General features: G+C 65.9%; 167 protein-coding genes and 9 tRNA genes (1 of these 176 only partly in view). 69 read left to right on the top strand and 107 right to left on the bottom strand.

Features of this window, described 5'->3' with window-relative positions:
• On the top strand, positions 1–829 hold the final stretch of the coding sequence (locus tag ACPDIT_RS10095; RefSeq protein ID WP_423443102.1) for a DUF2961 domain-containing protein. The gene continues 1,205 nt to the left of window position 1, outside the view; 829 of the gene's 2,034 nt are visible here — the last part of the coding sequence; the start codon falls outside the window, past its left edge; it ends in the stop codon at positions 827–829.
• A gap of 397 nt (positions 830–1,226) precedes the next feature.
• On the opposite strand, the gene ACPDIT_RS10090 is transcribed toward ACPDIT_RS10095, so the two are convergent.
• The 33 genes from ACPDIT_RS10090 to ACPDIT_RS09930 all read right to left on the bottom strand — a co-directional run bounded on the left by ACPDIT_RS10090 (position 1,227) and on the right by ACPDIT_RS09930 (position 27,370).
• Positions 1,227–2,546, bottom strand: coding sequence for an FG-GAP and VCBS repeat-containing protein (locus tag ACPDIT_RS10090; protein WP_423443100.1), 1,320 nt, complete (start codon positions 2,544–2,546; stop codon positions 1,227–1,229).
• A gap of 400 nt (positions 2,547–2,946) precedes the next feature.
• Positions 2,947–3,909, bottom strand: coding sequence for a hypothetical protein (locus ACPDIT_RS10085; protein WP_423443098.1), 963 nt, complete (start codon positions 3,907–3,909; stop codon positions 2,947–2,949).
• Positions 3,910–4,945: 1,036 nt separating this feature from the next.
• The gene (gene rplQ / locus ACPDIT_RS10080; protein ID WP_423443097.1) at positions 4,946–5,383 is read right to left on the bottom strand and encodes a 50S ribosomal protein L17; all 438 of its coding nucleotides are present in this window, start codon (positions 5,381–5,383) and stop codon (positions 4,946–4,948) included.
• Positions 5,384–5,412: 29 nt separating this feature from the next.
• Positions 5,413–6,435 (bottom strand): DNA-directed RNA polymerase subunit alpha, encoded by a 1,023-nt coding sequence (locus ACPDIT_RS10075; protein ID WP_423443095.1) that lies wholly within the window; start codon positions 6,433–6,435, stop codon positions 5,413–5,415.
• A gap of 107 nt (positions 6,436–6,542) precedes the next feature.
• Entirely contained in the window at positions 6,543–7,151 is a 609-nt protein-coding gene (gene rpsD / locus ACPDIT_RS10070; protein ID WP_423443093.1) for a 30S ribosomal protein S4, read from the bottom strand.
• A gap of 31 nt (positions 7,152–7,182) precedes the next feature.
• Entirely contained in the window at positions 7,183–7,803 is a 621-nt protein-coding gene (gene rpsK / locus ACPDIT_RS10065) for a 30S ribosomal protein S11 (protein WP_423443091.1), read from the bottom strand.
• Between the two features lie 18 nt (positions 7,804–7,821).
• Positions 7,822–8,217, bottom strand: coding sequence for a 30S ribosomal protein S13 (rpsM, locus tag ACPDIT_RS10060; protein WP_423443089.1), 396 nt, complete (start codon positions 8,215–8,217; stop codon positions 7,822–7,824).
• A 42-nt stretch (positions 8,218–8,259) separates the two neighbouring features.
• Positions 8,260–8,373, bottom strand: a complete 114-nt coding sequence (gene rpmJ / locus ACPDIT_RS10055; RefSeq protein ID WP_423443087.1) for a 50S ribosomal protein L36 — start codon at positions 8,371–8,373, stop codon at positions 8,260–8,262.
• Positions 8,370–8,576, bottom strand: a complete 207-nt coding sequence (locus ACPDIT_RS10050; protein ID WP_423443085.1) for a translation initiation factor IF-1 — start codon at positions 8,574–8,576, stop codon at positions 8,370–8,372. Before ACPDIT_RS10050 ends, rpmJ begins: the two co-directional genes overlap by 4 nt.
• Entirely contained in the window at positions 8,561–9,337 is a 777-nt protein-coding gene (map, locus tag ACPDIT_RS10045) for a type I methionyl aminopeptidase (RefSeq protein ID WP_423443084.1), read from the bottom strand. The genes ACPDIT_RS10050 and map overlap by 16 nt, the downstream gene beginning before the upstream one ends.
• Positions 9,338–9,403: 66 nt before the next feature.
• On the bottom strand, positions 9,404–10,798 hold the full coding sequence (secY, locus tag ACPDIT_RS10040) for a preprotein translocase subunit SecY (protein WP_423443082.1): 1,395 nt from the start codon (positions 10,796–10,798) through the stop codon (positions 9,404–9,406).
• A 15-nt stretch (positions 10,799–10,813) separates the two neighbouring features.
• Positions 10,814–11,290 (bottom strand): 50S ribosomal protein L15, encoded by a 477-nt coding sequence (rplO, locus tag ACPDIT_RS10035; RefSeq protein ID WP_423443080.1) that lies wholly within the window; start codon positions 11,288–11,290, stop codon positions 10,814–10,816.
• 5 nt (positions 11,291–11,295) lie between these two features.
• Positions 11,296–11,955 (bottom strand): 30S ribosomal protein S5, encoded by a 660-nt coding sequence (rpsE, locus tag ACPDIT_RS10030; protein ID WP_423443078.1) that lies wholly within the window; start codon positions 11,953–11,955, stop codon positions 11,296–11,298.
• Between the two features lie 17 nt (positions 11,956–11,972).
• The gene (gene rplR, locus ACPDIT_RS10025) at positions 11,973–12,371 is read right to left on the bottom strand and encodes a 50S ribosomal protein L18 (RefSeq protein WP_423443076.1); all 399 of its coding nucleotides are present in this window, start codon (positions 12,369–12,371) and stop codon (positions 11,973–11,975) included.
• Positions 12,372–12,413: 42 nt separating this feature from the next.
• The gene (gene rplF / locus ACPDIT_RS10020; protein ID WP_423443074.1) at positions 12,414–12,950 is read right to left on the bottom strand and encodes a 50S ribosomal protein L6; all 537 of its coding nucleotides are present in this window, start codon (positions 12,948–12,950) and stop codon (positions 12,414–12,416) included.
• A gap of 11 nt (positions 12,951–12,961) precedes the next feature.
• Complete coding sequence (rpsH, locus tag ACPDIT_RS10015; protein ID WP_423443072.1) at positions 12,962–13,345, bottom strand: 30S ribosomal protein S8; 384 nt, start codon at positions 13,343–13,345, stop codon at positions 12,962–12,964.
• A 4-nt stretch (positions 13,346–13,349) separates the two neighbouring features.
• Positions 13,350–13,619, bottom strand: coding sequence for a 30S ribosomal protein S14 (rpsN, locus tag ACPDIT_RS10010; RefSeq protein WP_423443070.1), 270 nt, complete (start codon positions 13,617–13,619; stop codon positions 13,350–13,352).
• A gap of 14 nt (positions 13,620–13,633) precedes the next feature.
• Positions 13,634–14,176, bottom strand: a complete 543-nt coding sequence (gene rplE / locus ACPDIT_RS10005; RefSeq protein ID WP_423443068.1) for a 50S ribosomal protein L5 — start codon at positions 14,174–14,176, stop codon at positions 13,634–13,636.
• Positions 14,177–14,216: 40 nt separating this feature from the next.
• Complete coding sequence (rplX, locus tag ACPDIT_RS10000; protein WP_423443067.1) at positions 14,217–14,489, bottom strand: 50S ribosomal protein L24; 273 nt, start codon at positions 14,487–14,489, stop codon at positions 14,217–14,219.
• 7 nt (positions 14,490–14,496) lie between these two features.
• Positions 14,497–14,862, bottom strand: a complete 366-nt coding sequence (rplN, locus tag ACPDIT_RS09995; RefSeq protein ID WP_423443065.1) for a 50S ribosomal protein L14 — start codon at positions 14,860–14,862, stop codon at positions 14,497–14,499.
• A gap of 12 nt (positions 14,863–14,874) precedes the next feature.
• Entirely contained in the window at positions 14,875–15,159 is a 285-nt protein-coding gene (rpsQ, locus tag ACPDIT_RS09990; protein ID WP_423443063.1) for a 30S ribosomal protein S17, read from the bottom strand.
• A gap of 11 nt (positions 15,160–15,170) precedes the next feature.
• The gene (gene rpmC / locus ACPDIT_RS09985; protein ID WP_423443061.1) at positions 15,171–15,377 is read right to left on the bottom strand and encodes a 50S ribosomal protein L29; all 207 of its coding nucleotides are present in this window, start codon (positions 15,375–15,377) and stop codon (positions 15,171–15,173) included.
• 17 nt (positions 15,378–15,394) lie between these two features.
• Positions 15,395–15,814, bottom strand: a complete 420-nt coding sequence (gene rplP / locus ACPDIT_RS09980) for a 50S ribosomal protein L16 (protein WP_423443060.1) — start codon at positions 15,812–15,814, stop codon at positions 15,395–15,397.
• A gap of 17 nt (positions 15,815–15,831) precedes the next feature.
• Positions 15,832–16,536: a 30S ribosomal protein S3 gene (rpsC, locus tag ACPDIT_RS09975; RefSeq protein WP_423443058.1), complete on the bottom strand. Its 705-nt coding sequence runs from the start codon at positions 16,534–16,536 to the stop codon at positions 15,832–15,834.
• A 16-nt stretch (positions 16,537–16,552) separates the two neighbouring features.
• Positions 16,553–16,903 (bottom strand): large ribosomal subunit protein uL22, encoded by a 351-nt coding sequence (locus ACPDIT_RS09970; protein ID WP_423443056.1) that lies wholly within the window; start codon positions 16,901–16,903, stop codon positions 16,553–16,555.
• A gap of 1 nt (position 16,904) precedes the next feature.
• Entirely contained in the window at positions 16,905–17,183 is a 279-nt protein-coding gene (rpsS, locus tag ACPDIT_RS09965) for a 30S ribosomal protein S19 (RefSeq protein ID WP_423443055.1), read from the bottom strand.
• Between the two features lie 6 nt (positions 17,184–17,189).
• Entirely contained in the window at positions 17,190–18,044 is an 855-nt protein-coding gene (gene rplB, locus ACPDIT_RS09960; protein WP_423443053.1) for a 50S ribosomal protein L2, read from the bottom strand.
• Between the two features lie 551 nt (positions 18,045–18,595).
• Positions 18,596–20,581, bottom strand: coding sequence for a prepilin peptidase (locus ACPDIT_RS09955; protein WP_423443052.1), 1,986 nt, complete (start codon positions 20,579–20,581; stop codon positions 18,596–18,598).
• Positions 20,578–22,731, bottom strand: a complete 2,154-nt coding sequence (locus tag ACPDIT_RS09950) for a hypothetical protein (protein ID WP_423443051.1) — start codon at positions 22,729–22,731, stop codon at positions 20,578–20,580. The genes ACPDIT_RS09955 and ACPDIT_RS09950 overlap by 4 nt, the downstream gene beginning before the upstream one ends.
• Positions 22,732–22,735: 4 nt before the next feature.
• Positions 22,736–24,610, bottom strand: a complete 1,875-nt coding sequence (locus tag ACPDIT_RS09945; protein ID WP_423443049.1) for an HlyD family efflux transporter periplasmic adaptor subunit — start codon at positions 24,608–24,610, stop codon at positions 22,736–22,738.
• 16 nt (positions 24,611–24,626) lie between these two features.
• On the bottom strand, positions 24,627–25,391 hold the full coding sequence (locus ACPDIT_RS09940; RefSeq protein ID WP_423443047.1) for an efflux RND transporter periplasmic adaptor subunit: 765 nt from the start codon (positions 25,389–25,391) through the stop codon (positions 24,627–24,629).
• On the bottom strand, positions 25,388–27,127 hold the full coding sequence (locus ACPDIT_RS09935) for a TolC family protein (RefSeq protein WP_423443045.1): 1,740 nt from the start codon (positions 27,125–27,127) through the stop codon (positions 25,388–25,390). The genes ACPDIT_RS09940 and ACPDIT_RS09935 overlap by 4 nt, the downstream gene beginning before the upstream one ends.
• A 114-nt stretch (positions 27,128–27,241) precedes the next feature.
• Positions 27,242–27,370: a hypothetical protein gene (locus ACPDIT_RS09930; RefSeq protein WP_423443044.1), complete on the bottom strand. Its 129-nt coding sequence runs from the start codon at positions 27,368–27,370 to the stop codon at positions 27,242–27,244.
• 72 nt (positions 27,371–27,442) lie between these two features.
• Between ACPDIT_RS09930 and ACPDIT_RS09925 the strand changes: the two genes are divergently transcribed.
• On the top strand, positions 27,443–28,000 hold the full coding sequence (locus ACPDIT_RS09925) for a YqgE/AlgH family protein (protein WP_423443043.1): 558 nt from the start codon (positions 27,443–27,445) through the stop codon (positions 27,998–28,000).
• 149 nt (positions 28,001–28,149) lie between these two features.
• Here the strand turns inward: ACPDIT_RS09925 and ACPDIT_RS09920 are convergent, their stop codons facing one another.
• Complete coding sequence (locus tag ACPDIT_RS09920) at positions 28,150–29,988, bottom strand: transketolase (protein WP_423443042.1); 1,839 nt, start codon at positions 29,986–29,988, stop codon at positions 28,150–28,152.
• Between the two features lie 113 nt (positions 29,989–30,101).
• On the opposite strand from ACPDIT_RS09920, the gene ACPDIT_RS09915 reads away from it, so the two are divergent.
• The 3 genes from ACPDIT_RS09915 to ACPDIT_RS09905 all read left to right on the top strand — a co-directional run bounded on the left by ACPDIT_RS09915 (position 30,102) and on the right by ACPDIT_RS09905 (position 32,750).
• Positions 30,102–30,899, top strand: a complete 798-nt coding sequence (locus ACPDIT_RS09915) for a hypothetical protein (RefSeq protein ID WP_423443041.1) — start codon at positions 30,102–30,104, stop codon at positions 30,897–30,899.
• A 68-nt stretch (positions 30,900–30,967) separates the two neighbouring features.
• Positions 30,968–31,303 carry an FmdB family zinc ribbon protein gene (locus ACPDIT_RS09910; protein WP_423443040.1) on the top strand — a complete coding sequence of 112 codons (336 nt, stop codon included), beginning with the start codon at positions 30,968–30,970 and terminating at the stop codon, positions 31,301–31,303.
• Positions 31,304–31,388: 85 nt separating this feature from the next.
• Positions 31,389–32,750 carry a hypothetical protein gene (locus ACPDIT_RS09905; RefSeq protein ID WP_423443039.1) on the top strand — a complete coding sequence of 454 codons (1,362 nt, stop codon included), beginning with the start codon at positions 31,389–31,391 and terminating at the stop codon, positions 32,748–32,750.
• Positions 32,751–32,839: 89 nt separating this feature from the next.
• Here ACPDIT_RS09905 and ACPDIT_RS09900 read toward each other — a convergent pair whose 3' ends face one another.
• Positions 32,840–33,607 (bottom strand): DUF1361 domain-containing protein, encoded by a 768-nt coding sequence (locus tag ACPDIT_RS09900; RefSeq protein WP_423443038.1) that lies wholly within the window; start codon positions 33,605–33,607, stop codon positions 32,840–32,842.
• A gap of 228 nt (positions 33,608–33,835) precedes the next feature.
• On the opposite strand from ACPDIT_RS09900, the gene ACPDIT_RS09895 reads away from it, so the two are divergent.
• A complete protein-coding gene (locus ACPDIT_RS09895; RefSeq protein ID WP_423443037.1) occupies positions 33,836–34,312 on the top strand; it encodes an ACT domain-containing protein in 477 nt (158 codons plus the stop codon).
• Between the two features lie 22 nt (positions 34,313–34,334).
• Complete coding sequence (locus ACPDIT_RS09890) at positions 34,335–35,831, top strand: alpha-amylase family glycosyl hydrolase (protein WP_423443035.1); 1,497 nt, start codon at positions 34,335–34,337, stop codon at positions 35,829–35,831.
• 46 nt (positions 35,832–35,877) lie between these two features.
• Here ACPDIT_RS09890 and ACPDIT_RS09885 read toward each other — a convergent pair whose 3' ends face one another.
• Positions 35,878–37,401 (bottom strand): PLP-dependent transferase, encoded by a 1,524-nt coding sequence (locus ACPDIT_RS09885; protein WP_423443034.1) that lies wholly within the window; start codon positions 37,399–37,401, stop codon positions 35,878–35,880.
• A gap of 682 nt (positions 37,402–38,083) precedes the next feature.
• Positions 38,084–39,472, bottom strand: a complete 1,389-nt coding sequence (locus tag ACPDIT_RS09880) for a PhoPQ-activated pathogenicity-related family protein (protein WP_423443033.1) — start codon at positions 39,470–39,472, stop codon at positions 38,084–38,086.
• A gap of 1,096 nt (positions 39,473–40,568) precedes the next feature.
• On the opposite strand from ACPDIT_RS09880, the gene tig reads away from it, so the two are divergent.
• The 3 genes from tig to ACPDIT_RS09865 all read left to right on the top strand — a co-directional run bounded on the left by tig (position 40,569) and on the right by ACPDIT_RS09865 (position 44,689).
• Positions 40,569–41,909 carry a trigger factor gene (gene tig / locus ACPDIT_RS09875; protein ID WP_423443032.1) on the top strand — a complete coding sequence of 447 codons (1,341 nt, stop codon included), beginning with the start codon at positions 40,569–40,571 and terminating at the stop codon, positions 41,907–41,909.
• 1,485 nt (positions 41,910–43,394) lie between these two features.
• Entirely contained in the window at positions 43,395–44,057 is a 663-nt protein-coding gene (locus tag ACPDIT_RS09870) for a bifunctional 4-hydroxy-2-oxoglutarate aldolase/2-dehydro-3-deoxy-phosphogluconate aldolase (protein WP_423443031.1), read from the top strand.
• A 5-nt stretch (positions 44,058–44,062) separates the two neighbouring features.
• The gene (locus ACPDIT_RS09865; RefSeq protein WP_423443030.1) at positions 44,063–44,689 is read left to right on the top strand and encodes a hypothetical protein; all 627 of its coding nucleotides are present in this window, start codon (positions 44,063–44,065) and stop codon (positions 44,687–44,689) included.
• Positions 44,690–44,720: 31 nt separating this feature from the next.
• Here ACPDIT_RS09865 and ACPDIT_RS09860 read toward each other — a convergent pair whose 3' ends face one another.
• The 6 genes from ACPDIT_RS09860 to gltB all read right to left on the bottom strand — a co-directional run bounded on the left by ACPDIT_RS09860 (position 44,721) and on the right by gltB (position 55,814).
• Entirely contained in the window at positions 44,721–45,413 is a 693-nt protein-coding gene (locus ACPDIT_RS09860) for a DUF72 domain-containing protein (protein ID WP_423443029.1), read from the bottom strand.
• Between the two features lie 969 nt (positions 45,414–46,382).
• Positions 46,383–47,378 (bottom strand): hypothetical protein, encoded by a 996-nt coding sequence (locus tag ACPDIT_RS09855; RefSeq protein WP_423443028.1) that lies wholly within the window; start codon positions 47,376–47,378, stop codon positions 46,383–46,385.
• Positions 47,379–47,507: 129 nt separating this feature from the next.
• Positions 47,508–47,584, bottom strand: a tRNA-Gly gene (locus ACPDIT_RS09850).
• A gap of 905 nt (positions 47,585–48,489) precedes the next feature.
• A complete protein-coding gene (carA, locus tag ACPDIT_RS09845) occupies positions 48,490–49,635 on the bottom strand; it encodes a glutamine-hydrolyzing carbamoyl-phosphate synthase small subunit (protein WP_423443027.1) in 1,146 nt (381 codons plus the stop codon).
• A 13-nt stretch (positions 49,636–49,648) separates the two neighbouring features.
• Positions 49,649–51,133 (bottom strand): glutamate synthase subunit beta, encoded by a 1,485-nt coding sequence (locus ACPDIT_RS09840; RefSeq protein WP_423443026.1) that lies wholly within the window; start codon positions 51,131–51,133, stop codon positions 49,649–49,651.
• A 37-nt stretch (positions 51,134–51,170) separates the two neighbouring features.
• Positions 51,171–55,814: a glutamate synthase large subunit gene (gene gltB, locus ACPDIT_RS09835; RefSeq protein ID WP_423443025.1), complete on the bottom strand. Its 4,644-nt coding sequence runs from the start codon at positions 55,812–55,814 to the stop codon at positions 51,171–51,173.
• 457 nt (positions 55,815–56,271) lie between these two features.
• On the opposite strand from gltB, the gene ACPDIT_RS09830 reads away from it, so the two are divergent.
• A tRNA-Asn gene (locus ACPDIT_RS09830) sits at positions 56,272–56,346 on the top strand.
• A gap of 906 nt (positions 56,347–57,252) precedes the next feature.
• Here the strand turns inward: ACPDIT_RS09830 and cobA are convergent.
• The 5 genes from cobA to ACPDIT_RS09805 all read right to left on the bottom strand — a co-directional run bounded on the left by cobA (position 57,253) and on the right by ACPDIT_RS09805 (position 68,761).
• Positions 57,253–58,800, bottom strand: coding sequence for a uroporphyrinogen-III C-methyltransferase (gene cobA / locus ACPDIT_RS09825; RefSeq protein ID WP_423443024.1), 1,548 nt, complete (start codon positions 58,798–58,800; stop codon positions 57,253–57,255).
• A gap of 355 nt (positions 58,801–59,155) precedes the next feature.
• Complete coding sequence (locus tag ACPDIT_RS09820) at positions 59,156–61,252, bottom strand: ATP-binding protein (protein ID WP_423443022.1); 2,097 nt, start codon at positions 61,250–61,252, stop codon at positions 59,156–59,158.
• Between the two features lie 334 nt (positions 61,253–61,586).
• On the bottom strand, positions 61,587–65,069 hold the full coding sequence (gene mfd / locus ACPDIT_RS09815) for a transcription-repair coupling factor (protein WP_423443021.1): 3,483 nt from the start codon (positions 65,067–65,069) through the stop codon (positions 61,587–61,589).
• 150 nt (positions 65,070–65,219) lie between these two features.
• Positions 65,220–68,048 carry an FAD-binding and (Fe-S)-binding domain-containing protein gene (locus tag ACPDIT_RS09810; RefSeq protein WP_423443020.1) on the bottom strand — a complete coding sequence of 943 codons (2,829 nt, stop codon included), beginning with the start codon at positions 68,046–68,048 and terminating at the stop codon, positions 65,220–65,222.
• A gap of 637 nt (positions 68,049–68,685) precedes the next feature.
• Positions 68,686–68,761: transfer RNA gene (locus tag ACPDIT_RS09805), tRNA-Ala, on the bottom strand.
• Between the two features lie 248 nt (positions 68,762–69,009).
• On the opposite strand from ACPDIT_RS09805, the gene ACPDIT_RS09800 reads away from it, so the two are divergent.
• Entirely contained in the window at positions 69,010–70,386 is a 1,377-nt protein-coding gene (locus tag ACPDIT_RS09800) for a sigma-54-dependent transcriptional regulator (RefSeq protein WP_423443019.1), read from the top strand.
• 184 nt (positions 70,387–70,570) lie between these two features.
• Here the strand turns inward: ACPDIT_RS09800 and ACPDIT_RS09795 are convergent, their stop codons facing one another.
• The 7 genes from ACPDIT_RS09795 to ACPDIT_RS09765 form a co-directional block, all read right to left on the bottom strand.
• The gene (locus tag ACPDIT_RS09795) at positions 70,571–71,506 is read right to left on the bottom strand and encodes a hypothetical protein (RefSeq protein ID WP_423443018.1); all 936 of its coding nucleotides are present in this window, start codon (positions 71,504–71,506) and stop codon (positions 70,571–70,573) included.
• Between the two features lie 702 nt (positions 71,507–72,208).
• Positions 72,209–72,709, bottom strand: a complete 501-nt coding sequence (locus ACPDIT_RS09790) for a hypothetical protein (protein ID WP_423443017.1) — start codon at positions 72,707–72,709, stop codon at positions 72,209–72,211.
• Between the two features lie 50 nt (positions 72,710–72,759).
• Positions 72,760–73,575 (bottom strand): LpxI family protein, encoded by an 816-nt coding sequence (locus ACPDIT_RS09785; protein WP_423443016.1) that lies wholly within the window; start codon positions 73,573–73,575, stop codon positions 72,760–72,762.
• A gap of 116 nt (positions 73,576–73,691) precedes the next feature.
• Positions 73,692–74,315 carry a uracil phosphoribosyltransferase gene (gene upp / locus ACPDIT_RS09780; protein ID WP_423443015.1) on the bottom strand — a complete coding sequence of 208 codons (624 nt, stop codon included), beginning with the start codon at positions 74,313–74,315 and terminating at the stop codon, positions 73,692–73,694.
• A gap of 9 nt (positions 74,316–74,324) precedes the next feature.
• Positions 74,325–75,410 (bottom strand): signal peptide peptidase SppA, encoded by a 1,086-nt coding sequence (gene sppA / locus ACPDIT_RS09775; RefSeq protein ID WP_423443014.1) that lies wholly within the window; start codon positions 75,408–75,410, stop codon positions 74,325–74,327.
• A gap of 613 nt (positions 75,411–76,023) precedes the next feature.
• Positions 76,024–76,662 (bottom strand): response regulator transcription factor, encoded by a 639-nt coding sequence (locus tag ACPDIT_RS09770; RefSeq protein WP_423443013.1) that lies wholly within the window; start codon positions 76,660–76,662, stop codon positions 76,024–76,026.
• 72 nt (positions 76,663–76,734) lie between these two features.
• Entirely contained in the window at positions 76,735–79,521 is a 2,787-nt protein-coding gene (locus ACPDIT_RS09765; protein WP_423443012.1) for a PAS domain-containing sensor histidine kinase, read from the bottom strand.
• 1,921 nt (positions 79,522–81,442) lie between these two features.
• Between ACPDIT_RS09765 and ACPDIT_RS09760 the strand changes: the two genes are divergently transcribed.
• From ACPDIT_RS09760 to ACPDIT_RS09720, 9 genes are all read left to right on the top strand, one after another.
• Positions 81,443–82,258, top strand: a complete 816-nt coding sequence (locus ACPDIT_RS09760; RefSeq protein ID WP_423443011.1) for a PA14 domain-containing protein — start codon at positions 81,443–81,445, stop codon at positions 82,256–82,258.
• Positions 82,259–82,366: 108 nt separating this feature from the next.
• On the top strand, positions 82,367–82,882 hold the full coding sequence (locus ACPDIT_RS09755; protein WP_423443010.1) for a hypothetical protein: 516 nt from the start codon (positions 82,367–82,369) through the stop codon (positions 82,880–82,882).
• A gap of 840 nt (positions 82,883–83,722) precedes the next feature.
• Entirely contained in the window at positions 83,723–84,889 is a 1,167-nt protein-coding gene (locus ACPDIT_RS09750; RefSeq protein WP_423443009.1) for an ROK family protein, read from the top strand.
• A 40-nt stretch (positions 84,890–84,929) separates the two neighbouring features.
• Positions 84,930–86,441, top strand: a complete 1,512-nt coding sequence (gene araA, locus ACPDIT_RS09745) for an L-arabinose isomerase (protein ID WP_423443008.1) — start codon at positions 84,930–84,932, stop codon at positions 86,439–86,441.
• Positions 86,442–86,466: 25 nt separating this feature from the next.
• Positions 86,467–88,152: a ribulokinase gene (locus ACPDIT_RS09740; protein ID WP_423443007.1), complete on the top strand. Its 1,686-nt coding sequence runs from the start codon at positions 86,467–86,469 to the stop codon at positions 88,150–88,152.
• Between the two features lie 201 nt (positions 88,153–88,353).
• Positions 88,354–89,781, top strand: a complete 1,428-nt coding sequence (locus ACPDIT_RS09735) for an alpha-N-arabinofuranosidase (RefSeq protein WP_423443165.1) — start codon at positions 88,354–88,356, stop codon at positions 89,779–89,781.
• Between the two features lie 35 nt (positions 89,782–89,816).
• Complete coding sequence (locus tag ACPDIT_RS09730; RefSeq protein ID WP_423443163.1) at positions 89,817–90,506, top strand: L-ribulose-5-phosphate 4-epimerase; 690 nt, start codon at positions 89,817–89,819, stop codon at positions 90,504–90,506.
• Between the two features lie 67 nt (positions 90,507–90,573).
• A complete protein-coding gene (locus ACPDIT_RS09725; protein WP_423443006.1) occupies positions 90,574–91,719 on the top strand; it encodes a galactose-1-epimerase in 1,146 nt (381 codons plus the stop codon).
• A 392-nt stretch (positions 91,720–92,111) separates the two neighbouring features.
• Positions 92,112–93,536 (top strand): NCS2 family permease, encoded by a 1,425-nt coding sequence (locus ACPDIT_RS09720; protein WP_423443005.1) that lies wholly within the window; start codon positions 92,112–92,114, stop codon positions 93,534–93,536.
• 1,204 nt (positions 93,537–94,740) lie between these two features.
• On the opposite strand, the gene ACPDIT_RS09715 is transcribed toward ACPDIT_RS09720, so the two are convergent.
• Positions 94,741–95,238 carry a hypothetical protein gene (locus tag ACPDIT_RS09715; RefSeq protein WP_423443004.1) on the bottom strand — a complete coding sequence of 166 codons (498 nt, stop codon included), beginning with the start codon at positions 95,236–95,238 and terminating at the stop codon, positions 94,741–94,743.
• 189 nt (positions 95,239–95,427) lie between these two features.
• Between ACPDIT_RS09715 and phoU the strand changes: the two genes are divergently transcribed.
• The 21 genes from phoU (at position 95,428) to rsmI (ending at position 125,814) form a co-directional block, all read left to right on the top strand.
• Positions 95,428–96,558 carry a phosphate signaling complex protein PhoU gene (gene phoU / locus ACPDIT_RS09710; protein ID WP_423443003.1) on the top strand — a complete coding sequence of 377 codons (1,131 nt, stop codon included), beginning with the start codon at positions 95,428–95,430 and terminating at the stop codon, positions 96,556–96,558.
• Positions 96,555–97,508, top strand: coding sequence for a phosphate ABC transporter substrate-binding protein (locus ACPDIT_RS09705; RefSeq protein WP_423443002.1), 954 nt, complete (start codon positions 96,555–96,557; stop codon positions 97,506–97,508). The genes phoU and ACPDIT_RS09705 overlap by 4 nt, the downstream gene beginning before the upstream one ends.
• Complete coding sequence (gene pstC / locus ACPDIT_RS09700; RefSeq protein ID WP_423443001.1) at positions 97,498–98,457, top strand: phosphate ABC transporter permease subunit PstC; 960 nt, start codon at positions 97,498–97,500, stop codon at positions 98,455–98,457. The genes ACPDIT_RS09705 and pstC overlap by 11 nt, the downstream gene beginning before the upstream one ends.
• Before the next feature lie 3 nt (positions 98,458–98,460).
• Positions 98,461–99,369 carry a phosphate ABC transporter permease PstA gene (gene pstA / locus ACPDIT_RS09695; RefSeq protein ID WP_423443000.1) on the top strand — a complete coding sequence of 303 codons (909 nt, stop codon included), beginning with the start codon at positions 98,461–98,463 and terminating at the stop codon, positions 99,367–99,369.
• A gap of 7 nt (positions 99,370–99,376) precedes the next feature.
• On the top strand, positions 99,377–100,138 hold the full coding sequence (locus ACPDIT_RS09690; RefSeq protein ID WP_423442999.1) for a phosphate ABC transporter ATP-binding protein: 762 nt from the start codon (positions 99,377–99,379) through the stop codon (positions 100,136–100,138).
• The gene (locus tag ACPDIT_RS09685; protein WP_423442998.1) at positions 100,135–100,908 is read left to right on the top strand and encodes a phosphate ABC transporter ATP-binding protein; all 774 of its coding nucleotides are present in this window, start codon (positions 100,135–100,137) and stop codon (positions 100,906–100,908) included. Before ACPDIT_RS09690 ends, ACPDIT_RS09685 begins: the two co-directional genes overlap by 4 nt.
• Positions 100,909–101,357: 449 nt before the next feature.
• Positions 101,358–102,605, top strand: a complete 1,248-nt coding sequence (locus ACPDIT_RS09680; RefSeq protein ID WP_423442997.1) for a DUF1573 domain-containing protein — start codon at positions 101,358–101,360, stop codon at positions 102,603–102,605.
• A 39-nt stretch (positions 102,606–102,644) separates the two neighbouring features.
• Positions 102,645–103,307 (top strand): rhodanese-like domain-containing protein, encoded by a 663-nt coding sequence (locus tag ACPDIT_RS09675; protein WP_423442996.1) that lies wholly within the window; start codon positions 102,645–102,647, stop codon positions 103,305–103,307.
• Positions 103,304–103,816 (top strand): DoxX family protein, encoded by a 513-nt coding sequence (locus ACPDIT_RS09670; protein WP_423442995.1) that lies wholly within the window; start codon positions 103,304–103,306, stop codon positions 103,814–103,816. Before ACPDIT_RS09675 ends, ACPDIT_RS09670 begins: the two co-directional genes overlap by 4 nt.
• 67 nt (positions 103,817–103,883) lie before the next feature.
• The gene (locus tag ACPDIT_RS09665; RefSeq protein ID WP_423442994.1) at positions 103,884–106,172 is read left to right on the top strand and encodes an OPT family oligopeptide transporter; all 2,289 of its coding nucleotides are present in this window, start codon (positions 103,884–103,886) and stop codon (positions 106,170–106,172) included.
• 26 nt (positions 106,173–106,198) lie between these two features.
• Entirely contained in the window at positions 106,199–106,993 is a 795-nt protein-coding gene (locus ACPDIT_RS09660) for an OmpA family protein (protein ID WP_423442993.1), read from the top strand.
• 69 nt (positions 106,994–107,062) lie between these two features.
• On the top strand, positions 107,063–108,145 hold the full coding sequence (locus ACPDIT_RS09655) for a rhomboid family intramembrane serine protease (RefSeq protein WP_423442992.1): 1,083 nt from the start codon (positions 107,063–107,065) through the stop codon (positions 108,143–108,145).
• A 229-nt stretch (positions 108,146–108,374) separates the two neighbouring features.
• Positions 108,375–110,849: a beta-L-arabinofuranosidase domain-containing protein gene (locus ACPDIT_RS09650; protein ID WP_423442991.1), complete on the top strand. Its 2,475-nt coding sequence runs from the start codon at positions 108,375–108,377 to the stop codon at positions 110,847–110,849.
• Between the two features lie 2 nt (positions 110,850–110,851).
• Complete coding sequence (locus ACPDIT_RS09645) at positions 110,852–115,237, top strand: glutaminase domain-containing protein (RefSeq protein WP_423442990.1); 4,386 nt, start codon at positions 110,852–110,854, stop codon at positions 115,235–115,237.
• 753 nt (positions 115,238–115,990) lie between these two features.
• The gene (gene cimA / locus ACPDIT_RS09640; protein ID WP_423442989.1) at positions 115,991–117,586 is read left to right on the top strand and encodes a citramalate synthase; all 1,596 of its coding nucleotides are present in this window, start codon (positions 115,991–115,993) and stop codon (positions 117,584–117,586) included.
• On the top strand, positions 117,583–118,566 hold the full coding sequence (locus ACPDIT_RS09635; protein WP_423442988.1) for a hypothetical protein: 984 nt from the start codon (positions 117,583–117,585) through the stop codon (positions 118,564–118,566). The genes cimA and ACPDIT_RS09635 overlap by 4 nt, the downstream gene beginning before the upstream one ends.
• A 250-nt stretch (positions 118,567–118,816) precedes the next feature.
• Positions 118,817–120,568 (top strand): GspE/PulE family protein, encoded by a 1,752-nt coding sequence (locus ACPDIT_RS09630; protein WP_423442987.1) that lies wholly within the window; start codon positions 118,817–118,819, stop codon positions 120,566–120,568.
• Complete coding sequence (locus tag ACPDIT_RS09625) at positions 120,553–121,947, top strand: hypothetical protein (RefSeq protein ID WP_423442986.1); 1,395 nt, start codon at positions 120,553–120,555, stop codon at positions 121,945–121,947. The genes ACPDIT_RS09630 and ACPDIT_RS09625 overlap by 16 nt, the downstream gene beginning before the upstream one ends.
• A gap of 1 nt (position 121,948) precedes the next feature.
• Positions 121,949–122,668, top strand: coding sequence for a hypothetical protein (locus ACPDIT_RS09620; protein WP_423442985.1), 720 nt, complete (start codon positions 121,949–121,951; stop codon positions 122,666–122,668).
• An 11-nt stretch (positions 122,669–122,679) separates the two neighbouring features.
• Positions 122,680–124,881, top strand: coding sequence for a secretin N-terminal domain-containing protein (locus tag ACPDIT_RS09615; RefSeq protein ID WP_423442984.1), 2,202 nt, complete (start codon positions 122,680–122,682; stop codon positions 124,879–124,881).
• Between the two features lie 120 nt (positions 124,882–125,001).
• A complete protein-coding gene (gene rsmI, locus ACPDIT_RS09610) occupies positions 125,002–125,814 on the top strand; it encodes a 16S rRNA (cytidine(1402)-2'-O)-methyltransferase (RefSeq protein WP_423442983.1) in 813 nt (270 codons plus the stop codon).
• Between the two features lie 91 nt (positions 125,815–125,905).
• Here rsmI and ACPDIT_RS09605 read toward each other — a convergent pair whose 3' ends face one another.
• Positions 125,906–126,295 (bottom strand): hypothetical protein, encoded by a 390-nt coding sequence (locus ACPDIT_RS09605; protein WP_423442982.1) that lies wholly within the window; start codon positions 126,293–126,295, stop codon positions 125,906–125,908.
• Positions 126,296–126,429: 134 nt separating this feature from the next.
• On the opposite strand from ACPDIT_RS09605, the gene ACPDIT_RS09600 reads away from it, so the two are divergent.
• From ACPDIT_RS09600 to ACPDIT_RS09590, 3 genes are all read left to right on the top strand, one after another.
• On the top strand, positions 126,430–126,873 hold the full coding sequence (locus ACPDIT_RS09600; RefSeq protein ID WP_423442981.1) for a hypothetical protein: 444 nt from the start codon (positions 126,430–126,432) through the stop codon (positions 126,871–126,873).
• Between the two features lie 511 nt (positions 126,874–127,384).
• Entirely contained in the window at positions 127,385–129,301 is a 1,917-nt protein-coding gene (locus tag ACPDIT_RS09595; RefSeq protein WP_423442980.1) for a glycoside hydrolase family 97 catalytic domain-containing protein, read from the top strand.
• Between the two features lie 104 nt (positions 129,302–129,405).
• Positions 129,406–129,493: transfer RNA gene (locus tag ACPDIT_RS09590), tRNA-Leu, on the top strand.
• Positions 129,494–129,638: 145 nt separating this feature from the next.
• Here the strand turns inward: ACPDIT_RS09590 and ACPDIT_RS09585 are convergent.
• The 10 genes from ACPDIT_RS09585 to ACPDIT_RS09540 all read right to left on the bottom strand — a co-directional run bounded on the left by ACPDIT_RS09585 (position 129,639) and on the right by ACPDIT_RS09540 (position 139,482).
• Positions 129,639–131,018 (bottom strand): MFS transporter, encoded by a 1,380-nt coding sequence (locus ACPDIT_RS09585; protein WP_423442979.1) that lies wholly within the window; start codon positions 131,016–131,018, stop codon positions 129,639–129,641.
• 272 nt (positions 131,019–131,290) lie between these two features.
• Entirely contained in the window at positions 131,291–133,018 is a 1,728-nt protein-coding gene (locus tag ACPDIT_RS09580; RefSeq protein WP_423442978.1) for a 4-alpha-glucanotransferase, read from the bottom strand.
• Between the two features lie 36 nt (positions 133,019–133,054).
• Complete coding sequence (locus ACPDIT_RS09575) at positions 133,055–134,095, bottom strand: bifunctional heptose 7-phosphate kinase/heptose 1-phosphate adenyltransferase (protein ID WP_423442977.1); 1,041 nt, start codon at positions 134,093–134,095, stop codon at positions 133,055–133,057.
• Positions 134,092–135,300 carry a hypothetical protein gene (locus tag ACPDIT_RS09570; RefSeq protein WP_423442976.1) on the bottom strand — a complete coding sequence of 403 codons (1,209 nt, stop codon included), beginning with the start codon at positions 135,298–135,300 and terminating at the stop codon, positions 134,092–134,094. Before ACPDIT_RS09570 ends, ACPDIT_RS09575 begins: the two co-directional genes overlap by 4 nt.
• A gap of 555 nt (positions 135,301–135,855) precedes the next feature.
• A complete protein-coding gene (trpD, locus tag ACPDIT_RS09565) occupies positions 135,856–136,911 on the bottom strand; it encodes an anthranilate phosphoribosyltransferase (RefSeq protein WP_423442975.1) in 1,056 nt (351 codons plus the stop codon).
• 378 nt (positions 136,912–137,289) lie between these two features.
• A tRNA-Cys gene (locus ACPDIT_RS09560) sits at positions 137,290–137,364 on the bottom strand.
• A gap of 69 nt (positions 137,365–137,433) precedes the next feature.
• Positions 137,434–137,510, bottom strand: a tRNA-Arg gene (locus tag ACPDIT_RS09555).
• 39 nt (positions 137,511–137,549) lie between these two features.
• Positions 137,550–137,627, bottom strand: a tRNA-His gene (locus tag ACPDIT_RS09550).
• A 630-nt stretch (positions 137,628–138,257) separates the two neighbouring features.
• Positions 138,258–138,434 (bottom strand): hypothetical protein, encoded by a 177-nt coding sequence (locus tag ACPDIT_RS09545; RefSeq protein WP_423442974.1) that lies wholly within the window; start codon positions 138,432–138,434, stop codon positions 138,258–138,260.
• Positions 138,435–138,696: 262 nt separating this feature from the next.
• Positions 138,697–139,482 (bottom strand): prepilin-type N-terminal cleavage/methylation domain-containing protein, encoded by a 786-nt coding sequence (locus ACPDIT_RS09540; RefSeq protein WP_423442973.1) that lies wholly within the window; start codon positions 139,480–139,482, stop codon positions 138,697–138,699.
• A 964-nt stretch (positions 139,483–140,446) separates the two neighbouring features.
• On the opposite strand from ACPDIT_RS09540, the gene ACPDIT_RS09535 reads away from it, so the two are divergent.
• Genes ACPDIT_RS09535 through ACPDIT_RS09525 form a run of 3 tightly spaced genes read left to right on the top strand, consistent with a single transcriptional unit; the run spans position 140,447 to position 143,111 of the window.
• Positions 140,447–141,274, top strand: coding sequence for a VTC domain-containing protein (locus tag ACPDIT_RS09535; RefSeq protein ID WP_423442972.1), 828 nt, complete (start codon positions 140,447–140,449; stop codon positions 141,272–141,274).
• A gap of 18 nt (positions 141,275–141,292) precedes the next feature.
• The gene (locus ACPDIT_RS09530; protein WP_423442971.1) at positions 141,293–142,006 is read left to right on the top strand and encodes a DUF4956 domain-containing protein; all 714 of its coding nucleotides are present in this window, start codon (positions 141,293–141,295) and stop codon (positions 142,004–142,006) included.
• 4 nt (positions 142,007–142,010) lie between these two features.
• On the top strand, positions 142,011–143,111 hold the full coding sequence (locus tag ACPDIT_RS09525; RefSeq protein ID WP_423442970.1) for an HlyD family secretion protein: 1,101 nt from the start codon (positions 142,011–142,013) through the stop codon (positions 143,109–143,111).
• Positions 143,112–143,183: 72 nt separating this feature from the next.
• On the opposite strand, the gene ACPDIT_RS09520 is transcribed toward ACPDIT_RS09525, so the two are convergent.
• The 10 genes from ACPDIT_RS09520 to ACPDIT_RS09475 all read right to left on the bottom strand — a co-directional run bounded on the left by ACPDIT_RS09520 (position 143,184) and on the right by ACPDIT_RS09475 (position 153,304).
• Positions 143,184–144,032, bottom strand: coding sequence for a BtpA/SgcQ family protein (locus ACPDIT_RS09520; protein WP_423442969.1), 849 nt, complete (start codon positions 144,030–144,032; stop codon positions 143,184–143,186).
• 70 nt (positions 144,033–144,102) lie between these two features.
• Positions 144,103–144,903 (bottom strand): ribonuclease III, encoded by an 801-nt coding sequence (gene rnc / locus ACPDIT_RS09515; RefSeq protein ID WP_423442968.1) that lies wholly within the window; start codon positions 144,901–144,903, stop codon positions 144,103–144,105.
• Positions 144,904–144,921: 18 nt separating this feature from the next.
• Entirely contained in the window at positions 144,922–145,575 is a 654-nt protein-coding gene (locus ACPDIT_RS09510; protein ID WP_423442967.1) for a hypothetical protein, read from the bottom strand.
• A tRNA-Gln gene (locus tag ACPDIT_RS09505) sits at positions 145,562–145,635 on the bottom strand. The genes ACPDIT_RS09510 and ACPDIT_RS09505 overlap by 14 nt, the downstream gene beginning before the upstream one ends.
• A gap of 714 nt (positions 145,636–146,349) precedes the next feature.
• Positions 146,350–146,985 (bottom strand): pseudouridine synthase, encoded by a 636-nt coding sequence (locus ACPDIT_RS09500; RefSeq protein ID WP_423442966.1) that lies wholly within the window; start codon positions 146,983–146,985, stop codon positions 146,350–146,352.
• A 30-nt stretch (positions 146,986–147,015) separates the two neighbouring features.
• Positions 147,016–150,954, bottom strand: coding sequence for an FtsK/SpoIIIE domain-containing protein (locus ACPDIT_RS09495; RefSeq protein ID WP_423442965.1), 3,939 nt, complete (start codon positions 150,952–150,954; stop codon positions 147,016–147,018).
• Positions 150,947–151,153 carry a hypothetical protein gene (locus ACPDIT_RS09490; protein ID WP_423442964.1) on the bottom strand — a complete coding sequence of 69 codons (207 nt, stop codon included), beginning with the start codon at positions 151,151–151,153 and terminating at the stop codon, positions 150,947–150,949. The genes ACPDIT_RS09495 and ACPDIT_RS09490 overlap by 8 nt, the downstream gene beginning before the upstream one ends.
• Positions 151,150–151,710: a hypothetical protein gene (locus tag ACPDIT_RS09485; protein WP_423442963.1), complete on the bottom strand. Its 561-nt coding sequence runs from the start codon at positions 151,708–151,710 to the stop codon at positions 151,150–151,152. The genes ACPDIT_RS09490 and ACPDIT_RS09485 overlap by 4 nt, the downstream gene beginning before the upstream one ends.
• A 3-nt stretch (positions 151,711–151,713) precedes the next feature.
• Positions 151,714–151,986: a WXG100 family type VII secretion target gene (locus tag ACPDIT_RS09480; protein ID WP_423442962.1), complete on the bottom strand. Its 273-nt coding sequence runs from the start codon at positions 151,984–151,986 to the stop codon at positions 151,714–151,716.
• Positions 151,987–152,392: 406 nt separating this feature from the next.
• Entirely contained in the window at positions 152,393–153,304 is a 912-nt protein-coding gene (locus ACPDIT_RS09475) for an aldo/keto reductase (protein ID WP_423442961.1), read from the bottom strand.
• 329 nt (positions 153,305–153,633) lie between these two features.
• Here ACPDIT_RS09475 and ACPDIT_RS09470 point away from each other — a divergent pair, with 329 nt between their 5' ends.
• Complete coding sequence (locus ACPDIT_RS09470) at positions 153,634–154,563, top strand: polyprenyl synthetase family protein (RefSeq protein ID WP_423442960.1); 930 nt, start codon at positions 153,634–153,636, stop codon at positions 154,561–154,563.
• A gap of 52 nt (positions 154,564–154,615) precedes the next feature.
• Here ACPDIT_RS09470 and mutL read toward each other — a convergent pair whose 3' ends face one another.
• The 4 genes from mutL to ACPDIT_RS09450 all read right to left on the bottom strand — a co-directional run bounded on the left by mutL (position 154,616) and on the right by ACPDIT_RS09450 (position 161,259).
• Entirely contained in the window at positions 154,616–156,691 is a 2,076-nt protein-coding gene (gene mutL, locus ACPDIT_RS09465) for a DNA mismatch repair endonuclease MutL (RefSeq protein WP_423442959.1), read from the bottom strand.
• Positions 156,692–157,001: 310 nt separating this feature from the next.
• A complete protein-coding gene (locus ACPDIT_RS09460) occupies positions 157,002–157,241 on the bottom strand; it encodes a hypothetical protein (RefSeq protein ID WP_423442958.1) in 240 nt (79 codons plus the stop codon).
• Positions 157,242–157,789: 548 nt separating this feature from the next.
• On the bottom strand, positions 157,790–160,285 hold the full coding sequence (locus ACPDIT_RS09455) for an alpha-L-arabinofuranosidase C-terminal domain-containing protein (protein ID WP_423442957.1): 2,496 nt from the start codon (positions 160,283–160,285) through the stop codon (positions 157,790–157,792).
• A gap of 119 nt (positions 160,286–160,404) precedes the next feature.
• Positions 160,405–161,259 carry a LamG domain-containing protein gene (locus ACPDIT_RS09450; RefSeq protein WP_423442956.1) on the bottom strand — a complete coding sequence of 285 codons (855 nt, stop codon included), beginning with the start codon at positions 161,257–161,259 and terminating at the stop codon, positions 160,405–160,407.
• Positions 161,260–162,428: 1,169 nt separating this feature from the next.
• Between ACPDIT_RS09450 and ACPDIT_RS09445 the strand changes: the two genes are divergently transcribed.
• Complete coding sequence (locus ACPDIT_RS09445; RefSeq protein WP_423442955.1) at positions 162,429–163,127, top strand: 3-keto-disaccharide hydrolase; 699 nt, start codon at positions 162,429–162,431, stop codon at positions 163,125–163,127.
• A 224-nt stretch (positions 163,128–163,351) separates the two neighbouring features.
• Here ACPDIT_RS09445 and ACPDIT_RS09440 read toward each other — a convergent pair whose 3' ends face one another.
• Positions 163,352–164,836, bottom strand: coding sequence for an SGNH/GDSL hydrolase family protein (locus ACPDIT_RS09440; protein ID WP_423442954.1), 1,485 nt, complete (start codon positions 164,834–164,836; stop codon positions 163,352–163,354).
• 65 nt (positions 164,837–164,901) lie between these two features.
• Here ACPDIT_RS09440 and ACPDIT_RS09435 point away from each other — a divergent pair, with 65 nt between their 5' ends.
• A complete protein-coding gene (locus tag ACPDIT_RS09435) occupies positions 164,902–165,444 on the top strand; it encodes a nitroreductase family protein (RefSeq protein WP_423442953.1) in 543 nt (180 codons plus the stop codon).
• A gap of 224 nt (positions 165,445–165,668) precedes the next feature.
• Here ACPDIT_RS09435 and ACPDIT_RS09430 read toward each other — a convergent pair whose 3' ends face one another.
• From ACPDIT_RS09430 to ACPDIT_RS09400, 7 genes are all read right to left on the bottom strand, one after another.
• Complete coding sequence (locus ACPDIT_RS09430; RefSeq protein WP_423442952.1) at positions 165,669–166,439, bottom strand: MBL fold metallo-hydrolase; 771 nt, start codon at positions 166,437–166,439, stop codon at positions 165,669–165,671.
• Positions 166,440–166,791: 352 nt separating this feature from the next.
• Positions 166,792–168,168, bottom strand: a complete 1,377-nt coding sequence (locus ACPDIT_RS09425) for an MBL fold metallo-hydrolase (RefSeq protein ID WP_423442951.1) — start codon at positions 168,166–168,168, stop codon at positions 166,792–166,794.
• 102 nt (positions 168,169–168,270) lie between these two features.
• Complete coding sequence (locus ACPDIT_RS09420; protein ID WP_423442950.1) at positions 168,271–169,047, bottom strand: hypothetical protein; 777 nt, start codon at positions 169,045–169,047, stop codon at positions 168,271–168,273.
• Between the two features lie 122 nt (positions 169,048–169,169).
• Positions 169,170–170,024, bottom strand: coding sequence for an ABC transporter permease (locus tag ACPDIT_RS09415; protein ID WP_423442949.1), 855 nt, complete (start codon positions 170,022–170,024; stop codon positions 169,170–169,172).
• Between the two features lie 4 nt (positions 170,025–170,028).
• Positions 170,029–170,850: an ABC transporter permease gene (locus tag ACPDIT_RS09410; RefSeq protein ID WP_423442948.1), complete on the bottom strand. Its 822-nt coding sequence runs from the start codon at positions 170,848–170,850 to the stop codon at positions 170,029–170,031.
• 285 nt (positions 170,851–171,135) lie between these two features.
• The gene (locus ACPDIT_RS09405; protein ID WP_423442947.1) at positions 171,136–178,107 is read right to left on the bottom strand and encodes a hypothetical protein; all 6,972 of its coding nucleotides are present in this window, start codon (positions 178,105–178,107) and stop codon (positions 171,136–171,138) included.
• A 1,199-nt stretch (positions 178,108–179,306) separates the two neighbouring features.
• On the bottom strand, positions 179,307–179,852 hold the full coding sequence (locus ACPDIT_RS09400) for a CHRD domain-containing protein (protein WP_423442946.1): 546 nt from the start codon (positions 179,850–179,852) through the stop codon (positions 179,307–179,309).
• Positions 179,853–181,106: 1,254 nt separating this feature from the next.
• On the opposite strand from ACPDIT_RS09400, the gene ACPDIT_RS09395 reads away from it, so the two are divergent.
• The 3 genes from ACPDIT_RS09395 (at position 181,107) to ACPDIT_RS09385 (ending at position 185,503) form a co-directional block, all read left to right on the top strand.
• A complete protein-coding gene (locus tag ACPDIT_RS09395; protein WP_423442945.1) occupies positions 181,107–182,474 on the top strand; it encodes a sugar porter family MFS transporter in 1,368 nt (455 codons plus the stop codon).
• A gap of 32 nt (positions 182,475–182,506) precedes the next feature.
• Positions 182,507–184,552, top strand: coding sequence for a glycoside hydrolase family 32 protein (locus ACPDIT_RS09390; protein ID WP_423442944.1), 2,046 nt, complete (start codon positions 182,507–182,509; stop codon positions 184,550–184,552).
• Between the two features lie 192 nt (positions 184,553–184,744).
• Complete coding sequence (locus ACPDIT_RS09385) at positions 184,745–185,503, top strand: SIR2 family NAD-dependent protein deacylase (protein WP_423442943.1); 759 nt, start codon at positions 184,745–184,747, stop codon at positions 185,501–185,503.
• A gap of 76 nt (positions 185,504–185,579) precedes the next feature.
• On the opposite strand, the gene ACPDIT_RS09380 is transcribed toward ACPDIT_RS09385, so the two are convergent.
• Complete coding sequence (locus ACPDIT_RS09380) at positions 185,580–187,013, bottom strand: Gfo/Idh/MocA family protein (protein WP_423442942.1); 1,434 nt, start codon at positions 187,011–187,013, stop codon at positions 185,580–185,582.
• Positions 187,014–187,875: 862 nt separating this feature from the next.
• On the opposite strand from ACPDIT_RS09380, the gene ACPDIT_RS09375 reads away from it, so the two are divergent.
• Entirely contained in the window at positions 187,876–188,559 is a 684-nt protein-coding gene (locus ACPDIT_RS09375) for a hypothetical protein (protein WP_423442941.1), read from the top strand.
• A 412-nt stretch (positions 188,560–188,971) separates the two neighbouring features.
• Positions 188,972–189,685, top strand: coding sequence for a hypothetical protein (locus tag ACPDIT_RS09370; RefSeq protein ID WP_423442940.1), 714 nt, complete (start codon positions 188,972–188,974; stop codon positions 189,683–189,685).
• 240 nt (positions 189,686–189,925) lie between these two features.
• Here ACPDIT_RS09370 and bioA read toward each other — a convergent pair whose 3' ends face one another.
• From bioA to hpf, 4 genes are all read right to left on the bottom strand, one after another.
• Positions 189,926–191,425, bottom strand: a complete 1,500-nt coding sequence (bioA, locus tag ACPDIT_RS09365) for an adenosylmethionine--8-amino-7-oxononanoate transaminase (RefSeq protein WP_423442939.1) — start codon at positions 191,423–191,425, stop codon at positions 189,926–189,928.
• A 20-nt stretch (positions 191,426–191,445) separates the two neighbouring features.
• Positions 191,446–192,684, bottom strand: a complete 1,239-nt coding sequence (locus tag ACPDIT_RS09360; RefSeq protein ID WP_423442938.1) for an aminotransferase class I/II-fold pyridoxal phosphate-dependent enzyme — start codon at positions 192,682–192,684, stop codon at positions 191,446–191,448.
• Positions 192,681–193,961: an amidohydrolase family protein gene (locus ACPDIT_RS09355; protein WP_423442937.1), complete on the bottom strand. Its 1,281-nt coding sequence runs from the start codon at positions 193,959–193,961 to the stop codon at positions 192,681–192,683. The genes ACPDIT_RS09360 and ACPDIT_RS09355 overlap by 4 nt, the downstream gene beginning before the upstream one ends.
• Positions 193,962–194,183: 222 nt before the next feature.
• Complete coding sequence (hpf, locus tag ACPDIT_RS09350; protein ID WP_423442936.1) at positions 194,184–194,537, bottom strand: ribosome hibernation-promoting factor, HPF/YfiA family; 354 nt, start codon at positions 194,535–194,537, stop codon at positions 194,184–194,186.
• A 199-nt stretch (positions 194,538–194,736) separates the two neighbouring features.
• Here hpf and ACPDIT_RS09345 point away from each other — a divergent pair, with 199 nt between their 5' ends.
• From ACPDIT_RS09345 to ACPDIT_RS09330, 4 genes are all read left to right on the top strand, one after another.
• Entirely contained in the window at positions 194,737–195,621 is an 885-nt protein-coding gene (locus ACPDIT_RS09345) for a prephenate dehydrogenase (protein ID WP_423442935.1), read from the top strand.
• A gap of 85 nt (positions 195,622–195,706) precedes the next feature.
• Positions 195,707–197,077: a 3-phosphoshikimate 1-carboxyvinyltransferase gene (locus ACPDIT_RS09340; RefSeq protein WP_423442934.1), complete on the top strand. Its 1,371-nt coding sequence runs from the start codon at positions 195,707–195,709 to the stop codon at positions 197,075–197,077.
• 42 nt (positions 197,078–197,119) lie between these two features.
• Positions 197,120–197,788, top strand: a complete 669-nt coding sequence (cmk, locus tag ACPDIT_RS09335) for a (d)CMP kinase (RefSeq protein ID WP_423442933.1) — start codon at positions 197,120–197,122, stop codon at positions 197,786–197,788.
• A complete protein-coding gene (locus ACPDIT_RS09330; protein WP_423442932.1) occupies positions 197,785–198,432 on the top strand; it encodes a lysophospholipid acyltransferase family protein in 648 nt (215 codons plus the stop codon). Before cmk ends, ACPDIT_RS09330 begins: the two co-directional genes overlap by 4 nt.
• Before the next feature lie 73 nt (positions 198,433–198,505).
• Here ACPDIT_RS09330 and ACPDIT_RS09325 read toward each other — a convergent pair whose 3' ends face one another.
• The 4 genes from ACPDIT_RS09325 to ACPDIT_RS09310 form a co-directional block, all read right to left on the bottom strand.
• Positions 198,506–199,687: a diaminopimelate decarboxylase family protein gene (locus ACPDIT_RS09325; RefSeq protein ID WP_423442931.1), complete on the bottom strand. Its 1,182-nt coding sequence runs from the start codon at positions 199,685–199,687 to the stop codon at positions 198,506–198,508.
• A gap of 98 nt (positions 199,688–199,785) precedes the next feature.
• The gene (gene thrC / locus ACPDIT_RS09320) at positions 199,786–201,144 is read right to left on the bottom strand and encodes a threonine synthase (RefSeq protein ID WP_423442930.1); all 1,359 of its coding nucleotides are present in this window, start codon (positions 201,142–201,144) and stop codon (positions 199,786–199,788) included.
• The gene (locus ACPDIT_RS09315) at positions 201,141–202,499 is read right to left on the bottom strand and encodes a homoserine dehydrogenase (protein WP_423442929.1); all 1,359 of its coding nucleotides are present in this window, start codon (positions 202,497–202,499) and stop codon (positions 201,141–201,143) included. Before ACPDIT_RS09315 ends, thrC begins: the two co-directional genes overlap by 4 nt.
• Positions 202,500–203,027: 528 nt before the next feature.
• A complete protein-coding gene (locus ACPDIT_RS09310) occupies positions 203,028–204,080 on the bottom strand; it encodes a PQQ-binding-like beta-propeller repeat protein (protein ID WP_423442928.1) in 1,053 nt (350 codons plus the stop codon).
• Positions 204,081–205,487: 1,407 nt separating this feature from the next.
• Between ACPDIT_RS09310 and ACPDIT_RS09305 the strand changes: the two genes are divergently transcribed.
• Positions 205,488–206,849: a Gfo/Idh/MocA family protein gene (locus ACPDIT_RS09305; RefSeq protein ID WP_423442927.1), complete on the top strand. Its 1,362-nt coding sequence runs from the start codon at positions 205,488–205,490 to the stop codon at positions 206,847–206,849.
• Positions 206,850–207,790: 941 nt separating this feature from the next.
• The gene (amrB, locus tag ACPDIT_RS09300; RefSeq protein WP_423442926.1) at positions 207,791–208,645 is read left to right on the top strand and encodes an AmmeMemoRadiSam system protein B; all 855 of its coding nucleotides are present in this window, start codon (positions 207,791–207,793) and stop codon (positions 208,643–208,645) included.
• A gap of 292 nt (positions 208,646–208,937) precedes the next feature.
• Here amrB and ACPDIT_RS09295 read toward each other — a convergent pair whose 3' ends face one another.
• The 5 genes from ACPDIT_RS09295 to ACPDIT_RS09275 form a co-directional block, all read right to left on the bottom strand.
• Entirely contained in the window at positions 208,938–211,529 is a 2,592-nt protein-coding gene (locus ACPDIT_RS09295; RefSeq protein WP_423442925.1) for a DUF6259 domain-containing protein, read from the bottom strand.
• 382 nt (positions 211,530–211,911) lie between these two features.
• Positions 211,912–212,709, bottom strand: coding sequence for an undecaprenyl-diphosphate phosphatase (locus tag ACPDIT_RS09290; protein ID WP_423442924.1), 798 nt, complete (start codon positions 212,707–212,709; stop codon positions 211,912–211,914).
• A gap of 55 nt (positions 212,710–212,764) precedes the next feature.
• The gene (locus ACPDIT_RS09285) at positions 212,765–213,169 is read right to left on the bottom strand and encodes a hypothetical protein (protein WP_423442923.1); all 405 of its coding nucleotides are present in this window, start codon (positions 213,167–213,169) and stop codon (positions 212,765–212,767) included.
• A gap of 15 nt (positions 213,170–213,184) precedes the next feature.
• Entirely contained in the window at positions 213,185–213,478 is a 294-nt protein-coding gene (locus ACPDIT_RS09280; protein WP_423442922.1) for a hypothetical protein, read from the bottom strand.
• Positions 213,475–214,542: a response regulator gene (locus ACPDIT_RS09275; protein ID WP_423442921.1), complete on the bottom strand. Its 1,068-nt coding sequence runs from the start codon at positions 214,540–214,542 to the stop codon at positions 213,475–213,477. Before ACPDIT_RS09275 ends, ACPDIT_RS09280 begins: the two co-directional genes overlap by 4 nt.
• Before the next feature lie 1,824 nt (positions 214,543–216,366).
• Here ACPDIT_RS09275 and ACPDIT_RS09270 point away from each other — a divergent pair.
• From ACPDIT_RS09270 to ACPDIT_RS09260, 3 genes are read left to right on the top strand one after another with little or no spacing between them, the layout of a single operon-like run.
• Positions 216,367–217,320, top strand: a complete 954-nt coding sequence (locus tag ACPDIT_RS09270) for a hypothetical protein (RefSeq protein ID WP_423442920.1) — start codon at positions 216,367–216,369, stop codon at positions 217,318–217,320.
• Positions 217,321–217,326: 6 nt separating this feature from the next.
• Positions 217,327–217,941, top strand: a complete 615-nt coding sequence (locus tag ACPDIT_RS09265) for a GTP-binding protein (RefSeq protein WP_423442919.1) — start codon at positions 217,327–217,329, stop codon at positions 217,939–217,941.
• 1 nt (position 217,942) lies between these two features.
• Positions 217,943–218,422 (top strand): roadblock/LC7 domain-containing protein, encoded by a 480-nt coding sequence (locus ACPDIT_RS09260; RefSeq protein WP_423442918.1) that lies wholly within the window; start codon positions 217,943–217,945, stop codon positions 218,420–218,422.
• A gap of 74 nt (positions 218,423–218,496) precedes the next feature.
• Here ACPDIT_RS09260 and ACPDIT_RS09255 read toward each other — a convergent pair.
• Positions 218,497–218,571, bottom strand: a tRNA-Thr gene (locus ACPDIT_RS09255).
• A 272-nt stretch (positions 218,572–218,843) separates the two neighbouring features.
• A complete protein-coding gene (locus tag ACPDIT_RS09250) occupies positions 218,844–219,746 on the bottom strand; it encodes an endonuclease/exonuclease/phosphatase family protein (RefSeq protein ID WP_423442917.1) in 903 nt (300 codons plus the stop codon).
• Positions 219,747–220,047: 301 nt separating this feature from the next.
• Here ACPDIT_RS09250 and corA point away from each other — a divergent pair, with 301 nt between their 5' ends.
• The 4 genes from corA to ACPDIT_RS09230 are packed head-to-tail and all read left to right on the top strand — an operon-like array spanning position 220,048 to position 225,696.
• Positions 220,048–221,046 (top strand): magnesium/cobalt transporter CorA, encoded by a 999-nt coding sequence (corA, locus tag ACPDIT_RS09245; protein WP_423442916.1) that lies wholly within the window; start codon positions 220,048–220,050, stop codon positions 221,044–221,046.
• A 49-nt stretch (positions 221,047–221,095) separates the two neighbouring features.
• A complete protein-coding gene (locus ACPDIT_RS09240) occupies positions 221,096–222,442 on the top strand; it encodes a two-component system sensor histidine kinase NtrB (RefSeq protein ID WP_423442915.1) in 1,347 nt (448 codons plus the stop codon).
• Between the two features lie 10 nt (positions 222,443–222,452).
• The gene (locus ACPDIT_RS09235; protein WP_423442914.1) at positions 222,453–223,829 is read left to right on the top strand and encodes a sigma-54-dependent transcriptional regulator; all 1,377 of its coding nucleotides are present in this window, start codon (positions 222,453–222,455) and stop codon (positions 223,827–223,829) included.
• Positions 223,830–223,833: 4 nt separating this feature from the next.
• Positions 223,834–225,696, top strand: a complete 1,863-nt coding sequence (locus ACPDIT_RS09230; RefSeq protein WP_423442913.1) for an ArnT family glycosyltransferase — start codon at positions 223,834–223,836, stop codon at positions 225,694–225,696.
• A 21-nt stretch (positions 225,697–225,717) separates the two neighbouring features.
• Here ACPDIT_RS09230 and glnD read toward each other — a convergent pair whose 3' ends face one another.
• Positions 225,718–228,486, bottom strand: a complete 2,769-nt coding sequence (glnD, locus tag ACPDIT_RS09225) for a [protein-PII] uridylyltransferase (protein ID WP_423442912.1) — start codon at positions 228,484–228,486, stop codon at positions 225,718–225,720.
• Positions 228,487–230,250: 1,764 nt separating this feature from the next.
• Positions 230,251–230,598: a hypothetical protein gene (locus ACPDIT_RS09220; protein WP_423442911.1), complete on the bottom strand. Its 348-nt coding sequence runs from the start codon at positions 230,596–230,598 to the stop codon at positions 230,251–230,253.
• Positions 230,599–230,686 lie beyond the last annotated feature (88 nt).

Genomic DNA, 230,686 nt, shown 5'->3' with positions numbered 1-230,686 from the left:
CGACGAAAAGTTCTTCGTGGACGGAGAGCCCTTCCCGTCCACCTTCGGAACCGGCTCGGAAGATTACTTTGGCTACGCGTGGGGTTGTCCCGACCTGTTCCAGCACGCCTATCACAACCAGACCCGCAACGATGGCAACAACAAGGGGCACATCTCGGTAAACCGCTGGCACATTGCCGAACAAGTGCCGTTTCAAGAGTCGTTCGAGGCATACCTCGAAAAATACTTCTCGAATGGTCGGCCCACATTGTACGCCGCAACCGTTTACTGGTACCTTGCGCCGGGCGGTCACGACCCCTACGCCCCGGTGCCCCTCGAGCACCGGGTGGGATATGCCAGGGCCCCGTCGTACAAGCCCATCCCCGGCGCGGTGGAAGGCGAACGCTTGAAGATTCTCGAGTGCTCCCGCGGCCGGGTCCGGGAACAGGATATGAGCGGCTGGGGCGAAGACTGGAGTCACGATGCCCAACTCTGGTGGACCGGGGCTCAACCGGGCGACCGGCTGGACCTGGAATTGGTTGTGGAGAGGACGGCACGTTACCGGGTGGAAGCCCGGTTCACCAGGGCACCGGATTACGGAATCGTGCAATTGTTCTTGAACGGGGCAAAACTCGGCCACCCCGTGGACCTGTACGCCCCTGCCGTCCTTCCGTTCGGGCCCGTTTCGCTGGGCACAAACGCCCTGGCCGCGGGAACGCACGTCCTGAGCGTGGAGATGGCCGGTGCAAACCCTGAGGCAGCACCAGCATACCTGTTCGGTCTGGACTACATAAGGCTGACGCCCTTGGACAGCCAGTCCGAGGATCTTTCGACCGACGAGCCGCGCTGAGCCCCTTCGCAACGTCCACCCGATCGCCCCGGCCAAGGGCCGCCGGGATTACCAAGCCCCGGCAAGCACGCCGACGTTCAAGGAAGACTGGATACAGCTCCGTCGCAGCGCCCGCAGCCGCGCCGTCGCCGGCTGCCATCGTTCCGGAATCGCCCTGACTCGTTCGCACCACCTCGGGCGGGGCCCTGAAATCGACAGGGCTCGTCCTCTCGCGTTCCGAAGCCAAGGCTGGTCGTGGAGCAAGAAAGCCGGGCTTGCGACGACCCCGGCGCGAAACCCGGCCAATGGGGATCCGGCGCTTCTTGGGCGCTCTGGGGCCGGAGGGCGAACGCGAGCGGCGCAAGCTCTCCCCCCGCGCCGCCCCTTTCCCTCCCAGCCGCACAAATCCCGCAGCGGCCTAGCGCGATTCAGCCGACCGCTTCAACGGCTGTGGCTGGGCAGCACGCCACTCCGATTCGGACACCGTTCGCACACGATGCCAAAACACAAAGGCGCCTTTTTTGTTGCCCACCACGATGTCTGCAAGGCCATCGCCGTTGAGGTCGGTGACCGTCACCTGCGTGCCCACGCCGGAGTCGGCATCGATCAAGTGCGGTTCGAAATACGGCTTGCCCCCCGCGGGCCGAACCAGGCGGAACCAGTAAAGCACCGCGGGGGCGTTCGGTTCCGGATCCCCCGTGGGTCCGTGCGCCCAGAACCGTTTGCCGGTGACAAAGTCCATGAGCCCGTCCCGGTCCATGTCCACGGCAGCCAACGCGTGTGCCTGGGAAAACTTCACTCCGTACGGATTGTCCGCGGGCTGTTCTCCCGTGATCCGGTGTTCGCGCCACTCGATCCGACCCTCCACGCGCACTTGTTCGAACCAGGCCAGCCCGTACTCGTGCGCATGCAGCGAGGTCACCACGTCGTTCCAGCCATCCCCGTTGACGTCGAATACCAACATCTGCGCCCCGCCCCGGCCAAAAGTGGCCGGATGCCGACGCCACACCGGCCGGCCCTCCAGGGAGCCGGGTTGTTCCCACCAGCCATCCTTTTCCACCAGATCCATGCGCCCGTCCCCATTGATATCTCCGCACCCCAGACCGTGGGTGTACCGACCCCACTCGCCCTTGGGACTTATGGGAACGAAGCGCCAGGTCTGGGTCGGTTGCTGCCAATTGACTTCCACGTACCCCAGGAATCCCCGCGAAAAACAGACGATCTCGGGCCGACCGTCACCTGTGATGTCGGCAAATCCCGGAGACTCGCCCTCGACATTGTCGTAGGCGAGGTAACGGCGCCAGGGACGATCGGCCCGCCCGGGGTTTTCATACCACCACGCTTCCAAACCGGGGTGCGGCATGTGCAACACATCCGGCCAGCCATCGCCGTTCAGGTCCCAGGTAAAGGTCAGGAACACATCCGCGTAAGCATTTTGGGTTCCCAGGGCGCCTTCGAATCCGGGCACCGTCTCCGTGGAGCCGTCCGGACGCAGACGTGTGAACTGGTTCGTCGCCGGCGCGAAGGCTAACCTCGTTGCAAAGTCCGGCCCCGCATACCAGTACGGGCCGCACACCACATCCACGTGGCCGTCTCGATTGAAATCGGCTGCGTGAGCCCCCTCGGCCCAGAACTCTCGGGTCAAAACCCGCTTCTCGAAAGTGTGGAGAGTGAATTCGGCAGTTCGGCCTGTGACCAACGGCAGGCAACTGAACCATACCCACAGGGTCTTGTGCATGACCGCATCGTGGGTGGTAGCGCCCGGTGCGTCAAGCCGGGCTCCTTGGCCCCCGCTGACTCGGATGTGCCGGAGCAGCGGAGTAAGTCTGCCGCAGAAGCTTGCCCAAAGGGCCGTATTCCCAGGAGGAGGTCTCGGTGCCGGCGGCCGCAGCACCCAGCTGCCGGACATTGCCTTTGCCGCCGCAGGTCACAGAATGCGTACCCAATGGCGGAGCACCGGCCACCCGCACTCACAGCAGCCGGCCCACGTCACCCGGCCCTCCAAGGTCTCCCCCGGGTCCAAACCTCAGAGGTATCTGCGCACCGCAACGTGGTCGCTCCAGTCAGCTCCCCCATGTTCCGGCCGAAACGCGGGGTCGGGCACGAATCTCAGGTCCCCGGTCTCCATCGAGCCTCTGTTACTGCTCGTGTCGCCCGTATTTCTCCTCCGCGCGTTTTTTGATCTGCTCGAGGACCCGGCGATGGATCGCGTGGATCACAAGGTCCGAAATGTTTCGCCAGTACAGCCCCGGGGACATGTTCTGCCTGTACCATGTGGTGCCCTCGAGAACTGTTTCGCCATTCGCCTCGCAGAGCCGGAACACTCCCCGTTCAGCGCTGAAAGCCCCGGCAGCATGGGGCGCTTCGATCCTGCCCCAGGGCGAAAGTTCCTGGAGCGGAGGTGGATTCGAGATCACGTCGAATTCCAAAGCGACCGGAGCCTCCCACCGGGTGATGCGCTCCAGGAAGGCCCCGGTGGAAAAAACGCAATATCGCAGCGCACCGGGGCCGTCTCCTTCAATCCTCGCCTCCACGGGATATGCAATCCCCAGCCGGAACCATCCTTTTGGCGGCTCATCAATCTTGTCAAACGCAATGACCTCATCCCAAACGGACTGAATCGGGGCCCGCACTTCCACCCGGGTGGTCACTTCATGCAGGCGCGGCGTCGCAGGCCGGTGACTCTCAAAGGCAACGAGGCCGGGGGCTGCGCCCATCACGAGGACCGCGGCCGCACAGGCCGTCCCCCTGCCGAGGCGCTTTCCCACCAGGTATCCGACGGCGGAACCCGGGAATGCGACGAGCACGGCCATCGGGAGCGCCATGAGAACGCAAATGAGCCCATCCAGGGCAAAACAAACGATCAGGGCACCCAACAACAGAATGGATAACAGGGCAATCCCATAGGCCGCGCGCCATGTGGTCGGGCCGGTCCAGCCATGGAGCAAAGCGGCCACGAACGAAACCAGAAACGGAGTGCCAACAAACAGCGCCCAGCTGTAGGAAGGAAACACCCTGATGGCGAGATAAACCCCGCCCAGCCCGACCCCACACGCCGGGAGGACCGAAGCGGCAACCCGCGAGGTTTTTGTCAGGCGCATCGACTTGCAATCACCGTCAGGACCGGCCAACCGGCATGGTCCAAGACCTGGACTGCGGCCATCGGGGTAACCCGGCCGCGCCGGCTCTCAACTTTCCGCGCCATGGTCACGGAATGCTTCAGAATCAAATACACACCGCCGGCAATGAAACGCAGGCATGGCCACGAGGTTGGACGCGCGGCCGACGCCCTCACCCTGGCGGCGGGGACCCCTGCATTCCTGCTGCGGCCGCCAAACGGGGGAGCCCGATCTCCGTCGCATAAGTCGTAACTTTGTAGCCTGTACCATTTGCGCAGGGGGCGCGTTCCATCCGGATGCACCTCGCGACCCCATTTGAAATGCCGGCAGGACAACATTCACCTGCCTTCTGGGCTTCATCACGACCTTTATTCTCGTCTTCGCTCGCAAGGTCAAGGCCGTTCCAACCGCGCATTGGGAGAAGTCGGGTACGTCCTGCCCTCCGGGTCAGCATCCAGGCCGCGGGCGGAGAGCGCAAAATCCAGATTCCACACCGTAATCCCCCGGCGAAGCGGTCAGGAGCAATGCCGGCCATTTCCCGCCGTCCAGAGCCATGATCCGGGGAGCCGGCTGGCGGGCCGGGTGTCACCGGATTTGTCGGGCACCCGGCGCCTTCGCGCTTTGGTGTCGTTCGGACGTCGCCGACCACTCCCTGAGCTGCGGCCTCGGCACTTCCGGCAAGGACCGGTGGTGTCGTCGGCCCACGGGTTTTCCGGAGCAGGGCGGGCCTGTACCCGGCGCTCCTTCAGGACCCGAGTGACCCAACCAGGGCACGAGACGGGAACGCCCGCTGCGAATCGGCCCAGCTCGGAACCATCGAGGAACCCAACTTTGGCCCGGGTCCCCCTCAACCTCGTCCACTCGGTGGGTTCCCTGCGAGGAGCGGCGTGCGAAGGAAAAGACGAGGCAGTGAGCCCGGGCCGGCCTTGGTGTAAAACAGGCCGCCCGCGGCACGCTGCCGAGCGTGAGCGGGCGGTTGCGAAGCGGTTCTCGAAGAAGGGCCGGTGACGGCCGCGGCTCAAGTCTTGGCCGCGGCTTCGGCCGGCGCCGCTTGTTGGGCTCCCTGAGTCTGGCCCTCGGTCGGAGCCGGTGCCTGGGGCAGTTCGACCCATTCGAGGATGGCCTGCTGCGCGGCGTCGCCGCGGCGTTGTCCCAGCTTGATGATGCGGGTATAGCCGCCGGGGCGGGATTTGAAGTGCGGAGCGATCTGTTTGAAGAGGATGCGGCAGGCTTCCTCGTCCTGGTAGAGTCGCGCGCTGGCCAGGCGTCGTGCGTGCAGGGTGCCCTTCTTGCAAAGGGTCACCAGTTTTTCAGCCACCGAACGGGCGGCTTTGGCCTTGGCCAGGGTGGTCACGATGCGGTTGTGCCGAATGAGACTGCAGACCAGGCTGGCGAGCATTCGATTCCGATGCTCGGAGGTCCGACCGAGTTTGGCCGTGCGTTTACGGTGTCGCATAAGCCGGGAAAGTGGCGGGCCGCGGCCGCTCAGGTGGCCAGGGACTTCTTCGATTCATCCTTCGGCGGCTCCAGCAGGCTGGGGTCGAAGGTCATGCCCAGGGTGAGGCCCAGAGCGGCGAGTTTTTCCTTGATTTCGTTGAGAGATTTTTTCCCGAAGTTGCGGTATTTGAGCATCTCCTGCTCGGTTTTCATGGCCAGCTGCCCCACGGTGGTGATGTTGGCGTTGTTGAGGCAGTTGGCGGCGCGAACGCTCAGCTCGATTTCGTTGACGCTCATGTTGAGCAGTTTCTTGAGCCGCTGGCGTTCCTCGTCCTGTTTCTCGGTGGTCTCCTCGAATTGGACGGCATTCTTGTCGTAGCCCACGAAGACGTCGAGGTGCCGCTGGAGGATGGCCGAAGCCTGGACGAGGGCATCGTCCGGGGAGATGCGGCCGTCGGTCCAGATTTCGAGAATCAGCCGGTCGTAATCGGTCTTTTGCCCGACGCGGGCGGCCTCGACCGTGTAGCGGACGCGGGTGACGGGGGAGAAGATGGAGTCGATGGCGATGACGCCGATGGGCTGGCCGGGCTTTTTGTTTTCGTCGCCGGGGCAGAATCCGCGCCCCACCTTTACTTCCAGCTCCATCTCGAATTTCTTCTTTTTGGCCAGCGTGCAGATGTGTTGTTCGGGATTCACCAGCTCGACGTTCTGGTTGAGCTGGATGTCTCCGGCGACCACGGGGCCCTCCTTGTGAACGGAGAGCAGGAGGGTCTGCGGGTCACGGGTATGGGCCTTGAATTTGATTTTTTTGAGGTTGAGTACGATGTCGGTGACGTCCTCGATGACGCCATCGATGGTGGAGAATTCGTGCAAAGCGCCGTCGATTTTAACGGAGGTGATGGCCGCGCCCTCGAGGGAGGAGAGCAGCACGCGGCGCAAGGAGTTCCCCAGAGTATGGCCGTACCCGGTTTCGAAGGGTTCGGCGGTGAATTTGGCGTACGTGGCCGTGGCGGTGGCCTCGTCCTTGACCAACCGCTTCGGCATTTCGAATCGTCCCAGTCGGACCGGCATGGTGTCTGTTTCCTTTCTGCAATTTTAACCTGACCACGACCCCGCTCCCGCGCAGGGTCGGGCCCGTATAATTGCATGGCTCCGCACCCGCGGAGCCGGGTTCGGGTTTAGCGGGAGTAAAATTCCACAACCGCCTGCTCGTTGGCAATGGGCTGGATCTCGTCGCGGGTGGGCACGCGCATGACCACGCCGCGGAGCGCGTCCCGGTTGACCGAGAGCCAGTCGGGGACCGGGCGACCGGTGGAGTTCTCCAGGCCGCGGCTGACCAGCTGGCGGGATACGTCGGAGTCTTTTGGCTCGATGACGTCGTTGACCTTCACGGCATAGGAGGGGATGTTGACCTTGCGGCCGTTGACGCGGATATGGCCGTGGGTGACCATCTGCCGGGCGGCCGGGCGCGTGGGGGCAAAGCCCAGCCGATAGACCACGTTGTCCAGCCGCATTTCGAGGATCTGGAGCATGGTTTCGCCCGTGACGCCCCGGCGGCGCAACGCCTGTTCATAGACCCGGCGGAACTGACGTTCCTGGAGGCCGTAATAATAGCGGAGCTTCTGCTTCTCCATCAGACCCAGGGCGTAGTCGGTGAGTTTGCGACGCGCCTTGGGTCCGTGGACACCGGGCGGATAATTGCGACGCTCGAGGTATTTGGAATCGCCGAAGATCGGGATGCCGAATCGGCGACTGATGCGAACGCGTGGGCCGGTATAGCGAGCCATAGGTCAGCGAGAGAAAAGGTTCAGGCGCAGGTTAGACACGGCGTTTCTTGCGCGGCCGACATCCGTTGTGGGGCACGGGGGTAACGTCCTTGATGACGGTGATTTCCAAACCGATGGCCTGAAGGGCGCGGATGGCGGCTTCGCGGCCCGATCCGGGACCCTTGACCCGGACTTCGACTTCGCGCATGCCATGGGCCATGGCCCGGCGGGCTGCGTCCTGGGCCACCAGCTGGGCGGCGTAGGCCGTGCTCTTCCGCGAGCCCTTGAAGCCCACACGTCCGGCGCTGGACCAACCGATCACGTTCCCCTGCATGTCGGTGATGGTCACGATGGTGTTGTTGAAGGTGGCCAGGATGTTGGCGATGCCGCTGGTGATGTTCTTGGCGCCCTTGGCCTTGATGATCTTCTTGCCGGCCATTTCATCGGCCAGCAGCTCGGCGGCCGTGGGAGCTGTGGCCGCGGCCGGCGCGCCGGCATCGGCGGTGGCAGCCGGGGCCGCGCCCCCGTCCGCAGTCTTGGCGGAGTCGGCCTTGGCCTTCGTCTCCTTGGGGGCCTTGGCGGCCTTGGGCTTGGCCGGCTTGTCCGCCTTGGGAGCGGCACTGCCGGCCGGTTGAGGTTCGGGAGCAGGAGTCGCTGGAGTGGCTTCTGCCATGGTGAGAATTCCGGTGGCTTAGTGGATGCCTTTCTTGGCGTGAGGATTGCGCTGGACGCCGACGGTCTTGCGCGGACCTTTCCGGGTGCGGGCATTCGTCTGGGTGCGCTGTCCGCGCACGGGCAATCCGCGCATGTGCCGGATACCGCGATAGCACTTGATGGCCTGAAGCCGCTTGAGGTTCAGGCCGATCTCCCGGCGCAGATCGCCTTCGATGACGTACTTGCCCTCCTGAATGGCATGGACGATCTGCGAAAGCTGTTGTTCGGTCAGATCCTTGGCCCGGATGTGGGGATCGATTTGGGCGCGCTGACAGATCTCCTTGGCCAGGGTCGGGCCAATGCCGTAGATGTAGCGCAGCGCGATTTCGACGGGTTTGTTGCCCGGGATTTCGACTCCGATGATGCGTGGCATGGTAACAGGGGCTTGCGGGTGATCAGATGCTGGTGAACCGGCTCAACCCTGACGCTGCTTGTGGCGCGGGTTGGTACAAATCACGCGGATCACGCCCTTGCGACGCACAATCTTGCAGTGCTCGCACAGTCGTTTGACCGATGCTCTGACTTTCATAAAGCCTTCGATTCCTGATTCCAAACGATCTGCCCGGACGACAGGTCATACGCGGAAAGCACGACCTGCACATGGTCGCCCGGCTGCCAGGCCGGCGCGTTCATTCGGGCGCGTCCCCGCACGAAGGCGACCAGTTCGTGTCCGTTGGCCAAGCGCGCCCGGTATACCCCGGGGGCGAGGCACGCAATCACCTCGGCGTCCACAGTCCATTGTCCTCGTCCGGGCATGTCAACACTTCGGGCGCACCCTCGGTAATGAGCACGGTGTGCTCGAAGTGAGCCGACAGTGAACCATCTTTCGTGACGGCTGTCCAGCCGTCACTGAGGACCCGGATTTCCGGCGACCCGGCATTGACCATGGGTTCGATCGCCAGGGTCATGCCGGGGCGGAGCCGCGGGGATGGTTTGCCGTCCACGAAGTTGGGCACCTCCGGCTGTTCGTGCACCGAACGCCCCACGCCGTGGCCGACGAACTCCCGGACCACGCTGAATCCGTGCCGTTCCACATACTGCTGAATGGCACGGGAGATATCCACGACCCGGTTCCCGGGGACGGCTTGCGCGATGCCCTCCCAGAGGGCCTGACGGGTGACGTCCAGGAGGCGCTGGGCCTCGGCGCTGCAACCGCCGACCGGCACCGTCATGGCCGTGTCGCCCACAAACCCCCGGTAATACACCCCGACGTCCAGGCTGACAATGTCACCGAACTGGAGCCGGCGGGGACCGGCCAGCCCGTGCACCACCTCTTCATTGACGGAGATGCAAATGTTGCACGGGTATTTCCGGTAGCCCAGGAACGCGCTGCGGGCACCGTAATGGCGAATCCGCTCGGCGGCAAACTCGTCCACCTCGCGGGTCGTGATGCCCGGACGAATGAACGCTGCCGTTTCCCGCAGCACCCGCCCGGCCACCCGGCAGGCGGGTCGCATGGCTTCCAGGTCGCGTTCTGTCTTGAGAATGATCATGGCTGCATGGCCGCCCGGAGGCCACCTCTTGTAGCGCGGTCGCGCCCGGCGACGGCCCGCGGTCGGTTAAAACCGTCCGCGGATGCGGCCCTTCTTCAAAAAACCATCATAGTGGCGCATGAGCAAGTGGGTCTCCACCTGCCGCATGGTATCCAACATCACCCCCACGGTAATGAGCAGGCTGGTCCCGCCAAAAAAGGTCGAGACCTGATACGGGATCTTCATTTCCCGGCTCAACATCACGGGGATGATGGCGATCACCACCAGGAACACCGCACCCGCCAGGGTGATCCGGTGCATGGCGTTGTGCAGGTACTCGCTGGTGGCCGCCCCCGGCCGAACGCCCGGGATGTAGCCGCCGTTCTTCTTCAGATCATCGGCGATTTGAAGCTCGTTGAACTGGGTGGCCACCCAGAAATAGGAGAAAAACAGGATCATCAGGGCGTACAGGATGATGTGGAGGTTGCCATCCCAGCGCAGGCTGATGGCCAGGTCCCGAAACAGCTTGACATCGTACACCGAGCCGAGTCGGGCAAAGATCTGCTCCGGAAACATCAGAATGGCCTGGGCGAAAATGATGGGCATGACTCCCGAATAGTTCACGCGCAGCGGAAGGAAGGAGGTTCCCCCGGCATAGACCTTGCGGCCGATGGCGCGCTGGGCGTACTGGACAGGGATTTTCCGCTGGGCCTGCGTGACAGCGATGATGCCGGCGACGACCGCGGCCAAGAGAACCAGCAGGGCCACGCCATGGCCGATGTTGTATTGCGCCTCCAGGCCCGGACCGGGGAAGAACATGTCCTTGACGGAAATCAAGGCCGCCGGCATGCGCGCCAGGATGCCAATCGTGATGACCAGCGAGACGCCGTTTCCGATGCCGCGGTCGGTGATTTGCTCGCCCAACCACACCAGGAGCATGGTCCCGGTCGTGAGGATCAGCGTGGTTTGAATGCGGTACCACCAGATTTGCAACGGCGTGTCGTCGTAGAGCACGAGCCGGCCGATGCCTTCGCCGAAGATCTTCTCCGGATGTTCCCAACCCAGAGCCATGACGAACCCCTGGCCGAGGCAGAGCAGGACGGTCAGGTAGCGGCCGTACTGGATGAGTTTCGTTCGCCCTCCCTCTTCCCGCGCCAGCTTGCTGAGCTGCGGGACGACCGCGGTCATCAACTGGATGATGATGGTGGCGCTGATGTAGGGCATGATGCCCAGCGCGCCGATGGCGCAGTTTTCGAGGGCGCCGCCGGTAAAGAGGCTGTAGAGGCCCAGCACACCGCCGCTGGGATCGCGCGCCGCCTGCTGACGGAAGAACTCGGCCAGCGCATTGCCGTCCAGGCCCGGGCAATGGATGTAGGCCGCCAGCCGGCACACCGCCAACAGCAATAAGGTGAAGAAGATGCGGGAGCGCAGCTCCGGGATCCGGAAGCAGTTGGTGAAGGTCTGGGCGATTCCGGCGAGCATACGGGGCAGCTCGGCTCAGGCGTTGGCAGCGGTAGAAGCGCCTCGGAGCGGGACCACTTCGCAGCGACCGCCCCTGGCCTCGATTTGGGCGCGGGCGGCGGCACTGAAGGCGTGGGCCCGGACGATCAGGCGGCGCGTCAACTCCCCGCGCGCCAATATCTTGATGCCGTCGGCCCGGCCGTTGGCCAACCCGGTTTTCCGCAGCAGGGCCTCGTCCACCACCGTGTCATCCTCGAACCGGTTCAGGGCTTCGACGTTGACCGGGATGTAGCGGGTGGCGAACCGGCTGTGGTTGAAGCCACGTTTGGGGAGGCGGCGGATGAGGGGCATCTGGCCGCCTTCGAAGCCCGGTCGGATGGAAGAACCGGAGCGTGCGGTCTGACCTTTGCCGCCGCGCCCGCTGGTTTTGCCGTGGCCGCTGGACTCGCCGACACCGAGGCGTTTGCGTCGGTGCTTGGCGCCCGGCCGGGGTTTCAAATCGTGTAGTCGCATATGCGTCAAGCAGATGGTGAAGCCGAGGAGGCCGCGGTTTCGGACGGGGTGTCCGTGGTTTTGCGTTTTCGGTTCAAGCCGCGCTCCTGAAAGACTTCTTCGGGCAGCCGCAACTGGAGGAGGGCCTTCAGGGTGGCCTTGGCCACATTGACCGGGTTTTTGGAGCCGAGGGATTTGCTCAGAACATCCCGGACGCCGGCGGCCTCGAGCACGGCACGGACGGTGCGCCCGGCGATGACTCCGGTGCCCTGGGAGGCGGGTCGCAGCAACACCTGGGCGCCGTCGAACCGGCACACCACTTCGTGCGGGATGGTGGGACCGAGCAACGCCACCGGCACCATATTGGCCTTGGCAATCTCGCCGCCCCGGCGGATGGCATCGGCGACTTCACCCGCCTTGCCCATGCCGAGGCCGACGCGGCCCTTCCGGTCGCCGGCCACCACCAGGGCACTGAAGGAGAAGCGTCGTCCGCCCTTGACCACCTTGGCCGAGCGGTTGATGAAGATGACCTTCTCCATCAGCTCGGGCTGGTCGCTGGTGGTAAAGGTAAGAGCGGGAGCCTCGGCGATGGCGCGGCGGGCCCCGCGGCCGGGGCGTGCTTCCTCGCGGACTTCCTCCGCGCCGGAGACGATTTCGTCGCGCAGTTGGGGTTCGATGTCAGCCACGGGAATCCTCCGTTGGGTTAAAACTCGAGACCGGCTTCACGAGCAGCCATGGCCAGGGCGGCCACCTTGCCATAGACGGGCTGCCCATCCTTGCCCATGGACCAGTGGTACCTTGCCGGGCCGCGGTCGAAGACGACCTTCTTGATGCCCTTGGCCAGGGCGGCTTCGGCGGCCAGGCGACCGATGATGCGGGCACTTCGCACATTGGCGCTCAGCTGATCCCGGTCGGGGATGGAGCGGCTGAGCGTGGACACGGCCGCGAGAGTCACCCCGCGGGTGTCGTCGATGAACTGAACGTAAATGTTCTTGTTCGTGAAACAAACGCTCATGCGCGGGCGTTCGGCGGTGCCGAAGATTTTTTTTCGCACGCGCCAACGCCGTTTCTGGGCTCGTTCGTGTTTGATCTCGACTCTCATGGGATGGTCACGGTATGGCCGTGAACGCAGGGAACCGCCGGGTTACTGGACGGTCTTGCCCTCCTTGCGAATGATGTGTTCGCCCTCGTAACGGATGCCCTTGCCCTTGTAGGGTTCGGGCGGATAAAAGCTGCGGATCTGGGCCGCGACCTGACCGACCTTTTGCTTGTCCGGGCCCTCCACGACAATCTTGGTGTTCTCCTCCACCGTGACCTTGACCTGGTCGGGCACGGTATAGACGACCGGGTGGGAAAAGCCGAGGTTGAGGGTCAGCACGTTGCCCTGAACGGACGCCTTGAAGCCGACGCCGTGGATTTCCAGGCGCTTGGTGTAACCTTCGGCCACGCCGCGGACGACGTTGTTGACCAGGGCACGCCCCAGACCGTGCATGGCCCTGGCCTGCTTGGTGTCGCCCTGACGTTCGACCCGGATTTGGTTGCCGTCCAGGCGGGCGGCCGTCAACGGCGGCAATTCCAGGGTGAGTTTCCCCTTGGGGCCCTCGGCGACCAGGGTTCGCCCCTGGATTTGCACCTTGACCTGGGGCGGAACGGGAACGGGTTGTTTACCGATGCGGGACATAGGGCAATGGGCTACCAGACGTAGCACAGGAGTTCGCCTCCGAGGTTCTTCCGTCGGGCCTCGTAACCGGTCATGACGCCTTCGGAGGTGGAAAGGATGGCGATGCCGAGGCCGCCCCGGACCTTGGGGATTTCACGGGCGCCCACATAGCAACGCAGGCCGGGCTTGCTGACGCGACGCAAGCCTTCGATGACGCAACGTTTGCCGCGGTACTTGAGGTGCAACCGCAGGGTCTTGACCTTGTCGCCCACCACGGTCCAATCGGCCAGGAATCCCTCCCGGCGCAAGACGTCGGCGATGTTCTGCTTGAGGCGCGACCAGGGCACCTCGACCACGGGATGCAGCGCGCGTGCCCCGTTGCGAATGCGGGTGAGCATGTCGGCAATGGGATCCATAGGCTTACCAGCTGGCCTTGATGACGCCGGGGATCAGCCCGTTGAGGGCGGCTTCCCGGAACGTGAGACGGGAGAGGCCGAATTTGCGGATGTAGCCGCGACGACGGCCGGTGATGGAACAGCGGTTGACCACGCGCACGGGACTGGCATCCCGCGGCAGCTTGGCCAGGCCGACGTAGTCGCGCTTGGCCTTCAGCTCGGCGCGGAGGGCGGCGTACTTTTGCACGGTCGCCATCTTGCGCTTGTTCCGTTCAATCCATGCTTTTTTGGCCATAGGAGTCCAACCGTTTAGCGGGCGGCAAACGGCACGCCCAACAGACGCAACAAGTCGTAGGCCTCGGCGTCCGTCCTGGCCGAGGTGACGAAGGTGATGTCCATGCCCTGGTGCCGTTTGATTTTGTCCAGGTCGATTTCCGGGAAAATCGTCTGGTCGGAGATGCCGAAGGTGTAATTGCCGCGGCCGTCGAAACTGCGCGGGGAGAGGCCGCGGAAGTCGCGGATGCGCGGCAGGGCGGCCGCCACGAGGCGGTCGAGGAACTCGTACATGACCTCCCGCCGGAGGGTGACGCGACAGCCGATGGGCTGGCCTTTGCGGAGTTTGAAGTTGGCCACGCTGTGGCGGGCACGGTTGATGGCGGGTTTCCGGCCGGTGATGAGTGCCAGGTCCCTGGCCGCGTCGTCCACGGCGGTTTTTTCGAGTTCGGCACTGACACCCATGTTGACGACGATCTTGACCAACCGCGGCACCTGGTGCGGGTTGGTGTACCCGTATTTTTCCTTCAGGGCCGGGACGACTTCCTCGATGTATTTCTGATAGAGTCTGGGTTTCATCGGTGGGGCTGCGCCTCCCTGGGGGGCGCCTCCAATGGGTTCAAGAGGCGGCGGGCGCGGCCTTGCGGGCCCGGCGCGCCTCGTAGACGTCCACCCGCATCACGTTGGAGACGTGGATGGGGCCTTCCCGCTCGATGATGCCCCCTTGAGGGTACTGACGGCTTTTGCGCATGTGTCGTTTGATCAGGTTCACGCCCTCGACGAAGACGCGTTGGCGTTGGGGATCCACGCGGATGATCCGGCCCCGTTTGCCCTTGTGGGCTCCGGCGATGACGACCACCTCGTCGCCGCGTTTGACGTGCAATCCGCCCATAAGACCTCTAGATGACTTCCGGCGCCAGCGAGATGATCTTCATGAATTTTTTGTCCCGCAGCTCGCGGGCCACCGGACCGAAGATGCGCGTGCCGCGCGGGTTGTTTTCCTTGTCGATGAGCACGACGGCGTTGCTGTCAAACCGCAAGTAGGAGCCGTCGCTGCGCCGGATGGGGTGGCGGGTGCGCACCACCACGGCGTTGCAGACGTCACCCTTCTTGACCTGGCCGTCCGGGGCCGCGGCCTTGATGTGCACCTTGATGACGTCACCGACGCGGGCGTACCGCTGGTTGCGGCCCAGCACGCCGATGGCCCAGGCAATCTTGGCCCCGGTGTTGTCGGCCACCTCCAAATGGGAACGTACCTGCAGCATACGACTTGTTCCTCAGGCGGCGGCGCGTTCGAGGATCTCGACCAGCCGCCAGCGTTTGGTCTTGGAGATGGGCCGCGTCTCGACGATGCGAACACGGTCGCCGACGCGGGCCTCTCCCTTTTCGTCGTGGACGTAATACTTTTTGTAAGCCTTGACCACCTTGCGGAACCGGGGGTGGGCGAAGCGCCGCTCGACCCGCACCGTGATGGTCTTGGCCATCCGGGCGGCGATGACTTCCCCGACCCGTTCCTTGCGGTGTCCCCGCTGGACCGAAGGGGTTGTTGGAGTCTCTGCCATAGGTTCGGTGTTCAAGCCGCTTGGCGTCGCAACTGGGTCACTCGGGTTTCCAGCCGGGCAATGTGCCGCCGCAGCATGCGCAGGCGGTCGGGCTTCTCCAGCTGGGCACTGGCCTTCTGCAAACGCAAATTGAAAAGCTCCTGGCGCAGGTCGCGCAGTTTGGCCTGCAGCTCCGGCAGGGTCATTTCCTGGATTTTGCGGCGTTCGTCCCTTTTCATAGGCGTCGGCAGCAGGCTCAGCCGTGGGCGTGGCGCGAAATGAACCGGGTGGCGATGGGCAGCTTGCTGGCGGCCAGGCGCAGCGCTTCGCGCGCCGTGGCCTCGGGCACGCCATCCAGCTCGAACAAGATTTGGGCGGGCCGAACCACGGCCACCCAGGATTCGACGGGGCCCTTGCCCTTGCCCATGCGCGTTTCCAACGGCTTTTTGGTGTAGGACTTTTGCGGGAAGACGCGGATCCAGAGCTTGCCGTGGCGTTTCATGTGGCGGCTGATGGCCACACGGGCGGCCTCGATCTGCTTGGTGTCGAGCCAGCAGCGTTCCAGGGCCTGCAGGCCGTATTCGCCAAAGGCCACCGTGTTGCCCCGCCAGGCAATGCCGGCGCGGCTGCCCCGGTGCATCTTCCGGTACTTGACCCTTTCGGGCATCAACGGCATGGCTCAATTCCTCCAATTCAAGGGTTGGACCTGGCCGGGGTGGCGGAACCGGTGGCGCCGGGTACGGTCCGGCCGCGCTGATTCGGGCCCGTGTTCTCGCCGTGACAGACCCAGCACTTGACGCCGATCCGACCATAGACGGTGTTGGCTTCGGCAAACCCGTAGTCAATGTTCGCCCGCAGGGTGTGCAGGGGCACCCGCCCCCAGTGATACTGTTCGACGCGGGCCAGTTCGGCTCCCCCCAACCGGCCGGCACAGCGAATCTTGATGCCTTCGATTTTGACGTCGCGGCAGTCGCGCGCGGCCTGAATCGCCTTCTTCATGGCGCGGCGGAACGAGACCCGTCGTTCCAGCTGCAGGGCGACGTTCTCGGCGATGAGCTGGGCCTCCACCTCCGGTTTGAAATTGTCGTCGATGTGGATGTAGATCTCCTTGCCGGTCATCCGGCTCAGTTCCTCCTTGATCCGGTCGATTTCGGCGCCCTTGCGCCCGATGACCACGCCCGGGCGGGCGGTCCGAATGGTGACGCGGCAGCGGTTGGCGGCCCGCTCAATGAGGATCCGGGACACGGACGCAGATTCCAGCTTCTTCTTCAGATACTGACGGATGGCAAAATCCTCCGCCACCAGCTTGGCGAAGTCCTTTTTGCTGGCGAACCACTGGGACCGCCAGTCCTTGTTGACGGTGACCCGCAGGCCAATGGGATTGGTTTTCTGACCCATACAGGCAAAGATCGGTTCAGTCGGTACTCAGCACGATGCGGACGTGGCAATGGCGTTTGCGGATGGGACCGGCGGCGCCGCGCGCCTTGGGGATGAACCGCTTGTAGGTGACGCCGGTCTCTGCGACGGCGAGCCGGATCCGCCACTGCTCGGGGCGGACCCGTTCGAATTTGCCCTGTCGCGCCAGTTCCTCGGCGTTGGCCAGGGCCGACTTGAGGGTTTGCGCGGCGTACCGGGCCCCTTTGCGCGGGATGAAGGACAACAGGGCCTGCGCCTGGAGGGCGGGCAGCCCCTGGATTTGCCGCACCACCTCGCGCATTTTCTGGGCCGACATCGGCACGTTGCGTGTAACGGCGTAAACCTCCATATCACTTCTCCGCTTTGGCAGTGTGGGCGCCGTGTTTGCGGAACGTTCGCGTGGGCGCAAACTCCCCCAGCCGGTGGCCCACCATGTTCTCGGTGACAAACACGGGCTGGAAGGTCTTCCCGTTGTGCACGTTGAAGGTCAGACCCACAAAGTCCGGCGTGATGACCGACCGACGCGACCACGTGCGGATGGGAGCCCTCGAGCCCGTGGCGCGAGCCTTCTGGATTTTCTCCAGCAAATGCAGGTCGACGAAGGGACCTTTTTTGAGCGAACGACCCATGGCTGGTTATTTCTTCTTCATCGGCAGTCCGTTGCGGCGGACCAGGATGAAGCGGTTGGAGGGTTTGTGTCTGTCGCGTGTCCGACCGCCCTTGGCCAACAGGCCCCAGGGCGACGTCAGTTGGTGCCAGCCCCCGCCCGACTTGGCTTTGCCGGCACCGCCACCGTTGGGGTGATCCACCGGGTTCCGGGCCACTCCACGGGTGATGGGGCGGATCCCCAAATGGCGGCTGCGCCCGGCTTTCCCCAAGACCACGTTGTTGTGGTCAAGGTTGCCCACCTGACCGATGGTGGCATAGCAGTTTTCGTTGATGAGACGGATTTCTCCGGACGGCAACCGGATTTGGGCGTAGCCACCGTCGCGTGACATCAAAGTGGCGGCGCTGCCGGCACTCCGAACCAGCTGGGCGCCCTTGCCCGGCACCAACTCGATGTTGTGGATGGGCAACCCCACCGGGATGGCCTTCAACGGCAGTGCATTCCCCACCTCCGGCGGGGCCGTGGGCCCGCTGACCACCTTGCTGCCCACTTTCAAGCCGTTCGGGGCAATGATGTACCGTTTCTCCCCGTCCTGGTACTGCAAGAGTGCCAGCCGGGCCGAACGACACGGGTCGTACTCGATGGCGATCACGGTCGCCTCGACCCCGTGCTTGTCCCGCTTGAAATCAACCAGGCGGATCTTCTGCTTGTGACCGCCGCCGATGCCGCGCGCGGTGATGCGGCCGTACATGTTGCGGCCACCGGTCTTTTTGCGCGTGACAACCAGGTCCTTCTCCGGTCGCGTCTTCGTGATGTCACTGAAGTCCGCGACCGTCATGAACCGCAGCGACGGCGTCAGCGGCCGAAACGTTTTTACTGGCATAAAAACCCAATTTGTTGTCAGCAATTCCTGGAGCTGCGGACCCTCAATCCCGGCCCGAAGGGGACTCGGTTGTCGGCCCGCCAACACAATGCTGTCCGTTTGATCCCCGCCTTTCGGGGCGAAACGGAGCACAAAGTTTATCACGCGGCCCTGGAAGCGCAAGGGGGTTTTTGGAAAAAATCGGGCATGCGCCGCATTCCGTTTGGGTACCTCGAAAGCCCGGCCAAATGTCGGGAGTCCTCGGCAGGCGGAGGCCGAGGGGACAGGGCGCTTCACGCGGGATCCTGAGGATCGGGTGCCAAGGCAATCGCGGCCCCCCGCGGTCCACCGGCTCGCACGGGCCCGTATGTGCGCCGAGGGCGCACCCCATCCGCGCGCCCGCGCAACGGTCCGGACACTCCCTTGCCCCCAACCCGACGACGCCCTGCCAGGGCGCAACCCGCGGATCTTCTCCCAAGGGCCGGCCCGGATTGTGACGGAGCGCGCAAAGAAGTTCCTCGAACGGACGGAGCGGGACGACCGCACGCGAACCTCCGGAACCCAGGATGGTTTCAGGTGCGGTGGGGCGGGGTGAAGGCGAGGGATTCGTCCAGCCAGGTGTCGTAGCGGAGTACGGCTTGACGTTGGCGTCGGGCCAACCGTGCGGCGCGGGACTGGGCCAGCACGCAAGCAGCGGCCGCGACGGTCTGGGCTCCGGGCCCATGGACCCGGATGTAACGGGCCAGCGCGTGGCGCAGGGGTTCGGGCAGGAACCGCACGAACAACTCGTCTTCGAGGCTCAGGAAGGTCTGGGCGCTGCCGGGATCCCCCTGGCGGGCGGCGCGGCCGTAAAGCTGCCGGTCGATCCGCGGACTCTCATGTCGCTCGGTGGCGATGACGTGGAGTCCGCCCAGCGCGGCGACGCCGGGGCCCAGTTTGATGTCCGTCCCGCGACCGGCCATGTTGGTTGCAATCGTGATTTTGCCGCGGTGACCGGCCTCTGCCACAATGCGGGCTTCTTCGCGGTGGCGGGTGGCATGGAGGAGGCTGAAGGGCAGCCCGCGTTCGGAAAGGCGTCGTGCCAGGTCTTCGCTGGCCGCCACGCTGCGCGTCCCGACCAGGACGGGCCGGCCGGTGCGATGGAGCCGCTCGATTTCTTCCACGACCGCCGCCCACTTGCTGGCGGCGTCGGGAAACACACGATCGGGCCAGTGTTGGCGAATGCAGGGACGGTGGGTGGGGATGACCACGACCGCCAGCCGATAAATGTGCCACAGCTCGGCAGCGGCCTCCCGCGCGGTACCGGTCATGCCGGAAAGGTGGCGGTAAAGGCGATAAAAGCGCTGGAAACTCAGCCGGGCCAGGGTGTGGTCGGGAGGAGTGACCGGGAGTCCTTCCTTGGCCTCGATGAGTTGGTGGAGGCCATCCCGCCAGCGGCGCAGAGGCATCAGCCGGCCGGTGAATTCGTCCACGATGACGATCTTCCCGTCCTGGACGACGTACTGGCGGTCGCGATGGAAGAACTCGCGGGCCACGAGGGCCTGCTGCAGCAGTTGACGACGCCGGGCCGGACTGCGCCAGAGGGGCGGAAGATTGTCGAGTGCCTCTTCCAACCGGGCCAGGGCCGGGGGGAGAAGCTCGACCTCGCGATGGCGCGGACGGACGAGGTAGTCGTGGCCGGGTAGGAGGGCGGCGGCAAGTTGCCACGCGCGCCGGTACACCGCCTCGTCTTCCGCGGGCGGTCCGGTGCCGGAGATGATCAAGGGGGTGACGGCTTCATCGATGAGGACGCTGTCGGCTTCATCCACGATGGCCGTGTGGAGGCCGCGCTGGACGCAACCCGTCGGCACCTGGGAGGGCAACAACAGTGCATGAAGCCACCGGCGGGCCGGGGTGTGAAGCCGGCCCCAGAGCAGGCGATCCCGCAGAAAATCGGCCACCACCTCCTTGCTGGTGGTGTAGGTCACGTCCCGGGCGTAGGCCTGCCGCCGGTCCGTGGCCGCCATGGTGGAGAGGACGCAACCGACCGTAACCCCGCAGAACTCGAACAAGGGGCGCATCCACGCTGCGTCGCGTTCTGCGAGGTAATCATTGACGGTGATGACATGGCAGGGCCGCCGGGTCCAACCCGCCAGCACAGCGGCAAGCCCGGCGGTGAGGGTTTTGCCCTCCCCGGTTGCCATTTCGGCCAGGAACCCGCGGTGCAACGCCAGGGCACCCATGAGCTGCTCGGGGAAAGGTTGCAAACCGATCGTGCGGGCGGCCGCTTCGCGGATCGCGGCCAGCGCCTGATGGAGCAGGGCGGGTTCCACGCGATTCGGTCGCCGAAATGCATCGCGAAACTCGAGCAATTGGGCCCGCAGGGCTGAGTCCGAACAGTGAGAGAATCGGGGTGCCAAACGGTCCACCAGCTCGGCTTCTGCGCGCAGGCGTCGCGCCGGACCGGCGTGGCGCCGGCACCAGCCCACGATTGCGTCCACCCGCGCGTCCAGGCCGGCCAGCACGCGGGGCGGCGGGACAGGTTCCCAGGCAAACGTTTGGCTGATGGAGACGTTCACCACCCGTACTCGCGTTGCAACAGTTGATGGAGCCGACGTGCCCACTGGTGCAGCAGTGGCTCGGGCGGCAGAGTGTAACGGATCTGCCCGGACCGTCCGTGGAGCAGCGCCACGGAGGAGGGAGCCGCCAGGAAGGCGCGCACCAAAAAGAAGGGTTCAGCGGCGCGCCGACCTTCCGGGTCTTCCAGTGCGACCGGGACCTCGCCGCCACCGCGCCAGCCCAGGGCCGGAGAGGGCAATCGTTGTTGGTCGGCGGGGACAATCCGTTGACGGGTCACGCTCAATGTTTGAGCGGCCTGACCGCGCAAACGGACCTCGGGGCGTTGGAGCGGATCTGCAAAGAGCCGGGCGGCTTCGCGCTGGTTGACCACCGCTTCGAAACAGAACTCCTCCGGGTCGAGCAACATGCCCAGGACCGTGCCCCTGGGCAGCCAGCGGCCGAGCGACTGCTCGACTTCCGGGGCGACCCAGATCCCGGTGTGAGCGGCGCGCACGGTCAACGCGGCACGTTCGGCCCCCAGTCGGGCCAGGCGCTGCTCCAGAGCGGCCCGTCGCGCCGCCAGGGGACGAAGATCCGCGGTCTGAAGATGAAGGGCGCGGCGTTCGAGGGCCCGGGTTTCTTCCAATTGGGCCTCCACCAGACGATATTCGAGATCCAGCTCGGGATTCTCGAACCGGAGCAACGGTTGACCCGCCTGAACGGATTGGCCGGGCGGTGCGAGCACGGCGGTGAGCCAGCCGGCGGTTTCGCTGGTCACCATGGAATAGTGGCTGGCCCGCGCGATCCCGGGGGCGCGAAAATGGTTGGGGAACGGCACGACGCCCAGGAAAAGGCCGACCCCGGCCACGGTGGCGCCGGTCACGGCCCAGGCGCGGGCCCGGCACCGTTCGAGCCGCGGGCTCGCAATCAAGTAATGCAGCGCTTTGACGGCGGGCACAACGACCCATCCGACGAAGCAAACCGTGGCCATGATCACGCCCAACAAGAGGAATCGCTTCCCCACGAACAACAGGATCCCCGCGAAGACCACGAGCCGATAGACGTGCCCGCAAAGGCCGTACAGGGTCAGCCACACCGCTTCCCGACGCGAGCGGGCGGGGCTTTCGGCGTTGCGGCGGCCGAATCCGTAGCGTTCCACCAGCCAGCCCAGTTGCTGATTCGCGCGCGTGTAGAGGTTCGGAATGTCCAGCAGATCCGAAAGCAGATAGTACCCGTCGAACCGCATCAGGGGGTTGGCGTTGAACAGCACGGTGGAGACGGAGGCCACGAACATCATGTTGAAGGCCAGACTGTGCAACGTGCCGGGGGCGGTGTTGGCCCACAGGAAGGTCATGAGGGCTGCGATGAACAGCTCCACCAACATGCCGGCGGCCCCCACCCACAAGCGCTGGGCCCGACTCCGGAAGCGCCAGGCAGAAGTGGCATCCACGTACGGCACCGGAGTGAAGATCATGAACATGATGCCCATGGTGTGGACTTCGCCACCGAAGTGTCGGCACAGGAAGGCGTGGCCGAATTCGTGCGCGGTCTTCAGCAGGGCAAAGCCCAGGTACAACAGCAGCAGGTTGTCCGGGGCCAGGATGCGATCGGTCTGGCGGGCCAACTCCGGGGCGTTGTCCAGGGCCACCTTGATGGCCCAGCCGACGGTCAGGCACCACAGCCCCAGCCCCGCCGGGCCGAAACACCACCGCACCCAGGGAAGAGCCCGCTGCAGGAACCGATCCGGATCCAGCAGGGGGATCCGGGCAAACATGATGCTGAGCAGGCGGGTCTGCCAGACGCGTTGCCGGCGTTGGCGCATGCGTTCGAACAACCGGGCGCTGTCGGGTGGCTGATCGGTTTGGAGCAGATTGGCCTGGTGCAGTTGGGCCAGCAAGCGGACGGCCTCTTCCTGGCTGGGGGCGCGCTCGGGCTGGGCGCGGACGCATTCCTCCCAGGCCTGCTGCACGGTGCGATCGGGTCGCAGGCGCGCCACAAACTGATAGGCCGCCGCGGGGAGGCGGAAGAACTGGTTCGTCAGCGGGTCTTCCAGCACGTGCCAGAGTTCACCGCGGAAGTACTGGCGCCGGACGCGAACATCGGGTCGCAGGGCGAGCCGTTGATCGGCGAGTCGATGCCAGCTTTCGCTCTGGAGGCTGCCGGGCTGCATGGGTTCAGATCCAGAAGAACATGCGCAGGAAGTCCATGGTGCGATGCGTGAGGATCCAGAGGAAGGACCGGCGGCCGACGTGGATCTTGGCCACGCCGGTCATGCCGGGGCGCCACCAATCCGGCACGGGCCCCTCCGGCACGCAGCGGACGAGGAAGACGTTTTGGCCGTCATGGGTTTGGGCCACGGGTTCGATGCGTTCCACGCGAACGGGGAATTTGAGTTTGGGTCGGCTGAGGAAGGCGATTTGTCCCGGGGCTTGGGATTGGACTTCGTGAATGTCGGTCTCGCGGACGCGGCACTCGACGTAAAAGCGGTCGGTGCGCGCGATTTTGAAGAGCGGATCGCCCGGTTTGACCGGCGCGCCCAGGTGTTGCTTCAGGTCCCCTTCCACGACGACGCCATCGAAGGGGCTGGTAAGCGTGGCCAACGCGAGTCGGTGCCGCACCAGGTCGAGTCGGGCCCGGGCCTGTCGCGCTTGTGCCTCCGCGACGCGCATGTCCGCCAACGCCTCACGGGCGCGGGCTTTTTCGGCTTCCCGCAGGGCGCGATCGAGGTCCGCCAGGGCGGCGGCTTCCTCCAGCAGCAAGTCGCGGGTGTCCAGGCGCAGGAGAGGCTCGCCCGCCTGCACCACGTCGCCCACTTCGCGGGGCACCTCGGCGATGTAACCCGCGAAGGGCGCCGTCAGGACGGCCACGTCTTCGGTCCGCAATTGGAACGGCGCCTCGACGCGATAGTCCATGCCGCCAAAGCAGAGCACAGCCAAACCGATCGTCCCGGCCAGGGCAGCAACCTTGGCCCATGTATGTTCGGGTCCCAGCCAGCGTTGCAGGCGCCGCCGGGCCGCCGTGGCCCACCGGGCGCCGAACCAGCGATCGGCTTCGTATCGTTCGGCCAGCCGTCGAACCACCAACTCACTGGTGAGCAGCAGGAGTCGTTGTTCCTCCTCATTGAACGGCCCGGAGGCCCGCTCCAGGGTCAGCACGCCCACCACCCGGCCATCGAGGCGAAGGGGCACCGAACAAAGATGGGCTGTTTTTTGCTCGGCGGCGTATGCGGCGTGATCGCGCGTGATGCGGGGGTCGTTTTCCGGTGCGGGCCAAAGGACCACGTCGTTTTGATCCATGGCCTCTTCCATGGCCTGTTCGAGCCTGCGCACGGCTTCCATTTTTCGCTCGAACCGGTCCGTGTGACTGAGGGCCTGCAAGCGGATGTAGGGCCCCTGGCGCCATCCCAGGGCGACCCGGGTGCACTGGTGTCGGCTGGCCAGATCGTTCACCAGTGTCATCGCCAGCGCCGGGAAGCGCTCGTGGGCGTTGAGCTGGGCCACCAGATCCGTGACGGCAGCCAGGTGCGCCAGTGTCACCTGAGCTTCGGCGGCCTGTCGGCGCAGTTGATAGAGCCGCGGGACGTCGGAGACCAGACGCAAGTGTCGCAACGCCGCAGCCGCCTGGGTCTCGAGCGCAGCCTCCAAGTGATGGACGGTGATGAGTTGTGCGTTTTGATCGGGAAGATCCCATCGGACCGCCAGGGCATACGGGAGAGGTCCGGGCCCGGCACCGTCCAGCGGCGCCAGGGCGGCCTCACGTTGCGAGGCCACGCGTGCCACTTCCGGGGCGGCGCGCAGAAACGCAGGGAGTCCCGGGTGCACGAGGGGCTCTGGAGGCCAGGTGCAGACGCGCTGGACGGGGTCCGACGCGGTCTTGCGGAAGAGAATGCCGCATCGTGCGCCGGCCAGGAGCGTGGTGGTTTCGAGAAACAGGGTCCAGAACTCTTCGGCCGGGCCGGTGAACTCGCGCAGCCGGCCCAGTCGTTCCAGGCCGGCTTGAAATCGCTCGGCGGGGTTGGCCGCCACGGGATTGGAGGTTGCAGTGCTCATGGGACCGTCCCTCGCCTCAACGTTGTGCGGTGGCAGCCGGGAGCAAGTGTCCGGCAACGCCGGGGGCGATGCGCGCCTGCGTGTTGTCAAACAGCACTTTCACCTTGCGCAAACCGCTGGCCGGATCCACCACGGGCGAGAGAAACGTCACGGTGCCGGTGACCTGAATCGGCGCCGGCACGGTCTCCAGGCTCAGCGTGACGGTCTGGCCGGGTTGGATCCTGGCAGACCATGCGGGGTCCACGTTCGCAACGAACCAGGCCTGGCGTGTGTCCACCAGCCGGACCAGGGCCTGATGGGGTTGCACGGCCTCTCCCAACTCCGGCAGGATCTCGGCGACGGTGCCGACGCAAGGGGCCAACAGGCGGCGCCGGTTCAGTTGTTCCTCGGCCATCAGGAACTCGGCGCGGGCGACCTCGTAGTCGGCACGGGCCTTGTCGAGCTCTTCCTTTTTGACCGAGATGCTGTTTTGTTCGAAGAGCCGACGGAGGGCCTCATATTCGCTCTGGCGATGTTCGAGGATCAAGCGGCGTCGTTGACATTCCAGCGCCTCCAATCGGCTGTCGAGTTCGAGCAACACCTGCCCGGCCTCGACGAAGTCGCCCTCGCGAAACGGACGACGACTTACGATGCCGGCGACGGGCAGGCTCAGCGTGCCATCGTAAACGGCCTCGGTGATGCCGGGAGCCGGCTGCAGCGACTGGGGATGGGCCGGGCCGGTCACCGCCAGGCCAACCAGTAACGGCCACCCACGTAACCAAGAGACGCAGCGGAGGTTCATGGTGCTTCGGGTCCGGGGAAAAGCTCACGAGAAAGTGCTTCGCGCGCGCGGCGTTGTTCCGGGGTTTCCCGGCCGGCAGGAGCCGGCGCGCCGGAGGCGGAGTCCGGAATGGGGGCGTAGGCAGGGCCGGGTTCGCGGAGCCAGTGTCGGACCTCCGCCGCCAGGGTTTCGCGGTCCCGCTCGAGTTCGCGCTGGCGCAGGAGTTGCCCGCTGACCAGTTGAACTTCCAGCCAGGCGCGCTGCAACTGGATCTGCGCCTCCACCAACCGATTGCGGGAATCAAAGAGGTCGGCCTCGATTTCAAGCACCTTGCGGCTGTCCAGTTTCCCCGCTTCCAGTCGTGCCAGGGCGGAATCGAGCAGGGTGCGATTGAACTGAACCAGCTTTTCGTAACCCTCGATGCTGCTCTGGGCGGTGCGTAGTTTTTGGAGGGCGGTGTGCAGGGAGTTGCCGATTTGCCGCTCGATCTCCTGCAGGGCCAGTTCGGCGGCCTGGTACTGGAGCCGAGCCGCGGCCAGGTTGTGACGCGCCTTCCAACCCCCGGCGACGGGCAACCGCAATTCCACGCCCACCGACCAACTGGGAAAGTTGGCGGTCTCGATGGCGGCCCAGGAATCCCCCGGGCTCTCTCCCAGGCCGTTGAAACCGTAGCTGCCCACCAGGTTCAGTTCCGGCAATCGTTGATTGCGATTGTACCCGATGCGGTTGGCCTCCTGCAGGACCTTGAATCGCTGGATTTGGTAGTCCGGATTCCATTGCCAGGCCGCCTGCCAGAGCTCCAGCGGGTTCGGCTCCGGTACCCGCTGGGGGGGTGCATCCACCGCACACACGCGGCCGGGCGCCTCGGCCACCGAAAGGGAGCAAAGGGAGAGCACTCGGGCCGCTTCCTCGTCGCGCTTCTGCAGGGCTTCCATCAGGCGGGCACGGCGCAGGGCCACGCCCGCCTCCGCTTCCAGCACATCCAACTGGGAACCGCGTCCGGCCTCCCAGCGCTGGCGATTGTCGTGGAGGATTTTCTCCGCCGTGGCCAGGGATTCCTCGAAAAACCGAACCTGTTCCTGGGCCAGGTAAAGATTCCAGTACGCGGCCTCGGCGGTGGCCAGCGTGACCATCAACTGGCGACGGTATTCGTGGAAGGCGATGTCCGACTCCAGCGCGGCAATCCGCAGGGCGGCCAGGGTGGCGGCCGGACCGGCGTTTTTGAGGAGCGGCTGGGTGACATTGACCCCCACGAAGGTCAGGAACTCTCCGTTGGTCAGGCCCCGGGACAGGAACAGCGGCTGACTTTGAAGATTGTTTTTCAAATCCCGCAGGGTGTAGCCGAGGCGCACCCGGGCGCCACTGGGCAGAAGGCCCTCCAGCCCGCCCTGATAAATGTTGTTCCGCTCGCTGAAGAAGCCGCTGAGGGTGCTGCGCTGCTGCTCGGCGGTGTTCTGGCGTTCGTTGATCTGACGCTGCACCGAGGCGAACAGCTCCGGTTCGAACGCGCCGTATTCGGCGCGGGCGCGGCGCCACGCAGCGCGCGCCTCCAGCCAGCGCGCCTGCAGGGTTTCGTTGGCTTCCACCACCCGCTGCAGGTAGTTGCTGAGCGTCAGTTCCCAAACCTGGCCGGCCCGCTGGGTTGCCCCTGCGGACGCCAACTCCTCAGGAGCGGCCAGTCCGAACGGGATCCAACCGGCCATCCCCAAAAGGAGCCAGGCACAGCGGGCAATGTAACGTCGGGCTGTTCCCTTCACGGGAGCGCAAGTTGGCACAGCCCCGCACGGGTGACAATTCCGGCCAACTACGGACCCTCTCCGGTGCGTTCCGGAGAGTCCACCTGTCGCCGCCGGCACGGTCGCGCGGCCGGGTCAGCGCACCGGCACCCAACCCTTCCCCGGGCGGTATTCACGGCTGCCCTCCGGTTGCGGACATCGGCAGCCCGTCACCGCGCCCCACAAAACCAGCAGCAGCAGCCATCCCAGGATTCGGCTCCGCATGCCGCCAATCTAAACCGGATTGTCACCGGCGCAAGATTGGGCGACATTCTCGGCAGAGAAACACAACGTGCCATGGCGGCTCCGAAATCGCTGAAAGGACACCTGCTGCTGGACAGCGGGCAGTTGAGCGGATCGTTTTTCGCCCGCACCGTGATCCTCATTTGCCAACACGACGAGGACGGTGCGTTCGGTCTGGTCTTGAATCGCCCCACCGGAACGCGCGTGGGCGACGCGCTGGTGGCGGACCTGCCCGAGTTCCTCAAGGAGCAGCCGCTCTATCTGGGCGGTCCGGTGCAACCCACCGCCATGAGTTTTCTGCACAGCGACCTGTATTTGCCCGATGCCAACGTGATGCCCAACCTCAGCCTGGGTCATTCCCTGGATGAGCTCATGGAGCTGGGCGAATCCTTTTCTGCCACCAAGAGGATCAAACTCTTTGCCGGGTACTCCGGATGGGCGCCCGGGCAATTGGAGGACGAGCTTCGTCGGAAGGCCTGGTTGACTCATCCGGCTTCGTTGGACCTGGTGTTCGCGGAGGATACCAGCACGCTGTGGGCCCGGATCCTGCGGCAGAAAGGCTGGCGTTACCAGTTACTGGCGCAGATTCCGGACGACCCCACCCTGAACTGAACACGGGCCGGCTGCACGGGCGCGCGGGGCCCGTGTGCCCCGGAGCCCGTTCAGGGAAGAGAGAGCAAAACGGACGACCGCGGGGGGGGGCGGCGCCGAAATCCGCTGCCGCGGTTGGCTCCCCGGCAGCGTCGTAAGAGAGGGGCCCCTCAGGCCAGGGCACGGACCTTGGCAGCGATCGCCTCGGCGTTGATCCCGTAGCGGGCCAGGAGTTCCTCGGGCTTGCCGGATCGGGGCAGTTCGCGGACGGCCAGTTTGTGCACCTGGACACCCTGCGCGCTGAGTTCACCCGCCACGGCGTCGCCCAACCCGCCCTCTGCGTAGTGATCCTCCACTGTGACCACGCGATTTCCGGTTTTGCGGGCCGCGGCCAGGATGACCTCGGAGGCCAGGGGCTTGATGCTGTAGGCGTCGATGACAGTAATGCCAATGCCCTGCGCCGCCAGAAGGTCGGCCGCCTTGAGGGCTTCGTGCAAGGTCACGCCGGCAGCCACCACCGTCACCCGGTCCCCGTCCTTTTGGCGCAACACCTTCGCCCCGCCGACGGGGAATTCCTCCTCGTTGTTGTAAATCACCGGTGTTTTGGGCCGGGAGGTGCGCAGGTAACAAAGTCCGCGCCGCAGGGCCATTTGCTCGACCAGTTTTTCCGCGCTGACCGCATCGGAGGGGTACAACACGGTCGAACCGGCCACCGCCCGCATCATGGCCAGGTCTTCCAATCCCATCTGGGAGGGTCCGTCCTCGCCGATGCTGACTCCCACATGCGATCCGACCAGCTTGATGTTGGCCTGGGAAATGCCGGCGACCCGGATGTGGTCGTAAGCGCGCGTGAAAAAGCAGGCGAACGTCGAGGCAAACGGCACAAACCCGCGCGTGCTGAATCCGACGGCCACCGCCACCAGGTTCTGCTCGGCGATGTAGCACTCGTAATAGCGGTCGGGAAACTTCCTGGCGAAGCGTTCGGCAAACGTGGAGTTCTTGGTGTCGCCGTCCATGGCCACGATCCGCAGGTCCACCTCGCCCATTCGGGCCAGCGCGTTGCCGTAGGCTTCGCGGGTGGCCACCATCTGTCCCCGCTCATACTGGACCGGCGGGTAGGCGGAGGGGGCCGGTCGCTCGGGCGGTGAAAGGGGCGAGGGCGGCGGGATGGCAACACCGGCGGCCGGGCGCGCCGATGGCACCAATTCTGCGATGGCCCGGGCGGCCTCGTCCTTGTTCAGCGGCTTGCCGTGCCACCCGTCCCGGTCCTGCAGGAACGACACTCCGGCGCCCTTGTAGGTGCGCGCCAGGATGCAAAGCGGTTGATCTCCGAGCCCCACACCGCCCAGGACCTCCATGATCTCCTCCAGATCATGACCGTCGACGTCCTCCACCCGCCAGCCAAAGGCTTCGAAGCGGCGGCGGTAGGTGACCAGGTCGTGTCCAAAGGCCGTGGCTTCGCTTTGCCCCAACCGGTTCACGTCCACGATCCCGATGAGGTTGTTGAGCTTGCGGATGCCGGCCAGGGAGGCCGCCTCCCAAACCGCGCCTTCGGCGATTTCGCCGTCCCCCATCAGCACGTAGGTGCGGTAATCCAGGCCGTTCTGGCGCGCCGCCAGCGCCATGCCCACGCCGATGCCCAGGCCCTGTCCCAACGAGCCGGTGGCCACGTCCACGAACGGCAGCCGTGGCGTGGGATGCCCCTCCAGGTCCGAGGTGATCTGCCGCAACTGGCCCAACTGCTCCACCGGGAACAGGCCGGCCTCGGCCCAGGCGGCATACAACAGCGGGGCCGCGTGGCCCTTGGACAGGATGAAACGGTCGTTGTTGGGATGCCGCGGGTTCTTCGGGTCATACCGCATGTGACCGAAGAACAGCGCTGCCACCAGCTCCGCTGCCGACAGGCAGGAAGTCGGGTGCCCGCTGCCCGCGGCCGTCGTGGCGGTGATGCAGTGAATCCGCAACTGATTTGCGATTCCCCTCAGCAGTTCCAGGTCCGTCTCAATCATGCGGCCGCCGAACATAAGCCACCGCACCGCAGAGGGAAAGAATGAAATTGCGTTGCCAGCCGTGTGCGAGGGGCTTGCCAAAACCGGCCGGGACCGGCATTGTCGGAGCAATTATGAAAACCAAGGTCGTAGTGGTGGTGCTGGCTCTGGTGGCCGTGGCACTGGCGATCAGCCTGTGGGTCACCCGGCAAAAGGCCCGGGAAGAGCAGCAAAAGGCCACGGAGGCGATTTTGTATCACTCGAACCGCTGGGTAACGGCCGAGGGCAGTTTGGAGAGCGAACGTCGGCGCAGCGGGGAGTTGGAACGGCAATTGGCGGATCAGCGCCAGGCGCTGACGCAGTTGACCAACGAATTCACCCTGTTGTCCACACGACTCCAGCAAACCGAGGGCGCGTTATCCGAGACCCGCAACCAGCTGGAGTCGACGCGACAGACCCTGGCGCAGCGCGAAGCCCGCATTGCGGAGCTGGAGTCGCAGCGCAACGAGCTGGATCAGCGCGCCCAGGAACTGACCCTCGCGCTGACCAATCTCACCCAGCAGATCGAGGAGGTGCGGCGCCGGCTGGCCGCCGCCGAGGGCGACAAGGCTTTCCTGGAGCAGGAACTCAAACGGTTGCTGGCGGAAAAGGCGGAACTGGAGCGCCAGTTCAACGATCTGGAAACGCTGCGCGCCCAGGTCGCCAAACTCAAAGAGGAACTCAACCTGGCCCGCCGGCTGGAATGGATCCGACGCGGTTTGTTGGGCGGACCCGAGGTGCGCGGAGCCACTCTGCTCATGCGGGGACCCGCACCGCGGAAGCCGGCGGCCACGGAAAAGTATGATTTGAACGTCGAGGTGAGCGCCGACGGCACGGTGCGGGTGATCCCGCCGGCAACCAACGCGCCGGCCACCAACCCGCCGGCGCAATAAGCCGGGCTGTCCCCCGGAGCCTCCATCCCCGCGCCGGCCCACGGTGCCAGCGACAGGGAGGATTGTCCATGCCGACCTACGAATACATTTGCGAGAAGTGCGGACACCGGTTCGAGACGTTCCAGTCGATCACGGAACCGCCCTTGACCACGTGTCCCAAGGAACTTTGTGGTCGAAAGCGTTGGGGCAAGGGCCGCGTCAAACGCGCCATCAGCGGCGGTGCCGGTCTGCTGTTCAAGGGCAGCGGGTTTTACATCACGGATTATCGCAGCGAAAGTTACAAACAGGCGGCCAAGCGGGAAGCCGCCGCCGCCTCGGGTGGCGATGGTCAGAGCGGCAAATCCGCCGCCAAGAGCGGCGAGAGCAAGCCGTCCGGCGCCTCCTCGGGCAACGGAAAATCCTAGGCCCGGTTCGGCTCGGGACCTGGCGGGATCCCGCCGTTCCTGCCGGTCCCTTCTCCAGGGCTGCTGGACCGCCGGCCTGCTGCTGTTGTGGAGTGCATGGCCGGCCCCCCCGCAGACCCCTTCCAGCTCCGGCGGCCACCCCGTCCTGGTCAGCCAGTCCGGCCAGTTTGTGGTCAGTCGCCCGTGGACCCGGCCCTTGCCGCCCGACCTGGCGGCGTTCGCGACAAACCCCACGCATCTGCGCCTCGAGCCGGCGCTGTTGGTGGTCAGCTGCGAACGGACCCGCCAGCGCCTGAGCCACGAACTGGGCGGATTGCCACCGTATCGGGACCGCATTCACCTGACCCTGGTCCCGGCCCGGGGCCCCGCCGAGACCCTCACGCTGCTGGCGGATCGCTTTCCGGGCGGTTGGAAATACCGCCTGGCCGTGCCGGAAGTGGTGGGCCGGCGGCGGCTATTGGAAACTTTGGTGCACGTCATCCTGCTGGAGGTCGCCAACCAATCGGCCGGCGACATCTCCACCGACCTTCCGGCCTGGCTGATCGCCGGCCTGGCCGGCCGATTGCAGACCTTGGCCGAAGAAGAACTGTTGTTCCCTCCGCCGTCCGATCCGGGCGCACCCGTGGCCATCCGCCGCACCCTCGTCGAGCGAAAGCGCTACGATCCGCTGGTCCGCGTCCGGCCAATCCTTCAAGAGCAGGGGCCCCTGAGCTGGCAGGAGTTGTGCTGGCCCGGAGTGCAAGGGGCTGACGGCCCTGAAACCGACCGTTATCGTGCGAGTGCGGAGCTGTTGTTACACGAGCTTCTGCGACTCCCCAAAGGCCCCCAACACCTGGCCGGCTTCGTTACCCATCGGGCGCGATTCCTCAACTGGCAGGCGGCGTTCTTGGACGTTTTCCAGGACCACTTCCCCCGGCTCCTGGACGTGGAAAAATGGTGGGCCCTGCAGCTGGCCCTTTATGAACGTGGCGATCCCCAAAGCCCGGCTCCACTCCCGAACTCCTGGGCCGCCCTGCAGGAAACAGTGCGTGTCCCGGCCGAAGTCCGCACGTCGTCGGCCGAGTTGCCTCAATTCACCACAAACCTGACGTTGCAAACGGTCATTCGAGAGTGGGACTGGTCCGCCCAGCGACAAGCACTGACTGCTTGCCTGGTCCGGCTGGAATCCCTCCGGGCCAGCGTGCCCTGGGAGGCGCAAGTCGTGGCTGCGGCCTATGTCCAAACCTTGCGGGCCTATCTGGAGCAGCGCCCGAGGGCTGAGGTCTCCACGCCTGCGGCCGGCCTGACTCGACCCTCGTTGATCCGACTCCTCCGGGACACCTTGCAACAACTGGACGCCCTGGACGCCGAAGTCGCCGCCCGCTTGCAACCCCCCTCGAGCGCCGCGGGTCGGGCCGGGTCTTCGGCAGGTCCTGCCGCGGCAGCCAAGGCCCGCCCCGCCCCGTAGGCCCGGACCGCGGCGGACGCGGCTCAACTTCCACGAACCGGGTTCTCTCCGCGCATGTCCGCAGGCAGGCGATTCACCACCGCAACCATCTAGGAGCTTGTCCGCCCGCCTCCGAGAGTTGGTTTTTCAGCCGTCGGCGCGTTTTCGCTGCAAGTGGGTCGCTCGACAAAAACCCCTTGCGCCAGGCTGTGGACCAGCACGTACGAAATCCCCACAACCGCCGCAAAGCCCAACGGGAACCCCGGCGCTTCCGGGTTTCGACCCATCTGAAGGATCCACTGGGACAGCCCCTGCCAAAAACCGGGCGGATGCAACAGCACGTCCCAACTGTGCAGCCGCAACACCCGGCCCAGGTAAACCCCCACACCCGCTGCCAACCACGCCAAACTGCAGAAGCCCCAGCCCGCCACCGACCCCCACCACGATGCGACCCGAGCATGCATCACGCGCAACGAGGCCAGCCCCGCCATCCATCCCGCCACTGCACAGCCCAGAATCAAAGAAAAGTCCACCCAGTACTGCCCCGCCGGCGCCCGATGGGCGTGAATGAGGTCGGTAAAGAGGTACGGTGCATTCGGAAAAAACAGCAGCCACAGGACCCCGGTGGCGCCCGTGCAGGCCCAGCGCACCGCAGAGGAACGGATTCGCCCGGCCAGTTCCATCGCCCGCGCAAATCCCAAAGGCACCCAGGCGAGGAACAGGTTCCACCACAGCAGCCGATAATGCGTCTGGCCCGTCTGAAGGATCCGCAGCCCCACCCACAGACAACAGGCCGCGCTGCACAAGAACAGGGTTCGGTCCGCGCCGAACCCGCGCAGCCGAGGCCCTTGCAGACGGGAGACTCTCGAGGCTCTCACGGGCGCGTTCACTCAGCGGAATTGGACCTGCGGAACCTCGCCGCCGTTCAACACGCCCCCGCTTTCCTCCGGCTCGCGTGGATGACCCGGGAGCCGGCACCCTGCAGGGCTTCGGACGGCGCTCGATCCGGATATCGGCGTGCCTTCGCCTCCCGCTTGAAATCGCCCCGGCCCCTGAGCCGTGCGACCAACTGGTTCGGTCCTGCCCTTTGTGCTAGAGTGCGTGGCGTGAAAGCGCGCACATCCAGCCACAGGTCCACCGGAGGTCTGATGCACATCACCAAGCAACTGGCCATTTTTCTGGAGAATCGACCCGGCACGTTGGCCCGCGTCTGCGACGCCCTGGCCGAGGCCGGCATCAACATCTATGCCATTTCCACCAGCGACACCGTGGACCACACCGTGATTCGGATGGTTGTCAGTGATTATCGCAAGGCCCTCCACGTGTTCGAGGAACGCGGCACCCTGGTGGTGGAAGATGATGTCCTGCTCGTAGAAGGACCCAACCAACCCGGTAGCCTGGCGCGCATCGCCCACGCTCTGGCGGATGCCGGCGTGAACATCGAGTATGCGTATTGCGCCACTGCCCCCAACCAGAAAAAAGGACTTCTGGTTCTGCGCGTCAACGATGCCCAAAAGGCGCTGAAAGCGCTCAATCTCCTGTCCGCCTCTCGCCCCCGCCGCAAGGGAACCGCCGCGGCCTGAGGAACAACGCCCTGCCCACGGCATGCCGTTCCTCTACGAGATTCCCACCCGCTGCTGGCTGCGGGAGATGCAGACCGTGCCGCAGCGCCCTGCCACGCTGGCCGACGTACCCGAGGCCCATCTGCGTCAATGGCGCGAACGTGGCGTGACACACGTGTGGCTGATGGGGCTCTGGCCCACCGGACCCCGGGCACGTCAGATTGCGCTGGAGCATCCCGACCTGCGGTTGGTTTACGACAATGTCCTGCCCGGCTGGCGGCCGGAGGACGTGGGCGGTTCGCCCTACGCCCCTGCGGGCTATCAAGTGCCCGAAGCATTCGGCGGGGATGCCGCTCTCCTCGCATTTCGGAAGCGTCTGAACTCGCTGGGCATCCGGCTCATCCTGGATTTCATCCCCAACCACGTGGGCGTGGACCATCCGTGGGTACAGGAGCACCCGGAATACTTTGTCCGCAGCTCCCTCGAACGCCCCGGCTCTTTCCCATGGCCGATGGCTCCCCCGGGCGCGGCAGCGCCCCCCGCCCCGCGCGTCTGGTTGGCTCACGGCCGCGATCCCTACTTTCCGCCATGGACGGACACCGCCCAACTCGATTTGCGCAACCCGGCGACCCGGCGGGCCCTGATCGAGGCCCTGTTGCACGTGGCCGAACGTTGTGACGGGGTCCGATGCGACATGGCGATGCTGGTGCTGTCCGATGTTTTCGCGCGGACGTGGGCCGATTGGCCGTACCCCGAACCGGCCGCCCCTGGAGAATTCTGGCCGGAGGCCATCGAAACCGTCCGCCGCAAGCATCCGGATTTTCAGTTTCTGGCCGAAGTGTACTGGGGGTTGGAAGCCCGGCTCCAATCGTTGGGCTTCGACTACACCTACGACAAGGTGCTGTATGACCTTTTGGTGCACGGGCCCGGCCCGCGCGTGCAACAACACCTGCTCACGTTGCCGCCCAACCTGCTGGCCGGCGGCATTCATTTCCTGGAGAACCACGACGAGCCCCGTGCGGCCGCGGTGTTTCCCCCGGACCGCCACCGCGCAGCGCTCTGGATTGCCTGGTCCCTTCCCGGTCTGCGGTTCCTGTACCAGGGGCAGGAGACCGGTGCTCGTGTCCGTCTTCCGGTCCAGCTGCAACGCCGCCCGCCGGAGCCTCCCGATCCCACCGTGCAGCGCATCTACGCGGAGGCCCTGCAGATCATCCAGGAAGCTCGAGTTGGCCATGGACACCCATCCGTCCTCACCCCCCGCGCTGCCTGGCCCGACAACCCCAGTGGTTTGAACTTCGTCCTGATCACCTGGGTGCAGGCCCCCGATCGCTTCACTCTCGTGGCGGTCAACTACGCGCCGCATCCGGGCCAGTGCTATGCTCCCTGGCCGCCTCAGGCCGGCCATGCCACGGAGTGGCAGGTGCGGGAACACTGCGCCGGTTGGACCGACCGCCGCCAGGGATCCGAACTTGCCCAACGCGGGATTTATCTGGACCTGCCCGCCTGGGGCGTACAGGTGCTGACCTTCGAGAGCATCTGATTCGGTCGGCTCCGCTCGGGCAGCCGCTGGGCAGAGCCCGGTCCCTTCAACCCACGACGGTCGGTGTGCTCGCCTGCGGCGCGCCCCGGGGTTCCCCCGGCCCCGTAGCTGCGTCCAGCGCACGCTCCAGGCGCGACCACAACTCTTGCGGATCCTCCAATCCGACCGAGAGGCGAATGAGATACCGGGACACCCCGCAGGCCTCCGCCCAGTCGAGTTCCAAGTAATGGGCCAACAAGGTAAACGGACAAGCCAACGTGAACACGGTGCCCAGGCTCGGCCCTTTGCAGACCTCCAGCCGGTCGTAGATTAGCGGCGCCGTCTCCGCCGCGCGCCGCGGCAGGAACGTGACCAACGCGCCCCATCCGCCTCCCGGCCGCCGCACGGCCTCATACGCCTCTGCGCATTCCCATTTCGGATACCAAACCCGCTCCACCGCGGGGTGCTGCCGCAACCGTTCCGCGATCCACAACCCGTGCGCGTTGTGCCGGGCCATGCGCCGGGGAAAATCCCGACCCGAGGCCACCAACACGGCCGCGTCTTCGCCCCAGACCGTCTCCGGGTTTTGGGCCCGCAGGGCTTCTCGAAGCCGGTGGTGCCAGGGCGAATGCGGCGACACGATCACGGCCCCGCCCATGACATCGCAGGTGCCGGCGATGAATTTGGTCAGGCTCGTGGCAATCAGATCCGCATGCGGGAGCAAATCGACATTGAAGGGCGTGGCCACGACATCATCGGCGACCAACGGCACTCCATGTTCCCGAAGCAAGGGGACGATCCGGCGAACATCCGCGGAGCCCAGCAGCGGGTTACCCGGCAGTTCACAAAAACAGCCAGCGATTCGCTGCCGGGCCAACAACGTTTCCAGCTGTTCGGACGCAGTACGCAGGTCATGCAGGAGCACCGCCCCGGCCCCGAACTTTTCCTGCAGCTTCAGCGTGTCCACGTACGGAAAGCCGATCTGGACCGTGGGCAGGCCCGGGTGCAGAAGTTGCACCACCTGCAAGGCAGCCCATTGAGCCGCCATCCCCGTGGGCGTCAGAAACACATCGTCCACCTCGCACCCGTACCACGTGGCCAGCATGCAGCGCAGACTTTGGCGAATCTCCCCGGACTCCGGAGGCTCGCCACGTTCGGCCAACACCGCTTCCGCCTGCCGGGTCGAAACAATGCGTCCGGTGTGCTGCCAAAACGCCTTTAGCGCCGGAAATCCCTCCTCATGGGTCACCACGCCCGTCACCGACCCCCACGCCCGAAGCTCCGTGGGTGCGCCCGTTTGCCGCCGCACAAAAGCCGCAGCCGCCTCCGCCGCGGCACGGGAGGGAAACGGCAAACCAACTCCCCCGTCTCCGGCCAACCGTTCCGCCAGGGCCAGGATCGGCCGCTGAAACACAAAGCGCGGATAACCGGCTTGCAGCCGTTCCATCACCTCGGGTCGCTTCTCCTCGTAACCCACCACGTCCTCCCACCGCGGCAACGCCACGGAAACGGCGTGGGGCAGAGGCGGAAGCGGACGCCCCAGGCATTCCGGCTCCCACAGGGGGTGCCGCAGTAAATCGTAAGCGCTCATACCCACCACAAGCGTTCGTTGAAGCCCACCTTAGCCCGATCCTGGTCACTCTGCCAATTGCCGGGTTGGGCCGAAACCTGGGGGCCGCCGATCGCCCCGGCCTTCCTTTACACCTCTTGTGGGCAGAAGCCCTGGCCGTTCACACCGCAGGACACAGCCTGCGACCAGGACCAGGGTTCCCCGCCCCGGCACCCGACCCCACCAGATGCCGGGCAGGAAACTCGAATCCGGCCGGCCCGTCTTCAAGCGACCAGCCGGCCATGCCCAATCCCCGAAGACGGAAGCCTCAGCGGCACGTGCGGCCGTTGCGCGCCAACCACTCCGGAGCCGTTCATGCCGGTGTCCGCCCGAAATCGATCGTCCAGCGGCCCGATCGCCCGGTTCACCGGTGGACCCCGCAGATCCGTTGGCGCCAGCGTCTGTTTGGTCCGGAGGCATGCCACACAAACCATGAATCGCCCGTGGAGAGCCGGGATTGACCGGCGCGGTGCCGGGGTCGGGCGGGCGGTGCCTTCTCCGTCCGGTGCCGCGGACCCGCCGATGGAAGTGCTGGCGCGATCTGGGAAACGCCGGACCGCGCCGGCGCTGCCCCGCCCGCTTGTGTCGGCCGCAGAGGCGTGAATCGCCTGCGCGCCGGTCCGGCTCAGTGTCGGCACAGTCCGGTGCTGCGCGGGCGCACCGGCTATCGGGCCGAGCGGGTTCCCTGCGGTTTCAAGGGCACGAACTCGTGCTCCGTGCGGTCCGGGCGCACCCATACGGGCGTGGTGAGCTTCAGCGGGACATTCAGCGGACCGTCATAGGTCAGTTCCACCAGCGAAGCCGTCCAACCCGCGGGAGGATCGGAGAGTCTGACCACGCACTGCCCCTGTTCGATCGGCAGCGGCCTGGCCACCCAGTTGGTCCCGAACGTTTCCACGCGGAAGTCGCGCGCCTTCGGGTTGGTGGCCTGCCAGAGCGTAACGCCACGGGGGCGGTCGGCGACCTCAACCCGCAAAGTGCCGTCCGGGTCATACTGCCACTGGAAGCGCGGCCGCGGCCGGTTTTCCAGAATCGAGGCATAAAACGCTTTGAGCGTGTCGAACGCGTCCGTACCACGGAGCGAATGATCGGCATTGGGCACATAGCGCAGATGTTTCTCCCCGGGCAACTCGTCGAAATAAAACTGCCAGGAATCGGGCAGAAAAAACTGATCGCCCGTGGCGTGAATGAGCAACTTGGGCATGGTGAGGCGGTCCCGATAGTGGAACGGGTCCTCGATGCGGGCGAGCGCCGTCAGTTCCGCCGAACCCATCCAGTTCATGATGCCGTGGGCGACGTAATCGCCGACGGCGGGGGCCCAAAATCCATAGGCCGCGTAGTGGTGACGCATCGAGGCTTCCAGATTCAGCACGTCGATGACGATGGGCACGATCGCCACCACCCGGTCATCCACGGCCGCCGTGGTCCACGTGGTCCAACCGCGTTTGGACCCGCCCGCCACCACAAAGCGTTGGACGCTGTGTCCGCCTCCCTCCGCCGAGCCACAGAAAGCCGTCACCGTATCCATCGCTCGAACGGCCGCCTTGGTCATGGGCAGGCGAGCCGGCCACTGTTCATCCCCGGTGCGCAAAAACCGGTCCCACGTGTAAGCGATCAGATCGTCCTCGACCCGCTCCTGCCCATCTCCGTGAAACATCAAGGGCTGGTTGGGCACGTTGCGCAGTTCGGCCACGACGGAGTGGGTTTCGACCGCCAGCCGGATCAGGTTCGCGTCCATGCTCGAGGGCGGCTCGGCGCGGTTGTTGCCCCCGCCGATGAAAAGCAGGGCGGTGCGATGCCGGACCTCTGCGGGAACCGCCACCAGTAGCCAGTGCTCCCACACGGTCCGGTTTACTTCGTTTGTGTTGCGCCATGTCTGCGATCGCATGCGCAACACGTGCACCTGACCCGCCGGTGCCGTCAGAGTGCCCACCCGTTCAAATCCGTAGGCCGGATCCGGCCCGGCCACGTAACGGTCCAGCGCCGTCTGCCGGGCCGGGTCCGTCACCCGCGGCGCGGCGATGCACCATGTGGCCAGCAGCAGGCCCGGCATCAGCCGGGGCCACCGGACCCTCCCAACAGCTCGGGCGGGCAACCGGGTCGGCCCACGGTCTCCAACTGCCTGCCCGGCCACAAAAGGGGCATCGTGGGAACGAGCGCTGTTTCTCCACAAGGGTGATTGGGGACCGGGATCCAAGGAGGCAGTTTCAGAAGGGTCGCGGAGTTGGTCGTTCACGCCCCCGGAGCATACGGCGTTTCAGCGCCTCGACAACTTCGATTTTGCGGCCAATTCGCCCTCGTGAGCGCAACCTGGCACACCGGCGAGGGCTTTCCACGCGAGCACAGACGGCGATCGGACAGCCCATCCTGGAAGGCGGACCGGCAACCATCCCTGAGTCCGTGGCGGGTTGCACCCGGACGCCCCTCCGGCTCCGGGCCGGGTACGCTGCCGCGGGTTCAGTTTGCGACAGGTCCGCGCGCCTGCACGGGACCGCCCCGGCGGCAAGCAGGGCTCCGCACCGGCCATGCACCCTTTTGACGAGCAGAGCCGTCGCGCCGACGGAATCACACAAAGGCGGCGCCTCCAGGTGCGCGATGAAACTTCGACCTGCAACGCCAATTTCCGGTGAAGATTCCAGGCAGCTGGAGATCCGCAAGGGCCGGGCGAATTTCCCCGAAAAAACCGGCGCGGCGGGGCGCTGTTGTCGCCCATCGGCTGGCCGGCCCGACACGACTGCGGGCTGCCCGGGCAGAGTCCAGCGTTGCTGGCCGACTTCGAAGCCGCCCGCCCCGGGAGCTCCGCGCTTCTCGCAACGTCTGGGCCCGGCTGCGATCCTTCCCGAACTTCGCTGCAACCTGGCCCCACCTCGCCCGGGTCCGACCCGCGGTTCGACCGGGCGCCTGTTCAAGTCCCGGATTCAAGACTCCCGGGGAAATGCCGTTTCCCCCGCCCTTCCCGTGCCGAGGACCCCGGAATTCCGCCGGGCTTTGGCGGCATCCAGGTCCGAAATGCAGCGTGTCGCGCATCGGCGGGCCGGGAAGCTTGACGGTCGGGCTTCGTTGGCTAGACTGCGAAGCTCTGCCGGTTGGGCCGATTTCCCCGCGCGGAAGCGTCAACCCGGGCCGGCAGCCAGCAGAAAGGATTTACCGTGAACGTTTCGGTCGAGAGCATCGCGCCCTGCCGCAAGTTGGTGCGCGTGGAGGTGGAAACCGAGAAGGTTGAACAAACCTTCGAAGAGGTGATTCACGAGTACCGCAAGCGGGCGGTGTTGCCCGGGTTCCGCCCCGGCAAGGCCCCCCGGGACATTGTGGAGCGACGGTTCCAGCAGGACATTCGGGAGGATGTCCGCGAGAGGCTGCTTCGCGACTGTCTTCATCACCTCCTGAAGGAAAGCGACCTGCGGGTGCTGCGCACGGAGAATGTGGAGGTGCTGCAGTTCGACCGCGGCCAGGCCCTGCAGGCGTTGTTCACGTTGGAAACGGAACCGGAATTCGAGCTTCCCGAGTACAAGGGCCTGCCCGTCAAACGGGAAATCCGCACGGTGACCGACGAGGACGTGGAGCGGGCGCTGGAGATGCTCCGACAGCACCGGGTGAATTACGTCACCGTGGACCGGCCCGCCGCGGCCGGGGACGTGGTGGTGGTCAACTACACGGCCACCATCGAGGGCCGTCCGGTGTTGGAGGTGGCGCCCGAAGCCAAAAGCCTTGCCGAAAGCAAGGGCTTTTGGGTGCGGGTGGACGGCCGTTCCTTCCTGCCCGGCTTCGGCGAACAGTTGGCCGGGGCGAAGGCCGGCGAGCGTCGCACGGTGAACCTGCTCATCCCGCCGGATTATCCCGACCCCAAGCTGGCCGGCCGCCCCGCCTCGTTCGATGTGGAGGTCCTCGAGGTGAAGGAACCGGTGCTGCCGGCGCTGAACGAGGAGTTCGCCCGCAGTTACGGAGCCGAAAACCTGGAAGCCCTGCGCGCCGGCGTGCGCCGCGACCTGGAAAACGAGCTGAAGCACAAGCTGGACCGTCAGGTGCGCGTACAGTTGCTCCGTGCCCTGCTGGAGCGGGTGCATTTCGATCTCCCGGAGTCCGCCGTGGAAACGGAAACCCGCAACGCCGTGTACGACATCGTGCTCGAGAACACGCGGCGCGGCGTCAGCCGGGAGATGATCGAGCAGCAAAAGGAGTCGATTTACGAGGCGGCTTCCCGCAGCGCACGCGAGCGGGTCAAACTCAACTTCATCATCCAGCGCATCGCCGAGAAGGAAGGCATCACGGTATCCAACGAGGAAATCCAGCGCCGCATCACCGTGCTGGCGGCCATGCATCAGATTCCTCCCGACAAGCTCTTGAAAGACCTCCAGGAACGAAACGCGCTCATTCAAGTGTACGACGAGATCGCCCGCGAAAAAGTCCTGGATTTCCTCCAACAGCATGCGCGGATCGAGGAGGTGCCGCCCGATCAGATGCCCATCGGGCTGGCCACCGCGCGCCCCTGATCTCCCGACCGCGGGCAAAGGTCCCGCCAGCCGGGCTGTCGTTCTTCTCGAGGAATCGCCGTGCACCGGCGACGCTGACGCATTGCGGGTCGGCCCCCGAAAGAGGAAAGCCCTCGCATCCAGCGCCGCGCGTTGTTGCACTGCTCCGTTCGTTTCCATCGCCCCGGGATTACAAGGAACCGGCCGAACAATCCGGCCTTCGGAAGTCGGAGATCTCCGGCACGAAGCCCTTTCCAAGTCCAGTGGTTTTGCCCAGTACGCAAGGGCCGGGAATCGGGTCGCACAAGTCCGCGCCAGCGCATAAACGCGGGGCCGTTGATGGGATCCAAACCGACGCTGCAGCCCCAACGTCGCCTTACCTCCCCGCCCCCGCCACGATGCCGGGTACGGGCCCCGAGTTTCCCAACGTCCTTGGAACCGGGGCGGTTCGGTTGGACGGTACCTGTGCCTTGGAGGCACCGGTGTTCACGGGCCCGCGGGTCTCGCCGGGCGCATTTCCGCTTTTGGACACCCCGAGAGCGAGGACATGGGGACCTCCCGGGCATGGGAAAAGCCGAGGGACCGTGACATTCCGTGGGGACCTCTGAGTTCGGGCGCAAACACGAATCGCGCCCGCCGCTGCCCACAGGTCGCGCGGAACACTCCACGCGCCGAAGGCGCGACCGTTCGTCAGCCCGGGGCAGCGCCCCGGGGGGGTCGGCCCGGAAAACCCGATCACGCCCTGAAAGGGCGTAACTCCGTGGGCCCCTCGCGAGGAGCGGCCATCTCCACAACAAGTTCCGCCCCTTCAGGGCGGGACGAATCCGTTTGGCCTGCCTGCCCAGGGCGTTGCCCTGGGCTGGTGAATCGCCGCCCCGTTGGGGCGGACCCATGACATGCGAAAGGAGCGAAACATTCCCGGGTCCTCGTAGGTTCAGCAGGGATCCGATTGAATGGCGTCGGGTTCGAGGATTGCCACTCCCCGGGGTGGGAACCGGCGAGGCCCCGCCGTCCGGCGCCTTTGGATCGTGGCCCACGTCGTGATGCGCCGCCCATGGGTCGCATGGGGGATTTAACGTGTCGGAGGCGCAACCTTGGACCCGGGATCGAGGTCCTCCGCCAGCCCAGGGCGCCTTCTTGGGCCGCCACATTCACCGCCCGGTGGGAGTCATTCCGGCGTGCGTAGAAGGCACCAAACGTTTACGGCTCTTGAGGGGCTCGTTCGCACGGAAAGAGCAGGCGCTGCACCGGAGGCAGGTACGCTTGCAACATCGGCTCAGGCGGAGCCCACCATCGCCGCAGACCCGAGGTTCGGCGCTTTTCAGGTCGATGACTTGTCCGTGAGCCCGGCGGAATCCCAGACATCCTGGGCGCCCCGAGGGAAGAAGGCATTTCTTGGGCACCTTTCAAGCCGCAGCTCAAAAGCGGAAATGCGGCGCGTCTGTCTTCGCGGCCGACTTTTTCCGCGACAGCCACCGCGCTTTTTGCCAGATTCAATCCCTGATTATGCGTACGCGGGATGAGATCCTACAGGCGTTGACAGACCCGGGCATTATTGCCGTGGTCAGGGCGCAGTCGCGGGAACAGGTGGTGCCTTTGACCGAGGCCCTGCTGGCGGGAGGCGTCCGTGCCGTGGAGGTCACGTTGACCACGCCGGACGCGTACAGTGCCATCGAGGAGGCGCGGAAGCGCTTCGGGCGCGATGCCCTCATCGGTGCCGGAACCGTGCTGAGCGCGGACCAGTGTCGGGCCGTGTTGGCCAGTGGCGCGGAGTTCGTCGTGACCCCGCTGGCCCGACCGGACTTCGTCCCCATCATCTTCACGGCCGGCGCCGTCAGTGTCATCGGCGCGTTCACGCCCACGGAAGCGCAATGGGCGCACGAGGCCGGGGCGGATTTTATCAAGCTGTTCCCCGCCGAGATCCTGGGACCGGGCTATGTCCGTTCGGTGCGTGCGCCCCTGCCCCATCTGCGGTTCATTCCGACCGGCGGGGTGACCGTGGACAATCTGGCGGAATGGTTCCGGGCAGGCTGCCCCGCCGTGGGTGTGGGCTCCGCTCTGGTGTCCAGGGAAATCCTGGCTGCCAACGACTGGGCGGAGTTGCAGCGGCGCGCTGCGGCCTATGCCCAGGCCGCCCGAGCGGCCCGTGCGTCCCAACCAGGCACCTGAGCTGCATGAACGGCACAGCACCACGAGTGCGGCGTGCCACCGTCGATGATTTGGGCCAGCTTCGACCGCTGTGGTCGGCACAGCTGGTCGATTCGGCCGGTCTGGAACGGCGGATCACGGAGTTCCAGGTCGTCGAAACGCCCGAGGGCCGCATCCTCGGCGCCGTGGCCCTGGAAATGCGACAGGGCCACGGCCGAATTCACAGCGAAGTCTTTGCCGACTTTGCCGAGGCGGATCGCTGCCGCGCCGTGCTCTGGGAACGACTCGAACAGGTGGCACGGAATCACGGTTTGTACCGACTTTGGACCTGCGAAGAAGCGCCGTTTTGGAGCCGTTGCGGCCTGCTCCCGGCCCCCGAATCCCTCCTGGAACAACTGCCCGCCGAGTGGCGTGCACTCAAGGGACGCTGGTTGACGCTGCAACTGCGCGAGCCCCCGCCCGAAGGCCTTTCCATCGAAAAGGAGTTCGAGCTGTTCATGCAAGCCGAACGGGAGCGAACCCTGGCCTGGCTCGAGCGCGCCCGGCTCTTCAAACAGATCGCCACCGTGGTGGCTCTGATCCTGGCGGTGCTCGTCCTGGGTGCGGTCATTTACCTGCTGCGCCGGTCTCCCGTCGGCGCGAATGGACCGTGACCAACCCTCCCGGAGCGAGGGAGCGCAGAGATCACGATCGTTCCCCGGTGGCATCCCCCGGCACCCGGGCCAGGAACCGGAGCGCGTCCTCGCGCATGCTGACGTTGTTGAACAGCACGTAGGCCGGTCCCCGACCCACCCGCGCCCGAAGCTCCTCGAGCTCCTCGTCCGTAAACCGGTGGCGATATCCGGTCAGGCCGTGGAGCCGGTAGTACGGAATTTCTCCCCAGACCGGCGCCTGCCGAAAAGGATCCACGGCGTGCGTCAGCCCGAGTTCCTCGCACAGCTCCCGCACTAGGGACGCGGGCCAATCCCCCCGGGGTTCCCAAACCAAATCCAGCCCGCCCCGGTCGATCGTTCGGAAGAACTCCCGCAGCGACCGCACATGATCCGGCGCCGGTGTGAACCGCGCGGGACATTGAAAGAGCACCCGGCGCGCCCCCAGCGCCTCGGCCACGGCTCGCGTGCGCGCCCAGGCCGTCTGCACGATCTCGCTGGATTGGAATCCCCCACAGCCGCGCAGCTGTTCCGTGGACAGCGGCGTCCGGAGCCGCCGGTAGGTGGGGCTTTGTGGCGGATGCGTGATCAGCTGCCAGGCCTTCAGTGTGAACTCGAAATCCGCCGGGGCCGCCGCCCGCCAGCGTCGGACCGTTTGGATCTGCGGCGGCTCGTAAAACGTCTGTTGCACCTCCACCAGGCGAAATGTCCGAAAATACTCATCCATGCGGCCCGCAAACCCGCAACAGCCCACCTTGAGGGCCGACCCGGTCGGGGCCGAAACCGCTGTCGGTGCTGGGCCCGGACGACTCATGCACCGTTACGTGCCCGGCTCGGCTTTCGAGCTTTGCCCGCCGCATGCCGAACTGGTGCGGCATGCTTTGCTCCCGGGACTCTAGCCCCGCGGGGCGCTCGAGGAAAGTGCCGTACTGGACTGTCGGCGCGGACTTGTCTGCGCTCGGTGCTCCAGAGCGACGGCCGAATTTCAAGCCCCCGATTCTCCGGCTCCGGGGCCCTCGTTCCGCCGCTCGCCGCGATCCTCCCTCGTGCCGGGCGCCCCGGCCACCTCGCGGAGTCCCCGCCCGGGGGACGCTCGGAACCGGCGGAACGTTCATGAGCTGCGGCAGCACCCCGTGGCAGTTCCGTCTGAGCCCGACTCCGAAATCCCCGGTTGAGCGGATGAAAGCCGATGACTTCGACGATGCCTGTCATCGTCAGCAGGGCTCGCACCTCTGCAAGGTCGGGGATCGCATGGCCGGAGACATGTGCGCCTCCAACGCCCTCGGCTTGCCGGGAACCGGCGTTTTCGAACTGCGATCGCGCCCAAACTGCTGGAGTCATCGAAGCCCACAACGCGCGCAAGATGAGGCAAGCCGGTCGGCCCATCCTGCCCCGCCGAAAAGCGTCCCACCGGCCACCCCGAACAGGCGACCCACCGCATCCCCATTCGGCCTCCGCACCGCAGCCCTCCGGCGTTCCAAGGCGCAGAAGCGGGAGACCGGCGTCGCCATGCGAATCCGATGCACCCTTGCATCCCAAGCGCACTCGTCAACCGTGTGGTCGCGAGTGCCCCGGTGGTCCGGGCGGCAAACCTTCGGAGCCGGACGAAATGCCTGCCCTGGCTTCGGGTGCCGCCTCGCACACTTGTCCCGCAGGACGGCGCGGCTGTCGCATCCCCGCAACCGGCCTGGCGGGGCTACTGCGGCTTCCACGCCTGCAAATCGAACAGAAAAATCCCGTGGCCCACCCCGGCCGCATCTCGCGAGCGCGCCAGTTGAAAGGCGATGTACCGGCCGTCGTCCCGCACCACCGGATTGGAAGCCTTGAATCCCGGAAAGTCACTGAAATGGGTCAGTCGTTGGTAACGGCCGGTCCCGTCCAGTTCCAGGCGCCAGAGATCGACGTGACCCGGACCGAGCCGGTTCTGGCGGTCGCACTCCACCAACGTGGCCGAGCCATCCGGAAAAATGCCCTCTGGTTCATCGTACTGGTCGGGCGCGTTGGAGTAATTCGTCACGGCGCCGGTCTCCAGGTTGACCCCGCAGACCTCCGTGCCCTGGTAGCCGTAGGCACTGAAGATCAACTCCTTCTCGTCCGGAGGCCGGAAGTTTTGGGTCTCCAAGGTGCAGGAAAAGGGAAGCTTGCGGCTGTCCAGGACCAGTCGCTGATTTGCCAGACGCGGCCGCCCGTCCTCGTACACGAGGTCGGCCTCCCAGATCCGGGAAGTCCCCGGGGGCATCTCGTCGGGGTACTGGGCAGCCACATGCGTCCACGCCAGGTGCAGGCGGCGTCGGGACACGGCCGGGCCTTCACTGCACTTGGTACCGAGCGGCGTCGGCGGCCGTTCCCGACGCGGGTCCAGCACAAACAACCAGCATTGCACCCTGGCCTCCCCCGGGCGACGCGGATCGAACGACTGGGGGCCCGAGAGCAGAATGTCCCCGTTGGGAAGATACAATGCCCGCGTGTAACCGTGGTGCGCGTAGTGGGCCGTGAGGTTCCGAATGCGACCGGTCTCCAGCTCGAGCTCCATGGCGTCTCCAAAGGTCTTGGACAAAAACAAAATCCGCTTCCCGTCCGGAGACCAGTCCGCACGTTCGCCAAACCAGGTAAGTTGCCGGATGTACGGCGGCAGGTGATCGGCCGGATGCCGGCCCGGAGTCGATGCTTGCCCCTCCGCGCTCCTGGCCACGTCAGTTGCTCCAAGCGCCAGGCGGAGCAAGACGAGGGGCGGAGCCAAACGTGCGACAAGGATCCGGCGCAGGCCGTGCCAACCGCTGGGTCGGAGGGAAACCATGGAGCGACGTTGCCACAAAAAAATTGGAGCGAGCGAAGGGATTCGAACCCTCGACATTCACCTTGGCAAGGTGACGCTCTACCAGGCTGAGCTACGCTCGCTTCCTTACGTCCAACCGAGCTGTACTTTAACCAAAGGCCGCTCAAACGCAAGACCTCTTTTTTGGCGCGCGCGGCTCCCGGAGTGTCCGAGCGTCCCACACCCTCTTCCCCATGGCCCCGGCCAGAAGAACCCGCCCGCGGTGGCGGAGCCGAGGCCCGCTGCACGGACCGGTTCGGCTTTTCCCGGTCAATCCGAAATTACCGGGCTCCTGTCGTTGCCATCGGACAAAGCCGCCATCCGGCTTCTGTGCCATCGCGCGCAAGCAGGCGGTTTGGCCACGGCCGGTCGGGCCCGAGCCCGTGCAGACACCCGCGCTTGGAAACCGGGTATTTGAAACTACGTCCCCCCAGAGGTCGAACCCCGGCGCCGGTGGAACCGTAAATGTCCACGGATCGCCTCCCGCGGGCTGCAGCGCGCGGCCAAGGGGCCCGGAACCGTCTTTTGTCGGCCTCCCGGGGGAACGCACTCGTGCGGAAATCCTTGCACGTCCCTGCCCTGCGGTTGCAAAGGAGAAGGCCCGGAGACATGCGCCCCGTCCGCCGGAAACGATTCCTTCTCGAGCCCCGTCTTCAGCTCCGTTCGATCCAAGGGCGTTTTGGGCGAGGCCAAGTTCTTCGCCATCCGGACGGAATGGACACCGCTGCAGAAAGGCGTGACCCCAGCAGCCGATGCGCGGGGACCCTGGCAGCGTGACGCAAGCGGCTCGCCGGCTCGGCCCCGCCCGAGTCCGGCGCGGCTGCATCGCGGAAAACGGCCCCGGCCGCACCAAAGAACGAAAACGAGGCAAAGCATCGGAGCAGGCGCCATGTGGCCGCACCGCAACGAATCTTACCGCCGTTGCTGCGGGTGCCGGTCCGTTCCGGGGCTTGCGGACCGGGAAAGGACTGCACCTTGCCGCCGGGCTTCAGCGGCGCTCGATCAACTCGCGGAACCGGGCAAACAACGGAGCGGCGTCGTGCGGCCCCGGAGAGGCTTCGGGATGATACTGGACCGAGAAGACCGGCTTGGTGCGGTGGCGCATCCCCTCCACGGTTTGATCGTTCAAGTTGATCCGGTCCACGACCACGTCACTGGGCAACGTGGAGGGATCCACCGCAAACCCGTGGTTTTGCGAGGTGATTTCGACGCGACCGGTCTCCAGGTCCTTGACCGGTTGATTGGCGCCGTGGTGACCGAATTTCAGTTTGAAGGTCTTGCCGCCGAAGGCCTGGCCGAGGATCTGGTGCCCGAGGCAAATGCCGAAGATCGGGATGCCGGTGCGCAACAGTTCGGCCGCCGCGCGAACGGCATAATCCAGCGCAGCCGGATCCCCGGGGCCGTTCGACAAAAAGATGCCGGCCGGCTTGTACCGCAATGCTTCCTCGGCCGGCGTGTGGGCCGGTACGACCTGGACCGCAAAGCCGTGCCGACGCAGCTGACGCAGGATGTTGTATTTCATCCCGAAGTCATAGGCCACGATCGGGATGTCCGCCGGGGGCAACCGCGGCGGCTGAACACGGGGATTGCTGTTCTCCAAATGGAACGGGCGACTCAACTCATCCTTCTCGTCCCACCGAAAGGGTTCGGGATGAGTTACCTCCTTGACGTAATCGACCCCGATCAAGCCGTGCCAGGCCCGGGCGCGCGCCACGGCCTCCTCCTCCGAAACGTCCTCCGTGGAGATGAACCCGTTCAGGGCACCGCGCACGCGCAACTTGCGGGTCAGGGCGCGGGTGTCCACGCCTTGAATGCCGGGGATGCCGTAGGCCTCCAGGTACTCCGCGAGGCTGCGGGTGGCCCGCCAGTTGGAAGCCACCGGGGAAAGCTCGCGGACAACAAATCCGGCCACGTGCGGACGCCAGGATTCCACGTCCTCTTCGTTGACCCCGTAGTTGCCGATGTGCGGATAGGTCATGGTCACGATCTGGCCCTTGTACGAGGGATCCGTCAGGATCTCCTGGTACCCCGTCATGGCCGTGTTGAAGCAGACCTCTCCGCAAGCGGAAGCGCGCGCACCGAAACCGATGCCCCGATATACGGTGCCGTCTTCGAGTGCCAGGACAGCTTTCATGGGAGGCAGCGGGTCAGGGAAGCACGGTCTGGCCCATCAGGAACCGGTCCACTTCCCGGGCGCACGCGCGACCTTCGTTGATGGCCCAGACCACCAGGCTCTGGCCCCGCCGCATGTCGCCCGCGGCGAAGACGCGCGGAACATTGGTCTGGAACCGGCCGTACTCGGCCTTCACGTTGCTGCGCGCGTCCCGTTCGATTTCGAGCTGGTCGAGGATCGTTTCCTCCGGTCCCAGGAAGCCCATGGCCAGCAGGACGAGCTGGGCCGGCAGGGTTTGCTCGGTGCCGGGGACGGGCACGGGACTGAAGCGGCCCTGGGCATCTTTCTGCCAGTCCACCATGACGGTGCGCACGCCCTTGACGTGGCCGCGTTCGTCGCCCAGGAATCGCACCACCGTGGTGCGGTACCGGCGGGGATCCTCGCCCTGCACGGCCGCGGCTTCTTCCTGGCCGTAGTCCACTCGAAAGATGCGGGGCCACTCCGGCCAGGGATTGTTGGGCGCGCGCGTCTCTGGGGGTTTGGGCAGGATCTCCAATTGCAACACGCTGCGGCAGCCCTGCCGCAGGGCCGTGGCCACGCAGTCGGTTCCCGTGTCGCCCCCGCCCACGACGATGACATCCTTGTCCCGGGCGTCGATGTATTCCCCGTGATTGTGGTCGGGGTCCAGGAGCCGCTTCGTGTTGGCGGTGAGAAACTCCATGGCGAAGTGAACGCCCTTGAGATTGCGCCCTTCGACCGGCAGATCCCGCGGCTTGGTCGCTCCGCAGCACAGCACCACCGCATCGTAATCCTCCAAGAGCTTGCCGGCGGGCAGGTCCCGGCCCACCTCGCAATTGGTGATGAACCGGATGCCCTCTTGCGCCAGCAGATCCACGCGACGTTGCACCACCCGTTTGTCCAGCTTCATGTTGGGGATCCCGTACATGAGCAGGCCGCCGATCCGATCCGCCCGTTCGTACACGGTGACCCAGTGGCCGGCGCGGTTCAGTTGGGCCGCGCAGGCCAGCCCCGCCGGTCCGCTTCCCACCACCGCCACCTTTTTGCCCGTGCGCCGCGCCGGCGGTTGGGGCGTGATCCATCCCGATTCCCACCCCCGATCCGCAATGGCGCATTCAATGGCTTTGATCGCCACCGGAGGCCGAATGATACCCAACACGCAGGCCCCTTCGCACGGCGCCGGGCAAACGCGGCCGGTGAATTCCGGGAAGTTGTTGGTCTTGTGCAACCGCTCCAGAGCTTCGCGCCAAAGGCCCCGGTAGACCAGGTCGTTCCACTCCGGAATCAGGTTGTTGATGGGGCAGCCGGAGGCCGCTCCGGCCAGGATGTGACCCGTGTGGCAGAACGGCGTGCCACAATCCATGCACCGGGCCCCCTGCGCGCGCAACCGGGCCTCGTCCATCGGAAGATGGAACTCGTCCCAGTTGCGGATGCGCTGCAACGGCGGCAGTTCCGGCGGCAGTTCGCGTGCGTATTCGAGGAATCCTGTGGGCTTGCCCATGGCGATGACTCAGACCCGGGGAACGACCTGGACCCCATCAGCCGCCGCCGATACGGGCGGCGTCCTTGGTGTTCTCGATGAAGGCGGCCATGATGGCTTCCTCGCCGCTGAGGCCCGCTTCCCGCACCTTGCGCATGGCGGCCAGGACGCGGGCATAGTCCTTGGGCAGGACCTTGACAAACCGCGGCACGTAATCCTTCCAGGACACCAGCACCGTCGCGGCGCGCCGGCTGCCGGTGTACTCCTCGTGACGTTCGATGAGGCGCCGGACCTCGGCGATCTCCTCCTCATCCTCCAAACGGCACAGCATGACCATCTCGAGATTGCAGCGCCGCGGAAAGTCTCCGTCCAGGTCCAGCACATAGGCGATCCCGCCGGACATCCCGGCGGCGAAGTTCTTGCCCGTACGGCCCAACACGACCACGCGCCCGCCGGTCATGTATTCGCAGCCGTGATCGCCGACGCCCTCGACCACGGCATGGGCGCCCGAGTTGCGCACACAGAACCGCTCCCCCGCCACCCCACAAACGTAGGCCTCGCCGCTGGTCGCACCATAGAGGGCCACGTTTCCGATGATGATGTTCTCTTCCGGCGCAAAGGTGGAACCCCGGGGGGGCCGCACGATCAGCTTGGCCCCGGAAAGGCCCTTGCCGAAGTAGTCGTTGGCATCGCCTTCCAAATCGAAGGTGATGCCCCTGGGCATAAAGGCGCCGAAACTCTGTCCGGCCGAGCCCTTGAAATGAATGCGGATGGTGTCCTCCGGCAGTCCCTCGGCCCCGTAGCGCCGGGTGACCTCGCTGCCGAGCATGGTGCCCACCACCCGGTGGCAGTTGCGAATGGGCAACACGGCCCGGACCGGTTCCCCCCGCTCCAGGGCCGGCTGGCAAAGCCGCAACAACAATTGCCGGTCCATCGTCTGGTCCAGACCGTGATCCTGCAGATCCTGACAGAACCGCTTCACAAACGGCGAGACCTCGGGCTGGTAGAAGATGCTGGAAAAGTCCAGCCCGCGCGCCTTCCAATGCTCGATGGCGCGGTTGACATCCAGCTTGTCCGTCCGCCCGATCATGTTGTTGAGGGTGCGGAACCCGAGCTTCGCCATCAGCTCGCGGACCTCCATGGCGATGAAGCGCATGAAGTTGACCACGTGCTCCGGCTTGCCCATGAAGTGCTCGCGCAACCGCGGATCCTGCGTGGCCACGCCCACCGGGCAGGTGTTCTTGTGGCAGACCCGCATCATGATGCAGCCCATGGAGACCAGGGCGGTGGTGGCAAACCCGAACTCCTCGGCCCCCAACAGGGCCGCGATCACCACGTCGCGTCCGGTCTTGAGCTGCCCGTCCACCTCCACGGCGATCCGGCCGCGCAGGTTGTTCAGCAACAGGGTCTGATGCGTCTCGGCCAGACCGAGTTCCCACGGCGTCCCGGCATGTTTGATGGAGGTCAGCGGCGAAGCGCCCGTGCCGCCATCGTGTCCGCTGATCAGCACCACGTCGGCATGCGCCTTGGCCACCCCGGCGGCAATCGTGCCCACGCCCACTTCGGACACCAGCTTCACGCTGATCCGCGCCTCGTGGTTGGCGTTCTTCAGGTCGTGGATCAACTGGGCCAGGTCCTCGATCGAATAGATGTCGTGATGCGGCGGCGGCGAGATCAACCCGACGCCGGGGGTGGAGTGCCGCGTCTTGGCGATCCACGGATACACCTTGTGTCCCGGCAGCTGGCCGCCCTCGCCCGGCTTGGCCCCCTGGGCAATCTTGATCTGGATCTCCTGGGCGTTCACCAGATACAGGCTGGTGACGCCGAACCGGCCCGAGGCGACCTGCTTGATGGCGCTGTTCTTGGAGTCGCCGTTCGGCAGCGGCTTGTAGCGCTCCGGGTCCTCCCCGCCCTCGCCGGTGTTGCTCTTGCCGCCGATGCGGTTCATGGCGATGGCCAGCGTCTCATGGGCCTCCTGGCTGATGGAGCCGTAGCTCATGGCGCCGGACTTGAACCGACGCATGATGCTCTCGATGGGCTCCACCTCCTCCAGCGGGATCGGCTTGGGCGCAAACTTCAGTTCGAACAGGCCGCGCAACGTGCAGAGGTTGCGCGCCTGCTCGTCCACCGCCCGACTGTACTCTTTGAAGGCCTGGTAATCGTTGTTGCGGACCGCCTGCTGCAGCTTGTGAATCGTCGTCGGGTTGAACAGGTGGAATTCGCCATCGGCCCGCCACTGGTACTGACCGCCGGGGTCCAGCGCCACCGTGCCATCGCCTCGATCGACAAAAGCCGCACGGTGCCGCTCGAGGGTTTCGCGCGCGATTTCCTCCAGGCCCACCCCCTCGATGCGGGACGGCGTCCAGGTGAAATACTTGTCCACGAAGTCGCGCCGCAGACCGATGGCCTCGAAGATCTGGGCGCCGCGGTAGCTCTGGATGGTGGAGATGCCCATCTTCGAAGCCACCTTCAGAATGCCCTTGACGGCGGCCTTGATGTAGTTCTTGTGGGCCTTTTCCCGGTCCACCCCGGTCACCAACCCGTCCTCCAGGAGCTTGTCCAGGGTCTCGAAGGCCAGGTAGGGGTTGATGGCACTGGCCCCGTAGCCCACCAGCAGCGCGAAATGATGGACCTCCCGCGGCTCGCCGGACTCCAGCACCAGACTGCACAAGGTCCGACTCCCGGCGCGGATCAGATGGTGATGCAACCCGGACACCGCCAACAGGGCCGGGATGGGCGCCAGCTCCGCGCTCAGTCCGCGGTCCGACAGGATGAGGATGTTGGCGCCCTCCGCGATGGCCGCGTCGGCCTTCTGGTACAACTCCTCCAGCGCCGTCTCCAGGCCCCGGGCGCCGGCCGCCGCGGGGAACAGAATCGGCAGCGTCACCGCCTTGAACCCGGGCCGCTGCACGTTCTGGATCTGTGCCAGTTCTTCGTTGGTGATGATCGGTCCTTCCAGCTTGATGAACCGACAGCTTTCCGGCGTGGGCTCCAACAGGTTGCCCTCCCGGCCCAGGGCCGTTTCCGTGGAGGTCACGATGGCCTCGCGCAGGTAGTCAATCGGCGGGTTGGTCACCTGCGCGAACAGCTGCTTGAAGTAGTTGTACAGCAGCTGCGGCTTGTTGGAGAGCACGGCCAACGGGGTGTCGTTCCCCATGGACCCGATGGGTTCGACCCCCTCGATGGCCATCGGGGCCAGGATCATCCGCTCGTCCTCGTACGTGTATCCGAAAGCCCGCTGCAGCCGCACCAGTTCCGGCTTGGGCCGCTTCGGCGGCACCGGCGCCTCCGGCAGGTCATCGAGCTGCAGCACATACCGGTTCAGCCACTCCCGATACGGCTTCTCCGTGGCGATGGTGTGCTTCAACTCTTCATCCGCCACGATGCGCCCCTGCTCGGTGTCCACCAGCAACATCCGACCCGGCTGCAGTCGGCCCTTGTACTCCACACGCTCGGCCGGAATCTCCAACACCCCGACCTCCGACGACAGGATTACCAGGTCGTCCTTGGTGACGTAGTAGCGCGAGGGCCGCAGTCCATTGCGATCCAAAACCGCACCGATCCGAATCCCGTCCGTAAACGACACCGAAGCCGGCCCGTCCCACGGCTCCATCAGAAAGCGGTGAAACTCGTAGAACGCCTTCTTCTCCGGGCTCATGAACGGATCGTGCTGCCACGGCTCCGGAATCATCATCATGACCGCGTGCGGCAGGCTGCGCCCGGCCAGGACCAGCAACTCCAGACAGTTGTCGAACATCGCCGAGTCGCTGCCGTCCGGCGCGATCACCGGCAGCACCTTGGGCAGATCCTTCCCGAACGCCTGCGATCGGAACAATGCCTGTCGCGCGTGCAACCAGTTGATGTTGCCCCGCAGGGTGTTGATTTCGCCGTTGTGGGCAATGTAGCGATACGGATGCGCGCGGTCCCAGCTCGGGAAGGTGTTGGTGCTGAAACGGGAATGCACCAGGGCCAGCGCGCTGGCCATGAGGGGATCGCTCAGCTCCGGATAATAGGTCCGGAGTTGCTCGGCCGTCAGCATCCCCTTGTACACCAGCGTGCGGTGAGACAACGAACACACGTAGAACCACCGGCCCCAGGGCTCCCCGCCGTAGCGGATCTGCTTTTCTGCCAGCCGGCGCACCACGTAGAGCTTGCGCTCGAAGGCCATGTCATCCCGGAGCGCCGCCGGACGCCCGATGAAGACCTGCCGCATGAACGGCTCGGACGCCTTCGCAGTGGCCCCCAGGTTCCCGTTGTTCGTGGGCACGTCCCGCCATCCGAGCAGCTCCAGCCCCTCCTCCTGCACAATGCGGGCAAACGCGGCTTCACAACGCTGCCGTTCCTCACGGTCCGGAGGCAGGAACACCAGCCCGCACCCGTACTGCTTCTCGCCCGGCAGCTTCAGTCCCACCTCGTCGCAGGCCTGCTCCAAAAACGCGTGCGGCATCTGGATCAGAATTCCCGCACCATCCCCGGTGTTGTTTTCGCAACCGCAAGCCCCGCGATGACGCAGGTTCTCCAGAATGGTCAGGGCATCGGTGATGATGTTGTGGGATTTGCGTCCCTTGACGTGGACCACAAAGCCCACACCGCACGCTTCGTGCTCGAACCGTGGATCATAAAGGCCCTGGGCCGCCGGCCACCCGGGAGGGTTGACCGGGCCGGGCCCCGCCTGTCCCTGCGACTTCTGTTCTGCGTTCATTCTCGCTACACGCCACCTGCCCCAAGCGAACGGGCATGTCCCGCTTATTTAATACGATACGCGGCCGTCCGCAAATGGATTGTTCAGCAAAAAGCGCGCCATGCCGGACACGCACCCGGCCCGCCGGGGGTCCGCCGCCCGCCGCCCGGTGCCGACGGCCGCCCGCAGACCATGGGCTGTGCCCTGCCCGGGCCCCCGGGGCGAACCGGATCCCCCCTCGCAAGTCTCCCGCACGGGCCCGGCCGCCGCCCATCTGCCAGGCGCCGCTCGGATCCCGCGGACCTGCCCAGCATCCCACGCGGGCCGGTCTTGAACATCTTCGGGCCCCTGCCAAGTCGTTGCCCCGCTGGGTCCGGCTGCGACTCCCCGGGGGCTTGGAAACCCTGCTCGTGCATTCCGGACACAACCCCGTTGACGCCGCGCCGGCCTCTCGATAGATTGACCTCGCTCAAAAGGTTCCAGAGTAGCTCAATGGTAGAGCAGCCGGCTGTTAACCGGCGGGTTACAGGTTCGAGTCCTGTCTCTGGAGCCATTGTTTTTCCCTGACCCACATCCCAAAGTCCATCCGGCAGCAAGCTCCCCGAGGTCGTTTTTGCCCGGTGCACCCTGTCGGCGACGCGCGGGCAGCGTGACGCACGTGGCGAGCCCGTGGACCGAAGCGGCGAGGGCTGTTCCGCTGAGCCAGCGGTTCCCCGCCCCGGGCCAACCGGATGACTCCAACGCCTCCCGGCCCCGGGTTCAGGGAACGCGTTCGTGTGCCCGCCGACATTCTCGCCCCCGCCGCCCGAGGCTTGGTCCACGCTGCTGCACATCCCCCAGGGGGCTGCAACAGCAACCTGGTCGAGCGCCCGGCTTCATCGCGAGCATGACAACCCCCGGAATGCCGGGACATTTCTCGCCGACGCGGCGAGGAAGGTCGTCGGATCTCGCCGGGCACCGCGCATGTGGGGCCTGCCTGATTTCCCGAGAGGGCCAAGTCCTTCGTAAAAAGCCCCCGTCTCGGCTTCTCTTTTGGCTTCGCGGTGGAGCGCACTCGCGGGCCTGCGATTCTCGGCCCCGGGACGACGGACGCCAAGCCTTCGGGTTTCTGGCAGCAAGGGGGAAACCCTCCGGAGCCCCGTGCCGCGTGTGGAAAGCCAGTCCCGGCCGGACAAGGATCATGTTACAACTCCCCCGGCGGAGGAGGCCGGCAAGGAATTGGAAACCACCCCTGATCCACCGAACAGGCGGGTTCTTCCGTCCCAAACAGAGGAATCCCGACGAGACGCCCGTTTCCCTCGGCTTTCCCGCCGCCGAGGACGCTCGAAACTCCACCGAGCCTACGGAGATGTCCGGAACCTGAAACACGCCGTCCGCACACCGGCGCGGCCAGTGCGCCCGGCGCGAAAGCCCCCGCCGCGGAGGCGCGTTGTGCGCCCGGGCGTGGTTCGGTCGGGGATCAGACCGACTCCAGCAGCCGCTCTGCAACCACCCGATCGCGCAGAGCCGCCACCAGCCCCGGAATCGTGTGCTCGCGGGCCTCCACGGTCGGGGTCAATCCCAGCCCCGCCAGCGCCTTGCTGGTCTCGGGCCCGATGCTCGCCAGCCGCAGCCCGGGGAAGCGGGCCATCAACTTGCACAGGTCAAACCGCCGATGGAAGTGCTCGACCGTGGACCCGCTCGTGAAGGTAATCCAGTCGGCCCCCTCCTCGCGCAAACGACGTGCCATTTCGCCGCCCTCGTCGGTTTCCGGCACGGTGCGGTACACGGCAATGTCGTCCACGATCGCTCCATGCTCCTCCAACGCCCGGGGCAGATCCGGATTGGCCACCTCCGCCCGCAGCAGGCAGATGCGGAGGTTCTCCAGGCTCATGTAATTGGCCATCGCCTCGGCCACCTTGGTGCCCAGGGCTTCCTGCGGCACGACATCCACCTGCAGATGAAGCTGGCGCAATCGCTCGGCGGTGCCCGGTCCGACGGCGGCGATGCGCGCGCCTCCCAGATCGCGCAGGTCCTGAAACCGCTGGAAAAAGAACTCGAAAAACGCCGTGACTCCGTTCGGACTGGTGAAAACCAACCAGTCGTAGCCGTTCAGTTCCAGGATGGCGTCCATCACGTCCCGACGGCGCCGCGGAGGCGCGGTTTTGATCACCGGCACCTCCCACACCTCGGCGCCGAGTTCCGTCAATGGCCGGGCCAGGGCGGCCGCCTGATCCCGGGCCCGGGTGACCACCACCCGTTGGCCGAACAGCGGACGGCGTTCGTACCAGTTGAGCTTCTCCCGCAGCCGGACCACCTCGCCAATCACCGCCACAGAGGGAGCTCCCAGTCCGGCCCGGGCCAGCGCCTCGCCGATGGTAGCCAGGGTACCGGTCACAGAGCGTTGCCGGGCAGTGGTGCCCCACTGGGTCACCAGGACCGGCGTGTCCGGGGCCATACCATGGCGCATCAGTGTTTCGGCAATCCGGCCCATTTGAGCCGTACCCATCATGATCACTTTGGTCCCCGGCAGCCGGGCCTCGGCGGCCCAGTCCACCGGACAGTCGGGCGCATCCGGATCGGCGTGCCCGGTCAGAATCACCAGGCGGGAGCTGGTGCCGCGATGCGTGACCGGCACGCCCGCATAGGCGGGGACAGCCACGAAGGAGGAGACACCGGGCACCACCTCGAAAGGCACGCCCGCCTCGGCCAGATACAATGCCTCCTCGCCGCCCCGACCGAACACGTAGGGATCGCCACCCTTCAACCGGACCACGGTCTTGCCCTCGCGCGCCCGGGCCACCAGCAGCTCGAGGATTCGCGATCGATCCTCCGCCTGTTCACCCGCGCGGCGCCCCCCGAAGACCAATTCCGCGCCGCTCCGCGCCTGTTGCAGCAGGACCGGATTCACCAGCGCGTCGTATACCACCACGTCCGCGCGCTGCAACAACTCCGCCGCGCGCACGGTCAGCAGGCCCGGATCCCCCGGGCCGGCCCCCACCAAATACACTGTGCCCATTGCAGACATTTCTGGTCACCCTACCCGCCAAACGGGTCCGGACAAAGTGGTTTATCCATGGCATCCGACGCCCTTCCTGAACCCACACACCGGTTCACGAGACGAAGCGCGTCAGATGACAAGTTCTCCAACCCTCGAAAAACGTTGGATGGAGATGACCGCTTTGGCAACTGCGGCAGGCCGGCCGCGCACCGCGGGAATGGGTCGGGCCCCCGCCCAGTGACATTCCGCTCGGACGCCAGGGATCGCTTTCCGAGAAGTCCGTGGGCCCACCTGGGTCCGGCCCGCTGGCTCCAGCCGGCCGTGACACACCGGCGCGCCGGTTTCCCGCACCGCTTCCGCGGAGCCTTTTGGAGAAACCGAATCAACTGCCGGGCGCGGTGATATCCGCCAGAGGCAGGACAATCCGCACCACGCCCGACCTCTCCTCGCCTGCCGGGACCAGTTCCAACCGGCCGCGATGTCCCTCCACGATGCGTCGCGTCACTGCCAGGCCCAGTCCCAAACCCACGTTTCGCGTGGTGAAGAACGGCTCCACGGCCTTCTGGGCCGTTTCCGGGGTGAAGCCGCTGCCGCTGTCGCGAATCTCGATCAGCAGCGAGGGATGTCCGGTGCCGTTGGCCTGGGACATGAGCCGCACCGCCACCGTGGCCTCTTCCGGGCTGGACTGCAGAGCGTTCAACAGGACCTCGGTCAGGGCATGACGCAGGGCCGCCCGGTCGCCCTGAACAAATACCGGCTTCCCCAGATCCTGGTATTGAAGCCGGGCCCGGGATTGCGGCAGGTGCCTTTGCGCCTCCTGGAAAGCCTCCTGGATGAGCGGTCCCAGCGGCACCGGCTCGCCGGCGCCGCCGACGGCCTCGCCCGCCAGGAAACGCATTTGTTGCAAGAGCCGGTTGATCCGCTGCACACCCGTGGCCAGCGCCTGGTCCAGCGATTGACGAAACTCCGCGTCCTCGAACCGCTCCGCCAGCAACTGCTGATGCGTGGCCAGCGGTACCAGAGCGTTGCCGATCTCGTGCACCAGCCGGTCGGCCATGGTCCGAATCAGGCGCAAATGCGCCGTTTCCAGCTCGAGCTTCTGCAGGCGCTCCGCTTGCGTCCGGTCGTCCGCGATCAGCAGGGCCGACGCCATGCCACCCCCCAGAGTCCCGCTGCGGAAGGGCACGATGGAAACCATGAACACCGTGCCGGGCGCGTCCTCCGGCGTGTAACGGAAGGTGGGCAATCCGGCCCCCGTCTTGAGCACCTGGTACACCTTTGAACCCAGCGCGGCCGGAAGGTCCGAAAACTCCGGCTCGCCCGTGCGCCGACTGGTGCTCCGAAACAGCCGACGCGCCGCTTTGTTGGCGTGCAGGATCGAAAGGTCCGGCCCCACCACCACGCAGGCACTGCTCAGTTCCCGCAGAATTTCCGCCAGCATCTGGTGGTTGGCGACCAACTGATCGTGCAACCAGATGTTGCGAAGGGCCAGGCCCACCTGCTCCAGCAGGTGAAACACCAGTTCCAGTTCGGGATTGGCCAGGGGCTCGCCCGTGATGTGCCCGTCGAACAGCGCCACGCCCAGCAACTGTTCGCGGTCCATGATCGGCACCGCCACCTGCATGCCCAGCAGCTCGAATTCCTTCTGCGCTTCCGGGTCCTGCAGCAGCTCGGGACTGCTGCGCCGGAGGATGCGGCCCACCTGCTGCAGGGCCGCTCCCAGCCCGGCCTCGAGCGAGAGCTCGACATGCTCCAACACACTGGCCGAAACACTCAGCCAACAGACCGGCCGCAAGCTGCGCCCCTCTTCCGCCGACCGCGCTGCGGCTGTCAAGACGACCGGCTGCCGCAAAAAAATGACGGCGCGATTGATGCTGACCAGGTCGCGCAGGAGCAGCAGGAACTGCCTCAGCAGGCCCTCGGCATCGAGCGAATGCGTGAGAATGGCCGAGAACTTTCGGAGCACCTCGAAACCCGAGCGGGCCGGCCCCACCGCGGGTGTTTCCGGGGCCATCTCCCCGGAGCGCGCGCCCGGGAGCGTGAAAAAGTCGGTCCCCGTGGAACTCTTGGCGGGGGGACGAGCACTGGTGCCCCCGTTGCTGGCGGGTTCCGTCGTCACCGTCCGTCCCACCAACCGATCCACGATGGCCTGCACCAGACGCGGTCGCAGCGGCTTGGAAATGACCTGGGCCACGCCCTGCAGATAGGCCTCTTCCTCCCACTCCGCCTGCCGGGCACCCGCCAACACAACCAGCGGGCATTTGGGGGCCTGACGCCGGGCCCGCTCCACCAGCCACAGCGCCTGGACGCCGGTCAGATCCGTATCCAATACGCACAAGTGCACCCGACCGTGCGCCAGCAACGGCTCGGATTCCTCCAGCGAGGTCCGATGAACGATTCGGTACTGCTCCGGGTTCAGAGCCGCGCGGATGGCCTCGGCCGTATCCGGATGATCCGCCAGCACTAGAATGGTTCTCATCCCACCATGCACCGCCGAGCGTGGCAACGCTCTGCCTCTGCCGCTTCCAATTCCACAACCCTCCGGCTCCGGCCGCGTCTCCGGAGTTCAGGGCGCTCTCCCGACTTTGTGCGATTTAGAACGCAGTTAACCGGGTTTGTTGCGGGCCGTCAATGCCGACTCCATGTTGTCGCGTCCCGGCCGGGCCGACCATCGGGAGATGTCCGGAACCTGCGGTCCGGAGAATGCCGACACCTCCCGGTGGACGCCCGGGGCTCGTCCCGGGCACTCCCCTGGCCGGCGCGGTGTCTCCGGGCTGCCCCCGGCTCCGTCCGCGCGGGAACCGGCTTGGCGGTTACGACCTTTGCTGCTGCGCGGCCGACTCTTCCGGCACGACCGGCAGGGCTGCAAGAAACCGCAGGATTTCTTTCAGACGTGCGCCCGGGGCGCGCCGCATCAGTCGCGGAAACCGTCCGCCCCACTGCAACCACTCGCCATTGCGGCTGAGCATCAGGCGATCGTCGCGGACCTCCACGGCTGTGATCCCGCGGGCCGCCGCGGCCAGCTTGATCCGCACGGTCATCAGCAACCACTGCACCGGCTCCGGCAGGGGCCCGAATCGGTCGCGCATCTCCGCCTCCAGCGCCCGGAGCCCGGCTTCGTCGGTGACCTGGGCCAGGCGCCGGTACATTTCGATCCGGTGTCTGGGCTGCGGCACATAGCGGTGCGGCAGACAGGCAACGGCCAAGCCGGTCCCGTCGCCGCCGGCGCCGGCGGCCACTTCCAAGAAATCCAGCCGCAGCGAGACGTCCACCCGTTTGGGCAGGGGCCGGCCCTGCAGAGCCGCAATGCTCTGTTGCAGGAGCTGGCAGTAGAGTTCGAATCCCACCGCCGTGATGTGCCCGCTCTGCTCCGGTCCCAGCAGATTCCCGGCGCCGCGGATTTCCAGATCCCGCATGGCGACCTTGAATCCGCTGCCGAGCGAGGCGTACTGCCGCATGGCACTCAGGCGCTTGCGCACATCGGTCAACAATCGCGCATGCCGCGGCAGCAGCAGATAGGCATACGCCTGGTGTTTGTAGCGCCCCACCCGACCCCGCAGCTGGTACAGGTCGCTCAGGCCGAAACGGTCCGCCCGATCGATGATGATCGTGTTGGCGTTGGGAATGTCCAGGCCGCTCTCGATGATGGTCGTCGAAAGCAGAATGTCCGCCTCCCCGTTCACAAACCGTGTCATCACCTCCTCCAGGTCGTCTGCGCGCATCTGACCGTGCCCCACCACGATGCGCGCCTCCGGCACCAGGGCCTGCAACCGGGCGCGCATCGTCTCGATGGTCATCACCCGGTTGTGCAAAAAGTAAACCTGCCCGCCCCGATTCAGCTCGCGCAGAATGGCCTGCCGAATGACCTCTTCGTCATAGGGGACGACGATGGTCTCCACGGGCAGGCGGTCCTGGGGGGGCGTCTGGATGAGGCTCAGGTCCCGGGCCCCGGTCAGCGCCAGATAGAGCGTTCGCGGGATGGGAGTGGCACTCAGGGTCAACACGTCCACCTGCGTGCGCAGTTGCTTCAGCCGTTCCTTGTGCAGCACGCCGAAGCGTTGTTCCTCGTCCACCACCACCAGCCCCAGATCCTTGAACTGTACATCGTCCTGCAACAGCCGGTGCGTGCCGATGACAATGTCGACGGCGCCGATGGCCAGGCCCTCGATGACCTGACGTTGCTCCCTCCGGGTGCGAAAGCGCGACAGCAGCTCCACCCGCACCGGAGAATCCACCATGCGATCGCGAAACGTGTTGTAGTGTTGCTGGGCCAGCACCGTCGTCGGGACCAGCACCGCCACCTGTTTGCCATCCATCACCGCCTTGAACGCCGCCCGCAGCGCCACCTCGGTTTTCCCAAATCCCACGTCGCCACAAACCAGCCGGTCCATCGGCCGCGGTTTTTCCATGTCGGCCTTCACCTCGGCGATGGTCCGCAGCTGGTCCGGGGTTTCCTCGAAAGGGAACGCCGCTTCGAATTCCCTCTGCCAGGGCGTGTCCGGACCAAACGCATGTCCCGGTTGGGCCGCACGCGCCGCCGCCACGGCCAGCAACTCCGCCGCCACATCCCGTACCGCGCGCTCCGCCCGTTCGCGTGCCACCCGCCACCGGTGGCCCCCCAGGGTGTGCAGGGGCGGACGCACCCGACCCGCCCCCACGTACTTGCTCACCAGGTGCGCCTCGCTCACCGGGACGTAGAGCCGCGGCGGACTCTCCCCCGGCTCCCGGGGCGCATACTCGATCACCAGACATTCCATCCCCGATTCCCCGCCCGCACCGCCTCCCGGGAGGGTCGCCAGCCCCAAATACCGCCCGATGCCGTGGTTCAAATGCACCACCAGATCTCCCACCTCCCAGTCGGCAAAATCGATCTCGAACACAGACCGCATCGCCGCGGCATGGCGGGACTTCAACCGACGCGGCCGCGGAATGCGCGTGCGCCCGAAGACTTCTGCATCCGACACCACTACGCATGCCGCCGGTTCACACCAAAAGCCGCGGCTCAATGTCCCCAGTCGCACCTCCGGTCGGCGGCCCCGGGCTTCCTCGCCCGGCGGCAACAGATCTTCCCACAGTTCCTCGAACCGCTTTTGTTCCCCCGGCGTCGTGCAAAACACCACCACCGCATGGCCTTGGCGCAGCCACCGGTGCATCTGCTGGAAAAATGCCCGACGCTGCGCCTCGGCCACTTCCGCCGGAGGCGGCCGTTCCGGCAACGGGCGAAAGGCCTCCAAACTTTGCAAGTGGAGATCCAGCGCCGCAGCCTCCCGGGTGTCCCCATCCGCCGCCCGCCCCGCAAACGGCCCGGCCCCCTGCACGGCAGCGTGTTCCTCCGCCACCTCGCTCAAAAGCAACCGCGGCAACCCACGCTCAAGACAAAGACGCTCCACGCTCTCCCAGGTCTGAAAAAACGGGTCCGACTCGCGAATCTGTCCGGAGTATTCGGTCGCGCGCGCCTTCACCTCCTCCGGCTCGCAAACCACCAGCAGCGCGTGCCGGGGCAGATGCTCCAACAAACTGCTCATCTCCGGGGCAGTCTCCGTCCCGGCCGCCGCACTCTGCCAGCCGCGCCGCAACAAGCCCAGCTCACCGGCCGGCCCCAGCGTGACCGAATCCCTCGTTTCCCTCGAAACCTGGGTCGAGGGATCGAAGCTGCGCAGCGATTCCAACGTGTCCCCGAAGAACTCCAGCCGCACCGGCCACGGCTCCGTCGGCGGGAACACGTCCACAATGCCCCCCCGCAGGGCCAGTTCCCCTTTCTGGGTGACCTGCACCTCCGGCTCGTACCCCTGTGCCTCCAACCACTCCACCAGCGCCAGCGGGTCCACCCGATCGCCCCGCTGCAACGAGCGCAGTCGCCGACGCAATTCCCCCGGCGCAAAGGTCCGCTGCAACAGCGCCGTCGCACACGTCACCACCACCCGGACGCGCTCCTCGGGATGCGGGGCCGACGCCAGCTGCACCAACGTTTCCAAGCGCTCGCTGATCGTGTCCACGTGCGGCAACCGCTCCTCCCCCGGCAAGACCTCCCAGGCCGGAAAATAAAGGCTCAAATTGCCCACCGATGCAGCCGCAGCAGCGCCCCCGGCCTCCTTCGCCCCCGGCCCCGGTTCCGGCAGACCGCGCAACACCCGCAACCATGTCTCCAGGTCCTGCTGGAACAGCTCTTGCCGCCGCGGCTCCGGAGTCACCACCACCAGCGTTGTTTCGGGAAAACACAGGTGCAGCCAGGCGACCAGGAACGGCTGCGCCGGCTCGGCCACGCCCGTCACGTGCAACACCCCACCCCCCTCCATGCGCTGCACCAGCTCCCGGGCAGCGGGAGTTGCTTCAAACCGGGCCCAGACCGTCGAGGGGGCCCGGCTCTGGACACTTCGCCCCAACCTGTTTCAGCCTGATCCAGCCCCGCGACGGCCGTCAAGGGTGCGCGCCTGCGAATCCCTGCGTCACGCTTCCGGGAGCGCCTCCGCCAGCAACTGGGCCATGTGCAGCACACGCATCGACGTCAAATGCGCCACCTGCTGGCGACAACTTGTCCCCGAGGCCACCAACACCGTGCCAAACGGCGTGTGCTCCAACTGTTCCAGCAACGGCTCCGCCACCCGGACCGACAGGTCGTAGGTCGAGGCCATCGCCCCAAAGGCGCCCGCCATCCCGCAACAGCCGCTGTCCAGCAAACGCACGGTGCGGCCCGGGAGTCGCCGCGCCAATCGTTCCATCACCACCCCCCATCGTTTCACATGGCAGTGCGCGTGGATCAGCACCAGCCCCCCGTCCCGTCGCCACGGCACCGCGTCCGGATGCCGCTCCAGGACCCGCTCCACAAACGCCTCGAACAGGACACACCGCTCCGCCATGGCCTCGGCCCCCGGCAGTCGCAGCTCCCGATAATCCTCCGTGAACATTGTGAAACACGAAGGTTCCAGGAAAACCACCGGCGTCTCCGCAGCCAGCCCCTGAAGCAGGGCGAGGTTGCGGCGGCCCAGTTCCCGCGCCCGATCCAGATCCCCCTGGCTGAATGCCGGCCGACCGCAGCACGCCCGCCCCCGGAGCAACTGGACCTCGTACCCCAGCGCTTCCAGCACCGCCACTGCGGCCATCCCCACCGCTGGCTCGTGATAGCGAACAAACGTGTCGTCCCACAACAACACCCGGCCTCGCCGCGGCCCCCCAATCCGTCGGCGCCGTGCAAACCAATCGTCGAACCGCTGGCGGGCAAAGGCCGGCAAGGGCCGCCGCGCCGACAAGCCGACCACTTTTTCCATGGCGACCCGGACCCAGCCCCATTCCAACACCGTGTTCGCCACGCCCGCAAACCGTGCCCCCCAGGGCGCCCATTGATCCACGCGACTGATCCACCGCGCCGCCCGCGGCATGCCCACTGCCCGATGTCGCCCGTGCAACAGCTCCGCCTTCAACAACGCCATGTTTACGTTCGACGGACACTCCACCGCACACGCCCGACACCCCAGACAGGTCTCCAGCGCCACTTGCAACTCTTCCGATCCCCAAATCTCCCGGCCCGCGGAGCCACGCCCCTCCAAAGCCGCGCGGATCAGATTGGCCCGACCCCGCGTGCTCAACGCCTCCCAGCCCGTCACGGGAAAGGTCGGACACATCGTCGGCGCCAGTTTCCGGCAACCCCCGCACCCGTTGCACTGCTCGAGGTTGGCGACGAACGATTCATCCCGCGCCGCAAATGCCAACACCGGCGTAAACGGCAACCTCAGTTCGTACCCGGGCCCCTGCCGCAAATGCGTGTCACACGCATACCGCCCGTCCGGAAGGATCTTGCCCGGATTGAGCACCTGATGCGGATCGAACGCCCGCTTGATCTCGCGCATGGCCTGCAGCAGATCCTCGCCCAACTGCTGCGCCATGAACTCCGTCCGCGCAATGCCCACGCCGTGCTCCGCCGCCAGGGAACCCCCAAACCGGGCCACCAGCCGCGCCACACCCTCGGCCACTTGCCGCAGGCGCCGGACATCCTCGGCCCGATGCAGGTCCAGCACCGGTCGCACGTGCAACAGCCCCGAGCCGGCATGCCCGTAGAAGGAAGCCTCCAGACCCAGCTCGTCCAACAGCCCGCGCAGTTCCGTTACGTAAGCGGGCAATTGCTCGGGCCGCACCGCCGTGTCCTCGATGATCGTGGTCGGTTTGGCCGGCCCCTTCCGGCTCGTCAACAGCGACAAGCCCGCCTTGCGGAGCGACCACACCAGTGCCATGGCCCGTTCCTGGCGTACCGCCCGACAGCGGCGCCCCAACCGCCGCCGCTCCAACGCCGCCAGCTTTTCCTCCACCTCGTCGAAAAACTCCACGACCAACAAGGACTCGCACGGCTCTTCATCGAGGCCCAACAAACGCCGCGCCAGCTCGAAGGCGGGTTGGCCGCGCGTCTGGTCCAACAACAAGCGATCCAGGTGCTCGATCGCCGCCGGCCTCAGATCCTGCAGGCACACCGCGGCCTCCAGCGCCTCCATCATGGAGTCGAAAAACAGCACCCCCAGCGCCTTCTCGCGCGGCAACGGCACCACGCGCAACACCGCCGAAATGATCCCCGCCAGGGTACCCTCGCTGCCGCAAATCAGTTGGGTCAAATCCCCCGGTCGCTGCCCGTACCGATCCAGCGCGTAACCCGGCCAGCGTTTGATCAACCCGGGCGGCATTCGCTCCTGAATCCGCAGACTGTGAAACTGCACCACTTCGTCGGCCACCCGGCGTTGGGTGGGCAGGTCCTCCCCACCCGGCTCCGCTCGGCGCACCTTGCCGTCCGCCAGCACCACCTCCAGCGCCACCACGTAATCGGCCGTGGTCCCGTACAGCGGGGCCCGCGCACCCGAGGAATTGTTGGCGATCATGCCGCCCAGGGTTGCCCGGTCACTGGTGGCCACGTCCGGCCCGAAACAAAAGCCATGCGGTCGCAGAAACGCGTTCAACTCATCCAGAACCACCCCGGCCTCCACCTCCACCGTGCGTGTTTCCGGATCGAAGCGCCGAATCGCCCGCAGGTACCGTGCAAAATCCACCACCACGCCGTCTCCCAGGGCGCCTCCGGTCAGGCCCGTGCCCGCACCCCGCGGAATCACGCTCAATCCCGCCTCTGCCGCGGCCTTGATGATCGCGCTGGCCTGGCGCGCGTTCCGCGGAAAGGCCACGGCCGCCGGGACGATCTGATAGATCGAGGCGTCCGTCGCATACAGCTGGCGGGTCAGATTGTCGAAAGCCACCTCGCAGTTGGCCGCGGAAAGCAGGGCCTGTTGTTGGGTGGATGTCATAAGCACTGCCTTCGGAACGCTGCGCGCCTGCGCATCGGACGTCTTCGGCAACCGCCGCACTTCGGTCCCGGGCAGGACTGCAATCCCTCACGTCATCGGGCGTGCGTCTCATCGGCACGGCCCCGGCGGACGCGGCTCCTGGCCCGCTGCCCTCGGACCACGACTCAAGAGACTCCGGCGCTCAACGCCGCTGCCCACCTGAGCTGCAGAGCACTTCGCCTCGGGCGCGCTGCCCCGCCTTTCTCAACCGGCCTTTCGCGAGAGCGCTCCGCCTGCTGCTGTGCCCAACCTACTCATCCGCCGGCCGGAATCCAATGCCCAAACTGCAACCAGAGAAGGGTGTGAGCAGGCATGTTCCACCGGCCACTTCGGCCCTCCAGCGCGACGCAGACCCGGTCCAACAGGGGAAGAGGCACGGCGGTGCCCGGGGTCCCTGGGCGCGAGAGCCGCGCCTCTCAGAGGCCCGGAGCACTGTACCGTACGGGGTTTGGCAACGCCGCTTCGCCACCGCCCGTGGCCCGCGTTCCGGCGCGCCGCACTCCCCCAAATCCAAGCCAGACTTTCGGGGAGCTGGATGCGGTTCTGCGCCGCCAGACGAATCCGAGCCCGCCCCGGGGACGGCACGAAAAAAAGAAGATGGTGGAGCCGAGGGGACTCGAACCCCTGACCCCCACAATGCCATTGTGGTGCTCTACCAACTGAGCTACGACCCCACCCGTCTGAAGCACAATCTAGGCACCTCGCCCCGGTTGTCAAAGAGTTTGTGGAAGGCGCAGAACCCGGCCGAGCCCCCCAATTGAATCCCCCGGCTTTTCGCCGGATTCGCCGATCTCCCACCGTTTCCCCATTCCGACCACTGCTCCCGACCTCCACCGTCCCACCCCGGGCTCGTGCCAAACAGAAGACGCCCACGAAAACCTTGTGAGCCCCGCCTCGGAGGATACGATGAAACCGGGCAACCATGAACCGCGGCCCCTGCATCTTGATTGTAGACGACGATCCCGGGCAACGCAGCCTGCTGGAGTCGTTCCTGCGCAGCCAGGGTTTTGAAACGCTCACCGCCGGCTCCGGAGAAGAAGCCCTGGCCCTGCTGGCCCAGCGCCACGTCGATCTCCTGATCTCCGACGTTCGCATGCCCGGGCTGTCCGGCCTGGACACCCTGCGGCGGGCCCGCCAACAACACGGGACCCTGCCCGTGCTCCTTGTCACCGCCTATGCCGACATCCGCGAGGCGGTCGGCGCCGTGCGCGACGGCGCCCTCAATTATCTTCCCAAGCCCATCGACCTTGATGAACTGCTCCAATGCGTCCGCGAGGCCACCGGTCAGCGCCACCCGCTGCCCCGCCAGGGATCCCTCCCCAGCCTCCCGCCCGAGGTCATCGCCGTCAGCCCGCAAATGCAGGCCCTCCTGCGCGACGCCGCCCTGGTGGCCGCCTCGGACACCCGCGTGCTGATCACCGGCGAAAGCGGCGTCGGCAAGGAGGTCGTCGCCGATCTCATCCATGCCTGGAGCCGCCGTGCCCAGGGCCCGCTGATCAAGGTCAACTGCGCCGCCATCCCCGAAACCCTTCTGGAAAGCGAACTTTTCGGACACGAAAAAGGGGCGTTCACCGGGGCCACCCGGCAGCGTATCGGACGGTTCGAACAGGCCCGCGGCGGTACGCTGTTCCTCGACGAAATCGGTGACATGGCCCTGAGTCTGCAGGCCAAACTCCTGCGGGTCATTCAGGATGGCCGTTTCCAGCGTATCGGATCGAATCTCGACATTTACTCCGACGCCCGGATCATCGCCTCCACCAATCGCGACCTGGAATCTGCCGTGCGGGAGGGACGGTTCCGGGAGGACCTGTACTACCGGCTCAATGTCGTCGAACTCCACGTGCCGCCGTTGCGCGAACGGCCCGAAGACATCCTGCCCCTGGCCACCCATTTTCTGCGCCAGTTCACCGGCGGCCGCGCCCGATTCTCCCCTTCAGTTGTCAGTCTCTTACAGGCCTACTCCTGGCCGGGCAACGTGCGCGAACTCCGCAACGTGATGGAACGCGCCGCCCTCCTGTCTCATGGCGAGCTGGTGCTGCCCGAACACCTCCCCGCCCGCATCCTCCAGAGCGTCGAATCTCGGACCGACCCGCTTGGCGGCACCGAGCTGGTGCGTTTGGAAGAAGTGGAACGACAGAAGATTCTCGAAACCCTCCGTCGCTGTGGGTTCAACCGCACCGAGACCGCCCGCGCCCTCGGCATCAGCCGGCGCACCCTGGTTTACAAACTCCAGCGCTATCGGGAAGCCGGCTACGCCGTGGACCCGCCCTCAGAATCCCCCGGCCCGAGAGAGTCCTGAGGCCATGAGGCCGCGGACCGCGCGCTTCCTTGCGCGAGCCTGGATCCATGATCGCCCCAAATGCGGCGCCTCTCGAACTACGGGAGTGCCCCAGACCCGGGGTCACAGCGCGAGTGAGCTCAAAGAAGCCACAGACGTCGCAGCAGCACGGCCGCCCCTTACCCTCGAAGAACGCACGTCGGTTTCAGTGCCCCCCCGCAGGCCGCAGTTCGACTTCCTGGATGTCCGAAAAGGAAAGCGGAATTTCTTCCACCGCAGCGCCCCTCTGCACCTCCACGTGCATGTCGTTGGTGGTGATGCGCGTGATCCGGTTGACCACGTACTGGTGCCGACCGGTTTTGATGATGAGAACCGAACTTTTGTCGCGGCGAACCATGCCAAAGAATCCGCTGAACTTCGTCTCGAAGAAGCGCCGGTTGAATGCATATTCGCCCCGCTTGAAAACCGTCGGTTCGACCGGCTTCGCGGTGGCCGGTCCCTCGGTGTCTCTGGCCAGGTGCAGCCCGGCTCCGATCGCAGGCGCCGCGCCGGCAGCCCCTCCCGCAGCCGCCGCCTCGGTCGCAACTCCTTCCTCCTCCCTGGGGATCTGTGTGGGCAGTGCCAAGAACACCGCTTGCGGAATCACCGGAATCACCGCCGCCAGGCCGCACACCAGGGCCACCGGCCGCGCGCGGTAAATGGCTATCTCATAAGCGGCATACAAATTGGCCGCGTACAGCGCCAGCAGGATCAACCACCCCACCGGCGAGCCCAACAAGCCCGCCCAGATCGCGGGCTGCTCGGGCCGCGACAGCTTGCCCTCCACCGGCTGCGGCTTCGGCACCGCCGGACGCGCGGCCCGGGTCGCCTGCTCTTCCTCGAACACGTAAACTTCGGCAAATCGGCGGAACTTCGGATTCTTGGCAAATTCGCGCAGGGCCTCTTGGGAAAAGCGCTCCCAGGGAATGCGATCGGAGAACGTGCCATCGGGGAGGCGCAGGACAATCCCACGTTCATTGGCCGACACGGGCGAGCCTTCCATCCGCGTGCCGTCCGCCATGGGATACACTTCTGCCCAACCGGTGACAGCCCCCAGCGTCACCCAGGCGAGCAGGCTCAAAATGATCCAAACCCTTCGCACAAACCCATCGGATACCCCAAGCCACACGAAGGCGCAAAAGATTTCTCGCCGCTTGCCTGAGCCCGGGTGCATTTCCGCTTTCGAACACGGGATTCAAGAATGCCAGGGACAGGCCGTTTTCCCTCGCCTTTCCCATGCCGGGGCCAGCCGCGATTCCGTCGTGCTTTCGGGGATGTCGAGAACCTGAGATGGACCCAACTGCTTGCCCCAACGAGACGGCGATTCATCAACCCAGGGCAATGCCCCCCAGCTCACCGGATTGCCCCAAAAAACCGGACTTCACCGATCGCGACGTACCGGATTCCCGTAAAGCAAAGCGCCCTCAAAAGGCGGCATTCGCTGGGGAACGCCCGGCCTTGCCCTCGGCCTTCCCCCGTCAACGACGCTCGACATCCCTTCGGGCTTTCGGGTCTCCAAAACCCGGGATGTGCCGTGTGCTTCCCCTCACCTTTGTGCCCATGGCGGGCCAAAGTCCGCACCTCCCCACGCCAAGCCGCCACCCAGGTCGCCTCGGCCCGGGGACACCGCTCCGCGGTCCTTTTCCCGGGGCCCGCCTGACACAGAAACCGGAACGCCCCCACCGATCCCTCGAGCTTTCCGCAAGTCGCACCCCGCAGAGGGGCCGTCTGCCCGGACTTTCATGACTCCTTTCGCCCGCTGGGGACGGCCCCTTGACGCACTCTCTCCCCGCACGCAGCCGATTCAGCCCCCGAGCTGCAGACGGGCATCATTGGACAACAACCGGGTGAGGTTCTCCCAATTGACCTCGTTCATCTCGTTGAAGGCGTGCAGGTACACCGACACCACTTCGGCCGGATATTTGCCGAGCAGCTTTTCCACCGCCGCCTGCAACTTTTCGTCCTCCACCGAGTCAGGAAGGGTCTCCACCACGCCGTCCTGATGGGGGATGCCCAGGGCGTCCAGAAAATCCACCAGCATAGCCTTGTGCTTTTTCAGCAGCCAGGCGCGAATGAGGGCGGCAGCCGCGGTGTCCAGGGACGGCCTGGTCAGCGTGTTCAGAATGGTCACGTCCCGCTGTGCCCGGGGTTGCCGCAGCAGGTACACCGGACGCAACCGGCGCGCCTCGGCCACGGCCGCCAGCGTGGCCTTGTAGGTCGGTTTATCCTCCTGAAAGGCAAAATTCAGAATGTCTGCCGCCAACCCCGGCGACATGAACCCGATCAATTCGTGTGACTTGAGCATGCGCTGTTCTCTGCCGCTTTGACACAGCGGCCCGGACCTGGAGGGGCACCTCAGGCCGGGCCAACCGTCAGGAACGCGATTTTGTGGCGTCGCGCCAGCTGCGCGCAAGCCTCCTCTTCCAGCACCAGGCTCCGGTTCGCCTCGAAGGCAAACACGGCCACGCCGGCGCGGGCACAGGTTTCCAATGTCGCAGGCCCCACGCACGGAATGTCGAACCGCATGTCATGTCCCACCTTGGCCACCTTCACCGCCACCGCCCCGCCCCCGGGGCCGGCCAGCTCCCCCCCGCGCAACAGACACCGATCCGTTCCTTCGAACGCCTCCACCGCGAGCACCGTTCCCTGCTTGACCACCACGAGCTGCCCGATGTCCAGCCGCGCGATCTCCCGGGCCATCCGATAGCCGAACTCCACGTCAACCCGCTGTTCCGGCGTGGGCTCCGGGCCCAGTCGGTACCCGGGGCCTTTCATCAGCGGTCGCAACCATGGCGTGGCTTCCAGCACCTCGATCCCCTCCTGCCGAAGCTCCTCGATCACCGCGCCAAAAATCGTGTGGGCGTTCCGCTCCTTCAGCCGCATCAGCAACCCCAGCGCCCGCAGATCGGGTCGAATCTCGTACAGCCGCTTGGGCGCAATCTGCCCGGCCATGACACAGTGCCGCACGCCGCGTTGTCGCAACGCTCGAATCAGCCGTTCCAACTGGCCCACTTTGACCCACACCAACTCGTCCACCAGTCCCGCCAGGGCCGGATCGGTTTCCCCCTCGAAACCCACCGCCACCAGTCGCGGTACGCCCGCCGCCCGCACCTGGCGCGCCAGCAGCAGCGGCAGGGACCGACTTCCCGCAATCAGTCCCAACACCTCCACCCGAGGTGGACCTCCCTCGCAGCCCGGAACGGTTCCTGTCCCGGACCCGTCTGCAGATCGATGCGTCCCTGTGGATGTCATCCGCTCTGAAACCTTCCCCTGCCTTCCGGCCCATCTCAGGTCCCGAACAATCGATCCCCCGCATCGCCCAAACCGGGCAGAATGTAGCCCCGCTCGTTCAGTTGTCGGTCCACCGCGGCGGTGAAAATGGGCACTTGCGGGTGTCGCCTCCGCACCGCGCGAATCCCCTCCGGCGCGGCCACCAGGTTGATCAACCGGACCCGACGTGCCCCCGCCTCGCACAGCCGGTCCAGGGCCGCCAACGCGCTGCCTCCCGTGGCCAACATGGGGGCGATCAGGAAGACTTCGAACCGGGGCAGGCCCTCGGGGAGACTCTCGTGATAAAACGACGCCCGCAACGTGGTCTCCTCCCGGCGCAACCCCAGAAACCCCACCCGGGCATGCGGGATCAACTGCAGGATCCCTTCCAACATGCCCAGACCCGCCCGCAACACGGGCACCAGCAGCACCTCGCGCTCCAGCACGAAGCCCTCCGTCTCTTCGAGGGGCGTATGAACCCGGCACCGTCGCACCCGCAGGGAGCGCGTGGCCTCGTAGACCATCAGGGCCGCCACCTCTCCCAGCAACCGCCGAAACTCCTGCGGCGCTGTCCGCCGGTCCCGCAGCCGCGTCAGGTTGTGTCGGATCAACGGATGCCGAATGACGGTGACGCCACGCACAACCCGATCTCAAGGCACCAGCGCCGGCGGCAGGAAATACATCTGACCCGGCTCCAACCGCGGCAGTTCCAATCCCCAGTCCACCTTGACCGTGCGCGTACGGCCCTCCCCGAACAACGGGAACAGATCGGCAAAGGTCAGTCGACGCTGATACCGCACGAAATTGGCGCGCGAAACGCCCGCCAGTTTCAGCGCACGGGCCTTCGCCGTGTCGAAGTTGCCCAACTCGTCCACAAACCCCAGCTTGTACGCCTCGTTCCCGGAAAGGACCCGCCCGTCCGCGTACTCCTCCCAATTGGGCACGAGCCGGCGCCCTTCCGGATCGTTCGCTTCCGCCGCGGCGCCCCGGCCTTCCGCCACCACCTGCTTGAACCGGGTGAAGATCTCGTCGATGAGCGCCTGCAACATTTGCCGTTCCTCCGGCGGGATTTCCGAGGGATCGCGCGACCCGCTCAACATGTCCTTGAACCGGCCGCTCTTGTACGTGTACGGCCGAATCCCCACCTTGTCCATCAGCCCGCGATAGTTCCAGGCCGACAGGATCACCCCGATGCTCCCCGTCAACGTCATTTCATTGGCCACGATCCAACGGCTGGCCACGGCCACATAGTAGCCCCCGGACGCCGCCACGTTCCCCATCACCGCCACCACCGGCTTGTTGGCCTCCCGCTGAAACTCCCGGATCGCCCGGTTCAGCTCATCCGAGGCCAACACCTCCCCGCCGGGCGAGTTGATCTTCAACAACACCGCGCGCACGCGCGTGTCCTCCCTGGCGCGTTTCAACTGCGCCCGCAACACGTCCACCTGGTCAAAGCCCATGGGGTCCGACAACTGACTGGTGATGATCCCCTCCAGTTCGATGACGGCCACCTTGGCGTGAGCGTCGTTGTCCTCCAGGACGATTTCGTCCAGCCGAGGCCCAACGGAGGTCCGTACCACCGCGGGCCCCAGTCCGTCCAAGTGAAGCAGGCTCGAAGCCATCCAGAGCACCAGCCCCGTCCCCACCATCAACAACAGGGCGACGATTACGAAGGCCACCAGCCAACCCCGCCCTCCTCGACGTTGCGGCGGAGTCGAACCCACAGGACGAATCACGGGCGGGACCATCCCCGGCGGCGCCCCCGGGGCTGACACGCTGGGCGCACCATCTTCCGGTCTGCCAGCAGGGTCGTATGTCATGGCCCGAACCCTAGTCAAACCTCCACGCCCCCGCAAGCCACCGCGGGCCCGCTCACGAGCCCGGCTCCGTCGCTTTCGGGCCTCCCCCGCTCGGCCCCGGGGCCCATCGGTGCCGGAGCCCGTCGGTTCTCCCGTGGTGCGGCCCCTTGGCTGTGTGCCCACGCAGGAGCTTCCACAAAAGCGCAGGGCCGGACTCGACGTCCGGCCCTTCACTCGAGAACCAAAGCTTTTTGTCTCGCACTCGATGCGGCGCGGCAGCTTTACGCCCTCGTCAATCGCACACGGTATTCACTGCCTTTCTGCATCAAAGCCAACCACACTATGGCGAATCGGACGCGTCGCGGGTATCCCCAATTCTGGGGACAAATTTGTCCCCCCGCTCCCAGCCGCCGCCCCTGACGATTGCCGCCCTGCTCTCCCGGCTCCGGGTCAAGTCGAGGGCCAACCGTCGGATTCCCTGATTCTCCCCCTCGACCGGCGCCGCGTCCTGCGGCGCTCGGATCGGGCCCGCGTCCGCGCCTCCCAAAGCTCAGGCAAGGGGAAGCTGCCGCGACCGCCACCATTCGGTCGCCTCCTGCACCAGTTCCGCCGTGGTGGCCAATCCGCGCTTGCGTTTGATGTTCTCGCGGTGGGTCTCCACCGTTTTGACGCTCAGTCCGAGCCGTCCCGCAATTTCCCGGCTGCTGAGGCCCTGCCCCAACAACTGGTAAATCGTGAACTCGCGGTCGGTCAGGTCTTTCAAGCGTGCCTCGGGTGGAACCGGTCGCGAGACCAGCTGCTGCCCCAGCATCCGTTCGGCCAGCGAGCGACTCACATACAAGCCGCCCTGCAACACCTGCCGCATGGCGTTCAGAACCTCCATCGGCGCGTCTTCCTTGGTGACGTAACCATGTGCCCCGGCATGCAAAACCCGCTCCACATACACCGGTTCGTCGTGCTGCGTCAGCACAAGGATCCGGAGCCGGTCATGACGCGCCCGTACGGCTTTGATGAACTCCAGCACGTCTCCCCCGCCCAGCCGCAAATCCAGCACCATCAGGTCCGGGGATTGTTGCTCCAACACGGTCCAGGCCTCGGAGATGCCGGCCGCCTGCCCGCAAACCGCGAAGTCGTCATGGCGACCCAGCAGTTGCGTCAATCCCTCCCGCAACAATGGATGGTCGTCCACGATCAAAACCCGTGCCGGCTTTCCCCGCCCACCGGTCCTGCTTGCCGATCCTGCTCGCGTTTCCATGGCACGTCATGCCTCCTGGGCCTCTCTCGGGTCCCTGCCGGCGGGCCAGGGCAAACGGCACTCCACCGTGGTCCCCTGTCCCGCCTGCGAATGAATCTTCAATCGGGCGCGGAGGGTGGCCGCCCGGTACCGCATCGTGCGCAGGCCCAGACCCTCTGCATTCGCCGCCTCTTCCGGGCCAAAGCCGCGTCCGTCGTCCACAATCCGCAAGCACAGTTCCGGTCCCTCCCGTTGCAGGGAAATCCCAACTCGACGCGGTTTCCCGTGGCGGACGGCATTCGCCACCGCTTCCTGCGCAATGCGAAACAGGTGAAATCCGGTTTCTCCGTCCAACTTTTCCACCGGCTCGGGGCAGGTGCATTCGCAAAGGACCCCGTGCCATTCCGTCGTTTCCGCTGCCAACCGCTGCAACGCCGGGACCAATCCTCCTGCCTCCACCTCCACCGGATCCAGGCCGCGGGCCAGGCGCCGTGCCTCTTGCATGGCTCGTCCCAACAGGCTCACCAGTTCGGCTGCCTCGGACGCGGACGCCGGCGCCTCCTGCCGCAGCCGATCTTCCAGGCTGCGCGCCTTCAGCGCCAGCCCGGCCAGAAACTGCGCCAGCCCGTCGTGCAGTTCATGCCCGATCCGCCGCCGTTCGCGGGCGCCCGCCTCCAGAACCTCCTGCTGCAGGCGCTTCCGCTCCGTAATGTCCAGCACGGTGGAGACAATGTACCGCAGGCGACCCTGTTCATCCCGCACCGCACCAGCCGCAGACAATGCCTGGACCACGCGGCCGTCCTTGCGCAGCAACCGTTTCTCGCGGGCGTAGTGATCCCGCTGTCCGCTCCGCAACTGCTCATAAAGCGCCCGGCCGGCCGCCACGTCCTCCGGATGCGTGATCCGGCGCGTACTCAACTGCAGCATCTCCACCTCGCTGTAACCCAACATCTCGCAGTAAGCCCGGTTCACCCGCAGGAAATGCCCCTGCGCATCCAACAGGGCCACCCCCAGGGGCGCGCATTCGAACAGGGTGCGAAAGCGTTCCTCGCTGGCCCGCAAGGACTGCTCCGATTCCTTCCACGCAGTGATGTCCTCGACCACCCCGGCCCAGGCTTCCTCTGCGCCTTCCGTCTGGCGTACCCGAAACGCGCGCTCATAGACCCACCGAATCCCCCCGTCGCTGCGGAGCACACGGTATACCTGCTCGAACGAATCCTGGCCCGCCGCCGCCTCCCATGCCGCCCGCACCCGCAGGGCATCCTCCGGATGCACCCGATCCCACCAGAGTGCCGGATTCTCGTACAATCGTGCCCTCGGCAGGCCCCATACGGTTTCGAAGGCGCGGCTCACGTACAGCCACCGCTGCTGCGTTCCGTCGCGCAACCAGAAGACCTCTTGCAGGTGTTCCACCACCTGACGAAACAACTCCTCGCTGGCCATCAGCCGCCGCGCCGTTTGCCGCAGATCCGTCACGTCCAGGCCGCAGATCAACACCGCCGGTGCTCCCCCAAACCGCACCGCTCGCGCCGTCACCTGCAACCACCGCTCCTGCCCGGCAGCCGTTCGGATCAACAACTCCTGCGGCCCCACCGGCGTTGCCGACGTCGCCGCCTCCGCCCACAGCCGCTCCACACCGCCCCGCCATTCCGGTTCCACAAACCGCCACCACCCCCGCTGCCTCAACTCCTCCCGGGTCACACCGAACATGGAGACCGTCCCCTCGTTCGCATACACGCAGCCCTGCCCGGTTCGGATGCACACCAACGCCGGTATCTGATTCGCCAGAGTCTGAAACTGCTCCGCACTCTCGCGCCAGGACGCCTCCGCTTGCTGGCGCCGCGCCACCTCCTGCGCCAATGCATGATTGGCCTCCGCCAGCTCGGCCGTGCGCTGACGCACCCGCTCTTCCAGCGTCAAAGCCGCCCGGCGCAACGAGCTCTCCAGGGCATCCACTCGGGCTCCCGCCCGGTCCGCCACCCACAGCCCGGCTCCCAACACAAGCACCGGCGGCAGCACCAACAACAAAAACTGCTGCACCGGCTCGGTTACGGTCCCGTGAAACCCCAGCCACTGCAGCAGCCCCACGCAGGCCAATACCACCCCCACCGTCCACGGCACGAACGCCCGCAGCAAGTGCGCCCGGTGTGTCGGCCACCAAAACCATCGAAGGGGAATCCGCTCCGGCCCCCCGGCCATCACAACTCCCAGCGAAAGACACAGACCCGCGGCCATCCCCAGAAAACTGGGCGGCCGCAGGATGTCTCGATCCAGTCCCGGCACCGCGTACAACCAGCCCGTCAGCATCACGAACTGGACCGACGCAAGAATCGCTGCCGTGGCCGAGGCAGCCGTGGCCCAAACGCTGCGCGGCCAGCCGGTCACCGAGCCCACCAACAAACTGGCCAACCCGGCAAACCCAAATCGCACCAACGGCGGCAGGACCGCTTCTGCCATTCCCCCCGCTTCGAGCCCCAGGCGGGCTTCCACCCACCCGGGGCGGCCCAGCGCCACCTCCAGATAACCCCAGGCCACCACCAAACCGGAAAGACAGGCCAACGACAGACCGGGCACGCTTCGAGTCGCCGGACCCGAGGTGCAAAACCGGCAGACCAGCGCCCCGCCCAGCAGCCCCAAGGTCAAGGCCCCCTTGGGAGCCGCCGGAAAATCATGCGAGAAACACAGCATCCAGTCCGGCCGGCCGACCCCCCAACACAGCAGCATGCCCGTACCCAGGATCGCCGCGGTCCCCGCCAGCACCAGACCTGCCCACCGTAAGCCGGGCCGCCACGCCTCATCCCAAGACACCGCCATAATCCATCACCCAGGGCTGCCTCCGCACTCCCTACCCTCGCAAACCGCCTGAGTCCCTGCAATCTCAGATTCGAGGGAAGCGTTGGGACCACGGCGGGCGAGAGCAACCGTCTGCCCTCTTCGGGACGACTGAGGGCGGGCCCTGGATCGTCTTCCGGGCACGCGATCGGAACCGGGAAGCTCCAAAAAACCAACCGGAAGAACTTCCACTCCCTGCCAATCCGCCACACCACACCTGCCGCTCGCGCGACGACGAAGGCCGAGCGAACTCCGTTTGCAACTTCACCCCTCACAGGCCAACGCGGGGCTGCGCGCGAGCCCTGATCCAATGATCCCTCGAGCAGGCCGCGATCCTGCCCCTGGCCGAATTCACCGCCCGTCCGCCCCGTGCTCCACGCTCCATCGCCACCGCCATCCCGGCCTGCCTACCGGGTCCCCTGGTGGAACGGCGACGAACCCAAAAGGAGCTCACACCGAATGACTCCAACGATCAACGCCCGTCATCGAATCGCGCAACGGCGGCTCGGTCCTCCCGCACAAGGAGCGCGACCCTTGGGCTCCAACCGAGTGGTGAAAGCCGGCCCCCACTCCCCATACAAAGCCGAACCCCTTCCAGCCGGAGCCCAGGCCAGAGCCGTGGCCAGGTGGGCAACGACGTTCGGAACCCACCGACCCGGTTGGACAACAACTCCCACAAAGGCTCGGCCCGACCCAACCCGGCGGCGCCCACTGCCGGCAAGGTCACACATGGAACCCGAGTCATTGCAGTTGCAGCCAACTCTGGCCGGATCGGCAGGCCCAGCGATCAGCCGGATCCGGGACGAGATGGACCGCCCCTGCCTCACGATGTGCGCCAAGAAACGTTGCACCCCGCTCGCGGTTGCCCCCCTCGGGCTCCAATCGGCCCTGCACCTTCTTTTCACAAATCGGCGTCGGGCGCCTCTGCGAAACGCCGAGACTCCTGCCGGATTCCCCCTCCCTGTGCCAACATGGGCAGTCTCCCGTGTCCGACCTTTCCAGGGCACAGGAGCATCATCAAGGCCCAAGAAGTCGTTGATTCTGAAGTGCAAGTGTGTCTAAATCACATCATTCGCCAAACATATCAAGCCGAAGCGACTGTGCAGGCTGACACCGACCCCGTTGGCCAGTAGCCACCCGCAGTCAAAAAATCCAGGACCAACCAACCACGACTTGAACTGGCCCGCGCGGCGATCCAGGTCCCCCGGGCCGGCCCGCGGGCCTGACCAAGGGCGCCCCCTCCACAGAATATCGGACCGGGGAGGAAACTGCGGTCGCCCGCCTTCCAGGACGGACTGAACCATGACTGGCTTCATCCTGCTTCCAGTTTGTGGCGTTGACGGTTCCAAACGGTCGTACAACCAAGATCCGGCCGTCGCCCGCTCCGACGACCCAGGCTGCGGCCCCGGGCTCGTGACCTGGCTGGAGCACGTTTCAATCCGCCCCCGGCTTTACGGCCACGGGCGGCACGTTTTTCGCCGCCAGGGCTCCGGTCAATACCGTGGCAGGAACGGTCAGTGGCCGGTTCGCGTTGTTGCTGGATTTCCGCGCGGCCTTTTTCGGGGCAGGAGGGCGTCCGCAACTCGACGAGAGCCCCACTTTCGAGCCGCATATGTCGTTCTCGCCCTGCCAGCCTTCCACACGCACCCCTGGTGCGACACATGGAATCATCGGAGCCGCAGCTGCCCCGGCGATCACCAGTCCGGAGGTTCCGGGGCAGTGGCCCGATGCCGGCACGCATCGGTTCTGGCAAGCGCCCCTCCACCCGGGCACCGGCTCTTCGACCAGAGCTCGCGGCAGTCGGATGCACCCGGTCACCGTCCGGGCCCACGTGCCGACGCAGCTGCACCGCCGCTTCCGTTCCTTCGAGTAAAAGCGTTTCCCGGCCACCACACCGTTCACAATGAAAAGCACAGACGGCCTCTACACCCTTCTCATACTTGGATCGCTGACTCTGCCCGGATCCGCCGGGGCCGTTGACGGCCTCGTGGGTCGTTACTACTCCGGTTACGGCGTCGTGAGCACCCGCATCGCGTTCGACGGGTTGACGCTGGTCAGCACGCGCACCAACAGCGTTTTCGATTTCTGGAATGGCTCGCGCTTCGGCGACTGGAACCCCGTTGGTAACGGGCTTTGTTCGGCCCGCTGGACGGGCTTTTTGCACGTAACCAAGGCCGGTCTTCACGGGTTCGGCACCATTTCCGACGACGGCTCGGAGATCTGGATCGATGGCGAGCGAGTGGTGGACAACCACGAGGAACCATGGTTCGATTGGCAGGAGGGCTGGTGTCATCTGGGTGCGGGCGATCACACCCTCGAAATCACCTTCTTCGAGCACGACAGCCTCAGCGGCATCGAGGTCTGGTGGCTCAGGCCCGAAAACGCCCCCTCGGTCCTGCCGTATTCCGGCGGGACGTTTCACACCATTCCGCCCACGTTCAACTCCGGCACGAAGTGGGAAATCCTCGGCGCGCCGGTCGTGCAGACCGACGCGCCATACGTCGACCCGCGTCTGCGGGCGCGCCCGCTGCCATCCGCCAACGCCGTGGAATTGAGCTGGCAGGGATTCTCCAACCCGACCTATGTCGTCGAGTGCTCCACCAACTTGCTGACGTGGCAGGACTGGACCGGCACTCTGCCGGGTCTCAGCGGCGTCATGACGCAATGGGTTCCAACCACAGCGGCGCGGGTTTTCTTACGCCTGCGGCTTGAGCCATGAGGATCGTACCGGCGCTGGCGTCCCCTTTTTTCAAAATCCTCGGGCAACGACCCTCACGTTGGCTATGCCAATGAAAGGCACACCGACCATGCGCAGGACGGCAAGCTCTTGATGGTCTCGCCTTTACTCCCTCAACTCTCAACCTGCCCCGCCCAGGACAGCGCCTTCACCTACCAGGGCCGGCTCGAGGAAAACGGCACGCCGGACAACGGCCGCCACGACTTCCGGGGCCAAACGTTCAACCGCGCCGCTGCCGGTGACCCGGGCGACGGGCCGGTTTCCTCCACGGCGACCCTGACGGCGGTGCCGGCGACCCACGGGTCGTTCGTCCCGCCCCTGCGCCTGGGCACCGCGCTGATCCCTGGCGCGAGGGGTCGGCTCGAACGTTGTAGGTGGACGGACGGTTGGAGCCCATTCGTCGCGTTGACGCCCCGCCCACCGACCCGCCCTTCTGCGTATGTCATTCACGCCGCCAGTGCAGATGCGGCAGGGCTCACCGGCCCGCTGCCGACCGGAGGCTTAATCGGCGGCTACCCCGGTCTGGCGCAGTTCCCGAACCCCGGCAATTTGTTCACCCGCACATTCGCCGTCGACGGGCCGACCAGGGTCAATGCCGCACGGTAGGGAGGCTCACTCCCCGGGGCGTTCCCGCAGTTTGCGGGCTGAGTGCGGAACACGAGCGTGGATTCTATCAGCAGCACCAACAACCCGGCCCTGGAGTTGCGCGTGAACAATATCCGGGTCCTTCCGGCTCGCGCCCACGGCCGGCGTGCCGAACGTCAACGGGGCAGTGGGGTCCACGCAGCCGCTGCCGGCGTTTCCCACGCCACCATCGGGGGCAGCGGCCGTCCAAGGTTGTCGAACCGGGCCCTGGGCGATTTCGGAACGATTGGCGGCGGCGGGACCAACATGGGGGCAGGAGCACCCGGCAGGCCGGGCGGAAATGCTCTCCGGAAAATCTCGATGCGGGCCGAATGAAAGCTGCGCGGGCCGGACCAGGGCCGGATCTTTCCACCCGCACGTGTGAAACCGCCTTGCCAGACATCTGGCGGCGTTCTGGCGGTGCCACATCGTGTCGCCGAGAAGCGCGTCTGTCCTTGCCCGGGCAGTGCCAACTACCGCAGCGCGAACGTGACCGCTGCCAGACCTTCTTCTGCTGGCCACAGGTCCTCGGTGAACCGCGGCCCGTCCGTCACGCGCGGGGCTCCGGAGCAGTCCCGGTACCTCGCCAACCATCGGACAAGGCTCGGAATTTTCGCGCTTGCCGGCAAATAATTGGCTTTGTTAAGGAATTGGTGCAATGCGAGCCACCCGCCACGCAAAGGCCGCTCGACCGCCACGGCCATGGAGGCCCGGCAGGCCCGTCGGAAGGCCCACAGGGAGTGGATCGCCCGTTCTGGAAGCCGGCGTGATGGGAGGAGGCCCTCGGAGGTTATGATCGTTGTGCCCGCTCATATGGGCCGGATGAACAAACTGGCCCTGTTGACCCGGTTGCAACAACTGGGCACCGCCTCGCGCGCCGAGCTGGCCAAGTCGCTCGGCCTCAGCCAGCCCACCTGCGGCAAAATCGTGCAAGAGCTGCTCCGATCGGGCGTGCTGGAGGAACTGCGCCGACCCGCCAGGTCGCGCATGGTCGGTCCGGGTATCGAACGACGGCGCAAGCTGGGTCGTCCGGGAGTGCTGGTGCGGCTGAATCAATCTCTGCCGCGCTTTCTGGCCATCCAGTTGGACGTAACTCAGACCAGCCTCGGCCGTTTCAGCCTGGGGTTTACCGGCGCCGATGTTTGGGAAACCAGCGTGCCCACGGGGAAAACGGCCACCGAGTGGGCACGCAACCTGGCCGAAGCCGCGCGCGCGTTGCCGCTGCCGGACCCCTGGGGCGTGCTGATCAGTGTCCCCGGCCTGCTGGATGCGGAGCGCGGCCGTGTGGTGTACTCGCCCAACCTGCACTGGACCGAGACGGTGGACCTGCGCCGTGTTGCCGCCGAGATCTGGCAGGCTCCCGTCGTACTCATGCAGGAGGAACAGGCCCTGGCCCTGGGCCACCGCCGTGTCCATCCCGACCACGACGACTTTCTCCTGGTCGATTTTGGCGAGGGCGTCGGGGGCGCCGTGCTGGTCCACGGCAGACTGCCGGCAAACCCGCTGCCGGTTTCGGGGGAGCTGGGGCACACGCCCGTGGCGGGTAACCCGCGTCGGTGCGGCTGTGGGGCGGTGGGCTGTCTGGAGACACTCGTCTCGTTGCGCGGGTTGCTCGAAAGTTTTGCCGAGGCCGTCCCGCAGGCGCCGCGGACCTGGGCGGCTCTGCGACAGCGCGTGCAGGAGCGCGGGCTGGAACCCTGGCTGAGCCGCACGCTGGATGCGACGGCCGTCGTGATCGCCGGGGCTTTGAACATCCTCGGACTCCAACGCGTGGTCCTGACCGGCATGCTGACCGAGCTGCCGACCTCCGTGGTGGAGTACCTCGCGCAACGCGTGCGGCAGGGGGCCTTGTGGGCCCGGTTCGGCCAGATTTACGTGGAGACCGCCGCACGCCACCGGGCCGCCGGCCTGGTCGCCGCCGGCCTCGAAAAGCTTGTCCTCAACCGGCTCGGGGAAGATACCCCCGATGCCATTCGACTCGCCCAGTGACCTCCCAATCCACATGTCCAACCCTTCAACCCAGTCACCCATGATCGACCTGAAAGAATTCGAAGTCTGGTTTGTCACTGGAAGTCAGCACCTGTACGGACCGGCCGCCCTGGAGCAGGTCGCGGCCAACGCCCAGAAAGTGGCGGCGGCCCTGGACCAGTCCCCGGTCATCCCCGTGCGCGTGCGCTTCCAACCCGTGGTGAAGTCCCCCGAGGAAGCCACCCGGCTCTGCCAGGCGGCCAACCAGGAGAGCCGCTGCATCGGGCTGATCACCTGGTGCCACACCTTCTCGCCCTCCAAGATGTGGATCAACGGCCTGAAAGCCCTGCGCAAGCCCATCGCTCATCTGCACACGCAGTTCAATCGCGACCTGCCCTGGTCCACGATTGACATGGATTTCATGAACCTGAACCAGGCGGCCCACGGCGACCGGGAACACGGCTTCATCATGAGCCGCATGCGGTTGAACCGCAAAGTCGTCGTCGGCCACTGGGAAGACCGCGAGGTGCACGAGCGCCTGGCGGCATGGTGCCGCGCCGCCGCGGCCTGGCACGACTGGCAGGGGGCCCGTTTCTGCCGCTTCGGCGACAACATGCGCGAGGTGGCCGTCACCGAGGGAGACAAGGTCGCCGCCCAGATGCAGTTCGGCTACTCCGTCAACGGCTACGGCGTCGGTGACCTCGTCCAATGTGTCCAGGCCGCCCCGGAAAGCGAGGTGGACGAAATCATTGCCGACTACGAGAAACAGTACAAAGTGGCGCCCGAGCTGCGGAAAAACGGTCCCCGGCACCAGTCGCTGCGCGACGCCGCCCGCATCGAGGCCGGCCTGCGCGCCTTTCTGCGGCAGGGCGGATTCAAGGGATTCACGGACACGTTCGAAGACCTGCACGGCCTGACCCAGCTGCCCGGCATCGCTGTCCAACGGCTCATGGCCGAGGGTTACGGCTTCGGGGCCGAGGGCGACTGGAAGACCTGTGCGCTGGTTCGCGCGATGAAAGTGATGGCCAGCGGCCTGAAAGGGGGCACCTCGTTCATGGAGGATTACACCTATCACCTCAACCCCAAACGTCCCGCCGTGCTCGGGGCCCACATGCTGGAGATCTGCCCCAGCATCGCCAAGGGCAAGCCCAGTTGTGAGATCCATCCCCTGAGCATCGGCGGCAAAGCAGATCCGGTCCGGTTGGTGTTCGACACGCCGCCCGGCCCGGCGGTCAACGCTTCCATCATCCATTTGGGCAACCGCTTCCGCCTGGTGGTCAACGAGGTGGACGTCATTGCCCCCGAAAAGCCGCTGCCCAAACTGCCGGTCGCCCGCGCCGTCTGGCAGCCCCGTCCCAATCTGGCCGTGGCGGCGGCGGCCTGGATCTATGCCGGTGGCGCCCATCACACCGGCTTCAGCCAGGCCGTCACCACGGAAATGCTCGAAGATTTCGCCGCCATCGCCGGCGTCGAGTTCCTCGTGATCGATGCCCAGACCCGACTGCGCGAGTTCAAACGCGAACTCGAGTGGAACGAGGTCGCCTACGGTCTCAAACACGGGTTCCTCGCCTGAACCCTCACCCGTTGCTGGAACCACCATGAGCGCCACCTACACCATCGGTCTCGACTACGGCACCAATTCGGTGCGCGCCCTCATCGTCAACACGGCCAACGGCCGCGAAGTCGGCACCGCCGTCTGGGAATACGAGCACGGGACCCACGGCGTCCTGCTGTCGCGCGATCCCAACCTGGCCCGCCAGCACCCGGCGGATTACCTGAAGGGTGCGGAAATCACCATCCGCCAGGCCCTGGCCCAGGCCCGGCGGAATGTCCGCGGCTTCAAACCCGAGCAGGTGGTCGGCATCGGCGTCGATACCACCGGCAGCACTCCGCTGCCCGTGGACGCCAACGGCCAGCCGCTGGCGTTCCAGAAGAAATTCGCCAAAAACCTCGCCGCCATGGCCTGGCTGTGGAAGGACCACACCAGCGTGGCGGAAGCAGCGGAAATCACCGCGCTGGCCCGGCAGATCCGGCCCCATTACCTGGCCAAGTGCGGCGGCACCTACTCCAGTGAATGGTTCTTCAGCAAGATCCTTCACTGCTTGCGCACCGCCCCGGAGGTCTTCGACGCGGCGTATACCTGGGTCGAGCTGGCCGACTATGTCCCGGCGGCCCTCACCGGCACGGAACATCCCGATCAGATCACCGTGGGCATCTGTGCCGCCGGGCACAAGGCCATGTACAACGACGCCTGGGGCGGCTATCCGGACGCGGAATTTCTCGGCAAGCTGGATCCCAAGCTGGCCGACCTGCGCAGCCGGCTTCGGCCCAAGGCCCACACCATCGATCGCGCCGTGGGCACTCTCACGCCCGCCTGGGCCAGGCGGACCGGCCTGCCGGCAGGGATCCCCGTGGCCGTCGGTGCCTTTGACGCCCACCTCGGCGCCGTCGGAAGCGGCATCGCCCCCGGCATCCTCGTCAAAATCATCGGCACCAGTACCTGCGACATGATGGTCGTGCCCCAGGACCAGCCCCTGGCCGACATTCCCGGCCTTTGCGGCATCGTGCCCGGTTCGATCCTGCCCGGCTACTACGGGCTGGAGGCCGGCCAGTCCGCCGTGGGCGACATCTTCAACTGGTTCGTCAACTACATCCAGCCGGGTGGCCCCAGGGCCGGTTCTCACGAGGCCCTCACCCGCGCCGCCGCGAAGCTCAAGCCCGGCGAATCCGGTCTGCTGGCCCTGGACTGGAACAACGGCAACCGCACCATTCTGGTGGATCAGCGGCTGACCGGCCTGCTGTTGGGGCAGACGCTCTACACCACCCCGGGCGAAATCTACCGCGCCCTCATCGAAGCCACCGCCTACGGCGCCCTGACCATCATCAACCGCTTCGAAGAATACGGCGTGAAAGTCGAGCAGATCATCAACTGCGGCGGCATCGCCGAGAAGAACCCATTGGTGATGCAGATTTACGCGGACGTGACCGGCCGACCCATGAAAATCAGCCGGTCGGCCCAAACCTGTGCCCTGGGGGCGGCCATCGCCGGCGCCGTCGTCGCCGGAGTCCACAAGGATTATGCCTCGGCCCAAAAGGCCATGACCGGGCTCAAACCCCGCGTCTTCAAGCCCAACCCGGCCGCGCACGAGGTGTATCAAAAACTCTATCCCCTCTACCGCACCCTCCACGACGCGTTCGGCACCCGCGAGTGGACGGGCAACCTGTACGACGTGATGAAAACGCTGTTGGACATCCGCAACCGCGCCCGCGGTGTCACCGGCTGAGGCAAAGGTCCGAGCCGGTGGATCAAATCACAACCTGGCAACCGGGCAATGTGCTTCGATCGAAACACCATGAAACCTTTCCCGACTCTTTTTCTTCTGGCGGGCTTGATCGGTGGCGGCGCCCTGCCCACCCCACTGGCGGCTCAGACCACCAATCGCCTGGTCATTCACGCCGACCAGGGCCGGCACACCATCAGCCGGATGATCTACGGGCACTTCGCCGAGCACCTCGGTCGCTGCATCTACGAGGGCTTTTGGGTCGGCGAAGACAGTCCCATCCCCAACACCCGCGGCATTCGCAACGACGTCGTTGAGGCCCTGCGCAAGATCAAGGTGCCGGTCCTGCGCTGGCCGGGGGGTTGCTTCGCCGATGAATACCACTGGAAAGACGGCGTCGGACCGCGGGCCCAGCGGCCCGCGCGCATCAACACCCACTGGGGCGGCGTCATCGAAAACAACCATTTCGGGACGCACGAGTTCATGGACCTGTGCGAACAACTCGGCGCCGAACCCTACATCGCCGGCAACGTCGGCTCCGGCACGCCCCAGGAGATGATGGAATGGATCGAGTACATGACCAGTGACGCCAACTCCACCCTGGCCAACTGGCGCCGCCAAAACGGACGGCAGGCACCCTGGCGGCTGCGCTATTTCGGCATCGGCAACGAAAACTGGGGCTGCGGCGGCAACATGACCCCCGAGTACTATAGTGACCTCTTCCGCCAGTACAACACCTATGTCAAAAACTACAGCGGCAACCGCATCTACCGGATCGCCTGCGGCCCCAACGGCGGCGATTATCGGTGGACCGAAGTGCTGATGCAGCGCGTGGGTCGCCGCATGGACGGCCTGTCCCTCCATCACTACACCATCCCCACCGGCAACTGGGGACGGAAAGGCTCCGCCACCCAGTTCGGCGAAGACCAATACCACGGCGCCCTGCGCCGCGCCCTCGAGATGGACACCCTCATCCGTCGCCACAGCGAAATCATGGACCGCTACGACCCCGAGAAACGCGTCGGACTCATCGTGGACGAATGGGGCATTTGGACCGACGTGGAACCCGGCACCAATCCGGGCTTTCTCTACCAGCAGAACTCCATGCGCGACGCCCTCATCGCCGGCCTGACGCTCAACATCTTCAACCGACACTGCGAACGCGTGCGCATGGCCAACATCGCCCAGACCGTCAACGTCCTGCAGGCCATGATCCTTACCGACAAGGAGAGGATGATCCTCACCCCCACCTACCACGTCTTCGAGATGTACACCGTCCATCACGACGCCACGCTCCTGCCCACCGATCTGGAATGCGCGGACTACGTCTACCAGGATCACCGCATCCCCGGGCTCAACGTTTCCGCCTCCCGCAACGCCGAAGGGGTCATCCACGTGAGCCTCTGCAATCTCCATCCGGATCAACCCGCCTCGTTGACGGCCGAGCTTCGCGGCGCCCGACCCTCCCGCGTGCAGGGCCGGCTGCTCACGGCCCACAGCGTCCAGGCCCACAACACGTTCGACCGCCCGGACAGAGTGCGTCCGGTGCCGTTCCACGAGGCCCGGCTTACGGAAAACGGGTTCGCAGTCACCCTGCCGCCGCGTTCGGTGGTGGTCCTGGCATTGCAATAACCGAGCCCTTTCCACCGTTTCGGATGTCCATGTCCCTGAACGAACTGAAACGCGCGGTTTGCGAGGCCAACCTGCAACTGGTGCGGGAAGGATTGGTGATTCAAACCTGGGGCAACGCCAGCGCCGTGGATCGCCAACGCGGCCTGGTGGTCATCAAACCCTCCGGCGTGCCCTATGACCAAATGAAGCCGCAACACATGGTCGTCGTCAGCCTGGAAACCGGCCAGGTCGTGGAGGGCCGACTGCGTCCCAGTTCGGATACCCCGACGCATTTGGTGCTCTACCGCGCCTTCCCGCAGGTGGGCGGCGTGGTTCACACCCACAGCCTCTACGCCACGGCCTGGGCCCAGGCCTGCCGGCCCATCCCTTGTTACGGCACCACCCAGGCCGATTACTGGTTCGGCGAGGTGCCCTGCACCCGGGCCATGAAACCCGAGGAAATCCGCCGCGACTACGAGGCCAACACCGGCCACGTGATCGTCGAGACCTTCCGCAACCGCGACCCCCTGCAACAACCGGCCGTGTTGGTGGCCAGCCACGGCCCCTTCACGTGGGGCCGGGACGTCCACGAGGCGGTGCACAATGCCGTCGTGCTCGAATTCGTCGCCCGCCTCGCCAGTGAAACCCTGCGGATCCGGCCGCGGCTGCAGCCCGTGGCGCGGCCCCTGCTGGAAAAACATTTCCTGCGCAAGCACGGGCCCAACGCTTATTATGGCCAGAAATGATTTTGTCCGCCCGCTCGCGTCGAGCGGTCACCCGAAACCCAAACGCATGGAACCGCAGTTCGAACCCATGAAAACACAGCCCTTGATTGTTGCATCCGCCCTGGGGATCTGCCTAGGGCTTTTCACAGCATGCCAAACCGCGCCCACGGCGCGGCCCTCCTTGACCCGCGCCCCGTTCGGCACCACCCGCGACGGCCAATCCGTCGAGGTCTTCACCCTGCGCAACGCCAACGGCGTCGAAGCCCGCATCATCAACTACGGCGGCATCGTGCTCTCCCTGAAAGTGCCGGATCGAAACGGTCAGTTCGGGGATGTCGTCCTGGGGTACGACACCCTTGCCGAATACGAAAAGGAATCGCCCTACTTCGGCTGCCTCATTGGCCGCTACGGCAACCGGATTGCCCGTGGCCGGTTCACCCTCAACGGCGTGACCTATCAGCTGGCCACCAACAACGGTCCCAACCACCTGCACGGCGGCATCAAGGGCTTCGACAAGGTGGTCTGGAAGGTCGAGCGAGCCGAGGTGACCCCCCAGGGCCCCCAACTGGTCCTCAGCTATTTCAGTCCTGACGGAGAGGAAGGGTACCCGGGCAACCTGCACGTCACCGCCACCTACACCCTGACCCGCGACAACGGCCTGCGACTCGACTACCATGCCACCACGGACAAGGACACCATCGTCAATCTCACCCAGCATTCCTACTTCAACCTGGCCGGCCACGGCGACATCCTCGGGCACATCGTGTACATCAACGCCGATCGGTTCACGCCCGTGGACGAGACCCTGATCCCCACGGGCGAGCTGCGACCCGTGCAGGGCACACCCTTCGATTTCCGCAAACCCACCGCCATCGGGGCCCGCATCCATCAGGACGACGAACAACTCCGCTTCGGCGGCGGTTACGACCACAACTGGGTCATCAACAAGAAACCCGGCCGGTTGGCGCTGCACGCGCGTGTCTACGAACCCACCACCGGGCGCGTCCTCGAGGTGCTCTCCACCGAGCCCGGCTTGCAGTTCTATTCCGGCAACTTCCTCGACGGCACGCTCCGGGGGAAGTACGGCTGGGTCTATCAACACCGGAACGGCTTCTGCATGGAACCCCAGCACTTCCCTGATTCACCCAACAAACCCCACTTTCCCTCCGTGGTGCTGAAACCGGGCCAGGAATACAAGAACACCATCATCTACCGTTTCTCGGTCCGGAAATAACCCGGGCATGGGATTCCCTCGGGCGGCACGGGCAAGTCCCCGCGCCGCCCTTTCCTTTCCCTGCCAACGCAACCTGAAGCACGCTGCTGAAAGCCAAAAACAGGCCGGGAGCCGGCGGTCGCCTCCGGCCCGCTCCAAGGGGCGGAGCGGGGCGGGGCAAGAGACTCCCAGGGCCCGTTCCTCGGCAGCTTTCGCAGTTCTGCTGTGCGCCATCTCAGGACCGCGCGGCCCCTGCATCCTGCTCCCTGCGCCCCGCAGGCTCGAGGGGCCCGATTCGGTCCGGGCTTCAAAGGGATGCTCTTCCCCTGCGGGCCGGCCCGGGGTATTTCTCAGGTGCGCCGCAACTGGCGCGGGATGCCGATCGATGTCCTCCAACCTGCACCCGTAAAACCATGAAGGAAGCCCTGGATCGCTGGTTCGAACTGAGCGCGCGCGGAACCACGTTGCGCCGCGAGATCGTCGCCGGGCTGACCACCTTCATGACGATGGCCTACATCATCGTCGTGCAGCCGGCGGTGCTGTCGGGTCGCCTCCTCGGCCAGCCCACGGGCATGGACTTCGGAGCCGTCATGGCCGCCACGTGCGTCGCCTCCGCCCTGGCAACGGCTCTGATGGCCCTTTACGGACGCTACCCCATCGCCCAGGCCCCGGGCATGGGACAGAACTTCTTCTTTGTGCTCACGGTGATCCCGGTGGCAGCAGCCACGGGCGCGGGCGAGCCGTGGCGCGTGGCCCTGGGCGCCGTGTTCTGGTCCGGCATCCTGTTTCTCCTGTTGTCCCTGGCCGGCTTGCGGGAACTCATCTTCCACGCGATCAGCCCCAGCCTGAAATACGGGCTCACCGCGGGGATCGGGTTGTTCATTGCGTTCCTCGGGCTGCAAAACGCGGGCGTCATCGTGAAAGACCCCGCCACCGCGGTGAAGCTGAACGCGCACCTGGCCTCCCCCGACATCCTCGTTTTCTTTGCCGCCCTGGGGTTGACCACTATCCTGGCGGCGCGGCGGATTCCCGGTGCCATTCTTTGGGGCATGCTGCTGGGAACGGCGCTGGCGTGGGCAGGGCATGGGCTGATGCGTCATCTGCCCCCGGCCTGGCAGCAAACGCCCGAGGTCGCGAATTCGCTTCTGGCGACACGGTTCGAGCCCGCTGCTGGCTTGGTGGCGCCCCCGCCATCCCTGGCTCCGACCTGGCTGCAACTGGACTGGCGCGGGGCGTTGGCTCCAGAGATCCTGCCGCTGATCGGGGTCCTGCTGTTCATGTTCGTGTTCGATGCCATCGGCACCCTGATCGCAGTCTGCGAGCAGGCGGGCCTGATGCAGGACAACCGCCTGCCCCGGGCGCGCCAGGCCATGATTTCCGACGCGGTCGGCACCGTGGCCGGCGCGTTACTCGGCACCAGCACCGTCACCAGCTACGTCGAAAGCGCGGCGGGCGTCGCCCAGGGCGGACGTACGGGTTTGGTGGGCCTGGTGGTCGCGGCACTCTTCCTGGCGGCACTGGTGTTCGAACCTCTGGCCGCCATGGTGGGCAGCTATCCCCCGATCACCGCTCCGGCGTTGGTGTTTGTGGGCGCCTTGATGCTGCGACAGGTCACCAGGGTCGCCTGGGATGATCCCACGGAGGCCATCCCGGCCTTCTTGATGGTTCTGGGCATCCCCCTGTCCTACTCGATTGCCGACGGCCTGGCGCTGGGTCTTGTCACTCATCCCGTCCTGAAACTCCTTTCCGGCCGGGGCCGGGAAATCGGGTGGCTCAGCTATCTCCTGGCGGCGCTGTTGCTGACCTATCTGATCCTGCTGCGCGGCCAACTGAGATGAAGGAGCGTTGGCGCCGAACACGCTGCCCCGGGCGCGCGGCCAAACCCGCTCGAAAAAACTTGTGCATCCCTGCCCCGCATGAGCGACGCGGCGGCACCGACGAGCAGGCTTCTCTGGTGCAGCAACAGCAGAGCAACTCCCGGCCCACGGAAGGCTGCCCCCCGGAAAACGGCGCTCCCACATTCGTCGCCTGCTTGTGCGCTTTTCCAAACGCATGGCTCGTTCAATGCCCGGGCAGGCGAGAGGGGCGGGGTCTGCGCGCACGAGAACCAGAACGGATTCTTGCCCGGCCGCCAAGGTGGTGACGCAAAATGGCTCGACGAGGCGGCCGTGTTCAGGGCGCGGTCTTTCTGCTGGCGGATCGCAAAGAGCAGGTGGCAGATGTTGCTGTTGCCGGCGAAAGGACCAAACTGCGTACCCACCTCCCCCTCATCGATCACGCGGCCCCGGAGCCGGCCCTCCACGCCGCCGGCAGCGTCCCAGGTTCCGTTCACGTCCGGGCACCACACGTACCGGCGCCCGGTCCAATTGTTCGCGGTGCCCAGCCCGACGACGGGGCGGCCGAACCACGCTGCAGCGCCCGGAAACTCCAAATCGTGCGTCACCACCCCGACCCCGTGGCTCAACACGGGGGTGGGTCTGCCGCGTGCACCTCCCCGGGACCTCCTACCTCCCGGTCCGCCCGACGCCAACCGGCCCGATCTGACGGCCCGGCGGTCCTCAACCGCTCCAGCCGGTCCTTCGATCCCGGACTGCATATGCGCAGCCCTCTCGCATGAGGGAGCCATCTTCCCCAGGCGGCAGCACCTCCGGGCCCGGCGCCACAAAACTCGTCTGCAACTCCGGCTGCATCCGGCCCGGAGGGCCCAGCACCACTTCCGGGGCCGCCATCACCGCCCGGCCCCTCTGATCCGCCTCTGGCCCGCCAGCTGCCCGCCCATGCGCTTTTCAAGCGAACGGCAGAAGCCAGGAATCTCATCGGACCCGATGGCGGGAACCATCCGAGCGGCGCGGCTCCGAGATGAGCCGATTCGGTCAAGAGGGGAGAAAGTCGTGCTCTCGGCCGGCGTTTGGATTCCACGTATGAGACAGCAGGGGTGCGGGCACGCAGGGTGCCGGGCACGACGGCAACTCGCAACCCGGACCGACGATCTCCGGAGAGGAACGTTTCCAGACCGGCGAAGCGCCGGAAAGCGGCGTTCGTTCAGTCGGCCAGGGCGGTGTCGAAGAGGGTGGCCAGTTCCACGGCGCGCCGGGCGGCGCGGCGACAGGCCTCCAGGTGTCGTTCGGGCGGAAGCGCGTTTTCCGCGGCGGTCGTGAACCAGGCGGCTGCTTCCGGCAGACGGGCAAACACGCGAGCCAGGCTTTCCTCGATCCATGGCCGGTTGGCCCGGCGGAAGGCGCGGAGCAGGTCGGCCGTCAAACCGCTGCGGGGTACCAGACCCGGGGGAAGTCGGCCCTGTCGTGCGGCGTACTCGATGTCTTCGGTCGCGTAAATCCCGGTGCTGTAACAGAAGGTCAGCAGAGCCAGCAGCTGCCGTGGGTCGGGCCCCCCGGGGAGACGGATGCGCAACGGGGGCACGTGAGCGCTGACCGCCCGGACGGACTTCCAAACCAGCCGAAGGAGAGCGCGGTCGCCCCACTTGAGCCGCGGGTCGGCCGGAACCGGGGGCTGCGCAGGGGGTGGGGTGAGTTTTTTCATGGTCGCGGTCGCTTGGTTGTCGATGGTTGTCATGCTTCTCCATGGATACCTTCGCAGGGGGCTGTGACGTGGGGGCAGCGGTTGTGTTACAGTGCGGTGACAGATTTCGGATGGACAGGGTGTGGGGATTTGGGGTAATGGGCATGGCATTCGCATGCGCGACCACCTCACCGGAAAGGAAACCATGCCATGACCCAGAGCACGGACAGCGCCGGGGGCCGGTCCTCGGGCGCCCTGCTGGACGCCATGCTCCAGCAGGACATCGCCGAAATCCAGGCCAGGGTTCGCACGATGGGCGAGCTGGCGGAAACGGCCCTGAAGACGAGCCTGCAAGCGTTGTTGGAGCGCAACCGGCAGAAGGCCTACGCGGTGATCGTGCGCGACCAGCGCATCGACCAGCTCGAGAAGGAGATCGACCATCTGTGTCTGGAGTTTCTGGTGCGGCAGCAGCCGGCCGGCCGGCATCTTCGATTCGCCTACGCCACCATCAAGATCAATGCGGAGTTGGAGCGGATCGGGGACTACGCCGAGAGCATTGCCCGGCAGGTGTTGAAGATTGCGGACCTGGAGGGGGTGCCGGCGCCGGACAAGTTCACCGAGATTGCGCAGGTGGCCATCTCAATGTTGCACGCGGCGGTGGACGCTTTCCTGCGGCAGGATGCCGAACAGGCGCGGCGCACGATGGTGATCGAGGACCGGGTGGATCGGATGCGCGGCGAGCTGAATCGCATCCTGTTGTCGGCAGAACGGGAGGGGCGGATCCCGTTGGCCGCGCTGACTCCCTTGCTGACCATCGCGCGACGGTACGAGCGGGTCTCCGATCAGGCGAAAAACGTCTGTGAGGAAACGCTTTACATGTGCACCGGAGAGTACTGGAAGCACCTGGGGGGACCGGGGCCGTTGCGCATCCTGTTTGTCGATGGAGACCATGGTCTGCGCAGCCGAACGGCTGCGGCTCTGGGACAGAGTCTGGGACTGGCCGAGCTGAAGTTCGAGAGCGCGGGCACGGAACCACGGCCGTTGGAGGATCGGGCCAGGGGCTGGATGCAGGCGCGGGGTCTGTCCGGGTCCGACGAACCCCCGCGCGGGGCAAGGGAAGCGTTGGAACCACCCAATTTGGCTGTGGTGGTGGCCCTGGACCCGACGGCCAGAGCGGCTTTTCCTGCCCCGCCGACGCCGGTGGTGGCCCTGGAGTGGACGGTGCCGGATCCGGCGTCCCTGGAAAAGGAGGGCATGAGCTGGGAGGATGCCTGCGAGCAGCTGTATCAAACGCTGCGGCTGCAGGTCCAGGACCTGGCGCGGGCGCTGGTGGGAGAATGATGGGGAGGACCGGGATGTCGGGCGGGGGCCAGCGTCGGGTTCAAGCCGGGTGGGCGTTCTTCTGCCTGACCGCCGGGCTGCTGGGGTGGGCCGGGTGCGGTCCATCGGCTTCGGGACCGGCGCTCGGGCCGGTCAAGGTGATCCAGAACAAGGGATCCGATACGATGGTGAACCTGGCTCAGGCGTGGGCGGAGGCGTATCGGAAGGTGCGACCGGATGTGAGCGTGGAGGTTTCCGGTGGCGGATCGGGTGTGGGAATTGCGGCGTTGATGCGGGGAGCGGTGGACATCGCCAACAGCAGCCGGGATCTCAAACCGAAAGAGCTGGAGGAAGCCCGGGCGGTCACGGGCAAGGAGGTGCGGGTGTTTGTGGTGGGCTTCGACGCTCTGGCGGTGTATGTCCACCCGTCCAATCCGCTCGAAGAGATCACCCTGGAACAGTTGGAGGAGATTTACGCCGAGGGCGGTCGGATCACGCGGTGGAGCGATCTGGGCGTGCAGATGCCCCATCCGCGCTACGACCGCATCATCCGAGTCAGCCGCCAATCCAGTTCGGGCACGTACGAATTCTTCCGGGAGCGCGCGTTGCGGAATCGCGATTTCAAACTCGGCTCCAACGACATGAACGGATCGAAGGAGGTGGTGGAACTGGTGGCGGCCACGCCCGGGGCCATTGGGTACAGCGGCATGGGGTACGCCACCGACCGGGTGAAAATGCTCCGGGTGGCTCGGAAGGCCGGCGAGCCCGCGTATGCGCCGACGCTGGAGAACACCGTCACTCGCCGCTATCCCATTGCGCGTTCGCTGCTGATGTGCGTGCTCGGAGAACCGGCCGGAGAGGTGAAGGCGTACCTGGACTGGATCCGCAGCGACGCCGGGCAGCGGTTGGTGGAGGAGAACGGGTTTGTCCCGATCCCGCCCAGTGAGCGGACGACCAGCCATGGAAACTGAACGCAACGATCGCGTCGGTTCTGCAGCCGGCGAAGTGGTTCGGGGATTCTCGAGCCCGGGCCGTCCGGCGTGGGCGCTTTGGGCGGAGCGGGCCTGGGAGGTGCTGATCCGGTTGTGCGGCGTCAGTGCCGTCATTTTCGTGCTCGCCATTTTTGTGTTCGTCTTCCGGGAGGCGGCGCCGGTGTTGTTCAGCGGCCGGGTGCGGCTGGGCGAGTTCTTGACCAGTGTGGAGTGGTATCCGACCTCGGCGGTCAAGGTGCGCTACGGGGCCCTGGCGCTGATTGTGGGCAGCTTCAGTGTCACCCTGGTGGCGATGGTGCTGGCGGTGCCCTTTGGCCTGGGCGCGGCCATCTTCGTGTCCGAATTCTGCAGTCGCAAGGTCCGGGAGACGTTGAAGATTGTGATCGAGCTGCTGGCGGCCATTCCGAGCGTGGTGTGGGGGTTCATCGGCTTGACGGTCATCAGCCCGTTGCTGGTCAAGTATGCCGGTGCGCCCATCGGGGTGAACCTGCTCAACGGGGGACTGATCCTGGCCTTGATGAGTGTGCCGATCATCGTGTCGATCGGGGAGGATGCGTTGAAGGCGGTGCCCGACTCGTACCGGGAGGCGGCGCTGGCGCTGGGGGCCACCCGGTGGCAGGTGGTCTGGCGCGTGTTGTTGCCGGCGGCGCGCAATGGATTGCTGGCGGCGGTGTTGCTGGGGGTGGGACGGGCCGTGGGCGAGACGATGGCGGTGCTGATGGCCACGGGGCACGCGGTGCAAATCCCGCATGGGCTCCTCGATTCGGTGCGCACGCTCACCGCCAACATTGCGGCCGAGCTGGGGGAGGCCCCGACGGGATCGGATCATTACCGCGTGTTGTTCCTGATGGGTGTGCTGCTGTTTTTGATCACCTTTGCGGTCAACCTGGCGGCGGACCTGATCGTCCGCGGCATTCGCCGACGCTGAGCCATGGACAGGAGCGAGACCCCGAGGCGGTTTCAACGCAGTCCGTACGGTGCGCGCAAGGAAGCGGCGGAACGGCGGGCCCGCTGGGTGCTGGGCGTCATGGCCGGCTGCATGGTGGCGCCGCTGGTGGCCATTGTGGGCTATCTGCTGTGGCGGGCGTGGCCCTCGCTCCACCTGGAATTCCTTCTGGATATCCCGCGGGATCACATGCGGGCGGGGGGAATCTGGCCGGCATTTGTCGGGACGGTTTACCTGGTGGGGTTGTCCCTGGCGGTGGCCGCCCCGATCGGCGTGCTGGCGGCGGTCTATCTGAACGAGTATGCGCGGGACAACTGGTTGAACCGGCTGATTCAACTGGCGGTGATCAATCTGGCCGGGGTGCCGAGCATTGTGCACGCGCTGTTCGGCCTGGGGGCCTTCGTCTATGGTGCGCGCCTGGGGTATTCGGTCCTGGCCGCCTCGCTGACGCTGGCAATCATGACGCTGCCGGTGATCATTGCCAGCACGCGGGAGGCGCTGGCGGCCGTGCCCATGGCGTTTCGCGAGGCCTGCTGGAACGTGGGCGCCACGCGGTGGCAAACGATTCGCGCCGTGGTGCTGCCCAACGCCATCAGTGGGATTCTCACCGGCGTGATTCTGCAGGTGAGTCGGGCGGCCGGGGAAACGGCGCCGATCATGTTCACCGGGGCGGTGTTCTACAAGGCCGTCGAGCGCGGCGACCTGTTTCCCTATCACCTGAAAGAGCAGTGCATGGCGCTGTCCATGCACCTGTACACGCTGGCGACGCAGGTGCCGGGGGTGCCGGAGTCGATGACCTATGCCACGGCGGTGGTGTTGCTGGGAACGGTCCTGCTGGTGAACGCGACCGCCATCGGGGTGCGAATCTGGATGCGCAACCGCAAGCGGTGGTGAGGAAGCGATGTCCGACCGGCCCAAAATCGAGGTGGAAAACCTGCGCCTGCGGTACGGCCCGCAGGAGGTGTTGCGGGGCCTGACGTTCACGGTGCAGCGGGGGGAGATTCTGGCCATCATCGGTCCCGCCCAGTCGGGCAAAAGCTCGTTGTTGAAGTGTTTGAACCGCACCATTGAGCTCATCCCGGGGGCCCGGGTCGAGGGAAGCATCCGGATCGACGGCGTGGAGGTGCGACAGATGAAGGACGTGCACGCCTTGCGCCGGCGCATTGGCATGGTGACGCCGCTGCCGGTGGGCCTGCCGATGAGCATCTACGACAACGTGGCCTTTGCGCCGCGTTGTGCGGGCATCACGCGCCGCGAGGAACTGGACGCGTTGGTGGAACAGTGCCTCCGCCAGGCCGCGCTCTGGGACGAGGTCAAGGATCGTCTGCACACGCTGGGCACCAAACTCTCGGGCGGGCAACAGCAACGGCTCACCATCGCCCGGGCGCTGTCGCACCGGCCCGAGATTCTCTGCCTGGATGAGTTCTCGATTGCGATCGACCCGGTGACCACGATGCGCATCGAGGAGGTGCTGCGGCAACTGCGCCCGCAGATGACGATCGTGATGGTGACGAATCTGACGCAGCAGGCGCGACGGCTGGCCGATCGCACCATGTTCCTGTGGAAGGGAGAGATCGTGGAGCTGGACCGCAACGAGGTGATCTTCTCGGATCGCCCGCGGGACCGGCGCACATACGAGTACGTGCGGGGGCTGTTCGGATGAGCGACTCGTCATACAGCCTGATCACGCGGGGGCTGAACCTGTGGTACGGCCGGTTCCAGGCCCTGATGGACGTCAACGTGCGCATCCGGCAGGGGCTCATCACCGCACTGATCGGGCCTTCGGGCTGCGGCAAGACCACCCTGTTGCGGTGTTTCAATCGCATCAATGAGCGGTATGGCGACGTCACCATCACCGGCGAGATCCACGTGCTGGGCCGCAACATTTACGACCCCGACGTCTCCTTGATCGAATTGCGGCGGCAGGTCGGCATGGTGTTTCAACGGCCCAATCCCCTCCCGCTCTCGATCTACGAGAATGTGGTGTTTGGCCTGCGGATCCACACGCCGCGGTCGGAGTTGAACCGGGCCATGCTGGACGAGGCGGTGGAAAAGGCGTTGCGGGAGGTCGGCCTGTGGAACGAGTTGAAGGACCGACTGCACCACCGGGCCACGGAACTGCAACTGGAACAGCAACAAAAGCTTTGTCTGGCCCGGCTGTTGCCGCTCAAGCCGGAGGTGATCCTGCTGGACGAACCCTGTTCGGCGCTGGACGTGGACGGGACCCGGGCCATCGAAGAGCTGATTCTGAGCCTGCGCGGCCGTTACACGTTCCTGATCGTCACCCATAACATGTCGCAGGCCCGGCGGATCAGCGACGAATGCATCTTCATGCTGATGGGCCGGGTGGTGGAACACGCCCGCACGGAGGATCTGTTCCTCAACCCGCGGGACCCGAAAACGGCGGAGTACATCGAGGGCCGCTACGGTTGAGGGGGCTGCAAGCCGTCCGTTGGTTTCGGGCGCTGCCGGTTTTCTTGTGCCGCGGCACTTCGGGGGCACATGGGTCGGAGGGCCGTGCGGAGGGGCGCGGCCGCACCCTCGTGGGGGGCGCTGGAGCAGCCGGCCCGGCGCTCCAAACCGGCGCCGGGAGCGGAAGGCGCGGGCTGATCTGGCCGGCCCCGGAACCGTCGGTCGGTGCCCTGCAGAAGTTTTGAGGCCTCGCCGGATCCGGCTCCGGGCCGACACATGCCCCCCGGGCATCCGGTCGGGACCTTCAGGGCCGTTGCCGCGGCCGGGTCCCTCGAGCTCCAAAGCCGAATGCATGCCGGGTCGGGCACGAGTCCACGGAACGGGAACGACCGCGGGAGGGTCGGGTCTGGGCCTTCCATGCACGGCCCGGGTTTGCAAGTGTGTTCGGCTTGGGATAGAAAGAAGCTGTTATGAAAGCAGCGTCTCGGGGGCAGCGACCGGGGACAACCCTGCTGCCGGGCTTGTGTTTCGTCTGGGTTTGGTGGGCTGCGTGCGCGTCGGGACAAACACCGTTCGATCCCGGGCCCCTGGCCCCGCCGACACCGAATGCGCCGTCTCTTCCGCCCGCCCCGGAGGCCCCGGCGCCCCGGATTCATTTCGCGGCGCCCATCCACGATTTCGGCAGGGTCGTGGTCGGCACCGTGCTTCGGCATGACTTTTACTTCACGAACACGGGCACCGCTCCGCTGGAAATCAGCAATGTGCATGCGTCCTGCGGCTGCACCACCGCCGGGGAGTGGACACGGCGCGTGGAACCGGGTCAGTTCGGCGTCCTTCCGGTTCAACTTACGACCGCGGGGTTCCAGGGGATGGTGATCAAAACGGTCACCCTGAGCTGCAACGATCCGCGGCAGCCGAATGTCACGCTGCAGTTGCGCGCGAACCTGTGGACGCCGATCGAGATGAATCCGCGATATGCGACCCTGCGCGCCAATGTGGAGCGGTTTCACGAAGCTCGCGCCGTGGTTCAGATCCTCAGCCACGAAGAAACGCCGCTGCGCTTACAAAACCCTTCCTGCAACAATCCGCTGTTGAAGGCGGAAGTGATCGAACGCGTCCCCGGGCGGGAATTCGAGTTGGTCATCACGCCGGCCGGTCCCACGCCGACGGGTAATGCGCAGGCGGTGATCAGCATTCCCACTTCCTCCACGAACCTGCCCGTCCTCAACCTGACCGCGCTGGTGTTGCTGGATCCGGTCGTGACGGTGGCCCCGCCGTTCATCCAGTTGGGGCCGGGCCCGTTGCCGGCCGCCCAGACCGTCGAGGTCAGCGTCATGAACAACGGCACCAACCGGCTCCGGCTCTCGGAAGTCGCCGTCAACCACACCAACGTCACGGTGGACGTGCAGGAAACCAGGCTGGGTGAGTATTTTCGACTGCAACTCCATTTCCCCGCCGGGTTTCAGTTGGCACCGGGCGAGGTGCTGGCGTTGACGGCGCGAACCTCGCACCCACAACATCCGTTGGTGCGCGTTCCCATCGCCCAGGTGCGGACGCCGGCCTACGCGCCCCAGGTCCCGCGGCCCGCCCCACCGGTGCCGGCCAGCGCGGCTCCGCAGCAGGCGCCGCCGCCAGTGCCTCCGAACCCGGCCCGCCCGGCGGCAGGCCCGCGGCCGACGCGGCCCCCGACGGAGTTTCCGCCCCTGCCCGGGGCCTAGCGAAGCCGGCCGCAACCGCCCTGGAGCCGGAGTTTTGCCATGGCCTCCAACCCTGCTGATGCCGCCGGGACTCCGCGGGATGGCCGTTCCCTGGTGAGCGTGTTGGGCGAGGCCGTGTTGGTGCTGGCTGCGGGGCTGGTGTTTGGCTGGCTGGCCAACGCGGTTTCTCCGCGGGGCCTGCAGTGGACGCGGAATTACTTCCCGCTGGCGAAAGTGGAGGCTGAAGCGCCCCGGCCCGCGGAGGACCGCCCCGCGAGCCAGGATCCCGGGGCGCTCGAAGCGGAAGCCGTATCCCGCGTGCAAGCCCGCGGGTTTACCGCCTGGACCTTTGCGCGGGTGGCCGAGGCGTTCGAAGACCCGCGCCGTCTCACGGGACAGGTGATCTGGGTGGACGCCCGGCCCGAGGCCCAATACCGCCGCGGGCACATCCCGGGCGCGCGACCGCTCGATCCCTACCGCCCGGAGCAACAACTGCTGGAGTTGCTGGCAGCGTGCCTGCGGGCGGATCAAGTGATCGTGTACTGCAGCGGGGGTCGTTGCGAGGACGCGGAGCTGGCGGCCACCCTCCTGCATGAAGCGGGGGTGCCCCGGGAACGCCTGGTGATCTACGTGGGCGGTTTTCACGAGTGGGTGGAGAAAGGGCAACCGGTGGAAACGTCCACCCCCGACAGTGCCTCGGCGGGTACATCCTCCTTCCCATGAACCGGTCCGTCTCGAAAGCAGAATGGCTCGGCCTGGTTTTGCGGTGGGCCCTGGGGGCCTGGATGCTGTCGATGGGCCTGGTGAAGGCGTGGGACCCGGTGGCCTTTCTCAAGGCAGTGCGACAATACGAACTCGTGTCCGCGCCCTGGCTGTTGAATACCGTGGCGATTGCCGTGCCGTGGTTGGAGGTGTTTTGCGGCCTGCTGATGGTGACGGGCGTGGCGGTGCGGGGCACGGCCTGGCTGCTGACGGCCATGCTGGTGCCGTTTACATGGCTGGTGTGGCGGCATGCATGGATCCTGCAGGCCAGTCTGCAGATCCCCTTTTGCGCAGTGAAGTTCGACTGCGGATGTGGTCTGGGCGAGGTCTACATCTGCCCGAAACTGGCCGAAAACCTCGTGCTGACGGCGGCGGCCGTCTGGGTGGGCTGGACGGGCCGGGGACGTCCGCTGGCCCTTCGCTACGACCTGGTGCGCGGACGTTTTGCGGCGGGACCGGAAACCGGATGAAGACCCGCGGTCGCGAGGATTCATGGCGCATGAAGGCACCGATGGCGCGGCGGGGCAGGGCTTTCCGATGATGCGTCCATTCAAACCTTACATTGCGCCGGACCAGCACGTCCCGGAGCTGAGCCTCCGGGCGGTAATGCTGGGGACGGTGCTGGGGATGGTGTTCGGAGCCTCCTCGCTGTACCTGGTGCTGAAGGTGGGGCTGACGGTGAGTGCGTCGATCCCGGTGGCGGTGATTTCGCTGGCGTTGTTTCGGCTGTGGAGCAAGGCCGGCGGGCACGATGCCACCATCCTCGAGCACAACGTGGTGCAGACGGCCGGGTCGGCGGGCGAGTCCATTGCGTTCGGGCTGGGGGTGACGATGCCGGCGATTTTGATTCTCGGCTTCGATCTGGAGTTGAGTCGGGTGATGCTGGTGGCCGTGCTGGGCGGGCTGTTGGGGATTCTCATGATGATCCCGTTGCGTCGGGCCCTGATTGTGGCGCAGCACGGCGTGTTGAAGTACCCGGAGGGGACGGCTTGTGCCGAGGTGCTCAAGGCCGGGGTTCGGAAGGACGCGCGGGACGCGGCGGAGAACGCGGAATCCGGCGCTGCCGCTGTGGCCTCGGCGGGGCCGACCGGCGGCTTGAACGCGGCAACGGTGTTCGCGGGGTTCGGAGTGGGGCTTTTGTACAAGACGCTCATGTCCGCCTTCAAATTGTGGAAGGACGTGCCGGAGCGGCTGCTGGGAGGTCCGCTGCGGGGCGGGTCCGTCGGGGCGGAGATCTCGCCGGAGCTGCTGGGGGTGGGTTACATCATCGGTCCCCGGATTGCGGGGATCCTGATGGCCGGCGGAGCATTGTCGTATCTGCTGCTGATGCCCATGATCCGGTTTTTCGCCGGGGCCGCTCCCGGTCCGGTGCCGCCCGGGACGATCCCGGTGGCGGAGATGACGCCGAACGACCTGCGCGGCGCGTACATCCTGTACATTGGCGCCGGGGCGGTGGCCGCCGGGGGCATCATCAGTTTGTTGCGTTCGTGGCCCCTGCTGATGCACGGGATCCGCTCCGGGCTGAGCGATCTGAGCCGGGCGGTCCAAGGGAACCGTCCGGTGCATCGGACGGAGCGCGACCTGCCGATGACCTGGGTGCTTGGCGGTATTGCGGCGCTGATCGTGGCGATTCTGCTGGCGCGGCCGCTGCACATGAATCTGCTCGGCGCGGTGTTGATCGTGTTGTTCGGGTTCCTGTTCGTCACGGTGTCGTCGCGGTTGACGGGCGAGATTGGTTCTTCCTCGAACCCGATCTCGGGCATGACGGTGGCCACGCTGTTGCTGACGTGTTTGATTTTCCTGAGCCTGGGTTGGACCGAGCCGGCGCATTACGTGACCGCGCTGTCGGTGGGAGGAATCGTCTGCATCGCGGCTTCCAACGGCGGGACCACTTCGCAGGATCTCAAAACCGGCTTTCTCTTGGGCGCCACCCCGCGCGCGCAACAGGTCGCCATCCTGATCGGTGCCACGGCCAGTGCGTTGTTGCTGGGCCCGATCCTGCTGCGGTTGAACGAAGCGGCCACGGTGTATGTACCGGCGGCCCGGGTTGCCCCCGGCTTGCAGGTGCCGGCCGACGCCCCGCTGGGTCCACCGGAACGGTTGACCGGACCGCAAGGCCGCCAGGATCCCGGCACTTACCGCGGCTGGCATAAAACCTCGGCCGAGGGCGGGCCACCGGGCAAATACCTGGTGAACGATGAAGGCCGGGCGGTATGGTATGTGGACCCCGGGATCAACGGGCGTTTCCGGACACGGCCCGACGGCTCGGAGGTTCAAAAATTCGATGCGCCCAAAGCGACGCTGATGAGCTACATCATCAAGGGCGTCCTGGACCGTGAACTGCCGTGGGGGTTGGTGCTCTTCGGCGTGATGATCGCCGCCATCCTGGAGTTGTGCGGGGTTTCGTCCCTGGCGTTTGCCGTGGGCGTATATCTGCCGATCTCGGCTTCCACACCAATTTTTGTCGGGGGACTGTTGCGCGCGTGGGTGGACCGCTGCCGGCGCCGCCACCAGCGCCTCAGCGCCGAGGAAGCTGCGATCCTGGGCGACCGCAGCCCCGGGGTGTTGCTGGCCAGCGGCTACATTGCCGGAGGCGCCATTGCCGGCATCGGGATCGCGTTTTTGGCCGGTCTGATGACGGACCTGGACCGGCGGCTGAGCGAGTGGGCCGCCGCGCGGAATCCGTTCTACGGAGGCCCCGCCGCGGATTGGCTGGCGTTGCTTCCCTTCCTGTTGCTTGCGTCGGGATTGGTTTGGGTGGAGCGGCGCGCCCTCCGGCGGACCGGGTCGCCGCCTTCGTCGCAGGGGGTCGGACCCGCGTCTTGAACGAATCACTCCACAGGAGCCCGGGCATGGAACGGCAACTCCCCTGGATCGCGGCGGTGGTCACGGCAGTGTTTCTGGTGGCCGTGCTGGGCCTGGTCAGCTACGCCAAACACCAGGAGGTGGTCCGAACCCGGTTGGCTCTCGCGGAAGCTCAAGCCAGCGCGGATCAACTGGAGCAGGAGTTGGCCCGGCTCCGGGAACAAAACACCGGCCTGGAAGCGCGCTTGCGGGACCTGGAGGCCGAACGCGAGACCGAGGTGCGGCAGCGTGACACCCTGTTGGCCGAGATGCAGGCCGCGCTGGAATCGCGCGATGTCACCATCTCCGAATTACAGGGCCGGTTGACGGTGGACATTCTGGACCGGGTGCTCTTCGACTCCGGCGAGGCGGATCTGAAACCCGAAGGTCAGGCGGTGCTGCGCAAAGTGGCCGCGGTTCTGTCGGCACACCCGGATCGGCAGGTGCTCGTGGCCGGGCACACGGACAACGTGCCCATCCGGCCGGCCGCCCGACACCGGTTCCCCAGCAACTGGGAGCTGTCCACGGCCCGCGCCACGGCCGCGGTGCGGTTCCTGTCTGAACAATGCGGGCTGGACCCGCGGCGTCTGGGGGCGGTGGGATATGGCGAGTATCGCCCGATCGCGGACAATCGCACCGCCGAGGGTCGTGCCCGCAACCGACGCATTGAAATTGTGGTGCTCCCGGCGGAGTCGGCCGCGGTGCCACCGGTTTCGGGTGAGCGCGCCGCGCCACCGGCCCCGTGGTCCCCCGAGGCGCCATCGGAGGCCGCCGGGCCGGCTGCGCCCGGGACGCCACCCTGACCCGTCCGCCGTTCGGATGGTCCGGCAAACGGAGAGAGCGGATCCCCGTCGAAGGAAAGGTTGGGCCCCATGTTGAGTTGCCCGGTCTGCCAGGGTCACTTGCACACCGTGCGGCACCGCGGTGGTCTCTATTTTGCATGTGACCAGTGTGGAGGCCGCGCGGTCACCGTGCCCCAGTTACGTCGCATGGCCGGGGACCGGTTCGCTGTCCAATTGCTCCGGCAAATGCGGATGCAGCCCGGGAGCGTGGGCGTCACGTGCCCGTTCTGCGCCCGGCCCATGCAGCGGTTTTCATTGACAGATCCGCCCCTGGAACTGGACGCCTGTCGTCCCTGTTTGACGGTGTGGTTCGACGTCGGGGAGCTGCCCACGGTGCCGGAGGCCCCGCCGGAGCATCCGGAGATGGCCCGGGAGCGGTTGCGCACCCGGGAAGCTTTGGAGCGACTGCGTCGGGAGGAGGAGAAGCACGCCGAAGCCGACCTGCATTCGGGGCATTATCTGGCCATGCTTTTTGGCATGCCGGTGGAGTTGAACGCCCCCGCGCCGGCGCGCCAGCCGTGGGCCACGTTGATTACGGGCTTGTTGATGGTCGCGGCCACCGTCGCCACCTGGCTGGCAAGCACGGATCTTGTGGCCACTTGGGGCCTGGTCCCGAACCATTGGTGGCGCTGGGGCGGGCTCACCTTCCTCACGAGTTTCTTCTTGCACGGCAGCTTGCTCCATCTGGCTTCCAATCTGTATTTCCTGCTGGTCTTCGGCGACAACGTCGAGGATTTCCTGGGCCGGAGACGGTGGTTGCTGCTGTTGGGCGGCGCGGCGCTCGCCGGCGACGTGTTGCACATTCTCCTCGAGCCCCGTTCCGAGGTTCCGTGTATCGGCGCAAGCGGCGGCATTTCCGGGCTCATCACCTTTTACGCCCTGCAGTTTCCCCGGGTACGGCTGGGATTGCTGATCTATTGGCGGTTGGTCCGGATTCCAGCCTGGGGCGCGTTGGTCCTTTGGGCGCTCATGCAGGGCCTTCTGTTGATGATGCAGCTGCATGGGCTCGGGGATGTCTCTGCGGCCGCACACTTGGGCGGTGCAGCCGCCGGTTTGGCAGCCTGGTACCTTTGGAAGCGGCGGGAACCGACCGTGGACGATCTCGTCCTGTAGCCACTTCATGCCACATGACGGGGCGTCGGGTTCTCTCCCATCCTGAGGGTGGTGGATGGGAGGCCCGGCCAGCCGTGGTTCGCAGCGTCGAGATGGCATTGCTCCGGGGCGGCGAACCGGTAGGCTGAACGGCGAACCAGCACGGGCTGGCCCCTGCGATCGTCCGGTGGAGCGTCGCTGCGCTCCGGCCGACGCGGTCCGGCAGGCCGGCCGTGAAGACCAGAAAACCATGCACGCGACCTGCGGAACCGTGTTGCTCTGCCTCGGAATCGGCTGTTGGATGGCCGCAGCCGCTGATTCGATCACAGTCATGGAAATGCCGCCCCGGTCCGGCACCAACCACTTCTACGTCGGCAATCGTCCGCCGTTGGAGCCCAGCCCGTTTCTCAAATTGCCCATCGGAAGCATCGTGCCCCAGGGCTGGCTGCGCCACCAACTGGAGCTGAGCCGGGAGGGAATGGTCGGCCGGTTGAAGGAACTGTCGCCGTGGCTGGATTTTGCGCGCAGCGCGTGGGCCAGCCCGGAGGGCCGCGGCGAGCGGGGTTGGGAGGAAATGCCCTATTGGCTGAAGGGGTTTGGCGATCTGGGCTACGTGCTCAACGACCCCGGCCTGATGGCCGAGGCCCGGCGCTGGATCGAGGCCGCCATGGCCTCCCAACGGGAAGACGGATGGTTCGGCCCGCGGGATCTGCTCACCAGCCTGGACGGTCAACCGGATCTGTGGCCGCACATGGTCATGCTGAACGTCTTCCAGAGCTACTACGAATTCAGCGGGGACCCGCGCGTGCTCGAGACCATGCGCCGCTATTTTCAGTGGCAGCATCGACTCCCCGGCCGCGCGTTCAGTGTCGGATACTGGCCGCCCTTGCGTGCCGGCGACAACATCGAGAGCGTCCTCTGGCTGTACAACCGGACCGGTGAACCTTGGTTGCTGGACCTGGCGCGCAAGATTCACGAAAACATGCCCGCCTGGCACCGGGACGTGGTGAACTGGCACAACGTGAACATCGCGCAGGGCTTTCGGGCCGGTACCATTGCATGGATGTTCACCCACGACCCCGACCACCGGGACTCCGCCGAACGCAACTGGCAAAAGGTCATGCGCACCTACGGCCAGTTCCCCGGCGGCGGCTTCGTGGGCGACGAAAACGTTCGGCCCGGTTACATCGATCCTCGCGGCGGCATCGAGACCTGTGGCATCGTCGAGTTCATGCACAGCTACCAAATGCTGCTGCGCATCACCGGGGCTGCCGTGTGGGCGGACCGTTGTGAAGAAATCGCCTTCAATTCCTTCCCAGCCGCATTGACGCCCGACCACAAGGCCCTGCACTACATCACCTGCGCCAACCAGGTGCAGTTGGACCGACACAACAAGGCCCCGGGCATCCAGAACAGCGGCACGATGTTCTCCTACAGCCCCTACGAGGTGTATCGCTGCTGCCAGCACAATGTCTCTCATGGCTGGCCCTATTACGCCGAGGAACTCTGGCTGGCCACGCCCGACAACGGATTGGCCGTCTCGCTGTATGCCCCTTGCGAAGTGCGCGCCCGCGCCGGCCACGGGACCGTGGTGCATGCACGCGTGCAGACCGAGTACCCGTTTGACGACCGGGTGCGCATCCAGTTGGTTCTCACCGAACCCGTGCGGTTCCCGTTGTACCTGCGCGTGCCGGCCTGGTGCGAAACACCGCGTTTGACCCTCAATGGTCGCCCCGTATCCATCCAGGCTCAACCCGGCCGCTACCTCCGGTGGGAACGGACCTGGCAGGACGGGGACACGATCCTGTGGCAGATGCCCATGCGGCTGACGGTGCGCACCTGGCCGACCAATCACAACGCCGTCTCCATTCACTACGGCCCGCTGGCCTTCTCTCTCGCCATCCGCGAGCGTTGGGAAAAGTACGGCGAGCGAGTGCCGGGCTGGCCGGAATGGGAAGTGTTCCCGGCGTCGGCCTGGAACTACGGGCTGGTTTTGGACCCGAACCATCCCACGGCCGGTCTGAAGCTGGAGAAAGCCGCCCGGTCTCGTCTGGCCCCTCAACCCTTCACTCCGGAAACCACCCCGCTCCGCGTCCGGGCCCGGGCGCGTCGCATCCCCGAATGGCAATTGGATCGTCTGAACATGGTCGCCCCGCTGCAACCCAGTCCGGCCTTCTCCACCGAACCCGTCGAGGAAGTCACGCTCATCCCGATGGGTGCGGCGCGCCTGCGCATCGCGGCCTTTCCCACTGTGAGTGCAGAGCCCACCGCCCATCGCTGGACGCCGCCTCCTCGGCCCCGGCCGCCCGCCTATCGCCCCAGCGCTTCGCATTGCTTCGAAAGCGACACCGTGGACGCCCTGGCCGACGGGCTGGAACCGGCTCATTCCAACGATCACAGGATCCCGCGATTCACCTGGTGGCCGCGCCGCGGCTCCTCCGAATGGGTCCAGGCCGAGTTCGATCGACCACGCACGGTTCGGCGCGTGGCGGTGTATTGGTTCGATGACACGGGCGTGGGGCAATGCCGCGTGCCCGCCTCCTGGCAGGTGCTTTACCGCGTGGGCGAAACGTGGCAGCCGGCTCGTACCCGGACCGCCCCCGGCGTGGCCCGCGATCAATGGAACACCGTGGAATTGGACCCCGTCACCACCACGGCCTTGCGGCTGGTCGTGCAACTGCAACCCGGCTTTTCCGGAGGCATCTTGGAATGGAGAATCGAGTGACCATGAAAATCGCATCCCGCATCCTGATCCCGCGTTGGGCCGTTGGCCTGGCATTCGTGCTCGCCCTGGGGACCGGCGCCGCCCTCGGCGCTTCTCGTTCGGCATCCACGTGGAAGCCCGCCCAGGGCCCCTTGATGACCCGATGGGCCAGGGACGTCTCCCCGGACAAGGTCCATCCCGAGTACCCGCGGCCGCAAATGGTCCGCAAAGAATGGCTCAACCTCAACGGCCTCTGGGAGTACGCGATCACCGACCGCACCGCGCCCCAGCCTGCCCGGTGGGACGGGCAGATTCTGGTGCCCTTCCCCGTGGAGTCGGCTCTGTCCGGCGTGATGCGGCGTGTGTACGAGACCAACCGGCTCTGGTACCGCCGCACCTTCAGCCTCCCCCGCCGCTGGGCCGGCCAGCGCGTGCTTCTCCACTTCGGGGCCGTGGACTGGGAAACCGTGGTTTGGGTCAATGGCCGCGAAGTGGGCCAGCATCGGGGCGGCTACGACGCGTTCAGCTTCGACATCACCGAAGCGCTGCGGCCGGGCGCCGAACAAGAGATCGTCGTGGCCGTTTGGGATCCGACCGATGCCGGGTATCAACCGCGCGGGAAACAGGTCCGCAACCCCCACGGCATCTGGTACACGCCCACCAGCGGCATTTGGCAAACCGTGTGGTTGGAGCCCGTCCCGGAGACCTACATCGAAAGAATCCGACTCACGCCGGACATCGACGCCCAAACGCTCCGAATCGAAGCCAGCTGCCGCAATCCCGGCGAAGGCTGGGAACTGCAGGCCGAAATCCGCGAAGCCGGTCGCCTGGTCCAGCGACTGACCGCGCCCGTCCCGGCCGGAACCGAGGGGGCCGCCGTCGTGCGCGTCGAGGCGCGCATCCCGAACCCGCGGCTCTGGTCGCCCGACAACCCGTTCCTCTACGACCTGCAGTTGAGCCTGCACCACAAGGGCAAACGCGGCGACCAATTGCAGTCCTATTTCGGCATGCGCAAGATCTCGGTCGCGCGCGACGCCGAGGGTATCAACCGCCTTTTCCTCAACAACCAGCCCCTGTTCCAATTCGGCCCGTTGGACCAGGGCTTCTGGCCCGATGGCTTGTACACCGCTCCCACCGATGAGGCCCTGCGCTACGACATCGAGATCACCAAGAAGCTCGGCTTCAACATGGCCCGCAAGCATGTGAAGGTCGAGCCGGCCCGCTGGTACTACTGGTGCGACAAACTGGGCCTGCTGGTCTGGCAGGACATGCCCAGCGGCGACCGCTACATCGGTCCCAACGACCCCGACATCACCCGCTCTCCGGAATCCGCTGCCCAGTTCGAGCGCGAGCTGCGCGCCATGGTGGAGGGCCTCTACAACCATCCCAGCATCGTGATGTGGGTGCCCTTCAATGAAGGATGGGGCCAGTGGGACACCTGCCGCATCGTGGACCTGATCAAACAGTGGGATCCCACCCGCCTGGTCAACAACGCCAGCGGCTGGACCGATCGCGGCTGCGGCGACGTGCGCGACGTCCACATCTACCCCGGCCCCGGCACCGCCCCCCGCGAAGAGCGACGGGCCGTGGTCCTCGGCGAATTCGGCGGCCTGGGCCTGCCCTTGCGCGGTCACACCTGGCAGGACGAACGCAACTGGGGCTACCGCACCTACAACACCCGCGAAGAACTCACCGAGGCGTACCTGGACTTGCTCCGTCGCCTGCACCCGCTCACGGGTGAACAAGGTCTGGCGGCGGCCGTCTACACCCAGACCACCGACGTCGAAATCGAAGTCAACGGGCTGATGACGTACGACCGCGCCGTGATCAAAATGGATCCCGACCTCATCGCCGCCGCCGCCCGCAAACTCTACACCCCGCCCCCCAAACGCTTCAGTCGGCCGGATGAACTGGTCCCGCCAGCCACCCCGTTGGTCGCCCATGATCCGTATTTCAGCATCTGGTCCCCCGCCGACCGGTTGACCGACGCGGACACCACCCATTGGACCGGCCGACCCCATCGGCTCACCGGCCTGATCCGAATTGACGATCGCACCTGGCGCTTCCTCGGCGCCAGCCCGGCCCGCGTGCCGGCCCTGCCCCAAACCGGGCTGGAGGTCCTGCCCACCCGCACGCTCTATACCTTCGAAGGCGCGGGAATCCGGCTGAAAGTGACGTTCCTCACACCCGCCCTGCCCATGAATCTGGACATCCTCAGCCGACCGGTCACCTACGTGACCTTCGAACTGGAATCCACGGACGGCCGGGCCCATCGCGTGGCGCTGTATTTCGATGCCTCCGGAGAACTCACCGTCAACGAGCCCGACCAAACCGTTACCTGGCAGCGAGAAGACTTCGGACCCGTGCAAGCCATTCGCATCGGGTCCGTGGAACAACCCATCCTGGAAAAACGCGGAGACGATCTTCGGATCGATTGGGGGTACCTCTACCTGGCAGTGCCCGCGGCCGCCCCCGGCGCCCTGACCGCCGGCTCCCGCCTCGAGATCCAGGAGACCTTCCTGCGTTCCCAGCGCTGGCCCACCGAACGAACCAGCAGCGAACAACCCGTGCGCGCCGACAGCCTCGTGGCGGCCTGGAACGCCGCCCTCGGCAACGTGGGTCGCACCCCGGTGCGGGCCTGGTTGATGCTGGCCTACGACGACCTTTACTCCATCCAGTACATGCGACACAACCTGCGGCCCTACTGGCGCCGCCACGGGTGGGAAGCGGCCGACCTCTTGCGCGCAGCCCTTTCCGACTTCGAAGCCCTTGAACGACAGTGTCAGCAGTTCGATGCCGAGTTGATGGCCGATTTGACCCGCGTGGGCGGACCCCAGTACGCCCGCATCGCCGCCCTGGCCTACCGCCAGTGCTTCGCCGCCGGCAAATTCGTGGCCGATGCACATGGCCAGCCCCTCCAGTTCTGCAAGGAAAACCATTCCAACGGGTGCATCGGAACCGCCGACGTGTTCTATCCCATGTCGCCCCAGTTCCTGCTCTTTGGGCCCACGCTGGCGAAGTCGTTCCTCGTGCCCTATCTGAACTACGCCGCCAGTGACCGTTGGAAGTTCCCCTTCGCCCCGCATGACCTGGGCACGTATCCCCACGCCAACGGCCAGGTGTACGGCGGGGGTGAGCGATCCGAAGAAAACCAGATGCCCGTCGAGGAGTCCGGCAACCTGCTCATCCTCATGGCGGCCGTGGCCCAGGTGGACGGAAATGCCCTCTTCGCCATTCCCTACTGGTCGCGCCTCGAACAATGGGCGCAGTACCTCAAGGACAAGGGCTACGATCCCGAAAACCAACTGTGCACCGACGATTTCGCCGGGCATCTGGCCCGCAACGTCAATCTCAGTGCAAAGGCCATCATCGGTCTGGGCGCGTTCGGGAAACTGTGCGCCCTGCGCGGCGACAAGGTCAAAGCCGAGGAATACCTCAGCACCGCACGCCAGTTCGCCCAGCGATGGATGCAGGAGGCCGACGACGGCGACCACTACCGACTGGCCTTCGACCGACCCGGCACATGGAGCCAGAAATACAACCTCGTCTGGGACCGCATCCTCGGCTTGAACCTCTTCCCGGAGGAGGTGTTCCGCAAGGAAATGGCCTTCTACCGGCGCGTCCAAAACACGTATGGACTGCCCCTCGACAACCGTGCCACCTACACCAAGCTCGACTGGATCCTCTGGACCGCCACACTCACGGGGGATCGCAGGGACTTCGACGCGCTGGTGCAGCCCGTGTGGCGGTTCCTGAATGAAACCCCCGACCGCGTCCCGATGACGGACTGGTACGACACCAGGACGGCCCGCAGGGTCGGTTTCACCGCACGGCCCGTGGTGGGCGCCGTCTTCCTTCCCCTGCTTTACGAGCCGGCGCTGTGGGAAAAATGGGCCCGCCGCGACCAAACCCGCGCCTCCAACTGGGCGCCCATGCCCAACCCCCCCAGGATCACCCCGATCGTCCCGGCCGCGGACACGCAACCGGCCCTCTGGCGCTACACCACCTCACGGCCCCCGGAAAACTGGTTCCGGCCCGACTTCGACGACCGCCAGTGGAAGGAAGGCCGCAGCGGCTTCGGCACCCCGGGCACCCCGGGCAGCATCATTGGCACCGTTTGGAACACGCCCCGCATCTGGCTGCGCCGCGAAATCGAAATCCCGGCCGAAGCACTCGACCAGGTGGAACTCTGGATTCACCACGACGAGGACGCCGACGTGTACCTCAACGGGCACCTCATCGCCCGGTTCCGAGGTTACGTGACGGACTATTTCAACCGCCGCCTCAGCGCCAATGCACGCGCGCACCTCAAACCCGGCAAGAACCTCCTGGCCGTCACGTGTCGTCAGACCGGCGGCGGCCAGTACATCGATGTCGGCTTTGTGCGCGTCGAGCCGGCCGGTCCCTGAGCCCCTTCGGACCGTCCGTAGCCTCCGCCGGCCCAGGACCCGGAGTTGACAGCTTTGCCGGGGCCGGGCCGGCGCAAGGTGGGCTCGGGCGGCTCGGACCGATCGCTCTGGCGGTGCAGGAGCGCTGGGGACAGGTATGGACCATCCACCGTCGGGGCCCAGAACCGGGTCGGTGAGGCCGAACGGTTCACGCTGCGGGAACCCGGATTGATCCCGCCGTGCGTCGAACCAACCTTCGGCGTGGACGCCCTGTAAGTCTCAACGGGGCTCCACGCGCCGTACGGTCTGTAGCCGACCCCACGGGGCGAGGATTCATCGGCCCAAGGTAACGCCCAGAGCGACCGGGGTAGCGCAATTCGCCCGGCCCTCAAAGGGTGGAACTCGGTGAAGCGCGCCCGGCTCTTGCGAGGGGTCGCCCCGGATGCTGCCCTTTCCGGAGGTGGTCGGCTCGATGGTTGCAGTTCCGGGCTTACTGCCCCGAGCCGCTGGATGGGCTGCGCCTTCGGCGATGTGGATCGGTCCCTGCAATCCGGGGACAGCGGAGGACGCATCCCGCTTCTTGAGCTCCGGAATCCACGGCTCTCAACACAACCATTTCTCCCGGGCCTTCCCGTGCCGTGGAAGCCCAAAATCCCGTGGAGCTTTCGGGGAATCCGAAACCCCCGAGGGCGCCGCACCCGTGCAGAGCTCCACAATGGGCTTTCCCTGCGGGCGTCTTTGACGTACTACTGGCGTGTTTCACGGACGCAAACGATGAAAGCGGCAGTCGAGATTTATGACACGACCCTGCGCGATGGCAGCCAGGGCGAGGGCATCAATTTTTCGGTGCAGGACAAGCTCCGCATTGCGGAGCGCCTCGATGCCTTCGGCGTCCATTACATCGAGGGCGGTTGGCCCGGCAGCAACCCGAAAGACATCGAGTTCTTCGCCCAGGCCCGGCACCGCCGCTGGCGCAACGCTCGTCTGGCCGCCTTCGGTTCCACCCGCCGCAAGGGTGTCCGGGTGGACCAGGACGAACAGGTGCGCATGCTCCTGGAGGCCGAGACCCCGGTGGTGACCATCTACGGCAAGACCTCCCTGCTGCACGTCAAGGAGGTCCTCCGCTGCAAGCCCGAGGAAAACCTCGCCATGATCCGCGAGACCGTCCGCTACCTCAAGGACCACGGCCGGATGGTCATCTACGACGCCGAACATTGCTTTGACGGCTACAAACTGGACGCCGACTACGCCGTGGCAACGTGGCGCGCCGCCGCGGAAGCGGGCGCCGATCTGGTCGTGCTGTGCGACACCAACGGCGGCTCGCTCATGCGCGAGGTGGCCGACATCACCGCGGTGGCCGTGCGCACCCTGCCCTGTCCGGTGGGGATTCACACCCACGACGACATCGGCCTGGGGGTGGCCAACGCCCTGGCCGCGGTCGAGGCCGGCGCCGTGCACGTGCAGGGGACCATCAACGGCTACGGCGAACGCACCGGCAATTGCAACCTCACCAGCGTCATCCCGTGCCTGACCTTCAAGATGGGCCGCCGCACGGTGCCCGCTCGTTCCCTGCGCAAACTCAAGGAACTGTCCCAGTTCGTCGATGAAATCGCCAACCTGCGGCCCAACCCGCGCCAGCCCTGGGTGGGTTCCGCCGCGTTCGCCCACAAGGGAGGCACCCACGTCAACGCCGTGCAAAAACTCACCGCCAGTTACGAGCACATCGACCCGGCCCTGGTCGGCAACACCCGTACGGTGCTGGTCAGCGACCTGGCCGGGCGCAGCAACATTCTGCTGAAGGCCAGAGAACTGGGCTTTCGGCTCGATCCCGACATGCCCGAGGTCAGGGAAATCCTGCGTCTGGTCAAGCAACGCGAACACGAGGGCTACGAATACGAAGCGGCCGCCGCGTCCCTGGCCCTGCTCATCCGGGGCGTGCTCGAGCACAACCCGAATCTGCTCTTCACCATCGAGACGTATCACGTCTCCATGCGGCGCGACGCCCAGGAATCCATTTGCGAAGCCACCGTGAAAGTCCGGGTGGGCGACCAGGTCCATCACACGGTGGCCGAGGGCGATGGCCCGGTCAACGCTCTCGACGGCGCCCTGCGCGCCGCCCTGGTCCGATCGTTCCCCGAACTGCGAAAGGTGCGCCTGACCGACTACAAGGTGCGAATCCTGGACAGCACCTCCGGCACCGCCGCCAAAACCCGCGTGCTCATCGAATCCACCGACGGCCGTGAAGAATGGGGCACCGTCGGGGTCAGCGAAAACATCGTCGAAGCCAGTTTGCAGGCCCTGGCCGACAGCCTGGAGTACGCGCTCCTTCGCAACCACCGCCATCGCCGGCGCAAACGGTCCACTTCATGAAACGACTGCTCCTCTTGCTGTTGGGCTTTTGGGGCGCGCCTCTCCGAGGGGCTGACCCATGGGTGGTTTTCGAGCCCCCCGCCCCGAGCGCCCAACCCAAACACATCGTTCTCCTGGCCGGCGACGAGGAGTACCGCTCCGAGGAAGGCCTGCCCATGCTGGCCCGGCTGCTGGCCCGGCGACACGGCTTTCGATGCACCGTGCTGTTTTCCATCGACCCCCGGGACGGCACCATCGACCCCAACAACCAAACCAACGTTCCGGGCATGCACCACCTGGCCGAGGCCGATCTGGTCGTGCTCCAATTCCGCTTCCGCGAACTGCCCGATTCCGACATGCGGTACTTCGTGGACTATCTGCGCGCGGGCAAGCCCCTGATCGCCCTGCGCACGGCAACCCACGCATTCCAGTACAGCCGCAACCCGCATAGTCCGTATGCTCACTTCGACTGGCGCAGCCGCACCTGGCCCGGCGGCTTCGGCCAGCAGGTCTTGGGCGAAACCTGGGTGGCTCACCACGGCGATCACGGCCGGGAAAGCACCCGCGGCCTGGTGGACGGGCGCTTCATGGAGCATCCGGTCCTGCGGGGCGTACGCGACGTCTGGGGCCCCAGCGACGTGTACACCGTCCGGCACCTCCAGCCCGGCGACCAGGTCCTGATGCACGGCCTGGTGCTGCGCGGCATGCGCCCGGATTCTCCGCCCAACTTTGACAAACCTCTCATGCCACTGGTCTGGATCCGGGATTATCGGTGGGACAACGGTCGCACCACCCGGGCCCTGACCTCGACCATCGGCGCCGCAGTGGACCTGGAGAGCGAGGATTTGCGGCGTCTGCTCGTCAACGCTTGTTACTGGCTGACCGGGCGGGAAGTGCCCGAACGGGCCGATGCCACCCCGGTCGGGGAGTATCGGCCCGGCATGTTCGGCTTCGACCGCTTTCAGCGGGGACGCAAACCGGCCGACTTCCTCCAGCCTTGAGCCGCCGCGCTCGAGCAATCCGCCGCCCGTCGAATGCGCCACCCCGGTCAGCTCCTTGCAAAGCGGCCTGCCGTATTCCCGCGCAGCCTGCCGTTCCCCCACCCGCCGGCTCCGCCTTGTCCTTCGGCAGCCCCGGCCCCTGCCGAAAACATGCAGCGCCCTGCCGGTCCGGCTGTGCTCCCGGAAGCCTTTCCCGCGCAACTTTCGCGGCCGACAGGTGTTTGTGCTGGTCGGTAGGAAACAACCACGGATGGCCTACTTGGGATTGAAACAGTTGCTCAGCAAAGCCCTGGAGATCCCGCCCGAACCGGTGGACGACCTGGTTCGGAGCTGGCGGGTGGCCGCGGAAAACGGTTCGCAGGAATCGTTCCCCGCCTTCGTCGCGCGGGAACGGGGCCTGAGCGAGGAAGCCCTGCTGCGCCGCCTGGCCGCGGCCCTGGACTGGCCCTTCCTGGAGTTGGGCCGCCTGAACATCCCCGCCGAGGCCCGCAAGGGGCTCTCCACCAAGGTCGCCTTCCAATACACCGTCATGCCCACACAGGTCGAGGACGGCAGCCTGCAAGTGGCGGTGAGCAACCCCTTCGACACCGCCATGCTCAACGCCGTCCAGTTCGACGCCCGACAACCGGTCCGGTTCGCCCTGGCCACCCGCAACGACATCGAGAAGGCACTCAAAAAGTATTACGGCGTCGGGGCGGAAACCCTCGATGAAATGGCCGAAGACGAACCCATCGAACTGCTGGTCAGCGAGGACAAGGAAATCACCGAGGGCGACCAGGAAGCCAGCGTCATCAAATTCGTCAACCAGATCATCTGGGAGGCCTACCGCAACCGCGCCACCGACATCCACTTCGAGCCCGCCGAGGACGAACTGCGCATCCGCAACCGCATCGACGGCATCCTGCATCAGATCCCCATGCCGCCCCAGCTCAAGCGGTTCCAATCCGCCATCATCTCCCGCATCAAGGTCATGAGCGGCATGAACATTGCCGAGAAACGCCTGCCGCAGGACGGCCGCATCAACGTCCGGATCCAGGGCGAGGAAATCGACATCCGCGTCTCCACCGTCCCCACCGTTTATGGCGAAAGCGTCAGCCTCCGTCTGCTGACCCGCGGCAAGATCTTTCTCAGCCTCGACAAACTGGGCTTCTCGCCCCGGGACGAGGCGCTCATCCGCGAACTCATCGTCAAACCCCACGGCATCTTCCTGGTCACCGGCCCGACCGGTTCGGGCAAGTCCACCTCCCTGTACGCCTTCCTCAGCACCATCAACTCCGTCCACAAGCGGATCATCACCATCGAGGAACCGGTCGAATACGAACTGAAAGGCATCAACCAGATCGCCGTGCGGCCCGAGATCGGCCTGACCTTCGCCGTCGGGCTGCGGCACATCCTCCGACAGGATCCCAACGTCATCATGGTGGGCGAGATCCGCGATCTGGAAACCGCCGAAATCGCCATCCGCGCCGCTCTGACCGGGCACCTGGTCTTTTCCACCTTGCACACGAACGATGCGCCCAGCGCCTTCACGCGCCTGATCGACATGGGCATCGAACCCTTCCTGGTCGCCTCCTCCGTCGAGGCCGTCATGGCGCAACGTCTGGTCCGCACCATCTGCCCGCTCTGCAAAACGGAGCAAAAGGTCGAGAAGGAATACCTCCAGCGCATCGGTTTCCCCGCCGCGGACATCGAGACGGCCAGGTTTTATCACGGCGTCGGCTGCGAGGAATGTCGCCAACTGGGTTATCAAGGGCGCACCGGCATTTATGAGCTGCTGGTGGTCACCGAGGCTCTCCGGCCCCTGATCATGAATCGCGCCCCGGCCTCCACCATCGCCCAAAAGGCCATCGAACTCGGCATGCGCACCTTGCGCGCCGACGGATGGAACAAGGTCAAGGAGGGCATCACCACCATCGAAGAGGTCCTGCGCGTCACCCAGATCGAGGAACATCTCGACGCGCTGGCCCACGGCCAGAAACCTGCCCCATGGGTACGCGCCTGACCAAAACCCGCCCTCACGACTGTCAGGTCCTGGCCAGCGGCCCGGACGGCTACCGCCTCTGGCGGTTCGTAGCCAGGTCCGGCGGGCTTCAACTGGACCGCACGGACCGTCTCCCTGCCGGCCAACCCCTGCCCAGGTCCCTGGCCGCCAAAGACTGGCGTTGCCTCTGGCAGCCCCGACTCCACATCGCGTGGCTGCATCCGGACCGTGTGTTCCTTCGCGTGGCACAGTTCCCGGCGGCAGATCCGGCCGAAACCCGCGCGATGGTGGAACTGCAGTTGGAGCGGCTCTCCCCGCTGCCCGTGGCGCAGATCGTCTGGACGTATTACCCCATGCCGGGCGCACCCGCCGGCCAGCAAACCCTGGTCGTCGTCATCGTCGCCCGCGAAACCGTCGAAGCTTTCCTGGGACAATTGGAGACCTCCGGCTTTCTGCCGGACCGGCTGGAACTGGGCGTGCTGGATCAGTTGGCGGCGGTGCCCATCCAGGCCGATGGGGCATGGATCCATGCGGATGTACTCGGTCAGCCCGGCCTGGCCCTGGTCGCCTGGTGGTACGGCGGCACGTTGCGCAACTTGAGTTTCCTCCAGCTTCCGCGCAACGGCGACCGCGTGGGCACCGTGCGCAGCCAACTCTTGCAAGCCGCCTGGGCCGGCGAATTGGACGGCTGGCTTACCAGCCCGCCCACCTGGCACCTGGTCGCCGGTCCCGTCAGCGCCGCCGAATGGGAACCCGTCCTGCGAGAAGCCCTCCAAAGCGACATCGACGTTCAGCCGCCGCCCCCGCCCGAAGAGCTGGCCCGCCGCACCGCACAACGCGCTGCCGAGGCCAACGGCCTGCCTTCCCTCCTGCCCCAGGAACACGCCACCCGCTATCGCCAACAGTTCGTGGACCGCATCTGGATGACCGGTCTGACGGCGGTCGTGGGCGTGTATCTTCTGGGCGTCATCGTCTATTTCGCGGCCCTGGGCGTGCTCCAGTTCCAACTCGACCGCGTTCAGGCCCGCATCGAGACACTCGCACCCCAATACACCAACGCCGCACAATTGAAAGCCCGACTCCAGGTCCTCCAGGACCGCCAGGACCTCAGGTTCGCCGCCCTCGACTGCTACAAGCTCGTGGCCGAACTCCTGCCCGAGGGCGCCACGTTACAATCGTTCGATTTCGCCGACGGCCGCCGTCTCACCCTCAACGGCACCTGCCCGGAGGACCGCGTCATGGCCGTCATCGAATTCAGCAGCGCCCTCCGCAAGGCCCAACTTCGCGGCAGGCCGGTCTTCGACCCTCAAAAAGGCGAGCCCTTCACCCAGCGCCGCACCCCGGGCGCCAACACCGTCTCGTGGAACTTTACCCTGGAACTCAGCCGACCCGAAGACTGACATGGCCGCCAAGCTTTCCCAGCTCAACCTGCGCCCCGGCGAACGCCGTCTGGTCGTCGGCATCGGCCTGCTGGTGTTCCTAGTGCTCAACATGTTTCTCGTCTGGCCCCATTTCGGCGACTGGCAGGAGATTCGCACCGAACTCGGCGGCGCACGCACCAAACTCCAGCGCTACCAAAACGAAATCGCCGAGATCCCCAGGCTGGAAGCCCGCATCCGCCTGCTCGAATCCGCAGACGAACCCGTCCCGGAAGAAGACCAGGGCACCGAATTCCTCAGCACCATTCAGCGCCAGGCCAGTCTGAGCGGCGTCACGATCACCGGCAGCTCCCGCATGACCACCCGCACCAACAACCCCTTCTTCATCGAACGCAGCCAGACCATCAGCGTGCTGGCCGAGGAGCGGGCCCTGCTCGATTTCCTCTATCGCATCGGCAGCGCCGGCTCCATGACCCGCATTCGCGGTCTTTCCCTGCGACCCGATGCACCGCGGCAGCGGCTCACCGGCAACATCACCCTCGTCGCCAGTTACCAAAAGAAACCCCTCACCGCTTCCACCGCTGTTCCAGCCGCCGCGCCGGCCCGGCCCGGCCCCGGCCGATCTGCCACAACCCCGGCCCCCGCCCCGCGAACCAGTCCGGCTTCTTCCGCCACCAACGCACCCGCGTCGGCCGTGCCTGTGCCCAGCCGGCCGGCACCCAAACCGAAACCTTCGTCGTGAGCCTCTTTGCCATGTCCGCGAAAACCAGTCTTCTCGCTGCCTTGTGCGTGGCCCTGACCCTGCCGCTCCGGGCTCAGCCCGGTACGAACCCGGTCACTCCGCCTGTCCTGAGTGCGCCGCCACCGAGCGCCGTTCCCACGCCGTCCGCCACCCGCGTGGTGACCGGATCCACGGCCGCCCCGGGCCTCCCTGTACCCGGCGCGCCAGTCGTTTCCCAGCCCGCCAGCGCGGCCACCCCCGCCACACCCGCCGCGCCTCCCGGCTTGCCCGTCCCAACCCCCGCCGGCCCCAACCCCGCAGCACTCCCTGCGCTGCCCGGTTCCGCCGCCGCTGTCCAAATCATCACCAACGCGCCGCCCGCCCAGCCCCCCGACGATACCATCCCGGCCGGCACCATCGACTGGGTGGGCGCCGGCGGCGCCGACCTCGAGCAGGTCTTCGAGTACTACGCCAAACTCACCGGCCGCACCATTCTCCGACCCGCCAACCTGGCCGCCCCACCCATCAAACTGCGGACCGAAACCGATTTGACCCGACGCGAGTTCATCCAGGCCCTCGACAGCGTCCTGGCCATGAACGGCATCTCCATGATCCCCGTGGGCGATAAATTCGTAAAAGCCGTGCCCTCCGCCCAGGCCAATCAAGAAGGCGCACCCCTCCAGCGGCTCGACGCCGAGGCCCTGCCCGAACTGGGCTCGTACGTCACCCACATCGTCCAGCTCAAGTACGCCAAACCCAGCGAGTTGGTCCAGGTCCTCACCCCCTTCGCCAAAGTGCCCAACGGGATCCTGCCCATCGACAGCAACCAGATCCTGGTGCTTCGGGACAACGCCGAGAACGTCAAACGCATGCTGGAGCTCATCCGGGAAATCGACGTGTCCGTTCCCTCCGAGTACATCTCCGAGGTCATTCCCATCAAATACGCAATGGCCTCCGACATCGCCGCGGCCCTCAACAGTCTCAGTGCCGGCGGCGGCACCACCAGCGTCGGCGCCCGCGGCGCCACCACGCGCACCCCCGCCACCGGCCTGCAACGTCCCGGAACCATGGGCCTGCCCGGCCAGCCCGGCACGCTTCAGCCCGGGACCACCCCCGGCCAGCCCAATCCCCAGGCCAGCTTCAGCGAACGGCTCCAGCAAATCGTCCGACGCGCCTCCGCCGTGGCCAGCGGCGAAATCCAGATCCTCGGCCAGACCAAGATCATTGCCGACGAACGCGCCAACGCCCTGCTCGTTTACGCCACCAAAGAGGACATGGCCATGATCAAGGACATCATCTCCAAGCTCGATGTCATCCTGCCGCAGGTCCTCATCGAAACCACCATTCTGGACGTCTCCCTCAACAACAAGTGGAACCTCGGAATCTCCGGACTGCAAACGACGCGCCAGCTCGGCGGCAACAACATCCTCGGCGCCGGCGGCCTCAACGCCAATCAGGTCTTCAACTTCTCCGGTACCGGCACCAACCTGACCGCCGACCTCCTGGGCACCGGCCTGCGCTACTTCACCCGCATCGACGACAGCTTCTACGTCACCCTCCAGGCCGCCGCCAGCGACGGCACCGCCCGCGTCATCCAGAAACCCCGCATCCTCACCTCCCATGCCAAGCCCGCCACCTTCTTCGTGGGCGAAACCGTGCCCTACATCACCAGCACGTACTACGGCGGCTTCGGCACCGGCCCGGCCGCCAGCTACCAACAGTTGCGCGTGGGCATCCAGCTTTCCGTCACCCCCTTCATCAACGCCGACGGCCTGGTGCTGATGCAGATCGACCAGGCCATCGATGAACTCGGCGACGAGGTCGAAATCGCCGGCGGCGGCAAAGTGCCCAAAACCCGCAGCCGCACCCTCTCCGCCGAAGTCGCCGTCCGCAACGGCGAAAGCGTCCTGCTGGGGGGCTACATCCGATCGGCCGGCTCCGAATCGCACGCCGGCGTGCCCCTGCTGAAGGACATTCCCCTGCTCGGTTACCTGTTCCGCAGCAATGACCGGTCACGCGACCGCAGCGAACTCATGGTCCTGATGCGCCCCATCGTGCTCATGGACCCCGAAGAGGCCGCCAAGCTGTCCACCGAGGAACGCCTGCGCCTGCCCGGCGTCCGCCGTGCCGAACGCGAATTCAACCACGAAGAACAACTCTGGCGCGAAAAACAGGAACGCAAAACCCGCGCGCCCGGGAACAATGCCGCGCAGGAACCCGCCGCCACCCGTTGACCACGGATCGCGCCGCGCCCGTTCGAATCCCGCGGTCGACTCCTTGGCGCGCCGTAAGCGCGGGCCGTCCGGTGCGTCGGCCAACCCGCCCGCTTGGCACGGTCCCCTTCCCAACCCGCCATGGAAGCCGATGCCGCACCTCCGCTGACCCCGGGAACCCTCTACCTGGTGGCGACACCCATCGGGAACCTCGAGGACATCACCCTCCGCGCCCTGCGTGTCCTGCGCCAGTGCGATCTGGTCGCCGCCGAGGACACTCGCCGCACCCTCCAGTTGCTGCGCCACTTCCAGATCCAGAAACCCATCCTCAGCTGTCACGCACACAACGAAGCCCGACGCGCCTCTTCCCTGGTCGAGCGCCTCCGTCAGGGTGCCACCGTCGCCCTCGTCACCGATGCCGGCTCACCCGGTATCAGCGATCCCGGCGAACGCGTGGTGCGCGCCGTCCTCGAGGCCGGACTGCGCGTCGAACCCGTGCCCGGGCCGTGCGCCCTCGTCGCAGCGCTGACCGCCAGCGGACTTCCCACGCATGAGTTCCATTTTCTCGGCTTCCTCCCGCACAAGACCGGAGCCCGCCTCCGCCGTTTGGAAAGCCTCCGGTCCGTGCCCGGCACCCTGGTGTTCTACGAATCCCCTCACCGGATCGAACGACTCCTCGAAGCGCTGGCCACGATTTACCCGGACCGCCCGGTCGTCGTGGCACGGGAACTGACCAAAAAATTCGAGCAATTCCTGCGCGGCAGTCCGGCCCAATTGCTGGAGCAGTTGCGCACCCGCCCGCTGCGCGGCGAATGCGTGGTGCTCGTCGGCCCCGCCACTTCCCACTCAGCCCCCACCGCGGATCCCGCCGCTCCGACGCAATCCCCGAGTCCCGCCGACGAAACAGACGGCGCAGCGCAGCCGTCCCACGATTCCAAGACCGAGTCCGACTAGGTGACGAGACCCGACAGACGGCTCAGCAGCCGAGGCAGCCGACACGAGTCGCCTGTCCGCCGGCTGCGGCATCTTTCCCGCTTCGCTTCGACTACCACCAATCGAACCAGCAGCTTCGGCCCACGAAAGTCGAACCGGGTACGATCGTCTCCGCGTACATGTTCACCGGCAGGGTGGCCGCGATCCCCGTGGCCACCGGCAGGAACGGTCCCAGTACACCCTCGGGGCCCCGCTCGATTGCGTAGGCGTGGCCCTCCACACTCGGCCATTCGAGCCGAATCTGCCGGGGCTCTGAAACCCGGACCACCCGCGTGATCCGAAAGACCGACGAGCCGGCGTGGACCAATGCCAGACTTCGATACCGCCCCGCGGCGGTCGCCATGCCGTCGCTCAAGCCTGCAGGAGCGGTTGGCGTGACCGCAGAGGTGCGATCCCACCCGACAACCGTCCCGTTGCCCCGCAATGCCACACTGTGATCCACACTGTGATCCGCCCCCGGCGGCAATGGCCATCACGTCGCTCAGTCCCCCCGGCGGCTCGGCCTGACCCGCATTGTTGCGTCCTTACCCAGCGACCATACCATCGTGCCGTAACTCAAAAGCAGGAGCGATGACAATGACCTTGTCCCCTATTGCTGCGTTCGCACTGTTGGTGGGTGCTCTCGCACTGGTGGCCATCGCTTTCGCGTTGCACGAGCGACCTTCAAAGCCGTCGCGGCTTGGCCTTGCGCTCGCGGCAAGCCCCGCCGGTTTGATGATCGTCCTCTTTTACTCCCTCGCGCTGCACATGCACCAGAGTCTGGGAGGCTGGCCCACCTCGATCGGTCAGCACGGTTTTCCACCCCTCTTGGCGGTACACTCGTCCATCGCCACGACTTGGTTTACGATCTTAATGTTGCTCAGTTTCTGCGCCTGGCCTCTTGCCTTCCTGCTGTGCTTGATCATCCCGAGATGGAGAAGCGGGGTTTACTATTTGGGAATGTACGCCCTGGCGGCGCTGGTCGGCCTCGTGGCGATGTTCCTTGCGCCCGCCCCATTCCTGAATTGGTGGTGGGACTGAATCTGCGTTTGCCGTGGACGTCACGTTTGATGCATTGAGGCAAAGAATTGTTACACCGGTCCTTCGCGTTGATAAACTGCCCGGTCCGCCGGAGACCGGGCGCTTGCTGCTGATATTCGGCCGCACCACGCGCCGGGGACCAGGGGTGAGAACATTCTAGATCTTGCTCGACTTGCGCCATTCGCCCCCAAAGTCGTCCGTTGCCGCACCAGGGAATCCCTTCCCGCTGTCCGCGTCCAAGAGGGCAAGGAGACCACGGCCGCCTGGCAATCTCGCCGCATCCCTCCACAAGGTGGATGCCCCTGACTTCAATGCCCAAGGCGAGTGCTCCGGGTGGCCCGGGAACCAACGCGGAAAAGGCGGAAGCCCTGCACCCCAGAGCGCGGACTCGGCCCGGTACACTCCAAACAATTCGCGCCCGACTCCGTGTTGGTGACAACGCACGTCCCTGCTTCAGCCGATCCCTCAGATTCACCTTGACCCGGCCACGGCCTCTCCCTAGGCCACCCTTATGCGCGAACGAGTCCTCTTCCTCCTCCTGGCCCTTGGCCCCCACGTCGCCGCCGCCATGGATCTCGCCGATCCCACCGGGACCGTCCATGCCCGGATCGAGACCAACGCCGAGGGCCGACTGCAATACTCCGTCCTGGCCCGTGGACAGCCGCGATTGCTGCCCGCGCCGTTGGGCGTTGTGATTGACGGCACGGACCTGGGCACGAACGTCTCGTTCGGTCCCGTGCACCGGACGCGTCATTACGAGGTGTTCCCCTGGCTGGGAGGAAAGAACCGCGCCACCAACGATTGTTGGGCCTACGAAATCCCGATCCGCACCGCCGCCGGCGCGGAGTGGACGTTGGAGGTGCGCGTGTTCCGCGACGGCGTCGCCTTTCGCTATCACATACCCGGCCAGGGCCGACGTCATGTCCGGGGCGAGGCGACCCGCTTCCAGTTGCCTCCGGGCACCGTCCTCTGGTTCCAGACCAACCTGGCCAATCACGAGGGAATCTTCGAATCCCGTCGCGCCGAGGATCTGCCCGCCGGGGCGGACGGAAAGCCCGGGCTCCGCATGGGACTGCCCGTCACCGTGTTGTATCCCGATGGCAGCGCGGTGCTCCTTACCGAAGCCCGCCTGCGCCAGTACAGCGGACTGTCCCTGCAGGCCGCCGGACCCGGCCGACTCGAAGCGATCTTCCCGCACGACTCCAAAGGCTGGTCCTGGGAAGGCACGATTCTTTCTCCCTGGCGCGTGGCCATCGTGGCGAACGATCTCGACCAGCTCGTCAATAGCGACCTCATCCCCGCGCTCTGCGATCCGCCCGACCCGGAGATCTTCCCCCGGGGCGCCCAAACCGATTGGATTCGGCCCGGCCGGGCCCCCTGCACGTGGATGGTCTTCGGCAACGCCGGTGCGCGCTGGGACCGCCAGAAATGGTTCGTTGACACCGCTGCCGCGCTCGGTTGCGAATACCTCCTGGTGGACGCCGGCTGGCAGACCGAGCGCTGGGGCTGGCTGGAAGGGGGCGCCGACCTCTGGTCCCGCGTGGCCGAGCTCTGCGCATACGCCGCCCGGCGCAACGTGGGAATCCTTCTCTGGCACGCCTTTCCCGAGGGACGCGACGACGGGCCCGGCCTGACCCGCACCGACGCCCGCGAAGCCTTCTTCCAACGCTGCCGGGAGGCCGGTGTCAAAGGCGTGAAAATCGACTTCTTCGACTCGGAAAGCCTCGAGACCGTCACCGCCTGCGAAGACCTGCGACGCCGCGCGGCTCGCCATCGGCTCCTCATCAATTTCCACGGCATCCCCAAACCCACCGGCGAAATCCGCACCTGGCCGAACGAGCTGACGCGCGAAGGCATCCGCGAACAAGAATACCAACTTTGGAGCAGCCTGCCGCTGACCCACTACGGGGTCCTGCCGTTCACCCGCTGCGTGGTGGGCCCCGCCGATTTTCTCCCCGGCTACGTGCAGAAACGCATGCTCAAGGAGACCTCCGCCGCCTTCCAATTGGCCGCCACAGTGGTCTTCAGTTCGCCCCTGCTCTGTTGGCCGGACCATCCCGAAGCCTACCTTCACAGCCCCGCGGTGAACTTTTTCCGACGCATCCCGGTGACCTGGGACGAAACCCGCGTCCTGCCCGGGTCGCGCGTCGGCGAATTCGTGGCCCTGGCACGCCGAAAAGGCGCCGAATGGTACGTGGCCATCCTCAACTGCCGGTCCGACCCCTCGCAACTGAGCCTGGATCCCGCTCCGTTCACAACCCCGGGCCATGAATTGACCCTTTATCAGGACGGACCGGACCGCGCCGGCCTGCAGATTGTTTCGCAGCCGTTGCCTTCTGCGGTCGCACCGATCCCGATCCAGTTGCCCCGTGGTGGCGGCGCCGTCCTGCATTTCCATCCGCCCCGCGAATGGCCCACCTGGTTTTGAGCCCTCGTGGGCAGCAGGACCGATTGCCCACCAGGGGCACGCTCCAGAACCGCCTTTCCAGGCCCGGACTCAACGAGTAAGGTCTCTACGGTGCCTTCAGCCGTGCCGGTGTGGCGGAATGGCAGACGCACAGGACTTAAAATCCTGGGACTGTAAAAAGTCGTGTGGGTTCGAGTCCCACCACCGGCACCATCCTCTCCGCGGTGACCGCTTGCGCGGCAGCTCACAGGGAGTTGAACCGTTGCGTTGTGCGAAAAAGACCCTCGATGTTTCGCAGAAACGGGCACCTTCATCGTGGGCAACACGACTTTTTCCGCAGCCCGCGAAACTCCGCTGCTCATGCACGCGGCCAGAATCGCACCCAGAACCGTTGCGGGGACTGAATCAACAGCTCCCGCAACAATGCCTCCATGCTCACCGCCCGCGGCTCCACCAGGCGCCGGGCCAGGAACCACAGGCCCACAAACGCCAGTCCCACCGCGGCGTAAAACAGGCTGTAGCGGTTCCATTCCACCCCCAGCCACCGCCAGGTCCGGGGGCCGATCGCATCGATGAACAGCCCCCACCCGATCGGCGCCAGGCCCAGCGTCACGTTGCTCACCACCGAGTAGAGGGCGAAGAAGTGGTCGCGCCCCATGACCGGAATCACCGCCATGGCCAGCCGCGTGTTCGCCATCTGCACCAGCGCCGCCAGCAGGCCCATCAGGAATTGCAGCCCCAGCAGCCACCCGAGCCCGCCCCGAACCACGCCCCCCGATAACAGCAACCACCCGGTCACCACGCCCATCCAACCCATCCCGCAAAACAGGATCACCGGTCGGCTGCCGAGATGATCCAGTCGCGACCCCAAAAACCACAGGCTGCTCCATCCGCCCAGGAACGACACGCTGGTCACCCACAGCACCTGGCTCTCGCTCAGGGCCGAGCTGGACTTCAGGAAGGCAACCGTAAAGGCCGTCAGCCCCCCGTACGCCACGGACCAGGCCACCACCGTCTCCAACAGCCGCGCAAACGGCGGGTGCCGCATCATCGCCAGCCACGGCACCGGGCCCCTGCCTCCCTGCGGCTGCGGCGCCACCGCCACATCCGGAATCCGCTGCAGGAACACCAGGCTCACGGCGCCCATCAGGGCACTGAACCCAAACAGGGCCGCGAACTGCCAGGGACGCGGCTGGCCCGACAACACGCCGGCTGCGATCACGAACGTCACGAAACTGGCCACGTTCTGCACTGCCGCGTCACGGGCCAGATACCGGCCCCGCAGTCCACCCGGCACGAGCGCCGTAATCCATGGCAACCACGCGCAACTGGAAATCCCCCGCGACAGATTGAAACCGAACAACAGGAACAACAGCAGCGCCAGTTGATTGTGCGGCCCCAGCCAACCCCCCAGCAACGGAACCAGCGCCATCCCGAAGATGAAGGCCACGCGAATGCTCCAACCCCCCAGCACGAATCGGCGGTAGCCAATCGCCGCGATATGACCCGCGGCCGGAATCTGCAGGATCACCAGCAGTGGCATCATCCCGGCGATGATCCCCAGCACGGTGGCGCTGGCCCCCAGGGTCTTGGCATACAGGATCATCGGGCTGCCCAACACGATCTGGTAGGACAACGTGTTGAACCAGGCGAAGAGGTACGCGTTGTGCAGACCGGGGGGAAAACGCTCGCCTGTGTCTGCTGCACGATCCCCTTGCATCCCTGTGGGATTGCTCATGAACCCTCCGCCCTCCTCACAGCTCCCGTGGCCGTCCCGGCAATCGCCAGCCCCGGGCGCTTCCCCGGTGGACCAGGCGGGAAACCGCTTGTCTGCCGGGCGCGTTTTCACTGCCTCCCTGGCGTGCTGCAGCCTTCCGGAGATGCCGGGAGACAAAGCCCGCCGGTTCCCCGCCCCGGCGGCAGGTTCGATCCGTGCTTTCGGCAGTCCGTGGCGGTCTCCATGGCCCCGTGCTTCCCCGGAACCGGTACAACTGACCTTGCGCCTCTTCGTTACGCATGGTCGGTCGCCGGCGCGCGCCCGCTCTCGTGTACCAATCGCTGTAACAGTTTCCCCTGCGCGGCAGGGGCCGGCTCGGTGGCCAACTGCTCGACCGTCCACGGGAGGCGTGCCGTCCAGTTCTCCTCGAACTGCGTGCCCGGCCAGTTGTACCGGTCCGTCAACCCCAGCACATCGGTCAGCAGCACGATGGCGAGGTACGAGCTGGCGTGAAACACCGCCCGCAACAGCCCTTCGTGCACTTTGGGAGTGAAAGCACGGGGTGGCGGTTGTCCCGGCAGCCCGGCAAATTCCATGAGGAAATCCAGCTCCCGCCGCGCGCCGGCGTCTCCGGCGTCGGCGGCCATCCACAACTCGATCCAACGCGCGGCCAGGGGAGGATGGTCATGCGTCGCCGGTTGCACCAGGGACAGGCGCGGGTATCGCCGCGGATCCGTGTAACGACCATCGGGCTCCCGACAGAACATCGGAATGCGAAAACCCGGAATGCCCAGTCGGGCGAGGGTCACCGGAACGTAATCCGGCACCCAGCCCAGGTCCTCCGCCACGATGCCGGTCGGGCCGCTAGCCGCTTGCAACATGCGCAGGATTTCCTCGCCCTGCTTCTGATTGGCCGCGCGATGTTCCGGCGTGTCGTCCGGGTACGGCCGAAACCCGGGCAGGCGCCCGCCGGTGCGCAGGGCGGCCTCCTCGGGACTCAACCCGAGAAACTCGTCGTTCCGATCCGGCGTCCACGGGAAGGAGTAGATGCGGAAAAACCCGAGAACGTGATCGATGCGGTAGAGGTGGAACACCCGGGCCAGACTGCCCACCCGCCGGCGCCACCACGCAAAGCCCTCGCGGCGGTGCGCCTCCCAGGCATAGTTGGGAATGCCCCAGTTCTGACCCCATTTCTCGATGAACGGATCTCCCCGGAAGGTCCATTCGGGGGGTGCACCCCCGCACCACTCCAGGTCGAACAAGGATCGGTGCGCCCACACATCCACACTGGCCCGGGCAATGCCATAGGGCATGTCCCCCATCAGCGCCACGCCCAGGCGCTCGGCTTCCTGTCGAACCTCGGCCCACTGTTGGTGGGCGATCCATTGCACGTAACTGTAAAAAAGCCGGCGTTGGTCCAGGGCCGCGCGCCTCGCTTCGGGCAGGGTTTCCCACCAGCCCCGCGCCGCTTCAGGGGTCTGATGTTCTCGTGGCCAGTATTCCCAGGCCGGCGAGCCGTCGTTTTCGTCCATCAACACCCGAAACAGGGTGTAGTCCGGCAACCAGGCGGCCTCGGCGGTCAGGAACGCTTGGAAGGCGCGCGCGCGCTCGGTGTCCCGTTTCCAGTGCCGTTGAACAAAGGTCGCAAACGCCGCCTCCAACAACCTGCGCTTCAGACGGCGGACCGGCTCGTAGCGCACCGGCCCGCGACGCAGCTCTGCGACTTCTGCCGACCGCACCACCGCATCGAACTGCTCCGGCAATAGGTCGGGCAACGTATCGGGCCGCAACGTCAACGTACTGAACTCGATGGCCTGGGCACTGATGGCGTTGTAGGGGCTGAAGTCGTCGCTCAGCTCCAGAATCGGCAGCGTTTGCAGGATTTGCAGATCGTGCGCGCGACACCACCGCAACAGTGCGCGCACGCCCGCCGTGTCGCCGATGCCGAGGTCGTCCGCCGTCCGCACGGCAAACACCGGCACCAACACACCCGCATATCGTCGATCGGCCGTCACTCGCATAAACGCGCGCAGAGCATGACAAATCCCTGTGCGCGTTCAATTCCCGGCCGCGGGCCCTCCGCCACGCAGGACCTGCTCCAATTCCCGCGGGGTGGCCGTGCCGGTGGTCCCCAGTTTGTGAATGACCACCGAGGCAGCCGCATTGGCCAGCCACAAAGCCTCCTCCGGCGTCGCTCCCGCCGCCAGCGCCGCCATCAAATGCGCACTGACCGCGTCGCCGGCGCCCACCACATCGATCGGCCCCCGCACCGGGAATGCCGGGACGTGCCAATGATTTCCGGTCGGCCAGGCACCCAACAGACCGCGCTCCCCCAGGGTCACCACCACCGGCTGCCGGTTCCGCTGCGCCAGTCGCAACGCCGCAGCCACCAGCGCGTGTCCCGACAACCGCCGCCGGGCCCCCAACAACAGGCCCAGCTCCCGTACGTTCATCTTCCACAGGACGGCGGGAAACCCGCGCAGCCCCCGACGGCTGTCCGCCAACACCAACAGGTCCGGTTCCCGTTCGAGTGCCTCGCGCACCGCCCGCAACACCTCTGCCGTGAGCACCCCCGTGCCCGCCACATCCACCTGGTCCAACAGAATCATCGCATCCAGCTCCGTCGCCAGCCGCCGCACCGACTCGGCGAGCGCGCGACTCACCCCGCGCGGGGTGGGCGTCCAGTTCTTGAGATCCAGCCGGTTCAGTTCCCGTGGCGGTCGGCCCGGCTCCATCACCAACGGCTTCGTGTAGGTAAACGTCCGCCGACACGGGGTCTGCAGGAAATCGTCCAGCGCCACGCCGGGCAGCCCCGCCAATGCCCGCCGCAACTCATAGCCTTCGCCGTCCTCGCCACAAAAACCCACGGCGTGAATCCGCCCCACGCCCGCCGCCACCAGATTGTTCACGATCGTCCCGGCCGCCCCCGGCTGCGCCCGAACCCGCACGACGTTGTACACGGGCAGGCCGGTCTCCAGGGATCGCTCCCGACGCGCCGGATCGATCTCCAGGTAACGGTCCAAGCAAAAGTCGCCCACCACGGCGATGCGCAGTTTGCCGTACCGGCCGGTCAATTCGCGCAAACGTTTCGGCGTCATGACCCGTCTCCGATCGCATCCTCCGAAAGGGCCGCGGCCCGTGCCCCGGGCGTCGCCCCGACTGCTTCTCCTTTCAGCCGATGCCAGAGCCCCGACAGGAACATCCGGTTGTCGCTCTGCACATACCGCATGCAGCCGCCCATGCGCGCATAACTCTTGCAAAAGCGCAGGTAGTAGGCCGGGTTGTCCTTGGGAGGTTCGCCCCGGGACCAGTCCCAACCTCCGCCATCCTGCAGGTCCACCACATAGATGGTATGGCCCCGGACCGTGGGACGGCCCGCCTGCAACCGCAAATTGTTCACGCAACTCAGGCTCTTTTCGAACACCTGCGGGCCCATGATGGCCGAGCCCACCGACAGGACCACCCCGCCGTCGAGCCGCTCCACCGATCCGCCGAACAGCGCAAAATCCAGTTGCGCAGCCCGCCCCAGCACCGCCCCGTTGAACCACGGATGCGTGGCAATGATGTCGTATCCGATGCCGGGATGCACCGTGAACGGGATGCCCAGTTCGAACGCACGCGCCGGTAACGAGTGCGCCTTGTGCGGATGTTTCACGGTCCAGCGTCCCGGGGCCAGCCCGTGCCGCACGATCATTTGCAACAATTCGGCGCGGGCCGGCGTCCGGGGATCCTGGGGGCTCTGGCGAATGGCCTGCTCCAACGCCCCGGGCTCCGGCAGTTCCAACCCCTCCTCGGCGATGAACCGGCCCAGGCTGCGCCCCCAGCCCTCGCCCCGGAGCGCCCCGACGGCCAGCGCCAGATGCAGGTATCGCCCCGTCTCGTCCCACGTCCCAAAACACCCCTGCGCCACATGCGCGCGCACGCTCTCCTCCGTTCGCCCCAGGAATGCCAGTTCCCAATCGTGAATCGTGCCCGCTCCGTTGGTGGCCAGGTGCGTGATCCAGCCGCGCTCCATCAACCGGATCACCACGTCCATCAAGCCGTTCTTCACCAGGTGCGCCCCGTAGATGAGCATCACCGCCGCGCCGGTGGCACGAGCCTGTCGGATCCGGTCCGCCGCTTCTGCCACCAGCTCTGCCACCGGCTCGGAAAGCACGGGCGGGGAATCGTCCGGGGATATCAAAATCTGCTCCAGCCGACTCAAGCTCTGCCGCTCCGCCAGGGGTCGTACCCGCACCTGCTCCAAGGGCAAGGCTCGGACTCCCGTCGGGCCTGTTGGCGCATGGGAGGCGTCGCTGTTCATGCGTGCTTCAACCTCGCGAGTCAGTCTGCGCCCCTGCACCCGCCCTCGCAAGTCAGCCACACGTTTCTACACTCCCGGGGTCGAAGAAGCACATGGACCCAACAAGCACCCGGAGAACCGCGCACACGGCGCGACCCCGCGAGGGCGTTCCGACCCGGGGCTTGTCAGCGGGCAGTCGGCGCTGGGAGATGAGTCGTCTCCCTGGGCGGCCGCCGCTTCACGCGCCGCACAAGCCGGCGCATCCTGCCAACTCGGGGCGCCGCGCCGAGTTGGGCTGGCCAAACGATCAAAAACGATCCGACCCTGCTCCGGACTCTCGACCCAAAACTCCACGGCATTGTCCGCTCGAACCACCGACCGGGGTCATGACCGGGCATCGACAACGGAAGCGTTTACCCGAACCCGGGACATCTCCTGCACAGAACATCCGGATCCCGGGAGAGGTCGCAGAAACCACGCCGGTTGGCCCACTGCCCGACATGAGTCAGCCCCGGGCAAACGCATAGTCGGGCAGGATGACGCCGGGCTCGACACGCGCAGCCTTCCGCCTGCCCTTCACCCGCGCCGCAGCTCCTCCAACTTGTGCGCGGCCCGTCCCTCGGCAAGCACCCTTTCCGCCACTGCCCAGCCCTCGGTGAGCGACGTCGCCGCACCCGCCACCCACAACGCAGCCGCGGCATTGAACAACACCGCCTCTCGACGGGGCCCCCGGTCTTCTCCCCGCAAGAGCCTTTCCAACAGTGCGGCGTTCGCAGCCGCATCGCCACCCCGCAGATCCTCCAGGCTCGCCGAGGACGATGGCCGCGGCGGCATTTCCCACACCGCACATGTTGGAGAATCGCCCAGACCAAAGCCCGCCACGGTATTCGATCCCGCAGGGCAGGCCTCGTCCAGATACACCCTGGCCCCCGTGGCTTCGGTGATTTCTCCGCACACCACCAAGCCCCGCCGGACTCCCAGGGACTGCAATACACGGGCCAGGGGCGCGCACAGGTCGGGTCGCGGCACTCCCATCAACTGGGCATCCGGCACCACCGGGTTCAGCAGGGGACCGAGATAGTTGAAGATGGTGCGCTGGCCCCGCTCGGCACACAGGCGCCGCGCCGGTGCAATGTGGCGGAATGCCGGATGATACAGGGGCGCAAAAAAGAAGGCGAACCCCCGGACTTGCAAGGCGCGCGCCGCCTCGGCCGGCGACTGCTGGATGGGGATCCCCAACGCCTCCAATACGTCTGCGCTGCCCGCCCGCGAGGTCACCGCACGGTTCCCGTGTTTGGCCACGGGCACCCCCGCCGCGGCACAAAGCAACGCCACCGCGGTGGAAATGTTGAACGTGCCGGCTCGATCGCCGCCCGTCCCCACCACGTCCAAAATCACCCGGCCTTTCCGCCACTCCGGGTCCACCGGCGGCACCACGGCCCGGGCCCGAAGTTCTCGCGCAAAGCCGGCAATTTCGTCGGGCGTTTCGCCCTTGCGCGCCAGGGCAGTTAAAAACTCCGCCTTGGTCTCCGCGGACACCTGCTCGTTCACCAGCCGATCCACCGCCGCCCGCACCTGTTCGGGTCCGAGCGACTCGCCGGCCAGCAATTGACGGGTCAACGTCTCCAACACGCACCCGAGCCTACGGCACGGACCCCGGCACTCAAGTGCAAAGCCCCCGGACGAAACCTCCCCGTCCCTCGGCTTCGACAGCAGGTGCCCGGATGATGAGCGGCTCCCAAAACGCCGATCGTTGTGCAACGAAACCCTCGGCAATTCCGCGCCAGGCGGGCCGGCTTCTCTCCTCCCCGACACCCCGCACTGCAACGGCTCTCGCGCTCCGCCACGCTTGTGCCAACAGCGAAAACGGAGCCGACACCGGGTTCAGGAAAAAAGGCCGGCCGCCGGAGACAAACCCGCCCCGGAGCAAAACGAATCCCTGGCACATGCGAATGAAGGCTCCCGAAGAAACTCAGCCAGGACCGTGGACGCGCCCGGCACCAAAAAAACTGGAGGCGAGGGTCGGAATCGAACCGACGTATGGGGCTTTTGCAGAGCCCTGCCTTACCACTTGGCTACCCCGCCTCTGCTCGCACCAATGAAAGCATAATCGGCCCGTCGCAGGGCGCAAGCCCCGGATCCAAAACAAGCAACTGGCGCATCCGGCAGGACTCGAACCTGCAACCTTCTGATCCGAAGTCAGAAGCTCTATCCAATTGAGCTACGGATGCGCCACAAACCCGGCGCACGTCACCGCCGGGAAAAGGAAATGGGGTGGTCGACGGGATTTGAACCCGCGACAGCCAGATCCACAATCTGGGGCTCTAACCAGGCTGAGCTACGACCACCGCTCAATCGCTCAGCACACTACGTCGAGCCCGTCCCAGGGTCAAGAGCCGGCGCAAGGGCCGGCCCCCTTGCCAACCCCCTGTCCACTTCCGATCCACAGCGGGTCGGGCACCGCACCCGCCGCAGTCCGCGCGCTTCACCCTCCGGTTCCGGAAAGGCCCCCCGGACAGCCAGTGATCCCACTGCAGGGCTGTCGGAGTCGAGACGTGGCGGCCCGGGTCATGGACTCGGCCCCGGACCGGCTTGGGACGGCAACCTTTCGCCTCGCCTGTTCGGTCTCGGCGCTGACCCGTGTGATCCAAGCGAAGCGGCAGATCAGAGGGAGGTTCATCTCGCTGGGGCGCCGCATGGGTTCGAGCCAGGCAGAGACCGGGTTCGAGAGCCGGCTCTGCAATTCCACGGCGCACAGCACGAGATCGGTGACAACGCCGCGGCTGAAAAGAGATCGTCTCCCTGTTGCGCCCGGCCCTGGTCGTGGGCAACAGACGATCTGATCTTGCGAGTGAGCCCACCCCCGCAAATCGCCTGCCGAAGCACCACCCCGCCCCACAGTGAGCCACCAAAAAGTCGACGGCGCCTCCGGCAGTAGCTGCAGGAGCCGCTGCGGCACGCACCAGGACCCCGGCGACTCATTGCACCGGAACGGCCTTCACCGTGATCGTCTCGGCGTCGATCACCCAGCGATGCCCGGGGGGCGGGCCGGGCACACTGTCCAAGCGCTGCCCGGCAAACTCCGCAAAGCTCACCGGCAACCGTCCCGCCTGTTTGACGAAAATCCGAAGCTGCTCCGTCAGGAACGGATCCATCGTTCCCCGTACCCCTTTGTGAAGGCGGTTCTCTGCGACAGCAGCGACCGGGGCAGGCGGCGGAGGCAACGGCGTCTCCGTGCGGACCGGCTCACCCAGGACCTCCGGAGCTGGTGCGCCATTGTTCGGGGCGGCCGACTCTTCGGCCCGCTTGCATCCGGCTACGCCCAAGACCAGAGCCCCTGCGACCAAGCCGAGGCATGCGCCACGTATCCAACCCGGCCGCGACCGAACGATCGAGTCAGTCCGGAGGAATCCCTTCTCACAAGTCCGGCCGCGAATTGGCAGGATCGAATCCATACGTGTGATGCACCGCACTGGCATGCCCGTCCGCAAATCCCACATTGGCCCGTTTGCTGTGCCGACTGGTGAGCACATCGCCGCCGCTGGGGTTGGGATTGTACGTGCTCTGCGGCACCCAGCGGCCGTCATTGATGACGTTCAAGTTCGGCCGCGAAACCTCCTGGGCCAGGTAGGACGACTGTTCCTCGGCCAGCATGATCTTTTTGGCCGGGTTCCTGATGTTCACCTGCCGGAACGGATAAAAGGTTTGGCCCTGGCGAATGGACGCCATGCCCGGGGAGCGGCCCGACTCCAGACTGAAACTGGTGAGACTGTAGCTGTACAGATAAGGGCCGTTGGCCGGATTGGCCTGCAGGATACGCTCCCGGTCGTCCAGATCCAGAGGGCACCGGAACAGGTTGCTGCTCATGTTGCCGATGTACGGCGCGATGGGGCTGCGCTCGATGGGGTACTGGGGCAGGTTTCGCCGCCAGTAGATCCAGTCCTCCGGTTGGAAGCCGTACGTGTTGGCCGAAGCACAGGCCGGAAAGATTCCCTGGTGGGCGTCGATGTACATCATGAACCCGACCGTGATCTGCCGCAGATTGCTGTAACAGCGGGCCTGGCCCGCCTTGGCCTTGGCCTTCGACAGTGCTGGCAAAAGCATCCCCGCCAAAATGGCAATGATCGCAATGACAACCAACAGCTCGATCAGGGTGAACGCCCGCCAGCTGCGTGCCGGCACTTCGCAAGGCCACTTTTTCACCGGTTTCATGAGCGAGGACCAGGGGATTGCAGCTTCCGCATCACCGTGCCGCCTGCCACAGGCAGTGTCAAGAGACCTGGTACGTGAACAAGATCGACTCCGAATATTGCTTTTCCCGGGCCCGATGCCGGCCGCCAAACCCCGGGCTGCGGGATCACTTTGCTCGCACTCCGTGATCGTCCTGCCCTTCCGCAGCCAGTCTGGGCCGCAGGCCTCCCGCTGCCCATCGGACATTTGTTCGAAGTTCCCGACCGCCCCTCGCCCGACGGCCGGGAAGAAAACGGGCCAGGCCCCGGCCGATGAAACACACCCGACACGGAGCCGCCGCGGCCGGGCCGAGCGCTTTTCCCGGTCGCCATCTCCTGTCGGGCGGAGTGGCTCCGGGCTCCGGACAGGGGCGAATGGGTGCGGCCATCTTGGATGCCATCGGGAACGACGTCGCAGGCTCGGGCCCTCCGGAATCGACACCCCGGCAAGCCGCCCACGTCGAGCTTGCTGCTCTCGCTACGGCGGATTCTCCGCAACTGCGCGGGCATGGCGGGCCGCTTCTCGAGCGGTCGGTCTCGGCCTGTGGGGTCCCCGGTTTCGCAGTGCCCAAACTCCCGTGCAGCGAGGCGAAGGTCTCTTCCGCCGGCTTGCCTGCGCTGGCAGGGCAGGAGCAGCTCAAGCCGCCACGGCCCTTCGCCGATAAAGGAATGGATGGAGGGCGCCGGGCCCCGCTTCTGGTCGCCCTCCCATGAGGCTTTGTTCTCGAGCACAAGGCGCAGGGCCGTCCCCCGGACGCCCCGGCCGCCCTACGAAAAGGATTGCCAACGCGGCACGCATGGCCAATGGTTAGTGGGAAGTGGGTGCGCCGATGGCGCCGCCTTGGCAGCGACGAGGTCGGCCGCCCGACTCAAGGACCAAGAAGGGGGCTTGAAACCGTGGGCCGGTCGTGCGGCAGCGGCACACCCCGGCATGGGCTGTGGAAGACAAGGTCCAATTACAACGCTTTGAACTGAAATACCGGGTGGACGAAGACACCGCCCGGGCCATCCGCGAGTTTGTCCGGGGCTACCTGGAGCCGGACGAGTACGGGGTCGACAAGCCGAACTATTCGTACCGCATCCACAGCCTCTACCTGGACTCCGACGACCTGCGGTGTTTCTGGGATGTGTTCAACAGCAACAAGAACCGGTTCAAGCTTCGCATCCGGTACTACGACGACAACCCCGATACGCCCGCTTTTTGCGAGATCAAACGGCGGGTCAACGAGGCGATCCTCAAACAGCGTTGTGCCATTCGCAAGGATGCCGTCGCTCCCCTGCTGTCCGGCCAGTTGCCCGACCCGTCCTTTTTGATTTCCCAAAAACCCCATCAGTTGGAGGCGCTCCAGGAGTTCTGCCGGCGCATCTCCGACCTGAATGCCAAACCCAGAACCCACGTCAGCTATCTGCGCGAGGCCTGGGTCAGCCCCGGCAGCAACGCCGTACGCATCTGCCTGGACCGTCAGGTCTGCAGCGAGCCGCAGAGCACTCCGGAGCTCAAAACGGAAATGGAAAACCCGGTCATGCCGTTCGAGCCGGAAGTGATCCTGGAGCTGAAGTTCACGGGTCGGTTCCCGAACTGGATGGGCGATCTGGTGCGGACCTTCGGGTTGCGCCAGCTCAGTTCCGCCAAGTACGCCGACGGGGTGGCCCTGCTGGGCGAGCGCCGCCTGGCCCCCGAATCCCTCCTGATCTTGCGGGACGACCTGCTCGAACGGTATTTGCAGCGTCGCCATCTGCCCGGGCGCCTGGGCCAGCCGGCTTGAGACACGAGGTCGCTGTCCATGAATGACGTCAACGGCCTGAACGAACTCTTGAGCCTGTTTTTCAGCGCGGATTTCTCGCTGCAGCCCGTCAATGTGCCGGCCCTTTTGCTGGGATTGTGCCTGGCATTCCTGGCCGGGCTGGCCATCTCGTGGACGTACATGACCACCCATGCAGGCCTGTCGTATTCCCGGTCCTTCGTAAATTCGCTGGTGGTGATTCCCGCCATTGTGACCGTGGTGATGCAGGTCCTGCAAAACAACCTGGTCACGGCCTTCGGCTTGATGGCCGTGTTCGCCATCGTGCGCTTCCGGAACGTGCTGCGCGACACGCTGGACACCAGCTACATCCTCAGCGTGATTGCCGTGGGCATGGCCTGCGGCACGCAGCGTTTTTCGCTGGCGGTCATCGCCACGCTCAGCGTCGCCGCCATCATGTTTTTCCTGTGGTACACCGCCTACGGCACGCGGCACCGCTATGATCTGATCGTCAATCTTCACTGGGGCCGTCCGGCGGCGGAGTTGCCCTATCTGTTGCGGGTGTTGGAGCGTCACAGTCGTGCGGTGTACTGCGCCACCCGCCGTTCCGACGAACGCCAGGAGGGCATGGATCTTTCCTACCGCCTGCTGCTGCGCGATCCCTCGCGCGTGGAAGATTTGCTCACCGAACTGCGGGCCGTTGAGGGCGTCTCGCGCCTGACCAGTCTCCAGGCCCAGGAAGAATCGGAGCTCTGACGCCATGAAACTGGAACCGCTCCCTCCCATTCCCAGTCCGCCGGCCCAATGGTGGCGCATGTTTCGCGTCCGCGTTCTGCCGGCGTTGGCCTTTGTGGGTGTGCTGGCCCTGACCGTGCGCCTCTGGGAAATGAACATGGCCAGCCCCACCGTGGTGGGGACGGCCTCGGGCCCGCGCGCCGACATTATCAGTCCGCGGCCCGGCAGGCTGTCGGAGCTGCACGTGAGCCTTTATCAGCCGGTGCAGGCAGGTCAGCCCGTCGCCCTGGTGGAAGCCGTCGATCCGGCCGTTCTCAGCAACACGGTGCGCCTGATCCGCGCGGAAATGAATGCCATCCTGGCGGACATGGGCTATCCCACCGACGATCGCCTCCGCTACGCCCAGTACCAGCTCGACTGGCTTCGCGAGCGGGCCGACCTCCTGAGCGCAAAGGCGCAGTTGGGGTATGCGGAACGGGAATACGAAAGGGTCCGGCGCCTGGTCGAAGAAGGCGTGGCCAGTCAGGACGCGCTGGACATCGCCTTGCGGGACCTGGAACAGGCCCGACAATTGGTGAACGAAAAACAATCTGCAGTCGACCTCGCTGCAAAGCTCCTGGAAGAACTGGATCCCCACCAACGCACCCCGGAATCGCCCCAGGTCAAGGCGGCCCTCGCTGTCGCGGAAGAACGGCTGCGCCTGGCGGAAGCCGAGCTGCAGCCCCTGGTGTTGACCGCCCCCATCGATGGCGTCGTCACCGCCATCGCCAAGTACCCGGGCAGCATCGTGGCCACCGCCGAACCCATCGTGACCATCGCCAGTTCACACGTGGATTACATCGTGGGCTTCATTCCCCAGCCGCTGCGGGTGGAGCCCGTCGAAGGGATGGAGGTCGAAGTCCGCAGCCGGGGCATCCACCGCTCGGTGGGGTACGGCCGGGTGCTCCACGTGGGCGCGCGCATCGAGCTTTTCGACGCTCCCCTTCGCATTCGCGGATTGGGCAATGCCCAACAGCGTGGCCTGCCCATCATCGTCAGTGTGCCGCCCAACATGAAACTGCGCCCCGGCGAGCTGGTGGACCTGGCCCTGGGCCCCACGCCGGCCGGCGCGCACGCCACCAACTGAGTCCGGGTCCCGCAAGCCGGGCGCCGCTTCCAGGCCGGCCCCGGCCACGGCCACAAATTCCGGCTGCTGACTTCAGGCTCGGCCCGCGGGCGGAGGCAGCCGCCCCAGCGCCCGCACCAAAGCCGCCACGCGCCGTACATCCACCGGCTCTTCGATCCGCCCGCCCCGCTTGAGCGAGGTCCCCACCAAAAACCCGTCCGCCGCCGCGTACCGCTCCAGGTTCTCCGGCGTGATCCCGCTGCCCACCAGGAGCCGTGCCCCGGGGCATGCCTCCCGTAACCGTCGCAACTGCTCCGGGTCGGCCGCCTGGCCCGTACCCACACCCGACACAATCAAGGCGTCGGCCAGCCCCCGTTTCCACGTGTCCCACGCCGCCACTTCCAGGGGCCAATCGCCCAACCGCACGGCATGTTTCACATGCACATCCGCCCAGATGGCCGCCTCCGGAGCCACTTGCTGGCGATACCGCACCGTCTCGTAGGCGTTACCCTGCAGAATGCCCTGATCGGTCAGCATGGCGCCGGTGTGGACGTTGACGCGAACGAAGCGGCCCCCACAGGCGGCACACAGGGCGAGCGCCGCTCGGGCATCGTTGCGCAACACATTGAAACCCAGCGGCAACTCCACCGCCTCCCGCACCGCAGCCGCCACCACGGCCATGGCCGCCACCGTCTCCGGCCCCACGGCCCCGCCGGTGAAGGGCAGATCGCCAAAGTTCTCGAGGCACAAGGCGTGGACCCCACCGCGCGCATAGGCCCGGGCATCGGCCACCGCGGCTCGAACCACTTCGGACATGCTGCCGGCCCAGCGGGGCGCCCCGGGCAACGGCCGCAAGTGGACAACGCCCACCAGCAAACGCGGACGTGCCGCGGACCAAATCAAGTCGCGCTGTCGCTGCGAGCTTTCCCACGCCCCTCTCATCCGGCCCTTCTCTGCAGGTCCCGTGCGGGACTCGGCGGAAGGTCCGGGGGCCGAACCCGATTGTGCTGCCTCACGCTGACTCATCCTTGGATGTCTCCCGTTGCGGATCGGTCTTGCGGGATGCGGTCTTGCGGCGGCGGCGAGTCCGGGGCACGATCGAGGTTCCCGCGGCGGCACCCGCTTCGCCCCCTTGGAGCCGTTTCAAGGCGGCAAGGGCGGCCTCACTTTCCGCGGCTTTTTTGCTGGGCCCCTTGCCCCGGCCCAGTTCCTGCCCCTCGTGCCACACCGCACATTCGAAAACGCGCTCGTGATCCGGGCCGGTCACGTTGACCAACCGATACTCGGGCGGGTGCGCCGACCTGGCCTGCAGGAGCTCCTGCAGTTCGCCTTTCGGATTGTCCGGCGCGGGCAGAGTCTCCACCTGCGCCAGCAGCGGTTCGAACTCTCGCAACACGAACCGCTGCGCCACCTCGAACCCGCCGTCCAAATAAAGGGCTCCGATCAGGGCCTCGTACGCATCGGCCAAGGAGGAGATCCGCTGCCGCCCCCCGTGCCGCTCCTCGCCGGGGCTGAGGATGAGGTGGCTGCCCAGATTCAACGCCCGGGCGCGCTCGGCCAGGGTCCGTCGGTTGACCAGCCGCGCGCGGGCCTTCGTGAGGCGGCCTTCTTCGTAGGTCGGGAATCGGTCATACAGCTCGCGGGTCAGCACCAGCTGGAGAACCGCATCCCCCAGGAACTCCAGCCGCTGATTCGTCTGCAGCGTGGCCGCAGGCTCCGTGGCCACCGAAGGATGAGTCAGCGCCAGTCGCAACAGCGTCCGGTCGCGAAACCGCCAGCCCACGCGGGTCTCCAATGCGTCCGTCGCAGACACGGGCGAAACTCTCCTGGCTTACGAACCGGAGGGAGCCGGCTCCACCCTGGAATCGGACGGGACGGCCTCGGCGCCTGTGGCGTCCGGGGTTGCCGGCGCGGGGTCGGGCCCCGACATCGCCGGAGGCAGACCCTGCTCGAGCAACTGCGCCACCGTCCGCTGCACGGCTTCGAGCTCGCCGAGCTTCAACGCCGGGTCGGGCACCGTGAACACGTCCCCGTTGCGCGTGTGTTCGTACACAAAGACCCGCTGGCCGTCGCGCCAGAACTGCTCCTTGACCTTCAGCACCCGTTTGCGCTCCAGCATGACCGCAAGGATGTACGTTGCAGGCCGGTATTGGGGATCGGCTCGCTCACACAGCTGACGCAGCAATGTCTCGGCTGCGTCGCGCCGGATCGGCTCGGCCGGGGGCGGTGGCGCCTCGTAGATGCCCCGCCAGTACGAGACCACCTCCCGTCGGGTGCGGGCCTCCTGGAGGTATTGTGCCTCCCAACACGCCACGCAAACGTCCAGCCGCCGGTAGCGCCTCTCCTCCTCCCACAGCAGACTGTGGTAGGGCTGGCGATCCGCAAACTTCTGACCGCAGCTTTGGCAGGCGGAAGCGCGTCCCTGAATGTTCCAGTCGTTCATCAACGGCAAAGCGGGTGGCAAAAATGCATGGCTGTCCGGCATGGATTCGAACCATGACAAAGGGCTCCAAAGACCCTTGTGCTACCGTTACACCACCGGACAGGCGCGCATTAACATAACCGGCGACTCCGGCATGGAAAAGAGGAAAAAGCAGGGCTGCCCGTGCCCGCGCGTCGTCCACCGGGGGGCCGGAGCAACAACTGCCTCCCCCCGGCGGGTCAGCAGGTCCGGCCAAAAGCCGTCACCGACGTGGGGCTCCCTCGGCGGCTCTCCGGGCCAACGGCTTCAACCTTCGCTCCCGGAGCCACACTCGGCACACCCGATCCACCCTGGATCCGGCATGAGCCTCCTTGGCGTCCAGCCGCGGACGTCAACGCTCCCGAACCAGTCGGGCCGGCTGGGCCCACAGCTCCGAGGGCCAGTTGGCAAATGCCCACGAGAACGCGAACCACGTACGGGCTCCGGCCGCCTTTCGTGGGCCAACCGGCGGACCGCCCAAGGGAGAGTTTGCTGCCAGCGGGACGGCGCACCGCAGGTCTCGCTCCGCGCAGACCGGCTGATCCTCCGGTGCCCGAGGCGCACCCGGCGGCCGTGGCTGAGCACCGGATAGAAGAAACCGGGGACAAACGCCGTTTTCCCCCGGTGTCCCGCGCCGAGGACGCCCGAAACTGCACCCGCTTTCGGGAGTGTCCAAAACCTGAAATGCGCCGCCGTGTCCGCAGCGGCCGTGCCTCCGGGATGGCGGGACGCAGAGCAGCGGAGGGACACGAGTTCCGTATCGTCTCGCAGCCCCTTCGCTCGAAATCGGACGCGGGCTTACAGCCGCTGAAGCACTGCACGGCGCTCCTCCGCGTTCAGTTCGCGCCATTGGCCCGGCGCAAGGTTGCCCAGCCAAAAGGCGCCGATGCGGACCCGCAGCAGCCGCAGCGTGGGATGCCCAATGGCAGCGGTCATGCGCCGCACCTGACGATTCTTCCCTTCCGTGAGCTCCAGGGCCAGCCAACAGTCCGGCACGCTCTTGCGGTAGCGAATCGGGGGAACCCGGGCCGGCAGAATGGCCGGGGCCGTCGGACCGATGGCAATCGGAATCAGGTCGGGCTCGGCGGGCGCTGGGAGCACTTGGGGTGGCGGCTCCAATCGCCAAACTCGGCACGGCCGGGTGAGATAATCGCCAATGCGCACGCCGCGCTGCAACCGGTCCAGGGCCTCCGGCGAGGGAATTCGTTCGACCTGCACCCAGTATTCGCGGGGATGGGCGTACCGGGGATCGAGCAGCCGCGCGGTCAACGCCGGCTCGTCCGAAAGAAGCAGAAGTCCCTCGGAATCGGCGTCGAGTCGGCCGATGGGATAGACGCGGGGCGGAAAGCCGAACTCGGCCAGCGTGCGGTGGCCCGGTCGCTCGGGGGTAAACTGCGAAAGCACGCCGTAGGGTTTGTGGAACGCCAGCAGCATGGCACGGCAGCCTCCCGGACGCGGCTGCGGTCAGCCCGGCACCGTCACCGGCTCGGCATGCAACCGATGCAAATGCTCGAGAGCCTCCTCCCACCAGGCCGACTCCGGCATCGCATAGGGACGGAACGTTTCGATCCAGCCCTCCTGCCCGTGGAAAAGGAGGGCCCGATGCAGCCCCAGGTTGTTGGCTTGCGGGGAATCGATCAGGCTGGCGGAGTCGTTGGCGCTCATCTGGAACAGGACCCGCAGCTCGAACTCGGCGAGCGCCTTGCGGCTGAGCTGGCGCAGCAGATTGGCGTAAGTGTCACAGGTGAGCAGCACGTGAAATCCCAGGTTTCCCCCCTGGGTGACCAGTCGGTCGAAGATCAGACCGGGATGAGTGAGAGACGTCTCACTGTCCAGGGCAAACGCCGCGTCCTCGTCGTAGCGGAGTTTTTTGTGGTGCTGGAGGCGATGGATCAAGAGGAACAGTTCGGGGGCGGCGGGGTCGAGCGTTTCGGTGCGACGTTGATGTTCGTGGAGCAACTCCTGCAAGACGGCTTCCGCGTCCGCGGGCCGGACCCATTGTACGGCGTGCGGCAGACGGGGCAGCAGCTGCTGGAAAAGCCGGGTTTCGGGGGCGTCAGGCGGACTGGCGTCGAACAGATAGAACCGAGCGGCCGGCCGGGGCAGTTGCGCCCCGAGGATGACCGGGGCCAGCAAAAGCAGGGCCAGCGCGGTTTCGTCGCGTTGCCCTACAATGAGCAAATGACTCCCGCTTTGGCGACGGAACACGACTTCGGTGGGACCTTTGATGGCGTTGGGTTCCCCCAGCCAGAGCCGGGGTGCGCGCGTGGGCCGCAGCGCCGGAGCATGCAACAACTCGCGCAGGTGGCGGTTTGACCGAATCTCGGCAGGCGCGTTGCCCTCGAAGACGATCGGTTCACGGCCGGCAAAGCGCCGGGCACGGTCCGGAGTGCTTTCCGCCAGGGCCCGGATGCGCCGCAACCATTCCTCCCGTTCGCGGTCGGGCAGCCAGACGACCTGGAAGGGACTGTTGCCCTGCAGGGCTCCGCCCTCGTCGTTGTAAATGGCCTCGCCCGGCCGGCTGAGCAATCGGGGCGCGGGATTGTCCTCGTTCATGATCAAAAGCGCGTCGGCCTCGTTGCATTGCAGCGCAATCCGCACAACCATCTGCCCCATGGTCGAACGGGCCAGCGTATAGGCTCCGCCCAGGGTTTGCGAACCGAGCAACACATGAATCCCGAAAGCGCGGCCCTGCCGCACGATGCGATCCAGCAACAGGGCCGCACTCTGGGCAATGCGATCGTCCTCCACGAAGAACTCCTGGAACTCGTCGATCAACAGCAACACGCGCGGCAGCGTCTCCCGGCCCCCGGCCCGGCGGTACCCCGGCAAATCTTGAACTCCCAGCTGGCGGAACAGGTCGCCCCGCCGGCGCAGTTCCTCGTCCACGCGATGCAGCACGCTGAGACCGAACTCCCGATCGCTTTCAATGGCCACCACGCGGGCGTGCGGCAGCCGATGAGCCGCATAGCATTTGAACTCCACGCCCTTCTTGAAGTCCACGAGGTAGAACTCGATTTCGTCCGGGCTGTACCACAAGGCCAGGTTGGTGATGATGACGTGGAACAGCGTGGACTTGCCCGAGCCGGTCTTGCCCGCCACCAGCCCGTGCTGCCGGGTGCCCTGTCCCAGGCAGAGGTATTGCAGCTTGGTAGCCCCCGTGCGCCCAATCGGCACCCGCAGCTCGTCGGTGGCATCGCCCGACCAGTACCGGTCCTCCGAGGGGGCCGCCTCCACAAACGGGGTTTCGACCCGGTAGGCATCCCGACTGTTTTGGCCGATGCGGTGGAGCAGCGGAGTGGCAATCTCGGGCGGCGGCGGCGCTTCCAGCTCCAGCCGGAGCCCCTCGTGGTCGGCGCCGGCCAGCAGAAAGCGCCCCGACCGTTGGACCAGACAGCGCGCGTATTTGCGAAGTTCCTCGGGCACCAGTTCCACCGGCGGCGTGCGGCGCTGGTCCCAGTGCAGCAGCACATGCACCCCGCAACGCGGGCCGCTGGCTGCCAGGCTCTGCAGGCGCTTGACCGCCAGATCCGAGAAATTCACGGGAAAATGCGCCACCACCAGGAAATGGTACTTCTCGGCCAGCCGGCCCGCCTGGGCGTTGTACTCGGCCAGGGTCGCATATTCGTTCCGCAGGTACATCTGGGTGACCTTCTCGACGTGTTCGTTCAGTTCGGCCAGCCGTTCTTCGATGTGGGCGGGCTGGGTCCAGATGCGCCCGTGGATCAGGCGGTCCTCGTAATCGGCCAGGTGCATGATGCCGGCGAAGTTCTGCCCGAGGCCCACCGGGTCCAGGATGGTGAAGGCGAGGCGGCCGGGTGGGGCGCTGGTGAGCAGGCGAAGAATGAGATTGTTCAGTGTGGCCAGGGCGGGCTCCGTTTCGGCCTGACCGGTCTCCAACAAAAGCGAGGCCTCGTGCGGCACGGTCAGCAGCAGCGGTAAACGCAGCTGCTGGGGCTCCGGAAGAGGAAGCCCTTTGTCGGCCAGATTGACGCCGCAAAAAGTGGCGAGGTCCACGTCCAAGTGTCCGTAGGGAGCGGCATGCAGGAAATCCTCCGGCGGAGTCCAGTCCGACCAACGGGGGTCGGTCCAGGGCGGAAAGGCGACTTCGGCTGCCGCCGCAGCGGCGCGCAGTTGGGCGACCAACGGCAGAACGACGTCGTGCCACTGCCGGCGAATCTCGTTCCAGCCCGTTTCACGGGCTTGCTGCAGGCGTTGGAGTTGCTGCCGGGTGCTCTCCTCGAGGGACTGGCGTTGTTGCTCGTACTCGGATTCCATCCGGGCCTGCTGACGGGCCACGTCTGCTTCCAGTTGCTGCAGTCGCGTACGGGTCAGCGTGTCGTTGCGCTGTTGGGCGCGCCGGCCCCGGGCTTCGAGGGCCTCGAGGGCCTCCTGCTGCTGTTGTTGGGTCTGCTTCCGGAGCTGACGCCATCGCTCGTTCAACACCTCCACGGTCCGGGCATGCCTGGCCTGGATGGATGCAAGCTCCGACTGATGGGCGGTTTCAGCCGATTGCGCGCATTGTTCCAGCCATCCGTCCAACTCGGCCAGCGCGCGCGCCATTTTCTCGGCACGCGGCCGGGCCAAGCCCCGGCTCAGTCCGTACAAGCCCAACCAGAACACGAGGGCGCCGCTCCAAACCGCCCAGTGCACAGGGCTCAGCTCTGCCGGCCCGCGCCGCGCCACGCCGAAGATCCCCAGGGCCGGCAGCACAATGCCCAGCAAAAGCCCCAGCCACCACGGGCAGTAGCGGAAGAGCACGGGCAGAATCAAACGACGCGTTTGCCGGACCAGCGCGTCAACTCCTGCCAGACGTCCCTGGAAACCCGACCAAAAGCTGACCGCGTCCAGGCCTTCGACTGCGGACGTGGGCGGGGTGGGCCCGGCCGTCAGGCATTGGCGCGCCAGACCGGGGTAGGGGCTGAAAAGGAGCTGGACCAGATGAAGACGCTGTTGGTACCGGGCCTGAGCCTCGGTCATCCGCTCCAGGAGAGCCTGATGGGCTTGTCGTGCGGAGGCCAGCTCCTCGTCGCGGCGACGATCGGCATCGAGCTGGGCCCGTTGGATTTCGAATGTGGCGCGACCCGCTTCGGCCTCGATGCGGTCCTTCAGGCGCTGGCGTTCCTTCTCCAGCGCCTGAAGGATGCGGCGTTCCCGATGTTGATGGGTCCGCTCCAGGTGCAGACGCCGTTCGCGGGCGTGGGCCTCCAGGCGGGCGCGGGCGGCCTCGTATTGTTCGCGGGCCACGCGGAGTGCCTCGTCGCGCTGGTAGCGCACGCGGTGACTGCGCGAGCCGAGATCACGGTCCAAATGCTCCGCCTGGCGCGCCAGTTCCTGCACCGTGGTGCGCAGGCGCTCCAGCAGGGCCAACGTCTCGGCCGTACCCACAAGAGGACTATTCACAGTCGCGACGGATTTGTTGCAGCACACGTTCCAGGGTATCCAACGCAGCGATGGTTTGGTTGACCTGGCTGGTCAGCTCGTTGAGGAAGCGCTGTTCGAACTCGAGCGCTTTGTCATCTCGCCAGCACTCCCGGGTTCGGTCCCAGTGAGCCTGCAAATCCTTCAGCAGGCCGAGCAGACGATTTTGTGCACCGGTCATGGCTGGGACGGTCCCGATGAGGTTGGATCGGTGGCAGGTGCCGGAGGCGGCTCGGGGGCGGGCCGGGAGAGCGAAGCCGAACCGGGTTCCAACTCCGCGTAAGCGGCAAGGGTGCGATGGATCTCGGTGAGGTAAGCCAGGGCACGGGCCAGGTCCTGGTTGAGATGACTGCGCAGTTTCTCGATTTGCCGCGCCAGCGGTTGCACGCGGGGCTCGAACTGCTGTTGCCAGAAACGCACGCGGCGGGCGCGATCCTGAGCAGATTCCAGCGCCTGGCGGGCGCGCTGGACGGCCACCTGTTCCGCCAGCGGCGTGTCGCGAAAGGCCGAGAGCCGGGCGCTGAAAAGCTCCTGCTGTCGCTGCTCCAGCTCCCGTTGCAGGCGACGGATCTCGTGCTGCCAGTGCGTCGCGCGGTCCTGCTCCAACCAGTTGCGCGTCCGGGCGAGATGCTCGGTCACCTCGTCGAGGACCCGCCCTGCCCGCTCGCGGAACAGGATCATCTGATTCCGAAAGGCCTCGATGGCCTCCAGGGAGGTAACCCTGGCCTGGTCTGCCATGGGTCAGTGCTGTTTGAGGTATTCCTCGATGCGCTGGGCCTTGCGCAGGAGGAACGGGGCCTGACGGTTGGAGGCTTCGATAAACCGGCGCAGGACCTTCATCGTATCGCGGAATTCCTCGGCAAACTTGGCGTGCTCCTGATCCTGCCAGGTGTCGCCCAGGGCCGCGAAGCGAGCCTGCAAGGCCGACATGCGGTTCTGCAGCTCGAGGTTGAACCGTTTCAGCTCCTCGGCGAACCTGCGCACTTCCTCCGGATCGATGATGGCTTGTGGCATGGCTCACGGGCGCGGCGGTCGCCACGCGTTCTCCGGGTTGCCGCGAACGGCGTTGCCCTGGCCTGCCGTTCGCTCATCCATGGCACGATAACCTACCAATGCCTGTTCGTTTTGGCCACTGCCAAACGCAGGCAACCCCTCGGCCGCCCCGGGGGAACTCGGGCAAACACACCGGGGCTTCCTCGCGTGCGGGTTGTCCATGTGGGCGCCCTTGGGCCGGAACGGCTCCGCCTGCCCGCCGGCATGAGGCCCCGAAAAAGCCGTCGCCGGGCGCCGGCCGGACACCGAACGCCCCCTTTCCGCCTGTCCGGTGGGTGCCGGAGGCCCGTGGGCCGCAGCTCGGACCGTGAGCGTGGGCGCTCCACGGGCGCTCCACGCCGGGTGGCGCGGGCAGACAAGTTGAACGTTACGCCGCCGCTTGAGCCGGCCTCGGCACCTTGCGCACCCGTTCAGTGAAGTCGTCCACCTCCTGAATGGTTTCGCAACCGACGGTCATCACGTCCACGCACCCCAGGCCCAGCACAAACCGGATCGATTCATCCCGCTTGTCCGGGTCGTTCCGCAACCGGCCTTCGCCCACCAGCTTCATGCCCACGATGCCCTTGCCCGCGGCTTTGATTTTGCGCAACACCGGCACCACCTCATCGGGCGGACCGTCCATGCTCATCTGGAAGGGGTTGATGCGCGCGTGCACGGAATCCACCCACGGCTCCTCGGCGGCTGCCTTCAATGCCTCCAGCGAATGGCAGGAGACGCCGTGGGCACGAATGATGCCCTTCTCCTTCAGCCGGGCCAGGATCTCCATTTGTTTGCTCAGTTCCCTGGGCCAGTTCGGCGAGGTTACGCAGTGCAGCAGGACCAGGTCGATGTAATCGGTTTTGAGCTCCCGGAGGAACCGCTCCACCACCACATCGGCATCGGGTCGTTCGGGTTCCGGAATGCCGCCGGGCCGGAACCAGATCTTGGTGACGATCTGATAGCGGTCCCGCGGCACGCCCTCCAGGGCCGGAATGAGGTACGGATGCGTGCCGTACAGGTCGGCCAGATCGAACAAACGGGTGCCGCGTTCGTAGGACTCGCGAATCAGGGCCTGAAGTTTTTCCCGGCCCATGCGGGTGTGGTTGGACTGGCGATTCCCGCCGCGCATGCCGGTGCCCAGGGAAAACCGCGAGGTGCGAATCCCTGACTTGCCCAGCGTCACGGTTTCGAAGGGATCGAAACGGCGCGGTTGTGATTCCTCGGCCCGCAGCCACGGGCCGGTGAGGGCCACCAGTCCAGCCGCCAACGCGGTGCGCCGCAAAAACTCGCGACGTCTCATTCGAGGTTCGGCGGGAGAGGAGGCACAGGGCTTGGTCGTTGCCCGGGACGGATTCTGGTTCGGCGTTTGCATGGCAGCTAATGAATGCCACAAGACCAGCCGCGACGCAACCTGCCAGCGTGTCGGCGGGCCACCGCTGGATCCCACTCGCGGCTCCCGGTCGGACAGCATCTTCCCGGAGAATCCGGAGTGTCTGCATGCCCGGGGCCGGCATGGAAGAGGTCCGGGGCACTCACGGTTTTGACCCGGCGCAAACGACGTTCCGAGGGCGACCGTGTTTCCCCGATTCGGCTTGCCCCGGCAGGGTCGGGCTCGTTTACTGAACCTGCATGGCTGCACGGGATGCGCAATCGACTCCCCCCAACACTCACGGGGATTTCGATCTGCAACGGTATCTGACCGAACGAAGCCGGTGGGTGGACCGCGGGTTGCACCGGTTCTTACCCCCGCAAAGCACCCGGCCGAGCACGATTCACCGGGCCATGCGGTACTCGGTGTTCGCCGGCGGCAAGCGGATTCGGCCCATCCTCTGCCTGGCGGCGGCCGAGGCGTGCGGGGGCGATCCGGAGGAGGCGCTGCCGTTGGCCTGCGCCATCGAGTGCATCCACACCTATTCGCTGGTGCACGACGATCTCCCGGCCATGGACAATGACGACTTCCGGCGGGGCCGCCCCACCTGTCACAAGGTGTTCGGCGAAGGCATCGCCGTGCTGGCGGGGGATGCGCTCCTGACGCTGGCCTTCGAGATCGCCGCGCAGTGTCGCGGCTGGCCCCGCTACCCTCCGGAGCGGATCATCCGCGAGCTGGCCGAGGCCGCAGGCTCGCGCCAGTTGATCGCCGGGCAGGTGGCCGATCTGGAGAGCGAAGGCAAACAGATCCCGTTGTGGCAGCTCCGGTACATCCACGAGCGAAAAACCTCGGCCCTGCTCTGTTGCGCGGTGCGGCTCGGCGGCATGAGCGCCAACTGTACAGCGCGGCAGTTGGAGGCGCTCACCCGGTTCGGATACCATGTCGGGCTCGCCTTTCAGGTGATCGACGACATCCTGGATGTCACGCAAACGAGCGAGAAGCTGGGCAAGACCGCCGGCAAGGATGTGAAAGCCCGCAAGGCGACCTATCCGGCGCTGGTGGGACTCGAACGGTCGCGCCAGATCGCGCAGACTCTCACTCGACGCGCCTTTGCGGCGCTGGAGCCTTTCGGCCGGAAGGCCGCAGCCCTGCATGCCCTGGCCGAGTTCCTTCTGCGCCGGGATCACTGACCCATCCGCCGGCCCGGCTCCGGGTTCCTGCCCCGGGGCGGCGCAGCCGGCCTCAGGTCACCCGACCGAACTTCCGCTCCAACTCGCGATAGCTCAGCTCGATGAGCGTGGGCCGTCCGTGGGGGCAAGTGTACGGCATGCGACAGCGGCGCAGACTCTCCAACAGGTTCCGCAGTTCCGGCTCCTCCAGGGGGTCACGCGCCTTGACGGCGTGGCGGCAGACCGTTTTGGCGACCACGGGCTCGCCCAGCCGCAGTACATTGAGTTCCTGGCCGGACACCCGCAGCTCGTCCACCAGATCGAGCAAAAACCGACGCGGATCCGGCACTTTCACAAAGGGGGGCAGGGCATCGAGCAGGAAGGTGCGGGTGCCGAACTCGCTCAAGCCGACGCCGAGCCGGTTCAACACGCCGAGTTGCTCGCGCAGAAAGGCGGCATCGCGTGCGGGCAGCTCGACCGCTTCGGGCAACAACAGTTTCTGCGACGGGGCCTGCCCCTCCCGCTCGAGGCGGTCCAACATCTCTTCGAACAACACCCGTTCATGCGCCGCATGTTGGTCCATCAACACCAGCCCGCGATCGGACTCGAACAGCACGTACAGTCGGCCCAAAACCCCAAGAAATCGCAGCGGCACCTCCAGCAAGGGCACGGGCTGAAGGTCGGGCCCGGCCGGCGAACCGCCCGGGGCAACCCTTTCCGGCCGCGGCGGGGTAACGACGGTCGAAGATGGGGCCGAGGGCTCGGCACCGGCCCCGGGTCCGGAGACGGGCGCCGGAGAAAACACCGAGGGCACCGCAACGGTCGCACCCGGTTGTGCCGGAGCTGAAGCCCGAGCCGGAGCCATCCGGGTGGTCGACGTCGCGCCAGGCATGGCCACGTCGAAACCGAAGCTCCCCACTCCGGGACCGGCCTCCGCGCTTTGCGACGGGGTGGGGGTTTGCGGATCCGTCTTCAGACCGGGCAAAGCCGATTCTTCTCGTTTGACAGGGAGCGAGGGGGTGGAAACCCCCGAGGTCGTCGCCTGCCCCACTGCCCGGCCCGGGGCCGAGTGAAACGCAAGCAGGGTTTGCCGGACCGCCTGAGTCACCGCATGGCGCACGGCCCATTCGCGGTGAAACTTCACCTCCCGTTTGGCCGGGTGAATGTTTACGTCCACCGCGGCCGGGTCCAGCTCAAGAAACAGACAGCAGACCGGGTAGCGCCCCTTCATCAGGGCGGTGTGGTAGCCTTCCAACAGCGCGTGGTTGAGGGTGCGGCTCTCGACGGGCCGGCGATTGACAAACAGGTGTTGATCGGCCCGAGTGGCCCGCGACACGCCCGGAGCGCCAATGAATCCCCACACGCGCAACAACGCAGAGGGCTCGGGACTCGACACGACTTCAGCCGGGCTGGCAGAGGGACGCTCGTCCAAAGGCGCGGCGAACTCGACCTCGAGAAGAGCTTCGCCCGTGCCGTAAAGGGCACGGAGCCGTTCCCGCAGGGCCGCCCGCCGGGTTTGCGGATCCGGGCCGCAGGGCACCGCCGGCAATTGCCAGAGGGTCCGTCCGTCCTTGATGAAGGTAAAGGCCACCTCCGGCCAGGCCAGTGCCGCCAGCAGCACGCAGTGTTGCACGTGCGCAGCCTCGGTCTCGTCGCTGCGCAGGAATTTGCGCCGCGCGGGCACGTTGAAGAAAAGCTGGCGGACCTCCACGGTGGTGCCCGGCGCCGTGCCCGCGGCTCGCACATCGACGATCCGTCCCCCCGTCACCAGCACTTGCGTTCCCTCGGGTTGGTCACTGTCGCGTTCCCGCGTGGTCAGGGTCAGCCGGCTCACGCTGGCGATGCTGGGGAGCGCCTCTCCCCGGAACCCCAGCGTCCGAATCGCCATCAGGTCCTCCAGCGACCGGATTTTGCTGGTGGCATGCCGCTCGAGACACAACAGCGCGTCGTCCCGGCTCATCCCGATGCCGTCGTCGGAGACGCGGATCAGACTCCGGCCTCCGGCCTGAATCTCCACCACAATGCGGCGTGCGTCGGCGTCCAGCGCGTTTTCAATGAGTTCTTTCACCACGCTGGCCGGTCGCTCGATGACTTCGCCGGCCGCGATCTGGTTGGCCAGCGTCTCCGGTAACAGACGAATCCGGTTCATGCGCGGAACGGGCGACGCGCCTTCCCGCCCGGCACCTCTGGGATGGTCGATGACATGCGCATTCATTCTAGGACCACCGCCCGCCGGGTAAAGCGCCGGGCAGGCGGAGCCCGGTTTTGTTGTCGCCCTCCCGAGCTGCTGGCGGCGGTTTGGATCCGGCGCCCAAAGCATCCGAGCGGATTCTCAATCCGACGACAGCAGCGGTTGCGCCCAAAGCCGGCCGTTGAAGGGGCAGCGGTGGGGCGTTCCAGGCGATTTGCAACCCGGCGCGGTGCAGAATCTGAAATCCTCGCGGCCACCGCCACCCCGGTTACGGCGCCCGTGGCCCGCACCACGACCAGCTCGCCGCCACCCACAGCTTCAACGGCGTCAAAATCTGCTCCCCAATCCGCTCCCCGCCCTGCCATGCCGTCAACAGCTCGACACGATTCCGCAACCCGCTCAAGAACAGGCTCACCTCGGTTAAAAGCCGCTGATGCCGACCCGCTTCCGCGTGCGAGCGGGTCCACCCCACCGTCCTCCGGCCCGCGTGCCGCGCTTCCCGCCCCATCGCCGAAAGCAGCCTTCCTCCGTACCTCACCGCCTTGCTCGGCGTTGCGGCCGGACGCGCTGCATCAGAATCGGCGCCCCAGTCGCGGACCGAACTCGCGGTGGCCGGCAGTCAGCCGAGACCGGGCCCGTGCCCCGGCGGCGTCCGCGGCGCGTGTGAGTCTCATTCGCCATGGATGCGGCGCGTGTGCAGGTCCGGCGGGGCGCGCGCCGTTGCACCGGGCGGGTGGTGGCCGAAGTTGAGACCGTCGGGGCTTGGACTCACCTTGCGCGTGAGCCGGCGCGCAGAAGGTGGCAACAGCATGCCCGAAGTCAGATTCAGCCCGCCGCCCCTCGGGCCAGTCCCCCACAAGCGTCGTTTCCAGGATGAGCCGTACCGTGTGTGAGGTTGCCACCGGCGGCCCGGCACGCCGGGTCGGGACATGCCGATTGGGGCACCGCAATTTCGATGGCGCGCTTCGGAGGATCCCGTCGGGCCTGAAGAGACGCATGGAGGACGTCACCTCTCGAGCTGCGAATCCGGCTGCGGCGCGCGTGTCGTGGGAGAGGTCAGCGTTCCACTGGCACGCGAACGATCAGCAGGGCATGCGAGGGCACGGACAGGGAGGTCGCAGGTGCCTCGACCCGGACGGGCCAGTCACGGGGTGCCACGCGGGTGGGGTGATCGAAGTCGTTTTCGTCTGCAAGCGTCTCCCCCCGCAACAGGATCCCGCGAGCGCCCGGCCGCACCGCCTTTACGCCCGCCAGTTGCACGGCCACCGTGCGCTCGTACGGGGCGGCGTTGACCAGCTTGAGGATCACCTCGCGGCCGGATTCTTCCCATGCCGCCGTGGCGTAGAAACCGTCCTGGACAGGAACCGGAATCTCCACCGAATGAATGCGCTGGCCATCGAGATAACAATCCACCCGGGGCCCGCGAAGTTCGATGCGGATGTCATACCAGCGCCCCGTTTCGATGGAACCCGGGACCTGGGTGACCAGCCGTTCCTGTCCGCCGAGCCACGACTGAATGCCGTGCCGGGTGTTGCCCCACCCACCGAGATTCCATTGCACGCGCGTGCCCTGCCAGGCGTCGCGGAACATGATGAGAAACCCTTCGGCGCCACTGACCTTGCGGGCCTTCAGCTCCAGGGTGTACTCGGTCCAGTCCGGTCCGCCCACCGCGGCCGTGCTGATGCTGCGCGGGTCGGCTTGACGCAGGGCACCGTCGGCGACCTCCCATCGGCCGGCGTCCGGCCAGCGCCATCCCTCCGGCCGGGTCGAGAAGTCGGCGCGATAGAGAATCTCCTCGCCGCGTCGGACGACCAGGTCTTTGAACTCGGCAGCCGTCCGGTAGGTGCCGAGGCCGATGCCGCCGCGGGCCAGGGCGGGCGCGGCCGTGGGACCTTCGAGCCGCACCGGCAGCACGCGGTCGCCGCGGTTCCGGGCGAACGCCTGCTGCACATAGTAGCTGGGCGTGCCAAAGACGCGCAGGTTGTCGAACCAGATGAGGTTGGGCCGCCACTGCCAGCCATCCACGTGGCCGAACAACGGCGCGTAGGCGGCCATGACCACCACTGCGGCGTTGCGTTCCATGCCGGTCATGAAGGCGGCCTCGGCCAGCGCGCACTCCCAATTGTTGCGGTTGTGCACGCTGACGATGCGGTCGCTCTGCGCGGCGTACTCCCCGAAGAACACCTTGGGCCCTGCCGGGTCGTAGCGATCGAAACGGTCGGCACTGGTGAAGAACCAGATGGGATTCGCGTAGCAATGCTGGTCCACGATCTCCGCCTTCATTTCGGCCAGGCGCGGCCAGAGGAAATCGAAACGTTCGTCATCGGGCGAGGGACCGGCACTGGAAACCAGCGTGATTTCGGGGTGGCGGGCTTTGAGCACGCGTGCGAAGGCCGCATAACGTTCCAAGTACTGCGGACCCCATTGCTCGTTTCCGATGCCCAGGTACTTCAACCCGAACGGCTCCGGATGCCCCATGGCGGCCCGGCGCGCCCCCCACGGACTGGTGACCGGCCCGTTGGCGAACTCGATCAAATCCAGTGCGTCCTGGATGTACGGGTCCAACTGATCCAGGGGCACCAGTTCCCCGCTGTTGAACTGGCAGGCCATGCCACAATTGAGGATCGGCAACGGTTCGGCCCCCAGGTCCTCGGCCAGCTGGAAATACTCGAAAAAGCCCAGGCCAAAACTCTGGTAGTAGTCCGGGGTTGGGCGATGCTTGAACTCGTAGTTCCAGCGATTGATGAGCAGCCGGCGTTGTTCGATCGGACCGATGGTGGTCTTCCACTGATAGCGCTTGTCCAGCTCGCTGCCTTCGACGATGCAACCGCCGGGGAACCGCAGGAAGCCGGGCTGGAGATCGGCCAGCATCTGGACGAGATCGGCCCGCAGGCCCCCGGGCCGGTTTTTCCAGGTCTTCCGGGGGAACAGCGAGACCATGTCCACGTCCACCGTGCCGCCACCCTCGACCAGGACGTTGAGTCGGCCCCGTGCGGTGGTGCTGCGGGGTCGAAGACTCACGGATCGCTTCTCCCAGTGGCTCGGCAGGTCGCCCAGCCGCGCTTCCGCCAGGGTCTCGCCCCATTCGTTGACCAGCTCGATCAGCAGCCGGGGATTGCCGGAAATCCGGCGAACCTGCAGGCTCAGGTCATAATCTTCGCCCCCGCGGAAGCCCATCCCGCGAAATCCCTCGTTGGACAAACCCATGGCCGTGGGGGCGCGCGACTCGATTCGCGCGTAGTGGGGATTGGCCGGATCGAACGGCGCGTCGGTCAGGATCCGCACGTCGCCCCGACCGTGGCTGGTGCGCAACAGGAACCACCCCATCATGGGTTCGGGAAACTCGAATCCCCGGTTCTTGACCAACTCCGCATACAATCCCCCGTCGGCGCCGAGATTGATGTCCTCGAAGAAGATCCCCCACATCGTCGGGGCCACCGGGGATCCGGGGCGGTCCACTTGCACGGTCAGTTGCACGGGGGCGCTCACGGCGTTCCCAACGACTCCCAAGATGGCCAATGCCCAAGCCGAAATGCCCAACGCGCGTTTCATCTTCCATCACCTCGTCGAATCCCAACGACTTTCTCGATCGTTCCCCATGCCACCCTTAACAAAACGAAGGCAGGCCGAAGCCTGCCTTCGCGTCCTCAACCAACTCACGAGACCTCGCCTCAGGTTTGAGACCGTCGGACCCTGACGAACAGCGTCAGGCCGCCCAGTCCCAAAAGCGTCAAAACCGATGGCTCGGGGACCTGGATGAACTGGGCCGGTGTCAGTGCCACATCGCTGAACCGGATGTTGTCGAGATTGCCGTTGATGTGATCGACGAAATTTCCGTTCCACCAACCCCGCCCGAATGTCCAAGTGCCCGTGGCGCGCAGCCGGTTGTCATTGGCAGGATTCAGGGACAGCGAGCCCACCAGTTGGAAGCCGTTGCCATCCAGCTTGTCCGCCCACATCTGCAGCGTGGAGCCGTCGCTCACGGCTGCCAAGTGGTACCATCGGCCGGCCACCGGCACGAAGTCGGAGTCCAAAATATACCGCTGGCCCCCCATCGTGGAGAAGTTGAGCCGGAAACGGTCGTCAATCCCGTTGTTCTGGAAATAGAACGCGGCTTCCACCTCGCCGGACACGCCGGTGAAGCCGTCCCGACCGATCATCGTATTCCAACCCGCCAGGCTGTTGAGTTTGACCGAAAGCTCGATGGTCCAGGTGAGCGGAGTCCAGTTGACCAGGCCGGGCGCAAACACATACCCGTCATCATGCCCGGAGTGCTGGGAGCTGAGTCCCGCTCCGGTGGGCGTGTCTCCCAGGGCAGACCACTCCGGGCCCCAGTAATCGTCCCAAGCGTACATCGTGTAGCCGTTGCCGGACAGATCCGGCACCGCGGGCACTCCGCCGCTTCCCCCCTGAGCCATCGAGGCTCCCGGCGTGCCGCCTTCGAAATCCCAGTGAGCGATCGTGGCTGCCCGGGCCGTGGCGCATGCCAGGGCCCCCGCGATGACCAGCATTTCGAGCTTGTTCATGGCTGTGATTCTCGCCCGGTTCGTACTACGCTTTCCCGTGCGCGGATCCGATGGGCCGGCGACGGAACACTGCTCCGGACCCCACTGCCAACGTTGGAATTGTGACGAGAGCACGGAATTCCAACAACGCCAGTTTGCGTTTTTTTATCGCCAATTTGCGAACGAAGCTTTAAGCGCCTGCCGGGCACGCGGTTGCCGTGGTCTTTTGGACGCTGGGGCGCGGACCCCGCTGCCGGGCAAGTAGCATGGATGCAGGCGCAGCGGTTTCGAATGCCGGGAGCCCGGCGGGGCCATGGATGCTGTTGGGTCCAAGCCCGGGACGGGGCACGGGCTCTTGGACATTATTTCGGGTGGTTGATTTCCCACGGGTGTCCTTCCGGAAACGCTTCGGTGCCCAACCGGCATGTATGGGACCTTCACTTTTCCATGCCGGGGAAAGGCCTGAGGGGGTCGGTGGCGTCCAGGGCCAGCTCTCCTTCATTGCTTTGGGTTCTGCCGCGGCCAAGGTTCAACCCGCCCCCGCGGACTCGTTCCCACCATACCCATCCAGGGGCGGGAGGGTTTCGCGCCTTCAGCGCGTCGCGTGTCCGCCCCAACGCAGTGCGAATTCACAAGCCCAGGCAACGCCCTGGGCCACCGGAACGGCGCGATGGTCGTTCGCTGAATGGGGCGGCATTCGGTGGGACAGGTGCGGCCCTTGCGAGGGTGGTTCCCGGGTTGCGCCCTTTCAGGGCGCGGTTGGGTTTGGGGGCGCGCGAGTTCCCGGGACGTTGCCCGGGGCTATTGAATGGATGCGCCTTTGGCGCGTGGGTGGGTAGGCGGGATCAGGTTACAACGCGAGCGCGCATTTCAGGTTTTGCGCACCGGATGCGGGAATCCCAGGGAGGCGCCGTTTCCAATGGCCTTCCCGCGCCAGGGACGTCCGAGATTCTGCGGACCTTGCGGGGAGGTCCAACGCATGAATTGAGCGGGTCCGGCCCGGCCTGATTTCCCTTTTTGAACGTCTGAACCGACCCGGCGTGAAGAAACCCGGTTCCAGCCTGTGACCCGGTTGCTGCACGTCCGGTTTTCGAGGCCAAGGAGATTGTACAACACTGAAATGCACTCTGGAGGACGACTGGACCCACACCGAGCTTGTCGCCACCCCAACCCCGGTCTAGGGTGACGCCATGCGATGTTTCTCGACCAATCTCGCCTCCGTCGTCTGCACTCTGGTGGTGATTCTTTTTCCGCCGACTTCCCCGGGAGGGGAAGAGCACTTCGAGCCGTTGTTTCCCCGGGAGGGCGTGCCTGCTGGCTGGACGGTGCGCGCCTGGAATGACCTGAGCCAGGTGGTGACCAACGTCGTTTGGCGGGTCCAAGACGGGGTGCTGCATGGCGGCCAACCCCGGGGCACCTGGCTGGTCAGCGAACGCGAGTATTCCGATTTCATCCTCGAGTTTGAATTCAAGTTGGGAGAACGGGGCAACAGCGGCTGCGCGCTGCGTGCGCCGATGTTCGGTGATCCCGCCTTCGACGGCATGGAACTCCAAATGGTGGACGAACGCTATAATCCGGAAGCCGGGCCTTCTGAATTGACGGGCGGGATTTATCGCGCGGTCCCTCCGATGCGACAGGTGTATCGCCCCATGGATTGGAACCGCTACCGCATCGAGCTTCGCGGCAACCGCCTGAAGGTGGTGTTGAACGGCGAGATTATTCACGACTTGAACCTCGACGAACAAGCGCAGGAAGTGCGCCGGCACGACGGGAGCCTTGCGCCTCCTTTGAAAGACCGGCCCCGCCGGGGGCACATCGGGTTTCAGGAACTCAGCCGCGAAGGCCCGCCGGTCCGGATTCGCAACGCCCGCATTTGCGTGCTGGATTGATCGCGGCCCGCCGGCTGCGTCCCCGCGGACTCGATGCTGCGGAAGGCTTGTTCGAAGGGGCTGACGGGTGGGCAGATCGAGCGTTTTCATCCCAGAGGCTTCGCCTCTCGCGGCGAGGAGACCGGACGCGGCATGGCAAAAGGTCCCGAATCCTTGGACGGCGGTTCGGTGGGCGACCGTGGGACTTCATCAGGGCCGGGCAAACTGCCGTTTTCCGGGACTCGTCAGTCGGGTCGCCACTGCAGTCGGAAGAATCGAACCGGGCCTTCGAAGCTGGGAGTCGGCCGCGTCACCGTCTCATTGCCACCCCGGGCGGACTCGACGACTTCCCAATGGAAGAGGTTGGTGGAAGCCAGCAGGTCCCAGACAAGATTGGTGCGGGTGGTCCAGGACAACCGGGCTCCCGCGGGCTGGGGTTCGATGCGGACGCGGCGATCGAGACGCAGAGCGTACCAGCCGAGCTCGCGCCAGATCCGCTCCGCCAGGAACGCGTAGCCGGCGTCGCTCAAGTGCAACGCATCGATCAGGTAGCCGCGTTCCCTCATCCACGAGTAGGAGACCATGGGCGTCATGGCGTCCACGTAGGTCCGCTCGTGCCGCAAGGCCAGGTCGCGGACGATCCGATTCTGCCGCTCGGTCACCGGATGCCCCCACTCGTCCCGTCCCTCGTACGGAGTGCCGACGTACACCACGTCGCCTCCCGGCATGGCTGCTTGCCACCAAAGCTCCAGTTGTTCCAGGTCCTCGCGCAAGGCCGCCTCGGCGGCCGCCGGACCCACCAGGTTTTCGTAATCGACCAGCTCTTTCATGTGCCAGAGAACCAAGTGGGGCTGCAGGTGCCGAAGGATCGGCACACGCACGGCTGCGGGCGTGCGCAGGACGGCCCGCAGATGCAGGCCGTCTCGTTGGAGCCAGGCGGTTTTGAGCCCGGGGATACGAGACAGGACCAGTTCCTGCCACAGGATGAGATTTGTGCCCGTCCAACCATCCACGCGAATCCGGTAGCCGGCCGGTGCCAGCCAAAGGTTTGTAAATCGTCCTTCCGGTGCCTCGGCCTGCGCCGGGACGCGTAGCTGCGGGGTCCACGGTCCCCCTTCGGTCGAGGTGCTGAGAAGAAACTCCCCTCCCAACGGCCAGGCAATGTAGTACAGGCCCACGCAATCTGCCGGCATCGAGCCGCCGTTGGGGTACCCCCGGTTGGTCCAAAACAAGGCGCTGCCGGGCGGCAGGACAAAATGCTCCATGAACCAGTTGGTGCCCAAACCGTCCCCGGACCAGGGAGAGGTCACCCTCGCTCCCTCCAGCAGCACGGGAATGGATACCGGCGGGTACTGCCCGTCGAACGCCCGCCCCGACTGACCGAGCCATTCCGCCAGTTTCGGAAAGAGCACCTTGGGCAGGGACCGATACGTGGCCTGCAGGGAATCTCCAAACGCCACCACGGTCACGGGTCCGCGTTGTTCTTCCACTGCCCGCTGGAAGTGTCGGAGCCGGTCGGTGTTCACCGAGCCCAAGGGCTCTTGCGCCACCACGGCCCCCGCCCACGCGAGCCATCCGATCGTGCACCCAATCCGGCCCCAATGCACCCGGCCACGGGAGGACGCGCGACTCGGAAGGGTCAGCAGGGTTTCGCCCCGGGCCTCGATCACCCGTCGTTCCATCAAATCCGCTTGCCGCCCCTGCGCCATGCTACCCGTTCGCTGCCACATTTCCTTCTACCTTCTACCTTCTACCGGATTGTCAACCAGGGGCACCTCGGCTACCCACTGGAATCATGAGTCATGCTTTGCCGGATAGTGCGCACGACAAGTTGCTCTTCATTTTGGGACGACGCAGCATCCGCATCTATCGGCCGGGCCCGATTCCGGACGCTTTCGTTCAAGCGTTGTTGGAAGCCGCGATGGCCGCTCCCTCGGCGGCTGCCAAGGATCCCTGGCGTTTCGTGGTGATTCGACAGCGCGCCATGCTCCATGCCCTTGCAGATGCCCTGCCGCACGGAGGGATGTTGCGCGACGCGGCCCTCGGCATGGTCGTGTGCGGTGACTTGGAAGCGGCCCATGACCGTCAGATCAGTTACCTGTTGCAAGACTGCTCCGCTGCCACGGAGAATTTATTGCTGGCGGCCCATGCGCTGGGTTTGGGTGCCTGCTGGCTCGGGATTCATCCCCGCGACGACCGCATCCAAAAGGTCGCTGCCCTGTTGAAACTTCCACCGCATGTACTGCCGGTTGCCGGAGTCGCCCTGGGCTGGCCCGGCGAGGAAAAGCCACCGCGAACACGCTTTCAAGCTGCCTACGTCCATTATGAACAGTGGTGAGCGCACGGATGCGGAGCCGGGCATTGCCTGTTTTCCGGTCAACCGTCCGAACCGGCGGGGTGCGGAATCCCCGGGGTCGGATTCCCGCCCCCGGGGCCACGTCCTCCTTCGCACCTCTTCGGCGTGCACTCGGTCCGGCGTGGCCATAGGGCTCGTGCCTCGGTACGTGAAGCGCCGGCAACGTTCTGACAGGTAGTCTCCGCTGCGGGAGTTACGGCCGGGGATCAATCCCCGTACCAGTTTCGGATCCGGACCTCGATACCCAAATCCGTCCCGACGCGTTGGCGGAATCGTTCCAGGTCCGAACCGCGGTAGTGATAGGGGTAAACGATGCGCGGGCGAAATGCGCGGACGGCGTCCGCCGCCTGATCCACGGTCATGGTGTACGGCAGGTTCATGCACACGAATGCCACCGTGATGTCCCGGAGGTTGCGCATCTCCGGAACATCTTCGGTGTCGCCGCTGATGTACACGCGAGTGGACCCGCTCGAAACCACGTAGCCATTGCCACGGCCGCGCGGATGAAACTTCAACCGCTCCGGAGTCAGGTTGTAGGCGGGCACGGCTTCGATGTGGAACTCCAGCACGGCGGCGCTCTGTCCATTGGTCAGGACGGTTGTGCGGGCCCGGAGGTCCTCCGGCAACTGCGCGGCCACCGCCGGCGGGGCCACCAGTTGCGTGGTGGGCGTGCAAACGCTCCGCACCGTCTCCACATGGAGATGATCCCCGTGAATGTCGGTGATCAGGATGAGATCCGGCCGCGGCAGCGAAGCGAACCGGTTCGAGCCCCCCACCGGATCCACGTACAGTATGCGCCCCTTCCAGCCCATGGCAAAGGTGGCGTGCTGAAGGGGGCGGATCCGGAGTTCGCCGTCGGGCGTTTCGATTCGTTCGCCCTCCAAGGACGGGCGGGTATCCGCGGCATGTGTGCGGAATCCGGGGGTTGCGGACGCCGCCGCGAGCGTCACGCCCAGGAGCATGCTGTGGAATCTCATGCGCGAAAGCTGAACCTCCGGACCTGGTTTGGCAAGCGGGCTTGTGGCGCCGGAGCGTTCCGGTCTGTGGTCATTCCCGCCCTCCAGGTGCCCGACGGGGGTCCGACACGTCCGGGAGAGCGTGCGGAAGAAGGAACAGCCACGAATCTCGTCAGACGCTGCGGGCCTGGTCCGGCGCGCCGGGGCAGTCTTCGGCTCTCGTTGTTCGTTTTGCGGGTGCGGCCCGGAAAATGCCGGGCCAGGGGCGCCGCGGCCGCGGGCCGTGTCGTTCCGGCGGGTTGCGATACAACTGGGGCGGATGCGGAGCGCGGGTTTGCAGTTCGCGGTCTCTCCGGCCTTCCCCCGGGGAGCGTCAAATCTCCATGGGTTGTCCGGGTTGGGGTTGGAGAATCCGGATCCGGGGATATCGTTGGGCGATTTGGTCCGCAAACCAAGTGCGGGCGGTTTCATCGCCGTGCCCCAGCACCACCACGCGCGGGTCCACGCGGCCGACGAAATCGAGCAGATCCTCTCGGGTGGCGTGGGCGGTGAGGTCGAAGTCCTGGACCTCGCAGTAGCGAACCAGTTCGGGCACCAGCTGGCTGAAGAAGAAAGGCTGGCCGGGCTGGCTGACCCTGAGCCGGCCGCCGGGAGTGTCGGGGTCGGTGTAACCGACGAAAAAGATGGCGTGGCGTTCGTCGGGGGCCAGGCGCACCGCCAGGTCGTGGGCCGGCGTGTGCTCCGTCATCATGCCGGCGGTGACGACGAAGAGGCGACTGGTGTGGAGCGGGAGGGCCTGAGTCTGGGCAGGATCGAGCACCACCAGATCCAGGGCTTCGTGGAGGTGCAGGTTGTGATGTTGCCGATGCGTGCGGTGGGCCTGGAGGTCGTAGATTTCGGTGAACACCCGGCCCAGGCCTCCGATGTACACGGGCTGACGCCGCAGGCGGCCCTCGGCCATGGCCAGAGCCAGCAGGCCCAGGATTTCCTGCGTTCGGCCCAGGGCGAAGCTCGGGATCAACACGCTTCCCTTGCGTTTGAAGACGCGCTGGATGGCGTCGAGGAGCCGCTCGATTTCGGCTTCGCGGGTGAAGCCCTCCGGAGTGCCGCGGGCACCCCGCGTCGTTTCCATGATCAGGACGTCGGCTTCAACGTCTTCGAAGCGCGCGGCGCGCAGCAGGGTTTGGTCGTGAAAACAGACATCCCCGGTGTAGAAGAGGGTCTCCCGCCGGCCTTGCACCAGGATGCCGGCGGCGCCGAGGGTGTGGCCGGCATCGCGAAATTCCAGCGTGGGGGAAAACCGGTGGGACCGCACCTTATGGAACGCCGCCCACTCGATGGGGCGATTGTACCGGAAACCCTGGAACAGGGGGGCGATTTCGTCCACCTCGTCGTGGGTGTAGAGGGGGTAATCGGCGATGCCCAGTTCGGCCCGCTGTCGGGTCATGACATTGACCGAGTTGTGCAGGACCCGTTCGACGAGGAAATAGCTCAGCTCCGTCATCAACACGTGGGCCCGGGGAAAATGACGCAGGGCCACCGGCAGAGCGCCCACGTGATCGTGGTGGCAATGGGAAATGGCGATGGCATCCACCTCTTGATCACCGGCCGCGCGAAACAGGGGCAGACTGTCGCGCCCTTCGCGTTTGGGATGCATGCCGGCGTCGAGCAACAACCGGTGGCCCTCCAGTTCGATCAACCAACCACTGGCACCGATGTTGGTATCCGGATTCAGACTGGTGATCCGCATCTGCGCGTCCAACCCCACGGCAGGGGCGGTTTGTTTCCTTGGCCTGCAGCCCCCGGGGCCGCGGAGTTACGGCCCGATCGCTTCAGCCGGGGTCCGACAGTCCTAGGGTTTCTTCGCCTCCTGCATCAGCTTCTGCATCATGCCCATCGTGAAGGCCTCCATGCTGGTGTAGGCGGTGTAGCCGGAGGGCGGTTCGAAGAGCTCGGCACCGGGGGCGGTGAACTTCACGTTCCGATATCGGAACGTCACGGTGTCGCCCTTTTCGGTGGTTTGGACCTGGATGGGAAAGCCTTTCAAATCCGTGGCGGTCCAGACCGTGACCTCCATCTTGCGGCCGTTGGCGGCTGTCAGGGTAACCTGCTCTTTCACGCACCGGTGACCTTCCACGGTTTCCTCGCCCAGGCTCTTGCGTTCGATGGCAGGCGGTTTCTCGACCGCGGCGCGGTCTTCGGGCGGCATTTCCAGGCGAACCGCGGCGCGGGCCGAAGGAAAGAGGAGGTGCAGCGCCCCGGTGTCCGTGCGCGTGATGCTCACGATGCGGTCCATGCCCATTTGTTTGAGCATGGCCATTTGGTCGGGGTTGGCCTGAGTTCCGCGCATGCGGGTGAGATCGACCTCCGTCCGGAATTTTCCCTCGCGCATGGCGAATTCCATGGGCAGAACCACTTTTTCCTTTTGCTGACTGTCCAACACGCGCAGCTCGCCCTGTGCACTGAAGGCCTTGTGCTCGCCGAACAATTGCAGCAGGGCGGCATCGAAGCCGGTGCGCGGTGGGCCGCCCGGCTGGGCGAACGCACTCCACCAGCCGGCAAGTCCCAACCCGAGAATGCCAATACCGAAGGCCGCGGCCTTCATCCGTCGATGGATGGATCGAATCATCGGCCGCTACCATAAGACCGGGAAGGCCCGTTCGCCAGTGCAAAGCGGTGCACAGGTCCGTGAACCGCGAGCACGCACAATCCGGGGGAAAACACCGCCCGAGCGCACGGATCCCGTGGGTCTCAGGAGCTTGCGCTGGTATACCGGCGAAGCGAGAGGCGCCAGCCCCACTCGGAAACCAGCAGGCACCCGATGGCAAGCAGGACCAGCAACCAGGGCCAGATCGGAGATTCCAGTTTTTCCGCCAGCACGCGCACCGGCACGTTGGTGACCAACAAGACCGGGAAGACAAAGGTAAACGCAAACCGGAACACGCCGCGAAACGCTTCGTCCGGCATCCGGGCCAACTGGAAGAGGTTGTAGTAGCCCCAGACGATACCCTGGGCCTTGACGGTCCAAAAGCTGATGGAGGCCAGCAGGAACATCAGCGAGTAGTGCACCAGAATGCCGCACAGGCAGAGCGCGCCAAATGCAAGCAGCCGAGCGGGCGTGAGCTCGAGTTCCAGCTGCTGGGCGGCATACACCATCACGACCACGGCGGTGGCGGCATTGACGAAGCTGCCGAGGTCCACCTGGCGCAGCGAGACCAGAAACCGGGAATTGGCCGGCAACAAGAGGAGGAAATCCAGTTTGCCCGTGCGCACCAGCTCGCTCAGGTTGGCGCAATTGATGAGGAAGAAGGCCTGAAAGATTTCCTGGATGAAATGGCTCGTCCCCACCAGAAGCACCACCTGCCAGCGCGTCCAGGTGCCGATGGCGTCCGTGTGAAGGTAGAGCACGCCGATGAAACACAGTTGCAACGCAAACCAGAGCAACTCCACCACGATCCAGAGCAGAAAGTTGGTTTTGAAGGTCATCTCCCGGGTCACGGAGTTGCTCCAGAGCGCGGCGTAGATGCGGACGTACCGGACGAGAGAGCGGATCCAGCCCGGGGCGCCCGCAGGCGCGGCAGGAGGGCGATCGAGACGCGGCTTCACAGGCTCAACCTCCCACGGCGCTGTATCGATGCAGTCCCCGGTGCCAGGCCCAGCGAGCCAGGCCCCAGGCGGTGAGCACCCAGAATGTTTGCACCGCCAGCCCCTGTGCCAGTTGCCCCCCGGTCGTTTTGCCGAGGTAAATGCTCACCGGGAAATACAGTTCGTACGGAAACGGAGTCCAGGCGAGGAGCCCCTGCAAAGCGGGGGGCAGAATGTCCAGCGGAAACAAATGCCCGCTGGCGATGTACTCGAAGGCGTACACGATGAAAATGAAGGTGGAGACTTCCAGCACCCAAAACGCGAGCATGGCCAGCGCGAAAGAGAGGAAGAACTGCAGCAGCGCGGTGAGGATCACGGACAGCAGAAAGCAGAACCACGTGGTCGGATCCACGGGCCAGTAAAGGGGCACGCCGGTTGCGAGGACAAACAGGCCCAGGGGGACCCCTGCAACCGAGGTGTAAATGAGCCGCCCGGAAGCGAACAGACAGAGGCGATAGGTGAGATAGTCGAGCGGCTTGGCCAGCAGATGATTGATGTTGCCGTCCCGAATGTCGGCGGCGATCTGCCAGTCGTCTTCCGTGACCGCGGTGAGGGCGTTGACGAGGGCGGCCACCAGGTAGTAGGCCAGCATTTGCTCGAGCGGGTAACCGCCGATCCGGGCCTCGGGTGGTTTGTCCGCATAAATGGTGCGCCACAGCATGAGCAGGGCGGTCAGCGGGATGAGACTGAAGAGCACCCGGGCCAGAAAATTGAATCGGTACGCCAGATGATTCTGGATACCCAGCACCAGCACCTGGCCGTACTTGCGCAACCTTGCCACGGTCATGGCCGGCAGCTTAACGAGCCGGGAGAAATCCGGCCAGTCCGGGTCCGGGCGGTGACTCTCTGCGTCCCGGTTGCCCCGTGCGAATGGACAACCGCCCCGGCAAAGGCGAACAGCCGATCAGTGTGTGGGTCCGCGACCCTCCGCAACGGGCGCGATGCACAGGAGCCGGCCTTGACGCATGGACGACCGAGTACCCCTGCGGCCCCGCTTCGAGACCCCCATCCGGCGATCGGGACCGTGGTCGCTCCGGTTCTTTCTCCGTGTGCCCGGGACCGGTTCCGCGGGTCACTCGCAGCGCAGGCGATAAAAGCCGGCTGCCGTACCCGGCACCGGTTCAAAGGTCCAGTTGGTGCCACTGAGCGGGCCGGCCACCGTGTACCACCGGGCCGGGTTCAGACCGGGACTGAACTCCACGTAGATCTGACCGGCGGCCCCGGTCCATTCCAGCGTCAGTTGGCCGCCCGGTCCCGAGCGCAGACCCGTCAGGGTGGCGGCGCGCGGCGCAGGTGGGCCGTACTGTAACGGCCCCACCGCCGACCACGCCGAGCTCAAACCGCGTTGGTCCTGCGCGCGGATGCGCCAGTAATAAAGCGTGCGCCAAACGAGATTCTGCGCGCCGGGCAGAGCGTTGAGGGGAAGGCTGAGCACCCAGTTGGTGCCGGGGGGCAGGTCAACGGCCGGGATGTCGGTGACGTTGATCGCGGGCGACACAAAGGACGGATGGTCGGCCACCTGCAGGTGGTACGACACCACCCGGTCGCCTTCATCGGGATCGCCGGCCGACGGCCACCACAGCAGCAAGACGTCGAGATTCGTGAGCACCAGGCCCACCGGCGGTCCTGCGATGACCGGCGCCAGCGGTGGTCGATTGGTTTCGTTGACAAAGAACGTGGCGGTGGCCATCCAGGGGCCGAGGTTCGTGCCGTCGGTGGCCCGGCAACGCCACCAGTACTGGGCGTTGTTGGGCAAATCGATGTCCACGGTCCACGCGGTCGTGGTCGGGCCGGACGCCACGGCCGGCACCTGGGCCACCGGCGTGGTCAATGCCGGATCGGCATAAACTTCGAAGCGGTAGCTCAGCGGGTCACCCTGATAATCGATTGCGTTGGTCACGACCAGCGTGGGGCGCGCGACGCCCACGATGCTGGAGTTGGCAGGGGCCGCCAGCGTGGGCGCGCCGGGCGCGGGTTCGCCAACACCGATGTTGTCGAGGAACAGGTCCTGATCCGGTGCCGTGCTCCACTCGCTCCATACGAGGAATCGAAGGCGGATGGAGCGGTTCGCGTAATCGGTCAGGGGCACCTGCAGGCGCGTCCAGGGTTGATTCCAGTCGTGGTTCAGTCCGACCAGATCGCGCCAACTCGCCCCGCGATCCGTCGAGACCTGGGCGCGGAACCGGGTGCGGTGCTGGAGCTGGCCGCGCACGTGGAAGGTCAGCACCGGATCCACCGCGTTGCTGAGATTCAACTCACGATTGAGCACCAACCCCAGCTGTGCGTCCGGGGGGATTCGTGGCGGCAGGGTGTCGCGCACGGCGAACCGACCGGCAAACGGGAGGTTGGTATCCACGGTCCAGGACGAGTGCAACCAGTGGTCGAGCCCGGTTTCGAAATCCTCGAAGAACGGATAGACCGCTGGGTCCGGGGTGTGCTCGACCAGGGAGAGGTCGTCGATGGCCCAACCGTCATCCTGTGTGCTGCCGTCGGTGTGGACCTGAAACCGCAGCCAGACCTGGCCGGAGTGCTTCCAGGCCGACAGGTCGATGCTTTGTTCCGCCCACTCCGTGCGCACCGAGGAAACCCCATAGACACACGTCCAGGTTGTTCCCCCATCGCCGGAGACGAAGAGGCGCCCCCAATCGTTGTTCGCAAAGACATGCCGGTCCCAGAACCGCAGCACCGGCCATTCCATCCCGCGCAGGTCCGCCGCCAGCTGGGCATAGTGCGAAGCGTTGTTGGGATAATCCGACGGGGAGTCCACCAACCCCCAGGTGCCGTTGCGGCCCGCGCCCGGCCAGGGTGTCCACGTGCCGGTGAACGTCCACCCCGGCTGGCTGGTTTCGAAGTGTTCCACCAATGGCAGCCTCACGCCATCCGTCATGGCCGAGGCCAAATTCGAGCCGTTGCTGGTGTCGTTCTGGTTGTAAACATAGATCCGGTAGTAATACGTCTTGCGTGCCATCAGGCCTGTGTCCGTGAAGGTGGTGGTCGTGCGGTTGGTAATCACGGACACCAGCGTGGACTCTTCCGTGACGTCGGGGGTTTCGCTGCGATAGACCCGATAGGCCTTAAAGTTCGGAATGGCGCTCTCGCTCCAGGTCAAGCGGAGGGAGGCGGGCGTGATATCGACCGGTTCCATCAGCAGAACCGGTGCCGGGGGCTCTTCGATGGAGATGTTATCCACCCAAAGATCCTGGGCGGGGGCGCTGCCCCACTCGCTCCAGGTCACAAACCGCAGCCGCACCAGCCGGTTGGTCAGACTCTGCAGGCTCACCTGCACCCGCGTCCAGTCCGCATTCCAGTCGTGGTTCAGGCCGTAGAAATCCCCCCAGTTGAGCCCGCCGTCGCTGGAACACTGCACCCGGAAACGCGTCCGATACGCCAACTGCCCCCGCACCCAGAACACCAACTGCGGATTGACCGCCCCCCTCAAATCCAACTCCCCGCCCAGCCCCAACTCATACCGCGTGTCCGGATTCAGACGCCCCGCCGGCGTGTCCCGCACCGCAAAACCGCCCCCCTGCGGCCCGTTGGTGTCCACAGCCCAGGAGGCCGCCAGCCACCGATCCAAACCCGACTCGAAAGTCTCCTGAAACGGCAGGCCCACCGCCCCCGACGCGTGCTCCTCGACCGCCAGATCGTCAATGCTCCAGCCGTCCTCGGTGCCACCACCGTCGCTCCACAAATGAAACCGGATGCGCAAGTTGCTCTGGTTCTTCCACGGCGACAGGTCAATCCGCTGCTCCCGCCACTGCGCCTGCACCCCCGCCGCCCCGTACACCGCAGTCCAACTGCTCCCATCGGTCGAAACCTCCACCCGGGCCCAGTCGTTGTCAGCCAGCCGAAACCGATCCCAAAACCGCAACACCGGCCAGCGACTGCCCGTCAAATTCACCGCCGTCAACGCATAAGTGTCGGTACTGTTGCCGTAATCGCCTGTGGGAGAGTCGCTCAAACACCTCCCGCTGCGCCCCCCCTCGGCAATGCCCCAACTGCCGGTGGTCACCCACTGGTCGGTCGTCTCCAACGGGTCGCTCAGCGGCAGCCCCACCGGCACGGTCGTAACCGACCGCTCGTTGGACGGACTGAACACCTCGTTGGTGTCCACCACAAAGACCCGATAGTAATACGTCGCCCCGATCGACAGCCCCGTGTCGGTCAGCCGGGTCACCGCCGCATTGGTAACCACCCCAATGCGCGTGTGCGTCAGCTCCACGTTCGGACCGGTGGACCGATACACCTCGTAGCGCTTGAACGCCGGCCCCAGCGTCGAGGCCGTCCATTCCAGCTCCACCGAGCGCAGCCCCGGCGTCAGCACCTGCAGGCTCACCGGCGGGGGCATCTCCTGCAGGACCACGTTGTCGATCCAAAGATCCTGGGCGGGGGCGCTGCCCCACTCGCTCCAGGTCACAAACCGCAGTCGCACCAGCCGGTTGGTCAGACTCTGCAGGCTCACCTGCACCCGCGTCCAGTCCGCATTCCAGTCGTGGTTCAGGCCGTAGAAATCCCCCCAGTTGAGCCCGCCGTCGCTGGAACACTGCACCCGGAAACGCGTCCGATACGCCAACTGCCCCCGCACCCAGAACACCAACTGCGGATTGACCGCCCCCCTCAAATCCAACTCCCCGCCCAGCCCCAACTCATACCGCGTGTCCGGATTCAGACGCCCCGCCGGCGTGTCCCGCACCGCAAAACCGCCCCCCTGCGGCCCGTTGGTGTCCACAGCCCAGGAGGCCGCCAGCCACCGATCCAAACCCGACTCGAAAGTCTCCTGAAACGGCAGGCCCACCGCCCCCGACGCGTGCTCCTCGACCGCCAGATCGTCAATGCTCCAGCCGTCCTCGGTGCCACCACCGTCGCTCCACAAATGAAACCGGATGCGCAAGTTGCTCTGGTTCTTCCACGGCGACAGGTCAATCCGCTGCTCCCGCCACTGCGCCTGCACCCCCGCCGCCCCGTACACCGCAGTCCAACTGCTCCCATCGGTCGAAACCTCCACCCGGGCCCAGTCGTTGTCAGCCAGCCGAAACCGATCCCAAAACCGCAACACCGGCCAGCGACTGCCCGTCAAATTCACCGCCGTCAACGCATAAGTGTCGGTACTGTTGCCGTAATCGCCTGTGGGAGAGTCGCTCAAACACCTCCCGCTGCGCCCCCCCTCGGCAATGCCCCAACTGCCGGTGGTCACCCACTGGTCGGTCGTCTCCAACGGGTCGCTCAGCGGCAGCCCCACCGGCACGGTCGTAACCGACCGCTCGTTGGACGGACTGAACACCTCGTTGGTGTCCACCACAAAGACCCGATAGTAATACGTCGCCCCGATCGACAGCCCCGTGTCGGTCAGCCGGGTCACCGCCGCATTGGTAACCACCCCAATGCGCGTGTGCGTCAGCTCCACGTTCGGACCGGTGGACCGATACACCTCGTAGCGCTTGAACGCCGGCCCCAGCGTCGAGGCCGTCCATTCCAGCTCCACCGAGCGCAGCCCCGGCGTCAGCACCTGCAGGCTCACCGGCGGGGGCATCTCCTGCAGGACCACGTTGTCGATCCAAAGATCCTGGGCGGGGGCGCTGCCCCACTCGCTCCAGGTCACAAACCGCAGTCGCACCAGCCGGTTGGTCAGACTCTGCAGGCTCACCTGCACCCGCGTCCAGTCCGCATTCCAGTCGTGGTTCAGGCCGTAGAAATCCCCCCAGTTGAGCCCGCCGTCGCTGGAACACTGCACCCGGAAACGCGTCCGATACGCCAACTGCCCCCGCACCCAGAACACCAACTGCGGATTGACCGCCCCCCTCAAATCCAACTCCCCGCCCAGCCCCAACTCATACCGCGTGTCCGGATTCAGACGCCCCGCCGGCGTGTCCCGCACCGCAAAACCGCCCCCCTGCGGCCCGTTGGTGTCCACAGCCCAGGAGGCCGCCAGCCACCGATCCAAACCCGACTCGAAAGTCTCCTGAAACGGCAGGCCCACCGCCCCCGACGCGTGCTCCTCGACCGCCAGATCGTCAATGCTCCAGCCGTCCTCGGTGCCACCACCGTCGCTCCACAAATGAAACCGGATGCGCAAGTTGCTCTGGTTCTTCCACGGCGACAGGTCAATCCGCTGCTCCCGCCACTGCGCCTGCACCCCCGCCGCCCCGTACACCGCAGTCCAACTGCTCCCATCGGTCGAAACCTCCACCCGGGCCCAGTCGTTGTCAGCCAGCCGAAACCGATCCCAAAACCGCAACACCGGCCAGCGACTGCCCGTCAAATTCACCGCTGTTTGGGCTATGGAGTCGGAACTGTTTGCATAATTGAAACCTGGCGAATCGCTGAGGCAGGCCACACCAGAGTGAGACTCGTTGGTGTTGCGTCCCCAGGTGCCGGTCAGAGTCCAGCCGAGGAGTGCGCCTTCGAAACCGTCGCGGAACGGCAGCGGATGGTTCAGCGTGCGGGCACTGCTCTCCGCGGGGCTGTCGGGAGAAAAAGCGCCGAACGCGTTCACCACGTAAACGCGGTAGTAGTAGAGCGTATCGAGGGCGAGGTTCGTGTCCACGAACGAGGTGGTCGCCGGATTGGTGATCCATGCGGCGAGGGTCGAGTTGATGCCCACACCCGGCGTGGTGGAACGAAACACGGCGTACGCGGCGAAGAATGGATCGTTGGCGGCGGGCCAGCTTATGCGCAGTGTGTGCGAGGTGATCTCGTCCAGGACCGGTGCGGGCACTACGGCCGGCGACTCGGCCACGGAAATGTCGTCAATATGCCAGCCGTCTGCGTTGGCCGAGGTGTCGGTGGTGATCCGAAACCTCAGCAAAACCGCGGCGGCGTTGGTATGGGCAGCCAGGCTGTAACGTGCCCGCCGCCACTGGTTGGAAGAAGTGCCGGTGAAACTTCCCAACGACGTCCAGTCGGCACCGTTGTTCAGGGAGATCTCGACGTAACCCGCGTCACCCGCGGCGAAGTCGTATTTGTGATTGAATGACAGCACTGGCGAGACCGCATGCCCGGCCAGGGCCAGGGGCGCGGCCAGCGTGAGCGACTGGGAGCCAATGCCGTGGACATAGTTCGTGCCGGGCGAGTCGGACCACGCGCGCGTGGGTGACGCAGCGTCTTCGTCGCTCAAAGACCACGGTGGATCGGCGATCCACATGTTCGGCCCGGCCTCGCCGTTGTCCACGAAGGGGTAGTCCATGCCCGGATGCGTGGTGACGGCGATTTCGTTGCCGAGGCCGAGCAGGCCCTTGGCGTTCACCACCGCGAGCCGGTAATAGTAGGTGGTTTTCGGGCCAAGGGTGATGTCGGTGAAATGGGTGGCCGCCCTGTTGGGCAGTTCGGCGACAACGTGGGCCGTGCGCCAGTCCACCCCCGGTGTCAGCGACCGGTAAAGCCGATAGACGGTGAAATCCGGCTCGACCGAGGCGCTCCACGCCAGGGTGGCGGAATTGCGGTTGGTCAGCGTGGCCGACAAAGTCACCGGTGCAGGGGCTTCGGCCACCACCACATCGTCGATATACCACCCGTCCATCACCACGGAACCGTCGGTCACCAGCCGAAAGCGGAGGCGCACATTGCTCAGGCCGGCAAAAGGCGTCAGATCGATCTGTTCGCGGGTCATGGTGGAGAGATGACCGGTGTAGGCCCCCAACGGGGTGGCCACCCATGTCACGCCACCGTCGGTGGAGATTTCCACCCGGCCGAAGTCATAGCCGGGTTCGAGGGCGTGCTGATGCAAGAAGCCGAGCGCGGGCCTGACCGCACTTGTCAGATCGAGGGAACCGGCCAGGGTCAGTGCGGCATCGGTGCGATTGGTGTAGAAGGCGCCGGGACTGTCCGTAACTGCGTGGGTGGGCGAGGCAAAACGCGTCGAGGTAAGTCCCCACGCACCCTCTGCGTTCCATTGGCCCAGACCACTCTCAAAACTGTCTGAGAACGGGTAGGCGCTCGCGCCAGTGATTGACGCCAGGACCACGCTCCATCCGAGGAGGCCGCGAACCGTGCGGCAAAACGAAAAGAGGACGGCGGGCGGCTGCCAGAAGGACACGTAGACTTTCACGCCCTACCATCCTCCAAGCTGATATCCACAGCATGCCATCCATTGCCAAAGAGTGGCCGTTTTTTGCGGTTCGGAGAGAGGTTGCCACCTCACGAGCTCCCGGCAGGGACGGGTCGCCGGGCGCCCTGAAATGGCGAAAACGCCACAGAGGGAAAGAAGCTCCAGAGCTACCCCGCTTGCGACCGCGGATCGGCAACGACCGGGGAAAACCCGGATACGAAAAAGCCCCGGACAACTACCGGGCGGGCAAGGACCATCCACCGGCGAATCTGCTCGGTGTGGTGATCAGAGGGCCAACTTCCAAATCCCCGGCCGGGAGACCGACCAAGACGTACACGTGTTCATCGGCCCGAGCCAATGGAGGCCGACGCATACGCAGTGGGCTTGAAGACACTTTCAAGGAGCCGGATTTCCGAAACCGGCGCTCGACGGATCGCGGGTTTTCGCAGGCTTTTGCGGACACAATGACTTTTTCCAACGACGGGCCGGCTGGCACTCCAAAAACCTCTTTCTTCGGGACACAGCCCTGCCGGATCAACGACCGCCGCAGGTGATTTGGGGAGAGGTGGACTTTTTCAATCACTCTACTGAACCTTCGGAGCACCAACGCGGGCCAGCGGCTTGAAGGCGGCATCCCCTGCGGTGGATTTTGGGCCGGGCCACCGAAGCCCGGGGGACGCTTCAGGAACAGATCGAGCCTCGTTTCTTCTTCCGTACGGATCCCGGCTTACAGAATGCCGGCTGCCGGGAACGGGGGCGCTTTCCAATCCGCAATGTGGAGCGGCAAGCCGATGGCGGGGAGTGCACCGTCTGTGAGCATGGGGATGAGTTACGCCGGTGGGGGACACTTCCCTGGCGCCGCACCGCCGACCTCCGGTATGCGGGGAATTCGACGAGTCACACGTGTCGAGGCCGTTGCGGAGTTCCCGCAGGAGAGTTGGACCGGAATCCGGTGCCCCCGCCGCGCGGCCCGACCGGCGGGCTTTCGCGGGGAACGAAAAGATCCGCTTTGCAGGCCATCGAGCCTCTGTTCCGGCCCCGGCTCGAGGGCCACGACCTGATGACTTCCGGGTTTCAAAGGTCGCTCGAAGCGGCTCGCGACAAACGCCTGCCGGCGATGCCCCGAGGCCTGCCGCCGGGGTCTGAGGATGGTGCCGAGGCCCCAGAGAAAACACCCGAAACCTATCGTTTCGGGCGGCTTAGACTGGCGAAGCAGGCTGGCGGCTTCGGAGCCGGAGGGCCCGGGTTACGAACCCCAGCCCGAGTCCCAGCAGGGCCAGGCTGGTCGGTTCCGGGACAATCTGGCCCCGGATCTCCCCGCCGGGAAATGCGGTGCTGTGGATGTTGATGTACCAGAGCCCCCCGTGGAGCTGGGAAAGTTGCGTGGCGAGGCTGAAACCGGCCTGGCCGTCCACGAGGGGCAGTGTGCCGCTGATCGTCCCGGACGTGCTGCCCGATTGGGTGTAGGTGGGCACCAGGTTGTAAATCACGCCGGCGTCCACTCCGGGGCCCGCCGGCCCATGAATGTGAGCTGCCGTGGCGTTGGCGGACAGCCCGCTCCAAACGATGTTGTTGAAGGTGAGGGTGTTCAGGGCGTCGTCCAGCGTCAGCGTGCCCGCACCCGAGCCGGAGCGTCCCCCTCCGCCGGCTTGCGCGGCGTCCAGAGTGATGGAGAACTGATGTTGCGCGGCCAGGACACAGGTCAGGCCCGCGAGTACGATCGTGGGTATCAGGAGCGGTTTCATAGGGGTTGAGAGTTTGGGGTTCGTTCGCCCAAAAGCTTGGCTAAGGATCTGGATTTGTCAACCTAAATTTTTGCGGTGCGGTTCTCGGGAGACGGGTTTCAGCTTTCGAGTCCCGCATTCACGAATCCCAATGAGATCCCTTTTTTTCCGGCTTTCCCGTGCCGAGGAGCCCCGGTATTCCCACGGGCTTTTCGTGGTGTCGAAAACCCGGAATGCGCCGGACAGGGAGTGTGGGGCGCAAGGCGTCCTGCTTCTGCCGACTCTGCACACGATCTACCCTACAGCACTCCCACGGAGATTCCTACCCACGAATCCCACCTACCCACGAATCCCACCAAGAGTCGGAAAGGGATGGCAGCTTGGGGGCGCCGCTGGTTCGCCCCATCGTGGCGAGGATTCACCAGCCCAGGGCAACGCCCGGGTAACCGAGGGGCCGCGATTCACCCCGCCCTGAAGGGGCGGAACTCGGTACGGTCACATGCCCCCCGCGCGATTGGGAGCACGGACTCGCGCCCTTTCAGGGCACGGTGGGGTTTGGGGACGCGAATTCCCGGGGCGTTGCCCCGGGCTGTCGAATCGGCGCGCCTTCGGTGCGTGGATGGCTCCGCGTGATCCTGGGACCGCAGAGGGCGCGTTTCCGTTTTTTTGAGCCTCGCATTCGAGAAATCCCGGGGAGATGCCGTTTTCTCTCGGCTCGATCGGCAGAGAACGCCAGAGATTCCGCCGGCCTTTCGGGAATGTCCGAGAGCTGAGATGCGTCGGGTCCCCCGTTTCTGCAGGCGAACAGTGCGCGTGGCAGTAGGCTCGTCAGGGCCAACAACCTTGATTCAGAGGGCAAGGGGCGAACAAGAGCGGGGACAGGCGGGGCGGATCGCCACCCGGGGCCTGCGGTGGCGGATGGCGATTCGAGCACGATTGGATCGGCATGCCGCTCCGTGGCGGCTTGCCGCATGGGTTCGTCGCAACGGCGGGCCCGGTCGTGGAAACGGCTTGAGAGGGGGATCGCGCAGCGGGTTTCCGGGGCCATGGACCGGAGGCCTGTTCCGGAGGGAGCAGGAAAGGAAGCGGATCGACAGGGACTGGCAGGTCTCAAGCTTGACATGATGGAACGGGTTTGTTGTGGGTGGAGCCGGCTGGCCACGGAACGCCGGGCCGACCTCGAGCCGGAGGCCCGTGGGGCGACGATCCACGCGCATCGCGCTATTCGTGGTCGGCCCCGAGGTCCGAACCAGTGGCAAACCGGAAACTGGCTGCATGAACCATCGCATTTTTTTCTGGTCGCTGACGGCCGCGCTGGCCGGTTTTTTGTTTGGGTTCGACACCGTGGTGATTTCGGGGGCGGAGCAGACGATTCAGGCGTTGTGGGGATTGAGTGCCGGTCAACACGGGTTGGCCATGGGTTCGGCCCTGTATGGCACGGTCCTGGGGGCGATGGCGGGCGGGTGGCCCACCGACCGGTTTGGTCGGCGCGCGACTCTGCTGGGGGTGGGTGTGCTGTACCTGGTGTCGGCGGTTTGGTCGGCCCTGGCCACCGGGGTGTACTCGTTCAGCGCGGCGCGGTTTTTGGGCGGGTTGGGCGTGGGGATTTCGACGGTGGCTGCCCCGCTGTACATCGCGGAGATCTCTCCTCCGGCACGGCGCGGCCGGCTGGCGGGGATGTTTCAGTTCAACATCGTGTTCGGCATCCTGGCCGCGTTCTTGTCCAACGCGATCATCGGTCGGGTCGCGGGAGAAAACGCCTGGCGGTGGATGTTGGGCGCGGAGGCGGTCCCGGCGTTGTTGTACACGGTGCTGTGCTTCGGGATCCCGGAGAGTCCGCGGTGGCTGTTGGTGCGACGGGGCGACCGGCAGCGCGGTCTGGAGGTGCTGCGGCTGATCGAGCCTGATGCCCCGCCGGAGCAACTGGAGAAGCATGCGGCCGAAATCGAGGCATCGTCTCCCCCGGCCTCCCGTGGGGACCGGTTCTGGACGAGGCGCCTGCGCCGACCGATTCTGCTGGCGGTGTTGATCGCCTTCTTCAACCAGCTCTCGGGGATCAATGCCGTTCTGTATTTCGCGCCGCGGATCTTCGAGTGGACCGGGCTGGAACGACAGGCCGCGTTGTTGCAGTCGGTCGGCATCGGTTTCACCAACCTGGTATTCACGCTGGTGGGACTGTGGCTGATCGACCGGCTGGGGCGGCGGACGCTGCTGTACATCGGATCGGTGGGATACATCCTCTCGCTGGGGGTGGTGGCTCTGGGATTTGCGACGCAGCATTTCGGCTGGGTGGCACCCTTCATTTTTGCCTTTATCGCCGCGCATGCGGTGGGGCAGGGCGCGGTGATTTGGGTCTTCATCTCCGAGATCTTTCCCAATCGTCAGCGAGCAGAGGGGCAGGCCCTGGGCAGCTTTACCCACTGGTTCTTTGCCGCGCTGTTGACCACGGTGTTTCCCAAGATGGCCGAACTGCTCCCCCCTGCCGGAATCTTCGCGTTTTTCTGCGGCATGATGGTGCTGCAGTTGTTGTGGGTGCATTGGATGGTGCCGGAGACCAAGGGAGTGCCGTTGGAGCAGATGCAGCGGCAACTGGGCATTGGGCCGGAGACCGGGCCGACGAGGGAAACGACCGTGGCGAAATGAACCGGAGCGAGTTGGCAGGCAGAACAGCCCGCGTGGAATCATGGGTGCGTCGGGCGCTGGCCGTGGCGTGGGCGGGCACGGCCGGTCTGACGGGCTGGGGTTGGAGTGTACGGGCCGACGATACGGCGCCCTACCAGGAACGATGGCGGCCGCAGTATCATTTCACGCCGGTGCGCAACTGGATGAACGACCCCAACGGACTGGTCTTCCACCAGGGCGAGTACCATCTGTTTTATCAGCACAATCCGTTTGGGGACCGGTGGGGCCACATGAGCTGGGGCCACGCTGTGAGCCGTGATTTGGTGCACTGGGAGCATCTTCCGGTGGCCCTCCACGAGCAGGACGGCATCATGATCTTTTCCGGCAGCGCGGTCGTGGACGAGAGGAATACCAGTGGTTTTGGACGGGAAGGGGAGCCCGCGATGGTTGCCATCTACACGGGACATTCCACAACCGCCCCGCGGCAGGCCCAGCACATCGCCTGGAGCCGCGACAGGGGACGGACCTGGACGAAGTATTCGGGCAACCCGGTGCTGGACATTGGCGAGTCGGACTTTCGCGATCCGAAAGTGTTCTGGCACGAACCGACGGCGCGCTGGGTGATGGTGGTGGCTTGGCCGCTGCAGAGGCGGGTGCGGTTCTACGGGTCGAAGGATCTTCGACAGTGGGAACATTTGAGCGACTTCGGCCCGGCCGGTTGCGTGGACGGGGTCTGGGAATGCCCGGACCTGTTTCGGTTGCCCGTGGAGGGTCGACCGGGCGAGGAACGGTGGGTGTTGGTGGTCAGCGTCAGTGGGGGCGCACCCTCGGGAGGGTCCGGGGTCCAGTATTTTCCGGGGCGATTCGATGGGCGGGAATTCCGACTGGATCCGAGTTATCCGGCCGCCGAGCCCGAATTTGTGCCGGAGGGTCGGGTGCTGGCGGACTTCGAAGGCGAGGACTATCAGGATTGGACGGCCACGGGCACCGCGTTCGGGTCCGGGCCGGCCCGGGGCACGTTGCCCCACCAGCAACCGGTGACGGGCTTTCGGGGCCGTGGTCTGGTGAACACGTACCTTGGGGGAGACCAGGCCCAGGGCACGCTGCGATCGCCCCCGTTTGTCATCACGCACGATTTCCTGAGTTTCTTGATCGGCGGCGGGGCACACGAGGGGCAGACCTGCCTCAATCTGCGGGTCGACGGTGAAGTGGTGCGGACCGCCACAGGCGAGAATTCCGAGCGGTTGCGATGGAAGTGGTGGGATGTCCGGCCGTGGCGAGGGCGGGAGGCGATCCTGGAGATCGTGGATCGGCATTCCGGAGGATGGGGGCATGTCAATGTGGATCACATTGTGTTGGCGGATCAGCCGGCCCGATCTGCCCGCCCACCGGCGTTGTGGGCAGACCACGGAAGCGACTTCTACGCTGCGGTGTCCTGGTCGGGTATTCCGCCGGAGGACGGGCGCCGCATCTGGCTGGGCTGGATGGCCAACCTGGAGTATGCGGGAGATGTGCCGACGTCGCCGTGGCGGGGCGCGATGACGCTGCCGCGGGAGATGAGCTTGCGATGGCTCGCGGACGGGCCGCGCCTGATGCAGCAGCCGGTGCGTGAGTTGCAACGGTTGCGCGGGCCCGGCCTGCAGGGCCGCAATTGCAGCGTGGACGAAGCCAACGCGCTCGCGCGGGAGGCACAAGTGCGGGGGCCGTTGCTGGAGCTGATCGCAGAGTTCGAGGTGGCATCCCGGACAGGGGTGTTCGGACTGGAGGTGCATCGCGGGGGCGGGGCCGTAACGCGGATCGAATGTGATGCGGCAGCGGGACGATTGCGTCTGGACCGTCGGAGGTCCGGAGAGACCGCGTTCCATCCCGCATTTGCCCGGATCATGGAGGCCCCCTTGCGGGTTCGGGACGGCAACGTGACCCTGCACGTGTGGTGTGATGCATCCTGTGTGGAGGTTTTCGCCAACGAGGGGGAAGCCGTTTTGACGGCATTGGTGTTTCCGCCTCCGGAGGCGGTTGAGTGGGGGCTGTTTTCCACCGGAGGCCCGGTGCGCGTGCGACGGCTCGAAGCCTGGTCTCTGCGATCGATCTGGCGCTGACGGGTGGATCTTCCGCGGGGACCGAGCGCACACGTGCGCCGAGGGAGGCCGAGGGCCTGCGGAGCTCCGGACCTGCGGTGTCCGGGGTCTGTCTCCCGTCGTGTTGGCCGACGCACGGCCGTGGGCGGGACCGAGTTTGCGAGCCGGTGGCCTGCTTGCAGGAATCTGGTTTTTGGCGTACCAGCGGCTGGGATGGGACCAGAGATCGACCGTTTGGTGGCATTGCTGCGAGCCAGCCGGCGGCTGTTGGTGTTTACGGGTGCCGGCATCTCCACCGCGAGCGGAATTCCTGATTTTCGCGGGCCGGGCGGCGTCTGGACGCGGCGCCGGCCGGTGACCTGGCAGGAGTTTTTGAGCTCGCACGAGGCGCGTGTGGCGCATTGGGAGTACAAGCTCGAAGGTTGGGAGGCCTTTCGCGACGCGCGGCCCAATGCAGCGCACCGGGCCGTGGTGGAACTGGAACGCGCGGGCAAGGTCTTACTGGTGGTGACCCAGAATATCGATGGACTCCATCAGATGGCCGGAACGGATCCGGCGCGATTGGTGGAGTTGCACGGGACCAACCGCTGGATTGAATGCGTGCGGTGCGGGAAACGGTCGGAGCCCGAGCCCCACTTCGAATGGTTTCGCCGCACCCGCCGACCCCCGCAGTGCCCTTGCGGTGGGTGGTTGAAGCCCGCAACGATCAGTTTCGGCCAAAACTTACGCAGCGAGGATCTGGAACGGGCTTGGGCCGGGGCGGAGGCGTGCGACGCGGTCATCGCGCTGGGATCCAGTTTGTCGGTTTACCCGGCGGCGGAAGTGCCTCTGGTGGCGGCCCGACGCGGAGTGCCCTACGCCGTGGTGAACCGCGGTCCCACGGAGCACGACGGACTGCCGGAAGTGACGGTGCGCGTGGAGGGGGACGTGTCGGTGGTGTTTCCCGAAGCGGTGCGGGCGGCCCTGGTCTGAGACAGGAGAGGGACCAGAGCCGCCCGCAACTCGTCAATCCACCGGTGCCGGGGTTCCGGCAGAACGACCGCGGGTTTTAGATTTCCCAACCCTTGCGGTATTGCCGCTTGATGTACTGGGCAGCCTCGGGAGCGTTCTTGGCCCGCATGTTGGGGCCATCCCACTCGAGCCGTTTGCCCACCTGAAGGGCGACGCACCCCAACAGAATGATCTCGGTGAGGTAGGCGGCGATTTCGAAGTCCGAGTAGCAGCGTTTTCCGCCCTTGCAGGCAGCGATCCATTCGAGGTGCTGGCGTTTGTCTGCGTCTCCCGGGAAGGGATTCCGTTCGATGGTTTGGGGAATGGCCTTGACGGCTTCGTGGTTCCGCCCGTCCACCATTTCCTTCTCGCCCTTCAGCTTCACGAAGAATCGTGCGCCGTAATCGTCCGGGGAGAACAGGACACCCTTGTCGCCGATGAGAATGCAGCCGCTGCCGGGCACGGTGCCCATCATGGCTTCGACGTCCGCGGTGATTTCCCGTGGCGGCTTGTTGTTGCCATCGTGCCGATAGGGGTTGTCCGGCAACGGATTGCCGCCGTCGTACCACCAGAAGGTGACCGGTGCCAGACCCTCACGGGCGGGGAACTGGAAGCGGATCCGGGATTTGAGCGGGAAAGACTCTTTGTTCATGCCCGAGGACCAGGCCTCGACTTCGGTCGGATAGCCGAGTTTGAGTGCGCGGAACGGCATGTTGGCGGTATGACAGGCCATGTCGCCCAGCGCGCCGGTGCCGAAGTCCTGCCAGCCGCGCCAGTTGAACGGGTGATAGACGTCGCGCTTGTACGGGCGCCAGGGTGCCGGGCCGAGCCACAGGTCCCAATCCAGCGTGGGCGGGACCGGATCCTCTCCCGGGGGCCGGCCCATGCCCTGGGGCCAGATGGGGCGGTTGCTCCAGACATGAACTTCCCGGACCTGGCCGATCAGGCCGGCTTGAATGCATTCGACGGCGCGGCGCAGGCCGTCTTCGGCGCTGCCCTGGTTGCCCATTTGCGTGACCACGCCGTACTCGCGGGCCAGTCGGCGGAGCAGCCGGGCCTCGTACACCGTCTGGGTGAGCGGCTTCTGGCAGTACACGTGCTTGCCCAGGCGGATGGCAGCGGCGGCCACCACGCCGTGCAGGTGGTCCGGCGTGGAGACGATGACGGCGTCCAGGGACTTCTCCTGCTCCAGCATTTTGCGCCAGTCGCGGTAGAACTTCGCCTTGGGGTACTTCTTGATCTGGCCGGCGGCGTGGGCTTCGTCCACGTCGCAGAGGGCCACGATGTTTTCGCTGGCGCAGTGGTCGGTGTCGCTGGCGCCTTTGCCCGCGGCGCCGACGACGCCGATGTTGAGTTTTTCATTGGGCGAGATGCGGCGCGGGCGAGGTCGCGCGCAACTGCTCAGGGCAACGCCACCGGCGGCCAGTGTGCTCAGGAAAATGAAGTGTCGTCGCGTGATCGGTCGGACAGAAGTTGGTTGAGTGTTTTCCATGCCGGCGTTTTAGGCAGGCTACAGCCCTTGCACAAGGAGATTTTTCGGTCCGCAGGAATCGGGACGTCGAAGGGCCGCTGGATGACGGGCCGGGTCGAGGGAGGGACCGCCGACTGAAAATTGTCGATTCATGGACGAACCGGGGATGGGTCGGGGTGGCGGTTGGAGAGGCGAGTCGAGAGCGGAGGGCTTCAACCCGGCACGAGTCCAAGCCGGAGGTTGCCCTCTCCCAGGGGCGCACCCGGAGACGGTTTCCCGCTCTTGCATGGGGTGTGAACAACGCCCGCGTGGGAAGGATCCGGCGGGAGGTTGACAAGCCCGAAGAGTCCCGGAGTGGGCTCGGGCGTGCAAGAGGCCGGGGCACCGTACCCGATGGACATGGGGACGAGGTGTGAACAAGCCGCGGTGCTCTACGGACCACCCTGATCTGCGGTCGGTGGTGGATGATCTGCGGTCGGGGGTGGGGCTGCAAACTGCCTTGGGAAGGGAAGAATGGTGAAACTCGTTCGGGGCGCACCGAAATGTCCGGCGGGAGATGGAGGCTTCCGGCGGTGGTTACCGACTTGGGAGTTGGGTTATTGGTTTCCGCCGGCCGGATTGGAAAAAGAGGAGGTGGAAGCGGGCAGTGCGAAGGCGGGGTCAGTCCGTAAACTTCTCCTTACATCCGACCCGTCTCAGATAACGTTAAAACGTCGGTTTGGTTAACAGATTTAAATCCGGTCTCGCATGGGTCGCAGGTCCAGATGTTCGGTAACATGTTGGAAATCAACACAGTTGTCCGCATGACGGGACTGGTACGGAGGTTTTGGCATGGAAACGGCTATCTAAGTAAAGGCACGCGTTTTTCAACTTAAACTGTAAAATGATCCGACATCTAACCATAGCGCTCGCCGCTCTGGGCTGCGTTCTCAGCCTGCAAGGGGCCGTTTTCACTTTCGCGCCCAACGATCGCGACGGCGACCCGGACGATCTTTGGGACCTGGATCATCGCTACTGGTACACTTGGGGGTTCAAGGGCTTTGCGATTCCGACCGGCGAGGTGATCACGGAGGCGGTGCTGACCATCGCCAACATCAACAACTGGACAGCTGCTGAAAACGACGGCCGCAACTGGTTGCGGATGTACCTGCTGGATACTGCAGAGAAACCGAACAACGGCAAAGTGGACGAGGCCCTGCCGCCAGCGGGACGACTTCGGCGCTATTCCGACACCGACAACGGCATTGACAACATCGCTCCTCTGAATTGGACGGCCAAAACCCACATCGCCACCTACACGGATTACGACGGCGGGCCGGGTGGGGACGTCGTCACGCTGACCTATTCCTTTGCGAGATTGGGGCTTCTGGACGAGTTGACGGCCTACATTGCCAACGGGAACAACTTCGGTCTGGGCTTCGATCCGGACTGTCACTATTGGAACAAAGGGGTGCAGTTCACGATTCACACGGCCCCGCAACGGGTGCCCGACGGTGGATCGACCCTGGCCCTTCTGGCTTTCGGAGTGGGTACGGCAACCCTGTGGGGGCGTCGTCGCTCCGCCTGAGTTTGCTGTCCGCTCCGCTCCCGTAGCGCCACCCTGGTCATCCCACCGGGGTGGCGCTCTACGGGAGGGCCGGGCGGCCGGGCTTTTGGAGTCGCTCTCGGCACCGGCGGCCAATGCTCGAGCGAACTCCCGCAGCTAGTCGGGCCTGAGAAGCAGGCCCGAGGAGCCCGGCCCGAGCATGGGAGCGCCATGCGGAATCTGAATCCGGAAAGTCTGCTCGTCACTTCAAGGTTGTCGCTTTTCGCCGATGAAGAGGGTTGGAAGAGGGAGCACAGAAATGAAGGCGCGAGAGCCTGGAGCCGAAATCTCGCGTGGAGCTCAAGCCTGAGCATCAGCGGCTTGGACGAAAACGACGGATTGCGTACAGTGCCGCGGATGTGAGATGGGACGGAGCGGAGCGGGAACATCGACGGTGTTTTCGCTATGGGCGGCGGCCGTGGTTTCGGTCGGGGCCGCCGAGTACGTGTTCCGAGTCAGCGACGCGCCCCTGGATCCGGGCGAGCGTTGGGAATTGCGTGCGACGAATTTTTTCACCTGGGGAGTGCGCAGCTTTGTTCTGGCCCGGGGGGAGCAAGTGGAGGATGCCGTCCTGGTGGTTTCGCAAGCCCGCTACCGGCCCGCGCCGGGCGGGTTCAATCTGTTGCGGTTTTACCTGTTGGACAGTGCGGAGAACCCGTTGAACTGGCTGCCGGACGAGGGCCGGTTTCCACGTGGCCGCCTGCGCCAGTACCGCAAGGATGCCTCCGGTCCCACGGGCATCGCGGCACTTACGTGGACGTCCAAGGTGGAGATTGGCACCCATGCCAAGCCCGAATCGGAGCGGCGTCCGGAGGTTTTGCGCTGGTCCCTGGCGGAGCTGGGGTTGTTGCCGGTCTTTCAAACCTTTCTGGCCAACGGCAATAATTTTGGACTGGCGATGGATCCGGAGGGGGACTTCGGCAGTCCCGACGTTCGATTCGTACTCATCACGAGGGATCCGGTCATGCCGCCGGTGGCCACGATGCCTCCCGTGGTTCCGCGGGTCCAACCGGATCCGGTGCGCATGCCGGACGGCGGGTCCACGTTGGCCCTGGTATTGACGGTGCTCGGTGGTGGCCTGGTTTGGTGGTGGGTGCGTCGGCGCTGAGCGGCGGGCGGCTGCAGCCCGATGTCCTCCCGGTCGCGCGGAATCCTCCCGGGTTTGCGACGCGCATACTGCAGCGCGGGTCAGAGCCGAATCATCGAGATCGCGCACTTCAAAGACAACGCCGCGGCGTAGGGAAGTTCCAGCGGCTTCCCAAAAGTTCCCGTACACACGGTGGTGGCCCGGCGGGAAGTTTTGCCCTCGCCTTCCGGACCTGCCCTGCCCGGGAGAACCTGAATCGGCCTACCGGATGGAGGGTTTCCGGACCCGAGATTTCGAGCGCGCTCGGGAGGGACGACCCAGGGTTTCCTCACAAGCCAGCATCAGGGTTTCCACGATTTTCCGAATCTGGGCGGGGGTGGTGCAGTACGGAGGCATCAGCACGATGACGTTGCCGATGGGCCGCGTCAGGACCCCGCGCCGGGCCATGGCACGGCAGACGCGAATGCCGGCCTGTTCCCGCAGATCGAACGGCTCGCGCGTGGTCCAGTCGCGCACGAGTTCGATGCCGACCACCAGCCCGACCTGGCGGATGTCGCCCACTTGAGGGACGTCCCAGAGCGCCGGCAGGGTTTCGGCCAGGGCTTGTTGAAGTCGGAGTCGGGCGCGCAAGGAGGCCCGGGTGCGCAGCAAGCGCAGGTTTTCCAGGGCCGTAGCGGTGCCGAGTTGGTTGGCGGTGTAGCTGTGGCCGTGAAAAAAGGTTTTGAATTCCTCGTAACGGCCCAGGAAGGCATCGAAGACCTCGCGGGTGGTGAGGGTTGCAGCCAGGGGGAGGTACCCTCCGGTCAGACCCTTGGCCAGACAGAGAAAATCGGGACTGACATTTTCGAGTTGGCAGGCAAACAAGGGAGCGCGGTCGGGTTGACGGGGCGGGGGAAGCGGGAGGCCGACCCGGCCGAACCCGGTCATCACTTCGTCCGCGATGAGCAACGTGTTGTGCAGGCGGAGGAGCTCGGCAATGCGGGTCAGCCAGCCTTGAGGCTGGGGAATCATGCCGGCGGCGCCCTGGATGAGGGGCTCGACGACAAAGGCGGCGTACGGTTCGCCCCGCATCCGGCGTTGTCGTTCGAGTTGCCGCGCGACCACCTCAATGCATTCCCATCGGCACTGCCGGTACAGCCGTGCATCGGCGCGTTCCGGACGGGCACGGTTGTACGGGCAACGGTAACAGTAGGGCGCCATGACGGTGTCCGTTTTGAACAGCAGGCCGCGCCAGGTCTGGTGGAAAAGGGGAATGTGCCCCAGGGCCACCGCCCCCAGGGTGTCGCCGTGGTAGGCGCCCTGGAGGGAAAGAAATCGGGGGCGCGAAGCGGGACCGCGGGTGCGCCGGGTGAATTCGTAGGCGAGTTTGAGAGCCACTTCCAATGCAGTGGACCCGTCGTCGGAATAGAACACCTTGCTGAGGCGCTGGTGTGAGGGGCGCACACCGGAACCGGGCATGTGTGCGGCGCGGACCAGTTCGGCCGCCAACAGGGACGCGGGTTCGTTGGCCAGGCCGAGGGCGGAGCTGTGGGCGATTTTTCGCAACTGTCGGATCAGGGCGGCATTGAGGCGCGGGTGATTGTGCCCGTGCAGGTTGGTCCAGATGGAAGCGTTGGCATCGAGGTATTCGCGCCCGTGGACGTCGCGCAGCCAGGGTCCCCGGCCCGCGACAATGACGATCGGTTCCTGACGCAACCAGTCGCGCATCTGGGTGAAGGGATGCCAGACGTACTGGTGATCGAGTCGGGCGAGTGGGTGCATGGTGTCCGCGTGAAACTCGGTCAGGTTGCGTCGTTGTCCCCAGACGCCGTCGTGAGGGTTGCCAGAAACGACCGCAAGCGGGCCAGGTCCTCCGGTTGGTGCGCGGCGGTGATGGTGATGCGAAGGCGTGCGGTACCGCGGCTGACGGCTGGATATCGAATGGCGGGGATGAAGAGGCCGGCCTGGCGGGCTGCTTGCGCGCAGCGGAGGGCAGCGTCGTTGGAGCCGAGAATCCGGGGCAGGATGGCGCTTGGCGGGGGAACCACGAGCCCCGGCCACGGTGACGAGCCGTCCGGCAACGGGGCCGCGGCAGTGTGCACGTTGTGCCACAGCCGATCCCGGCGTTGGGCGCCTTCGGGTGTTTGCAGCAGCTCCAGGGCCGCGAGGGCGGCGGCGGCCTGGGCTGGAGGGGGCGCGGTGCTGAACATGAAACTGCGGGCGCGCTGGACGAGCCAGTGGATGAGGCGCGCGGAACCGGCGATGAACCCGCCCGCACTGCCGAGCGCTTTGCCCAAGGTGCCCATTTGAACCTCGACGCGATCCGTCAGTCCCTCGGCAGCAATCAAGCCCTCTCCCCGGGGGCCGAACAGGCCGGTGGCATGGGCTTCGTCCACCATGAGCCAGGCCCCGTAGCGGTCTTTCAACTCGACGATGGCGCGCAACGGCGCCCGGTCGCCATCCATACTGAACACGGATTCCGTGATCACAAGAACGCGGGGAGGCCGCGGCCTGGAGGCTGCGGCGGAGCGCTGCGCATCGGCCCAGCGGAGCAATCGATCGAGGTCGTCGAGGTCATTGTGGCGAAAAACGCGCAGCGTGGCACCCGAAAGCCGGGCGCCGTCCACCAGGCACGCATGGGCCAGTCGGTCCAGCAACACGAAATCCCCGCGTTCCACCAGGGCGGGGATGGTGCCGAGCGCCGTGGCATAACCGGAGGCGAAGCTCAGCGCCGCTGCGGTGCCCTTGAAGGCGGCCAGTCGCGCCTCCAGGTCATGATGAATCCGGAGGGAGCCACAGACCAATCGCGACGCGGTGCTGCCGGCACCCCACTGTCGGAGTGCGCGAACGGCGGCTTCCTGCAGAGCCGGGTGGCGGGCCAGCGCAAGGTAATCGTTGGACGCAAAGTTCACGAAGGAGTGTCCCTCGATTTCAAGGCGGCGGCCGTCCGTTCCGGCGACGGGTTGCAACTGGCGCAGCAAGCCCTGCTGTTGCAGCCGGGTCAGCTCCGCGTCCAGTTCCTGTTCCCATGCCGCGCTCATGAGGGTGTGAGGGTGGACCTGGAGGGCACCGGGTCGGCGGCGGGCCAAACCTGAATCCCGGCAATGAACGCAGCCAGGACCGGCCCCCGGTGTTCGGCGGCGGCGTGCCAGGCATCGCGGGCGAATCGCACGCCGGCCGCCGGCAACGCAGTCAGGTCCGCCCACGCCCCGGGGATGATCTGTCCGGCTTGTCCCTCCAAACCCAGGGCCCGCGCAGGATTGACGGTGACCATGCGCAAGAGGCGTTGGGGGCCCAGCCAGGGCTGGCGGGTTCGCACCTCGTGGAGTTCCTCGAACAGGCTCAGCTCCGGGGGGTGCCGCCCCTGCTTCAGCACCGTGGCCAGGCTGTCGGTGCCGAGGCAAAGGTTGACGCCGGCACGGAGAAGCCGGCGCCAGGGGAAGGGTCGGTGACCGAAGTAACGATGGCTGCGCGGGCAGTGCACCACCGTGACGCTGTGTCGGGCCAGGAGGGAAGCGTCGCCGGGGCCAAGATAGTTGGCGTGAACGGCGAGGAGGTGAGGGCCCAGCAGGCCGGTCCGGTGCAGATGTTGCACCGGCGTAATGCCGCCACAGTCGCTCATGTCGCGTTCGTTGCGGAGCAACCAGTCGAACATGGGCCCGCGCGCGTGGCGGAACATTTGATACTCCTCCTCCGACTCGGCCACGTGGATGGTGACCCGCAGTCCGTGGCTTCGCGCCCGGTTGGCCACCAGGGTCAGGAGGGCCGGCCGCGTGGAATAAGGGGCGTGGGGCGAGAGACCCGCCCGGCAACGGCCCTGGGGGAGGCGATGCAGGACGGCTTCGGCCTCGGCCAGGACCTGGCGGGGTTCTTTGCGGGCACGAATGCCCGTCATTTCCAAGAATGAGAAGATCCGCAGCGGGGTGCGGGCCCAGCAATCGGGCAACAGGTCGGGGATGGCTTCGACGTCCGCGACGGTGGTCGTGCCGCTGCGCAGGAGCATGGCGGCTCCGTGGAGCCAGGAGCGTCGGAAATCGTCCAGGCTCCACTCTGCCTTGGCCGAGGTGATCAATTTGATCCAGTCGGTAAACTGCCGCTGCGGAGGCAGCATCCCGGCCATGTCGGTGTAATCGAGATGGCAATGGGCATTGAGGAGACCCGGAAGCACGAGAGCCTGACCGAGGTCGATGACCGTTTCGCGGGCGCTGCGCCGCATCGCTTTCCACGGTGCGACTTGTTCGATGCAACCGTCGCGGATGCGGATGGCGCCGTCGGCCAGGGGCGGGCCGGCCATGGTCAGGATCCATGCCGCACGCACGATCATGGGTCGGGAAGCCGGGCAGGTCAGGGGCCGGGAGATCTCCAAGCCGAGTTGAGTTGGACGGGGGGCACCTGCGTCACAAACGGCGACGCCAGAGCAGGACTCGCTTTGCGTGTCGAACCAGCGAACCGCCGGCAGCACGGCCGTGGAGCGGGACCGTGGGCTCGGCGTTCCCCCGTCCACGGAAACGGGTCGGACCGCGCGAACACCGGGGCGCCATTACAGGGCAGCCTCCTGGCGGCGGCGCTTCGTCTCGGCGGCTTGTTTGTGTTTGCGGGCCTTCTGTTTGTTGTGCCGGGTGCGAATCTGCTGCTCGAGTTTTTTGATCACCTTGTCGATGGCGGCGTACAGGTCGCTCTCACAATCCTCGGCGAACAGGTCGGGGCCCCGCACACCGAGTCGGATCGAACAGATGAACTGCTGCTCCTGGGCCCGGGCGTGGTCGCGTTCGAGCAGGACGCGGGCCTCCACGGCACGTTGTTGGAGGCGGGCGAGTTTTTCGAGTTTGCTGATAACATGGTTTTCGATCGCCTCGGTGAGGGTGAGGTTGTGTGTCGACAGAACCAGCTTCATACCGCTGCAACTATGGATCCGCCGGCCGAAAAATCCAGTCAAAGTGGCGCGGCGCGCAAACGCCGCGGCGCGAAGCTCGCGCGGATCGGGGACGCCGGACCTGCGGGATCACCGGACGGGGCTTGCGCGGCGGCAGGGGCCTGCGCAGGGGTGCGGGTTTTGCTTTTTTCGGCAGCCGGGCTTTTTCTAACTTGCGGGCGTGCAATGGAAGAGAGTCAGCCTGATCGGGGTGGGCCTGTTGGGGGGCTCGCTGGGCATGGCCTTGAAGCAACGTCGCTTGGCCCGGGAAGTCATCGGCTACGTGCGGCGCGAATCAGCGGTGGCGGAGTGTCTCCAGGCGGGTGCGGTGGACGAGGCCACGCTGGATTTGGCGCGCGCGGTGGCCGGGGCGGATCTGGTGGTTTTGTGCACGCCGTTGGGGCAGATGCCGGCGCTGGCAAGGGCCATGGCGGCAGCCTTGAAACGGGGCGCGGTGGTGACCGACGTGGGCAGCGTCAAAGCCGGGGTGGTACGGGCGCTGGAGCCCGTCATCGCCCGTGCCGGCGCGTTTTTTGTGGGCAGCCATCCGATGGCGGGCAATGAGCGGAGCGGCGTGCGTGCGGCCCATCCGGATTTGTTCGAGGGAGCGGTGAGCGTGGTGACGCCCACGGCGCGCACGGCGCCGAAAGCACTCCGGCAGGTGCGCCGTCTTTGGCGCGGGGTGGGCTGTCGGTTGTTGGAGTTATCTCCGGAGGAACACGACCGTCTGGTGAGCCGTTCGAGCCACCTGCCGCACGTCACGGCGGCGGCGCTGGCCGCCCTGGTGCTGGGGCCGGGGCGGCCGCCCCATCAGGCCGCCCTCTGCGCCACGGGGTTTCGCGATACGACGCGAGTGGCCTCGGGGTCGCCCGAGATGTGGCGCGACATTGCACTGGCCAACCGACGTCATTTGGACCGGGCGCTGCAGGAGCTGGTGCGGCATTTGGAAGGGGTGCGAACCTGGCTGGCCCGAGGGGACGGGGACGCGCTCCTGAAATTCTTTCAAATGGCCAAGGCGCGTCGCGATGCCTGGTGTGCGGGCAACGCGTCGCCCTCCTCCGAATGAAGCGCGACACCGCCGCCGAACCGGAGGACCCGGGCGGCGGGCAGCCTGCAGCCCGGACCCAACTCTGAGCCGCGTCAAACCAACCATGGGTTTGCCGGATTGCATCGAAATCGAACCCTTGCCCGGGATCGTGGAAGCGCGCGTGACCGTGCCCGGGTCCAAGAGTGTGACCAACCGGGCGCTGGTGTTGGCCGCGCTGAGCCGCGGGGAAGTGACCTTGACGGGGGCCCTTTGGAGCGAAGACACCCGCATCATGGTGGAGGCGCTGCGCCGGTTGGGATTCGAGTTGGCCGTGGAACCGGATCCCGAGGAACCGTGCAACCGCCGCATTCATGTGCGCGGTCGGGGGGGCGAAATCCCGCGCGCGGGGACCCCGGATCGACCGTTGGAATTGTACGTGGGCAATGCAGGGACCGCCGCCCGGTTTTTGGCGGCGCTGACGGCCCTGGGCCGGGGAAGCTACCGCCTCTGGGGCACGGAGCGGATGCATCAACGGCCCCAGGCTCCGTTGTTTGCGGCGTTGCGTCAGTTGGGCTGCCGCATCGATAGCGTGGCGGACCGGCTGCCAGCGGTGATTCACGCGGCCGGACCACGGCCCGGTGCCTGCACGGTGACCATCGCGGAGAGTTCGCAGTTTGCCTCGGCGCTGCTGCTTTGCGCGCCGTGGGCGGGCTGGACGGTGGAGGTCACGGGCGAGAACCCCGAGGAATCGCCCTACGTGGCAATGACGTTGAAGCTGCGCGACCGGTTTCCCCGGGACGGGGGCGTGTTCGCCGTGGAGCCGGATGCTTCCAGCGGCAGTTACTTTTGGGCGGCCAACGACCCGGGTTGGTTGCGGCACCAGTTGGACCGAGATCCGGCCATGCTGGATCCGCTGCGCTGGCCGGTTCAGGTCCGGCACTGGCCGGCGCCGGACCTGCAGGTGGACGCGCGGTTTCCCGGCGTCTGGCAGACCCTGGTGGCGGCCGGGCGCGCGGTGGAAGGGCGGGCACATGCAATGGAGGTGGAGATTTCGCGGCAGCGCGACCTGGGCGATGCCATCATGACGGCGATCGTGATGGCGCCCTTGTGCGGCGTGGTGTGTCGGTTCACGGATCTGGGCCGGCTGCGGCTGCAGGAGTGCGAACGGGTGGCGGCCCTGCGCACGGAACTACGGCGGTGCGGTGCGCGGGTCGAAGAGGCGGGCGACACGCTCACGGTGTGGCCTTCCGCGCTGCACGGCGCCGAGATTCAGACGTACCAGGATCATCGCATGGCCATGTGCTTTGCGATTCTGGGATTGAAAGTCGGGGGCATCCGGATTCAGAATCCGGCCTGCGTGGCCAAGACGTTTCCGAATTTCTTCGCCAAACTGGCTGCGCCACCTCCCGCGGGCCTGGGGGTGCGCATCCGGGATGCGGCCACGGGCCAATGGTTGGAAGCCCGCAGGCTGATCGTGGAGGAATACGAACGGTGACCCGGCCCCCTGCGCGCCGGGTTCGGGAAGCGAAGGGAGACCTTGGAAGAACCGATCGTCATTGCCATTGACGGCACCAGTGCCAGCGGCAAAAGCACCAACGCCCGCCTGGTCGCTCGGGCCCTGGGGTTTGTGTACGTGGACACGGGGGCCATGTACCGGACGCTGGCCTGGTACTGTTTGAAGAACGGCGTGGATGTGCACGATCCCAGGGCCGTGGCCCGCGCGTGTCGTCGGTGGAAAACGGAGTTGCGCTGCGTGGACGGGCAGGTGCGCCTGCTGGTGGACGGTTACTATCCGGAGAAGGAGATCCGCACGGCCGAGGTCAGTGCGGCCGTGCCCCACGTGGCGGCTGTGCCGGCGGTGCGTCAGTGGATGAAACGCAAGCAGCGCGAGTGCATCCGCTTCGGCAATCTGGTCATGGAAGGACGGGACATCGGCACGAACGTATTTCCGGAAACCGAGTTCAAATACTTCCTGGATGCCAGCCTCGAAGAACGCAGCCGGCGACGGGCCGCCGAGGGAATTCAGGAAAACCTCGCCGCCCGTGACCAGCGCGACAGCCAGCGGGCCGTGGCTCCCCTGATGGTGCCCCTGGGGGCACGGGTCATCAACAACTCGCAGATGACCCCCGAGCAAACCAGCGCCCTGATCCTGGAAGACATCCGTCAGCGGCTGGCCGCACGGCAAAAGGCGCGCAGTGCTTCATGAGCGAGCCCACCCGGATGGACGCGTTTTACAGGGTCGGCTGGCTGCTCTGCCGGGGTCTGTTCCGGTGGTATTTTCGGTGGCGGGTGGAGCATGTGGACCGCGTGCCCCGCACGGGCGGGGTCATTCTGGCCCCGAACCATGCCAGCTTTCTGGATCCGCCGTTGGTAGGGGCCGCTCTGCCCCGTCCGGTGACCTATTTGGCCCGGAAAAGTTTGTTTCGTTTTCCGCCCATGGGTTGGCTCCTGCGACGGTGCCACTGCATTCCCGTGGATCGGGAGGCCGCCACCCCGGCCGGGCTGCGCACCCTGCTCCAGCATTTGCAGGCGGGCGCAGCCGTCCTGTTGTTCCCTGAAGGCACAAGAAGTGCGGACGGCCGGATCCATCCAGCCGAAGCGGGACTGGGTCTCTTGGTGGTGCGCAGTGCCGCGCCCGTGGTGCCCGTGCGAATCTGCGGCACGTTCGAAGCCTACGGACGACATCTTCGTTGGCCCCGGCCCCGGCCGGTGCGCATCATTTTCGGGACCCCGATGACCTTCGAAAACCTGCGCCAAGAGGCCCGGACCGCCGATCGTGTGCGCCTCAAGGCCATCTATCAGGAAATCGCCGGGCAATGGCTCGAGGCGGTCCGGGCGTTGGGCGATTGATCCCCCTGCTCCACCCGCGGGGCCGGCGAACCCGTGGCAATCGGCCGCGGCAACAGGGCGCAGCCCCGACCACTCAGGGTACCGGCGCCCAGCGACCCCACCAATCCTCGAATGTCTCGGGGGGACGGACCTGGTGAATCTCGCGACCGTCGTGCCAGTACACGGCGGCCAAACCATGAGAAAACCGGGTTTCCCAAGAAAGGTGATACGCTCCGGCACCCAGCCACACCAGACGATCGCCGGGTCGCAACCCAATCGGCATGTACCCGAGAGCCAACTGGTCAAAGGCCATGCAGGTGGGGCCGGCGACGGAGGTTAACATCCGTCGGCCCTTGCGGGTGGGGATGGCAAGCAGCGGATGCTGCTCCCAGGTGGCCACCAGCGCATGCAAGGTGCGGCCCCCGTCGCAGATCAAATAGCGCAATCCGCGGCGCTGTTTGACATCCAGAATCTTCACCACCAGCACCCCACTGCCCGCGGTCAACCATCGCCCGTTTTCAAGCCAGTATTCCTCCAGGCGTGGAAACCAGGAACGCGCACGGGCCAATACCCGGGCCATGGCCTGCAGCGAAAAATCCCGCGCCATGGGCCGGCCGGTTCGGTCCCATGTGAATTCGGACGGCCACCCGCCGCCACAATCCACGTAGCGCGGGTGCCAACCACAGCGGCGACACACTCGAGCCGCCTCCTCAAGGGCCCGGGCGTAGCGGGCCACCGAGGGGACCTGGGTGCCCAGATGAAAATGCAACACCACGGGTTCGACACCGCGGCGGCGGAGCTGACGCAAAACGAGCGCCGCGGCCGAGGGATCCATCCCGAACTGGCTCGAATCGGAGGAACTTGCGCGACCGTGTTCCGCTGGTAGATGCAGGCGCAGGCCCAGTTGCCAGTCTCGCCGCAGGGCCAGGGGTGTCAGCGCCACGGCCTCCGCCGGCGAATCGAGATTGACCCAGAAGCCGCGCTGCCCGAACCGCGGCAACCAGTGGTGCTTGGCCGGACCGTTGATCAGAATTCGATCGGGAGCAAACCCCGCCGCAAGCGCAGCCTGCAATTCAAATGCGCTGACCACCTCGATGGGCCGGCCCAGGTCTTTCCACCATCGCCACAACGGGGGCAGGGGCTGCGTCTTCGCCGAGAACCAGCAGCGCACGGGTAATCCGGTCAAGCTGTTTTCCAGGGCTTCCAGCGCTTCCTGCACCGGCACAACCGAGAACAAGTAGAACGGCGTGGGTTCCCGGGCGAGCAGCGGTCGCACGAGGCGGATCCAAAAACGCCCGGTCCTGACCGGGACCTCGAAGCGGGTCTGGGAGACGGGATGCGTGCTGGGCGCTCGAGAGGACACGACGCGCGGGCTCAGGGGGCGGGCAGGGCCCGGAGATAATCGCGGAATACCTCGTAGCGGGGGGGCAACCGGTCGTACGACTCCGGGCGCTGATCCAAACCGGCCAGGCTGGCGGGGGCCTCGGGGCGGAACCCCAGGAGTCGCTCGATTTCCTCGGGAAACTTGGCCGGGTGGGCCGTCTCCAGCACAAGGGCAGGCAGATCGCCGAACGGCTCTTCCTGCCGGTATTGTTGATAACCGTGCCATGCCACGGCCCCGTGAGGCTCGAGAAGCAAACCATGTTCGGACCAGGCAGCCCGGATGGCGGCCCGGGTTTCTTCATCGGACACGGAAATACTCCACAGCTCCCGTCGCAACCTCGCCCAGTCGGGTTCGCGATGCACGCGCCCGGTTTCACCCATGCGGCCACCGTACACCGCGACCAAGCGAGCCAGGTTGCTGGGGTGTCCGACGTTCATCGCGTTCGACAAGCAGGCCCGCGACGGTTCCACTTTCTCGTAGCGGCCCGTGGCCAGGTAGCGGGGGAACTCGTCATTCCCGTTGACGGGCACCAGCAGGCGGTGCACGGGCAGGCCCATGCGACGCGCAATCACGGCGCCCATCATGTTGCCAAAATTCCCGCTGGGCACCACCAGCAGCACCGGCTCGTCCACGTCGGCCACCCGACTGGCCGCATAGAAGTAATAAACCATCTGGGGCAGGAGTCGGCCGATGTTGATGGAGTTGGCGGACGAAAGCTGCAGCGATTGCAAGCCGGGATCGGCGAAGGCCTGTTTGACCATCGCCTGACAGTCGTCGAACTTGCCCTCGATCGCCACGGCATGAATGTTGCCGCCCAGCGTGGTCATCTGCCGGCGTTGACGGTCGCTGACTTCTCCGCGCGGGAACAGCACCACGACACGAATGCCGGGTACGCCATGGAAGGCGCTGGCCACGGCCGAGCCCGTGTCGCCGCTGGTTGCGGTCAGAATGGTGAGCGGCCGGCCCTCCTGCTGCACCAGCCGACCCAACACGCGAGCCATCCAGCGGGCGGCGAAGTCCTTGAACGAAGCCGTGGGGCCCCGATCCAACCGCAGGATGAAAACCCGGGACTGGCCGCGAACCGGTTCCAAGGGCACGGGAAAATCGTAGGCCTCCCGACAGATCTGAAGCAGCTCTTCCTCACGGAGCAGACCGGCCACGTAGGGTTGCAGCACGCGCGCCGCAATCTCCGGATACGAGGCCTCCCGCATCCAGGCGCGCGTGGGCCGGTCCAATTGGGGGAAATGCTCGGGCAGGTACAAGCCCCGGTCCGGCGCCTGCCCGCGCCAGAGGGCTTCCCGCAGCCCCACCGGAGGAGCCTGTTCGTTGGTGCTGAAGTACCGGATCATGCGCCCGCGTTCGGATTCGATGGCCCGTCCTGGTCCAGCGGTTCTACGCGGAAGCGCACGGGCGGAGCTTTGACCACCGGCAGCCGCGCAATCCGGGCCAGGGCGCGACAGACCGCCCCGTCGGGGGCTTCATGCAGCATGAAGATCAACGGCACCACCTCGCCGGTGTGCCCCTCCGGCTGGATCACCGAAGCGATGCCGATGCGCGCCTGTCCGAACACGGCGGCGATCCGGGCCAGGACTCCCGGTCGGTCCACCACGCTCAGGCGCACAAAAGAGCGGCTCACCACCTGCTCCATCGGGACCACACGCCCACCGGGCGTCTGTTCCACGAAGGCCGGGCGGCGCTGTCGGCTGCCAAATCTCAGATCCAGCGCCGCGTCGGCCAGATCGCTCAGCACCGCGCTGGCCGTGGCGTCCTTCCCGGCGCCGCGTCCGTAAAACAGCGTGTCCCCCACCACGTCGCCCCGCACCAGCACGGCATTGTACACTCCCTGGACGCCGGCCAACACGTGCCCGGTTGGAATCAAGGCCGGGTACACCGCCACCTGAATGGCCGGACCCCGACCCCGCCCGGGCGCGGCGCCGTCGAGCCGTTTCACGATGCCCAACAGTTTGATGCTGTAACCCAGTTGCGCGGCGAACTGCAGGTCCAGGAGCGTCACGGAACGAATCCCCTCCACATGGATTTGCGAGGGTGGAACCCAGAAGCCGTGTGCCAGCGAGGCCAGGATGCCCGTTTTGTGTTGAGCGTCATGGCCGTCAATGTCCAGATCCGGCGGCGTTTCCGCGTAGCCCTCGCGCTGGGCCTCGGCCAGGACGGTGGCAAAATCCGCCTGTTCCCGGGCCATTCGGGTGAGGATGTAATTGCAGGTGCCGTTCACGATGCCGTACAGGGCGACGATCTGGTTGCCCACGAAACCTTCCCGCAGCGCTTTGATGATGGGAATGCCGCCGCAGACACTGGCTTCGTAATAGAGGTTGGTGCCGTGCGCACGCGCCTCGGCAAACAGTTCGGGGCCGTGCGCCGACAGCAGGGCCTTGTTGGCCGTGATCACCGGCTTGCCCAACCGCAGCGCCGTCCGCACGATCGTCCGGGCCACGGTCGTTCCGCCGACCAACTCCGTCACCAGATGGACGTTGGGGTCCTCGACCACCTCGCGCCAGTCGGTGGTAAGCAGCGACCTCGGAATCGGATAGGGCCGCGGCTCGTCCACGGCTTTCACCGCCACTTTGCGGACTTGGATCCGTATTCCGATGCGGGCGGCCAAAAGTTCCCCGTTGCGTTGCAGGGCGTGAAACACACCACTGCCCACGGTGCCGCCGCCCACCATGCCCAGGTTCAGCACTTCCATAACGGCCGCTCAACTTGCCGGGAACGCTTTCCACCGACAATCCCTTTGTGGGAAGAGCCCGAATAACCGGCGCGTTGGGAAAACGGGGCTTGCGACGAGCAGCTGTTGTCCCAAGCCCTCGTGCAAAGTCCGACGTCAGCCTGCCCCGGGCACGGTTTCGCCCTTGCTGCCGGCCTCTGTTTGGGGTTCGAGGGGCTTCGAGGCATCGTCGAATCGAAGCCAGCCGCCCAAATCCGTCCCCACGATTGCTGTCGCCTGATCCCGGCCGAAACGTTCCGCCTGCCTGTGTCCGGGACGGGGCCGCGGCAAGTCAGGTTCCACACGACCAGTGCCTCACCTACGGGCCAAAAACATAAGCTGCGGCAAACCGAAGACCGGTCGCTCGTTCAGCTCCGCCAACGGGCAGACGGGACTCCGCCGTGGTTTCACCCCCGGCCTTCTGGAGCAGTTTGCGGAGTGCAGGCCGGGGGCCGAGGCCGGTTTGGCTGCCAGGGCGGTTGTCTCCTCGGGTGAACCAGGAGCGGGCTTTCAGTTTCGCACGCGACCGGTGCGGAGGGAATCGGCCTGGAAAGTGGGCCACGGAGAAGGGGCTAGGGGCGCTTCCGCGCGCAACGCGTGCAAGGCGTAGTACGTGAGGATGTAGATGGTGCCGTCGCGGGCCAGGGCGGGTGTGGAGAGAATAAAGCCCTGAAGCCAATTGTGCCATTTGTAATGGCCTTCCGGGGTGACGGCATGGAGGGAGCCGTCGCGGCTGCCGACCAGAAGGGTGCCGTTGGCGCAAACCGTGGGGGCTGCTTCGATGTCGTCCCCGGTGGCATAGCGCCAGAGCAGACGTCCGTTGGGATCGTAGGCGCAAAGGTGCTGATTGACGCCCACGTACACGTTGCCGTCCAGATCGAGGACGGGCGAGGAGGCGGTGATCCCCCCCGTACGGGTTTCCCAGCGCAGACGCCCGTCGGGATCCAGGGCCACCAGTTGGCCGCGTGCGGTCGTGAAGTAGATTCGTCCCTCCGAATCGAGGGCGGGGCTCGAGAGGATGGCGCCCTCGGTCTGGTAACTCCACCGTTCCGTGCCGTCCGGGCTGAGTGCATAGAGGCGGCCGAGATGAGTGCCGAAGTACAGGGTTTGATCCGGACCGACGGCGGCGGATCCGGAGATTTCACCGGCGACTTTGACTCGCCATCGCAGCTGGCCCGTGGGGGAAAGCGCGTAAAAATGCTGGTCCCAGGATCCGAAACATATCGTGCCGTCGGCAAGGAGTGCGGGAGACGCGTCCACCCATTGACCAGTGCGAAAGCTCCATTTCAACGCGCCTTCCGGGCTCAGCGCGTACACCCGTCGATCGCGACACCCGAAGTAGAGGGTGCCGTCCGGGCCCACCGTGGGGCTGGATTGGATCTCCATGCCGGTGGCGAACTGCCATTTGCGGGTGCCGTCGGGTCGGAAGGCCACGAGCCGGCCATCGAACAGGCCGACGTAGATCGTGCCGTCGGGAGCGATGGCAGGCGAGCATTGGTTCCCGGCCCCCAACGCTGCCTGCCAGAGGTTCGTGCCCGGGCGCAGCAGGGGCTGCGCGCCCACACTTGTGCAGAGGAGCAGACAAGCGGCGGCCCAGACCCAGAGTTGCGTGCTCGGACCTCCTCGCGCCGATCTCCAGTGTCGCCTCATGACCCAGTCAGTTAAGAATGCGACGGACGGGCGGGCAACCCTTTTGGCGGGGCACGGTCCCCACGCGCAGGGTCGCGGAAGGATGCGAGGGAAAGCCGAGGTAACGGGCGGGCCAGAGGGATTGCGGCCGGGCCAACGGGCCGTGCCGGGCTGAACTCCGCGGCGCATTCTTGGGGCAACCAAGAATCCTCGGCGGAATGTCGGTGACCCTCGGCAGGGCGAACCCGGGGAAACCGACATTCGCATAGAGTCCCTGAATCTGGGGCCCGCAGACCGAAATGCACGCTCCGCGGTCCACGCATCGCACGGTCCATTTAGGCGCCGAAGGCGCACCAATTCGACAGCCCGGGGCAACGCCCCGGGAATGCGGTCCGCAAAACCCACCGCGCCCTGAAAGGGCGCAACTCGAGGACCCCATCGCATCAGGGCATGTGCGCACCGAGTTCTGCCCCTTCAGGGCACGATGTATTACGGCCTTCCGATTGCCGAGGGCATTGCCCTGGGCTGGTGAATTCCCGCCCCGATGGGGCGGATCCAGGGCTTGCTGAAGGAGGAGCCATGGATCCGGTATTGCGCAGTGCGGTTTCGGGCAGGGCCTGCGTCCCGGGCCGGCGGCCCTGCACCTCAATGGGGGAAACCTTCACCGCGCAGGATGCGTAAGACCCTTCCGATCCTTGATGGGTTTGAAGGAACTCAATTTGCTGAGGCTGCTTTTGGGAGCATTGTCCCCCGCAGCGTGGGCGCAGTCAGGGTTTGTCAGCGCCTCAACTTCGTTGTTGGCGGACCGCACGGGGCGAGCCCACGCCAAAGGCGCATCCCGTCCACCGGCTCGGGGCGGCGCCTCAGGAACCCGGCGCGCCGAAGGCGCACGGAAGTCGAAACCGCTCACGCAGAATCGACGAATCTCGTTTTGGCCAAGCCGCCGGATGGAGCCTGGTGCATCCACGCTCCGTTGGAGCAAACGCAAAGCGCGCGGGAGGCGCCAGACTTTCCGGCTCTTGGTGGGACTCGCGAAAGGAATCTCCCTCGGCCTGTTATGGACCAAGCCGATCGCACCGTTGCTGCAGGGAGGGCCCTCGGCACCGCACGTGGGCTGTCCGGCGTCTCTCACATTCTGAACGTCCCTTGGAAGCTCTCCGGCATTTTCGGGTCCGCCGAGCACGAGAAAGCCAAGGGAAAAGCGCATCTCCACGGGGACCGTTGAATCCGGCGCTCCATATGACCGAACTGCGTTCCCTTGACCGGACGCCGGCCGCTTTTGACTTGGAGGGGCCGACGCGTTCCCGCATGTTGGGTGGCAATCGAGCGGATGGAAAGCCTATGAAAACCAACGGTACCCAGCAGGAGCCGGGCATCGACCGGCGCACCTTCCTCAAACGATCTTCCCTGGCAGTGGCGGGCACAGCGGCCATCACGGAGTTTCCGTTCGTGATCACCAGCCGGGCCGAGCCGGACGATCCCATCCGGATCGGGTTGATCGGCTGCGGCGGGCGCGGGGGCGGGGCGGTGCTCGATGCGCTCGGGGTGGCCACCGAAGTGGTCTATCCGCGCGAGGGTTATCACACCGAAACGGTCAAGGAGGGCGCGGCGGTCCGACATAAAAACGTGTCCGTCATTGCGCTGGCGGACGTGTTTCCCGACCGACTGGCCCATTGTCGGCAGAATCTGGCCCGCGTGGGCATCCGGGTTCCGGATGACCACTGCTTTGTGGGCTTTGACGCATATCAGAAGCTCTTGGCCATTCCCGAGGTCAACTACGTGATCCTGGCCGAGCCGCCGCATTTTCGGCCGCGGCACCTGATGGCGGCGATTCAGGCCGGCAAGCACGTGTTCATGGAAAAACCGGCTGCGGTGGATCCGCCCGGGGTGCGTTTGGTGATGGAGGCGGGCCGGCTGGCAAAGGAAAAGGGATTGGGCATCGTCGCCGGCACGCAGCGCCGGCACATGCGCAGTTACAATGAAACCATTCGACGCATTCGCGACGGGGCGCTGGGCGAGCTGATGTACGGAACCTGTTACTGGAACGGCGGTGTCATCTGGGTGGTCGAACGCCGGCCGGAGTGGACCGACATGGAGTGGCAGCTCCGCAACTGGAATTACTTCACCTGGTTGTCCGGGGACCACATCGTGGAACAACACGTGCACAACCTGGACATCATGAACTGGGTGATCGGCGATCATCCGATTCGGGCGCGGGCGCTGGGCGGGCGCCAGGCCCGGCCGCCCGGACCCACGTACGGCCACATCTACGATCATTTCGCCGTCGAGTACGAATACGCCAACGGCATCCGCGTGTTCAGTCAATGCCGGCAGATGGATCACTGCGACAATCTGGTCGGCGAGTTCATTGCGGGCACCAAAGGGACCAGCAACTGCCAGAGCTGGATTCGGGTCAAAGGAGGCGAGAGCTGGCGGTTCCGCGGCGATGAGGTCAACGCCTACGAACAGGAGCATCTGGATCTGATTCAGAGCATTCGTGCAGGCCAGCCCCTGAACGAGGCCCAGGCCATCGCGGAATCCACCCTCACCGGCATCATGGGTCGGGAGTCGGCTTACAGCGGCAAGACCGTGGAGTGGGACACGATCTTGAACTCCAACCAGCGACTCGGCCCGGAGAAATACGAGTTCGGGCCGCTTCCCTTCCCGGAAGTGCCGATTCCCGGGCGATACCGGTTGAGCTAACGGCCGCGGCGGGCGGGGAGGCCAACCACAGGACGTTGGCCGCGAAAGGCTTGCCCCAGCGGGCGTCGTTGTGCGGGGTTGGACGCCAACCCTGCCCCGCGCCGCTGCGAAGTCGGCCAGGTCCGCAGTGCGGGCATACACGGGTCCCGCTGTGACCGCACAGGTGCAAGCCACGAGCACGGGGGCAGAGAGATCTCCGCGTTGCGCTTTTTCCGCCCGCCCCCGGGAAAGCCGGTTCCAGGCACCGCGCGGACTTCTTTGGAACCAGGCGCATGGAAAGTTCGACGGAAAGCCTCGCCAAGCGGTGAGAGGAACACGGGGCAGCCCCTGACTCCGATTCCGCCAGAACCGCCGCAGGTCCGATCTTGCCCGCAGGTTTTTGCTCCTGCCGTATTCCCAAGTTTCAGCCGGCCGGCGGGCAACGGCCGGAAGGAGTTCCGCAGTGCCCGGGAGAAGGTCAAAGGCAGCCCGGCCAACGTTTGGCGCGTCACCGGCCTCATCGCCTGCAAACGCCTGCGCAGCGCTGGCAGACTCGAGGGGCTGCGATCTGGCAGGCGGGAGTAGCCAGCGCCACCCGAAAACCCACCGGGCATCCAGAACCGGGCGAACGGATCCACACGAGTGTCCAAGGGCACCGTGGGCCCGCGGTCCGGTCTCTTGAAGCAGATTGCCGAGGCCGCGACTCGCGACGAAGCCTGAATTACGGGGTCGTCGGCACGGCTCGGGGACGCCCTTGGTCAGCCGGGCCGCACCGACGCCGGCCGTCCCGTGGGTGGGTTGCCCACCCTTCCTTCACCTGCACCGGGTGTTGGGACAGACTCAGGATGTGGAGGAACTCTGAAATGGACGAAGCTACCCAACAGAGAATGCGGTAGCTGCATGGATGACAGATCACCGGGCCGGGTGTAGGGTAGGGACGGGGTCGCAAAGCTCGAGGGGTCATGGGCAGAGTGTTCGAGCAGACGCGTCCGCCGGCGGTGGCGGGGCTGTTTTATCCGGACGAGGCGCGTGAACTCGGCCGGTGCGTGGAGGCATTTTTGCAAGAGGGTCGGCCGGCCCGGGCGACCGATCCCAAGGCCGTGATCGCGCCGCATGCTGGATACATTTACTCCGGACCGGTGGCCGGAACGGCCTTTCGACCGTGGGGGCAGCTCGGGCAGGCGGTGGAACGTGTGGTGTTGGTGGGCCCCTCGCATCATGTGTGGTTCGAAGGGCTGGCTCTGCCGAGCGCGGCTTCCTTTCAGACGCCGCTGGGTCGGGTGCCGGTGGACAGTGATGCGGTGGCGCGAATCGCCGACCTGCCCCAGGTGCGCGTGTTCGATCCGGCCCACGCTGCCGAGCATTGTCTGGAGGTGGAACTGCCGTTCCTGCAGGTTTTGCTGGGCCGTTTTGCAATTGTGCCGTTGGTGGTGGGCGAAGCAACGGATGAGGAGGTGCGCGAGGTGCTGGACCAGCTCTGGGGCGGGCCGGAAACGCGCATCGTGATCAGCTCGGATCTCAGTCATTACCATCCTTACGAGACGGCCCGGCGGATCGACCGCATGACGGCGGGGGCCATCGAGGCGGGCCGGGCGGATCCGCTTACGGTTCAGCATGCGTGTGGGTTTCGGGCCATTCGCGGCCTGTTGCGTGCCGCGGCGGCCCGCGGGTTGGTGGCGGAGACGGCGGACCTGCGGAATTCAGGGGACACGGCCGGGCCCCGGGACCGGGTGGTCGGCTACGGGGCGTTTCTGTTCGAGTCGCGCCACTCGGCGGCGCCTGCACCCTCGAAGGAGGGGAAGGCAGATTCGCCCTAGGTTGTGAGCGGGGCGGATCGCTGGGCGGTCCGGGGGCTGGCTGTCGGAGTCTCGGGCGCGCCGTGGTCCAGAGCGGGAGGTCGGGTATGTGCTGCGCATGCGTCAGGCGGGGCTTGAGCAGCTTGCCAGGGCAGAGCCGGATTCCCGGGCCGCGGAGCCGCAACCGCAGAAGGCGCACTCTCTGAAGATTGCTTTCTCTCCGAATCGGTGGCGCACCTCGAGGAACCGCCGGAGCGGTCAAGATTTCACTGTAGATTCCGCCGGCCCGTGAGCGCCCCGGAGCAGGCACGTTTCACTGCCGGCTTACCGGTCGGTCGGACGGATTCAGCACTGCCTCTCGTGGTACGGTCCACACGTGATTCCCGATCCGCACGCGAGGATCGCCAAAGCCATGGAAGATCCGGATGCGTCGGGAGGTGGCGAGCGGGCGACCGTCGAGGCTGCGCAGCGTGAAAAATGGCGGTGCGGCGTATTCCAGGCCATTCCAGCACAGTGCGTGAAAGGCGACGAAACGGTCCGAGTCCACCACGAATCCGCCCGGCGGCAGGAGGACGGAGCCGAAGCGGGGACTGTGCCATGCGAATTGTCGCGAGCCGCGGTTCACCACCACGGTGACAGCCGAAGAGCCGTGTCCAAACACAACCTGTTCCACGCCGCGATCGGATGTCAGAAAAGCGTGCCGGCTCATGGGCAGGTCGGCCGTAAGGGCGTTCAGGGGAGAAAGCAGCTCGTGGGTGTTTTTCAGGAAGCGATCGAAGGGGTGCAGGCCCTCGGCCCACCCATGGTCGGCCCGGAGGAACAGGGCGGGGTCCGCGGCGTTCCGCGGGTCCCGTTCGTCCTCGGGGGCCCATTGCACGGCCGAGCGATCCAGGATCAGCCGACCCACACGGATGCGTCGTTCGTCATCGGCGCGCCCCCGCAGCCAGGCCCGGCGACCGTCTCCGGGCTGGTACAGTCCCATGCGAATGGACACGGTCGGGGGCAGTGCCTCCGGCAAACGGAGACGGAACGGCCCTTGTTCGACTCGCCCCGTCTTCCATCGGGACGTGGCGGGGACGGGATCGTGATCGTTTTGAAAAAGGATGCGTCCCTGATCATCGCAGAAATGGACGAAGACCCGCCAGTCCTCTTGCAGCGGCTTCTCCACGGTCCAGGCGTAGCGGATCTCGATTTCCCGCGGGCCGACGAAGGTGACGGCGACCACCTCGGGTTGGGCCGCCTCGACCTGCTCGCGTTGCCAGTAAAGACCCGGCGGCACCTGGTGGTAATGCAGCGGGCGGCCCAAGACGAGGTGATGAAGCACGTAATCCGCGGCGCGTCCGGGATCGAAGCCGTACTTCCCGTACACCTGAATGCACGGCCGGTACACCAGCTCGAACAACGGGACGGGCACGGCTTCGAGCTCCGGCACCAGATTGCGGTTGTGGAAGAAGGTGCCGCTGACGCCGGCCAGGCCTTCGAAGAAGTCTGCATGCGGGATGCCCCATTCCCGGCCACATTCACTCCCGAAAATACCGAACAGCGAGCGGGCGTAATCGCACAGGGCCTGCTTCCAGCGCATGTCGTCGCCCCGGCGCAGCGGATGGCGGGGATCGTAACACTCGTACAGGCCGGCGGCGAAGGTGGTGTCGATGAAATAGGCGTTCGCGCCGGAAAGGGCTTTGACGGCAGGCAGATTCTGGGGACGCCGGGCCAGGTCGAGGGCGCTGCGGGAACAGACGATGTAAGCCCGGCCGCCGGCCCAGACCCCGCCGCGGGTGGCGGAACCATCCGGGTTTTTGTTGAGGCATGCCTCATCCCAAGAGGGCGCATCCCGGTACATGTCCTGGTAGTTGTCGTGGAGGCAGAGCACGTAGCCCAGCGCCAGGATGCGTTGACATGCCGCACGGAACGCGCTTTCGCCACCGCATTCCGGGGCCGGTGGGAGGATGTCGGGATGTTGATTGTCGTAGCCGCGGTGGATCCAGCCGCCGAGGGTGAAGAGCACTCGATCCAGTTGAAGATCGTGCTTCAGATGTTCCGCCACCCGGGCCGCTTCGGCGAAGGTCCAGTTCAAGCGGACCTGCTGTTCCACGGTGCTTTCCTCGTTCATCCGACGGTCCAACAGGCTCCAGAGCTTGACGTTGGATGCCCCGAAGAGCTTCTGGCGGTCGGGATGTTGGCGGAGTTTCTCGGACCATGGCACCCACCAGCCTGCCTGGCGGGCGAGCGCTTGATAGGTCCGCGCAATCTGCACGTAATCGCCGCGTCCGGCACAGACCCAGCGGATCCGCCGGGCGGTCGGGCCGCATTCGAGTGTGGCGGTAAGGCGCGCATGGGGCCGGGCGACGTCCGGGCCCGAAAGAATCCGCCGCAGTTCGACGCAGGTGTAGGGATCCTCCCACGACCAAAAGCTGGCCACTCCGGCGCGCACAAGGCCGAGCATGGCCATGTGGCAGCCTTCGTAGGCATAGGTGTCGAAGCGGTGCCGAAAGGCCCGGGTTCCTCGGGCCGGGACCAGAATCCCCTCCCGCACGGGCACCACGGCACAGGCATCTTCCGAGTCGCGACCCACCTCGAGGCCATCAAAAAGGTGCAGCGATTCGACCTCCAACGCGGCGTCCGCATCCCACACGAATTCGAATCCCGGGAGGTCCGGCAACGGTTGGATGCGGATGCGGAGCAGGGCCCGGGGTTGTTCGGGCGCGGGGTGAAACACCGCAAGCAGGCCGCGCGCGTCCGGTTGCACTTCGCACCGCTGCAAGGTCGCCCGCTGGAGGCCGCCCGGGCGACGCAAATGCACCAGACCCAAACGCGATTGCCCGGGATCGGATCCCCAGCCGACTCCGCTTTCCCAATGCACCAGGGCCCAGGCCCCCGTTTGCGGATCCAGCACGAATCGCACGGGACCATGCTCAAGCACTGCGGGGCCGGCGGTCAGATCGGTGACCAATGTGCAGGCGGCCCAGACAAGAGCAAGAATCGGATGGTTTCGGCGATGAGATTGGCGCGCGGGCATGGGCACCTCGCTGCACCCCAGCTTGGGCCCCGGCCCATGGCCTCGCAAGTACGCGTTTCTGAGCCGACCTTGCGTGGCTGCAGGGCTGTAAGCCTGTCAGGTCTGCTTTGCTCCAGGGGGTTCTGCCCGGGACTGCCGAGCAAGCGGCCGAGCGACCAGCGAAGGGCTCCTGAGAAAGGCGGCGCGATTGCATCCCGGTGAGGCGACGGAGCTCCCTCGTCGTGGGCGCGAGGGCGGGTGGCGCCGGTCCAAGTCAACCTCCGGCGACTCAGAACCACACCAGGGCGAGAATGACCGCGCCGAGCACAATTCTGTACCAGCCGAACAGTTCGAAGGTGTGGCGCTGGACGTAAGTCAGACACCACTTCACTGCGATGAACGACACAACGGCCGAGACGACCGTGGCCAGCAGGATCTCAGGCCACGGTTCGAGGGAACCCTGCGTCGGGGGAGTGTGCAATGCCTTGAGGATCTTCAACGCGCCGGCGGCCAAGATCGTGGGAATGCCGACGAGGAAAGAGAACTCGGTGGCCTGGGGTCGGCCGGTGCCAAGCAACAGAGCCAGGAGAATCGTGGCGCCGGATCGGGACGTGCCCGGGAACACCGCCGCGATCAACTGCCCCAGGCCGACGGCCACCGCGACGGGCCAGGTGATCTCGCCGCGGGGAGGGTGCCGGCGCAGTCGGGCTTCGACCGCCAGGAAGGCGATGCCGCCGGCCACGAGGGCCACCGCGACCGGCACGGGACTTTCGGGGAGCTGGAACTGCAACGCCTCCAGCACCACGCCACCGACGCCCGTGAGGACAAAGGCCGTCAACAACTTCAATCCGTAATCGCGACCGCGGCGATCGCTCCACGGGCGGGTCAGCTGTCGCAGACGCTCCGGGAACAGGGGCAACACGGCCAGCACGGCGCCGCACTGGATGACCACGTTGAAGAGGTCACTGCGGTGCCCCACCCCGCCGAGCTGCTCGACCAGCAACAGATGGCCGGTGGAAGAAACGGGAATGAACTCGGTGAGCCCTTCGACGAAGCCCAGCAGAAGGGCAGCCAACCATTCGTTCATGGGAAGTCCCGGGCGCCCGGACAGAAAGGAGCAGAGCCGCTGCGGCGCAACCCCTCTAACTTTCTTTGTTCTTGCGGAACGGCAGGAAGGATCGCCCCTCCTCCTGGCGTTGGCGCACCTTCAACTGGCCCAGGATGGCGTGCAATCCGATGTAAATCTTGTGCCACTGATTCTCGATACTGCGCAGGGCGGCTTCGTTCATTTCGCTCAAGTATCGCAGCGAAGGTGCCAGATTCAACACATTGTGGACCTCTTCCTTGCTGGGCGAGGCGACCTCCACCGAGGCCAGGATCAGTTCCAGCTCCTGCACGATGATGGTCTTGACCTCCAGGAACTGCGCTTCGTCCTCGGGACCGAATTTCTTTTCGCGGGCCAGGTTGACGAAGTGATTGAACTGTTTCCAGCACTCGCAGTAGTTCTCCATTTCCTGGATGAGCTGGTCCAACTGTTTGCTTGCCATAAAGCCTCCTTGCGTTCAGGACGCAGAATTGAAGGGGGTTTGCGGGAACACGAAAATGATGGCTCCGCCGCGCAGTTCGCGCGCGGCAATTTTGAGCCCCTGATAACGCACGACCAAATCGGTCACACTGAGCCCCGCGGTGCGGGCTTCCCGGAAGGTGGTCAGGACATGCAGTCCCAGTTCCCGCACCAGGGAGATGGGATAATCGGACGGCAACGTGGAAGCCAGGAGGTGACCGTTTCGGTCGACGGTGAAACTGCCGGCGGGCAGAGGCCGCAACGCACTGACGGTTTTGCGGAACCATTTCATGGATGCAACAGTGCCACGGCTTTCCGGAGTTGTTCGGCCACCCGCCCCGGCGGCTGCCGTCCCAACCACCCCATCAGCAGGCCGCCTTCTCCCACCGGCGCCAGGCCCACGTGTTGTTGCCAACTGGAGACTTCGATGTCCTGCAGCGGGCCCACGGCCAGCCGTTCCCCCATGTGTTGAAACCGGTCCAGGGTGCGGCGCGCCCACTGGAGGGTGACCTCCGGGGTCTCGGCCCCGCGGCTCTCCGCCGGCGAACCTTCGGCGCGGCCAAAGTGAAGGACACAATCGACTCCTTCCATGGCGGCGATCTGTTCCATGGGCGAGGGAGGCGTCACCCGCTCCGGTTCCACCACCGCCGGTGCAGCGGCGTCGGACTCGTCCATGGCCTGCGCCGTTTCCAACAGCAGCGCGTTGTAGGACTTGAAAATGCGCCGGGGCCGGTCCGGTTCGGGCGGCAACTGTTCGAAGGTGCCGCTCTTCCAGCTCAAAATTCGGGCAAAGGCCTCCTCGCCGACCAACCCCTCGGTTTCGGCGTCCACCAGTTCCCCGCCCAGGATCCAAATCCGGCCGGTCAGCGGGCCGTGGGTAATCCGGAGAAGAGTCGAGTTTTGGGACAGGCACTCCAGCTGAATGATGTCCACCAGGCTCTTGCTTTGCACGCCCCGGAAACCGCCTTCGGCCTCGCGACTGAGCAGGGACTCGAGACAGTCCAGAAACAGCTGCACTTCCTGTTCGTTGCCCGGTTTTTGCCAGTACAAATCCACGCCGAGGGCGTACACCCGGGACCGCAGTTGTTCATCGGTCAGCGCAGTCAGGACGACGGTGCGGAGCTGGGGATATTTGCGCCGGACAACCGCCAGGACCTGGAGCCCGTCCATCCGGGGCATCTTCAGGTCGCAAATGAACAGGTGAAAAGGCTCCTCTTCCAACAGAGCCAGGGCTTTCAATCCGCTGTTCGCCAGCCGGATTTCCGGCTGGCTGGGCAGACGAGTGAGCAACTCCCGGTACAGTTCCAGAAGGTCCGGATCATCGTCTGCCAACAGGATTTTGGGCCGTGACGGCATGGTTCGGGCTGCGTTGTCTCCTGCCTATCGGTTGTCGATGCTCAAAACAAGTTTGTATTGCATGGCCGAACGCCGGGCCTGTGCCCGGCATTGCCCCCACAGGTCTGCGGCAGTCGTCCAGACACCCCGGGGTTGTCCGGATCGCTGCCATCCAGGCTGCCGGATCCGGAACCGCCCCTTGACCCTGGCAAAGCTCCACCCGGCCGGTCCGGAGCAATCCCCGTTCCGCATGAGCGGCTCCGGCCGGGCCCGGGGCGGTTTAGGGTCCACCGCCCGGCAACTCATGCCGGCCAAGTCCCCGTTGCATGGGGCGATTCTGCATCGGCAGGCCACGACCCGGCTTTAGGATTTCTCACGCCCGAGTCCGACTGAGACCAACAGCAGGTCGCTCGAACTCGCAAAAAAGCTCGGAGCCACCGCAACCCACACGGGGCGAGCTTCTGAAGGCGCGCCCCCAAAGAAGAACCTTCGGATGTCCTTGTCGCACGGATTTTGACACTCCGACCGAAGACACAGTCTCAAGAGTGGACAGGAAGCCGTCCAACGGAAGACCGGCGCCCGCACCGGCTTGAAGCTGAAGTTGAGTCTTGGAGAGGTGGAAACGGTTTGGGGTTTTTCCGGACGCGGTACAGCGCCAGTTGGAATGCCGGAATTCGGCCGAGGACGGGTCGGCATCCACCCACCGGCTTTGGCATGTAGTGTGCTCCGTGAAGTCGGGCGTGCAGTCGTTTCTGTCCGGGGTCGCCACGCTCTTGGGCAGTTGCCCGGCGACCGCGTGGGCTCTGGGGAGGGCGGAGGTGGGGAGGTCGGTGGCGTGTGCACTGCCGTGTTATGAACAACGGTCAAAAACTGAGCTTGAAAAGCTGGTGGAAGGCGGCTCTCCGGTGGTTCCAAGACGATCCGGCCACCCGAGAGCCGACCGTGAATGGCGCGGCGTCGGCCGCGGGACCCCAGCGCCAAGCCGCTTCATCCCAGCAGCCAACACCGCCCGGACCGGTGGTGCGGTCTCAGGCCGCTCCGGTCCCGTCCTCCCGCAGCCAAGTGGCCGGACCGGAAAGTCACCCTCCGGCATCCGGGTCCGGATCCAGGGCGACGCTCTCTTCGACTCGCCCCTCCGGCGAGAGGGTGTTCCTCCCCCTGCAGCCCGTGTTGAGGCTGCTGCCCGAGAGTCTCAAGGCCCGGATTCGCCATCCTGTACCGCAAGACCTGGAAATCAGTTTGCCACTGGAGCCACTGCTGCCGCAGTTGCAGACCGGATTGGTGCGAGTGCCATTTGGCGAGTTGCGCCTGGCCGCGCCCGGGGTTTTCTCCGGTGGGCCGGATTGCGACTCGACCCTGGTGCCCCTGCCCCTGGACGAACTGGTGCGGCGGATCGGCCCGGATCGGCTGCCGCGCAGAACACCCCAAAAGGTTTTGACGGTCCCGGAAGATGTGGCCAGCCCGTTCGAGCAGGGGCGAGTCGGGTTCCGAGCCGCAGGCGCAGACCCGGCGTCCGAGGCTTCCGCCACCGGACCAGTCTCGACCGGGGCTCCGTCACTGCGCGTGGTTCCCGCACAACAACTCCGCGAGGTGACCCCGCCTCCAAACGGCGACACGACGGTCACACGCCGGATGCCAACGAGCCCAGCGGGGGCACCGTCTCGGGGCGTGGCTCCCGGCGCCCCCGCGGGCCCCTCGGCCCCCGCTCCGGCGGTGGCGGTACCGATGTCTCCTTTGACTCCTCCGGCCGTGGCGCCTCCGCCCCCGCCGGTGAACGGTCAATCGGTTCGCTTCTCCACAGTGCCGGTGACCGCGCCTCCTCCCGTTGTGCCCCCGCCGACGACCGTGTCTGCTGCGACGACGACGATGACCGCCGGTGCGGAGTCCATGGCCGGCACGGTGCAACTGGCCCTGGACGACCTGGTCCCGGCCTGGCCGGAATCGGTCCGGCAGGAGCTGGCCCGACTCAACCTGCAGGGGGCGCGCCTGGTCCTGCCGGCGGGGATTCTTGAGAAAGGCCTGAAACAGGGCCGTGTGGAATTTCCGTGGCGGTTGGTCCGGGCGTGGATCCGGCCTCCGGTGGCCTCGTATGCCTCGCCCCATGACGCCCTGCCCCTGAGCTTTCCGCTTGCAGCCGTGGTTCCCGCTTTCCTTCAACAGCGCAAGCCGGTGTCGCACGCCAAACGTCAACTGGTTCCGGACCCGAGCATTCCGAGTTTGTTCAGCGACAAGGGAGCACCCCTGGCTGCCCCGGCGGCTTCCGAGACGCCAGTCCCCGGTTCCGGGGCGCCCGCCATGGCTTCCATGGTTGCGTCAGGCACGGGCCCGCGACCGTTGGATACCAATTTCTACAGTGCCGCAGACCTTGCCGAGGGCGGTCCCGCGGCGGGCCCGGCGACGGGAACGCCGGCTACGGCCAGCAGCAGTACCGAGTTGATGCGTCGGCTGGCAACCCCGCAGGAGATCGTGCGGCGGGCGGCAGCATTGGACGGCGTGGCGGGGGCGGTCATCGCTTTGCCGGACGGTCTGAGTGTGGCCAGTCAGGTGCCGTCCCATCTCAACAGTGACACGCTGGCGGCGTTCCTGCCGCAGATTTATGCCAAGGTCAGCCAGTGCACGCAGGAGCTGCGCATGGGCGGCCTGAACAATCTGAGTTTCACCGTGGGCCAGGTGCCGTGGAAGATTTTCAAGGTCAACAACGTGTTCTTTGCTGCATTCGGGCGGGCGGGCGAACCGTTGCCCACGGCGGCCCTGGCGGCCCTGGCCGCGGAGCTGGATCGAAAACCCAAAACCACGTGATTTCGTATGGCCATCATCAACCAGGCAACGCGCGAACTGCAGGTCAAAATCGTGTACTACGGCCCCGCCATGGGCGGGAAAACCACCAATCTGGTCCAGATTCACGACCATGTGCAGACGGCCGCGGGAAACAAGGGCAAGCTCGTCTCCCTGGCCACGAGTTCCGATCGCACGTTGTTCTTCGACTTTCTGCCGATCGAGGCCGTCTCCATTCGCGGGTTCCGGACCAAATTCCAACTCTACACGGTCCCCGGTCAGGTGATCTACAACACCACGCGACAACTGGTGCTGCGGGGCGTGGACGGCATCGTGTTCGTGGCGGATTCGCAGTACGAAAAGATGGCGGAGAACGTGGAGAGCTTCCAGAACCTGCAGGAGAATCTTCACTCCCTGAAACTGGACCTGGACGACATTCCCTATGTGCTCCAGTACAACAAGCGGGATCTGCCGAACGCGGCGCCGGTGGAATACCTGGAATACGTGCTCAACAACCGCGACGTGCAGGTTCCATCGTTCACCGCCTGTGCCAACCGGTGCGAGGGCGTTTTCGAAACGCTCAACATGATCACCCGGCTGCTGTTGCACAAGTTCATCCACCAGAGCATCCCACAGTACGCATGACATGGCTCCGCTGCCCCAATTGCTGGAATCGGACGTGCACGTCCTGGACGGCATCCTGCGCGAACTGCTGGTGCAGTGCGATGCCACCACGGCGCTGCTGACCGACCAGGCCGGGTTCCTGATCACGCACCAGGGAGACGATCAGCAGTTCGATTTGACCACCATGGCGGCGCTGGCAGCCGGGGCGTTCATGGCCAACCAGAGCATCGCCAACCTCCTGCATGAGCCCAACTTTTCCAGCACCTACCAACAGGGCGAACAGTTCAGCCTCTTCATGCGCTGTGTCGAGGGCGGGTGCATGCTCCTGGTGATTTTCCCGGCTCGCGGCAGCGTCGGCGCGGTCAAATACTATGCGAACAGCGCCTGCGAACGCCTGGCCGCCCAGTTGAAGCTGGCGCGCGAACGCAATCCGGGGGCCGGACTGGACCTGGCCGCGCTGAACCTTCTGGACAGCGAGATGCTCTTCCGCCGGAAAAGCTGAGCCGGCCGCCCCGGGCCCGCAGCCCGCCACGGCACCCGGCGCCAACAGGAGTCGGAACTGCGCTGAAACGAAGTTGGAGCCAGTTGTCGGATTCGAACCGACGACCGTCCGATTACAAATCGGATGCTCTACCACTGAGCTAAACTGGCTCAGACCACGCGACGGGTCCGCCGCTTGCTCCCCACCTCCATGCATACGTTGGCCTGTCTCGGGCCGGCACGTCAAGCCTCCCGGCCAGACCCGGCATCCAGCATCGGCGCCCGGTTACCTTGCAGGAGCCCAGAGAATGACTTCCTCCGCCATTCCTGGCGGGATGCCGGCTGCGAGAACGCTCGGACAAGGACTTCCCTTTGAAGCGAACCCGAATCGGAGTGGACATTGCCGCGGGGCCCCGCGACGCCGTCACAAAAAAGGCAACCCCTCAGGGTTGGCTTTTCCAGCGCAGCCAGGCGGCCACCGGGAAATGGTCGCTGGGAAACTGGCCGTCCTGCTGCCAGGCATCGATGCGGATGCGATCCACTTCCGCGGCGCCCCGCACCAGGATCCAGTCGATCCTCGGCCCGCCCACCGGCATGCGCTCGAACCCGTTGAAGGTCCCCAGATTCTCTCCCTCCCGCACCCTGGCCAGCGCCCATGCGTCGGCAAAGAAACCGTCCCGAGTGAGAATGTCATAAGCGGGATTGGCACCGGCCGCCGCGTTGAAGTCCCCGACCAGCAGCACCGGCACGTCCCCGGGCAGGTCGGCCACCCGCTTGCGAATCAGTTCGGCGCTTTTTTCGCGGGCCGCTTGCACCTCATGATCGAGGTGCGTGTTCCAAAAGTAAAACTCCCGGCCCGTCTGTCGGTCATAAAAACGCACCCAGGTCACCATCCGTCGGTTGCGGTTTCCCCACGTGGTGGACGCGATGACCTCCGGGGTGTCCGACAGCCAGAAATGATCGAAGGCGCGGGGTTCGAACCGTCTTTTGCGGTAGAACACGGCCATGAACTCGCCACGGCTCCCTCCATCCCGGCCCAGCCCGATCCAATCATAGTCGGGTAAATCCGCGGCCAGTTCTCGGAGCTGTCCATACAAGCCCTCCTGGGTGCCCAGCACGTCCGGATCGAGTTGGCGGATCAGCCGTACCACGAGGGGCCGGCGCTGGGGCCAGGCGTTGGGCCCGGTGGGACTGGCGTAGCGGAGGTTGTACGTGACCACGCAGAGCGTCGAGGTCCCTTCGGACGATTCGCCTCCGAACGCGTTGCAGAGCAGGAGGAACAGACCGCCGAGGAGCATCCGGGCCCACCGACATACGGCAGGGGCTTGACAAAAAAGCGCACGCATACGGGGCCAGTTTGCGACGGCCACGAGCAGGGGCAACTTCATTCGACGGGCTTTTCTGCCCGGGGCGCAGTTCCCGGTTTGGCCACCCCGAAAAGCCCGGGGGAATCTCAGGCGTCCGGCCGACGGTGCGGCAGAGGGAAAACGGCACCTCCTCCGGGATTCTCGAATCCGGTGCACCACCACCGAAATGCGCTCCGGGCCGGAGCGCCGGCGGACGAACACTTGCCAGGTCGGGGAGGGCTTTCGCAGACTGGGGCGTTACCGGGGCGCCGCGGTCGGCCCGAACAACGTTTCGAGTCACATGATCCGTTCCCTGGCCTTTACGACGCAGGGTCGGTTGCACAGCCGGGACATCGAGCTGTTTCTGATGCCCACGCTGCTGAGCGACACGAACCTGTTTTTGTGGGTGGACCTGGAGAATCCCACGCCGGAGGAAACCAAACGCGTGCTGGAGGACGTTTTCCATTTCCATCCCCTGTCCATCGAGGACTGCGTGATGGTGAGCGAATCGCCCAAGATCGAGGAGTACCATCCCCGCGAGGGCGACCTGTTCCAGCCCTACATGTTCATGGTGATTCACGCGGTGGACTACAGCCGCAAGGATGGCGTGTTTGCAACGACGGAGCTGAACTTTTTTCTCGGGCGCAATTTCCTGGTGACGTACCACGAAAAGCCCGCGCGGGTCGTGCAATTGACCGAGGAGCGGGCCACCCGCGGCACGGGCGGCATGGCCCGCGCCCCGGATCGCGTGGCGTACAACCTTCTGGACACGATCGTGGAGAACTACAAGCCCGCCCTGGACGAGTTGGCCATGGAGATTGCGGAGCTGGAACAACTGGTCCTGCAACGGCCCACCACGGACACCCTCAACAAGATCCTGCAGGTCAAGAAGGAGGTGGTCCACCTGCGCCAGATTATCGGCCCGCAACGGGAGGTGCTGGCGCGGTTGGCCCATGGCGAAACCAAGTTGATCCGCGCCCACATGGTCCCGTACTTCCGCGACGTTTACGACGCGCTTTTCCGGATTTCCGAGATGGCACAGGCGTATGCCGATTCGCTGACGGGCATCCTGCAGGTGTACCTGAACATGTCGTCCAATCAGACGGCCGAGGTGGTGAAGTTCCTGACCATGATCACCGTCATCACCACCCCGCTGATGCTGGTGGGCACGTGGTACGGGATGAACTTCGAGACCATCCGGGAATTCCAATGGCGCTACGGGTATCTGTGGGCCATCAGCCTCACCGTGGTGACCACGTTGCTGACCATCTGGTGGATGCGACGCAAACGCTGGTTGTAAAGGCGGCGGTGAAACCTCCGCACCGCCGTCCCCGTTTCGATTGACCGCCATGGCTGCTGCGAAATCCAGCTTTCTCGACAAGGTCCTCGGCCGGATCGGTCGCCTGGACACGCAAGGGCTGCAGGCCGTGGTCCAGCGACTGGCCCGCGAGCGTTCGTTCCTGGAGACGCTCTTCAACACGATCGAGGACGGCATTCTGGTCACCGACGAGCAGGGGCGGATCCTCTATTTCAACCGGGCGGCCACCCGGTTGCTCGGCCTGGGCGAGGACGTCGAGGGACGCCACGTGAAAGAATGCGTACCGGAGGTGGACTGGGAACAACTGGCGCGGCTGGACACCGCGGGCGGAAATCGGTTCGTGCGCCAGGAATTTGAAATCCAGTATCCCCGGCCGCGGTTCTTGCGGTTGCTGGCCGCACCCCTGGATGGACGTCAGACCGGCACCAGCGGGGTGGCCCTGATCCTGCACGATGCGACGGAGGCACGCCAGCAGACGTTCGAAGCCATCGAGAGCGAGCGCCTCCAGGCCCTCACGCTCCTGGCCGCCAGCGTCGCGCACGAAATCGGCAATCCGCTCAATGCCCTCCACATTCATCTGCAACTGATCGAACGCGAGCTGCGAAAACTGCGCAGCGGGCTCGGCCGCGAAAAGCTCGGTTCTCCGCCTTCCGTGGTGTACCTGCCGGAAGAACCCGCCCCGGGTGCGTTTTCGGGAACCGATCCCGGCTCCATCCTGACCCGCGTGGAACGGTTCCTGGACGTCGCCAAGGGCGAGGTCAACCGGCTGGACTACATCGTCACCCAGTTCTTGCAGGCCCTGCGACCCACGCCGCCCCAGCTGCGACCGGCCTCGCTCAACGACGTGGTGCGCAAAACCCTGGAGCTGCTGCAGCCGGAGCTCGAGAACCGCGGCATCCTGGTCAAAACCCGCCTGTCCCGCACGCTGCCCGAGGCCCCGATGGATCCGGGCCAGATCCAGCAGGTGCTGGTCAACCTGATCAAGAACGCCATGCAGGCCATGACCCGCGGCGGCACCCTGACCCTCCAGACCGGCAGTGGATCCGACGGAGTCTGGGTCAGCGTCAGTGACACCGGATGCGGCATTCCCCAGGACCAACTCCAGCGCATCTTCGAGCCGTTTTTCACCACCAAACAAAAAGGGTCGGGGCTGGGCCTGATGATCGTGCAGCGCATCGTGCGCGCCCACCGCGGCCGCATCGAGGTCGAAAGCCATGTCGGCCGCGGCACCACCTTCCGCATCTGGTTGCCGCTGCACGAGCGACCGCCGCGACTCCTCGAGCCGCCGGCCGCGTCCGACCCGGCCGCCCCCGACACCCGAGCTCCCGACGCGGCGGCCGCTCCGCTTGTCCCCGACAATGCCTCCGCGGCATCCTGAGGCCCGTGGCATGAACAAACCGACCGTACTGATCGTGGATGATGAAAAACCGACCCGCGAAGGTCTGCGGGCCGCCCTGGAGGATCGGTTTGACGTGTACGTGGCCGAAGATGCCCCCTCGGCCATGGAATTGCTCGAGCGCGAACCCGTGGACGTGGTGCTGACCGACTTCCGGCTGCCGCTGGAGGATGGGATGAAACTGATCGCCCGCGCCAAAAGCCTGCCCCGGCCCCCGGTCTGCATCCTGATGACCGCCTACGGTTCCGAGGAACTGGCCGTCGAGGCCATGAAGCGCGGCGCCGACGATTACATCCCCAAGGGCCGCATGCAAATCGACGAGCTCGAGATGCGGATCAACCGCGCGTTGCGGCAGCGGCACCTCGAGGCGGAAAACGTGGCGCTGCATCAGCAGCTGGACCAGCGCTACGGCCTGGAACACCTGGTGGGAGAATCCCCCGCCATGAAGGAGGTCTTCGAGATCGTCCGCCAGGTCGCCCCCACGCGCGCCACCGTCCTGCTGCTGGGCGAAAGCGGTACGGGCAAAGAGGTCATCGCCCGCGCCATCCACCAGCTCAGCCCCCGCGCCCGCATGCCCATGGTCATCGTCCATTGCGCCGCCCTCTCGCCCACCCTGCTGGAGAGCGAGCTGTTCGGTCACGAAAAAGGGGCCTTCACCGGGGCCCACGAACGCCGCATCGGCCGCTTCGAACAAGCCCAGGGCGGCACCCTGTTCCTGGACGAAATCGGGGAGATCGACGCCACCCTGCAGATCAAGCTGTTGCGGTTCCTGGGAGAGCGCACCTTCGAGCGCGTGGGTTCCAACAAAACCCTCACGGCCGACGTCCGCCTCATCGCCGCCACAAACAAGGATCTGGCCCAAATGGTCAGGGCCGGTACGTTCCGCGAGGATCTCTATTTCCGCCTGCGCGTCGTGGAAATCCATCTGCCGCCCCTGCGCGAACGCAAGGAGGACATTCCCCTGCTGGCGCATCGGTTCCTCCAGGAATTCGCGCGCGAGAACAACAAGCCGGTGCGGGATTTCACACTGGACGCCATGGAGGCACTGCTCCAGTACTCCTGGCCCGGCAATGTGCGGGAGCTGCGCACGGCCATCGAACATGCCGTGGTCCTGTGCCGCGGGGATCGCATCACGGCGCGCGATCTGCCGGCCTCGGTCCGCGGCGGCTCCACGACCCCCCCTGCGCCCACGGGGTTGTTGAGCCGCCCCAACCTCACCCTCAAGGAGGTGGAAAAGGAACTCATTCTCCGCGCGCTGCAGGAAACCGGCGGGAACCGGACGCTGGCCGCCAAAAAAATCGGCATCAGCCGCCGCACCCTGCATCGCAAGCTGCGCCAGTACCAAATCGAAGAACAGGAGGGAAACTGAATCCATGCCATTTCTTCAGGACTTGATTCACCAGTTGGAGCAGGGCCCGGGCGCGCGTTATCTGCGGGTGATCCTGGCCGTGCTGGGCGTGGCCGCCTTCGCGGTGGCCTACAACCTGCGGGCTTACAAAAACTTTTCCGCCCCCGAGGCCATGGACATGGCCCAACTGGCGCGCAACCTGGCGGAGGGCCGGGGCTATACCACGCTGTGCATCCGTCCCCTGACCATCCACCTCGTCAAAAAAACCAACGAGGAACGCCAGCGCGTACCCGTGATCAATGGCGTGCGCGACCCGGCCCGGTTGCACACGGGCCATCCGGACATCGTGAATCCTCCGGTTTATCCGGTGCTCCTGGCCGGGCTGTTCAAGGTTCTGCCCCTCCCGCAGCGCGTGGAGGCCCGTCCCCCCTTTCGGTTCGCGCCGGAGATGGCCATCGCCGTGTTGAATCAGGGGCTGTTCCTGGTGTTGCTGGGTCTGACCTTCTGGCTGGCACGGCGACTGTTCGATCCGGCCGTGGCGTGGTTGTCGGCGGTCCTGATGCTGATGACCGAAGTGTTCTGGCGGTTTGCCCTCTCCGGCCTGTCCACCATGCTGGTGCTGGTGTGGTTTGTCCTCCTGGCCATCTGCCTTGTGCAGGCGGAGCAGATCGGCCGTGAGCAGCCGGAACGCTCCGGTCGCCTGTTTGCCTGGGCCGCGCTGGCCGGCCTGGTGGTGGGCCTGGGCTGCCTCACCCGATACGCGTTCGGCTGGTTGATTGTGCCGGCGGTGCTGTGCCTCTGGTGGTTTGCCGGGCCCCGCCGGCGGCCGGCGGCGTTGCTGGCCCTCGCGGTGTTTGTCGTGACCATCACCCCGTGGGTGGTGCGAAACTGGCACGTGAGCGGGCTACCCTTCGGTGCGGCCACCTACGCGGTCCTGGACGGCACCTATGTGTGGCCGGGCGACAAACTGGCGCGTTCCCTGGAACCGCGGTTCGAGGTGCCGGTCGGCATCTCGCCCCTGTCCCCGCTGTGGAACAAGTTTTTTGCGAATCTGAAGTTGATCATGACGCAGGATCTCCTGCGCTTCGGTGGGAGCTGGGTCACCGCACTGTTCCTGGCCGGGTTATTGGTGCCCCTGCTGCATCCCGGCCGGCGGCGGTTGCGCTGGTTTCTGTTGTTGTGCGTGCCCGTGCTCGTCACGATCCAGGCGCTCGGCCGGACGCACCTGTCCGATGAAACCCCGGAAATCAACACCGAGAATCTTCTGATCCTTTTGGCACCGCTGGTCATCGTGTACGGAGCGGCCTTTTTCCTGACCCTGCTGGACCAGATGGAATTGCCCCTCTATTCGCTGCGGTACGGGGTCGTGGCCCTGTTCGTCGGTGTGGTGGCCCTGCCGTTGTGGCTGGTCTTCCTGCCGCCGCGCCCCATCCGAACCGCCTACCCCCCGTACAACCCGTTGATCATCCAGCAAAGCGCCAACTGGTTGCGTCCTCACGAACTCATGATGACGGACATCCCGTGGGCCGTGGCGTGGTACGGGCAACGCCAGGCCGTCCTGCTGACCCGCCACTTCCTGCCGCCGCCGGATGAGGCCAACGCGCCCGACACCTTCTTTGCCATCAACGACTACCTCAAGCCGGTCAACGCGCTCTACCTGACGCCCCGCACCACCGACACGCGCTTTTTGACCGGTTGGGTGCTGGCGGGAGAGCGCAGCTGGGCCAACCTGGTCATCGACGCCCTGGTCACTCGAAGTGTGCCCCCCTGGTGTCCGTTGCGAGCCGCCCCCAGCGGATTCCTTCCGGAACAACTCTTTCTTGCCGACTGGGCCCGTTGGCGCCGCGACGCCGGGCCGCCCGAGCCCGGGGGCTCCGCAAAGCCGTAGCTCCCATTCGCCCGGGGCGCCTCACCGCGCGGCCCCGACCGCCTGTCGCAGCCGCTGCTCCAGGTGCCGCTGTTCTTCCGGCTCCAGAAGTTTCCGCCCCTGTCGGTCCGTCACGTAAAACGTATCGATGGCAGCCCCCCGCTCCGTGCAAATGACGGCCGAGGCAATCGCCACGCCCGCGGCCGCCAGGCACCGCGATATGTCATAGAGAAGCCCGATGCGGTCCTCGGTCTCGATCTCCAGCAGCGTGGAAGTGTCGGAAGCGTCGTTGTCGAAGCGCACGATGGTGGGCAGTCGCTCGCCTTCGTAGCCCTGGTACAACGGACGCAGGCGCCGGTGACGGGCAATGAGCGAGCCCAGGGACACCTCCTGGCCGTGCAACAGATGATTGAGCAACTCGCCAAACTGCCGGCGTTGCTCGGCGGACGGCAGGCCGCCCGTCCGTGCGTCCAGAACCTGAAAACTGTCCAGGGCAATGCTGTCCTGACGCGTGAACACCCGCGCGGCGAGAATGTTGATCCCGCTGGCACTCAGCGCTCCCGTGATGAAACTGAAAAGACCGTCCCGGTCCCACGTGCACACCTTCACCGTCGCACAGCCCCGATCCGCATCCTCGCGCCACCCGATCACCGGCTCCAACGCGCGGTCCTCCGGGCCCACCTGCAGCCGCAGGAATCGGTGAACCAGCTCCAAATCCTCCACCATCTCCGGCACGGTCCGCGTCTCGAAGTACCGGGCCGGCAGTCCCTCGAAATGGGCATGGATCTCATCATCGCCGATTCGAGGGGCACAGTGTTGCCGCACCTGCATCCAAAGCGCCTCCCGCCGCCGCTGCGCCTCCTCCAGAAACTGCGTGTCCCCCGTCAACAACGGCACCGTCTTCTCGTACAGGGTCCGCAACAGAGCGTCCTTGAACCCGTTCCAGAGCTGGTCGCTCGTCGCCTGCGCATCCACAAAGGTCAGCAGGGTCAGGCGCTGCAGCGTGGGTAGATCGCCGACCTGCGCCGCGAACTTTCGAATGACCGCGGGATCGTCCAGGTCCCGCCGCTGGGAAACCACCGCCATGAGCAGGTGATTCTCGATCAACCGCTGCAGGGCCTGGACGGAGGCGCGGTCCAGGCCCAGCCGCCGGGCCACCCGGCCCGCCAGGCGGGCGCTCTGCGCCGCATGCGACCCCTGCGAGCCGTGCCGCCCGGTGTCGTGCAAAAGCAGGGCCAGGTACAACAGCCCGGGGCGTTCCAGAGACTGCAACAGCGGCGCGTAGGCACGGTAGGGCGGTGCGCTGGCCTGCCAGACGCGATCCAACTGCTCGATGCAGACCAGCGTGTGCTCATCGGCGGTGTACTGATGGTAAAACTCGTGCTGGACCAGGCAGGTCAACCGGCCAAACTCCGGAATGTACTTGCCCAGCAACCCCACCTCGTGCATGGCCCGAAGCGTCGGCGCCACGTTGCCACGCTGTTCCAAAATCGCCAGGAACGTCTCGCTCACGTGCGGATCGGTCAGGAAGGGCCGATTCACGTACCGCAAATGCGTTCGGATCAGACGCACCAGGTCCGGATGAAGCCGGTAGCCCCGCTGCTGCGCATGCAGGAACACCCGCATCAACCGCCGCGGCTGTTCCTGAAACACCCACTCGGACGCCGCCCGAACCTGGCCATGCTCGAACACGAAGCCGTCCAGAAACGTCTCCTGCGGTGCCTTGCGACTCCACCACGAACGCAGCCGCCGCAACGAGCCGGACCCCGGCACCAGCGCCCATTGCTCCTCCAGGGTCCGACTGATGAGGTAGATCTGACGGGTATGGGTGTAGAGGTCGCGCATGAACGTCTCGATCCGGCGGCTCGGCGAACGATCGTGGTAACCCAGCGCCCACGCCACGGCCGGCTGAAGATTCTTGCTCAGCACATCCCCGGGACGGCCCAGCTGGTAATGGAGTTCCGTTCGCACCCGCAGCAGGAAGTCGTACGCCGCCTCCAACGCCTTGCGTTCCGCCGGAGTCAGCCGACCCTGGGCCTCCAACTCGCCCATCGACCGCACGCCAAACTTGAAGTAGGCCATCCACAGCAGGTTCTGGTAGTCCCGCAACCCTCCACAGCCGTTTTTGAGATTCGGTTCTTGAAGACACGGCGACTCCCCGTACCGCCGCCGCCGCGCCGCCTGATCCTCCAGTCGGGCCTCGATGTAGGCACGCTCATGGCGCCGGACGCAGCGTGCCCGCAACGCGCGCTGGAATCGTTCGAACAGGTGCACATCCCCCGCCACCCACCGCGATTCCACGAGGGCCGTCTTCGACTGCATATCCGCGTTGGCCGCCTCGACCGCCTCGTCCACCGTGCGCACGGTGTGTCCCACCTTCAGCCCCAGGTCCCACAACGGATACAACACCCCATCCACCAGACGGCTCAGGAGGGAGGAGGGCTGACCACCCTGGCTGACTTCGCCATCGTGCAGGAACATGAAGTCCAGGTCACTGTACGGGTTCAGCTCCCCCCGACCGTACCCACCCACCGCCACGAGGGTGACCGGCGGCTGCGGGGCCGGGCCCGAGCCGGCGGTCTGCTGCAAGGCCGCGTCCCACAAATGCCGCAGCAACACGTCATAAAGCGTCGCGCGCCCCTGACAGACCTCCCGGCCGCCGCCGCCCCGACGGTGCCACATCCGCAGCCGCTGCGATTGCCGCCGCAAAAAAGCGCGGAAACGCTCCAGCTCCTGCGACACGGTTCGCCCGTGCGGCAGCCGGAGCCGCACGGCTGCCTCCGCTTCGATCTGTTCCAACCAGTCTTCCATTCAGTCTCGGCCGCTTTGCTCGACCGAGCGGGACAGAGAGGCTACAGGTTCCCGCCTCCTTCCCGCTCCGTTCGGGGCATCTGCACCGGCACTTTGAAGGCAAACGCCTCCGCTGGCAAGCGACCCGGGCAGCCCCGGTTTGCTCCGTTGATCTTCGCCAGTTGTCGGTTGGAACCCGGGCAGGTCGAGTTTTGGGGACGAGTGGGAGTTTGGACCTCCTCCCGTCCGATCAAGGCTTCGGCTCGGCTGACAGCCCTTTGCGCCGCAAGGGCCGATCGGCCACCTCCGGATCCCAACCGCGGTGCTGCCGTACGAAGCCGCAGTGAACCCCCTTCGATGTTCTCGCCCCGACGCACGTGCCCCTTGTGCCGGCGGGAGACTCGTGGCCTCGGCCGGTGCGCAAGCCGGCCGGGCTTTGACCCCAACGCGCCCCGCCGCCACGGTTGCCAGCAGGGAACCGACCCGGGCTTGAATGCCCATGGACCGCTGAGGGCGCCGGCACACCGCTTTCCAGATTCCTCCCCCACGACCCGCCGCACCGGGCGCATGAGCCCATGCAATCCTCCCCGGTCGGGATCCGTCCGCGGGCGTGCCGCCCGGACCAAGTGCCGGCGGCCCGACAGCCAGGACTGCTGGAGAGATTACTTCTCCGGCATTCGTTCCACGCCCTCATCGCCGTCACTCGAGAAGCCCTGGGAATCCAGGGCCGGAGCACCGAGGAGCCGGAGACGGAAACTCCCGAGCCCACGAACAGGAGGCGCCCTGGCAGCGCGTCGAAAAGGCTGCCCCTCCCAAAAACCCCGGTGCACACCCTCCGATTTGCGCAGACCGTTTCCCGAAGAAACCTCTTTCCCACCAGATTGAGAGAAACTCTGAGGCTCTCGAAAAACTGCTGTTTCCCGACGGAGAGGAGCGTGATGACCCCTTTTCGATCGCCAGCACAGTGACCGAGCGCTCTTTCAGGCTCCGTTGCGCCACTCTGCAACGCCGCCTTCGCCGGCCGCTGCAAAAGGCATTTGCGGTTCTTGCCGCAGGCCGCGTGAGACGCCCAACCTCCGGATCTCAACCGGACCACGTAGCCCCGGCCGCAAGGCGGCGGACCAAAGATCTCCACCGCCCCATGTAGCCACCGCCGTAAGGCGGCGGACCCCGACCAGAATGGAGGGATGGCAGCCCCGCAGCCAGCCGGCCGACACCCGATCACAACTGGCACTTTCAGCCCCCGTCAGGCGGCGGACACGCAATCCCAGCGAGGATATCTTGCCGCCGACAAGCGGCAGACCCGGAATCCAGGGAAGTGCTCCCGCTCGGCCGACCAGCCACCACGATGCCCCATTTTTCGTAGCCGCGGCCGTAAGGCCGCGGACCAAAGACCTCGACCGCCCCATGTAGCCGCCGCCGTAAGGCAGCGGACGCGGCAGCCGTAAGCAACTTTCCTGAACCACACCCACCACTCTCACTTGGGTCCACCGTGCGTGGATCTCCCGCGGCACCCGATGTTTCATAGCCGCCGCGGGCACGCGGCGGACAGGCCGCAAAGAAACTCCCCCTGGCTCTCCTCGGGCCACAGACTCGGCGCATGGTAGCCGCCGCCGTCAGGCGGCGGGCCAGAAATCCAAAAAAGGGCCCCACCCCGCCGAGCAGCCACCGCGATCACGCACTCGGGTAGCCGCGGCCGTCAGGCCGCGGACTACCGAACCGAAAACAAACTGATTCGCCGCCGCCCTCAGCCAGCGGCCCCCGGACCTCCAGACGGATTCCCTCTCATCCACCAAAGCCTCCGCGCATGACCGGATGGACCCTTCGGATCATGAGTTCATCCACCGCCGCACCCAGTATGGGGTAGCCGCCGACGTAAGTCGGCGGATGCCACCGAATCGCCACCAAATAGCTACCGACGGGAATCGCAGGCTGACTTCCGAACTCCGCCGTCTTCCCGCGGGCGGCCACCTTCGGTTGCCACGCCCGGGCCCGATGGCCCCCGCACAGCCGGACCACCAAAGAGCGACCCCCTGCCCGCCGTCCCTCGAAGGTTTCAAGCCCTTCCCGCTCGTTCCGATCACGATCCTTTTCTGCGTATTCTGCATGCTCTGTGGGCCGATCCGTGGCCACCGACCCAAGTCGGCGGGACCGCACCCAGGCCGCTTCGTGCCCGCTTTGTCGATTCGTCTGTCAATCCCCTTCTGTATGCTGTGCGTGT

It is taken from the genome of Limisphaera sp. VF-2 (genome assembly GCF_049537125.1).
Taxonomy (GTDB): domain Bacteria; phylum Verrucomicrobiota; class Verrucomicrobiia; order Limisphaerales; family Limisphaeraceae; genus Limisphaera.
Note: the sequence above shows the minus strand (reverse complement) of the source record. Positions and strands in the feature narration are given on the sequence as shown.

What these genes read in the sequence shown, in the direction of transcription:
- ACPDIT_RS10090 (WP_423443100.1), bottom strand. Translation starts at nt 2,546, where the DNA reads ATGCACAAGACCCTGTGGGTATGGTTCAGTTGCCTGCCGTTGGTCACA.
- ACPDIT_RS10085 (WP_423443098.1), bottom strand. Translation starts at nt 3,909, where the DNA reads ATGCGCCTGACAAAAACCTCGCGGGTTGCCGCTTCGGTCCTCCCGGCG.
- rplQ (WP_423443097.1), bottom strand. Translation starts at nt 5,383, where the DNA reads ATGCGACACCGTAAACGCACGGCCAAACTCGGTCGGACCTCCGAGCAT.
- ACPDIT_RS10075 (WP_423443095.1), bottom strand. Translation starts at nt 6,435, where the DNA reads ATGCCGGTCCGACTGGGACGATTCGAAATGCCGAAGCGGTTGGTCAAG.
- rpsD (WP_423443093.1), bottom strand. Translation starts at nt 7,151, where the DNA reads ATGGCTCGCTATACCGGCCCACGCGTTCGCATCAGTCGCCGATTCGGC.
- rpsK (WP_423443091.1), bottom strand. Translation starts at nt 7,803, where the DNA reads ATGGCAGAAGCCACTCCAGCGACTCCTGCTCCCGAACCTCAACCGGCC.
- rpsM (WP_423443089.1), bottom strand. Translation starts at nt 8,217, where the DNA reads ATGCCACGCATCATCGGAGTCGAAATCCCGGGCAACAAACCCGTCGAA.
- rpmJ (WP_423443087.1), bottom strand. Translation starts at nt 8,373, where the DNA reads ATGAAAGTCAGAGCATCGGTCAAACGACTGTGCGAGCACTGCAAGATT.
- map (WP_423443084.1), bottom strand. Translation starts at nt 9,337, where the DNA reads ATGATCATTCTCAAGACAGAACGCGACCTGGAAGCCATGCGACCCGCC.
- secY (WP_423443082.1), bottom strand. Translation starts at nt 10,798, where the DNA reads ATGCTCGCCGGAATCGCCCAGACCTTCACCAACTGCTTCCGGATCCCG.
- rplO (WP_423443080.1), bottom strand. Translation starts at nt 11,290, where the DNA reads ATGCGACTACACGATTTGAAACCCCGGCCGGGCGCCAAGCACCGACGC.
- rplR (WP_423443076.1), bottom strand. Translation starts at nt 12,371, where the DNA reads ATGAGAGTCGAGATCAAACACGAACGAGCCCAGAAACGGCGTTGGCGC.
- rplF (WP_423443074.1), bottom strand. Translation starts at nt 12,950, where the DNA reads ATGTCCCGCATCGGTAAACAACCCGTTCCCGTTCCGCCCCAGGTCAAG.
- rpsH (WP_423443072.1), bottom strand. Translation starts at nt 13,345, where the DNA reads ATGGATCCCATTGCCGACATGCTCACCCGCATTCGCAACGGGGCACGC.
- rpsN (WP_423443070.1), bottom strand. Translation starts at nt 13,619, where the DNA reads ATGGCCAAAAAAGCATGGATTGAACGGAACAAGCGCAAGATGGCGACC.
- rplE (WP_423443068.1), bottom strand. Translation starts at nt 14,176, where the DNA reads ATGAAACCCAGACTCTATCAGAAATACATCGAGGAAGTCGTCCCGGCC.
- rplX (WP_423443067.1), bottom strand. Translation starts at nt 14,489, where the DNA reads ATGGGCGGATTGCACGTCAAACGCGGCGACGAGGTGGTCGTCATCGCC.
- rplN (WP_423443065.1), bottom strand. Translation starts at nt 14,862, where the DNA reads ATGCTGCAGGTACGTTCCCATTTGGAGGTGGCCGACAACACCGGGGCC.
- rpsQ (WP_423443063.1), bottom strand. Translation starts at nt 15,159, where the DNA reads ATGGCAGAGACTCCAACAACCCCTTCGGTCCAGCGGGGACACCGCAAG.
- rpmC (WP_423443061.1), bottom strand. Translation starts at nt 15,377, where the DNA reads ATGAAAAGGGACGAACGCCGCAAAATCCAGGAAATGACCCTGCCGGAG.
- rplP (WP_423443060.1), bottom strand. Translation starts at nt 15,814, where the DNA reads ATGCCGTTGATGCCCGAAAGGGTCAAGTACCGGAAGATGCACCGGGGC.
- rpsC (WP_423443058.1), bottom strand. Translation starts at nt 16,536, where the DNA reads ATGGGTCAGAAAACCAATCCCATTGGCCTGCGGGTCACCGTCAACAAG.
- ACPDIT_RS09970 (WP_423443056.1), bottom strand. Translation starts at nt 16,903, where the DNA reads ATGGAGGTTTACGCCGTTACACGCAACGTGCCGATGTCGGCCCAGAAA.
- rpsS (WP_423443055.1), bottom strand. Translation starts at nt 17,183, where the DNA reads ATGGGTCGTTCGCTCAAAAAAGGTCCCTTCGTCGACCTGCATTTGCTG.
- rplB (WP_423443053.1), bottom strand. Translation starts at nt 18,044, where the DNA reads ATGCCAGTAAAAACGTTTCGGCCGCTGACGCCGTCGCTGCGGTTCATG.
- ACPDIT_RS09950 (WP_423443051.1), bottom strand. Translation starts at nt 22,731, where the DNA reads ATGCAGCCCGGCAGCCTCCAGAGCGAAAGCTGGCATCGACTCGCCGAT.
- ACPDIT_RS09945 (WP_423443049.1), bottom strand. Translation starts at nt 24,610, where the DNA reads ATGAGCACTGCAACCTCCAATCCCGTGGCGGCCAACCCCGCCGAGCGA.
- ACPDIT_RS09940 (WP_423443047.1), bottom strand. Translation starts at nt 25,391, where the DNA reads ATGAACCTCCGCTGCGTCTCTTGGTTACGTGGGTGGCCGTTACTGGTT.
- ACPDIT_RS09930 (WP_423443044.1), bottom strand. Translation starts at nt 27,370, where the DNA reads ATGCGGAGCCGAATCCTGGGATGGCTGCTGCTGCTGGTTTTGTGGGGC.
- ACPDIT_RS09925 (WP_423443043.1), top strand. Translation starts at nt 27,443, where the DNA reads ATGGCGGCTCCGAAATCGCTGAAAGGACACCTGCTGCTGGACAGCGGG.
- ACPDIT_RS09920 (WP_423443042.1), bottom strand. Translation starts at nt 29,988, where the DNA reads ATGATTGAGACGGACCTGGAACTGCTGAGGGGAATCGCAAATCAGTTG.
- ACPDIT_RS09915 (WP_423443041.1), top strand. Translation starts at nt 30,102, where the DNA reads ATGAAAACCAAGGTCGTAGTGGTGGTGCTGGCTCTGGTGGCCGTGGCA.
- ACPDIT_RS09910 (WP_423443040.1), top strand. Translation starts at nt 30,968, where the DNA reads ATGCCGACCTACGAATACATTTGCGAGAAGTGCGGACACCGGTTCGAG.
- ACPDIT_RS09890 (WP_423443035.1), top strand. Translation starts at nt 34,335, where the DNA reads ATGCCGTTCCTCTACGAGATTCCCACCCGCTGCTGGCTGCGGGAGATG.
- ACPDIT_RS09885 (WP_423443034.1), bottom strand. Translation starts at nt 37,401, where the DNA reads ATGAGCGCTTACGATTTACTGCGGCACCCCCTGTGGGAGCCGGAATGC.
- ACPDIT_RS09880 (WP_423443033.1), bottom strand. Translation starts at nt 39,472, where the DNA reads ATGCCGGGCCTGCTGCTGGCCACATGGTGCATCGCCGCGCCGCGGGTG.
- ACPDIT_RS09870 (WP_423443031.1), top strand. Translation starts at nt 43,395, where the DNA reads ATGCGTACGCGGGATGAGATCCTACAGGCGTTGACAGACCCGGGCATT.
- ACPDIT_RS09865 (WP_423443030.1), top strand. Translation starts at nt 44,063, where the DNA reads ATGAACGGCACAGCACCACGAGTGCGGCGTGCCACCGTCGATGATTTG.
- ACPDIT_RS09860 (WP_423443029.1), bottom strand. Translation starts at nt 45,413, where the DNA reads ATGGATGAGTATTTTCGGACATTTCGCCTGGTGGAGGTGCAACAGACG.
- carA (WP_423443027.1), bottom strand. Translation starts at nt 49,635, where the DNA reads ATGAAAGCTGTCCTGGCACTCGAAGACGGCACCGTATATCGGGGCATC.
- ACPDIT_RS09840 (WP_423443026.1), bottom strand. Translation starts at nt 51,133, where the DNA reads ATGGGCAAGCCCACAGGATTCCTCGAATACGCACGCGAACTGCCGCCG.
- gltB (WP_423443025.1), bottom strand. Translation starts at nt 55,814, where the DNA reads ATGAACGCAGAACAGAAGTCGCAGGGACAGGCGGGGCCCGGCCCGGTC.
- cobA (WP_423443024.1), bottom strand. Translation starts at nt 58,800, where the DNA reads ATGTCTGCAATGGGCACAGTGTATTTGGTGGGGGCCGGCCCGGGGGAT.
- ACPDIT_RS09820 (WP_423443022.1), bottom strand. Translation starts at nt 61,252, where the DNA reads ATGAGAACCATTCTAGTGCTGGCGGATCATCCGGATACGGCCGAGGCC.
- mfd (WP_423443021.1), bottom strand. Translation starts at nt 65,069, where the DNA reads ATGGAGGGGGGTGGGGTGTTGCACGTGACGGGCGTGGCCGAGCCGGCG.
- ACPDIT_RS09810 (WP_423443020.1), bottom strand. Translation starts at nt 68,048, where the DNA reads ATGACATCCACCCAACAACAGGCCCTGCTTTCCGCGGCCAACTGCGAG.
- ACPDIT_RS09800 (WP_423443019.1), top strand. Translation starts at nt 69,010, where the DNA reads ATGAACCGCGGCCCCTGCATCTTGATTGTAGACGACGATCCCGGGCAA.
- ACPDIT_RS09790 (WP_423443017.1), bottom strand. Translation starts at nt 72,709, where the DNA reads ATGCTCAAGTCACACGAATTGATCGGGTTCATGTCGCCGGGGTTGGCG.
- ACPDIT_RS09765 (WP_423443012.1), bottom strand. Translation starts at nt 79,521, where the DNA reads ATGGCGGTGTCTTGGGATGAGGCGTGGCGGCCCGGCTTACGGTGGGCA.
- ACPDIT_RS09760 (WP_423443011.1), top strand. Translation starts at nt 81,443, where the DNA reads ATGAAAAGCACAGACGGCCTCTACACCCTTCTCATACTTGGATCGCTG.
- ACPDIT_RS09750 (WP_423443009.1), top strand. Translation starts at nt 83,723, where the DNA reads ATGAACAAACTGGCCCTGTTGACCCGGTTGCAACAACTGGGCACCGCC.
- araA (WP_423443008.1), top strand. Translation starts at nt 84,930, where the DNA reads ATGATCGACCTGAAAGAATTCGAAGTCTGGTTTGTCACTGGAAGTCAG.
- ACPDIT_RS09740 (WP_423443007.1), top strand. Translation starts at nt 86,467, where the DNA reads ATGAGCGCCACCTACACCATCGGTCTCGACTACGGCACCAATTCGGTG.
- ACPDIT_RS09735 (WP_423443165.1), top strand. Translation starts at nt 88,354, where the DNA reads ATGATCTACGGGCACTTCGCCGAGCACCTCGGTCGCTGCATCTACGAG.
- ACPDIT_RS09725 (WP_423443006.1), top strand. Translation starts at nt 90,574, where the DNA reads ATGAAAACACAGCCCTTGATTGTTGCATCCGCCCTGGGGATCTGCCTA.
- ACPDIT_RS09720 (WP_423443005.1), top strand. Translation starts at nt 92,112, where the DNA reads ATGAAGGAAGCCCTGGATCGCTGGTTCGAACTGAGCGCGCGCGGAACC.
- ACPDIT_RS09715 (WP_423443004.1), bottom strand. Translation starts at nt 95,238, where the DNA reads ATGAAAAAACTCACCCCACCCCCTGCGCAGCCCCCGGTTCCGGCCGAC.
- phoU (WP_423443003.1), top strand. Translation starts at nt 95,428, where the DNA reads ATGACCCAGAGCACGGACAGCGCCGGGGGCCGGTCCTCGGGCGCCCTG.
- ACPDIT_RS09705 (WP_423443002.1), top strand. Translation starts at nt 96,555, where the DNA reads ATGATGGGGAGGACCGGGATGTCGGGCGGGGGCCAGCGTCGGGTTCAA.
- pstC (WP_423443001.1), top strand. Translation starts at nt 97,498, where the DNA reads ATGGAAACTGAACGCAACGATCGCGTCGGTTCTGCAGCCGGCGAAGTG.
- pstA (WP_423443000.1), top strand. Translation starts at nt 98,461, where the DNA reads ATGGACAGGAGCGAGACCCCGAGGCGGTTTCAACGCAGTCCGTACGGT.
- ACPDIT_RS09690 (WP_423442999.1), top strand. Translation starts at nt 99,377, where the DNA reads ATGTCCGACCGGCCCAAAATCGAGGTGGAAAACCTGCGCCTGCGGTAC.
- ACPDIT_RS09685 (WP_423442998.1), top strand. Translation starts at nt 100,135, where the DNA reads ATGAGCGACTCGTCATACAGCCTGATCACGCGGGGGCTGAACCTGTGG.
- ACPDIT_RS09680 (WP_423442997.1), top strand. Translation starts at nt 101,358, where the DNA reads ATGAAAGCAGCGTCTCGGGGGCAGCGACCGGGGACAACCCTGCTGCCG.
- ACPDIT_RS09675 (WP_423442996.1), top strand. Translation starts at nt 102,645, where the DNA reads ATGGCCTCCAACCCTGCTGATGCCGCCGGGACTCCGCGGGATGGCCGT.
- ACPDIT_RS09670 (WP_423442995.1), top strand. Translation starts at nt 103,304, where the DNA reads ATGAACCGGTCCGTCTCGAAAGCAGAATGGCTCGGCCTGGTTTTGCGG.
- ACPDIT_RS09665 (WP_423442994.1), top strand. Translation starts at nt 103,884, where the DNA reads ATGATGCGTCCATTCAAACCTTACATTGCGCCGGACCAGCACGTCCCG.
- ACPDIT_RS09660 (WP_423442993.1), top strand. Translation starts at nt 106,199, where the DNA reads ATGGAACGGCAACTCCCCTGGATCGCGGCGGTGGTCACGGCAGTGTTT.
- ACPDIT_RS09655 (WP_423442992.1), top strand. Translation starts at nt 107,063, where the DNA reads ATGTTGAGTTGCCCGGTCTGCCAGGGTCACTTGCACACCGTGCGGCAC.
- ACPDIT_RS09650 (WP_423442991.1), top strand. Translation starts at nt 108,375, where the DNA reads ATGCACGCGACCTGCGGAACCGTGTTGCTCTGCCTCGGAATCGGCTGT.
- ACPDIT_RS09645 (WP_423442990.1), top strand. Translation starts at nt 110,852, where the DNA reads ATGAAAATCGCATCCCGCATCCTGATCCCGCGTTGGGCCGTTGGCCTG.
- cimA (WP_423442989.1), top strand. Translation starts at nt 115,991, where the DNA reads ATGAAAGCGGCAGTCGAGATTTATGACACGACCCTGCGCGATGGCAGC.
- ACPDIT_RS09635 (WP_423442988.1), top strand. Translation starts at nt 117,583, where the DNA reads ATGAAACGACTGCTCCTCTTGCTGTTGGGCTTTTGGGGCGCGCCTCTC.
- ACPDIT_RS09630 (WP_423442987.1), top strand. Translation starts at nt 118,817, where the DNA reads ATGGCCTACTTGGGATTGAAACAGTTGCTCAGCAAAGCCCTGGAGATC.
- ACPDIT_RS09625 (WP_423442986.1), top strand. Translation starts at nt 120,553, where the DNA reads ATGGGTACGCGCCTGACCAAAACCCGCCCTCACGACTGTCAGGTCCTG.
- ACPDIT_RS09620 (WP_423442985.1), top strand. Translation starts at nt 121,949, where the DNA reads ATGGCCGCCAAGCTTTCCCAGCTCAACCTGCGCCCCGGCGAACGCCGT.
- ACPDIT_RS09615 (WP_423442984.1), top strand. Translation starts at nt 122,680, where the DNA reads ATGTCCGCGAAAACCAGTCTTCTCGCTGCCTTGTGCGTGGCCCTGACC.
- rsmI (WP_423442983.1), top strand. Translation starts at nt 125,002, where the DNA reads ATGGAAGCCGATGCCGCACCTCCGCTGACCCCGGGAACCCTCTACCTG.
- ACPDIT_RS09600 (WP_423442981.1), top strand. Translation starts at nt 126,430, where the DNA reads ATGACCTTGTCCCCTATTGCTGCGTTCGCACTGTTGGTGGGTGCTCTC.
- ACPDIT_RS09595 (WP_423442980.1), top strand. Translation starts at nt 127,385, where the DNA reads ATGCGCGAACGAGTCCTCTTCCTCCTCCTGGCCCTTGGCCCCCACGTC.
- ACPDIT_RS09585 (WP_423442979.1), bottom strand. Translation starts at nt 131,018, where the DNA reads ATGAGCAATCCCACAGGGATGCAAGGGGATCGTGCAGCAGACACAGGC.
- ACPDIT_RS09580 (WP_423442978.1), bottom strand. Translation starts at nt 133,018, where the DNA reads ATGCGAGTGACGGCCGATCGACGATATGCGGGTGTGTTGGTGCCGGTG.
- ACPDIT_RS09575 (WP_423442977.1), bottom strand. Translation starts at nt 134,095, where the DNA reads ATGACGCCGAAACGTTTGCGCGAATTGACCGGCCGGTACGGCAAACTG.
- ACPDIT_RS09570 (WP_423442976.1), bottom strand. Translation starts at nt 135,300, where the DNA reads ATGAACAGCGACGCCTCCCATGCGCCAACAGGCCCGACGGGAGTCCGA.
- ACPDIT_RS09545 (WP_423442974.1), bottom strand. Translation starts at nt 138,434, where the DNA reads ATGGATCCGTTCCTGACGGAGCAGCTTCGGATTTTCGTCAAACAGGCG.
- ACPDIT_RS09530 (WP_423442971.1), top strand. Translation starts at nt 141,293, where the DNA reads ATGAATGACGTCAACGGCCTGAACGAACTCTTGAGCCTGTTTTTCAGC.
- ACPDIT_RS09525 (WP_423442970.1), top strand. Translation starts at nt 142,011, where the DNA reads ATGAAACTGGAACCGCTCCCTCCCATTCCCAGTCCGCCGGCCCAATGG.
- ACPDIT_RS09520 (WP_423442969.1), bottom strand. Translation starts at nt 144,032, where the DNA reads ATGAGAGGGGCGTGGGAAAGCTCGCAGCGACAGCGCGACTTGATTTGG.
- ACPDIT_RS09510 (WP_423442967.1), bottom strand. Translation starts at nt 145,575, where the DNA reads ATGCCGGACAGCCATGCATTTTTGCCACCCGCTTTGCCGTTGATGAAC.
- ACPDIT_RS09500 (WP_423442966.1), bottom strand. Translation starts at nt 146,985, where the DNA reads ATGCTGCTGGCGTTCCACAAACCCTACGGCGTGCTTTCGCAGTTTACC.
- ACPDIT_RS09490 (WP_423442964.1), bottom strand. Translation starts at nt 151,153, where the DNA reads ATGACCGGTGCACAAAATCGTCTGCTCGGCCTGCTGAAGGATTTGCAG.
- ACPDIT_RS09485 (WP_423442963.1), bottom strand. Translation starts at nt 151,710, where the DNA reads ATGGCAGACCAGGCCAGGGTTACCTCCCTGGAGGCCATCGAGGCCTTT.
- ACPDIT_RS09480 (WP_423442962.1), bottom strand. Translation starts at nt 151,986, where the DNA reads ATGCCACAAGCCATCATCGATCCGGAGGAAGTGCGCAGGTTCGCCGAG.
- ACPDIT_RS09475 (WP_423442961.1), bottom strand. Translation starts at nt 153,304, where the DNA reads ATGAGACGTCGCGAGTTTTTGCGGCGCACCGCGTTGGCGGCTGGACTG.
- ACPDIT_RS09470 (WP_423442960.1), top strand. Translation starts at nt 153,634, where the DNA reads ATGGCTGCACGGGATGCGCAATCGACTCCCCCCAACACTCACGGGGAT.
- mutL (WP_423442959.1), bottom strand. Translation starts at nt 156,691, where the DNA reads ATGAACCGGATTCGTCTGTTACCGGAGACGCTGGCCAACCAGATCGCG.
- ACPDIT_RS09460 (WP_423442958.1), bottom strand. Translation starts at nt 157,241, where the DNA reads ATGGGGCGGGAAGCGCGGCACGCGGGCCGGAGGACGGTGGGGTGGACC.
- ACPDIT_RS09455 (WP_423442957.1), bottom strand. Translation starts at nt 160,285, where the DNA reads ATGAAACGCGCGTTGGGCATTTCGGCTTGGGCATTGGCCATCTTGGGA.
- ACPDIT_RS09450 (WP_423442956.1), bottom strand. Translation starts at nt 161,259, where the DNA reads ATGAACAAGCTCGAAATGCTGGTCATCGCGGGGGCCCTGGCATGCGCC.
- ACPDIT_RS09445 (WP_423442955.1), top strand. Translation starts at nt 162,429, where the DNA reads ATGCGATGTTTCTCGACCAATCTCGCCTCCGTCGTCTGCACTCTGGTG.
- ACPDIT_RS09440 (WP_423442954.1), bottom strand. Translation starts at nt 164,836, where the DNA reads ATGTGGCAGCGAACGGGTAGCATGGCGCAGGGGCGGCAAGCGGATTTG.
- ACPDIT_RS09435 (WP_423442953.1), top strand. Translation starts at nt 164,902, where the DNA reads ATGAGTCATGCTTTGCCGGATAGTGCGCACGACAAGTTGCTCTTCATT.
- ACPDIT_RS09430 (WP_423442952.1), bottom strand. Translation starts at nt 166,439, where the DNA reads ATGAGATTCCACAGCATGCTCCTGGGCGTGACGCTCGCGGCGGCGTCC.
- ACPDIT_RS09425 (WP_423442951.1), bottom strand. Translation starts at nt 168,168, where the DNA reads ATGCGGATCACCAGTCTGAATCCGGATACCAACATCGGTGCCAGTGGT.
- ACPDIT_RS09420 (WP_423442950.1), bottom strand. Translation starts at nt 169,047, where the DNA reads ATGATTCGATCCATCCATCGACGGATGAAGGCCGCGGCCTTCGGTATT.
- ACPDIT_RS09410 (WP_423442948.1), bottom strand. Translation starts at nt 170,850, where the DNA reads ATGACCGTGGCAAGGTTGCGCAAGTACGGCCAGGTGCTGGTGCTGGGT.
- ACPDIT_RS09400 (WP_423442946.1), bottom strand. Translation starts at nt 179,852, where the DNA reads ATGAAACCGCTCCTGATACCCACGATCGTACTCGCGGGCCTGACCTGT.
- ACPDIT_RS09395 (WP_423442945.1), top strand. Translation starts at nt 181,107, where the DNA reads ATGAACCATCGCATTTTTTTCTGGTCGCTGACGGCCGCGCTGGCCGGT.
- ACPDIT_RS09385 (WP_423442943.1), top strand. Translation starts at nt 184,745, where the DNA reads ATGGGACCAGAGATCGACCGTTTGGTGGCATTGCTGCGAGCCAGCCGG.
- ACPDIT_RS09380 (WP_423442942.1), bottom strand. Translation starts at nt 187,013, where the DNA reads ATGGAAAACACTCAACCAACTTCTGTCCGACCGATCACGCGACGACAC.
- ACPDIT_RS09375 (WP_423442941.1), top strand. Translation starts at nt 187,876, where the DNA reads ATGATCCGACATCTAACCATAGCGCTCGCCGCTCTGGGCTGCGTTCTC.
- bioA (WP_423442939.1), bottom strand. Translation starts at nt 191,425, where the DNA reads ATGCACCCACTCGCCCGACTCGATCACCAGTACGTCTGGCATCCCTTC.
- ACPDIT_RS09360 (WP_423442938.1), bottom strand. Translation starts at nt 192,684, where the DNA reads ATGAGCGCGGCATGGGAACAGGAACTGGACGCGGAGCTGACCCGGCTG.
- hpf (WP_423442936.1), bottom strand. Translation starts at nt 194,537, where the DNA reads ATGAAGCTGGTTCTGTCGACACACAACCTCACCCTCACCGAGGCGATC.
- ACPDIT_RS09340 (WP_423442934.1), top strand. Translation starts at nt 195,707, where the DNA reads ATGGGTTTGCCGGATTGCATCGAAATCGAACCCTTGCCCGGGATCGTG.
- ACPDIT_RS09330 (WP_423442932.1), top strand. Translation starts at nt 197,785, where the DNA reads ATGAGCGAGCCCACCCGGATGGACGCGTTTTACAGGGTCGGCTGGCTG.
- thrC (WP_423442930.1), bottom strand. Translation starts at nt 201,144, where the DNA reads ATGATCCGGTACTTCAGCACCAACGAACAGGCTCCTCCGGTGGGGCTG.
- ACPDIT_RS09315 (WP_423442929.1), bottom strand. Translation starts at nt 202,499, where the DNA reads ATGGAAGTGCTGAACCTGGGCATGGTGGGCGGCGGCACCGTGGGCAGT.
- ACPDIT_RS09305 (WP_423442927.1), top strand. Translation starts at nt 205,488, where the DNA reads ATGAAAACCAACGGTACCCAGCAGGAGCCGGGCATCGACCGGCGCACC.
- amrB (WP_423442926.1), top strand. Translation starts at nt 207,791, where the DNA reads ATGGGCAGAGTGTTCGAGCAGACGCGTCCGCCGGCGGTGGCGGGGCTG.
- ACPDIT_RS09290 (WP_423442924.1), bottom strand. Translation starts at nt 212,709, where the DNA reads ATGAACGAATGGTTGGCTGCCCTTCTGCTGGGCTTCGTCGAAGGGCTC.
- ACPDIT_RS09285 (WP_423442923.1), bottom strand. Translation starts at nt 213,169, where the DNA reads ATGGCAAGCAAACAGTTGGACCAGCTCATCCAGGAAATGGAGAACTAC.
- ACPDIT_RS09280 (WP_423442922.1), bottom strand. Translation starts at nt 213,478, where the DNA reads ATGAAATGGTTCCGCAAAACCGTCAGTGCGTTGCGGCCTCTGCCCGCC.
- ACPDIT_RS09275 (WP_423442921.1), bottom strand. Translation starts at nt 214,542, where the DNA reads ATGCCGTCACGGCCCAAAATCCTGTTGGCAGACGATGATCCGGACCTT.
- ACPDIT_RS09265 (WP_423442919.1), top strand. Translation starts at nt 217,327, where the DNA reads ATGGCCATCATCAACCAGGCAACGCGCGAACTGCAGGTCAAAATCGTG.
- ACPDIT_RS09260 (WP_423442918.1), top strand. Translation starts at nt 217,943, where the DNA reads ATGGCTCCGCTGCCCCAATTGCTGGAATCGGACGTGCACGTCCTGGAC.
- ACPDIT_RS09250 (WP_423442917.1), bottom strand. Translation starts at nt 219,746, where the DNA reads ATGCGTGCGCTTTTTTGTCAAGCCCCTGCCGTATGTCGGTGGGCCCGG.
- corA (WP_423442916.1), top strand. Translation starts at nt 220,048, where the DNA reads ATGATCCGTTCCCTGGCCTTTACGACGCAGGGTCGGTTGCACAGCCGG.
- ACPDIT_RS09240 (WP_423442915.1), top strand. Translation starts at nt 221,096, where the DNA reads ATGGCTGCTGCGAAATCCAGCTTTCTCGACAAGGTCCTCGGCCGGATC.
- ACPDIT_RS09235 (WP_423442914.1), top strand. Translation starts at nt 222,453, where the DNA reads ATGAACAAACCGACCGTACTGATCGTGGATGATGAAAAACCGACCCGC.
- ACPDIT_RS09230 (WP_423442913.1), top strand. Translation starts at nt 223,834, where the DNA reads ATGCCATTTCTTCAGGACTTGATTCACCAGTTGGAGCAGGGCCCGGGC.
- glnD (WP_423442912.1), bottom strand. Translation starts at nt 228,486, where the DNA reads ATGGAAGACTGGTTGGAACAGATCGAAGCGGAGGCAGCCGTGCGGCTC.